The organism is Pseudomonas sp. MHK4 (assembly GCF_054600775.1).
Window position 1 is genome coordinate 1 of sequence record NZ_BAAIAK010000001.1, and the last position, 224,767, is coordinate 224,767.

Below are 224,767 nucleotides of genomic sequence, written 5' to 3' on the forward strand. Positions count from 1 at the left end.
AGCCCAGGTCACGCCACTGGACGATGGCGACAGCCGTTTTCGGATGGTGCTCAAGGCGCCCGATGGCATCGGCCTGACCTGGTACTTGCGCACCGAACTGGGGGCAGGGCCGATGGCGTTGCTCAAGCTGCGTGGTTTCAAGATGCCGACGCAGATCTTTCTCGGCAAGGACGAAAAAGCCATGCCCTATGCACTGAACGGAAGGTCTGAATGAGCCTGGACAGATTGATCGAACGTTGCCTGGGGGAGCGGGATGCCCTGGGTCTTGCCCGGGCGCAAGCAGGGCACTGGCAATCCTGGTTGCAGCCGATCAGCGCGGATGTGCCCGCAGGGAAAGACCCGGCGTGTGATGATGATTTCCAGCGCATGCGTGAGGAGGTCAACAAACTGTCCGGGGCCGATGTCGAACAGGTCATCCAGCTGGCGCAGACGCTGCTTGCCGGATCCTGCAAGGATCTGCGCGTGGTCACTTATTACATATGGGCACGCTTGCACCGGGATGGCGAAGCGGGCTTGGCCGACGGTCTGAACCTGCTGGCCGCCTTGCTCGAACGCTACGCGGTCCAGGTGCTGCCCGCGCGTCCCAACAGCCGCAAGATGGCACTGGAGTGGTTGGCGAGCAGCAAGGTGCTCGACACCCTGTCGCGGTACCCCGAAGTGGTGAAGAACGAGGCCGAGGGGACGGTGGCGGCGCTGGTCTGGCTGGAACAAACGCTGGCTGCCTGGCCCCTTGATCAGCGTCCGGCCCTCGGTGCGCTGTATGCCGCGTTGTCTGCGCGACTGGCGCAATCCGGTGGGGTCGACGCGCTGGTACCGCAGAACATCGCCCGCTTTGAGACGAACACCCGAACGGCCGCCCCCGATCCAACGGCCATCAAGTCCGGGCGTGACCTGCTGGACGGCGGCCGGGCACTCGCCGGCTATCTGCGCGAGCAGCCCCAGGGGTGGCTGGCGGCGCATCGCCTGATGAAAAGCCTGCGCTGGGACACCGTGCATCAAGCCCCGCTCCAGGACGCCAGCGGCAAGACTCGCCTGACACCACCCCGTGGCGAATACCGCGCGCAACTCAAGCGCCTGCATCTGCAGCAGAGCTCCAGTGAACTGTTGGATCTGGTGGAGCGGATCTACGCCGAGGGCGTGAACCATTTCTGGCTGGATTTGCAGTGGTACCTCTACCAGGCACTGAGCAAGCAGCCTGCGCCACAGGACAGCTGGGCCGACATTGCCAAGCGCGACCTGGGCATGTTCCTCGAGCGATTGCCGGGGCTGGAGGCACTGTGCTGGAACGACGGGTCGCCCTTGGCGGACGAGACCACCCGCGAGTGGATCAGCCAGCACGTCTGTGGCAATCGCCCGCAGCAATGGCTGCCGGCGCCGCCCGTTGCCGTGGCCGGCGCCGACCTCGAGATCTTGTCACTGGAAGGCGAAGCCCTGGCCCAGGCCGACAGCGACGGCGTCGAACACTCGCTGGCCTGGCTGGCCGCACGCCCGGGCATCCATACCGGTCGCCAGCGCTGGCTGTTGCGCCTGTTGATGGCACGGGTGGCCGAGCAATACGGCAAGAGCGAACTGGCCATCCACTTGCTCGGCGAACTGGATGCCAGCGGGCAACGGCATGGGCTGGACGAATGGGAATCGGAGCTGAGTTTCGAGGTCAAGGCGCGCCTGCTCAAGCTGATGCGCTTGAAGGCTCAACGCAATGATGCAGACAAACCCACCCTGAACCGGCGGATGGAGGCGTTGCTGGCAGCGCTGGTGGCTGTCGACCCGGTACGTGCCGCAGTGCTCTGTGGCTAAACCTCATTTATCAGGATTCTTTCTTTGAACAACGACAATCTGACATTGCGTTATTTCGACGCCGAGATGCGCTACCTGCGCGAGGCTGGCAAGGAGTTCGCCGAGGCCTTTCCGGACCGGGCGGCCCAGCTGAACCTGGACAAGACGGGCGCGCGCGATCCCTATGTGGAGCGCCTTTTTGAAGGTTTTGCCTTCCTGATGGGGCGGTTGCGGGAAAAGCTCGACGATGACCTGCCGGAGCTGACCGAAGGCCTGGTCAGCCTGCTCTGGCCACATTACCTGCGCACCATTCCCTCGCTCTCGATTGTCGAGCTGATGCCCGAGCTCGCACAGATGAAGCGCAGCGAGCGGATCGGCAGCGGCTTCGAGGTGCTGTCGCAACCCATCGGGCCGCTGCGTACCCGCTGTCGATACTCCACTACCCAGGACCTGACGTTACAGCCGCTGGCCCTGGACAGTGTGCAGTTGGCGCATGAACCGGACGGTCGTTCGTTGCTGCGACTGCGCTTTGCCTGCGGGGCGATGGCCGACTGCAGCGCAATCGACCTCAGCCGTCTGCCGTTGTACCTCAATGCCGATGCCGCGCTGGCCAGTGCGCTGCATCAGGCGCTGACCCTGAACACCCAGGCGTTGTATGTGCGTCTCGAGGGGCAGGGCGGGCGCCAGCGGCTGGAGGGTCGATTCGGGGCCAAGGGCTTTGCCGACGAGGATCGCCTGTGGCCCAAGGGTGACAGTGCCTTCAGCGGCTATCAGTTGCTGCTGGAGTATTTCACCTTTCGCGAGAAATTCATGTTCGTGACCCTCTGCGGGCTCGAGCAATTGAAGCTTGAGAAAGGGACGTCCTGGTTCGAACTCGAAGTGGTGCTGCGCGAGCCTTTACCCCAGGCGTTCACTCCAACCGCCGAGCACATTCGCCTGCATTGCGTGCCGGTGATTAACCTGTTCACGTTGGAGTCGGACCCCATGACCCTGGCGCCCTTGCAAACCGACTACCTGCTTCGCCCCATGCGTTTGCAGGACGGCCATACGGAGATTTATTCGGTGGATCGGGTCACCGGGTCGAAGAGCGCCGTGCGCCACGAATACGTGCCGTTCAGCAGCTTTCGTCACAAGGGCGGCATGTTGCGTGACGAAGCACCCGAGCGTTATTTCCATACGCGACTCAAGCGCGGCCCCAATGGCCTGCATGACACCTGGTTGATCCTGGGCGGCGAAGGTTTCGATCAGGATCGGCTCGACACCAGCGAAAGCCTGTCGTTGCGCCTGACCGGCACCCACGGCCAGCTGCCGCGCAAGGCCCTGCAAGGCACCTTGCTCGATACGCCGGTGCAACCCATCGAGGTCGACTTGCGAGTGCGTAACTTGTGTGCGCCGACCTTGCCGTGCTATCCGCCCAACCGCGACCGCTTCCACTGGCGGGTGCTGAGCCATCTGGGGTCGAACTTCCTGCCGATGCTCGACAACGCCGAAGTGCTGCGCGGCACGCTGGCGCTGTACGACTGGACGGGCAGTGAGCTGAACCGACGTCGCCTGGCTGCGATTGTCGAGGTTAGCCACCACCTGATTCAGCGCTTCGAAAAAGGCTTTCTGCTGCGCGGGGTGGATATCGAAGTCACCCTGGACGCCAACGGCTTTAGCGGTGAGGGCGACATCAGCCTGTTCGGCGAAATGCTCAATCGCTTCTTCGGCCTGTACGCCGACATCCATCTGTTCAACCAGCTCACGCTGATCCTTCAACCTTCCGGGAAGTGCCTTCAATGGAACGAGAACCACAGTCAGCGTATTCCCGGCTGAAAGCCAGCGGATTACTGGAGGCACTGCAGGGACAGGTGGCCGAGGCCCATCTGTATCGCTTCTGCCAGTTGCTCGAACAGGCGCTGCCCGATCACCCACCATTGGGCAGTACCACGTCGCCGGCGGATGACCCGGTACGCTTTCGGCCAGACCCCGGCATGGGTTTTCCTGCCGGTGAATTGAAGGCGATTGAAACCGACGATAAACACCCTGGGCGGCCGGCCACGGTGCGCACGCGCCTATTGGGTCTGTACGGCGTGGACTCGCCATTGCCCACGGCTTTTCTGGACGATATAGCCCAGCGGCGCGAGGGGCATGAGGCACTTGAAGCCTTCCTCGACATTTTCAACCACCGGATCTTTACCCAGTTCTACCGGATATGGCGCAAGTACTCCTATCCGGCCACCTTCGCAGCCGGGGGGAAGGATGCGACTTCGCAATGCCTGTTGGGATTGGTCGGCCTGGGCATTCCCGGAACGGCCAGGCAGATCGGAACGCCGATATCGCGCTTCCTCGCCTTGCTCAGCGTGATGCGCCTGCCGACCCGCAACGCCGAAGGCATCACTGCGCTGGTCAAGCTGCTGGCCCCCGAAACCCGAACGCAGTTAACTCCCCACTGGCCGCAGAAAGTGCTGTTGGCGCAACCGGCGAGCTTGTCTGCCAAACATCCGGTGCGACTGTCCCAAGGCACTCCCTTGGGCTGTGTCGGCTATGACGCAAACAGTCAGCTGCATCTGGCGCTGTTCACCGAAGACCGGGACGAGGCCCGAGGCTGGTTGCCCGGTGGCCAGTTGTACAACGATCTGCTGGTACTGCTGCGCGTTTACCTGGGCTGGCGGTGCACGGCAAAGCTGCAATTGTCGTTGCCCCTGCACAGCCTGCCACACCCGCTGTTGGGACACGCGCCAGTATTGCTGGGCATGACCGCGGTGCTCGGCCTGGGCAGTGCTGCCTGGCCTGCCTGTGAAAACTCCACCATCACGATCAATCTGGGCCGCTATCAAGGCCTGCAGGACAACCTCCGGGATAGGAAGAAACAGCATGTCGTGTACGGTTACTAAATCATTTGCAGTCGCCGCGTTCGGTGTATTGCTCGGCGGTTGCGGGGTGACCCAGAGCGTGACAGACGCAACGACCTCGACCACAGCGGCGATCTTCTACAAGCAGGTGAAAACCCTGCGCCTGGACCTCAGCGGGCGCGCGGCACTGAACACCGCCGGGATCGATATGAATGCGTTATCCGTGCCGACCCTGGTGCGGATTTATCAACTGCGTGACCGCAAGGCGCTGGATAGGGCGAACTACGACAGCTTGCTCAGCGAGGACGAGCACTTGCTCAGTGCCGACCTGCTGGACAAGCGAACCCTGGTGATCAAGCCCGACGAGGGCGCGCAACTGAACATCCCCCTGGACAAACAGGCACGCTACGTCGCCGTGGTTGCCTTGTTCCGCGAGTTTGATAGCCGGACCGATAGCTGGCGCCTGACCCTGGCCCGCGATGACCTCGACCCGGACCGGGTGCGGGTGATCTAACTGGGGGACAACCGCCTGACCCTGCGCCCACTGGTCAAGGAGTGACAGATGAGCGATCTCAATCCCTCGCTGTACGAGACACTCCTGCAGAACTTCGACGGCGAACTGGATCTGCATCAGGTCGCCGAAGAGGATCAGGGCACGCTCTCGGTGCTGGACAACCTGCACCGCATCCTCAACTGCCGGGCCGGTGCGCTCGACCATCTGCCCGATTATGGCCTGCCGGACATGGGCCAGATCCTTCAGGGCCTGCCCGGATCGGCGCATGGACTGATGAGTGCCATGGGCGACACCCTGGCCAAGTACGAGCCGCGCGTGGCCACGCTTGGCATCGAGCTGTTGCCCCAGACCCGACCGGGTCATCTGGAGTACAGCCTCGAGGTGCAACTCAAAGGGGGGCGGCGAGTGACCTTCGGCACCACAGTGACGCCAGGGGGCAATGTCCTGGTGCGTCACTTGAAGCGCCAGCACTACCTGTCGATGTCCGGGCTTTAACCAAAGGAATGCGCGATGACAGCGTTGTTTGAAATGCGAATCAGGCTCGGCGGCGATCCAGGTGCCTTCAGTGAGTTCAAGGCGCTGCGGGAAGAATTGGCCAGACTGAGTCATCCGGCCTGCCCGGATGTGGATTGGACCAAGGTGGAGCAACTGTGCCTGACGATGTTCCAGCGCAACGGGGCGGAGTTGCAAACGGCCGCGGCTTTCGCCCTGGCCCGTAGTTACCTCCACGACCTGGAGGGTATGGCCCAGGGGATCGCGCTGATCGAGGCGCTGGTCTGCGAATGGGCAACCCTGTGGCCCGCGATGGAGCCGGCGCGCCTGGATATCCTGGCCTGGCTGTTCGCGCGCCTGCAGCCCCTGTTGCGCAGCCTGGAACTGCAACACTGGAGCCTGCCTGCCGTTGCCCAATTGGGCGCTGGGCTGGAGCGCCTGCAAGCACGACTGGATCAAGAGGCGCAGCGCCCGCCGGGTTCATTGCAAGCCTTGCGTCAGCAAGTCGACAGCCTGCTGCAGCGATTGGCGCAGACCCACGCCCAGAGCCACGCCCAGAGCCACGCGCAAACCCACGGGTTGTTCGACGCGGTGGCGTTGTCGACGAGACTTCCACAACTGCCCCAGGTGATGCCGGTGGTCATCCTGCCGACACCGCCGATGCCTGTAGTGCTGGCGGGCGGCCAACCGAAAAAAATGCATCGCGTTGCCCCTTGGCTGTTCGCGGCCGCCGCGACGATCACCTTGGCTGCAGGTGTCGTTTGGACGGCCTGGCTGGCGAACGCCGACAAGGAGGGCGTGAATCGCCTCACCAGTGTCTTCCGAGCGTCACCCGTAGTGCCCGAGCCCGTGCGTCTGGACAGCCTGTCCCTGTTCGCGCCCGGCAGCGCCGAACTCAAACCCGGTTCGACCAAGGTCTTGATCAGCGCCCTGGTCGACATCAAGGCCCAACCTGACTGGTTGATCGTTATCGCCGGGCACAGCGATGCGAAGGGCAATGCCGAGCAAAATCTGCAGTTGTCCCACGCTCGCGCTTCAGCCGTGCGCAGCTGGATGCAGCGGATGGGGGATATCCCCGACAGTTGCTTTGCGGTGCAGGGTTTTGCCGACAGCCAGCCAGTCGCCAGTAACGACAGCGAGGATGGTCGCGCGGCCAACCGTCGTGTCGATATCCACCTCGTGCCTCAGGACGGAGCCTGCGGAAAACCGGGCGAGCAGGTGCCGTCATAGCCACCATTCATTTGCTCGATACTCATCATTAAGCAATGCAAGTTCTGTTTTTCCACCAAGGGAGGAAGATAGCGTGATACCGATCTCGCCATTGAAGGAATAAGCGCGATGAGAATCTCGACCCTGCTGGCTTTTGTCGCCCTGTTCAGCGGTGGCATCGCTGCCACCGCACCGGCCATTGCTGCCGATGCGTCCTGCCGTTTCCCGCCGATCGCCGACAGCGCCGCCCGTTTGCAGCACGCGCAAACAGTGGCGGTGCTCTACAGCGAAAATACCCTCAATACCCAGCAATACCTTGAGAGCTACCACGATGTGGCAGTGAAGGGGGCGCAGAATCCCGGGCTGGATTCGCGGATCAGCCAGGCGTTCGTCGACAGTTCCGATCCGCAGCGGGCGATCGGCTGGTTGCTGGCGTCGTTGCAGAAGGAGTTTGCTGCGGTGACGGTCTACGACAGCCTGGATGCGGCGCTGCAGGCGCATCCGGATGTGGTGGTGATGCTCGACACCTACAGTCGCCTGGTGTCGAAACGCAACAATCAGGTCGAAGCGCGGTTTGTAGCGAAATTCTACGATGCGAACCTGCAATACATCGGTCAGGCCGCAGGCTCACGTGCAGAGCAGATGCCCTCTGTGTGGGTGCATGGCAAGGCCGCGCCGCAAATCGCCGCGCAAATCAATCAGCAAACGGTGTTGCAGGTGAATGCGTTGAAACAATTCGATGCGTCGCTGAAGTCGCTGGTGACGGCCGACCATGTGGATCATGTCGCGAGCAACTGAACAGCTACCAGCCTTTGACGCCGCTCATATCGGGTAGCTTGTGGGCAATGCCCTTGTGGCAGTCGATGCAGGTTGCCTCGCCCTTGGCCAATGAGGTCGAATGCATGGCAGCCGCCCGTTTGCCCTGGCGGGTAAAGTCCATGAACTCGAAATTGTGGCAGTTACGGCATTCGCGCGAGTCGTTGGCCTTGAGCCTGGCCCATTCATGTTCCGCCAGTTCACGGCGCAGGGTGAGGAATTTGTCGCGGGTGTCGATGGTGCCGAACAGCTTGCCCCAGACTTCCTTCGATGCCTGCATCTTGCGTGCAATCTTGTGGGTCCATTCATGGGGCACGTGACAGTCCGGGCAGCTTGCGCGCACGCCCGAGCGGTTGGTGTAGTGGATGGTGTCCTGCAGTTCGACAAACACGTTGTCGCGCATCTCGTGGCAGGAAATGCAGAATTTCTCGGTGTTCGTCAGCTCCAGCGCCGTGTTGAAACCACCCCAGAAAATGATCCCGGCGATAAAACCTCCCAGCGTCAAAAAACCCAGGCTGAAATAAACGCTCGGCCGACAGAGGATGCCCCAATAGTCCTTAAGCAGGGCGAACAGTGCTTTCATGGCGCCTCCTCAAGGTTTCTGCGCGGCGTTGGCGTCGTCTTGCAGGATTTTGTCGATGGTCTCGAAGCTGTTGCCCACCAGCGGCAGCACATCTTTTTGCGGCACATGGCACTGGTTGCAGAAGTAACGACGCGGTGAGACAGCCGCCAGCGCCTGGCCGTCGCGGTCCATGTAGTGGGTGATGCTGATCATCGTCGCCTGGCTGCGTGCACTGTTGGCCCGGCTGTGGCAGGACAGGCACTTGTTGCCGTTCTTGTCGATCTGATAACCGCGAATACTGTGGGGGATGGTCGGTGGCTGGTCAGGGTAATTGCGTTCGCGCTTGAGGTCCTTGTTTTCATCGTCGGCCAGTGGCGGTGCAGGCGCATTTTGCGTCAGGGTGCCGCCGGGCCGGCGTCCGTCCGGGCCCGGCGCATCCAGTGGGTAGTCGACCTCGGCGGCGATCACCGCGCCCATCACGGCGAGCAGGAACAACGGCAGGATGCGAAAAGTCATGACGGTTCTCCTCAAGCCACGCTGATCAACTCGATGCGGATCGCGCATTTTTTGTAGTCGGTCTGCTTGGAGATCGGGTCGGTGGCATCGAGCGTGACCTTGTTGATCAGCTTGTTGGCATCGAAAAACGGCACGAACACCAGGCCGCGTGGCGGTTTGTTGCGCCCGCGGGTTTCGATGCGGGCACGGATTTCACCGCGGCGGCTGATCAGCTTCACTTCACTGCCGCGGCGTGCCTTCATGGCCTTGGCGTCCTCGGGGTGCATGTAGACCAGCGCGTCCGGCACGGCTTTGTACAGTTCATCGACCCGTTGGGTCATGGTGCCCGTGTGCCAATGTTCAAGGACCCGGCCGGTGCTCAGCCAGAACGGGTAGTCGGCATCCGGCGCTTCAGCCGGTGGCTCATAGGGCAGGGCGAAGATGATCGCCTTCTTGTCCGGGTAGCCGTAGAACTGCACTTCGCTGCCTGTTTCCACATAGGGGTCGAGCCCCTCGCGGTAACGCCAGCGGGTTTCCTTGCCGTCAACCACCGGCCAGCGCAGGCCGCGTTCGGTGTGGTAACGATCGAAGGCCGCCAGGTCGTGGCCATGGCCGCGACCAAACTGGGCGTACTCTTCGAAAAGACCCTTTTGCAGGTAGAAACCGAAGGCCTTGGCTTCATCGTTCTTGTAACCGGTCTCGATTTGCTCGATCGGAAACTCGTCGACCTGGCCATTTTTGAACAGCACCTCGAACAGGGTTTTGCCCTTGTACTGCGGTGCCTTGGCCAGCAACTCTGCGGGCCAGGTTTCATCGGTGGTGAAGCGCTTGGAAAACTCCACCAATTGCCAAAGATCGGACTTGGCGTCCCCCGGCGCGCTGACCAACTGATGCCAGAACTGCGTGCGGCGCTCGGCGTTGCCAAAGGCGCCTTCCTTTTCCACCCACATGGCGCTTGGCAGGATCAGGTCGGCGGCCTGGGCGGAAACGGTGGGGTAGACGTCCGAGACGATCACGAAGTTTTCCGGGTTGCGCCAGCCCGGCAAGACTTCCTGCATGATGTTAGGCCCGGCCTGCATGTTGTTGCTGGCCTGGGTCCAGTAGACGTTGAGTACGCCGTCCTTGAGCATGCGGCTTTGCTGGACCGCATGAAAGCCGACTTTCTCCTGGATGGTCCCAGCCGGTAGCTTCCAGATTTTTTCTGCAGTGGCGCGGTGTTTCGGGTTGGTCACCACCATGTCGGCGGGCAGGCGGTGGGAGAAAGTCCCGACTTCGCGCGCCGTACCACAGGCCGACGGTTGGCCGGTCAACGAGAAAGGGCTGTTTCCCGGTTCGCTGATTTTTCCCGTGAGTAAATGGATGTTGTAGATCAGGTTGTTGGCCCACACCCCACGGGTGTGCTGGTTGAAGCCCATGGTCCAGAACGATACGACCTTACACTTGGGATCTGCATAAAGCTCGGCCAGGGCCTTGATGCGTTCAGGCGCCACCCCGGTTTCCTTCGCGGTGCGTTCCAGGGTGTAGGGTTTCACGAACTCGGCGAACTGCTCGAAGGACATGTCCGTCCAGCTATTGGCCTTGTCGGCATTCTTCGCCTGTTTTTCCAGCGGATCATCCGCACGCAAGCCGTAGCCGATGTCGTCGGCGCCCTTGGCGAAGCGCGTGTGCTTGCTGATGAAATCCTGATTGACCGCGCCGCTTTCAATGATGTGGTTGGCGATGTAGTTGAGAATCAACAGGTCGGTTTGCGGCTTGAACACCATGGGGATGTCGGCCAGTTCGAAACTGCGGTGTTCGAAGGTCGACAACACCGCGACTTTCACGTGCGGATAGCTCAGGCGCCGGTCGGTGACCCGGCTCCACAGGATCGGATGCATCTCCGCCATGTTCGAGCCCCACAGCACAAAAGCGTCGGTGGCTTCGATGTCGTCGTAGCAGCCCATCGGCTCATCCATGCCAAAGGTACGCATGAATCCCATCACTGCCGAGGCCATGCAATGACGGGCATTGGGGTCGATGTTATTGCTGCGAAAGCCGGCCTTCATCAGCTTGTTGGCGGCATAACCTTCCCACACCGTCCATTGTCCCGAACCGAACATGCCGACCGATTCCGGGCCCTTGTTTTTCAGGGCCTGCTTGAATTTTTCCTCCATGATGTCGAAGGCCTTGTCCCAACTGATCGGCTGGAACTCGCCTTGCTTGTCGTACTTGCCGTTGGTCATGCGCAGCAGCGGTTGGGTCAGGCGATCCACGCCGTACATGATCTTCGACAGGAAATAGCCCTTCACGCAGTTCAATCCGCGATTGACCTCGGCCTTGACGTCGCCATGTGTGGCGACCACCCGGTTGTCCCGGGTCGCGACCATCACGCTGCAACCGGTGCCGCAGAAACGGCAGGGCGCCTTGTTCCAGTCCAGGGTAACCATGTCCGCTTCGGTCACCAGGTTGCTGGCAGTGGTGAAGATCGGCAGGCCGGCCGCGGAGGCTGCAATGGCGGCGGCCTGGGCCTTGACGAATGCTCGGCGCGACATGCTCATTGGCTGTCTCCCGCGGGATCGAGAATTTCGTGATAGATCAGCGCGGCGTTGAGTACGCCCGGCAAATTGTTGATTTGATCGATGCGTTGCAGGATCTGGTTTTCGTGTACGGCCTCGAGGACTACCACCAATTTGCCGGCGGCACTTTCCTGATGCAGCTCCACGCCGTCCAATAGGCGCAGGTTGGCTTTGACGGCATCGAACAGTTCGGGTCGGGCAAGGACCACAAGGCTGGCTATATGCAGGGGTTCGTCCATGGCGGGCTCCAACAGGCTCTAATGGAAGGCTTTTAGTTGGGTGGACCGGGAGGGCCGTAGAGCATCTGGAAAAACCAGATGATGAAACCGTAACCGCCGACGATGACGACTGAAAGTAATGGAAACAGGCAAACGACAAGAAACAGGAACAGCCGCATTTCCTTGCGACGTTGCGGTTTTTGCTCTTCGGTCAATGACATGGAGTGCTCTCCAGCCGAACTTGCATTCAGACTAGATCACTAAGTTTTGACGGGTTTAGTGGCTGCGGATTTTATCGACCGGCGGCGGGTTATGCGGATTGTCCTGATAGGAATAATTCTAACGCTGGGTGTCATTACAGCGTTGAGTTACAAAAGAGGCGGCCAGCTGATACGCGTTCTTGTTTGACAATTATTCCAGCCAATAAGCGAAGGATGAGCGGGCCTTCAGGTGTGCACCAACGCAATGGTGAACGAAACCACGATCATGCAGGCAAAGGCGAAATTGATATTCATGACGTTTGTTTCCGATACAGGGGTGATGGCGCTCATCTTGAACAGATCGGGCGCAAATAAAAAATTCGCCTTGGTGATTTGAAAGATCGAAAGAATTGATACTTGGCTGAGCGTCATGTGGCGACGGGCAATGTCGAGGATTACCGCAAGCTTGGAATCGAGGTAACGCAGGCAGATTCTTGAGCGTTATGTCTCACTGAAGAACAAACTGTAGGAGCGAGCAAGCTCGCTCCTACAGTGGATTGGGGTTGTTGCCTCAACCTCGCAGTTGCCTTAGCGCAGCCGCTCCAGCATCTGGTAGTACCACATGCCCGCCGCCAGCATCGGGTTGCCGAGCAGGTCGCCCATGGGCACGCGGATGTGCTGGCAGGCGGCGAAGGTGTCGAAGTGTTCAAGCTGGCCGGTGATCGCCCGGCCCATGATTTCGCCCATGATGTGGGTGGTGGCGATGCCGTGCCCGGAGTAGCCCTGGCAGTACCAGACGTTGTCCGAGAGTTTGCCCAGTTGCGGAATGCGGTTGATCACGATACCCATCGCGCAGCTCCACTGGTAGTCGATGGCCACCCCTTTGAGTGCCGGGAACGTCTGCTCGATGCACGGGCGCAGCTCGGCGGCGATGTCGCGCGAATCCTTGCCGCTGTAGTTGGCGCCGCCGCCGAACAACAGGCGGCCGTCGGCGGTCAGGCGGTAGTAGTCGAGGACGAAGCGGCAGTCGTAGACCGCGAGGTCTTCGCGGTTGATCTGCCTGGCCAGGTCCCCCAGCGGCGCGGTGGTGACGATGCCGCCCATGGCCGGGAAGATCTTGCCCTTGAGCTTGCCCGGATCAAGTTTGTGGTAGACGTCGCCGGCCAGCAGCACCTGGTTGGCGTCGATGCGGCCGTGGGCAGTGCGCACACCTGGCTTGTCGCCGTGAATGATCTCCAGCACTTCGCTGTTTTCGAAGATCAATGCGCCGAGGCTTTGCGCTGCGCGGGCTTCGCCGACGCACAGGTTGAGTGGGTGCAGGTGCATGTTGCGGGTGTTCTTGATCGCGCCGTGGTAGAGGTCGCTTTGCAGCAGGTCGCGCACCTGGCTGCGGTCGAGCAGGCTGACGTCATCGGCCATGCCACGGCGCAGCGCTTCTGCGTAGTCCTTGCGCAAACCGTCCATGTGGCCGGGCTTGTAGGCGGCGTGCAAGTGGCCGTGCTTGAGGTCGCAGGCGATGGCGTATTTCTCCACCCGTTGCTCGATGATCTGGTGCCCGCGCCAGCGCAGGTGCCAGATGAAGTCATCGACGTCTTCGCCGAGGGTGCGGCGCATCTGTTTGCGCATTGCTTCGTCGCCCGAGAGGCTGCCGGTGACCTGGCCGCCGTTGCGCCCGGTGGCGCCCCAGCCGATCTTGTGGCTTTCGACGATGGCGACCTTCAGGCCTTTTTCAGCCAGTTCGACCGCGGTGGCGACGCCGGTGAAACCGCCGCCGATGATGACGACGTCGACGCGGTGTTGGCCTTGCAGGGTTGGGTAGTCGGTGTCGTGGTTGAGGGTGGCGGTGTAGTAGGAGTTGCAGCGTGGTTGAGTCATGTCAGTGTCCAGGCAAATGGGGCGTGAACCTTGTAGGAGCAGGCTTGCCTGCGAAGAGGCCGTGTCAATAAACATTAATGTTGAATGACACACCGTCTTCGCGGGCAAGCCCGTTCCTACAAGGGAGGCGATTGAGCAGAAGGCTTACGCCTCAGTCAGATACCACCGCCAATCCTGCTCACCCACTTCGGCCATGAACTGCCGATACTCTGCACGCTTGACCGCCAGGTAAACCCCCAGGAATTCCTGGCCCAATGCATCCCGCGCCCACACCGAATTTTCCAGCGCCGTCAGTGACGTCAGCCAATCGGTGGGCAGTAATTGCGTGGCCTGCGCGTAGCCGTTGCCTTGCACCGGTTCACCCGGATCGAGGTTCTCGCTGATGCCGCGATGGATGCCGGCCAGGATCGCCGCTGCGGCCAGGTACGGGTTGGCGTCGGCGCCGCAGATGCGGTGTTCGATGTGCCGGCTGTTGGCCGGGCCACCGGGCACACGCAGGCTGACGGTGCGGTTGTCGACGCCCCAGGTCGGGGCCAGCGGCGCATAGCTGTTGGCCTGGAAACGCCGGTAGGAGTTGGCGTTGGGGCAGAACAGCAACAGCGAATCGAGCAGGCTGGCAAGCATGCCGCCGATGGCCGTGCGCAGCAGCGGGGTGCCGGCCGGGTCCTCGCAGGCGAACAGGTTGCGGCCTTCGGCGTCGGCGATGCTGACGTGCATGTGCATGCCGGTGCCTGCCAGATGATCGAAGGGCTTGGCCATGAATGTCGCCTGCATGCCGTGCTTGTGGGCCACGGCTTTCACCAGTCGTTTGTAACGCACGGCCTGATCCATCGCCTGCAAGGCATCGCCGTGTTCGAGGGTGATTTCCACTTGCCCCGGGGCGTATTCGGAAATTGCCGTGCGCGCCGGAATGCCATGGAGTTTGCACGCGGCATAGAGGTCGGCGAGGAACGGTTCGATCTGCTCCAGCTCGCGCAGGCCATAGACCTGGGTGTGTCGCGGTCGACCGCCATCGGCGTCCAGCGCCGGTTGCGGGCGACCGTTTTGGTCGCGCTTGGCGTCCAGCAGGTAGAACTCCAGCTCGCACGCCATCACCGGGTGATAACCCTCGGCTTGCAGACGCTCGATGACCTTGATCAGCAGATGACGCGGGTCAGCGATGCTCGCCGGCATGCCTTCTTGCGGATGCATGCTGACCTGCACCGCCGCCGTCGGAATCTGCCGCCACGGCAATCGCACCAGGCTGCCTTCGAGCGGATAGGCGCGGCAGTCGATATCGCCCACCTCCCAGACCAGCCCGGAGTTCTCGACGTCATCGCCCTGCAAGGTCAGGCCGAGAATGGTGCTGGGCAGCGGGCGACCGCTTTCATACACCGCCAACAGTTCCTCGCGGTGCAACAGCTTGCCGCGCGGCACGCCGTTGGCGTCGAGAATGAACAGCTCGATCATGTCGATATCGGGGTTGTTCGCCAGAAAATGTTGGGCGTCTTCAAGGGCTGCGAATTTCATTGTTGGTCACTCACGTGGGCGTCCCGCGGACGCACGGATTCAGGCCAGGGCGCGACGACGGATAGAGATCCGCCGCGGGCTGGCAGCTATAGCGAAAAGGAAGGGGGCTCGACGAATCGCGGACGCGATCAAGCGAGCAGGGTGCTATCCGGCGGGCGTGCGGAGTGACGCAGTTTGGAGCGGCGCAGGGCCATGGGCAGGTTGACGATGCGTTTCATGGGGCAGTGCCACCCACGACCGACGCGGAGGTGGTCAGGACCGAGACATCCAGCAAGTGGTGCTCTGAAGGTGAGTTGCTCATGACTCAGGTTTCCAGCAGGGGAAAAATCGTCGGTGGCGGGTAGCCGCGGTGACTGGATACTAGGGGTGAAAGTGAAAGCTGTAAACGTCTGTTTTCAGTCTCTCTCTCGCCACGCGCCGAGTTCAGTGCCTTGCAGGAAACAACTGCCGCGCTTGCGCGAAACACTTCTCGGCAATCGCCGAGCGCGGTTCGGTCTTGCGCATGACCAGGCCCAAGGGCGCGAGCACGCTGGCATCGGGCAAGTCGATGAACGACAGGTGTTCGATCGGCTCTTCCAGACCGCTATCGAGGGGCATGATCGCGCAGCAGAAACCTTCGTGGATCGCCTGGAGCAACTGGTAGGTGGAGTCGCTTTCCAGGATCGGTTGCGGGTCGAGCCCGCGGCTGCGCAAACTCAGGTCGATGGATTTGCGGTAATGCATGCCGTTGCTGAGCATGCCCAGTGGCAGCTCGGCGGCGTCTTCCCAGCTCATTTGCGTGCCGTCGAAATGGAAGTGACGCGTGTCGTACAGCAGGCCAACGCGGGTTTCGCCGATCTCGAAAAACTCGAAACAGTTCGGGTTGACGTGGTCGAGGTAACACACGCCCAGGTCGAGCTGGTTATTGCCCAGTCCCTCGATGATCTGGTCGGAACTGAGTGACGACAGGCTGAACTTGAGTTCGGGAAAGTTGCGTGAAAGACCCTGGATGTAGCTGACCGGGTTGAAACTGCTGAGCGGCACCAGGCCCAGGCGCAAGTTACCGACCAGTTGGCCGCGGCAGGCGGCAGCTTCGGCGAACAGGCCGTCGTGGGCGGCCAGCAGGGTCCGGGCCCATGCCAGTACCCGTTCACCGGGTTTTGTGTGTATGTCAGCTCAGTACAAAATCCACCGGCTCAAGCGCCGGCGGCAGCTGCGTCACACCCAGCGCCGCCAATACATCGCGCTCGATGTTGCGCACGATGGCGTCGGTGGGCAGGTCGTTTTCGTCGCGGCCGAAGGGGTCTTCCAGTTCGTCGGCAATCGCATCCAGGCCGAAGAAGGTGTAGCTGACGATCGCGGTGAAGATCGGTGTCAACCAGCCCAGGGGTTCGGCCATGGCGAACGGCAACAGGATGCAGAACAGGTAGATGGTGCGGTGCAGCAACAAAGTGTAGGGGAATGGCAGCGGGGTGTTCTTGATCCGCTCACAGACTGCCTGGGCGTGGGTCAGGCTGGTCAAATGGTTGGCCAGGAGCGTATAGCGCCAGTCGTTGATCACCCCGGATTCGTTGAGTGACGAGCACTGCTGAGCTACCTGCAGCAGAATCTGCCCGCTCACATCGGTCGTGTTGCCCTTGGGCATCGGTTGCAGCCAGTCGCCACTGGCGGCCAGTTCGTTTTCCCTGCGCAGTCGCGCGTTGAGCGCATGGGCGAAGCCACACAGGTTGCCGAGGATCGTGTGTCGCTCAGGCGCGTCCTTGATGATCTGGGTTTCACGGATCATCGAGCGGATGTCCACGATGATCTCGCCCCACGCCTTGCGCGCTTCATACCAGCGGTCATAGCACGCGTTGTTGCGAAAGCTCATGAAGATCGACAGCGACAGGCCCAGCAAGGTGAACGGCGTTGCGCTGACCTTGGAGAAGTAGGTCGGGTGCAGTGTTTCGATCAGCACGATGGCCGAGGCGAGCAGTGTCACTAACAGACTGCGCAGGGCAATGCGCTTGGCGATCGAGCCCTTGAGCGAGGTCAGCACGCCGATCAGGTTGGGTTTGGGTCTGACGATCATGGTCTTTCAGCCGCCCGTCATGTTCATGAAGCGAACGACCTGGACATCGTCGTTCACTTCGAAATTGTGCCGATAAGGCTTGAGTTTCATCGCCTCGATGATGGCTTTCTCCAGGCGCTCCGGCTGTCCGGGGTGGCTGCGCAATACGGCCTTGAGATCAACGGCATGTTCGTTGCCCAGGCACAGCAGCAGACGCCCCTCGACGGTCAGCCGTACCCGATTGCAAGTGCCGCAAAAATTGTGGCTGTGGGGCGAGATGAACCCCAGGCAAATCTGCGGCGCCTCGGCCAGGCGCCAGTAGCGCGACGGGCCCTGGGTCGACTCGGCGCAATCAATAAAAGTGTAGCGTTCGGCAATCCGCTCACGGACCTGTACGCTGGAATAAAACGCCTCGGCGCGGCTGTGTTCATGGATGGTGCCCAAGGGCATTTCTTCGATGAAGGAAATATCCAGGTTACGGTCGATGGCGAAGCTCACCAGATCGTTGATCTCATGATCGTTGCGGCCCTTCATCACCACGCAGTTGAGCTTGGTATTGCGAAATCCAGCCTTGCTGGCAGCATCGATGCCCTTGATCACCTGAGCCAGGTCGCCGGTGCGGGTCAGCTCGCGAAAGCGTTGCGGGTCCAGGCAATCGAGGCTGATATTGAGGCGCTTGACGCCGGCCTCGAACAAGGGATCGGCAAGCCTGGCCAGCTGCGAGCCATTGGTGGTCATGCACAGTTCGCGCAGGCCGGGCAGGGCGGCGATCTTTTCGCACAACTGGACCACGCCCGGGCGGATCAGCGGCTCGCCCCCGGTCAGGCGGATCTTGCGCGTGCCCAGTGCGACGAAGCTCTCAGCCACCTGATAGATTTCTTCCAGCGTCAGCACCCGTTGGCGCGGCAGGAACTGCATGTCCTCGGCCATGCAGTACACGCAACGGAAATCGCAGCGGTCAGTGACTGACATGCGCAGATAATCCACGCGCCGGGAGAACCCATCGATCAAGACTCGTTCCGACATGACATCCTCGCTTGGCGCCGCACGCACTAAATGAATTGTGGGAGCGAGCCTGCTCGCGATGGTCGTTAACGATGACGCGTGCTTACTGGCTGAACGCGGTGCTCTTGAGTCCATCGCGAGCAGGCTCGCTCCCACAAATTAAATGCAGGCTATGTGCAACTTGCGAGGGCGTCCAATCACTATTAATAACCGGTTGATCGATGGGCTCTATGATGAAATATCTTCCCTCTGAAAAGTTCGTTATAGCTAATTAAGTAGTTGAAAATAATAGTAAAAAAATCTTGATCGATATCTTCGATAATCTGCTCATTAATAGCGATTAGACAATATTTAACCCTCATTCCTAGGCTTTTCTCCGTCAAACGATCAATGGCCTGAATCAGGTCACGCAGAAGTACCATGTCTCAAGTCGACCGCTACAAACCCTACAAAGGTGCCGCCGCCGGTTGGGGCGCGCTGATCGCCGTTACCAAAACCTGGTTGGGCAGTGAAAACGCGCTGAAAAATATCCGTGCGATGCTCAAGACCAACCAGAATGGCGGGGTTGCTGGTCAAGACCGAAGGCATGCTGGAATCGCGCATGCGCCTGTTCACCCGACCCCTGGCCTTGCTGGCGCTGTTCGGGCTGCTCAAGACCCTGCGCCAACGCCACACCCACTGGCCGTTCGCGTTCACCCTGATGCTGGTGTTCCTTGGCTACATCGGCCTGGCCTTCAGCGTCTGGCCGAACATAGTGCCGCCCTCCATCAGCCTGTGGGCCGCGGCATCACCGGCGACCAGCCAGTTGTTCATCCTGATCGGGGCCTTGTTCATCCTGCCGATCATCCTGATGTACACGGTCTGGAGCTACTACGTGTTCCGCGGCAAAGTGAGGATTGGCGATGGTTACCATTGATAAGCATCAACCGGCACCTGCACGGTGGTACAAGCGTGTGGGGTGGCTGGTGATGATCTGGCTGGGCAGTGTGGTGGCGCTGGGTGTGGTGGCGGGGGTGTTGCGGAGTTTGATGCAGGCTGCGGGCCTGTAGGAGCGAGCTTGCTCGCGAAAAACCTCAGAGCACTGCGCGGTGACAGGCTGGCTCCCCGCGTCATCGTTGACCCCCACAGTAGATCGGACATGGCGGTGGGAGATGGGGCGATTCATTGCGCCCCAAACATCACCGTCCAGTAGATCCCTGCATCGCTCTTCGGATCAACCGCGTACGCCGCGCCCAAATCGCGGAACTGCGGGTTCATGAGGTTGGCGCAATGGCCGGGGCTGGTCAGCCAGCCGTCGACCACCTTGCGCACGCTGTCCTGCCCGGCGGCAATGTTTTCGCCGATCTGCTGGAAGTCGTAGCCCGCCAGTTCCGCACGGTCGCCTGGGGTGCGGCCGTCGCGGTCCTTGTGATCGAAGTAATTGTTGTTGGCCATGCTGCGCGACTGGGCTTCGGCGGCGCTCGCCAGGGTGGTGTTCCAGGTCAGCGGCGTGGTCGCGTTGAAGGACTGTGCGCCGCACTGGCGGGGTTGGCTGCGCGCGACGTTGAGTTCGGCCAGCAGTTTTTGCCCTTCGGCCTGCCAATCGCCCAGGCGTGCACTCAACAATGGACGGGCCAGGACGATGCGCCACTCGCGGTCCTGGTGGCTGACGCCGACGTCGACGAACTGCGGGTCGAGCACGATCTGGCAAAAACTCTCCTGGATCGCTTTCATGGCCGAAGGTGCATCCCGCGGCCCGTTCAGGCTGATCGCCTGCACGTTCTTCATCGGATAACCGGCCGTGGCCATGGCCTGCTGCAGGTTGCCGACGCTGGCGCCGGACAGCACCAGACGTGGGTCGGCCGACAGCGGCGGCAGTTCCGAGGACACCTGGCCGGCGCAACGCTGCAACTGGCCGCGGTAGACGTTGATCGATTCGATCAGTTGCGACTCTTCACCCGCCAGCGCGGTGGCGGCAAATAGGAGCCCCAGTGAAAACCCGGCAAGGCGCAGAGTGGATGATAGGAAATGCATGGAAATCCTCCTTGAGCTGACTGCGCCCATGATGCGCGAAGTGCCCCCCTTGAACGCAATGCCTTTTTCCAGGATGTCGCATCCTCTGTGCAATCATTTCAATACTACACTGAAGCGCAACTGCCCAAAGAGTAGTGCCCGACCATGCGCCATCACTGGATAGCCACCTGTTTCGCCCTGACCCTGCTCGCTGTTCCGGCATTCGCCAGCGACCAGCAGCAAAAACAGAAAGTCGCTGAAGACAAGGCCGTGGTGCTGGAGCACAAGGCCGCAGAAAACAGCAGCCCCGCGTCGGTCCCCAAGTCTCAAGCCATTACCCAGCCCGAAGTCCAGGCCGTCGACCCGGCGGGCAAAGCGCCGCTGGATGACGCCATCACCTGCCTCGCCCGTTCGATCTACTGGGAAGCCAAGGGCAAGAACGCGGCCGACATGGAAGCGGTGGCCAACGTGGTCATGAACCGCCTCGGCCACGAGGGTTTTCCCGATACCGTGTGCGGTGTGGTCAAGCAGGGCTCGGAGACCAAAAGCTGCCAGTTCTCCTGGTGGTGCGACGGCCGTTCCGACTCGGTACAGGAAGAAGTGCCTTACGCGATGGCCAAGGAAATCGCGCGCAAGGCCTTGAACAAGCAATTGCCGGACCGCACCAAGGGTGCGCTGTATTTCCATGACCGCACGGTGAAACCGGACTGGGCCAGGGAATACACCAATACGGCCAACATCGGCTTGTTCAAATTTTACAAACCCAAGGCCGGGGATGCGAAGTAGTCGCTCTTAGGCGGGAAAACCCCTGAAATTTATCCAGGCCACCGAAACTGCAATATTTCTGTTTTACAAGCTTCATGACGGAGCAACAGGCTAGACATGTCATGAGCGGAAACAGAACATGAAGCAGGCGTGGTTTATCAGCAGTCCCTCGGCACCCCTCGGCGCCTCCTCTTCGGTGAGCGCTTCGTGACGGTTCTCGTCACCGGCGCTGCCGGATTCATTGGCTTTCATTCGGCCAGGCGCTTGTGCCAGGACGGGCATGAAGTGGTCGGGATCGACAACCTCAACGACTACTACGATGTCGCGCTCAAGCAGGCGCGACTCCAGGAGCTGGAGTCTCTGCCGGGGTTTCGTTTCCTGAAAATGGACATCGTCGATAAACCGGCGTTGATGGATTTGTTCCACGAGCATCGGTTCAGCGAAGTGGTGCACCTGGCCGCGCAGGCCGGCGTGCGTAATTCGCTGGACCAGCCGGATGTCTATGGCCAATCGAACCTGGTGGGGTTCCTCAATGTGCTGGAAGCCTGTCGGCACCATCGCCCCGGGCACCTGATCTATGCGTCGAGCAGTTCGGTGTACGGCAACAATCGCGCAATGCCTTTTCGCGTCGAGGATGCCGTCGACCACCCGGTTTCGTTGTACGCGGCCACCAAGCGGGCCAATGAACTGCTGGCCCACAGTTACTGCCATCTGTACGGCCTCAAGGCCAGTGGCCTGCGCTTCTTTACCGTCTACGGACCCTGGGGCCGGCCCGACATGGCGCCCTTCAAATTCACCCAGGCGATCCTCTACGGCCTGCCCATCGACGTCTACAACCAGGGCGAGATGGCGCGCGACTTCACCTACATCGACGACATCGTCGAAAGCATCGCCCGCCTACGCACTCGGCCGCCGGGCGAGGGTATCAATCGACTGTTCAACATCGGTCGCGGCGAGCCCATGGCGCTGCTGGATTTTATCCAGTGCCTGGAATCGGCATTGGGCACCCAGGCGCGGCGCAACTTCATGCCGATGCAGGACGGCGATGTGGTCAAGACCTGGGCCGATGTTTCAGCCCTGCAAGCCTGGGTCGACTTTCGCCCGCGGGTGTCGGTTGAGACCGGAGTCGGGGCATTTGTGCAGTGGTATCGGCAGTTTTATCAGATTTGAATCGTTCGCCGCTGATAACGGTAAAACCAAAAGGGCGAGGGGACTCCATGAGCCAAGACATATTTGTATCAGTACTGATTCCGGCGAAGAACGAAGCGAACAATCTCAAGTTGCTACTTGAAGAGGTGCACGAGGCGCTGGCCAACGAAGTGTATGAAATCATCGTGGTCGACGATGGCAGTACCGACGCGACCTTGCACGAGTTGCGGCAGATCAGGAACAGCGGCCTGAGTGCCTTACGCATCCTGCATCACCAGCGCTCGCTGGGGCAAAGCACATCGCTCTACCACGCGGCGCGGGAAGCTCGCGGGCAATGGCTGGCGACCCTCGACGGCGACGGCCAGAACGATCCGGCGGACATCCCCGGCATGCTGGCGCTGGTGCGCAGTCAGCCAATCACACGGGGCAGGGGCGACGTGCAACTGGTGGCCGGTCACCGGGTCAACCGCCGCGATACCGCGAGCAAGCGCTGGGCCTCGCGTTTCGCCAACGGCCTGCGCCGTCGCTTGCTCAAGGATGCCACGCCGGACACAGGCTGTGGCTTGAAGCTGATCGAGCGCGCGGCGTTCTTGCGCCTGCCGTATTTCGATCACATGCATCGCTTTATCCCGGCGTTGATCCAGCGCCACAACGGCCGAACGATCAATTATCCGGTCAACCATCGCGCGCGCACGGCGGGGGTGTCCAAGTACGACAACCTCGACCGTGCCCTGGTGGGCATTCTCGACCTGATCGGCGTCTGGTGGCTGATCAAGCGCACGCGGCTGAATACCCACGCCCAGGAGCTCGAAGGATGATTGTGACTCGTGAAACCCTGTGGCTGGTGATCGGCTTTGCCGGCCAAATCGCCTTCACCGGCCGCTTTGTCTTGCAGTGGCTGTACAGCGAATACAAAAAACGCAGCGTGATTCCGGTGAGCTTCTGGTATTTGAGCATCGTCGGCAGCACCTTGCTGTTTGCCTACGCGATCTATCGCCAGGACCCGGTTTTTATCGTCGGCCAGGCCTTTGGCTCCATCGTCTATTTGCGCAATTTGCAATTGATTGCCAAAAGCAAAAGCCTGAAGGAATAACCGATGCGCAGATCGTTGTCGCCCAGGGTCGAATGCCTGGGCCTGATGCTGTTTGCCCTGCTGTTGATCGGCGCCGGTTTGGGCTTGCGCCAGGCGCAGAATGTCGACGAGGAACGCTTCCTCGGTGTGGCCCTGGAGATGCTGAAAAACGGTTCATGGTTGATACCGCACCGTGCCGGGGAGATCTACGGCGACAAGCCGCCGATCTTCATGTGGACGGTGGCGTTCTTCGTCTGGCTCACCGGCAAGCCCAACATCGCGTTGTATATTCCGGGATTGTTTTCTGCGGTGACGGTGACGGCGCTGGTCTACGACCTCGGGCGCCGGCTCTGGAACCAGCGCATTGGTCGCACGGCTGTGCTGTTGTACCTGGCGACCTACCAGACCTACAGCATCCTGCGCACCGGGCAGATCGACAGCTTTTTGATTCTGTTCACCACGCTGGGGATGTACGGCCTGGCGCGTCACCTGTTGCTCGGCCCCGCGTGGCGCTGGTTTTACGTGGGCTGCGCGGCCATGGGCATCGGTGTGATCACCAAGGGCGTGGGCTTTCTGCCGGCGCTGATGCTGATCCCTTATGCCTATGCGGTGCGCAAGGGCTGGCCGGGAGTGGTGGCGATGCCGGGCGAGACGCGAAAGTGGCTGCTCGGATTGCTGTTGATGCTGGCCGCGATTGCGATCTGGCTACTGCCATTGGCGGTGTCCATCGTGCTCGATGGCGCGGCTGACGAGGTGGCCTACGCGCGGGAAATCCTCCTGAGGCAGACCGCCGGACGCTACGCCAACGCATGGCATCACCGCGAACCGTTCTGGTACTTCTTCACCAACGTCATTGCGCAGTATTGGCTGCCGTTGGTGCTGGTCCTGCCATGGCTGGTGCCGGCCTGGCGTCGGCAACTGCAAAAACGCGACGGTCGAGTGCTGGTGCTGCTCGGTTGGGTGGTGCTGGTGGTGTTGTTTTTCAGTATCAGTGCCGGCAAACGCAAGTTGTATATCTACCCGGCGCTGCCGGGGCTGGTGCTGGTGGCGGCGCCGTTGATGCCCTGGTTGCTGCATCGCTGGTTCAGGCGGCGTCCGCGCTTTCGACGGCTATTTTCGGCGCTGGTCGCGACCTGGTTCGTACTGTGGTTCGCCCGAGGGATTATCGAACCGATCAAGGACGGCGCCAATCCGGATCAGGCGATCATGGCCCAGGCCGCGACCCTCAGCCACGGCGCGGATCTGGTATTGGTCAATTGGGAAGAGGGCCACTGGTTGTTCGCCCGCCAGCCGATCGTGCATTTCGGCATGGAACACTCCTCGGTCGAGTACGCCGCCCAGTGGCTGCGTGAACACCCGCAAGCCTACGCCCTGGTACCGGACGAAGTCTTGAAGCAGTGTTTCAACCCCGAGGCCGTTCGAGCGCTGGGTGAAAACAACCGAGCGCACTGGTCGATCGTCGGCGTTGCTGCCGATAACGGTCAATGCCACCCGGGGACGCCGTCTGAGGTCTATCGGTTCGACTGGACGCCGGTCGCAGCGAACTGAACACCGGACCTGTAGCAGCGAGGCATTCGCTCCATCCTGGTGCTTTTACCGGTTCCCAGGATGGAGCTCTCTCATCGCCCCGTCCTTTTCTAAATCAACGAGATACAGCTGTGATTATCCGCACGATCGAACGTGGCACGCACATTGCTCCACCCCTCAAGCACCTTTTCTGGTGCGACTGATCCGGGACGACCCGGAGGCCTCGCGGCTCTGCGATATCTGGACGACCAGGTGACATTTTGACTAATCATCAGGAGGTTACTTATGGCGCCCACGCCTCGAACTACCCCCCACTCAGCGTTCCGCAGCTTGCCTCTGGTAGACATTCATGGACTGTTTTCGGACTGTGCTGCCGATCGTATCGAAACCGCCGCTGTCCTGGGGCGAGCGGCCTCGCAAGCAGGCTTTCTGTATGTGACCGGGCACGGTGTCGACCCCCGGATCATCAACCGCCTCAAGCAACGGACGGTGGAGTATTTCGCCCAGCCGCTGGAACGGAAGATGACGGATTACATAGGGTTCTCGAGCAATCACAGCGGTTATGTACCGGAGGGCGAAGAGCAGTTCGTCGAGGGCAGCATTGATCACAAGGAGGCCTTTGATGTTGGCTTCGATTACCCGCTATCGCACGGGACGCGACCGATGCTGGGTGCCAATCGCTGGCCGGCGTTGCCGGGATTCAAGCAAGACATCAAGGCCTACTACGATGCCGTGTTCAGCCTCAACCTCACGCTTTTTCGAGGCTTCGCACTGGCACTGGGGCTTGCGGAAAACGCTTTCACTCAACGGGTCACCAGCCCGCCGAGTCAACTGCGGTTGATCCACTATCCGTTCTCGCCGGATGTGCCGGTGGATCGTCCCGGTATCGGTGCGCACACCGACTATGAGTGCTTCACCATTTTGCTCCCGACCGCGCCGGGACTCGAAGTGTTGAACGGGGCAGGGCAGTGGATCAATGTGCCGTTGGTGGATGGCGCGTTTGTCATCAACATTGGCGACATGATGGAGGTGCTGAGCAACGGCACCTACGTCGCCACGGCGCATCGGGTGCGCAAAGTCGCCGAGGAGCGTTACGCGTTCCCGATGTTTTGCGCCTGTGATTACGACACGGTCATCGAGCCCATCGCGCAACTGGTCGATCCGGCAACGCCGAGCCGCTACGGTCCGGTTGTGTGTGGCGAGCATCTGTACGCGCAAACCCTGCAAACCTTTCGCTACCTGAAGCAGCGCCTGGCCTGCGGTGAACTGAGCTTGCCTGAAGGGGCAAAGGGTTTGTCTTCATTCGGCCGTACCGCCCGCGCCATGGAGGCTTGATATGCACCTCAATGAACTTGTCACGCGTTACCCAAGGCAACCGACCCAAGGCGTTCCGGACTGGATGCTGGGTTTCTACAAGCGCCGGGCGATCAGCTTTGCCGATGGCCTGACCGATACGCAGACCCACGTGTGCTGGTTTCAAAGTCGCAACTTCACCATCGACTTGCGCTTGCCCCTGGAAGAGCACCAGGTGAACGCCAAACCGTTGCTGGCATACAGCGCTGAAGAATTGCAGCAACTGGCCAACTACGAAGGTTGGGAAGCCTTGTGCTCATGGGAAGGCGAGGTCCTCGGTTGGCACACCGACACGTCCTTGCAGTTGCACAATCGCTGGCCAGAACCGGGGCTGCTCAAGCGCATCGGCAACTGCATGATCGAGTTCGCGCCCAGCGGGGCCTATGTCGAAGACTGGCGTCTGCAAACGTCGGCGGCGGGCGCATTGATCGGTTTGCGGCTGCTGGAGGAAAAGGAGTTGGAGAGCGGCATCGTGCGTCATCGGGGTGGCGGTCTGATCGTCTGCGGTGAGCACGCGGCGCTGGTGCTGGGGCGTTCACATCCGATTCAAAGCAGTGTGCCCCTGCGTGAGTGGGTCGCCCAATACGCGCAGGACCCGCAACGGCTGCGACGTGCCTTCAACTTCGAAACCTCAGTGGCCCGGGGCTCGCTCGACGAGGGCTACAACGTGACGCTCTCGACCTGTGCCGCGCGCGTGGGGCAGCCGCTGATCGCACTGGACGGTTTCGAACCACAGGCTGACGGCGTTCATGTCATCCAGCGATTGCTGATCGATGGGCTGGCCTGCGAACGCCTGTTCATCATCGACACGCTGGAACCGCACGTCAGCTACGCACAATCCACCGGATTCACCCGCAGCGCCGCGTTATGGCATGAGCGTGAATCCCCGACATTGAGCCGCTATACCCAGCCGCTCGTTTGAATTGATCGCTGCGACTCATTCATAACCCGTGAGGTTTCCATGAAGGCATTCTCGTGCGTGTTTTACCGTTTTGCCGCCGTGTTGCTGGCGTGTTCCTGTCTCGCTTTCGGTGCTTGCGCCGCTGAGAAAAAGCAGGAGTTCAAGGTCGCCTGGTCGATCTATTCCGGCTGGATGCCGTGGGGTTACGCCAGCGAACACGGGATCATCGACAAGTGGGCAAGGAAGTACGGCATCAAGATCGAGCTGGTACAGCTCAATGACTACATCGAGTCGATCAACCAGTACGCCGCTGGCGAATTTGATGCCTGCGGCATGACCAACATGGATGCATTGACCATTCCAGGCGCCAACGGTGTGGACACCACGGGGCTGATCCTTGGGGATTACTCCAATGGCAACGACGCGATTGTCCTGAAAAATGGCAAGACCTTTGCCGACATCAAGGGCCAGCAGGTCAATCTGGTGGAGCTGTCGGTCTCCGATTACCTGATGTCCCGGGCCCTGGACATTCACGGTCTGAGCCAGCGCGATATCAAGATCATGAACACCTCCGATGCCGATGCGGTGGCCTCTTTCACCACGCCCGGTGTAACCGCGGCGGCACTGTGGAACCCGCAGTTGCGCATGGTGATGAAGCAATCGCCGACGGCGGTCGAGGTCTTCACGTCCAGGGAAATCCCTGGGGAGATCATCGACATGATGGCGGTCAACAGCGATACGCTGGCGGCCAACCCGCAGCTGGGCAAGGCGTTGGTGGGCGCGTGGTTCGAAACCCTGCAATTGATGTCCGGGGACAGCGCACAGGCCATCGCTGCACGCACGTCGATGGCCGAGCGTTCGGGCACCGATCTGAAGGGATACGAGGATCAACTGACCCAGACCATGCTGTTCTACACGCCCACCACGGCCTACGAATTCGCCAGTTCCGAGGCTATCCGCCACACCATGGACAAGGTCCGCACCTTTTCCTTCGCCAAGGGTTTGCTGGGTCAAGCGGCCACCAACGCTGACGCGGTGGGCATGCAGTTCGCCGACGGCTCGACCCTGGGCGACAAGAACAACATCAAGCTGCGCTTCGATACCCGGTTCGTGAACTTGGCGATGAACAACCAGCTCTGATCCAGCGTGGCCATGGGCGTGGGGTAGAGCGCCCATGCCATGCTGTTAAAACTTCGCGTAGTTCAACGCATCGACAATCGCCGAACCACCGATGCCGGTGAGCGACAGCAGCAATGCGCGGATCAGCGGATCTTCGGAATAGCGCGAGAACGACCCGGTATTGAGCGTCGACACCCGCTCGCGGATCATCTTGAACTTGCCGTAGCAGGGCGTGGCTTCGGGGGTTTCCAGCAGGTAGGCATCGAGTCGTTGCAAGGCCTGTGTGCGGGCCTTTTCCGCGGCGCGGCGCAGGGTCAGCGCGGAGGTGAGCAGCAACAGTGCCGTCAGCAGGTAGGAAATCATCAGCCCGGGCGGTGTGGGCCAGTTGTCGAACAGGCTGCTGCGCGAGGCCAGCAGGATCAACATGACCACGGTCGGTGCGTAGATCAGGCGATTGACCGCCGACGTGCGCCGGGCGATCAGTTGCAGATCGACCCATTCATCGATGCACGGGTGCTTGAGCATGCCGAAGATTTTCTTGTGCTGTGCCTGCAAACTTCCCGGCCAGATCGCGTGATGCTCACTGAGGTGACGGATGAAGCGCGTCAGCAGCAGATTGGCGTCCATGACCCAGAACACCAGCACCTGGAAGATCAGGGTGGGAATCAACCAGCTGAGCATCCAGCCCATGGACGATCCACGCACCGGCATGCCTTCCATGGGCCAGACGACAAACAACACACTGGTGACCACCACGTACAACCAGGTGGCGAGTATCGCCCGCAGCATGCGCGCGCCGAATGAACCGCAGATGCAATGCTCACCCCAGAAGCGCGCGATGGAGATCATCTTGCGCCCGTCGGTGCAATTGGCCTGGGCGGCTTCGCAGGACTTCGACCAGTCATCGCTGGCGCTCATCAACGGGAAGAAAATCAGCAGCAGCCAGTGGCCCAGTTCATTGCACCAGCGACGCAACGTCCAGCCCTTGCCGCGACGGATCAAGCGCAGGACCTGGCCCCACAAGGTCATCTGGTATTTGCGCATATGCAGCTGCAAATGGAAGGCGGTTTCGATTTCGGCCCGGTTGATGCGCAGCTTGCGCCAGCCCCAGGTCAACGCCGACAGCGAGATCAACACCGCCAGCAGGCGCAGCGCCACGGTGGGCCAGGCACTGATGCCTTCGAACAGGAACATCGGCTCACCCAGGCCGTTGTCGGTCAGGGTGCTGCGCATCTGGTACGCCAGCATCAGTGCGAGGATGAACATCACCAGCGGAACCACGATGTACCAGGTCCCGGTGTCGTAGGCGCCGGGGCTGACACTGGCCGTGGAGTCCTGGGCAAGCATGCGTTTCTTCGCCGAGCGCCGGGTCAGGTTCAAGGAAATGATGCCCAACAGGAGCAGGACGAAAGTGAACCAGAGGAACTCGGCGTGCCAGAACCGGGTGGCGATGAAAGCACACACCGCCGCGACCATGAACAGCGTGATCGGTACCCCGCGTACCCAGGCCAGTCGCGTGTCGTGCTCATCGTCCTGCGGGCCCTCGACCCGCCACCAGACGATGAACCCGGCGATGACCAGCAGGGTCAGCGTCAGCGGTCCGGCCCAATAAAACGATTGGGTTTGCTTGAACCGCTCGCGGATTGACCTGGAAGGTTCAGGGTAGGGCGGTGGCGACGGATCCTGGAGGCAACGCAAGGCCATGAGGTCGTGGGGGCGAATGCCGCGATCGGACTGCGATTGTGCCGGTGCCTCGCAATTGGCCGGGCGTGAGGCGCTCAGTCGGCTCGCCAGGGGAATGAAGCCGCTGATGCCGACCTCATAGATGCCCGGCGAGAGCAGCTCGGATTTTGAGTAGTCGAACTTGGCCCGCTTGGCGTCGAACGATTGTGGGGCCAGCGCGGCCAGGACCGAGACGAACACCGCACTTTGCAGGCTGTCGCGAAACGGCGGTACATCTTGCTGCAGGGCGCGGGTCAGCGTCAGGCCATAGGGCGCGGCCAGTATCAGATTGCGTGTGGTTTGTGCCTGACCGCGTTGCAGCATGCGCGCGTCAAGATCGGTGGAGAAGTACAGTTTATAGGGCATGCGGCTCTTGAGTGCCTGCAGCACCAACAGCTTGTCGTAGGCATCGACGCCGAGGATGCCGATGGCGCCGATCCCGCTTTCGCCATCGCGTCGATAGGCCGCGTCTTCGCGGGCGATGTGATCGGCCAGGCGGCGCAAATAGTCGAGCTGGGAGTTGCCGTCGGATTTCTCCAGTGGGCTGAGGTCAATGGCGGAGGCGCCGGCGGCGTTCTTGCCGGCATCGGCACTGGCGGTTTTATCGGTGCTGGCCGATTCCTCCGGCAGACGCCCGTCGAGACCGCGCAAGTAACTGAAGCGCAAAATCCACTGGTCGACCGCTTCACGCCGGTTTTTCTCGCCGTCTCCCAGATGGGCATCCTTGGCCACCTGTAACTTGAAGCTTTCGATCAGGGCGCGGCTGTAGAAGCTGTCCCACTCGGAAATCAGCGCAATGCGGTTGCCGTTGCGGCGCAGATTGCCGCTGCAGGGTGCACCGATCCGACTCAGTTTGCCTTCGCTGCAACGGACACCGGCGGCCGGGTCGACGCGACGCAACTTGAGCTCTTCGAGCATCAGTTGGGTCATGGTGCCGTCGTCGCTGACGGTGCGCAGCAGTTTCATTGGTTCGCGGTTGGCCAGTGGCGGCGAAAGCTTCTGGTAACCGCGGTCCAGCGTCTCGTTATCGGCGGTCGCCAGCGGCGAGTAGATTTCGATGTTCGGCGAGGCCTTGCCGATGTCCTGGTCCTGGAACATGTCGCGCAGCACGGTCGAGGTCGAGGGGCCGATGACCTTCAGCACGGTATTGGCTGGCGGTTCGGCGCAGGGGGCTGGCGTGCAGGCCTTGGCGACTTTTTGGTTGAGGCTGGCGCGTAGCGTTTCGAGCTGTTGCAGCGGAGTCGGGCCGAGCGCGTCCTGTTTCAGCCAGAACACGATCGTGCGGTCAGGCGGCGCTGCTTTGCCTTCAAGTGCCAGGGGTGGATCGAAGGGGTTGGACACGAAGACTTCGTAGGGGGCGTCGACGAAAGCGCCTTTCTGCGGCGCATCGAGCGACAGGTTGGCGGCCAGTTTCAGGCAGTGGATGTATTGCTCCTGATCCGGCACCCGATGGGAGTTCTTGAATCCGGCCAGCAAGGCATAACGAATGCGCCGACGCCGTTCGACTTCATCGGCGTAGGGACCGCCTTCGACCAGGGCGACCATGAGGTCGGGCGCCGATTGTTCTGCGCCCAGGGGAGAGAGGTCGGGGCTGCAGACGTTCTCGGCGTCGGGGTTCTTGCTGTCGGAAAGCTTCTTGCGATACCGCTCCACGGCATCGAAAGGGTCCTGCCACAGCCTGGCTTCGATGGGCAACTGCGCCTGGAACTGCGCTCCGATGGGGCGCGGTTCGAGGAACGGTTCGCGGGTGAGGGCGAACATCGATACCACCAGACTCAGGATGACCGCACTGCCTGGCAACCAGAAGGCCAGATTGATGCCCGAACCCTTGCTGTCCATGGCCTGTGCCTCGTGTTTGCGGCCAACTGCGTACTGTTATTTATAGACCCAATAAATGAAGGGGTATGGGCTGATTTGCGCGTGGTTCGATAAACGCTTGACCCACTGTAGGAGCGCGCTTGCTCCGGGCGGCGATCCGACGATGGTATTTCAGGCGCTGAGTGGCGTCGACTGTACCTTTTTCGCGAGCAAGCTCGCTCCTACAGGTCGGCAGCGTTTTAGAGATGAGTGCGGCGCCAGAAGCATCGGGCCAGCAAGGCATCGAGGCTGAACTTGCCGGGGCCGGACAGCAGCAGCGGCACCAGGGCGACGAGGTAGATCAGTGGTAGTTTGAAGTTGCCGAAACCCTTGTTGCTGATGGAGTAACCCTGGGCCAGTTCGCTCAAGGTCGACCAGTCGGCCGGCCAGTGCACCGCGGCGGTCGCGACGATGGTGACCACAATCAGGCTGATCGCCGAGAACCGTGTGGCCAGGCCCACCAGCAGGGCGAGGGCGCAGATCAGCTCCACCCACATCGACAGTTCCCAGTTCAGCGTGGCCGGCAGGTGGTTGAACGGAAACAGGAAGCGCTCCTGGATGTCGGCGAACCAGTTTTCGCCATTGAATTTCTCCAGGCCTGACTCGAAGAATTCCCAGGCGAGGAACACCCGCAGGGTCAGCGGCGCGATCCAGCTGCCGGCACGGTCAAGGTTGAGGTGCAGGCCTTTGACGGCCGATGAAATGGTGGCGCTCATGGTTGATCTCCTTCGAGGCAGGGAAGTCGGGCGGTGGGGGGCCCGTCGAGACGTATTTCATCAACCGGGTGTATCTGCGGTGTGTCGTTTGAGCGGGGAAATGAAGGCGTGCTGTGTCTGGGGCGGGGCTGTACACACTTTGATACTTTCTCGGCACAACACAGCCCCCCGTAGGAGCAAGCTCGCTCCCACAGGGGGCCAGTGCAGGTCCATTCATCGGGTGGGCATCAAATCAGGGCGCCAACTCCATAACCCGCCCGCGCAAATGCTCCAGTGTTTCGTCATCCAGCACCATGGTCAGCTCCAGGCCCTCCTTGGCCTGATACAGATTCATCGCATCCCGGGTCTGTTTGCCGACGATGCCGTCAATCGTGCCGGGGTGCCAGCCCAGGTACGTCAGGTAGGTTTGTGCGGTGCGAATCCTCAGGTCGGGCGTGCCGCCGTAGGAGAACTTCTGATACGCGGCACTGAGCCGCAAGTCGTAATTGTTGATGGCGTAGTTGGGGCCGTTGTAGCGACGGGCGAAATTCGCCCAGTCCTTGGCCCGCAGCGCTGCCACGCAACCCCCACCGATCAGCATGCCGACGGTGCACAGCAGCTGCTCGTTCTCGGACAGGACCATGCGCCTGACCATCGACTCGACGTCGGCAGAACCGGTGGAGGCGAAATTGAACCCCATGGTCTGGCCCAGCCCCCATGAAGTGCTCAGCAGCGCCGCATGGCGGTCCAGACAAATGGCCTGATTCAACCGGTCGTACTGGTGATCCCCCGACGCGCCATAGTTGCCGGGGCATTTACTGCTGATATCGGGGTGTTGCCCGTCAAACATCTGGTCGGTCAAGCGGCTGAAGACGTGACGCTCGAACAGGATTTTGGGGCGACGGTCGCAAAAGAATCCGTTGCCGGAGGTTTCTACGGCCAGGACAGCCCAGAGTTGTGCAGCGCTGACTTTGGCCAGGTCCAGGGCATTTTCCAGACCTTCGTCGTCAAGGGCTGCGCCATGGCTCCTGAATTCATCGCTCATGACGGCCTCCTTCGAAACAGCAAACGCGGGGGGTACCGTTTAAGCGTAGGTGCGCCGGGCCTGTGACAGCGGGGTTTGCGATCATCGGCACAGGGCGTGGCGGATGACGCTCAAAGACTTTTGCTATACATTTTCCGCCCGCCCATTGCATGGTGATACCGCTTCATGTCTCTTGCGCTCGAACGTCTAGTCGCTGGCACGCCAATCCCTTTCGCCGGTAATCGTGTCACTGTGGTCAGCCCCGAACTGGCGGCACGCTTTCAGCCCGGTGACCACCTGTTGGTGGAGCAGGTCAGCGGCGAGCTCTTGCTGATCCCGGTGGCTGACCAGCAAGCGGCAGCGGTGGCGATCGAACGTGCCGAAGCGGCGTTCAAGGCGCTGTCGACGGTGTCGGACCAGGCCATCAGTGCCTTCTTCGATCTGTTCGCCCAACGCCTGGAGACGCCTGAGTGCTGGGCCTTGATCGAGGCCGCGAACCTGGCCGACATCGAACGGGCCAAGGGCCGCGGCCGCTCGACCACGCGCCTGCTGGCCGATGAGCGCATGCGCCGCGACATGATCAAAGGCCTGCGCGCCTGGCGCGATGCGTCGGCCACTCGCGGCAAAGTCATCAGTTGCGTCGAGCACGACGGCTGGAAAGTCGAACAAGTGGTTTCGCCCCTGGGCATCGTCGCGTTCGTCTTCGAAGGCCGGCCGAACGTTTTCGCCGATGCCGCCGGGGTGTTGCGCACCGGTAACACCGCGGTGCTGCGCATTGGCAGCGATGCGTTGGGCACGGCCCAGGCCATCGTCACCCACGCACTGAACCCGGCGCTGAAGGACGCCGGGCTGCCGAACGGTGCGGTGTCGCTGGTGGACAGCGTCAATCACGCCGCCGGTTGGGCGATGTTCGCCGACCGCCGCCTGTCGCTGGCCGTGGCCCGTGGTTCGGGGCGCGCCGTCAGTCAACTGGGCAGCATCGCGCAACAGGCCGGCACCGCCGTCAGCCTGCACGGTACCGGTGGCGCCTGGTTGATCGCCGACACTGACGCCGATGCCACGCGCTTTGCCGCCGTGGTGCGCAACTCCCTTGACCGCAAGGTCTGCAACACCCTGAACGTGTGCCTGATCCATCGCGATCGCGCAGCAGAGCTGGTACCACTGTTTCTCGACGCGCTGCAACAGGCCGGCCAGGCACGTGGCCAAAGCTGCAAGCTGCACATCGTCGAAGGCAGCGAAGCGATCCTGCCGGCGGATTGGCGTACCGCCAGCGTCGAGGTCTACCGCGCCGAAGGCTATCGCACCGAAGCACTGGCCGAACCCTTGCCGGAAGATCAACTGGGTCGCGAATGGGAATGGGAAGAGACGCCGGAAGTCAGCCTGAAGATCGTCGACGACCTGGACAGCGCCATCGCCTTGTTCAACCGCTACAGCCCGCAATTCACCGTGTCGCTGCTCAGTGAAGATGCCGCGGCTCAGGAACGTTTCTACAACGCGGTCAACGCGCCCTTTGTCGGCAACGGGATCACCCGTTGGGTCGACGGCCAGTACGCACTCAACAAGCCGGAACTGGGATTGTCGAACTGGGAGAGCGGGCGCCTGTTTGCGCGTAGCGCGATTCTCTCGGGCGATGGCGTGTTTACCATTCGCAGTCGCATGACCCAGGTCGATCTCGGCGTTAAACGCTGAAAAACCCTGGCGACCGCTGCAATGGCGGTCGCCAGGATTTTGCTCACGCGGCATCAACCACCCTGGCATAGACCGCGCAGGTGTGTGGATGCTCGGCCAGCGACACGAACGTGCGGCTGCCGGCATCCAGCGCATCGATCGAGCCGGTCTCGATGTCGTACACCCAGCCATGCAGGTTCAACAGGCCTTTTTCCTGGGCCAGGCGCACGCTCGGATGAGTCTGGATGTTCGCCAGTTGCGCGATGACGTTCTCGCGCACCATCGAACTGACCTTGGCCGCCTCATCGGCGTGGGGCCGGGATTCGTTGATCACCTTGGCCGATTCGGCGTGTTGCAGCCAGCCGCTGACGGCGGGCAGGTGGTCCATGCAGGTGCACTTGGCAACCGCCGTCATCGCGCCGCAATCGGAATGGCCACAGATCACGATGTCGGTCACGCCGAGCACCGCGACCGCATATTCCACCGTGGCCGACACACCGCCGGGATGGGGGCTGTAGGAGGGCACGATGTTGCCGGCGTTACGGATGACGAACAGCTCGCCGGGCTCTTGCTGGGTCAGCAGTTCCGGCACCACGCGGCTGTCGGAACAGGTGATGAACAGGGTGCCCGGGTGTTGCGTGGTGGCCAGGTGTTTGAACAGGTCGGTACGTTGGGGAAAGACTTCCTTCTGGAACTTCAGAAAACCGTCGATGAGCGCTTGCATGCTTGAGTCCTCAGGGGTGAGCCGGGTTTGGCCCGCAGCAAAGCGCGGGCCGGTATCCATTTAGAACGGACGCAGGGGCAGGAACTTGCCGTCCAGGGTGATCACGGCGCGGGAGCCGCCTTCCGGGTCTTCGACTTTCTTCAAGTCGAGCTTGAAGTTGATCGCGCTGATGATGCCGTCGCCGAATTGTTCATGCACCAGCGCCTTCAACGTGGTGCCGTAGATCTGGATCATCTCGTAGAAGCGGTAGATGGTCGGGTCGGTCGGGACACCCGAGAGGCTGCCGCGCAGCGGAATGATCTGCAGGCGGGCGACGGCGTCGGCGTCCAGCTCAAGCTTCTCGCCAATAACCTTGGCGGCGCTTTCCGGCAGCGGGTGCTGGCCGAGCAGGGCAGCGGTGACGTAGGCCAGGCCAAGGCCGGTGCCGTCAGTCAGGTCTTGCCTGGACAGGTTCTTGCGCGCCTTGGCGTCGAGGATTTCGGTGGTCAGGGCCAGACTGGTGTCGTTGTAGGCGTGGGACTGTTGCATGGAGTTTCTCCTGTCGCAGTAGGATGTGCTTGGGTGTGCAGCCATCTTCTGTCGATCCATCCATAGCGTCCAAGACCGATATACAATGGAATGTATAAGCACTGCCTATAGATGGTGATCCCATGTTGTTGCGTCATCTGCGTTACTTGCTGGCCGTTGCCGACCACGGCGGCTTCACCCGCGCCGCGCAGGCGCTGCACGTGTCCCAGCCGACCCTGTCGCAACAGATCCGGCAACTGGAAGATACCCTCGGCGTCAGCCTGTTCGACCGCACTTCGCGCACGGTCAAGCCCACCGATGCGGGCGAGGCCTATATCGAATGCGCACGCCGGGTGCTGGTGGAGCTGGAGGCGGGCCAGCGTGCGCTGCATGACGTCAAGGACTTGTCCCGCGGCACCTTGCGCCTGGCCATGACACCCACCTTCATGGCGTATCTGGTAGGGCCGTTGGTACGCGACTACGTGGCGCGCTACCCGAATATTCATCTGCGGATTTTCGAGCTGTCGATGGCCGACATCGAGGCGGGGCTGGCGGATGATTCGCTGGATATCGCGATTGCGTTCGATCAGGTGAGAAATGTCGACATCGAATCGATCCCGGCGTTTACCGAAACCCTGGGACTGATGGTGGGCCGGGCTCACCCGCTGTATGAACGTCAGGCTGCGTTGAGCACTGAAGAAGTGGCGCAACTGGAGTTTGCGCTGTTGACCCCGGACTTCATTACTCGCTCCTGCATTGATGAATACTTCGCCACAGCGCAGATCACGCCTAAGGTGACCATTGAGGTCAACTCGGTCAACACCTTGCTGGAAGTCATTCAACACAGCGCCATGGCGACTATCCTCCCGGAACCCATTGCCACTGCGGAGCGTGCATTGCGCAGGATTGCATTGCTGGGCGAGGGGCCCAGGCGCGGGGCGGCGCTGCTTCGGCGCAAGAACAATTATCACAGTGCGGCAGCGTTGGCGTTTATGGACCTGGTGCTGGGTACCGATTTTTCCTGATCACCCCGAGACCCCCTGTAGGAGCGAGCTTGCTCGCGATGGACGTCCAGACAATGCGGGCATTCTGACAGCCCGCGTCATCGTTGACGTCCTTCGCGAGCAAGCTCGCTCCTACATGGGTTAGTTGGCGGACAGCAATACCGGGTAATAAAAAGGGCCTGCTCTTTTTGGGAGCAGGCCCTTTTTTGAATGAGTTAAATATTAGTTAGTAGAACCGATCAATCACCCGAACTTCGTTCTGGTTCTGCAGCGAGTCCCAGGCCTGTTTCAGCGTTTGCAGAACATTACCGATGAAATCCTTGTCGGCCGCGGCTTTCTTGCCGACATAGCCATGGCCGCGACGGTACATTTTCAGTCGGGCGAGCAGGTTCTCGTTGTTCTGGTCAAACTCCGCTTCATGGGCGTGTGGAGACAGGCAGTCGATTTGAACTTCGCCAGACTTGCTGATCCACAGAATATGGCTGTCGTGGCTGTCTTTTTGCGCAGCGAACATACGAGCCAGTTCTTCAATAGTTGGTTGATTGTTCAGATTCATCATAAAAACCCCTTGACCATTTGGTGATCTTTCAAAGTTGATTCGCTAATACAGGTAGCCCATCGGTTAGTTGATCCCTGGCACCGAAACCAGGACGTCAGCAGTCGTCCGTCGAAATCGACGGGTCCCGCGTCTGTTGCATGTAGTCGTGTTGAATAACTGCTACGCAATAGCGTCACAACGAAGAGAAGCGGCGATAACCTTTGGCCCCTGCCGACGTTTTCAGGGTCGGCTACAAGCTTCATGAGGATGGATCGCCAGCGCTTCTCGCCCTTGTACTGGACGTTCAGGCCAGGTCAGCTTCTTCAATCTGCCTTGTGGGCAGCGTGTATCCGGAAAAAACAGCTCGGCGGTCAGACGAGCTTGCTCAAGCGTGTTGCCAGTACTCCCGATCGGGGAGACGTCTGCATCATGCAAGGGCAAATCGAAGGCGTCAACGGTTTTGTAGTGAATATTTTTAGTCACTACATATTGTCCGACAAAGCTGATTTGGAATTAGAAAGGGAGGGGGGCTTGCCGGCGAACCTCGCGGCTTTACCCGATCTATTGTGGGAGCTGGCCTGCCGGCGATGGCGTCCTTGAGCCTTGTGTTGGACTTTCAAACGCCTTCGCCGGCAAGTCGGCTCCTACAGGGTTTACGGCGTTTCGAAACAATAAACGCTGCACGGCAACCCCTGGATCGACAGCTGATGCAGGCTGAACCGGTTTTGCGTGAGCTCGGGCATCACGGCAGCCCAGAACAACCGCGCCGGCTGGTTCGACTCGACATGGAAAATTTGCCATCGACCACGGAGCCGGTTCAACAGGGTGGACACGACAAATCTGGCGACACCCTGGCCACGAAAGCGCCGACTGACGAACAGGTAACCGATGTTGTGGCGGGCGTCGGGTACATGGACTTCATCATCCACGGTCACGAATCCGGCCAACTCCCCGTCGACCTTGATCAGAAAAGGCTGGGTCGCGGGTTTTCGCCAGTAGTCCGTGAGGGGCTGTAGACTGAAAAAACCAAGCTCACCCAAGGGCAGCGGCAACCACTCGCTGAAGTCGTAGGTGTAGAACTGCATCAGGTTTTCAATGGTCTGCAGTTCGTCCCGCCGGGCCGGGTGCAGTTCAATCGAGATCATCTGGAAGGTTCCCGCCGATTGCTGTGCAATACGCGTCATTATGGCCCACACCATCCAGCTTCTTTCGATCACCTTCAGACTTCGTTAAGAAACGCCTTCGATACTCCTCCCCAATAGATCCGGGGGAGGTATTTTCCAATGTCCGATTTCAACTGGAATGTTCAGTTGCCGCTGCGGTTTGGCCAGGCCGAAACGCCGCGGTTGCACCTCGCCAGGGCCTTGCCCGACGACCCGCAACGGGGCGCCTTCGAAGCCTTTATCCAGCAACGTTTCCGCAAGGCCCACGGTGCCGACATTCGCCATTTCATGCCGGAGCTGTTCGGCATGCTTGATGCCAACGATGCGCTCTGTGCAGTAGTGGGTGTGCGCCTGGCGAGCGCCGGCCCGCTGTTCCTGGAGTGTTACCTGGATGAAGCGATCGATCCGCTGATCAGCGCCACGGCAGACCAGGCCGTAGAGCGGTCGGCCATCGTCGAGGTGGGCAATCTGGCCGCCAGCGACACCGCAAACGCGCGCATGAGCATCATCGCGATGACCTACCTGCTGGCCATGGGAGGCCTGGAATGGGTGGCCTTTACCGGCAACCTGGGCTTGGTCAACAGCTTTCATCGCCTGGGATTGAAGCCCGTCTCGCTGTGCGCCGCCGACCCTGCGCGACTCGGCGAGGATCGTCACGCCTGGGGCAGTTACTACCAAAGCAAGCCCTGGGTTCACGTTGGCAACATCCGCGCAGGCTTCATTCACTTGCGCAATATCGGGTTGTTCAGCCGCCTGGGTTTGCCGACGTCCAGTGAGGCTTGCTGCCATGTCGCCTGAAATGGAACTGTTCAAACAGACCCTGCGCAACCATGCCGAAGGCAGGGCAAAAGCCACGGCGTTGTGGGGCGATCAGCTGAAACTGGACTACGCCACCCTGTATGCCGAAGTGATGGATCGCCAGCAGCGTCTGCGCGATGAGCAGATCGAGGTCGTGGCCCTGGCACTGGACAATGGCGTCGACGCGATGCTCTGGGATCTGGCCGCGCTGTTCGCCGGCCTGGCCTGTGTCGCCTTGCCGGGCTTTTTCAGCCAGACGCAACGCAGGCATTGCCTGGAGCAAAGCCGCGCCGCACGGGTCATCGCCGAGCCACACCTGGACGATGAACTGCAGGCGGCTGGATATCAAAAGGACGGCGAATTCTGGCGCAGGCGCTTCAGCGGCCCGAGCGTGATGCCTGAAAGTACGGCCAAGTTGACCTTCACCTCGGGCACCACCGGTACGCCCAAGGGTGTTTGCTTGAGCGCAGACAGCATCCTGCGAGTCAGCCGCGAGCTGGACCTGGCCAGCAAACCCAACCACCCACAACACCATCTGGCGCTGCTGCCGCTGGCCATCTTGCTGGAGAACATCGGTTGTTATGCCGCGTTGCATGCCGGCGCGACCTTGAGCCTGCCCAGTGCGAAAACCTTAGGGGTTGAAGGCGCCAGTGGGGTGAATGTGCCGCAACTGCTGGGGTGCCTGGCCAGCCGGGCGCCGCAGAGCCTGATTCTGGTGCCGCAGTTGCTGCTGATGCTGGTCAGCGCTGCCGAACAGAACGCCTTCGACCCACGGCACCTGCGTTTTGCCGCCGTGGGCGGTGCACGGGTCTGCGAGGACCTGCTGCGTCGTGCCCAACGTGCAGGTGTACCCGTTTACGAAGGTTATGGACTGTCGGAGTGTGCATCGGTGGTGTGCCTCAATCGGCCGCAAGCGCACCGTCCCGGCAGTGTGGGGCAGCCCTTGCCCCATGTGCACGTTCGCCTGGCGGACGACGGCGAAGTGCTGATCAGGGGTTCGACCTTGCTCGGTTATCTGGGCGAGGCGCCGCACACCGCGCCGTGGTGGCCCAGCGGCGATCTCGGCGAGTTCGACGCCGAGGGTTTTCTCTACCTCAAGGGCCGCAAGAAACATCAGTTCGTCACCAGTTTCGGGCGCAACGTCAATCCCGAGTGGGTGGAGGCCGAATTGACCCAGCGCGGGCTGATCGCCCAGGCCTTCGTGCATGGCGAGGCGATGCCGCACAACCATGCGCTGCTCTGGCCCCATCGCCCCGATTGCAGCGACGAACAACTGGCCATCGCCGTCGACCAGGCCAACCAGGCGTTGCCCGACTACGCCCGGGTCCATCACTGGACCCGGCTCGATCAACCCTTCACCGCCGCCAACGGTTTGCTCACTGCCAACGGCCGGCCCCGGCGGGACGCCATCGTCGAGCGCTACCGGGAGCAACTGAATGAATCCGCATTTACGGAGGAATCCGCGCCATGAGTTTTTTTGACCGGCTGCAAGAAGCCACGCACCCACAACGCACTGAGCTGTTCAACTTGCCGGTCATCCGGGATGCCCTGGAAGGCAACGTCAGCCTGGACAGCTACCAGGCCTTTCTTACGCAGGCCTATTACCACGTGCGCCATACCGTGCCCTTGATGATGGCCTGCGGTGCGCGCCTGCCGTCACGCCTGGAATGGCTGCGTGAGGCGGTGTGTGAGTACATCGAGGATGAATACGGCCACGAAAAGTGGGTGCTCGACGACATCGAAGCCTGCGGCGGTGACAAGAACGCAGTGCGCACCGGGCGTCCATCCTTGCCGATCGAATTGATGGTCAGCTTCCTCTACGACCTGATTGCCCGGGGCAACCCGGTGGGGCTGTTCGGCATGGTCAACGTGCTCGAAGGCACCAGCATCGCCCTGGCCACCCAGGCCGCCGACAGCATCCGCCAACGCCTGGACCTGCCGCAAAGCGCCTTCAGCTACTTGAGTTCCCACGGCTCACTGGATATCGAGCACATGCAGATCTACCGCCGACTGATGAACAGACTGGAAGATCCGGACGACCAGGCCGCGGTCATTCACGCCTCCACCGTGGTCTACCGGCTGTACACCGATATGTTCCGCGGCCTGCCGCATGACGGGGAGAGCCGGCATGCGCCTGTCTGAAGCCCGCGTGGTGTTGACCGGCGCCAGCGGCGGCATCGGCCTGGCCATCGCCACGGCCTTGTGCGCCAGTGGTGCCCGTGTACTGGCCGTGGCGCGCAATCGACAACCGCTGGCGGCGCTGCTCGAACTGTACCCGCGCAATCTGTGCTGGATCGGCGCTGACCTGACGCTGCTCTCCGAGCGCCGTGAAGTGTTGGCGGAAGCCGAAAGCATTGGCGGCATCAACCTGTTGATCAATGCCGCCGGGGTCAATCATTTCGCCATGCTCGAACAGCTGGACGACAGTGAGATCAACGCGATGCTGGCGGTGAACATCAGCGCGCCGATCTGCCTGACCAAACTGCTGCTGCCACTGCTCAAGCAGGCCGACAGCGCCATGGTGGTCAACGTCGGTTCGACCTACGGCTCCATTGGCTACCCCGGATACGCCAGCTACTGCGCGACCAAGTTCGCCCTGCGCGGATTCTCCGAAGCCTTGCGCCGGGAACTGGCGGACACCCGGGTCAGCGTGCTCTACGTCGCCCCCCGCGCCACCCGCACCAGCATGAACAGCCCGGCGGCCCAGGCGCTCAACGATGCGCTCAAGGCCAATGTCGACGACCCGCGCGCGGTGGCCGCCGCGGTGATCCACGCCATCGCCGGTGACCGTCGTGACCTGTACCTGGGCTGGCCGGAACGCTTTTTCGTGCGCCTCAACAGCCTGTTGCCGCACCTGGTGGACCGCGGCCTGCGCAAGCAATTGCCGCTGATCCGCCACCTGAGCCAGAAACCCGACAAGGAGCACCCCGAACCATGAAAACGATCATCGCCTGCCTGCTGTGCGGCGTCTTGAGCCAGGGTGCCTGGGCGCTGGATGCCGCCGACCAGCAACGCCTCAACGGGATCCAGCAAAGCTGGGCGCACATCCAGTACGAGTTGCCGGAGGACCAACGCACCGCGGCCTTCGAAAAACTCGCCGCGCAAGCCAAAAGCTTTACCCAGGAACGCCAGGCGGTCGCAGAGGCCTGGATCTGGTCCGGTATCGTCACCAGCAGTTGGGCCGGCGCCCAGGGCGGGCTCGGTGCGCTGAGCAAGGTCAAGGCGGCCAGGGCCGACCTGGAAAAAGCCCTGACCCTGGATCCCAAGGCCCTGCAAGGCTCTGCCTACACCAGCCTCGGCGCGCTGTACGACCGGGTGCCGGGGTGGCCCATCGGCTTTGGCGACTCGGACAAGGCCGAACAATTGCTCAAGGTCGCCTTGCAAATGAACCCCAACGGCATCGACAGCCTGTACTTTTGGGGGGATCACCTCTACCGTCAGAAGCGTTACGCCGAGGCCCGGGCAGCCCTGCAAAAAGCCTTGCTGGCCGCGCCCCGTCCCGGCCGCGAAAGCGCTGACGCCGGGCGACGCAAAGAGATTGAGGCGCTGTTGGTGGACGTGAACAAGAAACTTGGCTGACAGGAGTCCGTGTGCGCTTATTACTGATAGAGGATGACGTGGCACTCGGCGAGGGCATTCACCAGGCCCTCAGTCGTGAAGGCTACACCGTCGACTGGTTGCAGGACGGCAGCAGCGCCTTGCACTCGCTACTCAGTGAAATCTTTGACCTGGCGGTGCTCGACCTTGGCCTGCCACGCCTGGACGGCCTCCAGGTGCTCAGGCAGCTGCGTGACAGCGGCTCCAACCTGCCAGTGCTGATCCTGACCGCGCGCGATGCCACCGAAGACCGCATCGCCGGGCTGGATGCCGGCGCCGATGATTACCTGATCAAGCCGTTCGACCTGGCCGAGCTGAAAGCGCGCATACGGGCGCTGCTGCGGCGCAGCGCCGGTCGTGCACAGGCGTTGATCGAGCACGCCGGTATCAGCCTCAACCCCGGCACCCAGCAGGTCAGCTACAAGGGTGAGCCCGTCGCCCTGACACCCAAGGAATACCAGTTGCTCCATGAATTGCTGTCGCCACCCGGCCGGGTGATGACGCGCGATCATCTGATGCAGTTGCTCTACGGCTGGAACGAAGAGGCCGAAAGCAACACGCTGGAAGTGCACATCCATCACCTGCGCAAGAAGTTCTCCAGCAACCTGATCCGCACCATCCGTGGCATCGGCTACCTGGTGGAGGAGCGCCGATGACCTCGATCAGGCGTCGCACCCTGACCTTGATCATTGGCCTGATGCTCGCTGGCCTGACGGTGATCAGCGTGCTCAACCTGTACGACAGCAACCACGAAATTGCCGAAGTCTACGATGCCCAATTGGCCCAGAACGCGCGCCTTTTACAGGGCGTCATGCGCATGCCCATGGCCAGCCAGGAACATGCCGACCTGTACCGGGCCTTCAATCAGGCGCTGAGCGAGGCGGCGCCCAAGGTCGACGGGCATCCCTATGAATCGAAGATTGCCTTTCAGGTGTGGAACTTCAAGGGTGAGTTGCTGGTGCACACGGCGAGCTCACCGTCCTTCAGTGCGCCACCGGCGACCCCGGGCTTCAGCGATGTGGTCGACCTGAACAAGCGGCACTGGCGCGCCTTCGTGCTCGAAGACAAACAGAACAACCTGCGCATCTGGGTGGGCGAACGCGACGACGTTCGCGCGGACCTGGTGGACCGGATCGTGCGCCACACGTTGTGGCCCAATATCCTCGCCAGCCTGATGCTGGCCGCCATGATCTGGCTGGCCATTGGCTGGGGATTAAAACCCCTGGTCAATATGGCGGCGACACTGCGGGCCAGGCAGCCCGGCTCACTCGAGCCCTTGCAATTGACGCCGCTGCCCACCGAGCTTGAACCGATGCAGGCAGCCCTAAACCGCATGCTCGCGCAAATCCAGGAAGTCATGGGGCGCGAGCGGCGCTTCATCGCCGACGCCGCCCACGAAATGCGCACGCCCCTGGCAGTGCTGCGGGTGCATGCGCAAAACCTGATGGAAGCGGGCAGTGACGAGGAGCGCCGGGTATCCCTTGAACACCTGATTGCCGGCGTCGACCGGACCAGCCGACTGGTCAACCAGTTGCTGACGATGGCGCGCATCGAGCCTAAACCCGGCACGCAAGCACCTGCACCCATCGACCTGGCCGCCACGGTTCGCGACAGCCTGATCCAGTTGACTCCGTGGTTGTTGCGCAAGGACCTGGAGTTGGTGTTCGACGTCGGTGATGACATCGGCCTGGTGCGGGTCGACCCCGCCGCGATCGATATTGCCCTGAACAACCTGGTCACCAATGCGGCGAACTTCTCACCGCAGCACGGACTGATCAGGGTCACGCTGGCCGCCAGGGCACACGGCTTTGAACTGTGCGTCGAAGACGAGGGGCCGGGGATCAACGAGGACGATCGCGAGCGGCTGTTCGAGCGGTTCTACAGCCGCGGCAATGACCAGGGAGCAGGGTTGGGGCTGACCATCGTCCAGGCCATTGCCGCGCGCCTGGGTGGCCAGGTCAGGCTGGAGAATCGCAACCCCGCCGGGTTGCGCGCGACGCTGGAAATTGGCCGAGCCTGACCGGGCAATGCTTTTAGAGGGAGCGCTGGTTGACCCGGGCCATCAGCTGCTCGGCGCTCTCCTTGCGTTCAGAGTAGCGGTCCACCAGGAACGCCTGGCGGTCGCGCAGCAGCAGGGTGAATTTCACCAGTTCTTCCATCACGTCGACCACCCGGTCGTAGTACGGCGACGGCTGCATCCGACCCGCCTCATCGAATTCCATGTAGGCCTTGGGCACCGATGACTGATTGGGGATGGTGAACATGCGCATCCAACGCCCCAACACACGCAGCTGATTCACCACGTTGAACGACTGCGAGCCGCCACACACCTGCATCACCGCCAGCGTCTTGCCCTGGGTCGGGCGCACGGCGCCGAGCTCCAGGGGCACCCAGTCGATCTGCGCCTTGAACACGGCCGACATCGCGCCATGCCGTTCCGGCGAACACCAGACCTGGCCTTCGGACCACTGCATCAGTTCGCGCAGTTCCTGGACCTTGGGGTGGGCCACAGGCGCATCGTCAGGCAGCGGCAAACCGGACGGATTGAAGATGCGCGTCTCGGCGCCGAAGTGCTCCAGCAGGCGCGCGGCTTCTTCGACCAGCAGGCGGCTGAACGAGCGCTCGCGGGTCGAGCCGTACAGCAGCAGGATGCGCGGCTTGTGCGCACTGGGCTGGCTGGGCAGATGCGCGCCATCGAACAGGGTGAGATCAAGGTTGGGAAGAAGGTCTGACATGGGTACTCCTGCTCAGAGCGAGCCGATTCGATCCAGTTCGCGTTTCAGTTCATCGCGGCTGATAGTGTTGAAGGGCAGGGCGAGGAAGGCCTGGCAGCGTTTCTCGATACGCGCCAGGGTGGCGCGGAAGGCGGCGTCGACCGCCGCTTCATCACCCACGACGTCGGATGGATCTTCAAGGCCCCAATGGGCTTTCACGGCCGGGCCGAAGTACACCGGGCAGGATTCGCCCGCCGCCTTGTCGCACACGGTGATGACGATATCCGGCGGGTTGCCCTCGAAGGCGTCATTGCCCTTGCTGCTCAAGCCGTCGATGGCAATCCCGGCCTGTTGCAGGGTGACGAGACTGCGCGGCAGCACCTGGCCCTTGGGGAAACTTCCCGAGCTCACGGCTTCGAATCCGTCCGGCGCCAGGTGATTGAACAGGGCTTCGGACAGGATGCTGCGGCAGCTGTTGGCCGTGCACATGAACAGGACTCGCATGGATTTGCTCCTGCCGCTCACGGCGGCGTCAAAGACTCAGGCTCAGGCGTAGCGCCAGGGCCGACAGGGTGATCAACAGAACCGGAAGGGTCAGCACGATGCCGATCTTGAAGTAGTAGCCCCAGGTGATTCGCACGCCCTTGCGTTCAAGCACGTGCAGCCAGAGGAGTGTGGCGAGACTGCCGATGGGGGTGATCTTCGGGCCAAGGTCGCAGCCGATGATGTTGGCGTAGATCATCGCCTCGCGAACCACACCGTCCGCACCGCTGCCCTGGATCGACAACGCGCCGATCAGTACGCTGGGCATGTTGTTCATCACCGACGACAGCAGCGCGGACAGCAGGCCGGTGCCGAGGGCGGCGCCCCACAGGCCGTAGTCGGCCAGGCGGTCGAGCACCTGGGTGAGCGAATCGGTCAGCCCGGCGTTCTTCAGGCCATACACCACCAGGTACATGCCCAGCGAGAACACCACCACCTGCCAGGGTGCCTCGCGCAACACGCGCCGAGTGGAGATGCGGTGACCCTTGGCCGCCACCGCGAACAGAATCGCCGCGCAGGCCGCCGCGACCGCGCTGATGGGCACGCCCAGCGGCTCCAGGACAAACAGGCCGACCAGCAAGCCCAACAAGGTCCACCAGCCCACGATGAAGGTGGCGCGGTCGTGAATTGCCGTTTCCGGTGCCGGCAGTGCATCGACGGCATAACGCGGCGGCAAGTCCCGACGGAAGTACAGAAACAGCACCAGCAAGGTGGCAGCGACGCTGACCAGGTTCACCGGCACCATCACCGAAGCGTATTCGGCAAAGCCCAGCCCGAAGTAGTCGGCGGACACGATGTTCACCAGGTTGGACACCACCAGCGGCAGGCTGGCGGTGTCGGCGATGAACCCGGCAGCCATCACGAACGCCAGGGTCGCGGCGGGCGAGAAGCGCAGCGCCAGCAGCATCGACATGACGATGGGCGTGAGGATCAGCGCCGCGCCGTCATTGGCGAACAACGCCGAGACCGCCGCGCCCAGCAGCACGCAAAACGCGAACAGGCGGTAGCCGCTGCCCTGCGCCCAGCGCGCCACATGCAGGGCGGCCCATTTGAAGAAGCCGGCTTCATCGAGCAACAGGCTGATAATGATGATGGCGATAAAGGTGGCAGTCGCGTTCCAGACGATGGCCCACACCGTGGGAATGTCCTGCAGCGACACTGCACCCACCGCCAGCGCGATAATCGCACCGACCGCGGCGCTCCAGCCGACGCCGAGCCCCTTGGGTTGCCAGATGACCAGGACCAGGGTGAAGACAAAAACAGCAAAGGCGATCAGCATCGAAAGCTCACTCGATCAGGGATTCAGCAGCAGGCAGCATCGCGCACAGGGCGCCCGTCCATGTTCTGCAGGCGCGAAGCGTTGTTCTGCAGCCACTCGTCATTGCCCTGCAACGTCACCTGCAGCATTTCGTGCACCCAGGCAGGCAAGTCCGGATTGAGGCGGTAATACACCCACTGCCCCTGACGACGGTCCAGCAGCAAGCCGCTGCTGCGCAGTTGCGCCAGATGGCGGCTGATCTTCGGCTGGCTGTCGTCCAGCGCGCACATCAGCTCGCAGACACACAGTTCGCCCTGGTTGGCGATCAGCAAGGTGGCGCGGGCGCGGGTCTCGTCAGCCAGGCTTTTGAATACCTCGGGAGGCGTGAGCATTGGGTAGACCTATTACATTTGGATAATCGAATATACGGATATCCATATGTAATCTGCAAGCAATGAATCGAACCTTTGCTGCTGATCATTTGCCAAAAAGACAGGCCCTGGCATCAAAGGGCAGGGCACTATCGAGGACCCCCTATGCACAACTACACCGTGCAATACCTGTTCAACGGCGAGCCCCGCACCCACCTGTTCGAACTCGAACAACCTCGGTTGCCCACCCATGAGGCGGCGATGCACCTGTTGCAACTGCATTTTGGCGATGGCGAGAACAGTCTGATCATGCCCAATGCTGATGCGACGCCAGAGGAGGTGCTATGGCAGGCTGAACTGGTAGGGCTGACGCAGATCAGGGTGGCCGATCAACTCGACTGATGGAAGTTGCGGCGACCGGCAAGCCGTTTTGCCGTGCGGGTTTTAGTCAGTGCCGATCTTCACTTGCTCACTGATCAGTTGGGCGAGTATTCGCACCGGTTCGGTAAAGCTCTGTCGAGACCTGTGTACGAGCCCGATGTCACGGTGGAAGGTGTGCTGTCCAAGATCGAGCGCTCGTACACCGGCGGGCCACTCCTGATGGATGGCCGTCTGTGGCACTAACGCGACGCCCACACCATTTTCAACCAGCTTGACGATGGCCTCCAGTTCATCCAGTTCGCAAACCTCCCGCAAGGTGAAATGCATTTGCCGAAGGAAACGATCCACCTGCCTGCCGCCGAATGATGATCGGTCATAGCGAATGAAGGGTTGGTTGCAAAGCAGTTCCGACCAATCTTCTCCCGGCACATCGCGCGCAACGATCAGGCGGTAGGGCTCAAGCGCCAGGGTCGTCCAGCGCAGATCGCTTTGCAGCGAGAAGGGCGGGCGAATGATGGCCGCCATGTCGATTTCGCCGGCATCCACGAGGTTGACCAACTCCATCGACAGCCCCGGGATTACACGGGTGCGGCACTGCGGGCATTGTTGGTGAAACCGGGCTAAAGCGTCCGGTAGAAGGGATCGCTGCACGGAAGCGATGGCGCCGATGTTCACCAGCACGCTCGCAGGCAGCCCGACAGTAGTGGAACCCAGGTTGTCATAAAGGCGAAGCAGCTCCTGCGCTTGCAGGAGTATCTGGTGGCCCATCCTGTTGAGGTGGGCCGAGCGTCCCTTCCTGTCGAATATCTCGAAGCCGAGTTCTGCCTCCAGACGCTGGATCTGCGCGCTCACCGCCGCCTGGGTGAGGCCTATTTTGTTCCCGGCAGCAGCAAAGGTTCCTTCCCGTGCCACGGCGATGAGTGTCTTGAGTTCTTTGATCATTCACAAATATTAATTGTGTTTCTAAGAAAATTATATTGATTTTTTTACTGTTTCGACCGCCCTACGATGTGCCTGTCCCTTCAACCACAAAAAAACGTATTGGAGTTCTGATGAGCCTCTCGCCTTTTCACCTCGCAATCCCCGTTTACGACCTTGCCGGCGCGCGCACATTTTATGGCGAAGTGTTCGGCCTGGAAGAAGGCCGTTCCAGCCACCAGTGGGTCGACTTCAACTTTTATGGGCACCAACTGGTTATTCACGAACATCCGAAAACCGCTTCCCAGGAAAGCGTGCATAGCAACCCGGTCGATGGCCACGACGTACCTGTTCCGCACTTCGGCATCATCCTGGGCTGGGAAGAATGGGAGGCGCTGGCAGAGCGCTTGAAGTCTTTCGGCACCGAGTTTGTGATCGAACCCTACATCCGTTTCAAAGGCCAGGTCGGCGAGCAAGCCACCATGTTCCTGTTCGACCCCTGTGGTAATGCCCTTGAGTTCAAGGCGTTCAAGGATATGAGCCAGCTCTTCGCCAAATAAGAACCGTGTTGGCACAACAGTGTTGTGCCACTTGAACTCGAGTGAGCTGGATGCTCATGACTCTAGCAACTGCCCATCAACGCAGTCCTTTCATTCCAACAAGAAGGCTAGACATGAAACGTATTCCCCTGGTGTGGCAAATCATTGCCGGGCTGTTGCTTGGCGTGCTCGTCGGTTGGTATTTCAATACCCATCCGCAGTATCAATCCTGGATCAGCGCAGAGATCCTGAAACCCCTTGGCGACATCTTCATCAAAATGATGAAGATGGTGGTCGTGCCAATCGTGTTCTGTTGCATGATCCTGGGCATCGCCGGAGGCGGCGATAACAAGTCATTTGGTCGCATGGGCATGAAGTCGCTGGGATACTTCTTTGCGATCACTGGCCTGGCGATCGTGATGGGTCTGTGTTTCGCAAACATCTTCGAGCCGGGCACGGGTACCGATATTTCGGGCATTACCCATAGCGCTGCGTCCATCACCATGGAGCCTTCGAAGGGCGCTCTGGTGATAGTGCAGAACATCGTTCCTGACAATGTCCTTGTGGCGATGTCAGAAGCGAAGCTGCTGTCGGTGCTGTTCTTCGCCGTGTTGTTCGGCATGGCGCTGAACTCGCTGCCCAGAGAGAAGAGTGCACCCGTGGTCGCGGTCGTCCAGGGTATGTCCGATGCGATGTTCAGGGTTGTCTCAATCGTCATGGCCTACGCACCGATCGGTGTATTTGGCATGATCGGCGCTACCGTTGCGACCTTCGGCTTTGCCTCGCTATTGCCTTTGCTCAAGCTGATTGGTGTGGTTTACCTGGCATTGATTGTTTTTGCCTTGGTGGTACTCGGCGGTATTTGCTACTTGATCGGAGAGAACATCTTCAAGCTGATCAGGTACTTTCGAAATGAGCTGATTCTTGCCTTCTCCAGTGCCGCGTCGGCAGCGGTCATGCCGCAGTTGATGAGCAAGCTGCAGAGCTATGGCGTTCCACGGCGCATCGTCAGTTTTGTGGTGCCGGTGGGGTATGCGTTCAATCTCGATGGTGCGTCGATCTTTCTTGGCGTGGCGACGATTTTCGTAGCCCAACTCTATGGTATCGACCTGTCGCTTTCCCAGCAGATCCTGCTGGTGGTCACGATGGTACTGACCTCCAAAGGGGCCGCCGGGGTCCCTGGTTTTGCCATCATCATTCTGTCTGCGACATTGGCTTCTGCCGGTCTTCCATTGGAAGGGGTGGCCTTGATCGCGGGCATCTTCAGGATTATCGACAGCGGTACCACCACCTTGAACGTGTTGGGGAATGCCATCGCACCCTTGGTTATCGCCAAATGGGAGAGGGCGGCCCTTGATCCTTCACGAGTCAATTCGCCAGCGCGACCAGCATAGCGATCCCGCGAGCCTTTTTCGCCCACGCAGATGGAAACAACAACCATGAGCAATCCAACGTACGTCCAGGAATACAACGCGATCGTCGACGTGCTGAGTCAGTACAACGAAGGTGGCGCCAAGGCTGACAGCACCTTGATGAAACCCGCGTTCAACGAGCAGGCCACCCTGTTCGGGGTCGACGGCGACAAGCTCGTCGGCGGCGCGATCCAGAATCTGTACGACATCATCGACAACGCGTTCCGCCCATCGCCGGAAGCCAAGGCCGCGATCGTTCGCATCGACATCGTGGGCACTGCCGCCAGTGCCCGGGTCGATACCGACAACGTTTCAGGGTATCGCTTCACCGACTTCTTCAACCTGCTGAAGGTGGAAGGCAAGTGGACGATCGTCAGCAAGATCTACCACACTCACCCGAGCGCCTGATTCCTCGATCACCCCTGGCCAGGTGTGCTGCATCTCGTCGGGGGACGACTTTCCAGGAACGTTGGCGGTCAATGGTCTATGCAACTACTGCATTTTTATGGAATTACGTTATGCGCAATGAGTATTTTACGAGAGGCGGTCAGGGCCTCATCGTATAACGCTTGGGCATGCCCCTGGAGCCCTTGTCGGCTCGTCCCTACCAACGAATAGTACCGAGACCGCGCGCGCGGATCGACCTGAATTGCCTGAGAAGGCATCTGGAGACGAACGTGCGTTACCTGACGAAACTGGCGGCCGGGATGGCCGCTGCATTGCTGTGCCTTGCTGCGAACGCGCAAACGCTGGTGGTGGGAGACCAAAGCTACAATGCCCAGGCCGTGATGGAGGCGGCGGGGGTACTTGACGATCTGCCTTATACCCTTGAGTGGAAGCAATTCACTGCAGGATCGCCTGTCGCCGAGGCACTCAACGTCGGCAGTCTTGATATCGGCCTGCTCGGTGATGCGCCGGCGCTGTTCCTGGGCGCATTGGGCGCACCGATCAAGGTCATTGCAGTTGGCCGGCAAAGTCTTGGCGGTGTGGCCATTCTTGTAAGCAAGGATTCCTCGATCCACAGCCTTGAGGATCTGAAGGGCAAGCGCGCGGCCATCTGGAAAGGCTCCTGGAGTCAACAGCTGCTGCTGACCGCGCTGGACAAGGCCGGTGTGCCACGGGACTCGCTCGATTTGCGCTATCTCAGCGCGCTGGATGCTTCCCACGCGCTGGACGGTGGCTCGGTTGACGTCATCGCGACCTGGGAACCCTATGTCACGCAGCAGGAACGCCAGGGTGCGCGGATTCTGGCCACGGCTGATGGGTTGATCCCTGCCCAGAGCTTCATTGCCGCCAACGCCCATTCAGTCGACGCCAAGCGCGCGCCAATCAATGATTTCCTCCAGCGTCTGCGCAAAGCCCGTGAGTGGACTCTGCAAAATCCGGCCAATACCGACGCATATGCCGATGCCTGGGCCAAACGTACCCGGGCTGACGCTGAAATCGCGCGGGCCTGGTTTGCCCGAGCGCGGACGACCGTCGAGCCACTGAACCCTCAGGTACCCGTGGAGGCGCAGAAGACCGTGGACTTTTTCGCAAGCCTGGGTCTGGTCAAGTCCTACCCTGCAGCCAACCTGTTCGACGATTCATTCGCTGCCTCCTTGCAGCCAGCCTTGTCCAAATAAGGATATTTTTGACATGACCAAAAGACAGCTGAAACTGGGCGCCCTGACGATGGGTTGTGGTGGGCCAGGCCGCCACAACCTGTGGCTTGATCCTCAATTGCCAGTCGATGCCAGCGTCAATGTCGACTGGTACATCGATATTGCACGCCAGGCCGAGGCGGCACTGTTTGACTTGATGTTCATCGTCGACAGCCAGTTCATTACACCGGGGTCGCCATCCCACTACTTGAATCGTCTGGAGCCGCTGACACTGCTGTCAGCGATCGCCGTGAGCACTCGAAATATAGGCTTGGTCGGTACGCTGACGACTTCCTACAACTCGCCCTATAACGTAGCGCGACGCCTGGCATCCCTGGACCTGATCAGCAAAGGCCGTGCGGGCTGGAACGTCGTCACCAGCGGCGATGCCGGCACCGCTGGCAATTACAGTCGCGACGAACATTACGATTACGACACCCGCTACAGCCGGGCGGCCGAACACGTCCAGGTTGTCCAGGGCCTGTGGAACTCTTATGAGGAGGGTGCGTTCGTGCGCGACAGGGCGACGGGCCAGTTCCTCGACCCCGGCAAACTGCACAGTCTGAATCACCAGGGCGAACACTTCTCTGTGGTCGGGCCGCTGAACATCCAACGCTCACAGCAAGGCCAACCGGTGATCTTCCAGGCCGGCGATTCGCAACAGGGCCGGGATCTGGGCGCCGCTACGGCAGACGTGGTCTTCACCCATGCCGCCAGCATCGAGCAGGGCCAGGCTTTCTACCAGGATATCAAGGGCAGGGCGGTGCGACTTGGCCGCGATCCCGAGCAATTACTGGTGATGCCCGGTGCCGAAATCCATGTAGGTGACAACGACAAACATGCTCGTGAAATCGAGCAGCACTACCATCAGGCCGACCATAGCTTCGAGCTCGCGCTGAAGGAATTTGGTCGCAACTTCGGATGGCATGACTTCAGCCAGTACGATCTCGATGCGCCGTTCCCTCAAGAGAGCCTGGAGTCTGCACGCAGCAGTTTTTTCACCGCGGCCAAACGTATTGCCGATCAGGCACGTGAGAAAGGCTTCACGCTGCGCCAGGCCGTCGAGTTCGGTCGACAGCTGCGTCCGGGGGCCTTCGTCGGCTCGGCTGACACGGTTGCGCAGAAGATGGCTGACTGGTTCGAGGCCCGCGCGGTGGATGGTTTCAACATCTACATCGGGCACCCTGAGCAGTTCAACCGCTTTACCAACGAGGTGATTGCGCAGCTGCAAGAGCGCGGTGTTTATCGCAGGGCGTATGAAGGTACGACCTTGCGTGAGAACCTGGGTCTGGAGATTCCTCGATTCGGGCGCAAGAGGTAGTTGCCCGAAGTGCCTGGGCAACAAGATGATGCTGGCGAGCAAAGGATTGCTCGCTGGTTGGCTTTCGCGTTGCTCTGAAACCGGTTTCATTTTTTCTCGGTGGTCGATATATTCCCCGCTTTTTCCCAGCGGGTGCATCCAAAGCCAACAAGATTGGTGCGCCGCCCCAACCGAATTGTTGATGAGGATTTGCCATGTCTGAGCTTGATCAAGACAACCCGCGCCGGGACTTTCTGCGCAAGACGCTAACCCTGATTCCTGTGGTGACGGTGGCAAGTACCGGTTTCGGAATGAACGCACTGGCGGCCACTGATAGTGCCCCGACCGCAAAAACACCGAATGCACCACCCGCGAGCGATTACCAGCCCAGCTTTTTCACAAGGGAAGAGTGGGCTTTCGTCCAGGCGGTGGTAGCACGCCTTATTCCTGCCGATGACCTTGGCCCCGGTGCACTCGAGGCGGGAGCGGCCGAATTTATCGATCGGCAGATGAACACGCCCTACGCCACAGGTGCGCTCTGGTACATGCAGGGCCCGTTTGTGACTGATGCGCCCGCTGAACTGGGTTATCAACTGCAATTGACGCCGCAGCAACTCTACCGTCTGGGCATTGCGGCAACGGACGCGTGGTGCAAAACCACTTACGGCAAAGTTTTTGCTGCGCAAGACAGCGCTACCCGAGACTTGATTCTCCACAAATTGGAGTCCGGTGAGGTGGTTTTCGCCGATTTTCCGGTGAAAGCATTCTTCAGCCTGTTGGTGCAGAACACCCGGGAAGGATTCTTCTGCGACCCCATTCATGGCGGTAACAAAGGAATGGTCGGCTGGACCCAGATTGGTTTCCCTGGTGCTCGCGCCGATTTCATGGATTGGGTCGAGCGCAATGAGCCGTACCCCTTCCCGGCAGTGTCCATTCGTGGCGAGAGGGCTTGAAGATGGCGACGGTATTGAAAAAGGTTGATGCGGTCATCGTCGGTTTCGGCTGGACCGGGGCCATCATGGCCAAGGAGCTGACCGAGGCGGGACTGCAGGTGGTGGCATTGGAGCGCGGCCCCATGCAGGACACCTATCCGGATGGAAACTATCCGCAAGTGATCGATGAGCTGACCTACAGCGTGCGCAAGAAGCTGTTCCAGGACATCTCCAAGGAAACGGTCACCATCCGTCATAGCGTCAACGATGTAGCGCTGCCCAATCGGCAGCTTGGCGCGTTCCTGCCAGGTAAAGGCGTCGGTGGTGCGGGCCTGCATTGGTCGGGCGTGCATTTTCGCGTCGACCCCATCGAGTTGAGGATGCGCAGTCACTACGAGGAGCGCTACGGCAAGAATTTCATTCCCAAGGACATGACCATCCAGGACTTTGGCGTCAGCTACGAAGAACTGGAGCCGTACTTCGATTTCGCCGAAAAGGTCTTCGGCACATCGGGCCAGGCCTGGACCGTGAAAGGCCAGTTGGTGGGTGCAGGAAAGGGCGGTAATCCCTACGCGCCAGATCGTTCCAGTGATTTCCCCTTGGCGTCGCAGAAGAACACCTACTCGGCGCAGCTGTTCCAGAAGGCCGCACTCAGTGTCGGCTATAAACCCTACAACCTGCCTTCTGCCAACACGTCGGGGCCCTACACCAATCCCTATGGCGCGCAGATGGGGCCTTGTAATTTCTGCGGCTTCTGCAGCGGTTACGTGTGCTACATGTACTCCAAGGCCTCTCCCAACGTAAATATCCTGCCAGCGCTGCGCCAGGTGCCGAACTTTGAGTTGCGCACCAACGCCCATGTGCTGCGCGTCAATCTCGATAGCAGCAAGCGCAAGGCCACTGGCGTCTCCTACATCGATGCGCAAGGGCGAGAGGTGGAGCAACCGGCGGACCTGGTGATCCTGGGGGCTTTTCAGTTCAACAATGTGCGCCTGATGCTGTTATCCGGCATTGGCAAACCCTATGACCCGAAGACCGGGGAAGGGGTGGTGGGCAAGAACTTTGCCTATCAGAACATGGCCACCATCAAGGCCTTCTTCGACAAGGATACCCACACCAACAACTTTATCGGTGCGGGAGGCAACGGCGTTGCGGTGGATGACTTCAACGCCGACAACTTCGATCACGGCCCCCACGGTTTTGTCGGCGGATCGCCGATGTGGGTCAACCAGGCGGGGAGTCGGCCCATCGCAGGGACATCGAACCCGCCAGGCACGCCGGCCTGGGGCAGCAGCTGGAAGAAGGCGACCGCCGATTACTACACCCATCAGGTATCGATGGACGCGCATGGCGCGCATCAATCCTATCGCGGCAATTACCTTGACCTGGATCCGGTTTACCGCGATGCCTATGGGCTTCCACTCTTGCGCATGACGTTCGACTGGCAGGAAAACGATATCAAGATGAACCGTTTCATGGTCGAAAAAATGAGCAAGATCGCCCAGGCCATGAACCCTAAGACCATTGCCTTGCTCGGCAAGAAAGTCGGTGATCATTTCAATACGGCGTCCTATCAGACGACGCACCTCAACGGCGGCGCAATCATGGGGACCGACCCCAAGACCAGTGCCATCAACCGTTATCTGCAGTGCTGGGACGTGCACAACGTGTTCGTCCCTGGCGCTTCAGCCTTTCCCCAAGGCCTGGGTTACAACCCCACGGGTCTGGTCGCCGCCCTGACGTACTGGTCGGCACGGGCGATTCGCGAACAGTACTTGAAAAACCCCGGCCCGCTGGTCCAGGCATAAGGAGCGACACGTGATGAAAAAAGTATTTGTCGCGGCGTTGATGCTCTGCGCGAACCTCCCGGCATGGGCTGCAGAGTCCACCGATGCCCAAATCAAACAGGGAGAATACCTGGCGCGTGCCGGTGACTGCGTTGCCTGTCATACCGCCAAGGGTGGCAAACCCTTCGCCGGCGGGCTTGGCATGGAGACGCCGATCGGCACGGTGTACTCGACCAACATCACCCCTGATGCCAGTGGCATTGGCGGCTACAGCTTTGATGACTTCGACAAGGCTGTGCGCCATGGGATCGGCAAGAGCGGCAGCAGCTTGTATCCCGCCATGCCATTTCCTTCCTACGCACGTGTCAGCCCGGCCGACATGCAAGCGCTCTACGCGTACTTCATGAAGGGCGTGGAGCCTGTTGAACAGCCAAACAAGGAGACCGATATTCCATGGCCCCTGAGCATGCGTTGGCCACTGTCGATCTGGCGGGAACTGTTCGCCCCAAAAGTCGAAACCCATCAGGAACCAGTGGGTGCAGATCCAGTGGTCAGTCGTGGCGCTTATCTCGTCGAAGGCCTGGGCCATTGCGGTGCCTGCCATACACCGCGTGCAATCACGATGCAGGAAAAGGCCCTGAGTGCCAGTGAGAGCCCGCTATTTTTGTCCGGCAGCGCTCCTCTGGAAGGCTGGATCGCCAAGAATCTTCGTGGTGATCACAAGGATGGACTGGGGAGCTGGAGCGAAGATGATCTGGTGCAATTTCTCCGGACCGGCCGTAGCGACAGAGGTGCTGTCTTCGGTGGTATGAGTGATGTGGTCGAGCACAGCATGCAATACATGACGGAGGCTGATTTGCGGGCCATTTCCCGTTATCTGAAAAGCCTGCCGCCCAACGATCCAGACGACAAGCCCCATCAATATGACCAACAGGTGGCGGATGCTCTATGGCGAGGAGACGACAGCAAACCCGGCGCTTCGGTGTACATAGACAATTGTGCGGCCTGTCATAGAACCGATGGTCACGGTTACGCTCGTGTGTTTCCTGCGTTGGCCGGCAACCCGGTGCTGCAGACTGAGGACGCTACCTCTCTGATCAACATTGTGCTGAAGGGCGGGACATTACCAGCCACTCATGCTGCACCCTCAACCTTCACCATGCCGGATTTTGCGTGGCGATTATCAGACGAGCAAATTGCGGCGGTGGTGACTTTCATCAGGACGAGCTGGGGTAACCAGGGTGCGGCGGTAACGGCGAGCGATGTGAAGCGTCTGCGGGTTGACGGTTCGAAACAGACCACTGGAAATGACTTGGGGTTGTCGAGTAGCAAGTAAGGCACGTCTTGGTTTGAGTACGAAGGGCCCCGAGCGGGGCAATGCTGTTCACTCAATCATGGGTTGTTAAAAACTGGATTGGGGGGATATCCATTGCTGCGGTAACGGCCACTTATGGTTTCGCCCTTACGGCGAGTCCCTTTTTCAAACGCCAAAAAGGAACCAAAAGGCTCTTGCCCCACCACTCGGTGCCGAGCCCTAGCGAGGCACCGAACGTCAGGGGCAAGAGCCCTTGGTTACTTGGGGCTTTTCCAAGTGACTCGCTGTAAGAGCGAAACCATAGGTGGCCGTTACCGCAGGAATGGATATACACCTAATTCAAATATCCACCTGGAGCCCTCCAACCTAAAGTGAACAGCATTACCCGAGAGGGGCCCTTTTTGTTGGGCATCTGAATTTTACGTCCCCGCGTGCGCCTGTATATCGACCCACACCGCGCCACCCGGATACTGATAACGCTCCAGTGTCTCAGCGCTCATTTCAATGCTGTACCCCGGCCGCTGCGGCGGCATGTAGCGGCCGCGGCGAATCACCACCGGGTCGAGGAAGTGTTCGTGCAGGTGGTCGACGTACTCCAGGACCCGGTTGTCCAGCGAAGCCGAGACGGCGATGTAGTCGAACAACGCGATGTTCTGCACGTACTCGCACAAACCGACACCGCCGCCATGGGGGCAGACCGGGATGTCGAATTTGGCCGCCATCAGCAACACGATCAACACCTCATTGAGCCCACCCAGGCGGGCCGCGTCGAGCTGGCAGAAGTCCAGTGCGCCGGCCTGGAACATCTGCTTGAACATCACCCGGTTGTGGCAGTGCTCACCGGTGGCCACGCCGATCGGTGCGATGCGCTGGCGGATGCTGGCATGGCCGAGGATGTCGTCGGGGCTGGTCGGCTCTTCGATCCACAAAGGATCGAATGCCGCCAGGCGGCGCATGTTGGCGACGGACTCGTCGACGCCCCAGACCTGGTTGGCGTCCATCATCAGGCTGCGTTCCCAGCCGATTTCTTCACGCAGGATGGTGGCGCGGCGGATGTCGTCCTCCAGGTTGGCGCCGATTTTCTGCTTGATGTGGGTCCAGCCATCCTCGACCGCCGCGCGCGCCAGTTGGCGCATTTTTTCTTCGCTGTAGCCCAGCCAGCCCGGCGCGGTGGTGTAGCCGGGGTAGCCTTCACCGAGCATTTGCGCCTCGCGTCGGGCTTTGCCCGGCACCTGGCGGCGCAGCAGGGCGATGGCTTCTTCGGGGGTGAGCACGTCGGTGACGTAGCTGAAATCCAGGCAGCGCACCAATTGTTCCGGGGTCATGTCAGCCAGCAACTTCCAGACGGGTTTGCCGTCGCGTCTGGCCCACAGGTCCCAGATCGCGTTGACGATGGCCGCAGTGGCCAGGTGGATCACGCCTTTTTCCGGGCCCAGCCAGCGCAGCTGGCTGTCGCCCACGGTGAAGTTGTGCCAGAAGGCGCCCATGTCGGCGACGATTTCTTCAAGGGTCAGGCCCACCACCAGCGGCGCCAGGGATTGCACGGCCGCGACACAGATTTCGTTGCCACGGCCGATGGTGAAGGTCAGGCCGTGGCCTTCCAGGCGGCCAGGGGCGTCGGTGTGCAGCACGACATAGGCGGCGGAATAGTCCGGCGCGCTGTTCATCGCGTCGGAGCCGTCCAGGGACAGGGAAGTGGGGAAACGGATGTCGCGCACGCTCAGGTGTGTGATTCGAATGCTCATGGCGGATTCTTGTTCTGGGTGACCATAGGGAGGCTCGACTGTAGATCGCTACGTGATACAGGCATAATCGCAATTTCCTAAGTATCGATATCGGATTTGATATGTCTGTCGAGCCAGAAATCACGGCGCCCGAATTGCGCAATTTCGCCGCCCTGAAGATTTCCAGCCGGCAGATCACCTTGCTCAATGCCCTGGGCGAGTTCGGCAACCTGCGCCGGGCGGCCACGGCGATGCACACCTCGCAACCGGCCGCCAGCCTGCTGCTGCAGCAACTGGAGGAGCGACTGGGCGTGCGCCTGTTCGATCGATTGCCGCGCGGCATGCAGCCGACCCTGTATGGCGAGGTGATGATCCGCTACGCCCAGGGCGCGCTGCATGAGTTCGAACATGCCCAGGAGCAGATCGCCGAACTGGCGCGCGGGGCCACGGGGCTGGTGCGGGTCGGCAGTGTGATGGGGCCGGTGCCGACGCTGCTGACCAAGGCGGTGCTGGCGTACAAGCGCGATCACCCCAAAGTGCGGATCTGCATTGAGGTCGGCACCAGCGATACCTTATTGCCGGCCTTGCTGCGCGGCGATTTCGATGTGGTGTTGGGGCGAGTGCCGGATCAGAGCGACAGCCAGGGCCTGGACATCGAACTGTTCGACAGTGGCGAGCAAATGCGCGTGGTGGCCCGTGCCGGCCACCCCCTGGCGGGTGCTGCGCCCTTGCAGTTGGCCGACCTGATCACCCAGACCTGGATCCTGCACCCCATGGGCAGCCCCATGCGCCGCCGGGTGGAAAGTGCCCTGCAGGCGGGCGGCATGGTGCAGGCGCTGGATATCGTGGAAACCGCCTCGATTCTGGCCACCACGGCGATGCTCGAAGCGTCGGACATGATCGCGGTGGTGCCCAGCGACGTGGCCGAGCATTACGCGCGCTACGGCATGGTCTCTGTCCTGGCGGTGGAACTGCCGATCTCCATGGTCAATATTGGCCTGCTGACTTTGGGGTCCCGTCCCAAATCGGTGGCGCTCACGACACTGCTCGACTATTTCAGGGCGCATTAGGGCGTAGTGATAACGTTTGGTTATCAGTTGATCGGATCATCTCATTGGGAATCCAGGGGCTGGATCCTTACAGTTGGCGCAGATTCACCCTCCACAGAAGGGGTGACGCCATAACAAGAAGTCGGCCGCTATACCCTGAGAGGTCCCATGCAACTGATAGCCAGTACACGGACCGGCGACCCTGCCGTGATTCGCCTCAACCCCTTGGACAACGTAGTGATCGCCCGGCAGGTACTGCCTGAAGGCCTGAGCCTGGAAGCCGAAGGCGTCACCGTGCGCCAGTCGATTCCCTCTGGCCATAAAGTCGCCACCCAGCGCGTGGAGCAGGGCCAGCCCCTGCGTCGCTACGGGCAGATCATCGGGTTTGCGTCTCAGGCCATCGAGGCTGGCGACCACGTGCACGTGCACAACGTGGAGATGGGCGACTTTGCCCGGGACTATGCCTTCGGCGTCGATGCCCACGCAACGCCAGCCACCGAAGCGGTGTTCCAGGGCATCGTGCGGGCCGATGGCCGTGTGGCGACGCGCAACTATGTCGGCATCCTCACTTCGGTCAATTGTTCGGCGACCGTGGCCCGGGCCGTGGCCGATTACTTTCGCCGGGACATCCACCCCGAAGCACTGGCCGGTTTCCCCAACATCGACGGCGTCGTGGCGCTGACCCACGGCGCCGGTTGTGCAGTAGACCCCAGCGGCGAAGCCCTGGGACTGTTGCGCCGCACGCTCGGTGGCTACGCCGTTCACCCCAACTTTGCCGCAGTGCTGATCATCGGCCTGGGCTGTGAAACCAACCAGATCGAGAGCCTGCTGCAGACTCAGGGTCTCGCGGCCAGTGACCAGTTGCGCGCCTTCACCATCCAGGGCATAGGCGGCACCTCGAAAACCATCGCCAGTGGCATCGAGCAGGTCAAGGCCTTGCTGACCAAGGCCAACCAGGTGCAACGCGAACCGGTCAGCGCGCGCCACCTGATCGTCGGCCTGCAGTGCGGTGGCTCGGATGGTTACTCGGGCATCACGGCCAACCCGGCGTTGGGCAATGCCGTCGATCGCCTGGTGGCGGCCGGTGGCACTGCGATCCTGTCCGAGACCCCGGAGATCTACGGTGCCGAGCATTTGCTGACGCGCCGCGCCGTGAGCCGTGAAGTGGGGGAAAAACTCATCGCGCGCATCCACTGGTGGGAAGACTACTGCCGGCGCATGAACGCCGAACTGAACAACAATCCTTCGGCCGGCAACAAGGCCGGGGGCCTGACCACCATCCTCGAGAAATCCCTGGGCGCGGTGGCCAAGGCCGGCTCCAGCAACCTGGTGGATGTCTACCAGTATGCCGAAGCGGTCCGCGCCAAGGGCCTGGTGTTCATGGACACCCCGGGCTACGACCCGGTCTCGGCCACCGGGCAGGTCGCCGGCGGCGCCAACCTGATCGCCTTCACCACCGGCCGTGGCTCGGCCTACGGCTGCGCGCCAGCGCCTTCGATCAAGCTGGCGACCAACAACCGGGTGTTCGAGCACCAGGAAGAAGACATGGATGTGAACTGCGGCGGCATCGCCGACGGTTCCACCAGCATTGAAGAACGCGGCGCCTACATCTTCGCGCAGATGCTGCGAATCGCTTCCGGCGAACGCAGCAAGAGCGAACAACACGGTTATGGGCAGAACGAATTCGTGCCCTGGCAGATCGGCGCCGTGACCTGACTGACAGCCCCGCAACTTTCACAAGGCGAACACCATGCAATTTTCCGGATACAACTTCATTGCCGGCCAGCGCAGTGCCCTGGGCGACACCCTGGTCTACAGCCTCGACGCCCACACCGGCGAGCGCCTGCCAGGCGCTTTCCATCAGGCCACCCTGGCGGAAGTCGATGCCGCGGTGGCGGCGGCGAGCGCGGCGTTTGCGACCTTTCGCACCCTGTCGGCGGCTCGTCGCGCCGAATTCCTTGAGGCCATCGCCTTTGAGCTCGACGCCCTGGGTGAGGATTTCATCGCCTTGACCTGTCAGGAGACGGCGCTGCCGAGCGCTCGTATCCAGGGTGAGCGCGGGCGTACCAGTGGCCAGATGCGCCTGTTTGCCCAGGTGCTGCGCCGCGGTGACTTTTACGGAGCGCGCATCGACCAGGCGCTACCGGCACGCACCCCAATGCCACGCCCGGACCTGCGTCAGTACCGCATTGGCGTCGGCCCGGTGGCGGTGTTCGGTGCCAGTAACTTCCCCCTGGCGTTCTCCACGGCCGGTGGCGATACCGCCGCCGCCCTGGCCGCCGGTTGCCCGGTGGTGTTCAAGGCCCATAGCGGGCACATGGCGACCGCCGAGCGGGTGGCCGAGGCGCTGATTCGGGCGGCCGAGCGCACGGGCATGCCGGCTGGCGTGTTCAACATGATCTTTGGTGCCGGCGTCGGCGAGGCGTTGGTCAAGCACCCCGGCATTCAGGCGGTGGGCTTTACCGGCTCGCTCAAGGGCGGCCGTGCCCTGTGCGACATGGCGGCCGCCAGGCCGCAACCGATCCCGGTGTTCGCCGAGATGTCGAGCATCAATCCGGTGCTTGTCCTGCCCCAGGCCTTGGCCCACCGCAGCGCGGCAATGGCCCGGGAGCTGACCGCCTCGGTGGTGCAGGGCTGTGGCCAGTTCTGCACCAACCCCGGGCTGGTGCTGGGTATTCGCTCGCCGGCGTTCAGCGCCTTCATCGAACAACTGTCCGGGCACATGGGCGAACAGGCGCCGCAGACCATGCTCAATCCTGGCACCCTGAACAGTTACGGCAAAGGCTTGCAGGCGTTGCAGGCGCATTCGGGCATCAAGCATTTGAGCGGCCTGGCGCAAGCGGGCAACCAGGCGCAGCCACAACTGTTCGAGGCCGATATCAGCCTGCTGCTGGAACAGGACGAATTGCTCCAGGAAGAGGTGTTCGGCCCTTGCACGGTGGTGGTCCAGGCCGCGGACAAGGCTGAGTTGTTGCGCGCCGTCGGTGCCTTGCGCGGCCAGCTCACGGCCACGCTGCTAGCCGAGAACGAAGACCTGGATGCCTATGGTGAACTGTTCGGCGCGCTGGAAGTGAAGGTCGGCCGGGTGTTGCTCAACGGTTACCCGACCGGCGTCGAGGTGTGCGATGCGATGGTCCACGGCGGGCCTTACCCGGCCACGTCCGATGCCCGTGGCACCTCGGTCGGCACCCTGGCGATCGATCGATTCCTGCGCCCGGTGTGCTACCAGAACGTGCCCGACGCGTTGCTGCCCGATGCCTTGAAGAATGCCAACCCGTTGGGTCTGCAACGGCTGGTCGATGGCAAGCCCACCACCGCGGCGCTCAATTGATCAGGGAACAGCATCTATGACTGAAGCCAAACGCTACGCCGCGCCAACGCTGACCGCGTTTGTCGAGCAACTGTTTGAAAAAGCCGGGGCCGATGCCGAGGTCGCCCAGGTGGTGACGCGGGTGCTGCTCGAAGGCGAACTGCTGGGCCATCGCACCCACGGCCTCAACCTGGTCAGCCGCTATATCGGCGGCATGCTCAGCGGCCAGGTCAAGGCCAGGGCCGAGAACCTCGAACAGGTGTCCGACAGCGGTATTTCCAGCCTGTTCGATGGCCACTACGTACTCGGTCCTTATTGTGTCAGCCGTGCCCTGGACAGCGCGGCCAAGGGCGCCACAGCGCAGGGCATCGGTATCGCCGTGGTGCGCCGTGCCGCGCACATCGGTTGCCTGGCCGCTTACTTGAAACCCTTCACCGACCGTGGCCTTATCGCCATGGTCTACTCCTCGGACCCGTCCGTCGGGGTGGTGTGCGCCCATGGCGGCATCGACCCGATCTACACCCCGAACCCGATCGCCGCCGGCATCCCGACCCGGGGCGCACCGATCCTGCTGGATGTCAGCATGTCCACCGTGACCCTGGCCCTGGTCGGTCAATGCCGCGACGCCGGCAGCAACCTGCCGCACCCGGTGCTGATGAGCAACGCGGGCCAGGTGAGCGACGCGCCGGGTGATTTTTTCAGCACCCCGCCGGGCAGCATCCTGCCCTTGGGCGGCCAGGCCTTCGGGCACAAGGGCTTTGCCCTGGCGATCCTGGTCGAGGCCCTGACCTCGGGCCTGGCCGGTCACGGGCGCAAGGACAGTCCGGAGCAGTGGGGCGCCTCGGCCACGACGGTGGTGATCGATCCGCGCTTCTTCGGTGGGCTGGAGGCCTTCACCGACGAAACCTCGTTCCTGAGCAAGTTGATCCTGGGCAGTCGTGCGGTCGATCCCGAGCACCCGGTGCGCCTGCCGGGCCAGGCGGGCCTGAAACTGCGCGAGCAGGCCTTGGACGAAGGCCTGAGCTTGTCGCACAAAGTGGTCGACGACCTCAACCAGATGGCCGCGCAGTTGCAACTGCCAGCCCTTACCTGATCCCTTGTAGGAGCGAGCTTGCTCGCGAAGATCGTTAACGATGACGCGTGCTTTCTGAATAAACGCGTCGTGCTCAAGTTTTTCGCGAGCAAGCTCGCTCCTACAAAAAAAGACAACAAGAGTGCATCACCGGTGGATGGATCGCCCCGGCATTGCAACCGCTGCAATAACAATAATAAAGGCCATCAGATGAACCCACTGAAGAAGTATCAAAGCATCACCGTTGTCTTCCTGCTCTTGATCGGCATGGTCAACTACCTGGACCGTAGTGCGCTGTCGATCGCCAACACCTCGATCCAGAAGGACATGATGATCAGCCCCTCGCAAATGGGCATCCTGTTGTCGGCCTTCTCCATCGCCTACGCGTTTGCGCAGTTGCCGATGGGCCTGATCATCGACCGGCTGGGCAGCAAGATCGCCCTGGGCGCCTCGCTACTGGCGTGGTCGGTGGCGCAGTCGACCTTCGGCATGGTCAACAGCTTTGCCGGCTTCATGGGCCTGCGCGTGTTGCTGGGGATTGGCGAGGCACCGATGTTCCCTTCGGCGGCCAAGGCCCTGTCCGAATGGTTCGATGCCAATGAGCGCGGGACCCCGACCGGGATCGTCTGGTCGTCGACCTGCCTCGGGCCATGCCTGGCACCGCCGTTGCTGACGCTGTTCATGGTCAACTTCGGCTGGCGCGGCATGTTCATCATCACCGGTGCGATCGGTATCGTCCTGGCGTTGTGCTGGTTGACCTTCTACAAGAGCAAGGCGCAGTACCTGGCCGAGCTGGCGGCTGAAGGCAAGCCGCTGCCCTGCGAGAAACAGCCGCGTGTGCAGGCCGCCGAGGCGCAGGCGCCGAAGGTGTCCTACTTCGCCGGCTGGCTCGACCTGTTCAAGCACCGCAGCACCTGGGGCGCAGTCCTGGGCTTCATGGGCGTGATCTACATGCTGTGGCTGCACCTGACCTGGCTGCCCGGCTACTTCGAGCGCGAGCATGGCATGAACCTGTACAAGACCGCGTGGCTGGTGTCGCTGGCCTATGGTTTTGGCGCGGTCGGCACCATCGTTGCCGGGCGCTTCTGCGACATGCTGGTGCGCCGTGGCATGAGCATCCTGGCCAGCCGCAAGTTCGGTGTGATCACCGGCCTGGTGCTCGCCGCGCTGTTCACCTTGCCGCTGTCGTTTGTCAGCGGCCTGACCGGTTGCATCATCCTGCTGTGCCTGGCGCTGTTCAGCATCAACATGGCCAGCGCCACCGCCTGGATGATCGTCAACACCATCGTCGACAGCCGCCGTGTAGCCTCGTTCGGTTCGATCCAGAACTTCGGCGGCTACATCGCAGGTTCCGTCGCGCCAATCGTTACCGGCTTCAGCATCCAGTACTCGGGGTCGTTCAACACGGCGTTCATGATCAGCGCGGTGGTGGCGCTGTGCTCGGCCCTGGCGTACTTCCTGCTGCTCAACGCACCGATTGGCAGTGCAGAGCCAGTTGCGGAGCACATGGCAGCGGTGACTGAATAAGAGGGGGCAGGGGCACGGGCGATGAAGCCATCATCGCCCGGGTCATCCACCACTGACTTTCCAGTGTTTGACGTCATCGGCGAACATCATTTGCTTCATCTCATGGGCAATGCCGTAGGCCAGGGATTCGTGCGCGGCGATGACTTTTTCTTCCGCTGAAAGGCAATGGAAAATATCGAGCTTGGTCTCGGCGTCAGCGGTTTCGAGGGTGAAGATCTGCACGTAGCGGGCGAGGTCGTTGTCCAGGCTCGACAGGTATTCACGCAGGCGCTGGTGGTCGACCGATTTTTGGCTGAAGTACCAGTTCATCGGGTGAATCAGGAAGCGTGAATGGGGCGAGGTGATACGCCGGCCGGCGGCCAGGAACATGATGATGCCCATGGATTCGATGTTGCCCGCGTTGATTGCGCAGAGCGGTACCGGCAGTGATTTCAGGAAGGTGTAGAGGGTGAAGCCGAAATTGGTGCTACCCCCGCTCGTGGACAGGTTCAGGAGCAGCGAGGTGGCGCCCTGGTCGATGGCTTCGAGGCAACAGTCGCGGAAGCGCTCGGTGGTGCCCTGGTCGATCTGGCAGTGAAAATGCACGATGTGTTCAGTCATCGATTGACCACCTGGTTGTGAGGCGTGGAGGACACATCAAGTCTAGTAAAAATCGAGTGATTGATCTGGAAACCTTCTTGGAAGCCCACTCCATCAGGCTCCCGCCGTCCATCGTTTGTGCCCGTTTTTTATGGAACCAAACGCCCGGATCCACTCGTCGCAAGCACTGTAATTGCTTTCAAACTTTCTGTTTTACCCGTCCTCCGACGTATACGAGCCCACGCTCGTACCAACGATGCAGAGGTGAATAGAAATGGCCAATACAGGAAATAAAAATCCCGGCAATCTTTCCACTGATCGGGACAAGGCGGCTGATGCCGGCAAAAAAGGCGGTCAGGCTTCCGGCGGACAAGCATCGCGTGACAGCGATCGTATGGCTGGAGGCGGGCAGGGAACCAACCGCGGAGGCGAATGGGCCGACGACAAGGAAAACATGAACAAACCAGGCCAAAAAGGTGGCCAGGCTTCAGGTGGACAACAGTCCAACAAGGCTGATCAATCATCCACCGGCGGACAAGGCAGCGGACGCGGCAGCAATACTGCAGATGACCAGGACAAGTCCACTGGAATGGGACGCAAGGACGATGACATGAGTGGAGGCGGGGGACGCAAGTCCTGATACCGTCTGACCATCAAGCCCCGAGTCCTCGGGGCTTGATTCGTTATGCTAGCCAAACCACCCGCTGAGCAACCCCGCGCCCAATGCGACCAACGCCGTATTCAGACACACCAGCCCGAAGCCGAACCGTACCAGTTCGCCTTCTTCCCGGGCCTCGGTTTTTGCCAGCCCCAGAATCAGCATCACGATCGACAGCGAACCCAGCGCCGCATGCCCGGCCGCGCTGTTCTGCACCGCTGCCAGCAACAGGCGCGAATACTCGGGCAGCATCGCGATGGCCGGCATGAAGATCGCGTTGCCGCCGACATTCGACCCGGTCATGTAGCCCGACAGCGCGCCCAGCATGGCCACCAGCGACGTCGCAGCAGTGGGCGACAGGCCCGCCAGCAGTTGCATCAGCCCCGCCAGGAAGCCGGCCTTCACCATCATCTGCGACATCGCGAGAAAGAAGAAGATGGTCAACAATGGCCGCTTAACGCGTGCAGCGAGCGCAGCAGGCAGCCCGGTCTGGCGTTGTGCATTGCGTGTATGAAACGCCAGCCCGATCAGCACCAGCATCAATGCCACACCTGGTGAGGCGAGGGGTTTCCAGGAGACCTGGCTGCCCTGGACGATCCAGCTGTCCTGCCAGGCGGTGATGCTCCAGAGCAGTTTCAAGCCGACGATGTAGACAATCAGCAACAGGTACGGCCAGGCCTGGCGTGGCCAGCGCACCGGACCGCGCTCGCTGTCGCCGCGACGCAGGCGCCACAGCCCGCCAGCGAGTACCGCAGCGGAAGTCACCAGGCCCGCGGCAACACCGGCCACCTCCGGCCCCCACCAGCGGCTGGCACTGTAAAGCACCGCCACGAATAGCAGCCAGAAAATACCAAGCGATCGCCATGCCCGCTGTTCGCGAACCCCTGCCAGGTACAGCGCCAGCGCGCTGAGGCCAAAGAAAACCGGAGCACTGGTCAGGGAAGAGGTCGCAGCCAGCGCGGTCGCGTCCAGATGAGCCAGGGAAGCGCCAATGACCGAGGCCAGCCCCAGCGTTCCCCACGGCATGATCGCCATGCCGGTCAGCGCTATTCGCAGCGCGACCCGGCGTTCGAAAAGGCTGAGCAGCAAGGGCACCGTGGCTATCAATGACACGCCAAACCCGGTCATCGCTTCCAGCAACGGCGCCAGCCCGAGCACGATGAACACGACCTGATCGCCGCGCCCCAGGCCCAGCGAGCGCACCCATTGGCTCAGCGCCAGGTTGACCCCCAGGCGCTCGATGAAAATCACGAAGGCCAGCCCCGGCACGATCACGAACGCGGTGCTTGCAAACAGCACGGCGGTATCTTGAGCGGCGGCCAGCAGGCTGTCCGGGCGCCACGCATCGACAGCACCGGCCAGCCAGAGCACCACGACCAGCAGGGTGCCGGCCATCGCGGCGTGAACGGGCGGCCGCCGCAGCACCACGAGCATGGCCGTCACCAACAGCACAGGGGAAAGATGAAACAGAGCGAGCATGCCAAACGTTCCTTGTGTGAGTCCGCAACCAGGCTGCCCATGCAGACTGCCAGCAAGATAATATTTCTCGCTGCTAGATAAAGGGGCGCTGTTTTCTGCTAGTTTTCGAGAAAATTTCTCGCAGGCTCACCATGGCAAAACTCGACGTTGCATCTGAATCACTGGACAAATTCGACCGTGCCATCCTCGACCTGGTCCAGCGCGACAACACCACACCGCTGCGCGTGATGGCCGAGCAGGTCAATCTCTCCACGGCCGCTGTTCAGCGCCGCATCAAGCGGATGGAGGAGAGGGGCGTGATCACGGGCAACGTTGCCATCGTCGACCCCACGGCGGTAGGACGGCCGATCACCATCATCGTGGAAGTAATGACCGAGCGCACCAGCATCGAGGCGCTGGAGGCGATGAAGGCGCACTTCGCCGTGCCCGAAGTCCAGCAGTGCTACTACGTCACCGGCGAAGTGGATTTCGTCCTGGTGCTGACCGTCGCCAGCATGCAGGAATACCAGGCCCTGGCGCGGCGATTGTTTGCCGAAAATCCCAACGTGACCTGGTTCAAGACCATCGTGGCGCTGGATCGGGTGAAGGTCGGGATGGAAGTACCGAGTGTGCCTGGGTAACCCTCGGCGTTATGTTATCTGCACAATGACCGGACCTTCCGTTACGATCGGCGGCTGCGCGTGGATATCCGATGCATTTTTCTGGACCCACTCCCGTGCCACTTTCAAGCTCGCGTCGCTGCCGGCCTTGTCCGTGCAAACAGTCACCGCCGTACCACCATCACCGGTATTGAGCAGCGTGTAGCTGACCAGGCCAGGCACTGTCCGCAGGGCGGCTTCGACGTCGGTCCTGCGCTCTTCCAATCGCTCGAAAAGCTGCTTTGCTCCAGCACCCAGGTAGGTTCTTATAACCGCATACATGGTGGTCTCCTTTGGGAGCTCTGTCTTGATGCCTATGAAGATCCGCTGATGGCCGCTCTCACCCAGGTTTCAATTCACCTCGGTTCATTAAGCTTAGCCACAGGCCGGCGACAAGAGAAATGCAACGACCACCGGGCGCTTTTAGCCGATTGCGGTCAATCGATCCGAGGCGATGAGCTGGCTTGCGTATACCAGTGAACTCTGGAGGCGACATAAACGTGTTTTTGCTCCTGAGGCGTGAAGGGGGTGTCGAGTGTGCCCAGTGCTATCGAAACCCAATCGGAAAATTCACCTTGAGAACGTGACCAGAACAAAGTCGAACCACACTGCGCGCAGAACGTCCCTGTCGCTGGAAAAGACGCCAGCTTAGCCACCTTGATCTGATCAACAAAGCGCTCTTGCAGCCATTCGACAAAAGCTTGCACCTGCGGCGCCAACCGCCCCAACGGTACTAGCGTTGGTTGCGATAGCGTTCGGTCAAGGATTGCACGAGGGTGACGTAGGTTTGCGTCTCGGCGTAGGGCGGCACCCCGTTGTACTCGTCCACGGACGCTTCGCCGGCGTTGTAACCTGCCAACGCCAGCACCTGGTTGCCGTTGAAGCGCTTGAGCAGCCAGGCCAGGTAGCGCACGCCGCCACGAATGTTCTGTCGTGCGTCGAACGGATTGTCCACGGCGAAGCGCTCGGCGGTGGCGGGCATCAACTGCATCAGCCCCTGGGCGCCGGCTTCGGAAATGGCATTGGGGCGAAACGCCGATTCGGCATGTATCACTGCGCGGACCAGCGCCCGGTCGACACCATACTGACCCGAAGCGGCTTCGATCTCCCGTTGATAGGAATGGGTGTCCAGGCGCAGTGAGGCGACCTTGAAATCCTTCGGCGCCATGCACAGATAGCAGCCCTTGATGTAATAGAGCTCAAGGACATCGACCCGTGCGGCGATCCCGACAGGGCGCCGGCTCACATACTGACGAACACCCTTGTGGATGAAGGTGAACACCCGAATCCGCACCGCGCCTGAGTCGTCGTCCTGCACAAGACGTGGCAGGGCCATTGCCTTGGTGCCGACACTGGCGCCCACCGTACCATCGAGGCGAGTGCAGCGGGCGCTGGCGATCGCCTGGCTGGTGTAGCTGATGGCGCCGTCCCTGGCTTGGCATTTGAACATGGCGCTGGCGTGCAGAGGCACGACCAGCAAGGCCAACTCGATGCAGCCAAGAAGGCTCTTGCGAGCCCATTGCCATGCTCTGGAACTCATCACATCGCTCCGCGCCGCAGGCGCCGATCAGACCTGGAGCGCCTGGCCCGGGCGCTGCCTTTGGAGGGCCTGTTCTGGGTGACCCGCCTGTTGTTCTGTTAGTTATACCCCCTGCAACCGGCCTTGGAACTTGCGTTGACGTACGGGCAGGCGCACGGAGCTCGGGCTATGAGCGGACCGCAGGATTCGGGTGCTGAGCAACCAACCCTGAATGCGTTGCTAAAAAAGCAAAAGTCATTTGCGATTCGAGTGGATTGTTGCAGCAGCATTGCGAAGTTAGCATCGATCCATCGCTGCAACTCATCAGACTTTTGGCGTGAGCTCAAGACAGTCAGCATTGTCTGCCTGTCACTCAGCTGATCGTCCTCTCACTCGATCAACTATGGAAACTCCAATGTCGAAACTCTTCGAAGCAGTGCGCTTGGGCGACACCACGCTCAAAAATCGTATCGTCATGGCACCTTTGACCCGCTCTCGGGCGCCCAATGATGCCGCCGATGAGCGAGTGGCGTTGTACTACGCACAGCGCGCCACCGCAGGCTTGATCGTCAGCGAGGGCACGCCGATATCCCGTGAAGGCCAAGGCTACCTCTTCAATCCCGGCATCTACACCCCCGAGCAAATCGCTGGATGGCGCCTCACCACCGACTCGGTGCATGCCGTGGGTGGCAAGATGTTTGCGCAAATCTGGCACGTGGGTCGTGTTTCGCATCCGTCGATCCAGGAGGGCGGGAAACTGCCGGTGAGCGCCACGTCCAAGCAAGCGGTGGGCGCGACAGCGTTCGGCTACGACGCTGACGGCAAGCCGGCGTTGGTAGCGCCACCGGCGCCGCGCCAGCTGACAACGGCCGAGGTGTCGCGGATTGTCGGCGAGTTCGCCCAGGCGGCGGACAATGCGATCGCGGCAGGTTTTGATGGCGTGGAAATTCATGGTGCCAATGGCTATCTGTTCGAGCAGTTCATGAATCCGCTGGTCAATGATCGAACCGATCAGTACTCGGCTGATCAGTTGGAAAATCGTCTGCGCTTCACCCTGGAAGTCATCGACGCCGTGGTAGCGCGGATCGGCGCTGGCCGCGTGGGCATCCGCATTTCGCCCTATGGTCAACTGTTCGATATGCCGTTGTATGAGCAGATCGATGAAACCTATACCGCACTTGCTACAGAGATTGGCGCTCGGCAATTGGCCTATGTTCATGTCATGGACCAGTCCGGATTCCCTGCCCCGGGTACCGAAGGTGGCGGTGGCGGCCCGAAAGCGACCTTTATCAATTTGCTGTCGACCATCAAATCAAAATTGCCCGAGACTGCGCTCATTCTGGCGGGCGGCATGTCGCGCCAACGCGCGCAAGACCTCATCAATGACGGCATCATCGACCTTGCCGCATTTGGCACGGCTTACATCAGCAACCCTGATCTGGTGGCGCGCCTGCAGAACAACTGGCCTCTGACCGAAGCCAAGCGCGAAACCTTCTACGGCGGCGGGGCCGAAGGTTATGTCGACTACGCGCCCCATCGAGGGTAAGCAGTCGCGACTTTCCTGAAGTGTTGGCAGCCGTCACCGGTATCCGGTGCGGCTGCTTTTTCATGCCTGATGCAAATAGACGCGAGAGGACAATCGGCAGCCGTTCTGTTTTAGTACATTTTCACTGCGCCTTCTGCTGGAGACTTCCCCTATGCACCTCAAAGCGCACCGATACTTTGCCATGGTCGCCGTGACCGGCAGCTTCTCGGCGACGGCTCGACATTTTCGCGTCCCTGCGTCCTCCGTTTCACGCTTCATCGCGGCGCTGGAGCGGGAAGTGGGCCAGCAGCTGCTGTATCGCAATACCCGCGCAGTCAAGCTGACGGATGCGGGCGAGCGTTATTACGCGCAGATCCGCGAAGTGCTGGAGTTGCTCGATGCCGCCGATGAGGAAGTCACCGGCAAGGGTGGCGACATTCGTGGCCTGGTGCGGATCAACGCGCCGGTGGCGTTCGGCAGCCTGCATATCGTGAAACTGTTGAATGGCCTGTATGACAAGTATCCGCAATTGACCGTTGAACTGACGGTCACCGATGCCTTTATCGACCCGGTTCAGGAGGGCGCCGACCTCATATTCCGGGTGGGGCACCTGGAAGATTCCGGATTGATTGGCCGCAAGATCTGTGACCAGCAATACATTCTATGTGCTAGCGCAGAGTACCTGGCGAAGCACGGCAAACCCGCTTCGCCAGAGGATCTGCAGAACCATGCGTGCCTGGTCTACAAGGGAACCGGCGGGGCGCAGCGCTGGTATTTTCGAAAGCCCGCCAGCGCCGAGGTGAAAATCATCGAGGTGCATGGCCCGCTCAGGAGCAACAATGGGCAGGTACTGGTAGAAGCGACACTCGCGGGGCGGGGGATTGTGTTTTTTCCGTCCTGGCTCTTCAGTCCAGAAAGTTTCATGAACAAGCAGCTCATTGAGCTGTTGCCCGAATGGGAGGGGTCGGTCGAACAGACGCCAAGCCAGATCCATTTGATTTCCCCCGAGAACCGCCTGCGCTCCCAGAAGGTTCGCGTGGTATGGGACTACTTCATCAGTGCGATTGGCGAGCCGCCCTATTGGGATGATTTCAGTGGCTCGAGCCAGTCAGGATAAAGCTGCAAAAAACGCTCTTGCAGCCATTCAACAAAAGCCTGCACTTGCGCAGCCAGGTGCGTGCGGCTCGGATACAGCACCGACACCGGGCGAGGGGTTGGCCGATAGGGCCTTAGAATTTCTACCAGAGCGCCGCTGTCCAGATACTCGGCCACGGTGATGCCCGGCGCCTGGATTATTCCGAAACCCGACACGCCGCACTGAACGTAAGCATTCGACTCGGTGACCGTGATGCCGGCGTTACTCACAAACGCTCGATCCTGTCCTTTGACCGAGAAGTGCCAAGGCAATGTCCTGTTGCTCTGACCGGACAGGAAGTTGACGCCTCGATGGGATGCCAGGTCGTCGAGTGTCCCGGGTTCGCCGTGCTCGTGCAGATACTCGGGCGCTGCGCACGTCACCATGGTGGCCAGCGCGATGGGGCGGGCGATCAATGTCGAGTCCGGTAAATCGCCTATACGCAACGCACAGTCGATGCCTTCACCGATCAGGTCAACGGCTCGGTCGGTCACGCCCAAGACCATGTTGATGCCGGGGAAGGTGCCAGTGAATTGTTTCAGGGTCTTGATGAATTCCAGTTGCGCGAAAGCGGTGGGGATATCGACGCGCAGTCGGCCCGAGAGCGTTGCTCCGGTACGGTCGAACATCGAGGTCGCGGCAGAAATATCCGCGAGAATTTCCTGCACTCGTTCATAGAACCGTTCCCCCTCGGCGGTGAGTGCCACCTTTCTCGTGGTGCGTTGGAACAGGCGCACGCCCAATGACGTCTCCAGCTCCTGGATGTAGCGGGTGACCTGAGGTCGCCCGATGTCCAGTGACTCGGCGGCTTTAGTGAAGCTGCCGAGTTCAGCAAGCCTGGCGAACAGGCGCATTGATTGCAGCAGTTCCATGATGTCGTACCTGGCCCAGTAAAATTGTTGCCTGAGAATAGAACAATCATGTCCGTTTTTGAGTATTTATTGCGCGCCCCCAACAGCGAAAGATCTGTCCAGGCGAACCCGTTGCGGTTTGCAGCCATTGACTCGTTTTGGAGATTCGCAATGAAAGCTTGGTTATTGAATGATTTTGGCCTCGACAATCTGCAACTGGGAGAGACAGCGACCCCGCAACCCAAGGCCGGTGAGTTGCTCGTTAAGGTCGGCGCTGTCTCGCTCAACTTTCGCGACAAGGCAATCGTCGACGGCATCTATGAGCCGCATAAAGTGCCCAAACCCCTGATCCCGGTGAGCGATGCAGCCGGCACAGTGGTCGCGGTCGGTGACGGCGTCACGCGCTTCAAAGTCGGTGATCGGGTCAACTCGCATCTGTACTCCCGTTGGCTGGATGGCGAGCCAGGGCCGAGTGAACCGGATTACTGTTTCGGTTCACCGTTGCCTGGCGGTCTGGCTGAATACATGATCATCCACCAAGACAGTGCCGTGGCTGCGCCAGGCAACATGAGCGACGAAGAGGCGGCAACACTGCCGATTGCCGCGCTCACGGCGTGGTATTCGCTGGTGGACTTTGGACACATCCAGCCGGGTCAAACCGTATTGGTCCAAGGGACTGGCGGGGTGTCCATATTTGCCGTGCAGATCGCCACTGCGCTGGGCGCGAGGGTGATCGCAACGTCGAGTAGCGAGCAGAATCTGCAAGCAGTGAAGGGGCTGGGAGCCGTGGCGGGGATCAACTACAGGACTACGCCGGACTGGGCCGACGAAGTCTTGAAACTGACCGAAGGCAAGGGCGTGGATCTGCTGCTCGATGTGGCCGGCGGCAACGGCATCAATCAATCGGTCGCAGCGACCAAGGCGTCCGGGCGTATTGCGCAAATCGGCTTTTTGACCGGGCAGACCGTTGAACTCAACCTGATGCCACTCATTTTCCGCCAGACGACCATTCGCGGTATTGCCGTGGCGCCGCGCTCATCGTTCGACCGGATGAATGCGTTCCTCAACGACCACAAGATCCGTCCCGTGATCGATCAGGTGTATCCGTTCGAGCAAGCACGAGAAGCCTACGAGCATCTTGCGAAAGGAGCATTTGGCAAGGTTGTCATTAAAATCGCCTGAAGCCGTTAAGGCGCCAACCGCCCCCGCGTTATCGTTGACGTCCATCGCGAGCAGGCTCGCTCCTACAAGGACCCATTGCTTTCAGGAGGGGGGAGCTACTTTTTCAACAGAATCGAGCCATTGCTGCCGGTGACCATTGGATAAATTCGAATAGATAACTCTATTGCACTTACCCAGAAATGATATGAGCGTTTCCACCCTCATATCACCGAGTTGCATTTATGGTTACCGCTTCTGCAGGTCTCCAGGCTTCCACTCCTTGTCGAAGAAAGCCTTGGTCGGGCCGTACAGGCGCAGGATCACGAAGAAGCCTTTGCCTGGCAGGGTGCGAATCCAATTCTTGCCATCGCCCGGTGCCTGCGGCCCGAAGTGCACGTCAATCGAACCGTCGGCATTCACCAGGGGTTTGTCCATGGCGTTCAACGACGGGAATGGCTGGCCGTTGTCCACGCCAGACGCCGTGATCGAGTCATACACCGTCACCGACCAGAACAGCGCCGCCGGGATGCCTTTGGGCAGGTTCAACGTGTAGGCGTTGCTGCCCGAGAGGAACTCGCCCTTGGCGTCGACGAAGGTGGCCGGGTACTTGGGGCCTTTGTCCGGGCCGGGCAGGCCGACGTCGCCACACCACTGGCATCCTTCGATCTGGCCTTCGGAGCAGATCGGGCGCTGGAAGAAGTCGTCGAGAATGCCCTGCATGCCCGGCGGGACTTCAATCACCATCGGGCCGTCCTGCTTCAGGTCCAGATAGCCCATGGCATAGATCACGTCGGAGTTCGGCGTGGTCACCGTGCCGCCTCATGGACGCTACGGGCGATTTTTCGGAACGAGGTGTTTGGACAGCAGCGCTCTTTTATCGAGCATTTAGAGCAGTCTGCTTGCCGGGATCGAAAGATGATGGTGTCGGCTTTCGTGATATGTGAGCGCTGGTTCTTGAAGGCCCGCCACTCGCTACGCAAGGCGTGCCCCGTGGGGCAACGATATTCATGCACTTCTTCATTCCATTGAAAATCACTACGTCGCCGACTGGCGTCCGCCTTGATGATGCTGGCGTCCACAGCAAAACCTTCGCCCTTGACCAGACCTGCGTCCATGCAGCGATGATCTTCAATGTTGAATGAGTAAAACAGTCTCTCTTGCCCACTCGACAACTGTCCCATCATGCTGCGAATCTCCCCGCTGGCCGATGAACAAAACACGTCCCCGGCTCTGGTTTCGCTGATGAGCCTACCTTCAGGCTGCCACGCTGAGAGTCCAGGGCCGTAATACAGCCAACAGAACAACACACGATGACCACAACACAGATTCCCGGCGCGCCGAAAATCAGAAAGCCCAAGAATAGTGGTTACGCAGCCATTTTCGTTTAATATTTTCTGAGTGTTCGGCGCGTATTTTAAGAAAATCTTGGCTCGGTTAAAAAAATCTAGCCAACGACAGGGGAAAAAATGGGAAATCTAGTGGGTTACGCCCATTTGATCAATGCGATGGGGCTGAAGGCTATCGGGGTAAAGACGCCCGCACTCGTTCAACCCGTCACCCGCATTGAGCGGATCAACGGCGCGCTTGCAGTGCCGCAAGCGGTTGCACCGGAGGCTGGGGATTTTCTCGCGCACATCATCTTTGCGCTCAAGCATGAGGGCGTCAATCTCTCTATTTTGGCGCAGGCTCTGCCTCGCATTGAAGGTCACCTCCTTGTCGAGGCCATAACCCAATCTCCCAGCAGTGGCTATCTGCGCAAAGTCTGCTTCCTCTGGGAAGTCTACTCCGGCGCTTTACTGGACTACACGGACAAGCCTCGGGGCCCCGGCGTCCTCCTTTTTGATCCAGAGCGGTACATCACTGGCCCATCGGTGCGAAACAACCGCTGGCGCGTGGACTTCAATGGGCTGGGGACACTCCAATATTGCGCGACGGTAGAGCGCACGCCTGAGGTCCAAGCCCTGCTTGAATACGACATTCTAGGGCGTTCGAAAGAGTTCATTGCTTCCTTGCCTAAGGAAATGATGGATCGTGCCATCGACTGGGCGTACCTGAGCGAGACAGATTCCTCATTTGCGATTGAAAAGGAAGCACCAAGCCAGCAGAAGTCAGAGCGTTTCGTTCAGTTGCTGCGCCAGGCACATGACCGCCAGCCGCTTACCGAAGACTACTTGGTCTCTCTACAAAACAATGCAATTTCCCAACCGCTTGAATGGGCGGTGGCCTTCCGGCATGAACAAAACCACCTGACCAACTCCTTCCGAGGAGCGGCAGGGGTCACCTATATCCCCCCACCTCCAGACCTTTGCCGGGATCTGATGTTCGAACTCATGGCCTTCGCAAACCGTGCACCGTTGGAGCTTGACCCGCTGGTGGCCGCCGGCATTGCCTCATTCGGGTTCGTGTTCTTGCATCCCTTCATGGATGGGAATGGCCGACTGTCGCGCTTCTTGATACACCAGGCATTGTGCTGCAGCGGTGCGCTGGAGAACGGTTTGTTACTCCCTGTCTCCGTTGCCATGAAGCGAGAGGAGCAACGCTACCTTGAAGCTCTGCAGAGCTTCTCGAAACCTGCCCGGCAATTCTGGGACGTTCGTTGGATCGATGCCGACAACATGTCGCTTAACTTCACCGGCGACCCAAGCCTCTATCGCTACTGGGATGCGACTGAATGTGTGGCCTTCACGCTGGAAATGGCCAAGCGGGCATTGGAAATTGAACTGAGGGAAGAAACCGAGTATCTGCAACGATACGACACGTTGCTCAAGGTGGTTAATGACAACTTCGACGTGCGCGGCAGCCTCTTGAGCAAGCTGATAATGCAGTGCTTAGACCAGAATGGGGTCGTATCAAAGGGCCGGCGGAAGCAATACAACGGGTATATCCAAGAGGAGGTTTTCGACTTCCTGGAAGGTCACGCCCAGGCCCTTCTGGCAGAAGCCTACGCAGAGCCCGACGACTAATAGTCTAGCGACCGGGGCGGTTGAATGACCGGTGGCAGATCCCTTGGGTGAAGCCATGGCCATCTCAGTCCCGCCATCTCCACTAGCTATTAGGCGGCCCAACCTTTCAAGCTCCTCACCTTTGAAAAGGCCCAAAGCGTGCGGTCGTTCACCCACGTGGCCATCACTGCAATACCTCAAGTCTGTGCGACAGACTCCATTTATTCCCGACAGACTTTATTTCATAGCTCAAGCAGGCCAGGCAGGAGATCTACTTTTTCAACAGAATCGGCCGGTTGCTGACGGATCGGCGTGCCAAACGTCCCCCCGATTTTCCAAGGTTTAACCTTGTGCGGGAATTGCATGCCTTCTGACCACGAACCTGCAGGAGCGAGCTTGCTCGCGAAGAACGACCAGGCACCGCGATTATCCAGACAGCCCGCGTTATCGTTGACGTCCATCGCGAGCAAGCTTGCTCCTACAAGGACCCTGCGCGAACAGGCTCATGATGGCCGTTTGCTGCCTGTCGAAGATGCTGTGAAGATGATGCGCTGCGGACGTCGGCCAGGCCTCCGCCGATTACTGCATGTCACCAAGGGCGGTAATCACCCGGTTGTGGCTTATCGGTGTTGAAAAAAGTAGGAGCAGAAAATTTTCGATAGAGGAGGGTGACCGCCCACAACATCAATGCATTTCTGCTCCTACGAAGCTTGTAAAACGAGAGTCAGGCTTGATGATGGACAATCAGCGCGGCCGATAACCCCCCCTGTAACGGGTAGGGGCAGGCACGCATCAGGTTCGAGGTGGAGAGTCGGGCGTACACTTTTCGAAGAATGCCGCAACCTGGATGTTTCCAGCCGCTACGATGCCATCATCGTCGCCCGCAAGCGTGGGTGAGCCCACCCCATGCGGGTGGGTCGATGACGGGTGGCCATGGCTTAACCTGCAAGCCTGATTCGAGGCCTCGTGCGCGGTGCGCGGGGCGGTCAGGAGCAAGGGGTTGAGCGTCGTGAGTCGTACCATTTCCACTCTGGCAGGAGCCCGTCGCAAATTGGACGGCGGCGTTCTGTTCGGACATACACCGCGGCAGAAATGGTCCCAATGGATGGCGCCGGACCTGGACAACCGGGTCGACATTGCGTCCCGTGCATTGCTGGTGCAGCAGGATGGAAAAAACATCCTCGTGCTGGCCGGCGCCGATGCGTTGCTGGCGCCGATACCGCGTGCCTGCCGCTGCCAGCCGTTCGTTTCAGGGTTGCTCGAAAGCCTGGCGCAGCATGGCTTGGGCGAAGACGATATCGATGCGGTGGTGTTGACCCATCTTCATGCAGCGCTGTCCGAGGAACTGCTTGAACGGGTCAGGGAAGGGGAGATGCCACGGCTGCTGTTTCGCAAAGCGCATTACCTGGTTGGCGAACGCCACTGGGTGCGAGCACGCCACCCCCATCCACGGGATCGGGAGCTGTTCATCTCGCCGCTCTTGCATCGCCTGGAAAACAGCGGGCGCCTGATCCTGATCGATGGACATAGCTGCGACCGCCTCGGTAACGGCTGGCATTTTCATTTCAGCGACGGCTATACACCGGGGCAACTGTTGCCGGAAATCCTGCTGCCCGGCGGGCCTGTGGTGTTTGTTGGCGACCTGATCCCGGGAACGCACTGGCTGAGCCTGAACGTCAACAGCGCCTATGATCGCAATCCCGAATGCGTGGCCGGGGACAAGGAGCGCCTGCTCGATCATCTGGTGGCGATGCGCGGGCGCTTGTTCTTTTCCGTGGACCCGGACGTCGCCATGGTCAAAGTCATGCGTGACCGGCAATCACGCTATGTTCCCTTTGATCCACACACTTCGCTCAATCGCTTCGACAACTGAGCTTTTGGCTGCCGATCGCCTTGCTCCTTGGAACGGAGGGTTTACTGGGTAGGCGGCACCGGCGAACGTGAAGTCAGGAAAGTCAGCAAGGCGGCGAGTATCAGGAGCGCGGCGCTGGCGATAAATGTGCTCTGGTAACCGAGAGCGTCAAACAGTACGCCGCCGACGGTGGAGCCCACTGCGATGGCCAATTGAACAATCGCCACCATCAGGCCGCCGCCTGCCTCGGCGTGATCGGGCAAGGCGCGCGCAATCCAACTCCACCAGCCCACTGGCGCTGCCGTCGCAATAAAGCCCCAGAGTCCGAGCAATACCGCTACAGCCATAACCCAGGTGCCAGCAGGAATCAGCGCTAGCGCAATAACCGCCATCAGCAGCGAGATGGTACTCAAGGTGCCGTAGAGGCTGCGCTTGAGGACTACACCGATCAGCGTTGTGCCGCAAAAGCCTGCGACGCCTATCACCAATAGCAGCAAAGAAAGCACCGGTACGTCGACCTGGGTGACCGTTTCCAGAAACGGGCGCAGGTAGGTGAACAGCGCAAATTGGCCCATGAAAAACAAGCCAGCGGCGGCCATGCCTAGCGCCACCGTGCGACTTTTCAGCAGTTTGAAAACATTGCCAGCACCCGGCGAACGCTTCTGCGTTGCCATGCTCGGTAAGCTTATCCACTGCCAAACCAGCGCAATCAACGCCACCGGAACCAGGCACAGGAACGCACCACGCCAACCCACAACTGAGCCCAGATAACTGCCCAGTGGTGCTGCCACCACCGTCGCCAGGGCGTTGCCGCTATTGAACACGGCCAGCGCCCTGGGCACCTGTGCAGCCGGTACCAGGCGCATCGCAGTGGCTGCCGACATCGACCAGAATCCGCCAATCACTACGCCGATCAGGGCTCGCCCAGCCATGTAGATCAGGTAGTTGGGGGCAAGTGCCACAACGGTGCCCGATACGGCCATCAAACCGGTCAGGGCCAGCAGCAGGGTCTTTCTGTCCAGGGTGCCGGCGATCCAGCTGATCGACAGGCTGGCCAACACTGCAAACGCGCCAGATATGGCAAGGCCCTGGCCCGCCAGGCCTTGGCTGACCTGCAGGTCGTTTGCCAAGGGTGTCAGCAGGCTGACTGGCATGAACTCCGAGGCGATCAGCGCGAATACGCATAGCGTCATTGCATAAACACCTCCCCAATGACCGGTGCGCGTACCTGTCTCGCTCAAGGCGGTGGCGTGCAGATGAACGTCAGCGGTCATTTCAGGTGTTCCTTGAAGAACCGGGTCGTTAGCAACCCGAGCATTACGAGAAGTCTTTTCATGGGCGTCCTTTTTCAGGGAAAGCTAAAGGCGACGCAGGCAGTTAGCGCGAGGCTCGCCCCTCTTCATGGCGAGAGGCTGGGATGCGGGGTAGTGTTACGCAATAACGAGATTTTGATTAGCTAATGAATGCTTAATGCGGCTATAACCGTGTCTAATCAATCAATCGAGCGTGCCCGCCATGGCCAAACCCAATTTCAATGATCTGCTGGCTTTCGTGACCGTGGCGCGAGTGGGCAGCTTTACCCGCGCGGCGGTCCAGCTTGGGGTGACGCAATCGGCAGTGAGTCAGGTAGTTTCCGCCCTGGAAGCTCGTTTGAAAATTCGCTTGCTGACCCGCACCACGCGCAGCGTATCGCTGACGGCGGCGGGCGAACGATTGCTGGAAGCGGTGGGCCGTCGCTTCGATGAAATCGAGGCCGAAGTGCAAGCGTTGACCGAGCTGCGCGATAAACCGGCAGGGACGGTACGCATTACCTGCGGCGACAATGTCATCAAGACAACGCTGCTGCCCAAGTTGACGCCGCTGCTGCAGATGTACCCGGATATCAAGCTGGAATTCGATATCAACTATGGCTTTCGCGATATCGTCGCCGACCGCTTCGATGCCGGCGTGCGCTTCAGCGACACGGTGGCCCAGGACATGATCGCCGTGCCCATTGGCCCGCCTGTACGAATGGCCGTAGTGGCTGCGCCAGGCTACTTCGCGAAAAACCCCGCCCCCGAACACCCTCGCGATCTAGCAGCACACCGCTGTATCGATATCCGTTTTCCCACCTATGACGGCGTGGACGCATGGGAATTCGAACGTCTGGGCAAGAAGGTCAAAGTCCGTGTAGACGGCCAGCTGGTATTCAACTCCACGACCCATATCGCCGATGCTGCGGTGGGTGGGCTGGGCATCGCTTATTTGCCCGAGGACGAGTTCGCCCCAGAACTCGCCGACGGGCGGCTTGTCAGGGTGCTGGAGGATTGGTGTGAACCCTTCGGCGGCTTTCATCTGTATTACCCCAGCCGCCGACAACCGTCCCAGGCGTTTTCGCTGGTAGTCGATGCGTTGCGGGTTGATCGTTTGCCGCCGACCTCGACACCCGAACGCACTGCCTCTAAAAGTTGATCTTGAAGCCCAGCATCGCGTCATACCCGTGGCTATCCCCGTCGAACCCCTGGCGATAACCCGCCGAAGCGGTAATCGTGGTGCGTCGGTTGGCCTGGTAATCCACCCCCAGATTCACCTCACCCCAGGTGCCCTGAATGTCGGCTTCGAACGGGACGTAACCCGACTCAGAGGAAAACTCGGTCTTCGGTTGCCCCTTGAACTCATGCCAGACACTGGGGCGAACCCACGCGTTGGTGCGCCGTTCGCTCTTGTCGACGCCCTCGGTGTCCCAGTCTTTGGCGATGCGCACACCGAGCCGTCCGATCAGTGAGTCCACATCCTTGAAACGAATATTGGCCCCGGCGTCGTCGCTGCTGTCCAGATCGACGTAGCTGTAGATGGCCTGCAACTGCGGTTCGACGTACCAGTCCTTGTCGAACTCGTAGGGGTAGCCGTTTTCCAGCGAGGCGGTGTAGCCCCAACCGCGGGTTTTCAATTTGGCCAGGTCATTGGGCTTGGCCTCGATGTCGAAGCGGTTGACCTGCAGCACACCGTCCAGATACCAGCCGGACGGACCGAAGTGCGTCCAGTACGCGCCCACGCCGTAAGCGCGCAGGGTGTCTTCACCGGCGGGACGGCGGGTGTAGTGGCTGACGCCTGCGTCGATGGTGCCAGCCGACAGCGACACACCGGCCTGTTCATGACTGCCATCGGTCCTGACTTTGCGGAAGAGGTCGGTGCCGACCTGAAAGGCGGTCAGGTCGTAGTTGTATTCGGGCGTGTTGCCCAAGGCGTTCTTGCGATCGCCGTCCTGTTTGCCACTGCGATAGATGACCCTTCCCCAGCCCATGGACGGGGCCAAAGTGGACTCATCTTCCTTGGGCAATGGATCGCCGGCATTGAGACGCTCTTCGCCGACCCGCTCGTGCAAGGTATCGACCATCGTCCTGCCGTACACCAGCGCCAGCGCCGGAACCGCGCCGTACAGCGAAACCTCCGGACGAAAATTCGGGACGTGATCGGGAACTGGATCGGGATCAGGCGTTGGATCAGGATCCGGCGTCGGATCGGGGTTCGGGTCTGGAGGAACAGGGGGAGCAGGGGGGGCAGGAGGCGTGGGCGCATCCGAACGCAGGAACCAGGTGTCCCTGGCGCTGCCATCCTCGGCACCCTGTTGCAGGCGATATTCATACGGTCCCGCGACGGCCCTGCTGGCCAGGCGAAACGCGTTGGGGTCACTTGCCCCATCGGTTTTGTTGAGCAACTCGACGACAGCGATGCCATTGCCCTGGGTCAACTCGCCCAGTCCGCCGACATTACTCACGGCCACCCGGGTGGCACCGCCGCTACCGGTGCTGGTCGAGTCCACCACCAGCATGTCGGAACGACTGTTGGTGCCGCCTGCGTTCAAGGTGGTGTTGAGCAGCAGTCTGCCGCCATTGGACACGAACGTCCCGCCGCCATCGGTACCGGCGGTGGTCGCGCCGCTGATCAGCAGCACATTGCCCACGGTGTTGGTGCCGGCGGCCAGATCGAGGGTGCCGCTGTGGGTGAAGCTGTTCACGCCGAGCAATTGGCCCTGCACCGCGCCACCGGGCGTCGGTGTGTTAGCCGCCTGGCCCAAGGGCAGATAGGCACCGCTGGCATTGAAATTGACGATGCCTGTAGCGGGTTGCGCTGCCAGGCGAATGACGCCGCTGTTGTCGATACTGTTGTTGCCCGCCGAACCCAGGTTGCTGGACGAAACGCCCCAGGTATCACGCGTGCCGCTGCCGGTGCTGTCGGCGAAATTGCGCAAGTTCCAGGTGCCGCTGTTGGTCACGGAACTGGCGGCACTGACGGCATTGACCGAGCCGGTCATCTGCCCGGTGTTGGTGAGTGTGAAATTCGTTCCGGGCGTGGTTGCATCGGCACGTACCGCTGAATCGCTGAGCGCACCGATCACGCCCGTGTTGATCAATGTCTGGGTGGCACCGCCCAAGGTGACGCCGTTGCTGTCTGCCCAACCACCTGCAAGGGTCGCGCTGTTGCTGACGCTGACCGCTGCGCCCTCGGTCAACGCATCAATCGCCGACGACCCCGTGCCCTTTGTGGTTATCGCCCCGGTGTTGCTGACCGAAAGCGTGGCCGCGCCGGAGGCTTGAGCGAGGATGCCCTGGCTATTGCTGGCACCCAGCGTCTGAATCGGCCCGGTGTTGACGACGGTCTGCTGGCCACTGACGGACAAGGTGCGGATGCCACGCTGCTGATCGCCGCGAGCGATCAGTTGACCACTGTTACTCACATTCAGGGTGCCCACGCCGCTACCCGAGTTGAACGCGTTGCCCGCCAGAATCGCCGCGCCCTGGCCATTGACGTCAATCAGCGGCCCGGTGAACGTGACACTCGTATTTGCGCCCAGGGTCAGGGCCTGTATGCCAAAGGAGCCAATGCCACTGCCGTCGCCCGACCCGGCATCGGAGTGCGTAATGATCGTGCCGCCGGCGTTGACGTCCACGGTGCCTGTCGGTGATTGGGTCGACGCATAAATCCCGTTGGCGTTGCTGTTGATCGTTTCGATACGGTTGCCGGAGTAGTTGACCCGGACATTGCCGCCCGTCGAGTCGACCCGGATGCCACCCGCGCCAAAGCCGCTGGCGAAGATGTTGCCGGAGTAATCGATAAGGACATTGTTGTTCTCGGAGCTGACGATGATGCCGTAGGCGCGCGTGGTGTTCAGCCCGCCGAGCACGGTGAGATTGCCACTGCCGGTGATGGTCGCGTCACCGGTACCACGCTTGATGATGTAGATCGCGCGCGAGCCGGCTGGATTGGCCGCGTCGCCGACATTGATAGCGGCGTTGTTTTCAATGCTGATCGAACCGGTGGCACCGACGTTATCGTTGGCATAGATACCGTGTCCACCGCCGCCGGTGGTGGTGATCGCGCCGTTATTGACGATGTCGATACTGCCAACGGTGGAAAACGAACGAATGCCGAAACCATTGAGGCCATTGGCGCTGAGTGTCCCGCTGTTGCTCAACCGGGTATTGCCGGCGCCGCCTTCAGTGAAGAGGCCGAAGGCGTTCATGCCGATGGCCTGGACAGTCGCCGCGTTCACCAGGGTGGTGTTGCCATTGATCGCGCGGGTGTGGACACCGGCGTGGTTGCCGACGCCAGCGGTAGGCAAGGTATCGTCGGTAATGGGATCGCCGGCGGACAGCGCATCGTCGTTGTTGACCAGGATACTGACCTCGGCGCCGACGTTGACATTGGTGTCACCGCTGCCGGTGGCCTTGGTCCAGATGCCGTTGCCGCCGAGCAGTGTTATCTGACCACTGCTATCGTGGGTAACGATGATCCCGCCGCCGCCACTGCCATTCACATCGATCCCGTCATGTTCGTTGCCAACGACGGTGTTGAGGATGTTCAGCGTTGTGCCTGAACTCACCGAGAACGTCGACAGCCCGTTGCCGGCATTGGTGATCGCCAGTGCGTCCAGCCCGCTGCCACCGACGTTGACGGTATTGGTGCCGCCGTTGACCGTCAGGGCCGCGTTGCCGCTACTGCCGATCACATTGGAAAACACGGCATTGGCGGCCGTAGGTGGCGTGCTATTGATCGTGGTACCGCTGAGCGTGATCGTTGAATCGGCGTTGTTGCCACGGCTGAGTATTGAAGAGCCGGCTGTAGTGGTGATGGTCGTCCCCGGTTGCGTGCTGATCGACGCATCGACACCCGCCGCGGGTGTGCAGGTCTGTGAAACGTTGTACGCCCCGGCAGCCAGCGGTCCACAGGCTGCCTGGGCATCTGCCAGGTAAATGATATTGGCGATGGCAACCAGCAAGGCGTTGCGAAGAAAGTGGGGGCAGAACTCAGGGTCGCAGCCGCCGCGGGCAATGTGCATTAAACCTCCTTGTTACCGCACTTGAATCTCGATTGGTGTACTCATCACGGTACGTCCAGAGCTGCGTGATCACGGGATAAACCATAGTCGACATTTCGAGGGTTAGGGGAATACGGCGGCAGGTAGGGGGATCGCCCTGGTCAATTGGGCATCAGGCATTTGCATTGATTCATTGGCCCATAGCTTCGACGGTACGTCAGCTATTGGCCTTTTCTGCCTCGGGCGCACGCAAGGCCTTGCTGTAATAGCCGGACTGGTCGAAACAGCAAACCTGCTTCTTGCCGGATGCGAGCATATCGCAGGCATCATCGATTCGTTTTGCGCGCGTCTTGAGTTGCTTGGCTGAAGTGATCCAGTGTATCCAGTCCAGTCGTGCGATGGTCGTCGTATTCTTCCAGACTTCACGTGCCTTCGGTGTGGCTGCCAGGGCTTCCTGAAAATCTGCCGGAATCTCAGGCTCGGGTTCCTTCTTCACAGGGATGAGCTCCAGTGTAACGACATCCCCAACGGCCGCGCCTGCGGCTTCGAGTAACTCGCTACTGACCTGCAGCCAATGGCTCAGCTGACCATCCGGCTCAAGGGTTGCCTGGAAAGGGTGCCCGTTTATTGTGCCTTCGACTGTCGTCCTTCCTCGCCTCGGAAGCTGTTCACTCACCTCTTTTGGCAGTACTACGAACGCCCACGACGTGTCATCACCAGGCTTTGCCGGACGAAGCAGCTTGGCTTCGAATCGGGATTTCACTTCGATGGTGGTCATTGCAACGCCTCCAACTAACATGCCTGACTGATATCTGGCCGCATCACCGCAGGTTTTGAACGCGACAGTGACGTCTTATAACGTTCCTTGTCGTCCTGCAAGCCCTTGTCTAGCCTGTGCAGCCCTTTATCACGAGTGGTTTAATGGCCAATTGCCCTGGCGCTCCAGTCTTTGGGAGCAATTGCATATCGATCACCGTTGCCTACGCTTATCGAATTGTCGATTACAGGTGATGAGCAATGGATTTGAAAGAGCGATGGAGTAACACCTTTTCTGTATTGGTTGCTTTGTTGTGCCTCGTGCCCTTGGCCCAGGCTGAAGATTCGGCAGAATTGGCCAAAAAGGCCCTCAATCCGGTGGCAGCCATGTACAGCCTGCCGGTGCAGTACAACTGGGATCAGAAAATGGGGCCGACCGGTGAAGGCATGCATAGCGTGACCAATATCCAGCCGGTGCTGCCATTTACCCTCAACGATGACTGGAACCTGATTTCACGCACCATCCTGCCGGTCATCGATCAACACGGTCTGGCGCCCAATGGTGCGGCGGACAAGTCCGGGGTCGGCGATATCACCCAGAGTTTTTTCTTTTCGCCGAAACAGCCCACGGACAGTGGCTGGATACTCGGCGCGGGCCCGGCAATATTGATTCCCACCGGCAGTGATGAATTGCTCGGCAGCGAGCAGTGGGGGATCGGTCCGACCGCCGTTGCGCTGCAACAGGCCAATGGCTGGACCCACGGGATACTCGCCAACCATATCTGGGGGCTGGACGGCAGCCCGCCGGACGACAAGGACAAGGTCAACCAGACCTTCCTGCAACCCTTTCTTTCCTACACCACCAGCACCCTCACCACGTACGGGGTGAATACCGAGTCCACCTACAACTGGCAGTCACGCGAATGGTCAGTGCCGGTCAACCTGACGGTCACACAACTGTTGAAAATCGGTGGGCAGCCATTGACGGTGCAAGCCGGGCCACGGTACTGGCTCGATAGTCCGGATGATGATCCCCAAGGCTGGGGATTCCGGGCAGCCGTTACTTTTTTGTTTCCACGTTGAGAACGATGCGAAGACAACGGTTGAATGTCGGACCCGAATCGGGCCGACCTTGTGCTATTGGCCGCAAGCAATCGTCAGGCGTCTGATCGCTATCGAAAGCAACACGGCCGCAAGAAGCTAGGGCGTAAAGCCCTAGCAGATCGCAGATGTCACTTTTTCTTTTTCGCCGGCTTTTCTGCCTTGTCTGATTTCTTGGCCTTATCTGGCTTGCTATCAGCTTTTTTTGCAGATTTCTTTGGTTCGGCATCTTTTTTCTTGTCCTTCTTATCGGAGGATTTCGAAAGAGCTGAAGCCGCAGCTGATTTTTTTGCCGGGGATGCCTTTTTGTCTTTCAATCCCTTGCTGGCGTTCGAAGCGTCACCTTTGCCTTTCTTCTCGTCTTTAGCCACGTTGACCACCTCTCGGAGTATGCCGGTATTGGCACATTGCCTGTGCGAATATCCACAAGCTGATCATTAGGCGAGCCCGTCCGACAGCGGTTCAAATTCTTTTGATGGGCTGTAAGAAAAGGAGGCCAGTAAAAGGGACGGAAAAGGGGACAGATTCATTTAGCCGGAAGAAATCCATCCCCTTTTTCCTTCAGTCGACCATCACCTCGTCCAGTGCCTGCTCGAGGGTGCGGACCGTGCGCTCGATATTGTGCAGCTTTTCGAGTCCGAACAGACCGATGCGGAAAGTCTGGAAGTCGGCCGGCTCGTCGCATTGCAACGGCACGCCGGCGGCGATCTGCAGGCCGTGCTCGACAAATTTCTTGCCGCTCTTGATGTCGGCATCATCGGTGTAGCTCACCACTACGCCAGGGGCCTGGAAGCCGGCGGCGGCCACGCTTTTGAAGCCTTTACCGGTCAACATGGCGCGCACCCGATCGCCCAGGGCCTGCTGTTCGTCGCGGACCTTGTCGAACCCGTAGGCTTGCGTCTCTTTCATCACTTCGTTGAATCGCGCGAGGGCATCGCTGGGCATGGTCGCATGGTAGGCATGCCCGCCCTGTTCGTAGGCCTGCATGATCTGCAGCCACTTTTTCAGGTCGCAGGCGAAGCTGCTGCTTTGCGTCTGCTCGATGCGTGCGAGGGCCAGGGAACTGAACATCACCAGGGCGCAGCAAGGGGAGGCGCTCCAGCCTTTCTGCGGTGCGCTGATCAGCAGGTCGACGGCGCATTTGTGCATGTCCACCCAAAGCGTGCCTGAGGCGATGCAGTCCAGCACGAACAGGCCACCCACCGCGTGCACGGCGTCGCCGACGGCCCGCAGGTACTCGTCGGGCAGGAGAATGCCTGATGAGGTTTCAACGTGGGGGGCGAAGACAATCTGCGGCCTCGAAGCCTCAATGGCTGCCAGCACTTCGTCCAGGGGCGGTGGGGCATAGGCAGCCTGGCGACCCGTGTCGACCCGTCGGGCCTTGAGCACCGTGGTGGCCGCCGGGATATTGCCCATCTCAAGGATCTGGCTCCAGCGATAACTGAACCAGCCGTTGCGTATCACCAGGCATTGCTGGTCGGTGGCAAACTGTCGCGCCACCGCTTCCATGCCGAATGTGCCGCTGCCCGGGACCACCGCCACAGCCTGGGCGTTGTAGACCTGTCTAAGGGTTTTGGAGATGTTCTTCATCACGCCTTGAAACGACTGCGACATGTGGTTGAGCGAGCGGTCGGTGTAGACCACCGAGTACTCGACCAGCCCCTCGGGATCGATACTGGGATATAGCTTTGACATGGGTGACTCCTTCGGCAGAGATGTCAGTGGTATCGACCCTGCCCTAAGCCTTGGCAAATGACAAGATTGCTCGGGATTGAATTGCGACTTCTGTCGGGTGGCTGGCATCAGCCAATAAGGATCGTGCCGATCGCAATCACCGCGCACGCCAGTATCTTTCGCACAGTCAGTGTCTCGCCCAGGAAAAAATAGCCGATCAATGCCGCGAACAACACGCTGGTTTCGCGCAATGCCGATACCGCTCCCATGGGCGCGGCGGACATGGCGTAGATGACGATGCCATAAGCCAGCAGAGAAACCAGACCGCCGATGAAGGCGGTCGTGAACCCGGGTCGCAAGGTAAACAGGCTCTTCGTGCCGCGCACGCCGACATACACCAATGGCATCAAGACGCCCCACAAGGCGCACATCCATACCGTGTAGGCCATCGGCGCGCCGGACAGGCGCACGCCAATGCCATCCGTCACGCTGTAAGCCGCAATGAAACAACCGGTTCCCAGGGCGTAAGGCAGACTGGGAACCGCCAGCTTGCGCCCTCTGAAGGCCAGCGAGATGATGCCGCCTGACACCAGCAAAATGCCGGACATCGCGACTGGCCCGACCGTTTCCCCGGCAAAAACCGAAGCGGCGAGGGTAATCAGGATAGGCGAGGAACCCCGCGAGATAGGGTAGGTTTGCCCAAGGTCTCCGACCTTGTAGCTGCGCACCAGGAACAAGTTGTAGCCAACGTGCAGGACCGCTGAAAGCACTGCGTAGAACCAGCTGGCCTTGGCCGGAGCCTCCAGGAACAGGGCTATTGCGACGCTGGCGATGGCGACCGCCACGCACATGATCGTCATCGACCAAAGTCTGTCGGCGCCACCGCGCAACGCGGCATTCCAGCTGGCATGCAAGAGCGCTGCGAAAAGTATGAGCAAGATGATGTGATAGGGCATGCGCCATCCTGAGCAAATGCGTACGTTGATTAAAGACCACACGGACAAAAAACGAACTCGGCGGACGCATCACGCGCCGATTTTCCTCCGAGCGCAATCTGTCATATTCGGTATTACTTCATTGCAGATAGTAGCCAGCCCATCGCTTGATCAATGAGGCTGTATTGTGTTTCCACGTCTTCTGTGTTCGCTGTCCGTTTTGACTCTGTCCATCGCCACTGCCCAAGCTGGCGAGACTAACGTTCTCGAGACTCCCCACCTGCGCAGCATTGATAACTTGCGTGATCTCGCGGGGACGACCACCGCCTATTCCACGGCCCATGACGGCACGATGCGTAGCGGCGTGTTCTATCGTTCCAACGCGCTGACCCCGTCTGCCACGGATCTGGCCACACTGAATTCCTTGGGTATCAAGGCCGTCTACGACCTGCGCACACCCAGTGAGATTGCCGCTACACCCGACACGATGCTCACCGGGGCGACCTACGAAAACATCGACATCATCGGCAGCACCACGTCCGGTTCGAACATCACCACGGTCTCGTTCAACAGTGCAGCCGATGCCATCGCAATGATGGAGCAGACCAACCGGGCGTTTGTCAGTGACGCAGGGATGCGCAGCCAATTGACCCAACTGTTCAATGAACTGGCCAGTGTCGACGGTGCTGCGTTGTTCCATTGCACCGCCGGCAAGGACCGAACCGGTTGGACCGCCGCCGTGTTGCTGAGCATTGCCGGGGTCGACAGTGCCACCATCATGAGTAATTACCTGGCCACCAACGACTACACCGCCGCGCGCACGAAGGCGACGCTGGCGGCAATGCCGGCGAGTATGGCAGCGGTCTATGCACCTTTGCTCGGTGTCGAGGCAAGCTATCTCCAAGCCGGCCTGGATCAGGTCACCGCGCAATATGGCAGCATGGACAATTACCTCAAGCAAGGTTTGGGACTGTCGCAGGAGACGATCTATGTGCTGCGCGGCAAGATGGTCTACTTCAACAGTCTGCCCGGCCAGGCGGGCCTGCTCGGCAACGCCGCCGCCGGCGCGCAGCTTTTGCAACAGCTGCAGGGCAGCAGCCTTTCGGGCGCTTACAGCGACTACAACGACTATCTGCAGTCGGCCATCGATGCGGGCGACCTGGCGGGCGTCCAGTCCACGGTCGGCGGTCAGGTGCATGCCGACGCGGCGAGTTACCTGCTGCGCCAGGGCGCGATGATCGACCAGGCTGCTGCGCCGTTTGCCAGTGGCACGGATCTCAAGGTCGGCCAGTACCGTTTGTGGTCCACCGCTTTGGCGGGCTACCTGGGCACCGACGGTTCGTCCCAGTCCTTGAGCAGCAACGAGCACAGCCAAGGCATGATGGTCGGCCTGACCCAGCGCTTCTCCGAACAACTCAGCGCCCATGCCGGCGTCGGGTACAGCAAGGGCAACGTCGGCGGCGCGGGTGGCGAGGCGGATACCGACTTCACCTTTTTCAGCATGGGCGCACGCTTCGCGCCGGACGGTCTGGAACGCGGGCTGTTTGTCGACGCCGACGCCAGCGCCGGCTACATCGACTACGACAGCAAGCGCGACCTCGGCGGCGGCCTCGGCACCGCCAAGGGCGAAAGCCATGGCAATCTCACCGGCGCAACCCTGGCACTGGGCTACCGTTTACCGGTCAGCGGCGTGACGCTCGAACCGAGCCTGGGCGTGCGCGTCAGCCATCTGAACTTGTCGGGCTTTCAGGAGAAAGGCAGTGAGCTGGCCCTCGACGTCGACAGCATTCACGACACTCGCCGCAGTGCCGTGGCCAACCTCAACGCTGCATTCGCCCCGATCGGCATGGGCGCCTGGCAACTGGTACCGGGTGTGCAGGTGGGTTATGAGCATGTGCTCGGCGATCATCAGATCGACAGCGAAGGGCACCTGCTGGGCCTGGATATCGAACAGCGCGCCGCCTTCGATAACCGCGACCAGTTCACCACTGGCGTCAACCTCATGGCCAATCTCGGCGCACTGAGCCTGGGTGCCGAAGTGGGTGCGAGCGGAGGCGGGGACAGCCACGGCTACAGCGGCGGGCTCAAGGCCAGTTATCTGTTCTAAGGAAATACCTGGGGTTCGGGCCGCCAGCATTTGGCGGCCGGTGCCTCAGTGCCCGGCTCGCGTGCGCCGTCCTGATTTCAGGTCCGCGGGGCTGATGCCATAGGCGCTGTGGAAATACTGGCAGAACCTGCCGACATTGCTGAAGCCCAGTCGCAACGCCACTTCAGTCACGGAAGGCGAATCGCGTTGGCCGAGCGCCTCAAAGGCGCGCTGCAGTCGCACCTGCCGCTGGTACGCCACAATCGAGCTCCCGACGAATCGCCGGAAACCTTCCTGCAGTGCTCGCTGGCTGACATGGGTCAATCGGGCCAGATCCGTTCCGCTGAGCAGATGCTCGGGGTGCGCCTGAATGTGCTCAATCGCCAGCTTCACATGCCGTGGCGCGATCAACGGAGCAGGCTGCCTTAGGGCTTGGGTGAAATTATGCGGCCAGGATTCCAGCACCGCATCCAACAGCATCTCTCGCAGCCGCGATGGCATCAGTGTTGCGTTGTTGATCAACGCATCGAACTCGGCTCCCGTGGCCAGGTCAATCAATGCCTTGATGCCCTGGAAAATCGAAACCTTCAAATCAACCACAGGCTCGAATACCAACCTTTGAACAATTGGCTTTCCCAACAGCGTCGACAGTCGTTCAGTGAGCAAGGCACGCCTTATCGACATCCCGTGCTGCGCATGATTGTCGATAAAGCGCATCGAACGAATGTGCGCCTTGTCGATTGCCAGCCCGACCTGTAGATCACCTACCGACTCGCAGAGGTGATTGAAGATGATTTTGCCGGCGGTAGGAATGACGAAGGTGATTTCGTCCTGGGGATCGGGAAAGACCACCGAGAAGTCGCCACGGTAATGCATGCGGCGAAAACTGACACCCTCGTGCCGGCCGTAGACGCCGCCGATGATGATGTTAGAGGGCAAGGGCGGGGTGTCGGAATAGCGATTGCCGAACATTTTCGCGAACAGCGCGCCGAAGTCATCGCTGCGCATGTCGTTGGACCGGAGGATGATTCGCTGGCGGGACGGAGTTGAGGACACCTTGGCTGGCACCTTGTGAGGCTATATGTCGGGGGTGAAGTGCGGGGAAGCAGGGAGGTTAGCGTGCAGGAATGACAGATTTGTGACGATCCGGTATTCAGGTCTCAACAGGAGCGAGACTGGTAGAGAACGGCAATTCGCTGCCGATGAGATGCGAGACGGACAAACCCCGGCATGCCGTCTCTGCCGCTTACGTCCTGGCAGTCGTGATCTGTGTCCGGCCGAGCTGGTCACGCAGCCATGTGCCCGCTTTTCCCGAGCGCAAGAGTGACGACCATACCAAGTCGACACCCACGGTCCAGTCCGTAAATGGATAAGCATCCAGTTCCAGCTCAACCAGCTGCCCATCGGGACTAAGGTCTTGCATCAGTTGCCTGGGTACCGTGGCCCAACCCATTCCTTCGCGCAGCATGTTCATTAGAGTGAGATAGCTTTCGACACGCCAATGGTTGGGTGAGTTGAGGTATTCGCTGGTGGGCAGCCTGTCCTGAAAAGGCAGGTAGACCAATTGCCGGAAGTTGCTCAGCTGGTTGAAGCTGACAGGGTGCATCCGGGTCAACGGGTGATCCCGGCACACGACGTTGCTGAATGTGATGCTGCCGAGCCGTTTGAACTGCACGTTCTTTGGGTAATGCGAGCGAGTACACATTACGCCCAACAGCACTTTTTTCTCCTCGATCATGCCAAGCGCATCCTGCCTGGATGGATGCAGCACGGTCAGGTCGACATGGGTGAAGTGGTTGGAAAAATCCTCCATCACGAGTGCGAGTGCCTGATAGGGGATGGCATCGTCGATGCTGATCACCAATTCGGTTTCCAGCTCTTCGGCCAAGCTACTTGCGCGATTCTCCATGTTGAAACACTGACCAAGAATGGCCTCGGCGTCGCGCAATAGCGCACGACCCTCCGTCGTCAACTGGGGATAGCGGTGGCTACGGTCGAACAGCGTGACGCCCAAGTCGATCTCAAGGTTTGCAACGGAAATGCTCACGGCTGACTGTGATTTGCCCAGTTTGCGTGCCGCGGCCGAGAAAGAGCGCTCACTGGCGACTGCAGAAAATGCGGCCAGTTGCTCCAGGGACAACCTCATAGATGCACCATTAAAAAAATCAATAGGTCCCATTTTTACAACGGGAGCGGTGGGGCGCATTTTTGCCTTGCCCTACCAGGCGACCACAACAATAACCTATCCCATCACTGCCTCGACAATAACAACCAGGAGAGGACAATGACCAATGCCGTGCACCCTGTAGATCAGCGGCTACCGCTGGCTCAAACCGTGATACTTGGCTTTCAGCATGTGCTGGTGATGTATTCGGCATGCATCATCGTGCCGCTGATTCTCGGCGCCGCACTGCAACTCCCCAAAGACCAGTTGACCCTTATCATCAACGCAGACTTGTTTGCCGCGGGCCTGGCAACACTCGTGCAATGCGCTGGAAACAAATTTTTCGGCATTCAGTTGCCGATCATGATGGGCGTGACCTTCGCATCGGTAACCCCGATGATCGCCATTGCCCTGAACCCGTCCCTGGGGCTGCCAGGTGTCTATGGTGCGATCATCGCGTCCGGTCTCTTCGGCATTCTCTTCGCCCCTGTCATGGGCCGACTGCTGCGTTTTTTTCCGCCCGTGGTGACTGGCACCGTCCTGTTGGTTATCGGTATCAGCCTGATGCGTGTCGGGATCGACTGGTCAGCCGGGGGGCATCCGGTACTTGTCGATGGCAGCCCCAATCCGGATTACGGCAATCGGACTTACCTGGCCATTTCTCTTTTGCAGTTGATCCTGATCCTGGGTATCAACCGCTTCGCAAAAGGATTCATTGCCAATATCGCGGTGCTCCTGGGCGTATTGGTCGGTTTTTTCATTGCGTTCTTTCGCGGCGATATCGTGCTTGACGGCATCTATCAAACGCCATGGTTCTCGACGATTTCCCCCTTTGCGTTTGGCGTGCCGAAATTCGATATCGTCGCAGTCATTTCGATGTGCCTGGTCATGCTGGTAACCATGGTCGAGTCGACGGGAATGTTTCTTGCGCTGGGGAAGATGGTCGACCGCCCGACCACTCGCCAAAGGTTAGTGCGAGGCCTTCGTTCGGATGGCCTGGGTGCCATTCTCGGCGGGATATTCAACGCGTTCCCCTATACCTCTTTCTCGCAAAACATTGGCCTGGTGACCATGACCGGGGTCAAGAGCCGCTATGTGTGTATAGCCGGCGCGCTGATTCTGATCGGGCTGGGACTGTTTCCCAAGCTGGCCTACATCGTCGCCTCCACACCTCAATACGTGCTCGGTGCCGCAGGCATGGTCATGTTCGGCATGGTCACGCTGATGGGGGTGCGCATTCTTTCCACCGTCGACTTTGAACGGTCGCGCTACAACCTTCTGGTCGTGGCCACGAGTGTGGGCATAGGCATGATCCCGATGGTCTCGCCTCACTACTTCCAGCATTTGCCCGGCTGGAGCCGGGTGTTTACCGAAAGCGGGATCATCCTGAGCGTTTGCAGCGCATTGATCCTCAACCTTCTGTTCAACGGGCTTGGCAAAGCCGACGACGCCGAAGCAGCAGCGGCGCACACCGCCGCCCTCAGCGATAGCTGAGCCACACACAACTAAAATAAACAGCACAAAGGTTAAGTACGATGACCAGTGAACTCATCAGGGCCGACCTCGTCCTCACCATGGACGCCCACAACACCGTGATCGAAGATGGCGCCGTTTTGGTCAAGGACGGCCTGATCGCCGATGTCGGTCCTGCGCAAGATCTGCTCGCACGCCACCCCTTGGCCCCGGTACGCCGCCTGACCGATCGTCTGTTGATGCCAGGGCTGGTCAATACCCATTGCCATTCCGGCATGCTGCGAGGCACAGCCGAGGGCCTCCCGGTGTGGGATTGGTTGCAGCAGTACATCGATCCCATGCACCGGGTGCTGCTGCCCAGTGAGGCCCGTTTGTCCTCCATGCTTTGCTACAGCGAAGCATTGCTGTCCGGCACCACCACGGTGGTCGATATGTGGCGTTACATGCACGGCAGTGCAGAAGCAGCCAATGAATTGGGCATTCGCGCGGTGTTGGTGCCCTATGTGGCCGAGCACCCCGACCATGATTACTTCGAGACGCTCGACGGCAACGAAGCCTTGATCGAACGTTGGCACGGCGGGGCGAATGGCCGCATCAATGTGTGGGTAGGCCTGGAGCATATGTTCTACGCCGTTCCCCAGGCATGGAAGCGCATCGCAGATATCTGCAAGGCCACCCAAGTGGGTTTCCACACCCACAGTAACGAAAGCCGCTTCGACGTGGAAGAAACCATCCGGCGCCACGGAATGCGCCCCGTACAGGCTCTGGAAAAGTTCGGCCTGCTAGATGCCAGCAAGGTCCTGCTTGCACATTGTGTCTGGGTCGACGACCAGGAGATCGCGCTGATGGCGCAGCGCAATATCGGTGTGGCGCACAATCCCGTCAGCAACATGAAACTGGCATCCGGTGCCGCGCCGATTGAAAAGCTGTTGGCTGCAGGCGTTGCGGTTGGCCTGGGCACCGATGGCGAAAAAGAGAACAACAACCTGGACATGTTCGAGGAGATGAAAGTCTCCTCGCTGCTGGCCAAATTCGCCAGCCTCAATGCCGCTGCACTGGATGCATGGTCGGTATGCCGCATGGCCACGATCGACGGTGCACGCGCCTTGGGCATGGACAAGCAGATCGGCTCGCTGGAAGTCGGTAAAGCCGCCGACATCATCGCTGTACGCGTCGACACGCCGAGGATGACGCCGCTGATCACTCGCGGCCCGCTGGCCAACCTCCACCACAACCTGGTGCACGCCGTACAAGGTGGTGACGTGGACATGACAATGGTCGGCGGTCGCGTGTTGGTCGAAAACGGGCAACTCAGAAGCGCTGACCTGGACGTGCTGATCACTGAAGTCAATGAAACCGTCCCTGACCTGTTTGCCCGTCGAAAAACCTGGCTGGACCGGGCCGGGGTCTCCATCAACGAGCTTGACCGCGTTTGATCTCGAGGAGACCTTCATGCAAAACACCCGATATGACAGCTCCCCCAGGCAGGGGGTTATCCAATACGTGCTCAACGGTGAAGTGCAATCGCTTGAGCATGTCGACACCACCCGCAGCCTGCTCAATCACCTGCGCGAAGATCGTTGCCTCACCGGCACCAAGGAAGGTTGTGCCGAGGGAGACTGCGGCGCCTGCACGGTCGTAGTCGGCGAATTGCTGGACGGAGAACTGCGGATGCACACGGTAAACGCATGCATCCAGTTCATGCCGTCGCTGGACGGCAAGGCAGTGTTTACCGTTGAGCACCTGCGCCAGCAAGCAGGGACACTACACCCGGTGCAGCAAGCGCTGGTCGATTGCCATGGATCGCAGTGCGGCTTTTGCACGCCTGGGTTCGTCATGTCCCTGTGGAGTCTCTACCTCGAACATGAGCAATGTGAAGTACGTGCGGGGCGAGAGGAAATACGTTCCGCGTTGACCGGGAACCTGTGCCGTTGCACCGGTTACCGACCGATCCTGGATGCAGGTGAACAAATGTTCGAGCTGGCGCCCGTAAGGTTCGAACGCGGGGCCTTGCAAGTGAAGCTGGAGGCGCTGAAACGCAACGAAATGCTCGTGTACGAACATGAGGGTCGACGCTTTTTCGCTCCGCGCGATTTGCAGGAACTGGTCTGGCTGCGTGCCAACTACCCCGGCGCGCTCCTGTTGGCGGGGTGTACCGATATTGGCTTGTGGACGACCAAGCAGTTTCGCGATATCGGCGACATCATTTTCATCGGCACGGTGCCGCAGCTTAAGCGAATCGAGCACGACCAGGAATTTTTACGCGTTGGTTGCGGTGTCTCTCTGACTGACAGTTTCGCCGCTATCGTTGCGCTCTATCCGCAACTCAAGGAGCTTTGGGAACGCTTCGCCTCCAAGCCTATCCGCAACGCTGGCACCTTGGGTGGCAACGTCGCCAATGGTTCGCCTATCGGCGATTCGATGCCGGCGCTGGTTGCGTTGGGAGCCAGGGTGGTTATGCATGGCCCTGGCGGAAGCCGCACGCTTGCACTCGAGGATTTGTACACCGGCTACATGCGCAAAGACATGCACGCCGACGAACTTGTTGAAGCACTCCTGATTCCGCTGCCCGAAGCGGGCTGGCAGATGCGTACCTACAAATTGTCCAAGCGTTTTGACTCGGACATCTCGGCTGTCTGTGCGGCATTTTCCATTCGCCTCGACGCCGGGCGTGTCGTTGATTGCCGTGTGGCATACGGTGGTATGGCAGCAACGGTCAAAAGAGCCAGCCATTGCGAGAGACAGCTGGTCGGCAAATCCTGGACCGACGATACGCTGGAACAAGCCCAGGCCGCGCTTGACGAGGATTACCAGCCGCTCTCTGACATGCGTGCCAGCGCACACTACAGGCAGCAGTGCGCGAAAAACCTGCTCTATCGATTTTACCTTGAAACGCGCCTGCATCAGCCATTGCCCAATGAACGTATCCGGGTCCTTGATGTGGCCCAGGAGCAACCATGAACAAGCCTGTCAGCCTGGCCAACGAACCATCGAGACAAGGCGCCGCCGGGCGCGCCTTCACCCATGAGTCAGCTCATCTGCATGTCAGTGGCGAAGCGACTTACATCGATGACATCCCCGAACTGCAGGGCACGCTTTACGCGGCACTGGGCTTGAGCCAACAGGCCCACGCGCGAATCCTGTCGATGGACTTGAGTGATGTGCTTGCAGCGCCGGGTGTCGTCGCAGTCCTGACCGCAGCGGATATACCGGGAGCCAACGACTGCGGCCCCATCGTCCACGACGATCCGATATTGGCCGAGGGTGTGGTGCAGTACATCGGCCAGCCGATCTTTACCGTCATCGCCGATACCTATCACGCCGCACGCCGTGCGGCGAGGCTGGGCAAGATAGAGTACGAGGCGTTGCCCGCCATACTCACCCCTGAACAAGCCAAGCAACAGGGAGCCTTCCTGTTCCCGCCGCTGCACCTGCGTCGCGGCGAAGCCGAGCAAGCGATAGGAGGGGCAGGGCATAGACTCAAAGGCAAATTTTCCATCGGCGGGCAAGAGCAGTTTTACCTTGAAGGGCAAATATCCTATGCGATGCCCAAAGAAGACAACGGGATGCATGTGCTGTGCTCCACTCAGCACCCGACAGAGATGCAAAACCTGATTTCCCACTGCCTGAATCTGCCAAACCACCAGGTTAAAGTGGAGATTCGTCGCATGGGCGGGGCATTCGGCGGCAAGGAGTCGCAATCCGGTCTTTTTGCCTGCGTGGCAGCCTTGGCCGCCGCTCGGCTGAAGCGCCCGGTCAAGGTACGCCTGGACCGTGACGACGACATGTTGATCACCGGCAAGCGTCACTGTTTCAACTACGACTACGAGGCAGGTTTCGAGCCCGACGGCTTGATTCGAGGCGTGACCGTAGAGATGTGCTCGCGGGGAGGTTTTTCGACTGACTTGTCCGGGCCGGTGGCGACTCGCGCCTTGTGCCACTTCGACAATGCCTACTTCCTCAGTGACGTGGACATTCGATCCATGGCAGGCAAGACCAATACCCAGTCCAATACGGCCTTTCGCGGGTTTGGCGGTCCGCAGGGTGCGATCGCCATCGAGTACATCATCGATGACATCGCTCGCGAACTGGGTCTGGACCCGCTGGACGTTCGCAAGCGTAACTTCTATGGCAAGCTCGAGCGCAACGTTACCCCCTACGGCATGACGGTGGAAGACAACGTCATCCACGAGTTGGTGGCTGAGCTGGAGCAGACAAGCGACTACCGGACTCGACGCCAGGCTGTCCTGGCCTTCAATCAAGACAATGAAGTGATCAAGAAAGGCCTTGCACTGACGCCGCTCAAATTCGGCATCTCTTTCAACGTCGTCCACTTCAATCAGGCCGGGGCCCTGGTTCACATCTACACGGACGGTTCGGTGCTTGTGAACCATGGCGGTACGGAGATGGGGCAGGGCCTCAATACCAAGATCGCCCAGATAGTCGCCAATGAGCTGGGTATCGATCTGAGTTGGGTGCGCTCCACCGCAACGGACACCAGCAAGGTACCCAACACCTCAGCCACTGCCGCCTCAAGCGGGACTGACCTGAATGGCAAGGCCGCCCAGGATGCGGCGCGCCAAATCAAAGTCCGCTTGTCACGGATGTTGGTGGATCGATACGGCGGCACGCTCGATGACGTGGGCTATGCCAACAATCAGGCGAGCTTGCATGAGCATCGGCTCAGTTGGCCTGACCTGGTGAGGACGGCGTATGAGAGTCGCGTGCAGCTCTGGTCCGATGGTTTCTACGCCACCCCTAAATTGAACTGGGACCGAGAGACACTGAAAGGCAGACCGTTTTTCTACTTCAGCTATGGCGCTGCCGTATCCGAGGTTCAGATCGACTGCCTGACCGGTGAGTGGAAGTTATTGCGCGTGGACTTGCTGCATGACGCGGGCAAATCCATCAATCCGGCGCTCGATATAGGCCAGGTGGAAGGTGCCTTCATCCAGGCCATGGGCTGGCTCACGATGGAGGAACTGTGGTGGAACAAAGCCGGAAAACTGATGACCCACGCGCCTTCGACCTACAAGATCCCGGCGGTCAATGATTGCCCTGATGACTTTCGCGTCAAACTGTTCGACAACCGCAATGCCGAGGACACCATCTTCCGTTCGAAGGCGGTAGGCGAGCCGCCCATGTTACTGGCTTTCTCGGTGTTCTTTGCGCTTCGCGACGCGATTGCCAGCGTGGCGCAGTACAAATTGAACCCGCCATTGAACGGCCCTGCGACCAGCGAGCGAATCCTGCAGGCGATCACCGCCATTCGAGGCACAGAGCGCTGCAGCCAAGACACGCCTGCCCACTGACGAAAAATGATCGGACCAAGCGCACGTGCCTGTTTTGCGCAGCCTTGGCATCCCACCATTTTGCTTCTGATCCCAAATGCCCAAGGACTTTCAATGACTGACTTGACCAACACGACCCCACCCGGCATTTCTGCCCTTGACGTGGAACTGTTGCGCGAAACCATCCAGCTCTCTTCAGCGGCGAAAGAGCGTGGCCGCCACCCGTTTGCCGCTTTAGTGGCGGACCAAAACGGCAAGTTGATATCGCAGGCTGGCAACAATTCCATGCCTCCCGAAGGCGATCCCACTCAACATGCCGAATTGGCCGCCGCCGCCAAAGCTGCCAGGTTGCTCAGCCCGGAGGCCTTGGCCAAATGCACCCTGTACACCAGTGCCGAGCCGTGCTGTATGTGCGCCGGGGCGATTTACTGGACCGGCATCGGCCGGGTGGTCTATGCGCTATCCGAGCATGTACTGCTGAGCTTGACCGGCGACCACCCAGAAAACCCGACGTTCTCGCTACCGTGCCGTGAAGTGTTCTCCCGTGGGCAACGACAGATCCTGGTGTACGGGCCGATGTTGGAAACCGAAGCGGCCAAGGCTCACGTTGGTTTCTGGAAGTGAACGGCGGCGTTTCTGGTCGAGGTCATGCAGCGATTGCGTCAAGGAGAACTGGGTCGCAGCCTCTGGTCGACGCCTCGTTCCAGTATTGATCAACCGCCTGGTCTTCAAATCCGCCCAGAAGCTCAACGGCCTGCTCATACTGGGACCGCGTGGGCTTCAGGCTCGGGTGTGTCCGGTTCTCTGCAGTGGGTCGAACGGCTGAGCCAGCGGCATCCCGATCGACCTCGCTCCAGCCCTCGCGCAGGATGTGCAAGGCTTGCTCGTAGGCTTCACGCCGTTGCTGGAAGGCGCCGGGGTCCTCATCCGGACGCCTGACCTTGAGCAGGCTGAGCGCGCGCTCAGATCATGGCGAGCCTGGCGAATCAGGCGCTCGTCCTGGCTTGCCAGCGCTTGTTGAAACAGGTTGGCCCAATGGTCGATCTGCTCACGAAGCTCGCCCAGGCTTTCTTGATACAAACGCTCCAGGCGGGCCATCAGCACCGTGTTGATCTGCTGTTCGCGGGGATGCACCTTGAGCTCGGCCAGCGCTTGCAGACGCTCGGCAATTTCTTCACTGCAGAGACAGGTCGTAGTTACCGTGCGATCACTTTTTCCAATGAAGGTTCAATGCTCGCACGTTCGGGCCCTGTAGGAGCGAGCCTGCTCGCGAAGAACGTCCAGGCAACGCGTTCATCCAGGCAGCCCGCGTTATCGTTTACGTCCATCGCGCGAGCAGGCTCATGATGGGTGCCGATGACTTGGCTGGTTATCGTTCGAATCGTTTCAGTGCCTGCTCCAGCCCGTCGCGACATTCAGCGACCATGCGTGTCACCAGTTCGGTACAGGTCGGGATATCGTCGACCAAGCCGATGACCTGACTGGCACAGACAAGACCGGCCGTGATGTCACCCGACTCCAGGCCTGCAAGGCCGCGCTCGCCCGACAACAGGTGTTTCAAGTCGTCATAGGTCGCGCCACCCGGGCGCTGTTCAAGGGCGACAATTTCTTGCGAGACGTTATTGGTAAAGAACCGCGCAGTTCGCTTGAGGGTTCTCTTGATCAAGGTGGTATCGCGCTCCGTCGCTGCCAGCAAGGCCGCCTTGATATCGTCGTGGATGGCGGATTCCTTGGTCAGCATGAAGCGCGTTCCCATGTTCACACCGTCGGCCCCCAAGGCCAGCGCGGCGGCCATGCCGCGGCCGTTGGCGATACCACCGGAGGCGATAAAGGGAATCTTCAGGACCTTGCCCAACGCAGGGATCATGATCAGGGCAGGTACATCGTCCTCACCGCAATGCCCACCGGCTTCGAAACCGTCAATCGAAATGACATCCGCACCGTAACGTTGCGCCGACAGGGCATGGCGTACCGACGTGCACTTGTGAATGACCTTGATTCCGTGCGCCTTCAACCTGGCGATAACAGGCTGGGGATTGTTGCCGGCCGTTTCGACAATACGCACGTCGCCCTGGATGATGGCGTCGATCCAGCCGTCATAGTTCACGTCATTGGCGGTCAGTGACAACGTGAGGTTCACGCCGAAAGGTTTGCAGGTCAGTTCACGGGTGCGCTCGATTTCACGGCGCAAGTCGTCCGCTGTGGGCTGTGTGCGCGCCGTCACCATCCCCAGGGCACCGGCGTTCGATACGGCGGCGGCCAGTTGTGCGCGTCCGACCCACTGCATGCCGCCTTCAACGATCGGATACTGGATGTCCAGCAATTCGGTAATACGGGTTTTCATGATGGTCATTCTTCTCAGAGGGGCATGACGACAGGCAGCTATTGGCGCCCTGGGAAAACAGGATCACGCTTTTCGAAGAACGCGTTCACGCCTTCCTCAAGTGTCGGCAAGTCGAAGAGCTGCTGCTGGCGAACTGTCTCGTATTCCAGTTGCGCTCGCAGATCATTGCGGCTGGCCGCATCGACGAGCTGGCGCGCTTCGATGATGCCGTGAGCCGGCAAGCGAGCCAGCTGCTGTGCCATCTCCATGGCAGTCGCCTGCAGTGCTTCGTCATCGACGCACCCGTGGATCAATCCCCATCGCTCGGCTTTCTCCGCCGACAGGCGCTCGCCGGTCAGGCTCAACGCCAGGGTACGGGCGGGGCCCAATCGACGCTGAAGGAACCAGGAAGCACCGGCATCAGGCACCAGCCCCAGCTTCTTGATGAACGGCAGGTAGAAATAGGCCGAACGCGCTGCCAGGACCATGTCTGCCGCCAGTGCCAGTCCGACCCCACCCCCTGCGGCCCCTCCGTTCAAGGCAATGACCACCGGCACGGGCAGCTCATGAAGCTCGGCGATCATGGGGTTGACGGCGTTGCGCATGGTCTTTGCGGCGCGCGTGCCTCGCGATTCATCGCCCGCATTGAAAGCTCCGCCCGCCAGATCAGCACCGCTGCTGAAGAGTTTGCCATTGGCCGTCAGCAGCAAGGCGCGTACTGAACGGTCATTGCGCACCTTGGCGAGCGCGTCGCGGACCTCACCGATCATGCTGGCGTTGAGCGGGTTGAGCCGATCCGGTTGATTCAGGGTAATGAGTGCGACGCAACCTTGCCGGGCTTGGATGATTGTCTGATAGCTCATGCGGGTGTGCTCATTCGCTGGAGTGAATTGGCCATGGCCTGGCGACTCGTTACCTGTGCCGGTATGGAGCCCAAGCTTTTCGCAACACTAAGTGGAATGAACGGGTTGAAGGACCTACCCGGATCAGGGGGGAGGGCAGCGTCAGTGGAAGTTTTCAATGCCCGTGCGTTGAAAAAAAGTAGGAACAGAACATTTGATGGAGGAGGGTGACCACCCAAAACATCAATCATCAGCTTCATCCAGGAAAGTGGAGGCGAGTGCTGATCGTCAGGCGTTTGAAACACGCCTTTGTGCTTTCGAAGGGATTGGCCCCAAGACCGTGGAGATATTTATGCGGGAGGCGGGTAAGGTGATTTTTTGAAGCTGGCAGTCGCTGTGAAAAACCACAGCACCAAGGCACTGGCACTGATCAAGGCGCCCAGCAGGCTGACCGCCATCCATCCCCATAGCGCGTAAACCTGGGTAGCAGCGGCGGCTCCCAGTGCGCTGCCGACCGAGTAGAAGCACATGTAGGCACCGACCATGCGACTCTGGGCGTCGGGTCGTGCGGCGAAGATGATGCTCTGGTTGGTGACGTGTACAGCCTGCACCGCGAAGTCGAGCAGGACGACGCCGCAGGCCAGCGCAATCAGGGACGTCTCGGCAAACATGATGGGCAACCAGGACAGTATCAGGAGCCCCAGCGCAATGCCGGTCACGCGTTGTCCCAGCCCTTGGTCGGCCCAGCGACCGGCTCTTCTGGCAGCCATGGCACCGGCGACGCCGGCCAGGCCGAACAGGCCGATGGCCGTGTGGGAAAGCGACAGTGGCGGGGCGCTCAACGGCAGGACCATGGCTGTCCACAGCACGGAAAAATCCGCGAAGATCAGCAGCGCCAGCAGACCCCTGGCGCGCAACGTGGGTTCGCTGACGAACAGCTTGAACAGCGAACCGATGAGCGCGAAGTAGGTGTCTTGATGTTTTGGCGAGGGGGTAACAGGCACCACTTTCCACAGCACCGCCGCGAGGGTCAGCATCAGCCCTGAAGACACCAGGTAAACGGCGCGCCAGCCCGCGAAGTCGGCGATCACTCCAGAGGTAAACCGCGCCAGCAGAATGCCCAGGACAATGCCACTGGTAACTGTCCCCACCGCTTGCCCGCGTTGCGAGGGCGTTGCCAGCACGGCGGCGTAGGCCACCAGCACCTGAACGACCACTGCCAGCAAGCCCATCACGATCATGGCAGCCAACAGGGCCAGCCATTGCTGTGCCGTACCGACCGCCGCCAGCGCGACCGCAGACAGCAGCACTTGCATCAGCATCAACCGCTTGCGGTTGACCAGGTCCCCCAGCGGGACGATGAACAGCAACCCCAGCGCGTAGCCAACCTGAGTCGCAGTCACTACGACCCCGATCATTGATGAAGCCACACCCAGGCTCCGGGCCATGGAATCGAGTAACGGTTGGGCGAAGTAAACGTTGGCGACGGCCAGGGCGCAGGTGATGGAAAACAGCAGCGTGAGCGACGGCGACAGTCCTGGAGACCGGTCGATCCTGGCCAGGCATTGGGTGGCTGAATCAGTATTTGCTGTCATGCGTGGCTCCGCGGGGGTAAGCTGGTTGCAATTAAAAACCGGATTCAATTGTTGCCGTATCAGGTTTCATATTGCAACCACATTTCGCAAGGTCAAGCAAATGCTCGAAGACGCCTCACCACCAGGCAACGAATGCCCGGTAGCCAGAACACTGGAAGCCATTGGCGATCGCTGGTCCCTCATGATCATCCGCGACGCTTTTGACGACATTCGCCGGTTCAGCGAATTTCAAAAGAGCCTGGGTGTGGCGAAAAATATTCTGGCATCGCGACTGAAGACGCTGGTTGAGGTCGGGATCTTCGACATTCGACCGGCGTCAGATGGCAGCGCCTACAAGGAGTACGTGCTGACGGAAAAAGGGCGGGAGATCTTTCCTGTGGTGGTCAGCATGCGCCAGTGGGGCGAACGTTTCCTGTTCCAGCCCCAGGAGGCTCGCTCCGTGCTGTTGGACAACGCGTCCGGCCAGCCGTTGATGCCGATTGAGGTTCGCTCATCAAGCGGGCAGAAGCTGGGACCTGCTGATTGCCACAGGGTGAGACTTCTTGACGGCGAACCGTGAATCAACGACATACCGGCACGTTTGGCGTTCGCCGATTAATTTTTACGCTTTTTTTACGGTAGGCAGTTTTGTCCGCGACGATACTGGCGGCGATTTTTGAACCGTCCATGCATCTGCATTTTTAATGACGCCGGCAATGTATTGCCCAAGGATGACGTGAACTTCCTCCCCCGCCATCCGAGAGACGCGGCCCTTGAGTAAAACAGTCACCCTCGCGCACACAGATTCCCCATCCCGAACCTCAGGGTCGGGCTTGCTCGTCGCCGCTGTCGGGGTGGTATACGGGGACATCGGCACCAGCCCCCTCTACACGCTCAAAGAAGTCTTTTCCGGCCACTACGGCGTCCAGGTCAATCACGACGGAGTGCTGGGCATTTTGTCGTTGATCTTCTGGTCGCTGATCTGGGTGGTCTCGATCAAATACGTGTTGTTCATCCTGCGTGCCAACAATCAGGGCGAAGGCGGCATCATGGCGTTGACCGCGCTGGCCCGCCGCGCGGCAGCACCTTATCCGCACATGAGCAAGGTGCTGGTGCTGCTCGGCCTGTTTGGGGCGGCACTCTTTTATGGGGACAGCATGATTACCCCGGCCATTTCGGTACTCTCTGCGGTTGAAGGACTGCAGCTGGCGTTTGACGGCATCGAGCACTGGGTCGTGCCCTTGTCAGTGATCGTGCTGGTGGCGCTGTTCTTGATACAAAAGCATGGCACGGCCCGAATCGGCATCCTGTTTGGACCGGTCATGGTGCTGTGGTTCGTGGTGTTGGGCGCGCTTGGCGTGTTTGGGATTTTGCAGCGCCCGCAAGTGTTGCAGGCGCTCAACCCTGCCTGGGCCGTGCAGTTCTTCGTGGTTCATCCGGGCATCGGTGTCGCGATTCTTGGTGCTGTCGTGTTGGCATTGACCGGTGCTGAAGCACTGTACGCCGACATGGGCCACTTTGGCCGCAAACCGATTTCCCGTGCGTGGTTCATGCTCGTGCTGCCCGGTCTGGTACTCAATTACTTTGGACAGGGCGCCCTGATCCTGGGTAACCCGGAGGCGGTGCGCAACCCGTTCTATTTGCTGGCGCCGGATTGGGCACTGCTGCCAATGGTCGCGCTCTCCACGCTGGCCACCATCATCGCGTCTCAAGCAGTGATTTCCGGTGCGTTCTCCCTGACTCGCCAGGCCATACAATTGGGTTATATCCCGCGCATGTTCATCCAGCACACCTCCAGCCAGGAGCAGGGGCAGATCTACATCGGCACGGTCAACTGGGCATTGATGGTCGGTGTGGTTCTGCTGGTCATCGGCTTCGAGTCGTCCAGTGCGTTGGCCGCCGCCTACGGCGTCGCGGTGACGGGGACCATGCTGATCACGACGATCTTGTCCTCGGCGGTGGTCCTGCTCCTTTGGAAAACGCCGCGCTGGTTGGCCATTCCAATGTTGCTGGGGTTTCTGCTGGTCGACAGCCTGTACTTCGCGGCCAATGCGCCGAAGATCTTCCAGGGCGGCGCGTTCCCGGTGATTGCCGGCATTGCCTTGTTCATTTTGATGACGACCTGGAAGCGCGGCCGGAAGATTATTGTCGAGCGGCTGGATGAAACCGCACTGCCGCTACCACTGTTCATCGACAGCATCCGTGCGCAGCCTCCCCATCGCGTGCAAGGCACGGCGGTGTTCCTGACGGCCAGGGCCGATGCTGTTCCGCATGCACTGCTGCACAACCTGCTGCATAACCAGGTGTTGCATGAGCAAGTGGTATTGCTCACCGTAGTGTCTGAAGACAGCCCTCGCGTTAGTGCGCAGCAGCGGTTCGAGGTTGAAGCCTATGGTGAAGGCTTCTTCCGGGTCAGCCTGCACTTTGGTTTTATCGAGGAGCCTGATGTCCCCTTGGCGTTGAGTATGTGCCACTTGACCGAGCTGGATTTCAGCCCGATGCGCACGACCTATTTCCTCAGCCGGGAAACAGTGATCCCGACCAATCGCATCGGTATGGCCCGTTGGCGTGAAAGCCTGTTCGCGTTTTTGCTCAAGAACGCCAACAGCAATCTGAAGTACTTCAAGTTGCCGTTGAACCGGGTGATCGAGCTGGGCACACAGGTTGAGATGTAATGATCCCAAGCGTTCAATGCGGTCCCGTCATGCTGGATGAGCCCCGGGTCAGATGCTTGAGCGCAACGACCATCAGCCCCCCGGAAACCAGCATTCCCGTGAGAAAAAGCGGATAGGCCACCCACCAGGGGATGGCGGACGTCATCATGCTGAACTCGGACATGCCGCCAATGCTGGCGATCAGGTTGAGCGGCAGGAAAACCACGTTGATCAACGTCAGTTTGCGCAGCAGGTTGTTCATGGTGTTGTTCATCAAGTTGCCGCGTGCATCGATCAGGCCGGCAAACACCCTGGAGTAGATCTCCGCCTGTTTGTTGCACTGGATGTTCTCGATGAGCAGATCGTCGATCAGCGCGATCGCCTCGGCGCTGAAGTGCTCTTTTTCCGCATGGTTGGAGCAGGTCAGCAGCCACCAGCTGGACCTGGCTCACACGCTGAAGGCCGGCGGCCAGGCCCTGGTGTTGATCAGCAGCTACCGCCTGACGCGCTCCAGGGCCCCGCACTGGGTCATCGTCACTGACTACGATGAAGACTTCGTCTACCTGCATGACCCGGACATCGATCGCAGTCAGCACCGTCAGGCACTCGACTGCCAGCATCTTCCCGTCAGCCACAAGGCGTTCGACAAGATGTGCGCTTTCGGCGGCAACAAGCTGCGCGCCTCAGTGACGCTTTATGCACGCGAGGAAGCGCAAACCCGGCACCCATCGCAAGATGGCTAAACCAGCTGACGGATCCCCAGGGACAAAATCAACCCACCGCACAGTCGATCGATGGCTTTTTTCCTCCCTCGATACGCGCCAGCAATCCTGGGTTGCGAAAGGGCGATTGCGACCATGCCATACCAGGCCATCGACACCACCACGACAACCGCCAGCATCGACGCAAAGGTGCCTGGCGAGACGTGGGTGGGGGCGGCGGCTGAAAAAACCGCGGCATAAAAGGCCATGGACTTGGGGTTGCCAATGTTGGTCACCACCCCCTGGATAAAGGACTGCCTGCAACTACCGGCGATGGCATCCTCTGGCCGGCCGGGTGCATGCTTCCCCGCGTTGATCAGCAGACGCAATCCGAACCACATCAGGTAGGCGGCCCCCAGGACTTTCACCACAAGCGCAGCCCAGGGCAGCGCAGCAAAGACGATGCCGAGACCTGCGATGGCACAGGTGGACCAGAACAGGTTGACCAGAACGATACCCGCCACCAGGGCCAGGGCTTGCGACCGTGTAGCCGCCACCGCCTTATGGACCACGGCGACGAAATTGGGCCCGGGGATAACGACACCGGCCAGGTAGACCAGAAAAACCGTCAAAACGGCAGAGCTATCGATCATGTGCTTCCTCGCGGGTGACTGTCATGCAGAGGTGATAGGGCCAGGCAATGTTGCCATTATCGTCCAGGCTGCCATTGCGGGTATCTGGGCAGATCTTCCCCAGCCAGCCACGCCACATCCTGCTCCGTCCAGATGTGGTACTCGGGCCTGGCGCCAGGCTCCTCGTCCAGGGTGGCCACGCGCACGATCATCGCGGCTGAACCGCTACGCTCAGCGGCAAGGTGCGATCCGCAGTGGCAACAGAAATGTCGCAGCTTCCCGGGCGATGACTCGAAAGCCCGCAACGCGTCCAGGCCTTGAGTCCATCGAAAATGCTCTCTCAACACGCCAGCCGTGGAGACATAAGCCGCGGCATGGGTCTTGCGGCAGGTACTGCAATGACAATGGCTGATAGGCATATCGATACTGTCGATCTCATAACCCACAGCCCCACAAGCGCAGCTTCCTTTCATTTCAATCCTCCTGTTTTGTCACCGTGCGCAGATCAGGGTCAGCCTGGTTTGTGCAGTTTGCTACGCAGCAAGTTCGACGTAGCTCGACTCGCCACCTTATCGATGAATCATCCCTGCTTGGTTGAAAAAATTGCCGGCATCTGCAGGTGCTTGTAAATGGCCAGGAACCGCAAGCCGAAGGTGAAGGTCAAGGCAATCCAGCCGGCGACCCAGATGGTCGGGAAAACGTCTCGCAACAGGACGTAGAGGGTGCAGCCCAACAGAATGGGCGTGGCGTAAATCTCCCGCGACATCAGCAGTGAAACCCGTCCAGCCAGGACATCCCGGACGATACCGCCGCCGATGCTGGTCAGCACGCCCATCATCACGGCCAGGGGGGCAGCAAGCTGCAAGGCCATGACTTTCTCGGTGGCCGACAAACCGAACAGCGCAGCCGCCAGACCGTCGAGATAAAGCAGGATGCGGTAACGTCGTTGCAGTCGTTGCGTGCAAAAAAACGCCAACAGCGCAGCGAACAGGGCAACCCAGATGTAATTGAAGTCGGCGATCCAGAAGATCGGCAGATCCAGCAGCAGATCCCTTATCGTGCCGCCCCCAATGGCGGTGATGATGCCGAGTACGATGGCACCAAACAAATCCACGTCGGCTTTCTTGATCGCCAACACGCCGGTGATGGAAAACACGGCAATGCCTAACATTTGCTGGAAATAAGACATTTTTTATTCCTTATTCACGTTCCCTGCATCAGCTTCGTTCGAGCAGCCTCCTGAGTGTAAATCAGTGCGAGAGCGGATCTGCGATTGTCACAACGATAACCGACCTTTTCACAACCTGCCTGTCAGAGGGTATTCGACAGCCAGGCGTATCTGGTCCGTGTCCAGTTCTGCCTGGGCGGTATTGCCCCGATGCACGTTGTGTCGCAGCGACAAGGTGGTGCCTTTCGCCGCGCCACCTTGCACCACATAGCGCATCTCCAGGTCACGTTCCCAATGTTTGCCGCCTTGGCCATAACCCAGCCAGGCGTAGCCGCCCTGCGGGTCGACGTGGCTGCCATCGATCTGGCTGCCACGGACATAGGCGGCGCCCATGGACAGGCCCGGCAATCCCCAAGGGGTGATGTCCAGATCGTAGCGAGCCTGCCAGGATTGTTCATGGGGGGCGTTGAAGTCCGACAGCTGCACGGCGTTGCTGATGAAAATCGCGCCACGGGTGACGTAATCAAACGGCGTGTTTCCATCCACTTTCTGATAACCGAGGCTGAAGCCGTGGGGGCCCTGGGTGTAAGTGGACATCAGGCTCCAGGTGGTATTGTCGATCCTGCCGGATAACGACTTGCCCTTATCAAGGGTGCGGTACAGGTTCAGGTTGAGTGCCAACGAGCGCTTTTCACCCAGCGTCTGGAGGAAGGTGCTGCCCAGATAGTGCTGGTTCCAGGTGTCCTCGTAGCGCGATGAATAGAGGCTCAGGTTCAGGTTCTTCGCCGGTGTGAAGACCATGCCCGCGAGATCGAAGGTTTTGCCTTTCACGGCGTTGGAGTAGTTGACCACCAGGCCCTGGTCATGACTGCTGGCATTTCGATCGGTGCTGTCGGTGAAGTGTCCCGCTACCAGCTTCAGTGCCGCGAACTCGTTGCTGGAGAGGAACAGGCCGGTGGCGGTTTCCGGCAGCAGGCGGCTATCGGAGGAACTGAACACGGGCGTTTTCACGCGCTGCTCGCCATAGCTCAGCACTGTCGATGACAGGCGCAGTTTGAGCGCGGCACCGCCGCGGCTGAACTCGTCCTTGGGATGCCCCTGGTTGTCGAGCCCAAGCAATCGCGCTTTCCCGGCGCGGCCGCCGCCGCTGTCGAGTTGTGTGCCGAGATAGGCATGGGTATCCACTCCCACCCCGATCAGGCCCTGGGTGAAGCCTGATTGCAGCGTCCCCATCAGCCCGTAGGCCCATTCTTCAGCGTAGCCATTTCGCTCGTCACGCGGCTTGTAGGCATTGCGCGCAGCGCTGTTGCGAGCGCCATGACGGTACTCGCGATGGTCGTAGACCGTGCGGTTGAGCAGGCTCCAGGCGCTGTCCTGGACAAAGCCATTGGATTGCGATTGAGCCGAATCAGCCAGGGTGAACGGACTGGCCAAGGCGAGGAGAAAGGCGGATCGGGGAGGCATTTTCTGGGAGTCCACAAACGAATCAGGATGAACGCAAACGCAGGATCTGCGCGCCGTCAAAGGGGTCGATGAGGTAGTGCGCATGGACGCCGAAGGTGTCCAGCAGGCGCTTGGGAGTCAGCACCTCAAGCGGTTTGCCGAGGGCCACCAGGCGGCCCTTTTCCAGCACGGCCAAACGATCGCAGGTGAGCGCCTGATTGAGGTCGTGCAGTGCAATCACGCTGGTCACCGGCAATGCGTGAACCACCTGCAGGATCGCCAGTTGGTGCTGGATATCCAGGTGATTGGTCGGCTCGTCCAGCAACAGGATGCTCGGGCGCTGGGCCAGGGCGCGAGCGATATGCACGCGCTGACGCTCGCCGCCGGAGAGGCTGCGCCAGGTGCGCTTGCGCAGATGAGTCGCATCCACGTCGCGCAAGGCTTGATGGACGATGCCATCGTCCGCCGCCGACCACGGGCTCAGGGCCGACAGCCACGGCGTTCGGCCCAGGGCGACGGCATCGAACACACTGATCGCATCCAGGGTGTCGGCTTGCTGCTCAACCACCGCCAGGGTTTGCGCGATGGTTCGCCGTGACAGTGACTTGAGGCAGTGACCGTTGAGATGGATGGCTCCCCGACTGGGGCTGCGCACGCCGGCCAGCAGTTTGAGCAGCGTGGACTTTCCCGAACCGTTGGGTCCCACAAGGCCCAGGGTCTCGCCAGCATGAATGTCGAGGTGAATGTCGTGCAGCAACTCGGCATCGCGGATCGAGAATCCGAGACCGGAACAACTCAGCACGGGGTCGTGGAGAACAGGCGCAGGCGCATTCATCGGGCGTTCCTGCGAGCGACCAGGATTAGCGCGAACACCGGCGCGCCGACCAACGCAGTGATCACTCCCACCGGAATCACCTGGCCCTTGATCAGCGTGCGCGAGAGCACATCGGCGGCAATCAGGAACACCGCGCCACCCAGCGCGCTGGCCGGCAGCAGGCGCGTATGCCGAGTGCCCAGCAACAGCCTGGCGGCATGGGGGATGACCAGGCCAACGAAACCGATGGAGCCGACGATCGACACCATGACCGCCGTGACCAGGGCGGCACAACCGATCAACAGAAATTGCACGGGACGTACCGCGATGCCAAGTGAGGCCGCGGAGTCCGCGCCAAAGGTGAAGGCATCCAGCGCACGCCGGTGCCACAGGCAAACCACGAGACCCGCGAGGGCAACCGGTACCGCCAGCCACACCGATGGCCAGCGCACGCCACTGAGATTGCCCAGCAACCAGAACATGATGCCGCGAGCCTGCTCCGAACTGGCCGACTTGGTGATCAGAAACGCCGTCAGCGCATTGAACAGTTGCGACCCGGCAATCCCCGCCAGGATGATCTGCGAGGTACTGCCAGGCGAACCGCTGGCACGGCCGAGCAACACAACGACGGCGAAGGCAGTAACGGCCCCGGCAAACGCCCCGGCCGACATCGAAATCGCGCCGGCACCAAAGCCGAGCAACGCCACCAGCACCGCGCCCGTCGAGGCCCCTGCGGAAATGCCCAGCAGGTAGGGATCGGCCAACGGGTTGCGCAACAGCGATTGCAGGATCACCCCGCAGGTCGCCAGTCCCGCGCCACACGCCGCCGCCACCAGCGCGCGGGTCAGGCGGTAGTTCCAGACGATGCCCTGGTCGATGGGATCGAGGGCGTAGCCTGCCGACCACAGTTTGTTGGCCAGCACCTGGAACACCACCGCCGGTTCAATGTGCGTTTCACCGATGGCCACACCGGCGATCACGGCCAGAAGCAATATCACCAGTGCGAGCAGTGTGCGAATCAGCGTCCTGGTCATTGCGGCAGGTCGTAGCCGTGGAGGGCGGTGGCCAGCGCTTCGAGACCATCGAACGTTCTCAGGCTGGCCTGCATGGCCATGGCGTCGAGGATGATGATGCGGTTGTTCTTCACCGCGTCCATGTTGCGGGTCACGGGGTCGCTGTGCAGGAATTGCAGTTTCTTTTGATAGTCGTCAGCGGGGAAGCGCCGGCGATCCATACGCGCGATCACCAGGAAAGTCGGGTTGGCCTTGGCGATGGTTTCCCAGCCGACGGTTGGCCACTCTTCGTCGGACTGCACCACGTTGCGCACGCCCAGGGTGTTGAGCATGAAGTCGGGAATGCCCTTGTGCCCGGCGACATAGGGGTCGATGTCCAGGCTGGCACTGGAAAACCAGACCAGCGCGCTGGTGTGCTTCAGGTCTTTGCCTTGCACCAGGGCCATGGACTTGGCCAGGCTGGCCTGCAGCTGCGCGTTCAGCTGTTGGGCACGCGCCTGGACATCGAAGATCTCGCCCAGCTGGGTGACGCTTTTGTAAATGCTTTCAATCCGAAACGGCTGCAGACGGGTGCCGTCGGCGCCGACCAGGTTGTCCTTGGACTCGCAGTCCGAGGGCATCAGATAGGAGGGAATCTGCAGTTCATGAAACTGTTCGCGGGTACCGACGGCGCCTTGCGGACCGACCATCCACTCAAGCTCGACAGCGACCAGCTCCGGACGCTTGCCGATCACCGACTCGAAACTCGGCTCGTTGTCGGCCAGGCGCTCGATCCTGTCGTTCTGCGGCTTGTACTGAGCGAGCACATCGTTGAACCACAGTGAAGTGCCGACCAGCTTGTCACCCAGACCCAGGGCAAAAAGCATTTCCGTGCCGGCCTGGCCGATGGTCACCGCCCGTGCCGGGGCGTGGGCGAACGTCAGCGTGCTGCCGCAGTTCTCGACCGTCAGCGGGTAATGGGTCGGTGCGGCGCAGGCGACGGACGTAAGGCCCAGGCCAGTGACGAGGGCGACAAAGCGGGGCAGCAGCATGATGCAATCTCCATTTGAACCGTCTACGGCGCAAGGGTCTGGAAACACATCATCGAGCGCTGCCGAAAGGGCAGTGCAGTGCCCGTCACCTGGGTGACGCGCGCACAAGGATGTCCTCCCCGGACACCCCGCCGGTTAGTGATTGTTGCTTGGCCGGCAGGTCTCCTGACTGGTGCGTCATCGCCTGCTCCAGCCTTCCCGGGATTCGATCCCAGTGGCAGTTCAGGAGCAGGCTCAGCACCTACAGTTGCGGGGGCAGTTCCGTTTGATGCGTTGGCAGCATCACGGATTCCCTATTAATCCCATGTGGAAACCGGCGGCGGCATGGTAGTCGATCATGCCGCCTGAGGCGAACCCAACTCCTGATCAGAAGTATTTGAGCCAGCCGATATCACGCCGACGCGCCTTCAATGCAGCGAACCAGCGCACCGGCAGATACAGCGCCGCAGCCAGCAGCACGGCGGTCAGCCACACGGCCCAGATGCCGTCGAACCCGAAGTAATCGCCCTGGTTCAGACCCAACAACGCCACGCTGATCAGGTACAGCCCTTTCAGCACATAAAGATGGAGCAGGTAGAAGAACATCGGAGCCGCGCCAAAGACCGCCAGGGTGCTGATCCACTTCTGTTGCCGGGCCCGCTCGAAGCCCAGCAACAGCAAGAGCCCCATTCCCAGCGTCAGCCCCAGGAACAGCAGGGAAGGCGGGTATTTGGTGATGTTGAAGAAACTCATGAGGGTGAGCGTGGGGCTGGCATGGACCTGCCAATGTGCCTCGCCATAACCGTTGACCAGGCGCAGGACGACGAAACCGAGCAAGGCGCCGACCCCGGCCAGCAACAGATAACGCTGGCGCAAGGTGGCCGAGGCTGGGCGGGCGAACCAGGGGCCGATGCAGTAACCCAGGGCGATGACGCCGATCCACGGCAGCACCGGGTAGGAACTGCGCAGGCGCAGGCTGTCCGAGAATTCGATCCAGCCGCGATCATGCAGAATGGCCCAGGGCAGGTGCAGCGCCGAACCGACCGGGAAGTGCAGGGGGTCGAGCAGGTTGTGCCCGGCAACGATCACCAGGCCCAGGGCACAGAGGACGGGGCGAGGCAGCCAGGCCAGTGCCGCGAGGGCCATCATGCTGATGCCGATCGCCCAGATCACCTGCAGGTAAATCACGGTGGGCGGGAACTGGAAGGTCCAGGCGAAATTCACCAGGGTGAACTCCAGCACCACCAGGAACAGGCCACGCTTGAACAGGAACGTCGACACCGCGTGGGCGCCCTGGTGCTTTTCACCGTACAGAAACGCTGACAGACCCGTGAGCAGAACGAACACCGGCGCGCACAAGTGGGCGAGCGTGCGGCTGAAAAACAACGTGGGTTCCGTGCTGTCGATGAGCATCGGGTCGGAGACCTGGCGGTGCAGGAAGAACGTCTCGCGCACGTGATCCAGCAGCATGAAGATGATCACCAATCCCCGGAGGGCATCGATGGACATCAGGCGTTGGCTAACGTTGGTGATGGGTGGGTTTTGAACAAGGCTTGTCATTGAAGGTCGCAGGCAGGAAGTATTGATATAACATAACATTTAATTCGAGCAAAAAAAAGCACGACACCACCGCCAGTCCGGTGAGGCATCCTGCTGGATCTTCTCCGAATTGCCCGCCGGGTTGGTGGCGTAGGTGCAGATCGAGTCCTGCCAGTTGACCCCGCCGCCAATGGTCAGCTTGTTGAAAGCACCTGGCAGACGGTAGGTGGTGAAGGTGCGCAGCAAGTGGTCGGGTACAGCGTATGTACGAGTGGGTGTCTTCAGTGACGCCGCTGCGTTCGCCCGTCGCAGTCTCCGTGATTGCGATAGGAGCCAAGGTGACAGGGCTTCCCGTCTCTGCGCGAGGATCGATAGGGCAAGCAGGGGAGGATGGAGGCTTGAGGTTGAGCGACCCGCAAGGCCGCTCAATTCAGGAGGGGTTAAAAAAGAATAAAAGCCGACGCCGTTGTTTGATTCAAGTCCATGTTACCGACCTGCAGTACTTCATATTCAGCACGGACTCCGATGTTGCGAAATACATCAACTTCAACACCGGCACCGTAGGTCAGGTCCACTCCCCTATCGTCATCGGCGGCATTGCCGTCAGCATCCCATGCATGGGCACCGACAATGCCGAATACTCGAACCCGATCTCCCAACGGAAAGCCGAGATGGGCACTGGCCTGGACAGACTTGCCGTCGAAATCCAGATGCTTGTCTTCGAACTGGCCGAGATCGACGAAGGCGCCTTCGAAGGCCAGATAGCCGTTGAGTCGATAGCCTGCAAACACCTTGTAACTGGTGTCTTCATCGTTCAAATGGACTTTGTCGGTTTCAATACTGCTGACACCGGCACCAAGATATAAACCTTTATCATCAGCGAGCGCCTGAAAAGACAACAACGAAAGCAGTGAAACGAAGCCAAGGTTTCGAAATAGCATGTGAGGCAGGGTCCTTCTACAGTTGTCGATGGGTGTTGACTGAAAATTTGATTGATCGTGAAGACTGATTGAAGTCATTGATTGATATTTCTCAGTCACCGCAAAGTGTTAATAGGTGTTAACCAGCCAGGCCAGGGCGACGCCCGATAAATAGGCGGCCAGGCAAAAGATGACTTTCTGTTTGAGTGGTAGCGAATTCAATCGATAGCGCATGCTTATCCCCTTGGGTAGATGCAAGCATGCTGACCATTCAGGCGGTTGGATGAAAATTAATGATTGTTATTTTGCGATTGCTGCCAGTGTTGCGGAGTTGCGCCTGGCGGTTTCCGAAGGTGTTTCTCCATAAGCATCCTGATACGCCTTGGAAAACCGACCCAGATGATGAAAATTCCAATACATGGCGGTTTCGGTAACCGTTGGCCAGGTGTTGGCGATCAAGTCCCGGCGGACACGGGCGAGTCTCAGCTTTTTAATGTAAGCGATTGGCGAAATCCCGAATGTTTCGACGAAACCATGGTGCAGGCTGCGAGTGGTCGTTTGCAGGTGCTTGACCAGCGCCTTCATGTTGAGCGACTTTTTTGTATTTTCATGAATGTATTGCATGGCTTCTAATGCGATCTTTCTTCTTCGCGGGGGAGTCGTCGCGGATCGGCCAACAGGTATCAGGGCCCGCAGCAGAGAAATCAGCAAGGCACTTTCAGCTGCTGAAATCTCAGCGCAGCTGAGCGGTTGCAAATGAGGCGGGTGGGCGTCAATGGAGTAGGCGTTGATCGCCTCAATGGCAGATTGCACCAACTTGAAATGTGCAACCTGGAAGCGCTGCGCCTTTCGATCCCGCAGCATATCGACGCAGGAATGATTTCCAAGGCAATGTACGTAATGTTCCAGAGTCGTGGTCAGGGTGAATAGCGTTTCATTCGGCTCGCAGGTGTAGTGCATGGGCTCGCCGCTATACATCACGATGATTTCGTTAGGCCACAAATGATGATTATTGACCGTGGGTCGACCCACCGAAGCCTGTGAAATGGCCAAGGTTACAAAGCCCCGGGGGACAGAACCCATCAGGGTGACGGTTGAATCAAACTCCAGTCGACTGCATTCAAGCCTGGTGCCCTCAAAGAGCTTATGCTGCCTGATATGTGCTTCGTGCTCCAAGGGAGCGAGGCTCAGTTGCCAACGGCCAACTGTTCTATCGGGTTTGTCCGCAGCGGTGGACGTTACATGAAAGACTTCATCAGGGATCATGATGCTCATGGAATGGAACGCTCTTCAGCTAAAGGGACAGTGCCAGGATTTTTCTCGGGCATCGACAGCGCCGCAGTAAAGACGTACGCGTCGCTCTCGGATACTTCCACCAGGCCTTGCAGTTTTTCGGGTGCCAGTTTCGAACCGAAGATGGCGGTTTTTTGGCTCGCCGGGCTGATGGCTGCCGCATCAAAAGCAAAAAAATCCTCAGCACGATAGGCTGTGACAATCCTGTAATCGGACTTTTCATCGTTCAGCTTGTTCTTGTTGCTTTCAATGCGCGTCAGGTCGGCGCCATAGAGTTCCTTGTCATCAGCCAGGGCCTTGAGAGACAGCAATACACCAAAGGATACGGTAGCGAGGTTTTTTAGCAGCATTGACGTGCATTCCTTGTTGATGATGTTAGGCAGTGCCTGCGGATAGTCCTGCTCCCACGATGCTGGTTGAAGTCAAAAACTCATATTTTGCTTAAACTGGAGTCAGCGACAGGTCGTGACTCTGATTGTTGATTTTGTGGCGGGGCAGGCAAGTCGCTACCAAAAGCATCTTCATTATCATCATGGGCTTCCTTTTCAGAATAGATTTTCAAGTGCTTGAGCTTGATTGTTTCGTTTGGGCTCAATTCCAATTCGTAGAGTTCGATTTGCGTACGGCCGATCGAATACTCATTGTGCGCTGCTGAAGGAAACGATATTGCAGCCAGCGCTAGAATTGCCAGGATCCTGGTTATCATTGATTTGACGGCTCGGGGGAAATGTTCAACTGGCGTGTGGAGTCGGCATTTGCGCTGATGTCAGCAGGAACGACTCCCAGCGCTACAAAGGCGGGATGTTGCGGGGGGAGGGGGTTTGATTCAAATTAGTAATTATTATTTTTGTTCTGATTTGATGGCTTGCAGATGGCTCAGTGATTCATGCAGCGCAAGCGGCCAATGTCATGCACATAAAAACACACGGCGTTCTTATCGGCGGTAGGGAGCAACTCGTAGTTGAGGACAGCGCCTTCCTGCAGGACGAATTGACGCCTGAAAAACAGATCAGGCGTCTTTTCAATGGCGAATAATTCGTTATCCTGGCTAAGTTTGACGTTGCTGATCTTTATTTGCACATGATGTTTGCTTTCCCGGACAATCTGCGCCGAGATGGTCGCATTACGAATCTTGCCGTTCAGGCTTTCAATAGTGGTCTGTGTCAATCGGCCATGGCCGATGGTCAAATACTCTTCAGTATTGAGTTGATTGGAGTCCTCCAACCATTGTCGGGTCATGGTTTGATAACTGATATTTTCCATGTAATAAGATGGCGAATAGGTCAAGGAAAAGACACAGGTGGCGTTAATGATTGCGAGGACTATCCAGTGAACAGTTGAAGCGGTCATTGACTTCATAGGGTGGCTTCCAAACATTGCCGGATCATCGGGGCAAGGTCTTTTTGCTCGCTATTCAATTGCAGGTTTGCAGTGCTTAGATCCGGACGAACGCACGAAACAGAGTAATTTGATTTAAACAGGTTCAACCACACCTCGCCTTTCAAATTTGCCGCAAGCTGTTCTACCTGGGTCGCCGAAAGATCCCTCAGCGATTGAGCCTCGGCGACGCTCTGGGCAACGGCATGGATGACCAGTTCGTTGTGTTTCACGCTCAAGACTTCAACTCTCGTTGAGTCGAAGCCAGAGTGGAAACCTGTGTAGGCGCATACCGCCAAGGTCAGGACATAGCCTATTAACTGGGCTTTTGTCAGGAAAGTAGATTTCCTGGTCTTTTGCGCAGGCACCGGTAGATCATCATTGCCGTAGGGCGCTGGCTCTTCAATCGCAGGCACAGGCGCAACGTCTTGCGAAGGCGTCGGGAGACTTGTGGGGACATCGACTACATAGAGACGGTTGAAGCAATAGCCTCTTCGCGGAACCGTCATCAGGATCTCGTGATCACGACTGTCGTTGAGAATGTTTCTAAGAGAGAAAACCGCCTGGTTCAAACTGCCAGAGGCGACGACTCGGTCATTCCAGGTGTAGTCGATGATCTCCTCACGACTTTTGGTCTGGCCGGGTTCCATGAGCAGCAGCTCCAATAGACGCGATTCTGCTCTGCCTATCGTAGTGCTTTGTACTTCTCCATGGGGTGTGGTGAGGGTAAGCAAGGCGGTGTCTGGATCGAAAAGGGCCATGGCACCATTTTTCAATGTGAAGGCGTAGCGCATGGGAGTCCTCCGTTCAGGTGGTTCTGGCTGAGTATAGAGACGGTTTGAGAGGCCGATTTGACGCTGTACATTCTTGTCGAAGGGAACGGCTATGAGCGGGGCCGGTGATGATGCGCGGATCGAGTGACCGGCGCTATCCGAAAACTGCAAGGTGGGCGAGCCTTACTTCGCCCTTTGCGATCCAAAGATCGGACATTCCTGATGGCAGGTTTTTTTTGCCTGTTTCTATACTGGCCACCCACATTCAAAGGTTTAAGCGCTACCGCCATAAAAACAACAAAGCTGTAAGCAAACTCCGGATAAGCTGCGGAACTCTGGCTTGTTCGGGTTTTAAGTATCTGCATTTTGCATAGTTGAATAATAAGAGCGGCGTTCAAACCGGTTCACACGGCTTGGCGCTACAACATCTTCTATAGCTATTAATCAGAGCCTGACAAATGAACTTCTATGACATCATCGGTTATGACCGTGACGGAACTGTTCGTGAACTTGATACAGCGCTAAACAAGGGGACTCTCACCACCAGGGATGTGACGTTTTCAGCACTGGGTTTTAATGCTCCCGGCTGGATTGCCGCCTCTTCGATGTCGATTCTTTACTCGATATCGGGCCACCATGCGCCGCTGGCCATATTGATTGCGTACTTCTTTCCCATGCTGGTCATGGCGTTCTGCATGATCTCCCTCACTCGCCAGGCCCCCTCGGCAGGCGGCGTCTTTACCTTCACCTCGCGTTTCCTGCATACCAGCGTCGGGACCATTCTCGGCTGGGCGTACTCGGTGGCCTGCACGGCAGTGATGGCCATGTGTGCAATTATCGGCACTGAATATATCCAGGCGCTGTTCCCGTCCCTGGCGGGTGCGCTCAATGCCAAGTTGATTGGTACGGGCATGGTCCTGGTCTTCCTGGCCATCTCCTGCAAGGGCGTCAATGCCACCGCGAAAATCGCCAGCATCTTTCTGATTTTCGAGATCAGTGTCGTTGCCGGGCTCGGGTTGATGGGCATCATCGACCCTCAGGTGCCGGACCTGTCGGTGCTGTCCATGTACACGCCAGAAGGGCCGGGCAGTTGGTCAGCCATCGGGCCAGGAGTGCTGTTCGGCGTATGGATGCTCGCCAACTTCGATTCGGCGATCAACTACATCGAGGAGTCGCGGATTCCGGTTCGAACCGTGCAGCGCTCCATGTTGCTGGTTTTGACTTCCGCCTTTGTCATCTACACCCTCGCGGCCATCGGCTGGCAGTATGCCGTGCCCGTGGAGACACTGGCGGCCATCATCGAGGATGGCAACGGTGGGCCAATCGCCGCGGTGGCGAACGTCTACCTGCCGCCGGCCATGGCCTGGATTGCACTGTTCGTTGTGATCACTTCGGCTTGTGCCGGTATGCAGATCTCGTCGAGTGCGGCGGCGCGCACGCTCTATCGCATGAGTGAAGAAGGGCATTTGCCGTTGGCGCTCAGTGCCGTCAACAAGACCAAGTCGCCCTGGCTCGCCAGTGTGCTTGTCGCGGCCGTCGCCATTGCACTGCTGTGGTGGAAACCGCTGGACAAGATCGTCTGGTACTACGACGTGGTGACCATCACGCTGGTGATGTCCTACATGGCTGCTATTGCTGCCTTCATTGTCATGACCTTCCGACGCCAGCGTTTCGCCATTGCTCTGGTCCTGTCGATTCCCGCCACCCTGGCCATTCTCGTCCTGGGATACATCGGTTACACCGCCGGCGCCAATCCGGTCTCGCCAGAGGATCAATACACGGCCTGGTACCTGGGTGCGCTGACGATTCTGTCTGGCGCGTTGATTCTGGTCTGGCAATCGCGTGTCTCCAGGAAACCAGTACTTTCCAAGGCTCAACAGTCCTGATTTTTTAAAAAACATCGGAGAACTTATGAAACGTGTTGTCGTTATCACGGGCGCAGCAAGGGGCATAGGGCTGGCCATCGCCAGGCGTTTTGCGGCGAGTGGCGATCACTTGGTCCTCAATTACTTCGACACCAAGGATCAACTGGACGAAGTCATCCGCCTCGCCGAAGCCAACGGTGGCGACGGGTTCACCGTCCAGGCGGATATCAGTCATCCCGAATCCGCTGCCGGGATCATCCGCGAGGCAGAGAGTCGTTACGGGCGGGTGGATGTCCTGATCAACAATGCCGGCAGACTGGTTTCGGCGACGGTCGAGCAAACGACCTGGGCGCAGTGGGAGCAGATGATCAGCACCAACCTCGGCGGCACCTGGGCCTGCATGCAGGCCGTGTTGCCGGGCATGCTGGCACGCGGTCAGGGACGGATCATCAACATCAGCTCGGAGCTGGGGCTGATTGGCTTCCCGACCTACGCCGCATATTGCGCCTCCAAGGGCGGGGTGATCGCGCTGACCAAGGCGGTCGCCAAGGAAGTGGCCCCCAAAGGTGTACTGGTCAATTCGGTCGCGCCGGGGCCGATTGAAACCGACATGCTGATCAACGACACCATCGAATTCAACGATGAGACCCGCGCGAGCCTGCCATTGAGGCGCTTCGGCAAGCCGGATGAAATCGCCGCCATGGTCCACGCCCTGGCCGGGCCTGCGGGCGATTACATGGTGGGACAGATCATCAGCCCCAATGGCGGCGCTGCGATCTAGTTGGCTGTCTTTTAACTTCGCCGCTAATAACAAGAAGGAAACAACATGAGCGCTGTAATGATTACCGGTGGTTTGGGCTATGTGGGCAGATACCTGACCAAGAAGCTCAGCGAGCAAGGCGTCAAGGTGGTGAGTTACAACCGTGACTACTCCGAAGCCAGGTCTGAATTCATGACCCCTGTGCAGGGGGAGCTATTCGACATACCGAGGATTGTCAGGACCCTCCAGGAACATGGCGTTGATCGTGTCATTCATACGGCGGCCATGTCCCATCCCGACTTGTCCATCGACCTGCCCATCACGACAGTGACGGCGAACATCGATGGCACCATTCATTTGCTTGAAGCCATGCGCCTGGCGGGCATCAAGAAGTTGGTCAACTTTTCTTCGGAAACGGTCTATGGCCATTTCGAGGGAGAGATCAATGAGCAGACACCGACTTACCCAACCACACCCTACGGCGTGACCAAGATTGCCACCGAGCACTTTGGCCGGGTCTACAACGATCTCTACGGTATGGAAGTGATTTCCCTGCGAATCGCCGAAGTCTATGGCCCTGAAAACAAGATGCCGCAAGTGCTCAGGGACATTCTTAAAACCGTCCACCGTGGTCAAACCTTTACCTTGGCTTCAGGCGGCGATCATCGGTTTCACTACATCCATGTGGAAGACGTTGTGCGCGCGGTACTGATGGCGGCTGAAACCCGGGACCTCAAGGGCGGTGTGTTCAACATTGCCGGTGATCGCTCCTGGACGCTGCATCAAGCCGTGGAAATCATCCGCAAGATCATTCCCCAAGCGCGTATCGAAGTGGGCGACGGTTATTGGCATCTCGATCGCCATGGTGAATGGGACCTGAGTGCCGCCGAGCGGGAGCTGGGCTATCGCGCCCAATGGTCGCTGGAAAAAGGGCTCACCCATTATTCCAACTGGTTGATCGATCACGAGTATTGATCGAGCGCTGGGTCGCTGTTGTTGGTGATTCGATAACGTTCAATACCCATGGGTGATTAAGCATGATTGAAAATCCGATTGTCTGGCCAAACGGTGCACGCTGCGCCGTGGCCTTTACCTTTGATATGGATGCGGACAGCATTCTGCATGTGGCCCACCCCAAGGATTCCGCGACACGGGTTGCCAGTATCTCGATGCTGCACTATGGCCCCAAAGTGGCAATTCCAAGAATCCTGGAAACCTACCGCCGCTTTGAGATCAAACAGACGTTTTTCATTCCGGCCTGGTGCATCGAGCAATACCCCGAGGCCATCGAGGCGATCGTCGAAGGTGGGCACGAAATTGCCCACCACGGCTATATCCATGAACATCCCAACGAGCTGAGCCGGGAAGAGGAAGCGTACTGGCTCGATCGCGGTTGCGACACCATCAAGCGCTTCACCGGCCAGGCACCCAGGGGCTGGCGGGCGCCGCTCTACAATATGTCAGAGCACTCGGCTGACCTGTTGATCGAGCGTGGCTTCAGTTATGACGCCTCCTTGATGGGCGATGATGTGCCCTATCTGTTGCGCACGGGAGCAGGGAACCTGGTGGAGCTGCCATCGAGCTGGGCGCTGGATGACTGGCCCCAGTACATGCACAGCATCGACCTGGATTTCCAGATGCCGATCCAGTCGCCGCAACGCGCCGTCGAGGTGTTCAAGGCCGAGTTCGATGCCGCCTGGGAGTATGGCGCGCTCTTCGTACCCGTCTGGCATCCGTTCCTTTCCGGTCGTCTGTCACGCTGGCATGAAGTGTCGAAGCTGATCGAATACATGATGGAAAAGGGTGATGTGTGGTTTGCCCGGATGGACGAGATCGCCGCGCATGTCCAGCGCAGTGTCGCCACGGGTGCTTATGCACCGCGGATTGACAGGCTGCCTTATTATCAGGGGCTGGTTAAGGCGCATAGGTAATCGAGCCTGCTCGGCGCCTTTGGACACTCTGTTCATGGTCAAGCTTTCAGCAGGTGTCTTCGCTGAAAAGCTTGGCCGTGTCAAAGTCTTCGCCGGATCGCAGAAGACGGCGTACCAGTCGACCAATCTCTCGCGGCTATACCCGGTCCACTGTGGGAGCTGGCTGGCCAGCGATGACGGCCTGACAGCCGACTCATTTCTCGCGGCCATACCCGGTCAACTGTGGGAGCCGGCCTGCCGGCGATGGCGGCCTCACAACCGCCAGTACGCTGTCCTGAGCAACCTGGCGTCCGTGCGTGGAGGTGGCCGCCAGATGCTCGAGGCGCGCCAGGTGTCAGCAACCCTGAGGAGTTTCGCCCCGCGCCAATCGCGCATTGATATCCTCGATAACCCCTGGCAACTCAACGATGGTGTCGATCAGGTAGTGGGGGCGCGAACCTTCGAACAGCTTGATGATGCGCGCCCGCTCTTCGGCCAGCTTTTCGACGGGCAGGGCCTGGTACTGATCGTAGGTCAGGCCCAGGGCGTTGCCGGAACAGGTCAGCGCAACCGTCCACATCCCTGCGCTGCGGCCTTCAAGAATGCCGGGCCAGGTGTCGTCGACTTTCACGCAGGCGGCGACGTCGCTGATGCCCAGGGCAATCACGTTGGCCAGGGCCTGGGCCGGGTGAGGGCGGCCATTGGGCACCTCGTCGGTGGCCACCACGTGATCGGCGACGTAGCCGTTGCGGCGCGCCAGCTCGACGACTTTTTCCATGACCACGGCGGGATAACCGGAGCACGAGCCGATTTTCAGGCCCTTGTCGCGCAGGGCCTCGATAGCGTCCAGTGCGCCGGGAATCAGCGCCGAATGCAGCGCGATCTTTTCGATTTGCAGGGGCATGAAACGTTCGTAGAGGGCGGTGACGTCGTCATCGGTCGGCAGCCGATCGAACACGGCACGATAGCGCTCGGCGATCTGCGGTTGATTGCACAGGGTGCGGATATGATCCCACTTGCCCATGCCCATCGGGCCCCGGGCTTCTTCCAGGGAAACGGCAACGCCGAACTCGGCGAACGCCTCGACGAAAATCTGCGTTGGCGCGAAAGATCCGAAATCGACGACGGTGCCTGCCCAGTCCAGGACCACGGCTTGCAGCTTTGCAGGTAGTTGGTAATGCATGGTGAATCTCCACTTTTGTAGTTATGGGGTGGCCGTCCCTCTCGTCAACGAGAAGTAAGGCCTTGGATGGTTGGAACCGGTTGTGCGATCAGGTGGCCGGCGTTGGGCTTGAGTCGAACAACTCGGCGATCATCGGGCGGTTCCTGCGAATACCGAGGCAGCACAGGTGGTAGTCGATGGAAAACGGATGGTTGACGAAGGTGATCGGCTTGGTGCCGGGCGTTTCGGCGTACTCGACGGCAGAGACGAAACCAATGCCGATGCCCTTGGCGATGGCATGGACGATGGCTTCACGACTGTTCAACTGCATGACGCAGTCCAGGCTGACGCCCAGTTGCTTGCAGCGTTCCTCCACCAGCTGCCGGGTGCGTGAGCTTTTTTCGCGCATGACCCATTTCTCTTCGCTGATCTGCTCGACATGCACCTCTTCTTGCCGGGCCCAGGGATGGTCCTCCCTGACGATGGCAATAATCGGATAGCGTCGGTACAGCTGCGTATCGAAGCGCTGGTCGAACTCGGATAGCGCCAGGATCGCCACGTCGATGTCGAAGTTGAACAGGCGATCCAGGGTTTCCCGTTCCGGGGAGAACGAGGTTTCCAGTTCAATGTCGGGATGACGCTGCATCAGTTCGTACGTCAGGTTCATGGCGATGGGCGGCGAGACCGCCCCCAAGCGCAACATGCCGGTTTTGCGTTGCTTGAAACTCTGCAGCAGTTGCACGGCTTCATCCTCTTGGCCGAATAGCCCCTGGGTGATCGCGTAGAGCTTGTGTCCGGCGGAACTCATCTCGATATAGCGCCCACGACGATGGAACAGTTCCACGGAAAACTTTTTCTCCAGCGCGTTGACCTGCTCACTGACGGTCGGCTGGCCGACGCTCAGGTACTCGGCGGCGAGGGTGAAACTGCCGGTCTTGGCCACCGCGTGAAAGGACCTTAGCCATTTATGGTACTGGTACATGAAAGATCCTGTGCCTGAGCTGCTTTTGATACATCGGCCTGCCGGACAATCAACGCCTGATGAACAACGCGACAACTGCACTGCACAAGCAGGCTGTGGTGACCACGATGAAGATCAAGGACGTGTTGCCGGTACTGTCGAGCATACTGCCGATCAGCGGTTCCGCCAGGCCCGCGAACAGATAGGACGAGAAGTTCATCACACCGGTGGCCGTTCCCGCCCGTTTTGCGCCAACCAGGTCCGGGCACAGCGCCCAGAAGCTCGAGGCAGGTCCGTAGACGAAGAAACCGCACAGGAACAACGCCACCAGGCCGGTCGCACTGTGGGGCGCCAGTGTCCACATCCACAGGCTGGTGGCGGCACCGAGGAACATGTAGAGCATGATCGCCAGGTAGCGTTTGGAGCCAAACAGCTTGTCCGAGATCCAGCCGTTGCTCAGGGCACCGATGGCCATGCCGACCGGCAGGGCAACGGTGATCCATTTCGGATCGATCAGGCTGTCGCCGCTTTTCCAGTCGGCACCCAGGAAATGCACCGGCACCCAGACGATCAAGCCATAGCGGGCAGCGTTCTGGAAACCGAGGGACACGGCGGCAATGATCAGGCGAAAGTTCTTCAGCACGGCTTTGTAGCGTTGCGCGGAGGTTTCGACTTCGCCGTGGGCCACTTCATGGGCTTTGTCATCGGCGTTGGCCACGCCGGTGTCGGCCAGCGGTTCGAATCCCATGTCCTGAGGCCGTTCACGCGCCACCAGGTAGAAGATGATGCCGCCCGCCAGCATCAGCAGCACGGGCAAACGGAAGATCCAGCGCCATTCCAGGTGCATCACTTGCAGCACGACGATCGAGGTCACGTAGGACAGGATCGAGGCGCAACCGGCGGCGAACACATAGAAGCCATAGACCTTGCCGCGCTCACCGGCACTCCACCAGTTGGAGATCAGCCGGCTGCCCGGTGCCCAACCCAATGCCTGGAAGTAACCGTTGATGCCCCAGGGCAGGATCAGCGCGGCAAAGCTGCCGGCGAAGCTGGTCACCCAGTTGGCGCCACAGGACAGCACGGCCCCCAGGGTCATGATGCGCCGCCCGCCAAACTTGTCGGCGAGGTTGCCGTTGATGGCCTGGCCGATGGCATAGGCCCAGAGCATCGCGGCCGATGCCCAGCCCAGGTGTTCCTTGGTGAAACCGAACTCGGCCTGAATGCCCGGAATGGCAAACCCGAAGGTTTGCCGACCGGTATAGAAGAACAGGTAACAGAACATCGCCGCCAGCAGCATTCGCCATTGGGCGACTCGGAATGAGGCGGTGTGGACGGCCAGGGCAGGCATGGTTTGGGCACGATTCATGATCTTTTCCCTATTATTGTTCGGTCCCCTGGACTTGCGTCGCAAGGGTGCACCCTTTTTGAGTGCAGCAGGAAATCGTCGCGGCTCGTCATGCCGCTGACAGTGCATGGTTGAACAGGCGTTTCTAGGCGGCGCGTGAGCCGATGAAGTTCTTGCCCCGCGCGCCCTGCATGGCGAAATCAATCATTTCCCGGGCTTGCGTCGGCGTGACGCCGTAGTCGGCGAACTCGGTTTTTACGTCGAGGCTGTGCAGGAACTCCCGTAGCCGGGACTGGGCTTTGTCCAGGTCGTTGCCAAAAATCCGTTGCAGCGTGCGGTCGCGTGCCTCGTCATGACCCCAGGCGAGCCCCAGCACCAGCGGCAGGGTGAAGGAGCAGGCGATGCCGTGGGGCAGGCCGTAGCGCAGGGTCATTTCGTAGGAAATGGAATGGGCCAGCGCGGTCTTGGTGTTGGAGAACGCCAGCCCGGCCTTGAGCGCGGCCAAGGCCATGCGTGAACGCAACTCCTGGTTGGCCAGGTCATGGCGCAGCAAGGGCAGGCACTCGAGGATGTCGGCGATGGCGGAAATCGCCAGGGTGTCGGAAACAGGATTGGCATTGATGTTCCACACCGATTCCAGGGCATGGGACAGGGCATCCAGGCCCGTGGAAACGGTGACGCCAGCCGGCACGGTCAACATCAGTTGCGGATCGATGATCGCCACTTTTGGCCAGGTGCATTCCAGGTGCAGGGAGTATTTCTTGTGGCTGGCCGAGTCCCAGATCGTCGCCCAAGGGGTGACTTCGCTGCCGGTGCCCGCCGTGGTCGGTGCCGCAATCAACACTTTGCTGCGCGCCGGCACGAAGGTCTTGCCGGTTGCGAGCAACGCGAGCAGTTCATCGAAACGACCCGATTGCGTGCCCACGATCAACGCCTTGGCGGTATCGATGGCGCTGCCGCCGCCCACGGCGATGACCGCGTGGCATTCGCCAGCCTCTTGCCAGAAACGCTCATAGGTATCGCGAAGTTGCGCCACGTCCGGGTTGGGCTGGACATCCTCGATCACGTAGACCAGACGCTCGCCCAACAGCTCCTGGATGCGATCGACCAGGCCCAGCCCACGGGCTTCGGGAAAGGTGACAAGGGCCACTGTCTGGTGTTCGGTGATGGCGGCAAGCGCTTGCAGGCTGCCCCAGCCGAAACGGGTATCAACGGGATTGTGGAATCGGGCTGTCATGGCGGGTCCTTGGTTTTTGTTGTTGGAAGTGGCCCCATGCTCGCGGTGCAGCCACCACAGCACAAATCGATAATTCGTGGCTTTGAATCGGCTGGACCGATAACGCACGCTTGTGGATCAGGCGAGACGATTGAGCGCGATATCGATGATGTCGAAGTTACGCAGGCGAGCAGGGTGATCCATGCCGAGCAACTTGCGGTTGAAGAGGCGCGGCACTTTCTGCTCGGACACGCCGCCGTGGGAGCGTAGGGGCACCGTCAATCCGGACAGGTCGTGTTTGTCGGCCGCCGTTCCAAGCACCGTCAACCGTTCTGCGAGTACCACGAGATTGCCAATCCGGTCTTCCGGCAGTTCGAAGCGCTGGCTGGCCTGGGTACGGGTCAAGACCGCTTCGACACCCTCGATGTCGGCGAGATAGTCCATGACATCGCGCTGCAGGATGGCATCGGGCAAATTCCGCCGCTTCACGCATTACGCATCTTTGAGGTGGCCGCCCGGGCAGGCCGTAACAGGCGCGGTACATCTGGCGTTGATCCAGTTTCGCGTGCAGCCGCCAGCCCAGACCTCGGCGGTTTTTTAATTCGCCAAGTCTTTTTCAAGGTGATCGAGCAGCGACGCCAGCTTCAGCTCGGCATCGGCCAGCGCCTGTTCTGACGCGACTTGCCAGTAGGGGGCGATTTCAAGCAAATCCACTTCACGCTCGGCCCGCAGGCACCACTGATGATGATCGTGCCATGAGCCGAGCGATGCCTGTACCGACTTCAGTTGTGCCCTGGATTTTGCCTTGAGCGGTGACAATGTTGGAAAAGCATCTGAGAGGTATCTTGCGTTTTTCACAATGATGCGCAGTTCGTGCCGGTCAAAATGCTTGTCCTGAAGCCCGGTGATCAGCTGATTGATTCTTTTCCTCAGGGCTTTGCGGATCTGTCTTTTGATATCTGCCAGCTCGCTGGCTCTCTCGGCTGTCCGGAACGACTCCGGCCAACGATCCAGTTCGGCAAACAGTTTATCGAGCAAGGGGCTACCGGCGATCTTGCGATTTTGTTCCGCAAGGGATGCGGTTCTACTCATCGCCTGGAGCGGATAGCCCATTTTCTGCAGTTCACCAATGATGACCTGCAGATCTCTCGTGGGGGTAGTCGCTCTGCCGACGTCAGCTGCGGCCTGATTCAACGCGACTACCTCAGGCAAGTTGCGCAGCGGACGCAAAAGGCTGCGAATTTTGCGAACCGCTATCCTCATGTCATGCAAAGCCTCACCATCACTGTTGGCTTGCAACCGGGCGCGCGAGTGATAAAGGGAGACTTCCAGGGCGATGATCTGTGCCACGAAATCGTCGACAAATGACATCATCGTCCTCATTCATGAGTGGGTCACGACAGCGTAGCAGAGCGTTGTCAGTTGTACGGTCACGTCCTGCGAGGACCAAGTGGCAGCCTTGCCTGATGGAAGAACCACCGCATGGACCCGGCTGCCACTCGCCCGACGATTCACTGACTGCCGGTCTTAACGTTTGATCAGCGAAATCTTCGTCCCTTCGATGCTGATCCCGGCCATCAAACCTTGCTGGCTGAAGATGAACGCGTAGGCGTCGTCTTTCAGCGTCGAGCTGGACAGGTTCTTGGAAAGCCCTTCATCCACCACGACCACCGTTGGCCCTACACCGATTTCCCAACCCTTGGTTTCAGTGATGTATTTCAGCGCCTTGTCGGTCATCAGGAAAACCACATAGCCGTAGGACTGGGCGCCGGCCTGCAAGCCCCAGGATCCGCCGACGGAGTTGTAGTAATCCACTGCCTTGTTGCCTTTCATCAAGACGCCTTCGCCGTAGCTGCCGCCGAACACCAGGCCCGCCTTGATGATTTTCGGGAAGACCAATATGGCCTTGGCTTGTTTCCCGATGGTTTCGGCAGCAGGATTGGTCTTGTATAGCGTTTGCAGCGCTTGCTTGGAGTCGGTGTTGAGATCCTCGGCGGTGGCGGCGCCTGCCGTGTTCAGGAAACTGGCCGAGGCCAATGCGGCAACCGCGAGCAAGGCCGAAAGGTACAACCGTATTGATTGAGTCATTTGCGTACTCCGATAAGGGAGCATTGGATGGCAGTAGCAGTCAGCGCCTGCTTCCGGCAGGAACCGAAATCACTGAACGTTATCCGGCGCACCCTGGAATGTGAGGAATTCAAGCGTCGCGGCTGAGTAAAGCAGGTGATCAGTTGCGATGCCATCACTTGTTGTGACCGCTGAGTGATGGCAGCGTTCAGCGTTGCCGTTCGTGCTGTCTGTTTTCAGCGGGTGCGCGAGGTGCCGGTTCATTGCGATCGGGCACCTGCGAAACGAGCGTCAGCCTTTGATGAAGGACAACAGATCCTTGTTGATCACGTCGGCATGGGTGGTGCACATGCCATGGGGAAGGCCGGGGTAGGATTTCAGTGTGCCCTGCTTGAGCAGCTTGATTGCCAGGTGGGCCGAATCGGCGATCGGCACAATCTGGTCGTCTTCGCCGTGCAGCACCAGGGTTGGCACGTCGATGGCCTTCAAGTCATCGGTAAAGTCGGTTTCCGAGAAGGCTTGAATGCAGTCGTATTGCGCCTTGGCCCCACCGTTCATGCCCTGGCGCCACCAGTTGTCGATGATCGCTTCGGAGACTTTCGCGCCCGGGCGATTGAAGCCATAGAAGGGACCGCTCGGAAAATCACGATAGAACCCTGCGCGATTGTCGGCCAGGGCCTTGCGCAGGCCATCGAAGACTTCCATGGGCAGGCCGCCCGGATTTTTCGCGGTGCGCAGCATGATCGGCGGCACGGCACCAATCAGCACCGCCTTGGCAACGCGACCGCGGCCATGACGCGCCACATAGCGTGCCACCTCACCACCCCCGGTGGAGTGACCGATATGCACGGCGTTCCTGATGTCGAGATGCGCCATCAGCTGCGCAACGTCGGCGGCATAGGTATCCATCTCGTTGCCCACGGCGGTCTGCGACGAACGACCATGGCCACGGCGATCGTGGGCAATGACGCGAAAGCCCTGGCCTGAGAAAAACAGCATCTGTGCATCCCAGTCGTCACTGGACAGGGGCCAGCCATGGTGGAACACCAGCGGTTGTCCGGTGCCCCAATCCTTGTAGAAAATCTGCGTGCCGTCCTTGACGGTGAGCATCCCCGAGCCGCTGGCATGGCCGTTGCTCTTGCTGCCCGCCGGCATGGCAGCCGGGGTCGATTGTGCCGCCAGCGCAGGTAACGCCACCGCCAGGGCGGCGGCCATGGCCCCGGTTGTCATCAATCCTCTGCGGGTGGTTCCGCTTGTCTCATCAGTCATGATCGACACCTCATGTGTGTTTTAAAGGTAGCGCCCGCGGGGCCCTGGACAGGCCATCCGGCGACGCCTTGGCAGATGAGAATTTATGGGCAAACCAAGGCACTGGACACTGGACATGGGTGTGTGGGATTAACGCTTTGGTATGGGCAACCCCCCTGTAGGAGCGAGCTTGCTCGCGAAAAACCAGAGAACGCCACGGAGCGTCAGGTCTCCCGCGTCATCGTTAGCGTCCATCGTCGGAACGCCGCCCGGAGCAAGCTCGCTTCTACAAGGGAGATGCAATGGCTGAACGCAGCGACAGAACGGCGTGATCGGTAGTGACTCAACATCGCAGGGATCACGCATCGGGTGAAGATCAACCTATACGAACACTCAAGACGTCGACCTGCCGTGCCTCCCGGAAACCTGCTCGGCTTTACGCTTGCGTTCCAATTTACCGGGCGGGATGTGGACCTGTACCCGAGGCTTCCCGGAAAGCGTGGGCCTATCCGAAACGAATGCGTTCGGGTCCATATGGAAGCGCTTGGCCAGGGCCAAAGCCATTCTAGGGCTGATCGCCCTATCGCCGTTGAGAACCTTGGACACCACGAATTTGTCGCCAATTTCGGGCAGATCAGAACCCGTTAGTTTTAGTGTCTCCATCAAGTCCTTGATCAATTGCACCGGTGTGTTGGTGGCCTTGATCGCAGCGCTAAACGCTTTGAGCTGTTCGCTTTTCTGTTCGTAAGCCAGAATCGCGTCTTCAAGCTCGATAAGGATCTGCTCCTCATACTTGTTGAGGTCATGTCCGTCGGTCAGTTCATCAAGCAGCACAGTGGCGCGAGCGTAATCCTCTGGCCCCTTGATGCCGTTCACGAATTGACCGCGCAGCTGCTCCAGAAGCATTTGAAGATTTTCGAGCAAGGCGCGCACGCTTTGCGAATTCTCAAGAACAGTGGTCATGGTTTTGTTCCTCTTTTGTTACTGGCGTACCACGCGCTAGCGGTGTCGTAGTCAGCATGGGTGTAGATATGCTTTACGTAGAGCTTTTGCCGCTGGTAGTTGACGCCTGCTATCAGCCTGAGATTGTTCCCGCCAATATCAATCGCTATCCACCCCTCGGCAGCGCGGTGCTTGAACAGGTCGATGTTCTGCCCAAAAATACCCTGCAAATCGTTGTAACTCTGGGGTGCCGCTGCTGACAGCAGTCTGAGACAGCGCTCCAACCCGCTGCGATCGTTGGGGTATCGATCGGCAGCCTCCTCAAACTTCTGTTTGATCAATACGTCCATGGGCATTCCTAACCATTAGGGTCAATCATACGCCAGTTGTCTTTTTTGACAACTTCTGCCCGTCAATCCCACAGTGGATCTTTGAGCGGCACTGCGAGCCGGGCCAACTGTCAGCACGTTAGCGAAAAAAAATACCCCTCAGAGAGGGGTATTTGTGTGGTTACAATTTACTGAGGTCCCAAGGCGGGACGCCTGGTGGATCAAAGCTTCGGCAACTGCCCGATGCGGCCCATCATCTCGGTCACGATCTGCAGGTCGAGCAGGAACTGCTCGGTGGTCTTGAACTCGTTGTCGTTGTGACCGGTGTACTTCACATCCGGCATGGCCAGGCCGAACTGCACGCCGTTGGGCAGTTCATGCACCGAGGTGGCACCGGCGGAGGTGCCGAACTTGTGCTCCATGCCGAGGTTTTCGCTGGCCACGGCGAGCAGGGCCTTGACCCATTCACCCTCGGGGTTGCGGTACATCGGTTCGGCGATCGAGTAGTCGAAGGCCGGGGCGATCTTGCTTTTCTTGCTCCAGGCATCCAGCGTGGTGGAGATTTGCGCCTTGAGCGTTTCCGGCGACTTGCCCTTCGGCACGCGCAGGTTGACCGCCAGCTTGAAGGCTTTTTCATCCATCCCGACATAGGTCAGGGACGTGGTCAGCGGGCCCATGAACTCGTCGGAGAAACCCACCCCCAATTTGCCACCCAGGTAGTCCAGCCCCCAGTTGTCGGCGGCGTAGCGGGCAGCGTCGGTGATGTGGTTGTGCTTGAGCGCGACCTTGCCGTCCAGGCCGTTGATGAAGTCCAGCATCCTGGCCACCGGGTTGACGCCGGACTCAGGCTCGGAGGAGTGCGCGGACACACCGGTGACGGTCAGCTTGACGTCCTTGCCGTCAACCTTGGCGGTGATCCCGAAGTTGCCACCATTGCGCTTGGCATACTCGGTGCCGGCCTTTTGCAGGCTGGCGGCCAGCTCCGCAGGTTTGTCTGTCACCAGGGTGGCGACCGAGGTCGACGGAATCTGGTTGGTGGCCAGGCCGCCGGTCATCGAGATGATTTCGGCGCCCTTGCCCTGACCCTGGCGCTTGGCGAAGCTGGCCATGACGGTGCCGTAGCCTTTCTCGGCGATCACCACCGGGTAGCCGCCGTCCAGCGCCAGGTTGTAGTTGGGCGTCGGGTTGCGTTCGAAATAATAGGGGATGGCGTCGCCCGTAGTTTCCTCGGTGGTGTCCACCAGCAGCTTGAAGTTCCTGGCCAGCGGCAGCTTTTCTTCCTTGATGACCTTCATGGCGTAGAGCGCGACCACGATGCCATTCTTGTCATCCTCGGTGCCCCGGCCATACATGCGGTCGCCGACCAGGGTGACCTTGAACGGATCGAGCCGGGTGCCATCCTGTAGCACCCAGTTCTCTGGCGTCACCGGCACTACGTCGGCATGGGCGTGAATGCCCACGACCTCATCGCCAGCACCTTCCAGGGAGATTTCATAGACGCGGTTGTCGATGTTGCGAAAGCTCAGGTTGAACGCCTGGGCCAGGCTCTTGATCTTCTCGGCGATCTTGATGAACTCGGGATTGTCGTGCTGGGCTACGCCGTCCACGCGCACGGTGGGGATGGCCACCAGTTCCCGCAGGGTTTCGGTGGCCGCGCTGCCGTACTTGATCCGGGTATAGAGGCCGAGCAGGCGATGGATTTCGTTTTGCTGTTCAGGCGTCAGCGTCTTGTTGTCCTGGAAGGCACTGATGGCCGGGCCGAGGTCGGAGGTGTTGGAGACGTCGCTCTTGGCCAGGCTGGCCAGGAACTGCCGGAAATCGGTGACCGAGGCATCACTGAACGTCTTGAGGATGATGGCGCTCTGTTGCGGGGTGATGTTGGCGTGTGCCGCGGTGGTGAACGACGACAGGCTGGCGAGCATCAGGGTGGCCGCGGCCAGGTGCTTGAGTGAAAAGTCCATTGCTGGAGGCATTCCTTTGCAGGTGGGTTGTAGGAAGCTTCTGATCGTTTAGTCAGAAAGATCTGCAAACTTACACCGCGAAGGTGGGATGGGGCAGCCCCTGAAGTGGGATCTGTCGCACAGAAATGCAAAAGCGGCGCAGAAACGAAAAAGATGTTTAAGGGTTGGGTTGGTGGTGATGGCGATGAGGTTCGTCAGGCGACATTTGTGTTGAATGTTCGTCCGTCATCGCCAGCAAGCCGGCTCCTACACAGGGGCTTTTGTTGTGCGTTTGGGCGCCGGTTTACGCTTGGCCGGCTTGCGCTTGTTTTTCCACGGCGTTGCTCCGCGCCCGGCCGGGCTGGCAGGGCCACTGATGGTCAGGCTCAGGCCGGCGCAGCGGCTGACTTGCTTGCTCATCCAGGCGGCCTGTTTGGTGACGAACTCGTCCAGGCTCATTTCGCCGCTCTGGACCATGTCGAGGGCCTGCTCCCAGATGGCCGTGGTGCCGGGGTCGGCAATGGCGCGCGGGACCGCATCGATCAGGCTGAAAGCGGCCGGGGTCGCCGCCAGCGCCTTGCCGTTCTTGATCAGGTAACCACGGTCGAGCAGGCCCTGGATGATCGAGGCGCGGGTCGCTTCGGTGCCGATACCGGTGGTGTCCTTGAGCTTTTGCTTGAGCAAGGGATCTTCCACCAGTTTGGCGACGTTCTTCATGGCCTTGATCAGGTCGCCCTCGGTGAACGGCTTGGGCGGTTGCGTCCAGAGGTCCTTGAGTAGCACGTCGGCCACCGCGCAATCGAGCCCTTCGCGCAAGCTGGGCAGGGTTTGCGGGGCGGGTGCCTCGCGGCCCTTGGCTGGTGCGAGGGCTTCGGGCAGGGCGCGTTTCCAGCCCGGCTCGACGATTTGCTTGCCCACGGCACGCAAGGCCTCGCCGGCGCAATCGAAGTCGGCCTGGGTCCGGTCGAACTCGTGATTGGGCAGGAACTGAGCCAGGTAACGGGCGCGGATCAAGGTGTAGACCGCCCGTTGCTTGCCCACCAGGCGATCGAGGTTTTTCGCCGCGGCGGTGGGGATGATGCCGTGGTGCGCGCTGACCTTGGCATCGTTCCAGGCCCGTGAACGACGCTGGGGTTGCAGGTAGTCGTGCAAGGCGTTCAGTGCCGGATCGGCCTGGCGCAGCGCCGCCAGGATGGCCGGTGCTTCACTGTGCTGGCTGAGGGGCAGATAGCCGCAGTCGCTGCGCGGGTAGGTGATGACCTTGTGGGTTTCGTAGAGCGCCTGGGCGATGTCGAGGGTTTCCTGGGCACCGAGCCCGAGCTTTTTCGAGCAGACTTCCTGCAAGGTGCCGAGGTCGAAGGGCAGCGGCGCCACTTCGCGCATCCGCTCCGTACGCAGCTTGATGACCCTGGCGCTTGCGGCGGTGCGCATGGCCGCGGCTGCGCGTTGGGCCAGTGCCTGGTTCAGGCAGCGGTCCTGGTCGTCGCAGACTTCGGACGCGGCCCGCCATTGGGCGGTGAAGGTGCTGCCGTCGTGCAGCAACTGTACCTCGACAGCCCAGTAGGGCACGGGCACGAAGTCGGCAATGCTGCGGTCGCGATCCACCACCAGGCGCAGGGTAGGCGTCTGCACCCGTCCGACCGGCAATACGCCCTGATAACCGGATTGGCGCCCCAGCAAGGTGAACAGCCGGCTCATGTTCATGCCGATCAGCCAGTCGGCCCGGGAGCGCCCCAGCGCCGAATGGTAGAGGCTGAAGGTCTGCGCCCCGGGCCGGAGTGCGGCGAGGGCCTTGCGGATCGAGGCATCGTCCAGGGCCGATAGCCACAGCCGCTGGATCGGTCCGCGATAGCGGCAATGTTCCACCAGTTCCCGGGCGATCATTTCGCCCTCGCGGTCGGCGTCCGTGGCAATCACCAACTCGGACGCTTCGCCAAGCAGGCGCTTGACCGCCTTGTACTGGCTGGCGGTGCGCGGCTTGACGGTCATTTTCCATTTGTCGGGAATGATCGGCAGGTCCGCCAGTACCCAGCGCTTGTAGCGCGCGTCATAGGCATCCGGGGGCGCGGTTTCCAGCAGGTGGCCGATGCACCAGGTCACCGTGACGTCCGTTCCCAGCCAGCAGCCGTCACCGCGCCGCCGCGCGCCGAGCACGGCCGCAATATCTTTGGCCTGGGAAGGTTTTTCACAGAGGTACAGCCGCATAACCACCATCATCGATCAGTGTCCGGGAGGAGCACAGGATGGAGGGAGTCGGGCGCGAGAGCAATCATTATCTGTATGGATGTACAGCAAAAGCGTTGCGGATGGTTGCCCAATCGGACGAATCCGTTCGGCTGCGCAGCCGTCGCAGGCCGGCTACTTGGGTTATACCTGATAAAACGAGATTTTCCGGGGCACAGGCCCTACAGGTCCATCACCGTGAGAGGTGCGCATTCCATGAAAAGCTCCGGTCCCAGCCCTGTCATCACCATCGCCGAGCAGCCCGGCTGCCTGTTGGTGAAGTTTCACGGCTTTCAGGTGGCAGCGTCCGCTCGTGCGCTGGTGCTGCTGGAAGCCAATTACCCACCGGTGTACTACGTGCCGCGCGAGGATATCGACGAAAAGTATTACGCCCGTACCGACCACACCAGCTATTGCCCGTACAAGGGCGATGCCAGTTATTTCAGTCTGCAGGTGCCGGGACATGAAGGCGCCAATGCGGTCTGGAGCTATGAAAATCCCAAGGTGTCTGTGAGGCAGATCCAGGAATATGTGGCGTTCTATCCGGATCAGGTGACGTTTGAGTTGATTGATATTGATGAGTGAGTTGGCGGGCAAGCCGCAGAAGGCGGTCTTGAACCTTTTGCTGGTCTTTCGGGCCCCATCGCTGGCAAGCCAGCTCCTACAGTGGGATCGGGTGTAGCCGTGGGAGATGGTGCGGGTATAAGGCCGCCTTCGCCGGCAGTGGGTTCCTGCCGGCGAAGGGACATCGGGTTTACATCAGTTTTTATCCAGGTCGACGTTACGCGTCTCACGCAGGCACAGCAGCCCCACCACCAGGCTCACCCCGGTGATCAACACCGGGTACCACAGCCCGTAGAAGATGTCGCCGGTATAGACCACCAGGGCAAATGACACCGTCGGCAGGAACCCGCCGAACCAGCCGTTGCCGATGTGGTAGGGCAGGGACATCGAGGTGTAGCGGATGCGGGTCGGGAACAGTTCGACCATCAGCGCTGCCAGCGGGCCGTAGCACATGGCGGAGATGATGATCAGCGCGACGATCAGCGCCACGATCATCGGCTTGTTGATCTGCTGCATGTCGGCCTGTTGCGGATAACCCGCCAGGGTCACCGCGCCGCGCAGGGCTGATTCGTCGAAACCGTCGATCTTCACGTCACCGACGCTGACCTGCACGCCACTGCCGGCCGGGGCCGCTGCGCTCTGGTACGGCAGGCCCTGCTTGACCAGGAAGGTCTTGACCTTGTCGCAGGGGCTGTCGAATTTCGCCTTGCCCACCGGGTCGAACTGGAAGGTGCAGGTGGCCGGGTCCGCCAGCACGGTGATTGGCGCCTGGCGGCTGGCCTGGTCGATGGCCGGGTTGGCGTAGTGGGCCAGGGTCTTGAAGATCGGGAAGTACAACGCCGTGGCGAGCAGCAGGCCGAGCATCAGCACCGGTTTGCGTCCGACCTTGTCCGACAGCCAGCCGAAGAAGATGAAGAAGGGTGCGCCGATGGTCACGCTGACGATCAGCAGGCCGTTGGCCACGGCGGGGTCCATTTTCAGGAACTGGGTGAGGAAAAACAGCACATAGAACTGTGCCGCGTAGAAGGTTACCGCTTGCCCGGCGTTGATGCTGAACAGGGCGATCAGGACCACCTTGAGGTTTTCCCACTTGCCGAACGAATCACGGATTGGCGACTTGCAGAGTTTGCCTTCCTCTTTCATTTTCACAAACGCAGGCGACTCGTGCAGGCTCAGGCGAATCCAGGTCGAGATGCCCAGCAGGATGATCGAGAACAGGAACGGAATGCGCCAGCCCCAGACTTCGAATTGATCGCCGGTAAAGTACCGGCAACCGAGCACCACCAGCAGCGACAGCAACAGGCCAAGGGTGGCGGTGGACTGGATCCAGCTGGTGTGGAAACCGCGCTTGCCGATCGGCGCGTGCTCGGCCACGTAGGTCGCGGCGCCGCCGTACTCCCCACCCAGTGCCAGGCCCTGGAGCATGCGCAGCACCACGAGGATGATCGGCGCGGCGATGCCGATGCTCGCGTAAGTGGGCAGCAAGCCGACGCAGAAGGTGGCGAGGCCCATGAGCACGATGGTGGCGAGGAAGGTGTACTTGCGCCCGATCATGTCCCCCAGACGGCCGAACACCAGGGCGCCGAACGGCCTGACGATGAAGCCGGCGGCAAACGCCATCAAGGCGAAGATGAACGCCGTGGTGTCGTTGACCCCGGCGAAGAACTGCTTGCTGATCACCGCCGCGAGGGCGCCGTAAAGGAAGAAGTCATACCACTCGAAGACCGTCCCGAGTGACGAGGCGAAGATGACTTTCTGGGTTTCCTGGCTGGTGCCTGCGCTGCGCACGGCTTCCAGGGGTTGAACGTGTTCTGACATATCGGTATCCCTCACAGTGATTGTTTTTGTTGTTCCACTGTCGGCGCCTGCCTTGTGGGCGGGTGCCGCGTTTATCCATAAATCGGGTGTACTCGTTACCTGTAGGAGCGAGCTTGCTCGCGAAGGGCCTGAGAGCGCCGCGTGGTGTCAGGTTTGCAGCGTTATCGTTGACGACCATCGCGAGCAAGCTAGCTCCTGCAGTGTGTCCGTGCAGCGTTCACTGATGTGTGACCAGTTCCTTTGGCAGGGTGATGTTCCTTGTGTCGGGGTTGAGGATCAGTTGCGCGGCCTTCTCCGCGATCATCAGCGTAGGCGAACAGGTGTTGCCCGAGGTGATGCGCGGCATGATCGAGGCGTCGGCAATGCGCAGGCCGGGGATGCCGTGCACGCGCAGTTGGGCATCGACCACCGCGTCCGCGTCGTTGCCCATCCGGCAGGTGCCGACGGGATGGAAGATGGTGGTGCCGATCCGCGCGGCGGCTTCATGCAGTTGTTCTTCGCTTTGCAGGCTGTCGCCGGGCAGATACTCGACCGGCTTGAACGCCTTCAGGGCCGGCGCGGCAACGATGCGCCGGGTCAGGCGAATGGCGTCGGCGGCGACGCGCAAGTCCTCGGGATGGCTAAGATAGTTGGGCTGGATCAGGGGGGCCTGCTGCGGGTCTGCGGACTGGATGTCCACCCGGCCCCGGCTTTGCGGGCGCAGGTCGCAGACCGACGCGGTAAACGCCGGGAAGGCGTGCAGCGGTTCACCGAAACGCTCCAGCGACAGCGGTTGCACGTGGTACTCCAGATTCGCCGAAGTCTGCTCCGGACCCGAGCGGGCGAAGGCCCCCAGTTGACTCGGTGCCATGGACAACGGGCCGCTGCGGTCATACAGGTAGCGCAGGCCCATGCCCATCTTGCCCCACAGGCTGCTGGCGATCTGGTTCAGGGTGCGGGCGTTTTCCAGCTTGTAGATCAGGCGCAGTTGCAGGTGATCCTGCAGGTTGCCGCCGACGCCTGGCAGTTCATGCGCCACGCCGATGCCCAGGCGCTGCAGCAGCGGGTGCGGGCCGATGCCGGAACGTTGCAGGATGCTCGGTGAGCCGACTGCACCCGCGCACAGGATGATTTCCTTGCGCGCCTTGAAGGTTTTCGCCTGACCCTGCCAACGGGCGCTGACCGCCGAGGCGCGAGCATTTTCCAGCAGCACGCGGTCGACTTCGACCCCGGTCAGCACCGTCAGGTTGCGGCGCTGGCGGATCGGCTTGAGGAACGCCTTGGCCGCATTCCAGCGGATGCCCGCCTTCTGGTTGACCTGGAAGTAGCCACAGCCTTCGTTGTCGCCCTGGTTGAAGTCGTCGATGCGGGCAATCCCGCTCTGCTCGGCGGCGCTCTGGAAGGCATCGAGAATCGGCCAGGACAGGCGCTGGCGTTCCACCCGCCAGTCGCCGCTGGCGCCGTGGAATGCCGATTCGCCGGCAAAATGGTTTTCGCTCTTCTTGAACAACGGCAGCACGTCTTGCCAGCGCCAGCCGGGGTTGCCCTCGGCCGCCCAGCCATCGTAGTCGCCGGCCTGGCCGCGCATGTAGATCATGCCGTTGATCGATGAGCAGCCGCCCAGGACCTTGCCGCGCGGATAACTCAGGGTGCGGCCCTGCAGGCCGGGTTGCGCCTCGGTCTTGAAGCACCAGTCGGTGCGTGGGTTGCCGATGCAGAACAGGTAACCCACCGGGATGTGGATCCACGCGTAGTTGTCGCGACCGCCGGCTTCGAGCAGCAGCACGCGGTGCTGCGGGTTGGCCGACAGTCGATTGGCGAGCAGGCAGCCGGCCGGACCGGCCCCGACCACGATGTAGTCGTATTCATCAAGGGAAGCTTGCATCCCTGACCTCGCTTGTTGTTCTTGTTGGGATCCATCCTAGTTGTTAGCTTTCGTTTAAAGAATGTTAGTTTTTACCCAGCTGCTGTGCGTTTTTAAACAACGCTGACCAAAGGATGGACGATGTTCGACTGGAATGACCTGCGTTTCTTTCTAGAGCTCCAACGTAGCGGGCGTTTGCTCACCGCCGCGCGCCGCTTGAACACCACCCATGCCACCGTGGCGCGGCACATCGAGGCCATTGAAAAGAGCCTGGGCACGGCACTGTTCGTGCAGCATGCCCAGGGTTACGAGCTGACTCCGGCTGGCGAAGCCTTGCTCAAGCATGCCGAGGCGATGGAGAACGTCGCGTTGTTGGCGCAAGAGGAAATCACCCAGTCCACGGCGCCGCTGGGCAAGATCCGCGTGGGGGTGACGGAAGGGCTGGGCATCATGTTCCTCGCCAGCCGCATGAACGGCCTGTTCGAGCGTTACCCGGGGCTGGAAGTGGAGCTGGTGGCGGTGCCGCGTTTTGTCAGCATCCTCAACCGCGAGGCGGAAATCAGCATCCACCTCGAGCGCCCGGCCGCGGACATGCTGGTCACACGCAAACTGGCCGACTATCGCCTGGCGCTCTACGCCAGCCAGGACTACCTCGACCGTTCGCCGCCGCTGCGCAACCGCGAAGACCTGGGGCGGCATGCCTGGATCGGCTACGTCGACGACTTGCTGTTCAGCCAGGAACTGATGTTCCTCAACAGCTTCTGCCGCAACCCGCAGGTGGTGTTCCACAGCACCAGCGTCATCGCCCAGCAACAGGCCGCGCGCGCAGGCCTGGGCATCGCCGTGCTGCCGTGCTACATGGCCAGCGCCGACCCCGAGCTGGTGCCGTTGTTTCCCCAGGAGAGCATCCTGCGCAGCTACTGGATCAGCACCCGCCGTGAGCTGCACAAGTCGGTGCGGCTGCGGGTGATGTGGGATTATGTGGTTGAGTTGTGTGAGCGCGAGCAGGAGTTGTTGCTTGGGCCCAATCATCTTCCCGGCGGGTGAAGATCCTGTGGGAGCGAGCCTGACAGACAACCCCTCTCTCGCGGCCACACCCGATCCACTGTAGGAGCGAGCTTGCTCGCGATGGTGGTCAACGATGACGCGGGGAGCCTTACACCCCGCAGCGCTCTCAGGTTTTTCGCGAGCAAGCTCGCTCCTACAATGGATCGGGTGTGGCCGCGAGGGAGGGGGGCGTTCGAAAGACCAACGCAATGTTCAGTAGCGCATCTCAGGCGAGGATTTCGAAGGCGGTGCTGGCCAGCCGCTCCCCGTTCACCAGCACATGCACCGCGTGCTTGCCCGCGTAGTGCCGGCGGGTGGTGAGTGCCTTGATGTGTTGGCCACGGGCGATGGCGTGTGTGGCGTTGCCCGGCAACGTCAGGGCCTTGAGCTTGAAAACCTTGGCCGAGGTGCTGCCGTTGGCCTTGACGTAATCGATGGCGTAATCGATCACCAGGCGCTGGCTGTTGTGCACCGTGGATTTGACCGCAAAGGACAGGGTGATTTTTTCTCCGAGGCCGATCACCGGCGGATTGACCTGCACGTCGATGATCTGCACTTCAGGCTTGCCGCCTGCGCCAATGATCGCCAGCGCGCGCGGGTTGCCCTGTTTGATCAGGCTGCGCAGGGCATGCCTGGCGATCCACGCGGTGTGCGGGTTGTCCAGCGACCAGCCCTCGATCAGGTCCAGCACCCACTCCGGGTGGTCCTTGGTGATGTCATTGAGGTGGTTGGCCACGGACTTGCGTACATAAAGGCTGGGGTCGGCCTTGAGGTTGTCGAGGATCCCGGCGGCCAGGCGCGGGTCGGCCTGGATCTGTTCAAGGCGAAACGACCACGGCAGGCGCGGTCGACAACCTTCGCTGGCGAGGCGCCGGACGTGCTCGTTGGCGTCCAGCGACCAGTCATGCATCAGCTGCAGCGAGCGCTGCAGATCGCCGCGCAGGAAATGGCGGATGGCGAATTCCGAGGAGCCGAACGCGGTGAAGTACTTGAGCGCGGCCATCGACAGTTCGAACCGGTCCGCGCCATAGGTCGCCACATACTGCGGCAGGCACATGCTGACAAAGCCGCTGTTGAGGCGCGGGGCGAGGGCGCGCAAGAGCTCCAGCGACGTTTCATAATCCGCTGGCAATACCGCGTGCAGGCATTCGCTGACCCGGGCCATGCGCTGCATCACCGACAACTGGGCCAGTCCGTCGTTGGCCAGTTTCAGGAATCCTTTCGCATCGAAGCCGGGATACACCGCCGTCATCTCGGCGGCGATGTGCCTCAGGCGTTCGGCGTTGAAGATTTCCTTGAGCGCAGGGGAGGAGGTATCGCCAGCCATGGTGTGATCCGTGTGATTGTGGATTGCTGTAGGAGCCTCGCTTGCCGGCGAAGAGGCCGGCAAACTCACCTCAACCGTTCTTCGCCTGCTCTTCCAACTGGTCCGACTCAAACAAGCGTGCCAGTTCCGCCCGCGCTTCCTGCGCCGTCTGCTTGACCTTCACTGCGTCGTCGTAGATCGCATGCTGGGCTTCGAGCACCTGTTCGTCGTGATGCTTGAATCGCTTGATCCGCGCATCGGCCTGTTCGTGGGTCAGTCCCAGGCCGATCAGGGTCTGGCGGCTCATTTCCAGGCTGGAGTAGAAGGTTTCGCGCACCGCGTGGGCGCCCAGGTCCACCAGTCGGTGCACGTGCTGGCGATTGCGCGCGCGGGCGATGATCTTGATGTGCGGATAGAGCTTGTGCACCAGTTCGGCCGTCTTGATGTTGGTGTCCGGGTCGTCGGTGGCAATGATGAAGAATTCGGCGTCTCCAACCTTGGCCGCGCTGAGGATTTCCGGACGCATCGGGTCGCCGTAGTACACCGGCACGCCGCCGAAGCTGCGGGACAGTTCGATGGTTTCCACCGAAGTGTCGAGGGCCACGAACTTGATGTTCTGGGCCCGCAGGATACGCGCGACGATCTGCCCCATACGGCCCATGCCGGCGATCACCACACGGGGTTCATCGGCATCGATTTCGCGAAATTGCTCCGGCACCACCACCGGTTGCACCTTCGGGCTGGCCAGGCGCGCGCACAGCAGCAGCAACAGCGGCGTCATCGCCATCGACAGGGTGATCGCCAGCACCAGCAAGTCGTAAAGGCGCGGATCGAACAAGCCATGGTCACGGCCGATCTTGAACACCACAAAGGCGAACTCGCCACCGGCGGCCAGCACAATGCCCAGGCGAATGGCGCTGATCTTGTTCAAACCGCCGGCCACCTTGCCTACGATGAACAGCAATGGCAGCTTGACGGCGATCAGCAGCAGGGTCAGCCCCAGCACCACGATGGGCTCACTCAGCAGCAGGCTGAGGTTGGCGCCCATGCCGACACTCATGAAAAACAGCCCCAGCAGCAAGCCCTTGAAGGGTTCGATCTGCGCTTCCAGTTCGTGGCGATACTCGGAGTCCGCCAGCAACAGGCCGGCAAGGAAGGCACCGAGGGCCATGGAAATACCTGCCAGGTCCATCAGCCAGGCGGTGCCCATCACCACCAGCAGCGCGGTCGCGGTGGACACTTCCGGCAAGCCGCTCTTGGCCACCACGCGAAACACCGGGCGCAGCAGGTAGCGCCCGCCGACCACGACGATGGCGATGCTGATCAATACGCGCAGGCCCTGGTTCACATCGTCGGCCGCGCTGACGTTTTCAGCGCTGCCCGCCAGCAGTGGCACCATGGCAATCAGCGGAATCGCGGCGATGTCCTGGAACAGCAGGATCGCGAACGCCAGGCGCCCGTGGGGGCTGGTCAGTTCCTTGCGTTCGGCCAGGCTTTGCAGGCCGAACGCGGTGGACGACAGGGCCAGCCCCAGGCCCAGCACGATCGAAGTGTTCACCGGTTGCCCAAACACATACAGTGCCAGCGCGCCCAGCAGCGCCCCGGTCAGCAGCACTTGTGCCAGGCCGACGCCGAACACCGCCTTGCGCATCACCCATAACCGGCGTGGCGACAATTCAAGACCGATGATGAACAGCAGCAACACCACACCGAGCTCCGAGATGTGCGCGACGCTCTCCGGATTGCCGATCAGGCCCAGCCCCGAGGGGCCGATGATCACCCCGGCAAACAGATAACCCAGCACCGCGCCCAGTTGCAGGCGCTTGGCCAGGGGAACGGTGAGCACGGCCGCGAGCAGAAATACGACTGCGGCTTGTAACAGACTGCCTTCATGGGGCATGAGCAAAACTCCATCAACTCGGTACGGCGGGTCGACAAGGATAAAGGCTGGTCTTGGGTCACGCTATCGCGAGAGAGAGGTTTTGCGCGGGCAAGGCCGCGCCGCTAGAGCAATTCGCCCTTGTCCCAGAGCCGCACCAGTTCACCGGGGGCCTGGTCTTCCGGCACCTTCAACACCATCTGGTCGTCCTGCTCGCCTTCGCGGTAGCGCAGTTCGATCTGGTAAAAACGCTGGTCGCCCCCGCCTGCGACCGGGCTGGTCAGCGGCAGGCAACCTTCCAGCAGCACGCAGATGCGCGAGCGTTGCTCGATATTGCATTGCGCGAACTCGATCTCCCGCGGCCGGGTGGTGGCCTGGATCGCGGCAAAGCCGCCTTGGCGGGAGAGGCGCAGTACTGCGCGGTCGTCCAGTGTCGGCAGGGTTTTCATGGTTCCTCCTGTGTCGAATCGACACCCACTTGCGACCAGCCGTGCTGCACCGCCAGGGCTTCCCTGGCCGTGAAGCGCCGCCGCGCATGCTCCACGGTCAGTCGGGCAAAGGCACTGAACGACGTCTCGCGGCTCAAGCGCCGGTCGCACAGCGCGTCGTACCAGATGAGCCCGGCCTTTTCCCAGGCAAATCCGCCCAGGCCCTTGGCTGCCAGGTAAAACGCCCGGTTGGGAATGCCCGAATTGATGTGCACGCCGCCATTGTCCTCCTGGGTGATGACGAATTTGCGCATGTGATCCGGTTGCGGGTCCCTGCCCAGCAGGGGGTCGTCGTAGGCCGTGCCCGGGTGGGCCATCGAGCGCAGACCGATGCCCTTGATGCGCGGCGTCAGCAAATCCGCGCCGATCAGCCAGTCCGCCTGCTCGACGGTGTGCTCCAGCAGGTACTGCTTGGTCAGGACGCCAAACACGTCCGACAACGATTCATTCAACGCCCCGGACTGGTCGGCATACACCAGGCCCGCTTCGCTCTCGACCACGCCGTGGGTCAGTTCGTGGGCGACCACGTCGAGGGAGCGGGTGAAACGCTCGAAAATTTCGCCATCGCCGTCACCAAAAACCATCTGCGAGCCATTCCAGAAGGCGTTTTCGTAGTCCTGGCCATAATGCACGCTGCCGATCAGGGCGAAACCTTTGTTGTCAATGGAGTCGCGGCCCAGCACCTTCCAGAAGAAATCGTAGCTGGCTCCCAGCGCATCATAGGCTTCATCGACCGCCGGATCGCCGCTCGGTGCCTGCCCTTCAAGGCGTACCGGCATGCCGGGCAAGAGCATTTTGCCCTGGGCATCATGCACGCTGCGTTGCGCCTGGCCCGGTTTGCCAGGGGGTGGCAGGATCGCGGCGGCAGCAGGGTGCACCGGTGGGCCAGGCGGGTGCCACAAGGTGCGCACATGGGCCAGCGTGCTCATTGCGCTGGAACGCTGGCGTTCGGAACCGTGCGCGACGATGCGATGCAGAATGTACGGCGGAATGAAACTGCGCAGGTCGTTCATCAGAGCATCCTTTCTGAGCGCGAAGTCGATACTTATTCTGAGCGGAACAGGCTCTTGCGGTTCCGTCAGTTGCCATCGGCGGCGGATTCTGCGAAAACCTGCGTCCGCGCCCGCAAGTCCAGGGCACTGTAGATGAGTTAAGAACATGAACGACGAACTGCAAATCATTGATCTTGTGCCAGGTGACGGCAAGGCTGCCGTCAAAGGCGCGCTGATCACCACCCAATACCGTGGCTGGCTGGAAGACGGTAGCGAATTCGACTCTTCCTACAGTCGAGGCAAGCCGTTCCAATGCGTGATCGGCACCGGGCGGGTAATCAAAGGGTGGGACCAGGGCCTGATGGGCATGCGGGTCGGTGGCAAGCGCAAACTGCTGGTGCCGGCGCACCTGGCCTACGGCGAGCGCACGATGGGCAAGATCACGCCGAATTCGAACCTGATATTCGAGATCGAGTTGCTGCAAGTGCTGACGCGGGATGATTGATGCGGGCGAAGCGGTCGCTGGGTTTTGTGGTGATTGTGCGGGCGCTTTCGCTGGCAAGCCAGCTCCTACAGTTTGACCTGACGCCAGACGCAAAAAAGCCCCCCATCAGTTACCCGATGGGAGGCTTTTGTGCGTCTGGCGTCAGGTCAAACCTTGACGATCCAGCCTGCTGGCGCTTCGACGTCGCCGGTTTGCACGCCGGTCAGCTCTTTGTAGAGCTTCTGGGTGATCGGTCCGACTTCGGTTTCGCTGTGGAACACGTGCAGGTGGTCGTTGTAGCTGATGCCACCGATCGGGGTGATCACGGCAGCCGTACCGCAAGCGCCGGCTTCCTTGAAGTCCGACAGCTTGTCGATGAACACATCACCTTCAATCACTTCCAGGCCCAGGCGCGACTTGGCCAGCTCGATCAGCGACAGGCGGGTGATGCCCGGCAGCACCGACGGCGAGTTCGGCGTCACGAACTTGTTGTCGTGGGTGATCCCGAAGAAGTTGGCCGAACCGACTTCCTCGATCTTGGTGTGGGTCATCGGATCCAGGTAGATGGCGTCGGCAAAGTGGGCTTGCTTGGCCTTGGAACCCGGCATCAGGCTGGCGGCGTAGTTGCCGCCGACCTTGGCTGCGCCGGTGCCTTGCGGGGCCGCGCGGTCGTAGCTGGAGATCAGGAAGTTGTGCGGGGTGAGGCCGCCCTTGAAGTAAGCGCCGACCGGGATGCAGAAGATCGAGAAGATGAACTCGGGGGCGGTACGCACGCCGATGTTGTCACCCACGCCGATCACGAACGGACGCAGGTACAGCGCGCCGCCGGTGCCGTAAGGCGGGATGAAACGCTCGTTGGCGCGGACCACTTCCTTGCACGCTTCGATGAACTGTTCGGTGGACACTTGTGGCATCAGCAGGCGCGCGCAGCTGCGCTGCATGCGTGCGGCATTCTGGTCCGGGCGGAACAGGTTGATCGAACCGTCCTTGCAACGATAGGCCTTCAGGCCTTCGAAGCATTGCTGGCCATAGTGAAGGGCCGTGGAGCCTTCGCTGATGTGCAGCACATTGTCAGAGGTTAAGGTGCCTTCATTCCACTCGCCATCGCGAAAGTGCGACAGATAGCGCTTGTCGGTCTTGATGTAGTCAAAACCCAGCTTGTCCCAATTGATGCTTTCGTTACCCATGACACCCTCTATCACTTAACAACCGCCGAAACGGTTCAATGTTTCTGACGTTTTCTGGATGGGGACAACAATACTTCATTCCGGGCCGATTTCGCAGCCCGGATTACATTCCTTGTAGGAGCTGGCTTGCCAGCGATCGATGCGACTCGGTGTGCCAGGTCCACCGCCTTCGCCGGCAAGCCGGCTCCTACAGGTTCGGTGTACGCTTTGAATCACAGGTGCAACGCATGCCCCAAGGCACGCAACGCTGCTTCCTGCACCGCCTCGCCCAAGGTCGGATGCGCATGAATGGTGCCGCCGATGTCTTCCAGTCGCGCGCCCATTTCCAGGCTTTGGGCGAACGCCGTGGACAATTCGCAGACGCCGACCCCTACCGCCTGCCAGCCAACGATCACATGATTATCCCGACGAGCGACCACGCGCACGAAGCCGCTCTTGGACTCCAGCGTCATCGCCCGGCCATTGGCGGCGAACGGGAAGCTCGAGACGATGCAGTCCAGGCCAGCGGCCTTGGCGTCGTCCGGGGTCTGGCCGACCACCACCAGTTCCGGATCGGTGAAGCACACGGCGGCGATGGCGGTGGGGTTGAATTCGCGACTCTTGCCACTGATCAGCTCGGCCACCATTTCGCCCTGGGCCATGGCCCGGTGGGCGAGCATCGGTTCGCCACTGAGGTCGCCGATGGCATACACGTTGCGCATGCTGGTCTGGCAGCGGTTGTCGATCTTGATCGATGCGCCGTTCATCTGCAGGTTCAGCGCTTCGAGGTTCCAGCCCTGGGTATTGGGTTTGCGACCGACGGCCACCAGGACCTGGTCGGTTTCCAAGTTCAGGGTGTCGCCACTCGGGTCGAGTACCTGTAGCGTATTGGCTTGTGAATCAAAGCCTTGCACGCTGTGCTTCAAGTAAAGCTTCACGCCAAGTTTTTTCAGTTCGTCGTGCACCGGCTGGGTCAGTTCGGCGTCGTAGGCCGGCAGGATGCGCTCCTGGGCTTCTACCACGCTGACGTCGGCACCGAGCTTGCGATAGGCAATCCCCAGCTCCAGGCCGATGTAGCCGCCACCCACCACGACCAGGCGTTTGGGCACGGACGTCGGCGCCAGGGCTTCGGTGGAGGAGATGATCGGCCCGCCGATCGGCAGCATCGGCAGGTTCACGCTTTTCGACCCGGTGGCGAGCACCAGGTGCTCGCACTGAATGCGCGTGTCGCCGACGTCGACGGTTTTGCCATCGATGACCTTGGCCCAGCCTTGAATCACCTGGACCTTGTTCTTTTTCAGCAGGGCCGCGACACCGGTGGTCAGTCGATCGACGATGCCGTCCTTCCACTCGACGCTATTGGTGATGTCGAGGGTCGGCGCCGAAACGCTGATGCCCAGGGCCGAATGCTGGTTGTGCTGTTGCGTCTGGTGGAACTGTTCAGCAACGTGAATCAACGCCTTGGACGGAATGCAGCCGATGTTCAGGCAGGTGCCGCCCAGGGATTGGCCTTCCACCAGGATGGTCGGGATGCCCAACTGGCCGGCACGGATCGCCGTCACATAACCGCCGGGGCCGCCGCCGATGATCAGCAGTGTGGTGTTCAAAGTCTGCATTACTTACTCCACAAACAGGGTGGCGGGTTGTTCGAGCAGGCCACGGACGGCCTGGATGAATTGCGCCGCGTCCATGCCGTCGACCACGCGGTGATCGAAGGAGCTGGAGAGGTTCATCATCTTGCGGATCACGATCTGGCCTTTGATCACCATCGGCCGTTCGACGATCTTGTTCACGCCGACAATCGCCACTTCCGGCAGGTTCAGCACCGGGGTGCTGACGATGCCGCCCAACGCGCCGAGGCTGGTCAGGGTGATGGACGAGCCGGACAGTTCGTCGCGGCTGGCCTTGCCGTTACGGGCGGCCGTGGCCAGGCGGGAGATTTCCTGGGCGTTGTCCCACAGGCTGCGGGCTTCGGCGTGACGCACCACCGGCACCATCAAGCCGATATCGGCCTGGGTGGCGATGCCGACATGCACCGCGCCGAGGCGGGTGATGACCTGGGCTTCGTCGTCGTAGCGGGCGTTGATCTGCGGGAAATCACGCAGGGCGACGACCAGGGCGCGGACCAGGAACGGCAACAAGGTCAGCTTGCCGCGGGTGGCGCCGTGTTTTTCGTTGAGGTGCGCGCGCAGTTCTTCCACGGCAGTGACGTCGATTTCCTCGACGTAACTGAAGTGCGCGGCACGCTGGGTGGCGTCCTGCATGCGCTGGGCGATCTTGCGGCGCATGCCGATCACCGGAATCTGTTCTTCGTCATTGCGCTGGGTGTAAGCGCTGCCGACGGTCGACGCGTTCGACTGACCCTGGGCCAGATAGACGTCGAGGTCTTCGTGCAGCACCCGACCGGCAGGGCCAGTGCCACGGACCAGACGCAACTGGATACCGAGGTCCAGCGCGTGCTTGCGCACAGCCGGGGAGGCCAGCGGACGCTCATCGGCTTCGCGGGCGACCATCGGGCCCTGGCAGACGGCAGCTTTCGGCGCTGGAGCAGCGACCGGTTTGCTCGGCACGGCCGCTTCGATTTTCGGCGCCGCAACCGCTGCTTCCTTGACAGCGGCCGCAGGCTGGGCGGACTCTTTTACGTTGCCCGCGCCTTCGACTTCAATGCTGATCAGCACACTGCCGACCGCCATGACTTCGCCCGGTTGCCCGCCGAGGGCGATGACCTTGCCATGCACCGGCGACGGAATATCCACCATTGCTTTATCGGTCATGACATCGGCCAATACCTGATCTTCGACGACCATGTCGCCGACCTTGACATGCCAAACCGACAATTCAACTTCTGCAATGCCTTCGCCAATGTCCGGCATTTTAATGACGTGCGTGCCCATTCAGACCTCCATGACCCGTTTCAAAGCCGCGCCCACACGGGACGGACCAGGGAAATACGCCCACTCTTGCGCGTGCGGGTAGGGGGTGTCCCAGCCGGTGACGCGTTCGATTGGCGCTTCCAGGTGGTGGAAGCAGTGTTCCTGCACCAGCGACACCAGTTCGGCGCCGAAACCGCAGGTGCGGGTGGCTTCGTGAACCACGACGCAGCGGCCGGTCTTCTTCACCGACTTGACGATGGTCTCCAGGTCCAGGGGCCACAGGCTGCGCAGGTCGATCACCTCGGCGTCGATGCCGGTTTCTTCAGCGGCGACTTGCGAGACGTACACGGTGGTGCCGTAGGTCAGGATGGTCACGTCCTTGCCCGGACGGGTGATGGCGGCTACATCCAGCGGCACGGTGTAGTAGCCGTCGGGCACTTGCGCGGCCGGGTGTTTCGACCACGGGGTCACCGGGCGATCGTGGTGACCGTCGAACGGGCCGTTGTACAGGCGCTTGGGCTCGAGGAAGATCACCGGGTCATCGTTTTCGATGGAGGCGATCAGCAGGCCCTTGGCGTCGTAGGGGTTGGACGGCATGACGGTGCGCAGGCCGCAGACCTGGGTGAACATCGCCTCGATGCTCTGGCTGTGGGTCTGGCCACCGTAGATGCCACCGCCGCACGGCATGCGCAGGGTCATCGGCGCGGTGAATTCGCCGGCCGAGCGATAACGCAGGCGCGCGGCTTCGGAAATGATCTGGTCGGACGCCGGGTACACATAGTCGGCGAACTGGATCTCGGCCACCGGACGCAGGCCGTAGGCGCCCATGCCCACGGCCACGCCGACGATGCCGCTTTCGGAGATCGGCGCGTCGAACACCCGGGAGGTGCCGTATTTGGTCTGCAGGCCTTCGGTGCAGCGGAACACACCGCCGAAATAGCCCACGTCCTGGCCGAAGACCACGACGTTGTCGTCACGTTCAAGCATCACATCCATGGCCGAGCGCAGGGCCTGGATCATGGTCATGGTGGTTGTGGTCATGGCGGTTTCCAGCTCGATAGTGTTGTTGTGATCGTTCATGTCAGATCCCCAACTCCTGACGCTGGCGCTTCAAGTGCTCCGGCATCTCTTTATAGACGTCCTCGAACATGGTCGCGGCGCTTGGAATCTGGCCACCAGCGAGGGTGCCGAATTTTTCGGCTTCTTTCTGAGCGGCGATCACTTCGGCTTCCAGTTCCGCGCTGACGGCGGCGTGTTCCTCTTCGGACCACTGGCCGACCTTGATCAGGTGCTGCTTGAGGCGCGCGATCGGGTCGCCCAACGGGAAGTGGCTCCAGTCGTCGGCAGGACGGTACTTCGATGGATCGTCCGAGGTGGAGTGCGGGCCGGCGCGGTAGGTGACCCACTCGATCATGGTCGGGCCGAGGTTGCGGCGTGCGCGTTCGGCGGCCCAGGCGGAAGCGGCATAGACCGCGTAGAAATCGTTGCCGTCAACCCGCAGGGAGGCGATGCCGCAACCAACGCCACGACCGGCAAAGGTAGTGGCTTCACCACCGGCGATGGCCTGGAAGGTGGAGATCGCCCACTGGTTGTTGACCACGTTGAGGATCACCGGTGCGCGATACACGTGGGCGAAGGTCAGGGCGGTGTGGAAGTCCGACTCGGCGGTGGCGCCGTCGCCGATCCAGGCCGAGGCGATCTTGGTGTCGCCCTTGATTGCCGAGGCCATGCCCCAGCCTACAGCCTGGACGAACTGGGTGGCGAGGTTGCCGGAAATGGTAAAGAAACCGGCCTCTTTCACCGAGTACATGATTGGCAACTGACGGCCTTTGAGCGGATCGCGCTCGTTGGACAGCAGTTGGCAGATCAGGTCCACCAAAGGCACCTCACGGGCCATGAGGATGCTTTGCTGGCGGTAGGTCGGGAAGCACATGTCGTCGATGTTCAGGGCCAGGGCCTGGGCGCTACCGATGGCTTCTTCGCCAAGGCTCTGCATGTAGAACGACATTTTTTTCTGACGCTGGGCGACCACCATGCGGTTGTCGTAGATCCGCGTCTTGAGCATGGCGCGCATGCCCTTGCGCAGGATCTCCACCGGCACGCCTTCGGCCCACGGCCCCAGGGCATTGCCCTGGTCGTCGAGCACGCGAATCAGGCCACGGGCCAGGTCGGCCGTGTCAGCCGGTTCAACGTCAACGGGGGGTTTGCGCACCGTGCCGGCGTCGGTCAGGTGCAGGTAGGAGAAGTCGGTTTTACAGCCGGGACGGCCCGAGGGTTCCGGGACGTGCAGGCGCAGCGGTTCGTACGCTTGGGTCATGGCTTCTACGCTCGATCTTGTGAATTTCTTGTAGTGAGCTGACAGATTTCGTGTCGTGGAAGAAATCTTGTCCTACAACAATCATAGGCCCGGCCAAGAAGAATATTTCTCTCTGTTTCATTGCGCTCAAGATCATTTGCAGATAAAAAATCTGCATAAACATAAAAAACAGGTGTTTTTGTCTCATGCGCAAACTGGACCGTACCGATATCGGCATTCTCAACAGCCTTCAGGAGAACGCCCGCATCACCAACGCCGACCTGGCACGCTCGGTCAACCTCTCGCCGACGCCGTGTTTCAACCGGGTCAAGGCGATGGAGGAACTGGGGCTGATACGTGATCAGGTGACCTTGCTGGACGCCGATTTGCTCGGTCTGCACGTCAATGTGTTCATCCACGTCAGCCTGGAGAAACAGGTGGAGGAGGCGTTGCAGCATTTCGAGGAGGCCATTTCCGATCGGCCTGAGGTGATGGAGTGCTACCTGATGGCTGGCGATCCGGACTATCTGATCCGGGTTCTGGTACCGACCATTCAGTCGCTGGAGCGCTTCATGATGGATTTTCTGACCAAGGTGCCGGGGGTGGCGAACATCCGGTCGAGCTTTGCACTCAAGCAGGTGCGGTACAAGACGGCGCTGCCGTTGCCGGCCAATGGCTTGACCTTGAATAATTGAAGAACCTGTAGGAGCTGGCTTGCCAGCGAAGGGGCCCGAAAGACCAGCGCAATATTCAAGGACGCCTTCGCCGGCAAGCCGGCTCCTACAGGTCAGAATTTATTCAGGGGAATCTTCAGGTAAGTCACGCCATTGTCCTCCGCCGGCGGCAAGTTCCCCGCCCGCACATTGACCTGGATCGCCGGCAGCAGCAGCGTCGGCATGCCCAACCCGGCATCGCGGCGGGTGCGCATGTCGACGAAGGCTGCTTCGTCGATGCCGTCGCGCACGTGGATGTTGCTTTTGCGTTGCTCGCCGACGGTGGTCATGCAGTGCGGTTCGCGGCCCTCGGGCGGGTAATCGTGGCAGACGTAGAGGCGCACGCTGGCGGGGAAGGCCAGCAGCTTGTGGATCGAGGCGAACATCTGATGGGCGTCGCCACCGGGAAAGTCGCAGCGGGCGGTGCCGACGTCCGGCATGAACAGGGTATCGCCGACCAGGATCATGTCGCTGCCGATCAGGTAAGCCATGTCCGCCGGGGTATGGCCAGGCACATGCAGGGCGGTTGCCTTGAGGTTGCCGATGCGGAATGACTCATCCGCGGCGAACAGGTGGTCGAACTGTGAACCGTCGATGGAAAATTGCGGCTCAAGGTTGAACAGGGCCTTGAACACGCCCTGCACCTTGCAGATCGACTGGCCGATGGCGATCTTGCCGCCCAGTTCCTGCCGCAGGTAGGGCGCGGCGGACAGGTGATCGGCGTGGGCGTGGGTTTCCAGCAGCCATTGCACCTGCAGGCGGTGCTCGCGCACGAAAGCGATGATGCGATCGGCCTGTTGGGTGCCGGTGCGTCCGGCAGCCGGGGTGTAGTCGAGCACCGGGTCGACGATCGCGCACTGCCCACCGTCACTTTCGTAGACCACGTAGCTATAGGTGGACGAGGCATCGTCGAAAAAGGCTTCAATCAGGGCAGGCATGTGGGTTGTTTCTTCAAGGGTAAGTCATGAGGGTAGTTTCATTTTCCCTGCGCTGACCAGCCCTGCGACAATTCTGCTAACGAAAAATCCGGGCGGACTCTATCCTGTCACTCAATCGATACCGGGCGTTCCCGGCCTTTGTCATGGATTACGAGCGTTATATGTTGCTGGCGAGTTTTTTTGGTGTGGTCATGGGGTTGGTGCTCGGGTTGACCGGGGCCGGGGGTGGCATTCTTGCGGTGCCGGCGCTGGTGTTGGGGCTGGGCTGGAGCATGACCGCGGCGGCGCCCGTCGCCCTGTTCGCGGTGGGCAGCGCGGCGGCGGTCGGTGCCATCGATGGCTTGCGTCATGGCCTGGTGCGCTATCGCGCGGCGCTGTTGATTGCCCTGCTGGGGGCGATCTTTTCCCCGTTGGGCATCTACTTCGCCCATCAGTTGCCGGAAAAAGTCCTGATGATTCTGTTCAGCCTTTTGATGGTGATGGTGGCTGCGCGAATGTTGCGGCGCGAACGCAAGGATGAGGGGCCGAGCGACCACGGCCACGCCAACTGGGGCCAGAAAAACTGCATGCTCGACCAGCAGACCGGGCGCTTCTCCTGGACCGCCAAATGCACCGCGACCCTCGCGGCCCTGGGTGCGGTGACCGGTGTGGTCTCGGGTTTGCTGGGCGTGGGCGGCGGCTTTCTGATCGTGCCGGCGTTCAAGCAGCTGACCGACGTGCAGATGCGCGGCATCATCGCCACGTCACTGATGGTCATCAGCCTGATCTCGGCCATCGGCGTGATCGGCGCATTGCACGCCGGGGTGCGCATCGATGGGCTGGGCGTGGCCTTCATCGTCGCCAGCATCGTCGGCATGATCGTCGGCCGCAAGCTTTGCGCGCGGGTGCCGGCGCGGGCGTTGCAGGTTGGGTTTGCGAGTATCTGCCTGGTGGTTTCAGCCTACATGCTGTTCCGGGCGGGCCTCTGAAATATTGTAGGAGCCGGCTTGCCGGCGAAGGCGCACTTCAGGACGCCTTCGCCGGCAAGCCGGGCTCCTACAAGGGGCGGTACTGCAGTGAGAAGGCCAGTTCAGTGGATTGCCCCTGTTCCAGCAAACGCAACCCTGGCCGACCGGGCAAGTGATGCGCGTTGACCGGGTGGCTGACCGGTTCGATGCAGAAAAACGCCAGCCCTGGCGGGCAATAAAGCAGATAGTAATCGCTGCCACTGGCCTGGCATTCCAGTTCGTAACCGAGGTCGGGTTGCTGGATCAGGCAGCGGCCGTCCCAGTTGCAGAAACCGTTGTCGACCAGTGTCCGGGGCAGTGCCCCGGGCTGCTGGAAATCCCATTCGGCAGGTAATGCACTCAGTTGCGTCGGCAGTTTTTTCTCATCGCACAACCATACTTTTCCGGCCGTGGCCTGCAACCGCGTGGAGGCATCGCGCGGTAGGTACGGGTGCAGCCCCAGGCCATGCCAGGCGGCGTGTTCAGCCAGGTGGGTGACGCTCAATTCGATGCTCAGCTTGCCTTCGCTCAGATGGAATCGTTGACGGGCGCAATAGGCAAAGGGTTGGCTGCTATCGAGTTGCAGCACCACTTCGTCAGCGGTTGTGGAAATCACCTGCCAGCGTTGCTGCCAGGCGCTGCCGTGAATCGGCAACGGATCGGGGCTGTTGGGCGCCAGCGCCAGCCAGCCATCTGGGCAATCGAAGCCGCCGTCGGCAATGCGGTTGGACCATGGGATCAAAGGGAAGCAGCCAAGTTTGCCGGGAAGACCGGTGTTCAAGGCCTGCTCATCGGCGTGCCGCAACAAGGGCTGGCCGGTGCTGCGCACGACCCAGTTGACGATGCTGCCACCAAGTTCGGGGGCGAGGGTGAGGCGGGTGAATGCGTCTTCGAGTTCGAGCAGTGTGGGTTTCATGTTCACCAGCAATGTCAAGAATTGCACGGAATGCCTTTTTGTAGGAGCCGGCTTGCTGGCGATGGCGTACTCACGGACGCCATCGCCGGCAAGCCGGCTCCTACAGTAAAAGCGTTACAACACCAGGTGCGGCAACCACAACGACAGCGCAGGAATATAGGTCACGGCCATCAGCACCAGAAACAGCACGCCGTAGAACGGCAGCAGGGCCTTGACGGTTGATTCGATGCTGACCTTGCCCACCGCGGACCCGACGAACAGTACCGCACCCACCGGTGGCGTGATCAAGCCGATCCCCAGGTTCACCAGCATGATCATGCCGAACTGCACCGGGTCCACGCCAATGCCGAGAATCACCGGCATCAGGATCGGCGTGAGGATCAGGATCAGCGGTGCCATGTCCATCACGGTGCCGAGCAACAGCAGCATGACGTTGATGCACATCAGGATCACGTAGCGATTGTCCGACAGGGTCAGGAACATCGTGGTGATTTTCGCCGGGATCTGCATCAGGGTCATGATGTAGCCGAAGCTGGCGGCGAAGCCGATCAGGATCATCACGATCGAGATCGTGCGCACCGTGCGGTGCATCAGTTTCGGCAGCTCGCTCCATTTGTAGTCGCGGTAGATGAACATGGTCACGAAGAACGACCAGAGCACGGCGATCGCCGCCGATTCGGTCGCGGTGAAGATCCCGCTCAGGATCCCGCCGAGGATAATGACCATCGCCATCAGCCCCCAAAGCGCTTCGCCGCAGATCTTCAGCGCTTCGCGCATCGGAATGACTTCACCCTTGGGGTAGTCGCGCTTCTTGGCGAAGATCAGGCACAGCACCATCAGGCACGCGCTCATCAACAGGCCCGGTACCACGCCGGCCATGAACAGCGAGGCAATCGACACCGTACCGCCAGCGGCCAGGGAGTAGAGCACCGAGTTGTGGCTCGGCGGGGTCAGCAGGGCTTGCACCGAACCGCTGACGGTCACGGCGGTGGCGAACTCACGGGGATAACCACGGCGTTCCATTTCCGGGATCAGTACCGAACCGACCGAGGCGGTGTCGGCCACCGAAGAGCCGGAGATCGCGCCAAAGAAGGTCGACGCCATGATGTTGACCAGCGACAAGCCACCGCGCACGAACCCGACCAGCACCCCGGCAAACGCCACCAGGCGCCGGGACATCCCGCCCTCGGCCATGATCGCGCCGGCCAGCACGAAGAACGGAATCGCCAGCAGGGAAAACTTGTTCACGCCACCGGCGACCTGGATCATCAGCGCCTGGAACGGAATGTCGATCCAGAACGCGCCAATCAGCGCCGAGAGCCCGAGTGCGTAGGCGACCGGCATGCCGATCAGAATCAACGCGATAAAACTGCCCAGCAGAATAAAAGCGTCCATTCAGGCAGCCCCTTCGTTTTCTTCAACGTGGTCGAAACGCACGACGCGGCGGTTGCTCTGGTCACCGAGCAAGAGTTTTTCCAGGACGAAGATCAGCGTCAGCAGCCCGCCAATCGGAATCGGCATGTAGGTAATGCCCACGCGCAGGGTCGGCAGGGCGCTCATGAACTGGTTCCAGGTCGACAGGCATAGCTTGGTGCCCCAGATCGCCATGAACAGGCTGATGGTTGCCATCAGCAATTGAGAAAACACGCTCATGGCCTGGCGCAGTTGTGGCGACATGCGGTCGGTGAGCATCGCCACCGCCATGTGCGAAGCGGAACGATAACTGGCGGCGGCGCCGATGAAGGTGAAGACCATCATCAGCAGGATTGCCGTGGGCTCGGGCCAGCTGGAGCCGGTGCCGAGCACATAACGGGCGAACACGCCCCAGGGAATGATCAGGGCTATGGCCAGCACGGAAAGCCCCGCGACCCAGATGCAGGTCATGTAGAGCTTGTCATTGAAACGCAGCAGTAGATTCTTCATCGGGTTCCACCGTAACCGGGCGCGCACTGACCTGCTCCCAGGTCAATGCGCGCCAGGCCTTTCTTGAATGCAGGGAGGGTTACTGGACGGCTTCGATGCGCTTGATCAGGTCGGCGTAGGGCGCGCCGTATTTCTCGCGGATCGAGGCGGTCGCCTCATAGAAAGGTTTCTTGTCGACGGTGATGAACTCGACGCCGGCGGCCTTGAGTTTTTCTTCGCTGCTGGCCGACTTGGCATCCCACAAGGTGCGCTCCTGGGCCTGCGCAGCCCTGGCGGTCTTTTTCACCAGGACCTGCTGCTCGGGGGTCAGTTTGTTCCAGGTGATCTTCGACATCACGATCGGCTCGGGCAGGATCAGGTGGCCGGTCAGGCTGTAGAACTTGGCGTTCTGGTAGTGATTGTGTTCGAGCAGGGTCGGCGGGTTGTTCTCCGCGCCGTCGATCACGCCGGTCTGCAGGGCGCTGAAGATTTCGCCGGTGTCCATGGCGATGCCGTTGCCGCCCATGGCGTTGATGGTTTCGATGAACATCGGGTTGCCTTGCACGCGGATTTTCATGCCCTTGAGGTCTTCCAGGCTGCGCACCGGTTTCTTGGTGTAGATGTTGCGCGTGCCGCCATCCATCCAGGCCAGGGCCACCAGGTTGAATTCGGAGTTGGTGATCTTGTCGAGGATCTCGTCGCCGACTTCGCCATCGATGACCTTGCGCATGTGCGCCTGGTCACGGAATACGAACGGCATGTTGAACACGTTCACGTCCGGCACCACGGGTCCAACGATGCCGAGGCTGACCCGGGCCATCTGGATGGCGCCGACCTGGGCCTGTTCGACCACTTCCTTTTCCGAGCCGAGCACACCGCCGGCGAACATCTTGAAGGTCAGCTTGCCGTCGCTGTCGGCCACCAGGGTCTTGCCCAGCTGTTCTTCGGCGACCACGGTCGGGTAACCCGCCGGGTGGATGTCGGCAAATTTGATTTCCAGCGCGTGGGCGGCGCTGCTGAGGGAGAAGGCCAGGGGGAGTGCTGCGGCGAGCAAGGTGCGTTTGAAGTCCATTGGGGGTGTCTCCAGTCTTGTTGTTGTTTTTATGCAAGGCACAGCGGTGTAGCGCCAACAGTTGCGTTATTGCTTGAAGTGCGGCTCCGGCAGACCCTTGACGCCGGGATCGAGGGCGAACACGCCACCGGCCAGGGACTGTTCGTCCTGGTCGTCTCCCGGGCGAATCGAGGTCACGAACAAGGTGTCCAGGCGACTGCCACCGAAGGCGCACATGCTCGGTTTTTTTACCGGTACGGTCAGGGAACGGTCCAGTCGACCGTCGGGGGTGAAGCGGTGAATCAGCCCGGCATCGTTGCCGCAGATCCAGTAGCAACCCTCGGCATCGATCGCCGCGCCATCAGGGCGACCGGCGTGCTGGTTCATGTCGACGAACAGGCGCTGATTGGACGGGGTGCCGCTGTCGATGTCGTAGTCGAAGGCCCAGACCTGCTGCACCAACGGGTGAGAGTCGGAAAGGTACATGGTTCGGCCATCCGGGCTGAAGGCCAGGCCGTTGGGCACGATCAGGCTGTTCATTTGCGCCGGCAGCGGCCCTTGCTGCCCGGCGTCGTAGCGATAGAGCGTGCCCACGGCGGCATTGGCGCCCATGTCCAGGACCATGCTGCCGGCCCAGAAGCGGCCCTGGCGATCACAGCGACCGTCGTTGAGGCGCATGTCCGGGCGGGCGTGATCGACGTGGGCGAGAGGTTCGCTGTCGAGGTTGCCGTCAGCATGCGCGTGCAGATGAAAGAACCCGCTCTCCATGCCGGCGACCCAGCCACCGTCGGGATGACGGGCGATGCAGGCGAGCATCTGCGGGGCTTTCCAGGCGTGCACATGCCCGCTTTGCGCGCTCCAGCGTTGCAATCCGCCGGCGGGAATATCGACCCAGTACAGGGCGTTTTCCTCAGGCACCCAGACCGGGCTTTCACCCACCGTGTTGCGCGCATCGACAATCAGTTCGGCTTTCATGGCAACTCATTCCCTTGGTTGTGAGTGGTGGGGATCAGGACGCTCAGTCGCCGAACGGGCCGGCCGCGCAAAAGGCACCGCCCTGGTAGATCCGCGCCGGGTCATCAGCGGCCGGCAACGGCTGGGCTTCGACTTTTTCGCGGAACACTTCGGAGTTGTCATGGGGCACGTAACCCAGCGCACTGGCGTGATGGTTGTTCCACCAAACATCCTTGTTGTCGGACACGCCATAGACAACGGTGTGGCCGACGTTCGGGGTGTAGAGCGCACGTTCGAGCAATTGGGTGAGGTCGCCGAAGCTCAGCCAGGTGCTCATCATCCGGCGGTTTTGCGGCTCGGGGAATGAAGAGCCGATGCGCACGCTGACGGTCTCGATGCCGTAGCGATCGAAGTAGAAGGTGGCCATGTCTTCGCCGTAGGACTTGGACAAACCGTAGTAGCTGTCGGGGCGGCGAGGGGAGTGGGCGTCGATGACTTCATCCTGCTTGTAGAAGCCGATCACGTGGTTGGAACTGGCGAAGATCACGCGCTTGACGCCATGGCGGCGCGCCGCTTCGTAGATGTGGAACACGCCGCAGATGTTGGCGCCGAGGATCTCTTCGAACGAGCGCTCCACCGACACGCCGCCAAAATGCACGATCGCGTCCACGCCTTCGACCAGTTGATCCACGGCGTGCTTGTCAGCGAGGTCGCAGGGTACGACTTCCTCGCGATCATCGATGGCGGGGGCGATGTCGGCGATGTCCGACAGGCGAATGACATTGGCGTACGGGCGCAGGTTCTCGCGCAGGACTTTGCCCAGGCCACCGGCGGCACCGGTCAGCAGCAGGCGATTGAAGGGGGTGCGGGCGGTTGCAGTGGTCGGCATGGGAATCCCTGGACAAGCAGTTGTTGTTATTGATTCGTTGTAGGTTGTCGTACGACTTTGCTGAAGTATCGTTAGGATTTCCGGTTTTTGTCAACGCGACATTGGTGGAATTTGACGGAGGGTTGTCGCGATCAATTCTCCGAGAAAATCTCGATCCCTGTGATTGATCCCTGATGGCACTCGGACCTGTAGGAGCTGGCTTGCCAGCGAAGGCGTCCGCGAGATCGCCTTCGCCGGCAAGCCGGCTCCTACAGGAACGAGGTCGATCTTCGGGAATTACAACAACGAAATCGGATAGCTGATGAAAATCCGGTTTTCATCAAATTCGTTGGTGCTGAAGTCCTTGCGGATGCTCGCGTTGCGCCATTTGACGTTGAGGTTTTTCAGCGCGCCGCTCTGCACCGTGTAGGCCAGTTCCGATTCACGGCCCCATTCCTTGCCGTCGGTGATGGTGCCGGTGTGCACGTTATCGCCGCTGATGTAGCGGTTCATCAGGGTCAGGCCGGGAATGCCGAGGGCGACGAAGTTGTAGTCGTGACGCACCTGCCAGGACTTCTCCCTGGCGTTGTCGTAGCTGGAGTTGTAGCTGTCGTTGGCCAGGGTCCCGCCACTGGTGCCGTTGACCCGCATCCACACGTCATCGCCGCTGAGTTTTTGCAGGCCCACGTAGAAGGTGTTGCCGCCGTACTTGGCCGAGAGCAGGGCAAACGCGGTCTTGTTGTCGAGGTCGCCGGCCAGGGCGCTGCCGTCTTCCTTGCCGATGAAGTAGCCGAGGTTGGCGCCCAGGGTCCAGTCGCCGATGGGCTGGCTGTGGCTGAGGTTGAAATACTGCTGCTGATAGATATCGCTGAGTTCGGCATACCAGACGCCGACCTGGGTGCGTTTTTCATTGAAGGCGTATTCGCCGCCGCCGAAGTTGAAACGGTCCGAGGCAAAGGCCGCCGATTTACCGTTCATGAACATGTCTTCCATGCTCGCATCGTTGCGCGGGCTGTTCTGGCGGAACTGCCCACCGTAGAGCGTCAGGCCGCTGATCTCGGTGGAGGTCACCTGGCCGCCGCGAAAAGTTTGCGGCAGCGAGCGACCGTCGTCGGAACGCAGGATCGGCAGCACCGGCATCCATTCGCCGACCTTCAGTTCGGTTTTCGAGATCTTGCCTTTGAGCGCCACACCCAGACGCCCGAAGTTGTCGGCCGGACGGCCGTCCCCGTGGATCGGCAGCAACTGCGTACCCCCGGTTCCTTTGCCGCCGTCGAGCTTCTGCGAGTACAGGCCCAGCACATCTACACCAAAGCCGACCGGGCCCTGGGTGTAACCGGACTTGGCATCGAGGATGAAGTTCTGTGTCCACTCTTCAGCCTTGCCCTGGGGGTAGGCCGGGTTGGTATAGTTGCGATTGAAGTAGGCGTTGCGCAGGTTCAGCGTGGCTTTGGCGTCGTCGGTGAAGCCTTCGGCCTGAGTGGTGATGGGCAGGGTGAGGGCCAGGCTGCTGCAACCGATCAGGCTCAGTGTCTGCAAACGGGTAAAGGACGGGCGTGGGGTACGGGCGGACGAATCGCGGACGAGCTTGCTCACTGTGACGCTCCCTTGCTGCTTTTTGTTTTTATGTTTGTCATACGTCGTCGTACAACATTGCGCAGATATTTGCGGGATTTTCAGGGGTTGTCAATCGGAAGTTATACGACGACTTGAGGGAATTAAATATTTGTGGGAGCCAGCCTGCTGGCGATTGCGGTCTCTCATTAAACATTGATGCAGGCTGACACTCCGCCATCGCCAGCAGGCTGGCTCCCACAGGGGATAGGGTTTGTCAGCCGCAAATCATCGGCGCCAGTGTGCCCAGCAAAGAGACGGCAGCCACCGCGCCAACCCCCAGCAACCACTCCAGCAGCACGCTGATGCGCAACGTCGGCAGGCGTTGCTCGCATTCGTTGATCCGTAGCCGATTGAACAACGCCAACCCCAGCATGGCGCAGACCAGTGACACCTTGATCAACAGAATCAAGGCAAAACCCGACAGCAAGGGCGTGGGCCAGAACGCGCCGGTGAGCACCCGCACGTTGATCAATCCGCTGATCAGCAAACCGGCCACCAAGGCATAGCCGACGCCGCTGAAGCGCTGCAACAGCGCTTTGATGCAATGCCCTTCAGGCTGGCGCAGGATCATCACCAACAACATCAAGCCACCGAGCCAGGCGCCGACGCTCGCCAGGTGCACCAGTTGATTGAGCATCAGCAACCGGCCTGCCAGGCCATCTAACATGGCACCGTGGCCGACCGGGGCCAGGGTCGCCAGCAGCAGGCCGCTCAGGGGCAGCTGGCAGGGGAGACTGGAGCGCCATGGCGTCAACAGCAGAATCATCAGCAAACTGTTGAGCAGCAGGTGCCAGCCCCAGACTTCACCGAAAAAAGTACGGTCAAGCACCCGCAGCAGTATCGAAGGTTCGAACGCCGCCGCCCAGGCGCCCGCCATGTTCGCGCTGACCAGCAGTAACCAGCCAATGCCGCTGGCCAACGCCACGGCCGCCAGCCACTGACTGACGCGTAACAGGGGCTGATCCAGCGTTGTGAGGCGCCCCAACAGCAACGGCCGGAATACCCACGCCCCGAACAACATCAGCACCGCGCAAAAATGCACGAAGCGGCACAGCACCATCGCGTCCGCCATGTATTACTGGCCCACCTTGAACGCGTAGGCGCCTTCGCTTTTGTGGGTATCGACCGACACCACATGCCATTCGACTTTGTAGTCACCCGCGGTGAAGGGAACTGCGGGTGTGACAATCAGGGTCTTTTTATCAGGACCCTGGGTGACCAGGCTTTTTACCAGGATCTCATCACCGTCGCGGGTGACCGTGACTTTGCAGAAATCCGCCTCGACGCCTTCGGAAAACACCAGGCTCAGTTCCGCGGGAGGCTTCACGGTGCTGTCGGCGGCAGGTGCCTGGCTTTGCAGATGGGCGTGAGCCCAGACGGATGAGGCGCACAAGAGCGCGCCGAGCAGGGCGGCGGTGGTCAGGGTGTTCTTCAAGCGCATGTCGAGTCCCTCGGCGGCAGGTTGCATTTGGCGGTCAGTCTAGCTGCACAAGGCCGGTTGTACGAAGTTCGCCAGTCCCCTGTCGCCGCGCCGTAGAGCGGTGCTAGTCTTGTTTAATGTTGTTGTCAGGGAGCCCTCATGGGCAATCACAAGATCGAGATCCGTCGCAGTAACGTCGAGAAAATTCTGCTGGGGGCCGAGAAGGTCTTCGCCGAAAAAGGCTTTGGCAGCACCGCCATGGCCGACATCGCCGCCGAAGTGCAACTGCCGCGCTCCAACCTGCATTACTACTTCAGCACCAAGACCGAACTGTACAGCGCTGTGCTGTTCGACCTGCTGGAAGTGTGGAAGCAGGACGCGTTGTGCTTCGAGATGTTCGACGACCCCCGCGTGGTGCTCAGCAGCTACATCCGCGCCAAGATGAACCACTCGCGCAGCCGGCCCTACGGCTCGAAAGTCTGGGCCAACGAAATCATCCACGGCGCGCCGACCCTCGGCGAGAAGCTCGACGCGAGCCTGTACGACTGGGCCAAGATGAAGGAAGCGAAGATTCGCCAGTGGGTCGACGACGGGCGCATTCTGCCGGTGGAGCCTTCAAGCCTGCTGTACATGATCTGGGCCTCGACCCAGCACTACGCCGACTTCGATCATCAGGTGAATATTCTCAACGATCATCAGCCGCTGTCGGACATGCAGTTCGAGCGGGCGGTGCAGACGGTGACGAGTGTGATTTTGCGGGGGATAGGGTTGGAGCCATAAGCTTTGCGGTGAAGCTTATGGCCTCATCGCGAGCAGGCTCGCTCCCACAGTTTGAAATGCATTCCAATGTGGGAGCGAGCCTGCTCGCGATGGCGTCGTCTCAGGCGCTGAGAACTTCAAGGACTGACGTGATAGGGATTTCTCGGATCATGATTCCAGTCCAGGAACGGCTTGCCGGTGTCCACCGCCACCATCTCGATGCAATCCTCGACCGGGCAGGTGATCTGGCACAGGTTGCAGCCCACGCACTCCTCATCGATCACTTCGTAGCGGTGGGTACCATCGGCCTGTTTCAGGCTGGCCACCGCCTGGTGCGAGGTGTCCTCACACGCGATATGGCAGCGCCCACAACCAATGCACGCGTCCTGGTCGATCTTCGCGATCACCTGGTAGTTGATGTCCAGGTACTTCCAGTCGGTGGTATTGCCCACCGCGCGCCCGGAAAACTCGGCGATGCTGGCGTAGCCCTGACTGTCCATCCAGCGTGACAGGCCGTCCTTCATCTCCTCGACAATCCGGAAGCCATGCAGCATCGCCGCCGTGCAGACCTGCACCGAACCGCTGCCCAGGGCCATGAATTCGGCGGCATCGCGCCAGTTGCCGATGCCGCCAATGCCGCTGATCGGCAGGCCACGGGTCTGCGGGTCACGGGCGATTTCGGCGACCATGTTCAAGGCGATCGGCTTGACCGCCGAACCGCAATAGCCGCCATGGGTGCTCTGGCTGCCGACAATAGGATTGGCGACCATGCGCTCCAGGTTGACGCTGGTGATGGAGTTGATCGTATTGATCAACGACACCGCATCCGCGCCGCCCCGATGTGCCGCGCGGGCCGCCACGCGGATGTCGGTGATGTTCGGCGTCAGCTTGACGATCACCGGCAGCGAGCAATAGGTCTTGCACCAGCGGGTGACCTGCTCGACATATTCCGGCACCTGGCCGACCGCCGCGCCCATGCCGCGCTCGGGCATGCCGTGGGGGCAACCGAAGTTGAGCTCGATACCGTCGGCACCGGTGGCCTCCACCAGCGGCAGGATGTGTTTCCAGGACTCTTCGACGCAGGGCACCATCAGCGACACGATCAGCGCGCGGTCCGGCCAGTCCTTCTTGACCTGGGTGATTTCCCGCAGGTTGATCTCCAGCGAGCGATCGGTGATCAATTCGATGTTGTTGAAACCGAGGACCTCCCGGTTGGCCCCGAAGTGCGCGGAGTAACGCGACGACACGTTGACCGCCGCCGGGTCTTCACCCAGGGTTTTCCAGACCACGCCGCCCCAGCCGGCCTCGAAGGCGCGGACCACGTTGTAGGCTTTGTCGGTCGGCGGCGCGGAGGCCAGCCAGAACGGGTTGGGGGACTTGATGCCGGCGAAGACAATCGACAGATCGGCCATTTATGCAGCCTCCACGTTGAGCATCAGTTGCGCGTTGATCGCCTCGGCGGCGCGTTTGCCGTGCTGCACCGCCTGTACGGTGAGATCCTGGTCGAGGCTGGTGCAGTCGCCGCCGGCATACACGCCGGGGATGCTGGTGCGCAGTTGTTCGTCCACCTCTATGCGATCGCCCAGACGCTTGAGCTCTCGGGCCAGCGGATCGGCGAGGGCGCTGGAATCGAAGCCTTGGCCGATGGCTTTGAAGATTGCATCAGCGGCCAGTTCAAAGGACTCGCCGGTGGTTTGCAGGCGACCTTCAACCAGATGGGTGCGAGCGAAGCGCATGCCGCGCACGTTGCCCAGGTCGTCGAGCAGAACTTCCTCGGGCTGTGCCCAGGTCAAGAGGCGCACTTGATTGGCTTTGGCGATGTCTTGTTCGTGATGGGTAGCCCCCATGTCTTCCACGCCACGGCGGTACACGAGGTTGACGTCGTGTGCCCCAAGACGCGCCATCTGCACCGCCATGTCGATGGCGGTGTTGCCGGCACCGAGTACGATGCAGTGGTCGGCCAGGGGTAACTGGCTCAGGTCATCGGCCTGGCGCAGTTCGCGGATGTAGTCGGTGGCCGCCACCAGGCCGGGTGCGTCCTCATGCAGTAGACCCAGTTGTTTGCTGGCCGCCAGGCCAATGCCGAGGAACACGGCGTCGAATTGTTGATGCAGGTCGCTGAGGCTCAGGTTGTCCCCGAGTTTGTAGCCATGGCGGATTTCGATCCCGCCGATTTCCAGGAGAAAATCGAGCTCTTTCTGTGCGTAATCGTCCACCAGTTTGTATTTGGCGATCCCGTATTCATTCAGGCCGCCGGCCTTTTCCCGGGCCTCGAAAATCACCACGTCATGGCCGTGCATCGCGCTGCGATGGGCGCAGGACAACCCGGCGGGGCCGGCACCGACTACGGCAATGCGCTTGCCGGTGGCGGCACTGCGGGCGAACGGGTGCTCGCTGAAGTGCGCGTTGTCCACGGCGTAACGTTGCAGCAGGCCGATCAGCACCGGCGCGCATTCATGGGCGTTGTTGCGCACACAGGCTTGCTGGCAAAGAATCTCGGTCGGGCAGACCCGGGCGCAACTGCCACCGAGGATGTTGGCCGAGAGGATTTTCTGCGCCGCACCCTGCACGTTGTCCTGGTGAATGTTGCGGATGAACGAGGGAATATCGATTTCGCTCGGGCAGGCGTTCACGCAGGGCGCGTCGTAGCAATACAGGCAACGCGAGGCTTCCAGGTGGGCCTGGCGGTCGTTGAGTGGCGGCGCCAGGTCGGTGAAGTGGCCGGCGAGGGCGGCCGCGTTCTCATGGGGATGCGGGAGGTGGCTCAGGGTCTTGATCACGGTATTGGCCTCACGGTAATTGAGGTGCTGCCTCTATCGGGCATTGTTTCTGTGTAGCCTGGACCGGCCTCTTCGCTGGCAAGCCAGCTCCTACAGGGGAATGCATTTCAAACTGTAGGAGCTGGCTTGTCGGGTCGCCGCATCGCAGCGAAAGGCCGCAGGCCGCTATCAGCGTTTCACAGCAACCGGCTGATTCAACTCAGCCCGCTTGCTCAGCAAATCGAACACCGCCGGATACGCCGGCCGTTCGATATACCGCCCGGCACCGCGCTCGGCGCGCAAATCGCCATCGGCCCAGACCACGCGACCCTGGCTGATGGTGTGGCTCGGCACTCCGCGCACGGTCTTGCCTTCGAAAATATTGAAGTCGACCTGCTGGTGATGGGTCTTGGCGGAAATCGTCCGCGAACCTTGCGGGTCCCACAGCACCAGGTCGGCATCGGAGCCGACGCGGATCGCGCCTTTGCGCGGATAGAGGTTGAAGATCTTCGCGGTGTTGGTGGAGGTCAGCGCGACGAATTGCTGCATCGAAAAACGCCCGGTGTTCACGCCCTCATCCCACAACACGGCCATGCGGTCTTCGATGCCGGCGGTGCCGTTGGGGATCTTGCTGAAGTCGTCCTTGCCAGCGGCTTTCTGTTCGGCGCAGAAGCAGCAGTGATCGGTGGCGGTGGTGTGCAGGTTACCCGCCTGCAAACCATGCCAGAGGGCCTCTTGATGACCGCGTGGACGGAACGGTGGACTCATCACGTAACCGGCGGCGGTTTGCCAGTCCGGGTGCTGGTAGACGCTGTCGTCCAGCAGCAGGTGGCCGGCCAGCACTTCGCCGTAGACCGGTTGGCCCTTGGCGCGGGCGTAGGTGATTTCGTCGAGGGCTTCCTTGGTCGAGACGTGGACCAGGTACAACGGTGTGCCAAGGGTTTCGGCGATGCGGATGGCGCGGCTCGCCGCTTCGCCTTCCACCTGGGAAGGACGCGACAGCGGATGCGCTTCCGGCCCGGTCATGCCCTGGGCCATGAGCTTGCGTTGCAGGTGATATACCAGCTCACCGTTTTCCGCATGCACGGTCGGCACCGCGCCCAGTTCCAGGCAGCGCTCGAAACTCGCCACCAGGGTGTCGTCGGCCGCCATGATCGCGTTCTTGTAGGCCATGAAATGCTTGAAGCTGTTGACCCCGTGATGAATCACCAGCTCCTCCATTTCTTCTCGAACCTGTTCGCTCCACCAGGTGATGGCGACGTGGAAGCCGTAATCGGACGCCGACTTCTCGGCCCAGCCGCGCCACTGATGGAAGGCTTCCATCAACGACTGCTGCGGATTGGGAATCACGAAATCGATGATCGAGGTGGTGCCACCGGCAAGACCCGCCGCCGTGCCACTGAAAAAGTCTTCGCTGGCCACGGTGCCCATGAAGGGCAGTTGCATGTGCGTGTGCGGGTCGATGCCGCCGGGCATCAGGTACTGGCCGCTGCCGTCGAGTATCTCGGCACCTGCGGGAACGTCGAGGTCTTCGCCGATGGCCTTGATCACGCCGTCTGCGCAATACACATCGGCGCGATAACTTTCATCATGGGTAATAACGGTAGCGCCACGGATCAACAGAGACATTCCGAGTTCCTCGCAGGCAATGACCGGCTGATGCCGGTTCTAGATGTTTTATAGACGCAAACGTCAATTGGATTAATCCTGTCAACGCTGTCAGGAATAAAAGCTAGTCTGAGTTATGGGATTGAGCAAGAATATTTTTTATAAGCTTATTCATTATTTAACTTATTGATATATAACGAGTAAATACTTAAATCCGCAAAATGGTGCAGCCTCTCACCATTTTGACGCACTTGACAGGATCCAAATATGGTCAAGATTTCTTATGTGAAATCAGCCGTTTGAGGATGGGCTATGGTTGATGCGCGACTTTGAAAAAAAGAGCGGTGCACCAGATTGAGTCCTGACTGTTCGGACAACTTGCCTGGTATTCGGCCTGAGTGGCAGGACAAGTAACCGAGGTGCCCAGATAAAACTGATAAACATCAGTGAGTTGCAAAGTGTTTATGGAACTGCCCGATGCGCAAGCGGGGCACCCGGCACGTTTATTGATGCCGCCAGCCCTCGATGAGCAAAAAATAACTCAAAGAACAGTGGAGCGGCCATGCAACAGATCAGATCGCAAGTGACCGAGCGCGACGGCTTGTTCGAGCTCGAAGCCGGCAGCGATGTCCTCGACAGTCCCCGTTACAACCACGACATTGCACCGACCAAGGTGCGCGAACGCACCTGGAACAAATGGCACATCACGGCGTTATGGGTCGGCATGGCGATTTGCGTGCCGACCTATACCCTGGGCGGGGTGCTGACGGCGTATTTCGGCTTGAGCGTCGGTGAAGCGCTGCTGGCGATCCTGTTTGCCAACATCATTGTATTGATCCCGCTGACGCTCAATGCCTTTCCCGGCACCAAGTACGGCATCCCTTTTCCGGTGTTGTTGCGCTCGTCCTTCGGCATCTTCGGTTCCAACATCCCGTGCCTGATCCGCGCCCTGGTGGCCTGTGGCTGGTTCGGTATCCAGACCATGTTCGGCGGCCTGGCGATCCACCTGTTCCTGGGCTCGGTGTTCGAGGGCTGGAAATCCCTGGGCGGCACCGGCGAGGTCATCGGCTTCATGGTGTTCTGGGCGCTGAACCTGTGGGTGGTGATTCGCGGCGCCGAGTCGATCAAATGGCTGGAAACCCTCTCGGCACCGCTGTTGGTGCTGGTGGGAGTAGGGTTGCTGGTGTGGGCCATGCCCAACGTGTCGATGACCGAGTTGCTGGCAATACCGCCCAAGCGGCCCGAAGGCGCGGGCGTGGCCAGCTACTTCGCCGCCGGGCTCACCGCGATGGTCGGGTTCTGGGCCACGCTGTCGCTGAACATCCCCGACTTCAGCCGCTACGCGAAAAGCCAGAAAGACCAGATTGTCGGGCAGATCATCGGCCTGCCCCTGACCATGTTCCTGTTTGCCTCCCTGGGTGTGGTGATGACCGCCGCCTCGGTGAAGCTGGTGGGCGTGACGGTGTCCGACCCGGTGACCCTGATCGGCCATATCCAGAGCCCGGTCTGGGTAGCGCTGGCCATGGCGCTGATCATCATCGCCACGCTGTCGACCAACACCGCGGCCAACATCGTATCCCCCACCAACGACTTCCAGAACATCGCCCCCAAGGCGATCAACCGGACCAAGGCGGTGATGCTCACGGGGTTTGTGGGGTTGGGATTGATGGCCCATGAACTGCTGAAGAAGCTCGGCCTGATCGTATCCGATGTCAGCCTGGAAACGGTCTATTCCAACTGGTTGCTCGGCTATTCCAGCCTGCTGGGGCCGATTGCCGGGATCATGGTGGTGGACTATTTCCTGATCAAGAAACAGCAGCTGGATCTGGCCGGGCTTTACCGCGATGACGTGTACCCGGCGTGGAACTGGAACGGTTTTCTCGCGTTTGGTGTGCCGGTGGTGTTGACGTTGCTGTCCCTGGGCAGCGACGTGTTCAGCTGGTTCTACAGCTATGGCTGGTTCACCGGCTCGGCCCTTGGCGGGTTGATTTATTACGGGCTGTGCGCGATGCGGCCTAGTCCATCTGTTGTGAAATCTGCGGTGTAAGGGATGGCCTCATCGCTGGCAAGCCAGCTCCTACCGGTGACCGCGATCCCTTGTAGGAGCTGGCTTGCCAGCGAAGACGGCCTCAAACACACCACAGAACTGCCTTAAGAAAAACTCATAAGAACAGCCTGAGGAGATCCCCATGAACGCGGCCGTAGACGTTCTGCAATCCACCCATCAGCACATCAACCGCGACCGTCTGTGGCAGTCGCTCATGGAACTGGCCAGGCTCGGCGCCACGGTCAAGGGCGGTGTGTGTCGCCTGGCCCTGACCGACCTCGATCGCCAGGCCCGGGACATCTTCGTAGCCTGGTGTGAAGCGGCTGGCTGCACCGTCAGCATCGACGCCGTCGGCAATATTTTCGCCCGCCGTCCCGGACGCAATCCGGACCTGCCACCGGTGATGACCGGCAGCCACATCGACACCCAGCCCACCGGCGGCAAGTTCGATGGCTGCTTTGGCGTGCTGGCCGGCGTCGAAGTGATGCGCACCCTCAATGACCTGGGCATCGAGACCGAAGCGCCGTTGGAAGTGGTGGTGTGGACCAACGAAGAGGGCTCGCGTTTTGCCCCGTGCATGATGGGTTCCGGGGTGTTCGCGGAAAAATTCACCCTGGAAGAAACCCTGGCCAAGGTCGACGCCGAGGGCGTGACGGTGGGCGAAGCGCTCAACGCCATTGGCTACGCGGGCACCCGCAAAGTCAGTGGCCACGCCGTGGGGGCCTACTTCGAAGCGCACATCGAGCAAGGGCCCATCCTTGAAGACGAACGCAAAACCATCGGCGTCGTGATGGGCGCCCTCGGACAGAAATGGTTCGACCTGAAACTGCGCGGCGTCGAAGCCCACGCCGGCCCGACGCCGATGCACCTGCGCAAGGACGCCTTGGTCGGCGCCGCGGTGATCGTCGGCGCCGTCAACCGCGCTGCCCTTGGTCATCAGCCCCACGCCTGCGGCACCGTCGGTTGCCTGCAAGCCTATCCCGGCTCGCGCAACGTCATTCCCGGCGAAGTGCGCATGACCCTGGACTTTCGCCACCTGGAACCGGCGCGCCTGGACTCGATGATCGCCCAAGTGCGCGAAGTCATCGCAACCACCTGCGAAGAACATGGCCTGACCTACGAACTGACCCCCACCGCCGACTTCCCGCCGCTGTATTTCGACAAGGGCTGCGTTGAGGCGGTACGCGGGGCGGCACAAGGGCTGGGCCTGTCGCACATGGACATCGTCAGCGGCGCAGGGCACGACGCGATCTTCCTGGCCGAGCTGGGACCGGCCGGGATGATCTTCGTGCCGTGCGAAGGCGGCATCAGCCACAACGAAATCGAGAACGCCAACCCGGACGACCTGGCGGCCGGGTGCGCGGTGTTGCTGCGGGCGATGCTGGCGGCGTCGGCGGCGGTGGCCAAAGGGGTGGTGGCTGCTTGAAACACGAAAGATCGCAGCCTGCGGCAGCGGGTACAGGCTGCGATTTCCTGGCCTTCAAACGGTTGCCGAATGCTCAAGCTTTTCACTGACCACAAGATCCACCTGATGAATCGGTTTGCTCCGATGCCTGAGCATTCCGCCCTGGCGCTGATTCATCACCGCCGTCATTTCGGCGAGGATCGCCAGCGCCACGCTCTGCGGGGCATCGCCGCCCAGGTCGAGGCCCATCGGGTAGTGCAGCGCCGAGGCGCCCGGGCCGATCTCGGCCAGCAGGCGCTCGGTGCGCTCCCTGGGGCCGAGTTGGCCGAGGTAGGCGGGCGAGGCTTGCAGCGCCAACCCAAGCCAATGGCGGTCCTGGCGGTAGCTGTGGGTCATCACCGCGACCGCGGCACCGTCGATCAGCGGGCACAGGTCGAACGGGTTGTCGAGGCTGGCGAAGACCACGGCGTCGGCTTGCGGGAAACGTTCGGCGCGGGCGAAGTGGCTGCGGCTGTCAACGACAGTGACGTGCCAGTCCAGCAGTTTGGCCATCCGCACCAGCGGCTGGGCGTCGTGGCCGGCGCCGAAAATCAGCAGGCGCGGCGGCGGGGCGAGGTATTCGATGAACACTTCGACCTCACCACGGGCGTCGGTATAGAGGCGTTTCGAGGACTTTTTCTGCGCCAGTGCCTTGTGCAGGTCATGGCGAATCGCATCGGTCAGGTGCGGGCTGCGCAGGCTTGCCTCGGTGTCGGACAGCAAGCGCTCGCCGACCCGTACACCGGCATTGCGCGAGGTGCCGATCACCGTGGCCATGGCGGCCGGTTGTTGACGGTCGCGTACCCGGCGCAGCAGTTCGATGGCCGGTGCAGGGGATTTTGCGCGCAGGCGTTCGAGCAAAACGAACACCGTGCCGTTGCAACCCAGGCCAAAGGTCAGGGCGTTTTGCTCATCGTCTTCGTCCTCGGTGGCGCCGGTGCTGTAGCGGCGCACCAGGGGTTCGCCGGAATCGGTCAGCCACCAGGCTTTTTTCGCCAGGTCCTGTTCCAGGCAACCGCCGCTGACGGTACCCACGGTGCGGCCGTGCAAGGGGATGAGCATGCGCGCACCGGGACGGCGGTAGGCCGAGCCTTCGACCTTGACCAGGGTGGCGAGGATGGTTTCTTCGCCGGCTTGGGCGGCGGTGTCGATGGCTTGCAAGAGTTCGTTGAGGCCGGACATGGCATCGCTCCCGAGAATGGTGGAGATCCCTTGTAGGAGCTGGCTTGCCAGCGAAGACTGCAGATCAGGCAACATTTGTGTTAACTGACACACCGCTTCGCTGGCAAGCCAGCTCCTACACAGGGGATTGGTGTTGGCAGTGGGTCAGTCGTCCACCTTCATCAATTGCCGCACCCCATCCCACGCCTCGGCCCGCATCCGCTGCACATCCAGCCCCGGGATCACGCCGTCATCGACCACCACCCGGCCGCCGACCAGGCTGTACTTCACTGCAATCGGCTCTCCGGCCACCACCGGCGCCACGGCGATGTCGTGGAAACCGAAAAAGCGCGGATGGTCGAGACCGTAGATCACCAGGTCCGCCGCCTGGCCGATTTCCAGGGTGCCCACCGCCCCCAACCCCAGCACCTGCGCACCGCCGGCCGTGCCCCAGTGGATGACATCTTCGGCGGTGGTCGCCGATGCGCCTTGCTCGGCCCGGTGAATCAGCCACGCGGTGTTCGCTTCGCCGACCATGCTCCCGGACTCGTTGGAGGCCACGCCATCCACGCCAAGGGAAATCGGCACCCCGGCCTCGAACATCTGCGGCACTGGCGCCACGCCGCTGCCCAGGCGCGCATTGCTCACCGGGCAGTGGGAAATGCCGGTGCCGGTTTGCGCGAGCATGCGGATTTCACCGGGTTGCAGGTGCACCGCGTGGGCAAACCACACGTCCGGTCCGAGCCATTCGTGTTCGGCGACGAATTCCACCGGCAGGCAGTTGTACTTCTCGCGGCAGAAGTTGACGTAGTTCTGCGTCTCCGACAGGTGCGTGTGCAGGCGCAAGCCGAGGCCGCGGGCGGTGTGGGCCAGTTCGCGCAGCAGCGTCGGCGGCAGGGAAAAAGTCGGCGTGGTCGGCGCGACCACCACCCGGCGCAGGGCGTCCGGGGTGTCCTGGTGATAGCGGGATTTCAGCCGTTCGATGTCGCCGACCATCTGCTCGAGGGTTTCCGGTTGCAGCGCGGTTTTCGAGAACCCCGGGTGGGCACTGGCCGACTCCAGCGCGCCACCCCGGCACAGGACAAAACGCAGGCCGAATTCTTCGGCCATGTCGAACAGCAGGTCACCGGTCTCGGTGGTGCCGTTGGCATGGTAGAGGTAATGGTGATCGGCGCAGGTGGTCACGCCCGACAGCAGCAATTCGACCATGCCCAGTTGTGCGGCGATTCGCGCCAGTTGCGGGGTGAAACGGTTGAGGCGCGGGTAGGGCACGCTGGCCAGCCAGCCTTGCAGGTCCTGGTTCAAGCCTTCGGGTACGGCCTTGAGCAGGTTCTGGAACAGGTGATGGTGGGTGTTGATCCAGCCCGGATACACCACCGCGTGGCGCGCATCGATCACCCGCTCGCCGGGTTGCGCTTCAAGGCCTGCGGCCATCTCGGCGATGCGCCCGTTGACGATGCGGATGTCCACGGCGCCAGCCCGGGACCGCGGGCCGCGCATGCCGGTCATCACCGCCACCGGGTTCTTGATCAGGATGTTTTGCAGTTGAGTCATGGTCGGCTCCAGTCAGAGGCTGTGAGTGGCGGATTTGCTGGCGGCGGCGTCAGGCACGCGGACACCGTTGAGCGTGGCGTTGAGCAACACCGAGACCAGGCAGGCGATCACCACGCTGCTGTGCAGGAATGGCTGCGACCACTCGGGCAATTGCTTGAACAGGGCCGGCGCCAGCACCGGCACCAGGGCGGCGGCGAGGGTGAAGCCGACGATCAGCACGTTGTAGCGATTGCGCTCGTAGTCGACCTTGGCCAGGGTCTGGATCCCTGCCGCGGCGACCACGCCGAACATGGCGATGCCGGCACCGCCCAGGGCGGCGGTCGGCATCGAGGCGATGATCGCGCCGGCCTTGGGCACCAGCGCCACCGAGCACATCAGCAGGCCGCTGACCGCAACTACCCAGCGGCTGCGCACGCCGGTGAGGATCACCAGCCCGACGTTCTCCATGAAGGCAATGAACGGAAACGCGGCGAACATGCCGGCGATGGTGCTCGCCAGGCCATTGGCCCGCAGGCCGTTGATCACCTGTTTGTCTTCCACCGGTTTGTCGACGATGTCGCCGATGGCCACGAACAGCCCCATGGACTCGACCATCTGCACGATCATCACCACCACCATGGTGGCGATGGGGATCAGGCTGAAGGTCGGCAGGCCGAAGTAGAACGGGTAGGGCACGGTGAGCCACGGCGACTCCTGCACACTGTGAAAATTGCCCATGCCCAGACCGTAAGCCAGCGCCGCGCCCACCAGCATGCCCACCAGCACCGCCATGTTGCGCAACATCGGGCTGCCGTAGCGGTTGACCAGCAGGATACTCAGCAACACCACGGCGGCGACGGCCAGGTACGCCGGCGCGCCGAAATCACTGGCATGGCGCCCGCCGCCGACCCACTCATAGGCGATCGGAAACAGCTGCAAGCCGATCACGGTGACGATGCAACCGGTGACCACCGGCGGGAAAAACCGGCGTAATCGACCCACGAATGGCGCCATCAACATCGTGAAAATACCGGCGCCGATCACGGCCCCGCAGACGCCGGCGAAACCGACTTCAGGATTGGTGCCGATGGCGATCACCGGCCCCACGCTGCTGAACGCCACACCCTGGAGGATCGGCAGGCGCACACCGAACTTCCAGAAACCGACGGTTTGCAGCAGGGTGGCTATACCTGAGCAGAACAACGTGGTGCTGATCAGCACCACCGTGTCGGCCTGGGACATCTTCAGGGCACTGGCGACAATCAACGGCACGGCGATGGCGCCGATGTACGAGACGGCCATGTGCTGCAGGCCGAGGGTGAGCATTTGCCGCACCGGCAAAATCCGGTCGACGGGATGGAGGGTGGATGTTGCGGGGGTATTGGCTGACGACATGGGGAATCACCTCTTGCTGTTGTTATTTGGTACAGAGGGGTATTCGTTCTGATGCCCTTTCAGGAGCTGGCTTGCCAGCGAAGGCGGTCTTTCAGTCGACAAAGATGGTGTCTGAGAGTCCGCTTTCGCTGGCAAGCCAGCTCCTACAGGTTTTCGGTGTCCTGAAAAATGGGCATCAGTCATTCATGTGCCCGGAACCGCCATCCACCGGCTCCGATGCCTGTATTCAGCCTGCCAGGCAGGCGGCGAAGCCCTGGTTCAGGGCCGCACGGTCCAGGTCGCGGCCGATGAACACGATCTTGCTCGAGCGCGGTTCTGTGCCCCATGAAGTGGAGGCGCGGAACTCGACGAGGCTGTGCACTCCCTGCAGCACGTAGCGCTGGTCCTGATCGGCCACCGCCAGCACACCCTTCATGCGGTACAGGTTATCGGCCTGTTCGCTGCGCAGCTTGGTGATCCAGCGATGGAAGTCGCCCAGGTTCACTGCGCCGTCCACGGTGATGCCGACCGAGGTCACGCTCGGGTCGTGCTCATGATCGGGTTCGTCATGGGCGTGATCATGTTCTTCGGCGTGGTGATCGTGCTCGGCACCGATCTCCATGAGTTTTTGCGTGGACTCGAAGGCGCCGATACCGAGGATTTTCGACAGGTCAACTTCGGCATAGCTGGAGGTGACCAGGTCCGCCGTGGCATTGAGCCCGCGGATTTTCTCGCTCAGGGCCGCCACTTCGGCACCACTGACCAGGTCGACCTTGTTGATGACGATGCGGTCGGCGCAGACGATCTGGTCCACCGCCTGATTGTCCACGCCATCGAGTTGCAGGTCTTCCAGGTGCTGGGCGATGTGTTTGGCGTCGACCATGGTGACGATGGCGTCCAGTTCCACTTCATCGGCAATCGGGTCGTTGATGAAGAAGCTCTGGGCCACCGGGTAAGGGTCGGCCAGGCCACTGGTCTCGATCAGGATGTGATCGAGCCGCACCGGCCGCGCCACCAGCTCGCGAACGATGCGCACCAGGTCTTCGCGAACCTCGGCGGTGCAGCACACGCAGCCGTTGACCATCTCGTAGATTTCCTCGGTTTCCGAGCTGAGCACCAGGTCGCCGTCGATGCCGACTTCGCCGAATTCGTTCTCGATCACGGCGATCTTGCGCCCGTGGTTTTCCTTGAGGATGTAGTTGAGCAGGGTGGTTTTGCCGGCGCCGAGGAAGCCGGTGAGGATGGTCACCGGGATTTTCGTGTTGGGGGTTGGGGCGTTGAATGGAGTGTTCATGTAGAGCTCCTTACCTGTGTTTTGCCGAAATGCGATCAACTGTGGGAGCCAGCAGGCTGGCTCCCACAGGGGATTTGTGTGATTGAGGTTTCTCGCCAGCGCGTTGCGGTGCCGGCGTCGAGGCCGAACAGGTCGAGCACGCGGCCGAGGCTGTGGTCGACCATTTGCGCCAGGTCTTGCGGGCGGGCGTAGAAGGCCGGCACGGGCGGGGCGATGATGCCGCCCATCTCGGTGACCGCCGTCATGTTGCGCAGGTGGGCAAGGGTCAGCGGGGTTTCCCGGGCCATCAGCACCAGGGTGCGACGCTCCTTGAGGGTGACGTCGGCGGCGCGCCCGATCAGGCCCGATGAGGTGCCGGTGGCGATCTCCGCCAGGGTGCGCATGGAGCAGGGCGCGACCACCATGCCCAGGCAGCGGAACGAACCGCTGGCGATCCCGGCGGCCACGTCGTCGGCGCGGTGGTAATGGCTGGCCAGCGCGGTGACGTCGGCCAGCTTGTAGTCCGTTTCATGGGCCATGGTCAGCAGCGCGGCGCGGCTGATGACCAGGTGGCTTTCGATGTCGAGTTCGGCGAGCAATTGCAGCAGGCGCACGCCGTAGATGAACCCGGAGGCACCGCTGATGCCGACCACCATGCGCTGGCGAGTCATGACTGAAGGCTCTTGAGCAGCTCACCGGCGCGTTCGACCACGTCCTGGTCGAGTTGCGCCTTGATCCCGTCGAATCCCGAACCGCGCGTGGCATCCAGGCCCATGCGCGAGGTGGTGCCGTTGACGGACGATGACGGGTCCAGCGGGCTGCCGGGCAAGCCATCGATGACGAAGATGTCCTGGTGCGGCTGGAAGTGCGTGGCCAGCGCCCACAGCACCTGGCTGTCGTCGCTGATATCGATGTCGCTGTCCACCGCAATCACGGTTTTCAGGTACGGGTCCCAGCCGAGCAGGGCGAGCATGATCTGCCGCGCTTCGCCGTCGCGGCTCTGGTCCAGGGCGACGTAGCAATGAAAGTGAGTGCCGGAATTGGGATAGTGCACGGCGGTGACGGCGGGGAAACGCGCCTTGAGTTTCTCGCTCATCTCCGCTTCCCGGGGCAGCCGCGCCAGGGTCAGGTGTTCGGCGTAGCGCCCGCCCACCACGTCCACCAGCCAGGCGTCCTTGCGCCGCATCAGGGTGTCGACCCGCAGCACGTTGTTGGTCGAGCGGTCCGAGGAATAACCGCTGAATTCACCGAACGGGCCTTCTTCGGCGTAGGCCGTCGGGTCAATCGCACCTTCGAGCACAAACTCGGCGAAGGCCGGCACGCCGATACCATAGCGGGGCGTCTTGACCAGTTGCAGCGGCTCGCCAAACAGGCCGCCGGCCACCGCGCGTTCATCACTGCCGAACGGCAGGCGCGCCGCCGCCGCGAGCATGAACAGCGGATGCGCGCCGACCACCATGGCCACCCGCAACTCCCCACCGCGTTCGCGGGCGGTTTGCAGCATGCGCCACAGGTGACCGCGCGAGTGCAGGCTGGTGGCGAGGGTCTGCCGGGCGTGACGCATCGAGCGGTGGTAGCTCATGTTGGCGATGCCGGTGACCGGGTCTTGCGCAATGATGATCGCGTTGGTGATGTAGGGGCCGCGGTCACTGGCGAAATGCGTGAGCATCGGCAGCATTGCCAGGTCCACGGCTTCGCCTTCGAAGATTTCATCCAGCACCGGGCCGGTTTCGACATAGCACGGGGCGATGGGATGGTTGGCGCGCTGTTGGAACGTCTCGTGCAATTGCGCCGGGGCGACGCCGAAGATTCGGGCGATGCGGGTGCGGGAGGCGAACAGGTTGGTGACCACCGGCGCGCCGCAGTTGCCGACTTTTTCGCAGATCAGCAGCGGGTCGCGACCCTGGCTGGCGAGGGCATCGACCAGGGCGGTGACGTCCTGGTCGGCGCTGAGGGATTGCTGGACGCTGAGCACATCGTCCGGGTATTGCCGGCGATAGGCGGCGAGAAATTCGTGAAAGTCCTGGGTATCGCCGAGCGTGGAGAGGGTCATGGTTTCACCTCGTGAAAAACGATGCGGTTTTTTGTAGGAGCCGGCTTGCCGGCGAAGGCGTCCGTAAAAGCCGCACACGACTCACGGGCCTCTTCGCTGGCAAGCCAGCTCCTACAAGGTTGGCGCTAGAGGTAGGTCGTGGTCAGGCGAATGTCCGCCTCGGCCAGGTCCCTGGGTGGCGGCGTCGGTTCGATGCCGCACAACCGGGCGATGTTGTTGCCCAGGTAGTCCTCAAGGTGATCCTCGTCGATGCCCAGGCCCTGCGGTGCCGGCGAACACAGCACCTCCAGCTCGCGCAGCCACATGCCCGGTTCGTTGGGCGGCGAGTCGGTGCCGAACACGATCTTGTTGCGCGGCAGGTCCTTGGCGAACTCGACGATCCGCGACTGGAAGCACCAGCCGGATTCGCAGTACACGTTCGGCGTGTCCATGGCCATCCAGAACGCCTCGAACGAGTAGTTGCCGCCGGTCTGGATGCCGAAGTGACCGATGATGAAATTGACCATCGGGAATTCGCGGATGATCGGGTAGAACATGGTCGGGATGGTGTACGGGCCGTCGCCGGTGTGGATCAGCACCACGATGTTGTACTTGGCGCAGACCTTCATCGCCGGCCGCAGCCAGTCCAGCGCCCGGTCCGGGCGATAACCGTGCATGTTGGCGTGCAGCTTGAGCATCTTGAAGCCGTATTCCTTGATGTGGAATTCCAGCTCCGCCGCACCGTTTTCCGGTCCCCAGCGCGGGTTGAAGTTGAAGTTCCCGATGAAGCGGTCCGGGTACTTCACGCACAGTTCGGCGACATAGGACATGTAGTCGCGTACGCCTTCACGGCCACGGCGGTTGCCGTCGCGGTAGCCGGTGTTGCCGGGTGGCGGCTGGATGAAGCCCATGTCGATGCGGCGTGGCTTGCCGTTGATCATGTACGGGCCGTCCATCAGCTTGAGCATGCGCTCGCCGGTGAAGGGTTCGCCGGTGTGGCGCCAGGCCTCGTCGACCAGGTTGGTGGGGTGCAGATGGGTGTCGATGATCATCGGTTCAGCTCCTGGCCAGTTGAGTGGTGACGGGACGCTTGAGTTGCGCCTCTGCTTCGCAAACGGAACGCGGCGGCGGGGTTGGCTCAAGGCCGATCATCCGCGCAGTGTTGTTGCCCAGGTATTCCTCGAGGGTGTCTTCGTCCAGGTTCAGGCCTTGGGGCGGTTCGTGGCACAGCACTTCCAGCAGGCGCAGCCACATACCCGGTTCGTTCGGCGGGGTGTCGGTGCCGAAGAGGATCTTGTGGGTCGGCAGCACCTTGGCGAACTCGACGATCCGCGATTGCAGGCACCAGCCGGATTCGCAGTAGACGTTGGGCAGCTCCATCGCCCATTGCATCGGCTCGAACACGTAGACGCCGCCGGTCTGCACACCAAAGTGGGCCATGATGAAATCGACGTTGGGGAATTCCTTGATCATCGGCACCCATTCCGACGGGATGCTGTAGGGCCCGTCGCCGGTGTGCAGCTTGACCGGGATGCCCAGCTCGGCGCATTTCTCGAAGGCCGGGCGCACCCAGTCCAGGGCGCGGTCGGGACGGTAGGCGTGCATGTTGGCCTGCATCTGCACCATCTTGAAACCGTGTTCCTTGACGTAGCGCTCGATCGCCTCGACGCCGTTTTCCACGCCACAGCGCGGGTTGTAGACGAAGCAACCGATGAAGCGGTCCGGGTAGGTCTGGACCATTTTCAGGGTGTAGGCCATGTAGGCGTCGATGGACTCACGACCGCTAAGATCGCCGTCGGTCCAGGTGTAGATGGTGTTGCCCTGGGGTGGCTGGATGAAGGCTTTGTCGATGCGGCGAGGTTTGCCGTTGACCATGTACGGGCCATCCATCATCTGCAGCAGACGCTCGCCGGTGAACGGGTCACCGTCATGCCTCCAGGCGAGGTCCACCAGATCCGTGGGATAGCAACTGATATCGATGATCATTGAAGTCGATCTCCTGATAGCGGGAAGGGAACCTTGCGGTTCACAAGCAGCCACGTCCGGGCAATCGGCCATTTCTATGCGTGAAGACTCACGCATTCCCTCGCCTGGTCGCATCCGGCTCGGGACGCTGGCTGCTTGGGAAGGAGTATTGGAAGGGGGGGTGGGGTTCGTACAATATTAATTGGGCGGGGGTTTGATATGCGTTCGATATGGTTTTGTGTTGGCTGGGCGGGCCTCATCGCTGGCAAGCCAGCGCCTACAAGTGATCGCGATCCCCTGTAGGAGCTGGCTTGCCAGCGAAGGCGTCAGGATTGTGTACGCAGAGCCAACTGCTTGATCGCCTCAACCACCGGCGCCACCCGCTCACCGTGCCCCGGCGGCCACACTGCATACAGGTTGTAATGCGCCGCAATCCGCGCCTCGTTCAACACCACCAACCGCCCGCTGCGCAACGTGTCGGCGGCCAGCAAACCGCGCACCAGTCCGGCACCGACACCCGCTTCGGCCGCGGCAATCAGGTTGGCCGCATTGTCGAACACCACCCGGGCCGAAGGCTCGACAGCCGGCAAACCCGCCGCGTCCAGCCACGCAATCCACGACCGTCGCGTATAACCCAACAGCGGCAATTCAAGGATCTGCTGCGCACTCAGCGGCAGCTCCAGACCGTGACGCTCCAGCAGCGCCGGCGCAGCCACCGCCATCACCCGATCCCCGCAGATCTGCGTCATCTCGCAGTCTTCCCAATCGCCATAACCATAGCGCAGGGCCAGGTCCACGCGTTCGAACGCACTGCGGTCCGAGCGCGGCATCGACAGCAGCACCACCTCATGCTCAGGCAACAAATCCAGCAATTGCGGCAGGCGCGGGTTGAGCCAGCTCTGGGCCAGTTCACTGTCGACGTCCAGGGTCAGGCGCTGCGCCACGCTGCGGTTTTTCACCGAGGACAGCGCCCGGTCGATCTGCGCCAGGCCGTCGGACAGCACGCTGGCGAACAGTTGCCCGGCGTCGGTCAGGTTGCTGCCACCGCCTTCGCGAACGAACAGCGGCTGGCCGATGAACTCTTCCAGCGCGCGGATCTGCTGGCTGATGGCGCTGTGGGTGAGGTCGAGTTTGCGCGCGGCACTGGAGAAACTGCCGCTGCGGGCCGCCTGGAGGAAAGCGCTCATGGACTGCACCGACGGGTATCGCTTGTACATGCTGTTAGTCCTACTTACACAGGATGGCAGAAATCGTCGCTGGCCCGATTTTCCCAAGGCTACCAATAATCGAGCACCAGGCCTGCACAAAGACGGGCCGCTCTCTTGGAGCCTGACAATGATCGAATTCACGGTAAACGGCGAACGACGCGAGCTGGTAGAGGCTTCACCCTCCATGCCCTTGTTATGGGTGTTGCGTGATCACTTGAAACTCACCGGCACCAAGTTCGGTTGCGGCATGGGCCTGTGCGGCGCCTGCACGGTACACCTGGACGGTGTCGCGGTGCGCTCCTGCCAGTTGCCGGTGGCCGCCGTGGCGGGGCACAGCATCACCACCATCGAAGGCTTGTCGCCCACCGCAGAGCATCCGCTGCAACTGGCCTGGGTTGCCGAAGATGTGCCGCAATGCGGCTACTGTCAATCCGGGCAGATCATGTCCGCGGCCGCGTTGCTCAACACCGGTGCGGCGGTGACTGACGATTCGATCCGCAATGCCATGTCCGGCAACCTGTGCCGCTGCGGAACCTACGGGCGGATCAACAAGGCGATCAAGCGCGCGGCCATCGCGTCGAAGGAGGCGTGATGACGATGTCCCAGGTGGATCTCTCGCGGCGTGTGTTTCTCAAGCAGACCGCGACCGTTGCGTCCGGCCTCGCCATTGCGTTTTACCTGCCTTCGAGCATGGCTGCGACGGCCCCAGCAGCCCCGGCGCCAGCCGGCGAATTCGAACCCAACGCCTGGGTGCGCATCCTGCCCGACGGCACGGTAAAACTGGTGGTGCACAAGCACGATTCCGGCACCGGAACGCACACGGCATTAGCCGCCTGCGTGGGCGAGGAGCTGGACGTCAACCCGATGACCGTGCAGGTGATCTCGCCCGAGGATCCGTTTTTCGACACCTACATTCACCCGATCTGGAAGGTCTTTTCCACGGGCGGCAGCACCAGCGTGTCGCTGGAGTACGACCGTCTGCGCATGGCCGGCGCGACGGCGCGTTCGTTGTTGATCACAGCGGCTGCCAGTCAGTGGAAGGTCAGCCCCGACAGTTGCAGCACCGAAGAAGGCCGCGTCGTTCATGCGGCGAGCAAACGCAGCCTCGGCTACGGCGAACTGGTGGGCGTTGCCGCGCACCTGCCGGCACCGGACAAGGTCACACTCAAGGACCCGGCGCAGTTCAAGTACATCGGCAAGCTGCGGCACAAACGTGATGCCCAGGCCAAGGTTTGCGGGCGCTTCGAGTACAGCATCGACGTGGTGTTGCCGGGCATGCTGGTGGCGGTGATTCAACGGGCGCCCGTGGTGGGGGCGAACGTGGTAACGGTGGACAGCGCGGCAGCGCTGCAAGTACCGGGCGTGCGCAAGGTGCTCGTGGTGCCGGGCCGTCCCGATGTGCTCGGCGGCAACGTCGCGGGCGTCGCGGTACTGGCGGACAATTACTGGGCCGCGCACCAGGGCCGCGAATTGCTCAAGGTGCAGTGGAGCGACTCGCCGCTCGCCGGTTTCGACAGCGATGAACTGGCCAGGGCCCAGGCAGCAGCATTGACGGACAAGGGCGCGCAACGGGTGTCCGCCATGGCCGCGGGAGATGTGAACGGCCAATGGCCGAACGCCGCGAAGCTGCTCGAAGCCGATTACCGCATGCCGTACAAAGCGCAGAATCCGCTGGAGCCAATCTGCATCACCGCCCAGGTCAAGGACAGCGCCATCACTTATTGGGGCGGGGTGCAGGTGCCGTCGTCAGCCCTGGAAGCGGCGCAAACCGTGTGCAAGATCGCCAAGGACAAGGTCACCATCAACGAACGGGTGTCCGGCGGCAGTTTCGGCGCACGGGAGGCCAAATACTGGTTGTTCGAAGTGGCATACCTGGCGCAGCAGACCAGGGTGCCGGTAAAACTGATGAACAGCCGTGAAGACGAAATGCGCGCGCTGTTCATGCACCCGGCCACGCTGCACCGGGCCAAGGGTGCGCTGGACGCCCAGGGCCGCTTGACCGCGTTGCAGCTCGAGGCGGTCTCGCCCGCCTCACCGGAACAGTGGGAACCGGGGTATTTCGAGCGTCCGGACAAGATGGACTACAGCACCACGGAAGCCATCACCGCCTGGGATTTTGCCTATCGCCCGGCCAACCTCGACCTGGCCTGGGTCAGGCACGAGAGCCAGGTGCCCAGCGGCTGGTATCGCTCGGTGAGCTTCATCCCCAACGTGTTCGCCGTGGAAAGCTTCATGGATGAACTGGCCCATGGCGCCGGGCAGGACCCCTTGGCCTTCCGCCTGGCCAACATGCAGGACCGGCCGCGGCATGTCGCCGTGTTGAAAAGCGCCGCCGAGCGTGCCGGTTGGGGCCAGCCGCTGCCCGATGGCACGGCACTGGGGATCGCCACCAACCAGGGTTACACCAGCTTCATCGCCATCGTGGCGCGCGTGTCGAAACAGGACGGCGTGATCAAGGTCGACAAGCTCACCTGCGTGGTCGATTGCGGCCTGGCGGTGTCGCCCGGCGGCGTCGAAGAACAGATCTACGGCGGCCTGATGTGGGGCCTTGGCCATGCCCTGTTCGATCGACTGGACATAAAACAGGGCAGGGTGGTGCAGAGCAACTTCCATGATTACCGGGTGACGCGCATGTCGGACATGCCGCAGGTGGACATCCTGCTGGTCGAGGGTGATCCGGCCAAGCCCGGCGGCGTAGGCGAACTGGGCAGCCCGTCGGTGTCCCCGGCCATTGCCAATGCCTTGTTCAGCCTGACCGGGGTGCGGCAGCGCTCGACTCCCCTGGACCTGGGATAAGCGGCATGGACTTGCGATTGCTGCGTTATTTCATGGCGCTGGCCGAAGAGCTGCATTTCGGCCGCGCCGCCACCCGCTTGCACATTTGCCAGCCGCCGCTGAGCCAGCAGATTCGGTTGCTGGAAGAGGAACTGGGCACGCCGCTGTTCGAGCGCAGCCATCACCGGGTCGAGCTGACCGCCGCCGGGCAGATGCTCAAGGAGCAGGCGCCGCTGGTGTTCGAGCAGCTCAACCGTGCCCTCGACCTGACGCGCCAGACCGGCCGTGGTCAGTTGGGCGAGTTGGAAATCGGCATGATCAGTTCGGTGATGGTGGGGGTGCTGCCACGGGCCCTGCACCTGTTTCGCGAACGCTATCCGCAGGTGAACTGGCGCTTGCATGAAATGACCCCCGCCGCACAGGTCAAGGCGCTGAAGGAAAAGCGCATCGACGCCTGTGTGTTCCGGGTCGGCTATGACGACCCGCAGCTGCGCAATGAGCTGCTGATCCACGAGCCGATCCGGGTGGTCATGCCAGTCGACCACCCCTTGGCCCGACGCGACAGCCTGGCTCCGGCGGACCTTGCCCAGGAGCCGTTCGTGGCGCTGGAACTGAAGCAGTCGCGGTTTGCCGACTTTCTTTACCAGTGCTGCATCCAGGCCGGGTTCACGCCGCAGATCCGCCAACAGGTGATCGAAGTGCAAACCTTGCTCAGCCTGGTCCGTGCCGGTTTTGGCGTGGCACTGCTTCCGGCATCCATCGAGCAGTTGGCACCGGCCGGGCTGGTGTTCCGGCGCCTGACCCCGGCGTTACCGGAGGTGCCGTTGTACGCCACCTACCGTGCGGACGATGATTCGCCGGTGCTCAAGCTGTTTCTCGACACCCTGCGTGAACTGGTCCTCCAAGACCACGACTAAGTAGGCTGCACGATCACCAGCGCCTGTGGTCGTAATCTTCACAGAGGCACTACACGTGGAGATGCAATGAGCCAGGACGTCCTGACCCGGGAAACCAACCGCCGCCAGTTGCAGCAGATCATCGCCGGTCTGTCCGACGGGGTGATTCTGCTCGACCCCGACCAGAGCATTCTCTGGGCCAACGATGCGGCGCTGGCCATGCACGGTGTCGCGCAGGTCAGCGAACTCGGCAACAATGCCAAGGCGTACGCCAAGCGCTTTGCCTTGCGTTATCGCAACCATCACCCGGTGCCGGCAGACAGCTACCCGATCAACCGGGTGGCGCGGGGCGAGACGTTCAGCGATGTACTGGTGGAAGTGACGTCGATTGCAGACGAAGAGCGCACCTGGGTCCATAGCGTGCGCAGCATGGTGTTGGCCGACAGCCAGGATGAGCCGGAGTCGCTGGTGCTGATCATGGATGATGTCAGCGAGTGGGCCAGCGCCGAGCAACGCTTCGAAAAAACCTTCGCCGCCAACCCGGCACCGGCGGTGATCTGCCGCCTCAGTGATCTGCGCTACATCAAGGTCAACCCCGGTTTTCTCGAAATGACCGGTTACTCCCGAGACCAGGTGATCGGCACTTCGACCTATGAGCTGGACGTGCTGGAGCAGGCCGAAAACAAGGAGCAAGCCAAGCAGTGCCTGCGAGAAGGCGCAACCATCACGCAGATGCAGGCCGAGTTGCGCTTGCCCGACGGTGGCAGCAAGCAAGTGATAGTGGCTGGCCAACCGCTGGAGCTCAATGACGAGGCCTGCATGCTGTTTTCCTTTGTCGACATGGAGCCCCGGCACAAGGCCGAGGTTGCCCTGCGCCAGAGTGAGGAACGTTTTGCCAAGGCGTTTCGCCTCAGTCCGGTACCGATTCTGGTGTGCGGCGCCAGTGATCAGGTGGTGATGGACGTGAATGAGGCGTTCCTCGATACGCTCGGCTACGCCAACGAAGAAGTGCTCGGCAAAACCATCGTCGAGATCGACTTCTTCCATGACAAGGGCGCGCGGACACGGCTCTTTACCGCCCTGGAGAAATCCGCAAGCCTGGACCGCGTTGACGTACGCGTGCGCAGGAAAGACAACGAACTAATCGATTGCGTCGTCTGCGCCGATACCGTGAGCATCCAGGACAGCCCTTGTTACCTGCTGGTGTTGATGGATATCACCGAGCGCAAACGCACGGAGCTTGAATTGCTGTCGGCCATTGAAGAGGTGATGAAGGACGCCTCGTGGTTCAGCCGTACGCTGATCGAAAAACTCGCCAACGTGAAGCACGTCAAATCGCCGCAGCTGCCCAGCGTGTCCTTTACCGACCTGACGGCCAGGGAGCGCGATGTGCTGGAATTGATCTGTGAAGGCTTGGCGGACAAGGAGATCGCCGCGCGCCTGAAGCTGGCGCCCAATACCGTGCGCAACCACGTTGCGACGGTGTATTCCAAGCTTGATGTGCACAGTCGCAGCGAGGCGATTGTCTGGGCGCGCGAGCGTGGGTTGTTTTCCAGTGCATGGAGCCCGAAGGGCCAGCGCTAAGGTGCAAATGCACTAGTTGCCGCGGTGCAAATTCACGTTCTGGCAGGCAGGTGGCAAGCCTTAGGCTAAGAGCGGGCGAATGACAGCTTCGGAGCATTCGTCTGCCTTGAACCGCTAAAGGAACAGCCATGCTTATTACCCGTACCATTGATTGCCGCACCGGACTCTCGCAATGATCCAGGTGTCCCAGTTGCGCACGCAAATCGAGCGGACCTTTTCGCCCCTGGCCTGTGAGTGCAATGTCACCGGCGATCATTCGTTGACCATCAAGCTTTACCACCCGGTGTCCGGACAAGTCGACCTGGTGGTCAGCGGCTTGAACGTGGCCAGGCTGCAGTCCCCCGAGTCGGTAGCCGCGCTCCTCGAGGAACTGCGCTACGAGCTGCAATGCAACAGCCTGCAACGCCCGGACCCGGTAGTGTAGGAATTGTCAGGTTTGCCATGCCTGGACGACTGAATACGCGATAAGAAAGTACAAAAGTGATATTTCTGCGACCATCCGTGAACTTTACGGCGGTGTTCTGTTGTCACAGAAATGTGTACATCCTTTATCGCGGGTCAACCTATGAAAAGTCTTGGGAAACGCGTTTTTGCACCATTGTCGCTCTGTGCAATCATTCTCGGCGGCTGTGCCAGTCCGCCACCGCCACCTCCTGCCGCGCCACCGCCACCGCCTGAACGCACATGCCAGACCATGGATAAAACCGATGTCATGGGTGATGTGAGGGCCGAAGGCGAGGTGACTCGGGTCACGACCACGACCCGTTGCGTCACCCAGTAACCCCTGGCGCCGAACCCCCTGTAGGAGCGAGCTTGCTCGCGATGGACGCAAGAGCGCCGCTGGTTGTCAGACAGCCCGCGTTATCGTTGACGTTCTTCGCGAGCAAGCTCGCTCCTACAGTCAGTTGCAGTGGCAGATCAGGTCAGGACAGGAAACCACCATCCACGTTCAGCGAAACGCCGGTGGTGTAGCTCGATGCGTCGCTCGCCAGGTACAGCACCGCACCGGCCATCTCGCTCGGATCGGCCACGCGCTTGAGCGGGATCTGCTGCAGCGCGGTGTTGAGGATCGCCTCGTTCTTCACCAGCGCCGACGCGAACTTGGTGTCGGTCAACCCCGGCAGCAAGGCGTTGCAGCGGATGCCGAACTGCGCGCATTCCTTGGCGAAGACCTTGGTCATGTTGATTACCGCCGCCTTGGTCACCGAGTAGATGCCCTGGAACACGCCCGGCGAAACACCGTTGATCGAGGCCACGTTGATGATGCTGCCGCCGCCGTTTTCGCGCATCAGCTTGCCGGCTTCCACCGACATGAAGAAATAGCCGCGGATATTGACGTCGACGGTTTTCTGGAAGGCGCTGAGGTCGGTGTCCAGCACGTTGCAGAACTGCGGGTTGGTCGCGGCGTTGTTGACCAGGATGTCCAGGCGCCCGAACTGTTCCTTGATGCCGGCGAAGACCTGGCTGATCTGCTCCATTTCACCGATGTGGCAGGCGATGGCCGTGGCCTTGCCGCCGGCTTTGATGATCGCGTCGGCGACGTGCTGGCAGCCATCGAGCTTGCGGCTCGAGACGATCACGTGGGCGCCTTGCTGGGCCAGCAGTTTGGCGATGGCTTCACCGATGCCGCGGCTGGCGCCGGAGACGAAAGCGATCTTGCCGTCGAGGTCGAACAACTGAGTCTTGGACATGGGTTTTCCTTGTTATGGAGCCGAAGTCGCTGTTCGTAGGAGCCCGGCTTGCCGGCGAAGGCGTACTTGAGGCCGCCTTCGCCGGCAAGCCGGGCGCTCCTACAGGAGGGTTCGTGTTGTATCAGAGGCTGGATTTGTGGATGACCTGCAAGCTCATCTGCTCCAGCAGTTTGTTCATGTGAATGAACTGCGCGAAGCGCTTGTCCTGGGTCTGGCCATGGTAGAAGCGGTAGTAGATCTGCTGCACGATGCCGGCCAGGCGGAACAGGCCGTAGGTGTAGTAGAAGTCGAAATTGTCGATCTCGATGCCTGAACGCTCGGCGTAGTAATCGACGAATTCACGGCGGGTCAGCATGCCCGGTGCGTGGCTGGGTTGACGGCGCATCAGCTGTACCGGCGCCGGGTCATTGGCTTCGATCCAGTAGGCGAGGGTGTTGCCCAGGTCCATCAGCGGGTCGCCCAGGGTGGTCAGCTCCCAGTCGAGTACGCCGATGATCTGCATTGGGTTGTCCGGGTCGAGGATGACGTTGTCGAAGCGGTAGTCGTTGTGCACGATGCTGGAGGTCGGGTGATCGGCCGGCATCTTGGCGTTGAGCCAGGATTTCACTGCTTCCCAGTGTGGCGCGTCGGGGGTCAGGGCTTTCTCGTAGCGCTCGCTCCAGCCTTTGATCTGCCGTGCCACGTAACCTTGCGGCTTGCCCAGGTCGCCCAGGCCATAGGCGTTGTAGTCGACCCGGTGCAGTTCGACGAACTTGTCGATGAAGCTCTTGCACAGGGCTTGGGTTTTCGCCGAGTCCAGCCCCAGTTCCGGCGGCAGTTCCGAGCGCAGGATGATGCCGTTGACCCGTTCCATCACATAGAACTCGGCGCCGATCACCGATTCGTCGGTGCAGTGCACGTAGGCCTTCGGGCAATACGCAAAGCCGTCGCGCAACTGATTGAGGATGCGGAATTCGCGGCCCATGTCATGGGCGGACTTGGCCTTGTGACCGAAGGGCGGGCGACGCAGGACGAATTCCTGTCCAGGGTATTCGAGCAAGTAGGTGAGGTTCGACGCACCGCCCGGGAACTGGCTGATCCGTGGCAGGCCACTCAAGCCCGGAATGTGGGCCTTGAGGTATGGATCGATCAGGCTGGCATCGAGCTCTTCGCCGGTGCGGGTGCGGGTGGATTGGTCAGTAAGCGCCATGCTTATCCCTTCTGCTTATTCTGGTGGCCTGAAACTATTGGCTAATCTAATGCGCGCACCCGGCACCCACAACCTTCCATGGCCCTTATAGGTGAGCGTGTTGCCGGGCAATCATTGCTTTTGATACATCTGTTTGAATTATCTGGCTAGACGGCCTGGGTGACGCCCTTCGGCAGCTCGATGGGGGTCAGCACAGGCTGGCCGGAAAAAAACGCCACGAGGTTGCGGCCCACCAGTTCCACGGTGCCTTGGGTGGCCTCGGGGGACAGCCCGGCCACGTGCGGGCTGAGAATGACGTTCGCCAGGGCCTTGAAGGCGTCCGGCACCTTGGGCTCGGCATCGAAGACATCCAGTGCGGCACCGGCAATCCGCCGTTGTTCGAGCGCACTGATCAGGTCGGCGGTGACCACCACGCTGGCCCGGGCGATGTTGACGAAAAAGCCGTTGGGCCCCAGGGCCTCGAGCACCTGTTTGTTGATCAGGTGCTTGGTGCCCAGGCCGCCCGGGGTGGCGACGATCAGGAAGTCCGAGGCCCGGGCCAGTTCGGTGGGCGTCGAGCAGAACTTGTAGGGCACATCGCTGCGGTGTTGGCGGTTGTGGTAGCTGACGCTCATGTCGAAGCCCGCACCGGCCCGTTTGGCGATGGCCATGCCGACTGCGCCGAGGCCGAGAATGCCCAGGCGCTTGCCGGCCAGGGACGGGCGCATGATTTTCGGCCATTCACCCCGGCGTACGGCGGCATCGCAACGGGGGACGTCGCGCACCAGCGACAGCAGCAACGCCATGGCATGGTCCGCCACCGACGAGGCGTTGACCCCGGCGCCATTGGTGACGGTGATGCCGCGGTCGGCGGCGGCTTGCAGGTCGACCTGTTCGAAACCAGCGCCAATCACGCAGATGATCTTGAGGTTGGGCAGGGCGGCGATTTCATCGCCGTACAGGCCCAGCGGGCCACGGGTCAGGACCGCATCGATCTGGCCGCTGTGCCGGCTGATGGCCTCGGCGCGCTCGGCGGGCGTGGGCGCCAGGATCAGGTGAAAGCCCTGGTGTTCGAGAATGGGCAGGTAATCATTGATGGTTTCAACCAGTACCAGAACGGTTGCAGGCATGCTTGGCTCCTGTGGGCAGCGGAACGTCGGGCTCGAAAGTCGGTTGAGAGTGCTGGCTGCGGGGCAGAATGGCAACAGCCATGCTCCTGAGTGTAGGAGCTGGCGCAGCCTGCGATCTTATTTGATCACACCGAATTTTCAGGCCAGGGAAGGGGGTTCTGTCAGGAAGGTCTGCGCCGCCGCGAGGATTTCCTCCGACAGCGGGTCGCCCCGGGTGGCACGCGCCAGTGTCAGCGCGCCGACCATCAGCGAATATTGCACCAGTGCCTGCTGACGATTCTCCGCGGCATCATCCGAGTCCATCAGTTTGCCGAAGGCCTCGAGCAGCCGGTTCAGGCCGGCCATGAACGGCTCGCGCAAGCCGCTGTCGGCGGACTCGTGGCACATGTCGCCGGCAAAGGCAACCACCGGACAGCTTTCACCGGGATTGTCGCGGCTGTAGACCGACAGGTAAGGCTCGATCAGCGCTCGCCGCGCCGCCGCTTTGTCATCGCCCGGGGTAACACGCTCGCGCCATTTCGCCCCCACCTCTTTGAACGCCCGCTCGCTGGCCTCCCTGGCCAGCGCTTCCTTGGATTCGAAATGGCCATAAAAACCGCCATGGGTCAGGCCCGCCGCGGCCATGACGTCGACGACGCTGATCCCGTGCAGGCCGCGTTCGCGAAACAGCCGGGTGGCCGCCTCGACGATGATTTCGCGGTTGAGGTCGGCTTGTTTGCGGGAAACGCGGGGCATGGGCGGCTCACAGGTCTATGGGTTGGCTGTCAGAGGGCGTACTGGGCGATGCCATTGCCGAACGACCAGTTCTCTTTCTTCACTTCCACCAGATTAATGAAAACATCTTCCAGGCGCACGGCCAGTTGCGTGTTGAGGTTTTCGACGATGGTTTTATACAGCAGCTTTTTCTGCTCCAGGGTCCGACCTTCGCTCAGGGTGATCTGGATGACCACCAGGCCATCGCTGCGCTGGATGCCCAGGTATTGGGGATCGAAGATGAAATGCGTCTCGTCGTGTTCGGCGAGGATCTGGAAGTTATCGTTTTCCGGCACGCCAATGGCGCTGCGCAGGGCGGCGTAGATCTGTTGGCCGATACGTTTGGCGAAGGTGGGGTCCTGCTGTTTCTTGAGGTCGACGCGAACCAGTGGCATGGGATGACTCCGGAAGGTGGACAGGTTCATTTAAAATACATGATGGCCGACCTGTAGGAGCGAGCTTGCTCGCGAAAAAATCGAGGGCGCCGCGGAAAATCAGGTTTTACGCGTCATCGTTGACGACCATCGCGAGCAAGCTCGCTCCTACCTGGTACCACCGTTCCTCACCTAAGTCTTTGCTTCTGTTCACTTATCCTCCAGAATCGCGCCCCTGTTTCGGCCAGGGCGCTGCCTGTCGGGTATTCCGACGCGTTCTGGCCGGGTGGCAAGTGACCGGAATGTGGAGATCCCACCGGATGAATGATCAGGCCAATAGCGTTAACGAACGCTTTGTAGCAGCGACACCCGCAACTCTTTCGAGCTGGAATCGCCAGGACACCACCTGGATGCTGGGCCTGTTTGGCACGGCGATTGGTGCGGGCACCCTGTTTTTACCGATCAATGCGGGCCTGGGCGGCTTCTGGCCGCTGCTGGTGCTGGCGCTGCTGGCGTTCCCGATGACGTTCTACGCACACCGCGGCCTGACCCGCTTTGTGTTGTCCGGTCGCGAAGGCGCCGATATCACTGAAGTGGTGGAAGAGCATTTCGGCATCAAGGCCGGTGCGTTGATCACCTTGCTGTACTTCTTCGCCATTTTCCCCATCCTGCTGATCTACAGCGTGGCCCTGACCAACACCGTGGGAAGCTTCCTCGAGCACCAGCTGCACATCATGCCGCCACCGCGGGCGGTCCTCTCGTTCGTGCTGATCCTCGGCCTGCTGGCCGTGGTGCGCTGCGGCGAGCAGGTGATCGTCAAGGCCATGAGCCTGATGGTCTACCCGTTCATCGTCGCGCTGTTGTTCCTGGCGGTGTTCCTGATTCCGCACTGGAATGGCGGCATTTTGAGCACGGCCAGCACGCTGCCTGAACCGTCGGCATTGCTGCACACCCTGTGGCTGGCGATTCCGGTGATGGTGTTCTCGTTCAACCATTCGCCGATCATCTCGGCATTCGCTGTGGACCAGAAGCGCCGTTACGGCGAGCACGCCGAGGAGCGCAGCTCGCAGATCCTGTCCCGGGCCCATGCCTTGATGGTGGTGATGGTGCTGTTCTTCGTGTTCAGCTGCGTGCTGACCCTGTCGCCGGCGCAACTGGCCGAGGCGAAAGCGCAGAATCTGTCGATCCTGTCGTACCTGGCCAACCACTTCAGCAACCCGACCATCGCCTTCGCGGCGCCGTTGATTGCCTTCGTGGCCATTTCCAAGTCGTTCCTGGGGCACTACATCGGCGCCAGCGAGGGTCTCAAGGGGCTGATCGTCAAGAGCGGCAAGCGACCGGCGGCCAAGACCCTCGACCGTATCGTTGCAGCGTTCATGCTGGTGGTGTGCTGGATCGTCGCCACGCTGAACCCGAGCATCCTCGGCATGATCGAAACCCTGGGTGGCCCGGTGATCGCGGCGATCCTGTTCCTGATGCCGATGTATGCCGTGCGCAAGGTGCCGGCGATGGCGCGTTATCGCGGCCAGGCATCCAACGTCTTCGTGACGGCGGTGGGTCTGGTGGCGATTTCGGCGTTGATCTACTCGCTGACCGCGTAATGTAAAGATCTATTGATTTTCAGCTACAGTGGCCGCTGCGTGTAATGCGCAGCGGTTTTTTTTCGCCTGGAGACACTGGATTGTCGAGCGTCCCCCACGCAAACCCCACCGAACAACCCAACCGCTGGCAGGACCTGCTGGCCGGGATGTCGATAGCCGGCCTGTTGTTGCCGCAAGCTGTCGCTTATTCAAGCATCGCCGCCCTGGCGCCTCAGGCCGGGGTGATCGCCTTGTTCGCCGGATTGCTGTGCTACGGCCTGTTCGGCACCATTCGCGCCTGGCCGGGGGCGTGGCGGCGCTGGTGGTGCTGCTTATCGTCTTGACGGTGTTGCCCTATATCGCCCTGGCCCCGGAGCCGATTCTCGCCGCCATCGTTATCCATGCCCTGGCGCGCGGTTTGAGCCTGCAGCCGCTGGGTCGCTGTTTCATCTGGCGGCGGGACCGCCTGCTGGTGATATGCGCGGTGGGGGCCGTGCTGCTGGGCGTGCTGGACGGCTTGCTGGTCGCCGTGGCGATCAGTGTGTTGCTGATGCTCAAGCAAAAGTCGGCCGCGGATATCCAGGTACTCGGGCGGATCGATGGCGGTCACGATTTTGTCGATCTCAAGCGCCATCCAGCCGCGAAAGCCGAAGCGGGCGTGCTGATTGTGCGTCCGAGCGAGGCGTTATTCTTTGCTAACGTCGAACGGATGCTCGGTGCCGCCTTGCACTTGATCCGGCATTGGCAAGTGCCTGTGCATACCGTGATCCTCCGTCTGGAGGAGTCACCTGACCTGGATGGCACCCGCATCGAGGCGATGCAGGCGTTTTTCGTGCGGGTGCACAAGGAAGGCAAGCGGCTGATTCTGGCGCGCCTGAAGGACAGTGCGCAGACAGCTTTGGCGCTGTTGCCGGAGGTTGAGGCCAATGGGGTGATGCTGAGCGGGTTGAGTGTGGATGGCGCGGTGCAGCAGGCCTTCAAACCGTACGCATAACCTGTGGGAGCGAGGGTGTTGAGGCAGAAACCATAAAAAAACGCCGCTCATCTCACGATGGGCGGCGTTTTTCATTGCGTTGCAGCGTTAGGCTTGAACGACCGGGATGTTGGCGTTCGCAGCAGCTTCACGGAACTCGGCAATCTGGTCGAAGGACAGGTAGCGGTAGACATCGGCCGCCATGCTGTCGATCTTGCCAGCGTATTCCATGTATTCCTCGACGGTCGGCAGGCGACCCAGGATGGAAGCCACGGACGCCAGCTCGGCCGAAGCCAGGTAGACGTTCGCGCCGTCACCCAGACGGTTCGGGAAGTTACGGGTCGAAGTCGACACCACAGTCGAGTTCGGCTCTACACGTGCCTGGTTACCCATGCACAGCGAGCAGCCCGGCATTTCCATGCGCGCGCCAGCCTTGCCGTAGATACCGTAGTAGCCTTCTTCGGTCAGCTGGTGAGCGTCCATCTTGGTCGGCGGCGACAGCCACAGACGGGTTGGCAACTGACCCTTGACCTGTTCCAGCAACTTGCCGGCAGCGCGGAAGTGGCCGATGTTGGTCATGCACGAACCGATGAACACTTCGTCGATCTTCTCGCCAGCAACGCTGGAGAGCAGGCGAGCGTCGTCCGGGTCGTTTGGAGCGCAGAGTACAGGCTCCTTGATGTCGGCCAGGTCGATCTCGATGATTTCGGCGTACTCGGCGTCCTTGTCCGCTTCCATCAGCTCTGGGTTGGCCAGCCAGGCTTCCATCGCCTGGGCACGACGCTCCAGGGTACGGGCATCGCCGTAGCCTTCGCCGATCATCCAGCGCAGCAGGGTGATGTTCGATTGCAGGTATTCAGCGATCGACTCTTTCGACAGCTGGATGGTGCAACCGGCAGCCGAACGTTCGGCCGAGGCGTCGGACAGTTCGAACGCTTGCTCGACGGTCAGCTTAGGCAGGCCTTCGATCTCCAGGATGCGACCGGAGAAGGCGTTTTTCTTGCCTTTCTTCTCTACGGTCAGCAGGCCAGCCTGGATCGCGTAGTAAGGAATGGCGTGAACCAGGTCACGCAGGGTGACGCCTGGCTGCAGTTCGCCCTTGAAGCGAACCAGTACCGACTCAGGCATGTCCAGCGGCATGACGCCAGTGGCTGCGGCGAACGCCACCAGGCCGGAACCGGCCGGGAACGAGATGCCGATCGGGAAACGGGTGTGGGAGTCACCACCGGTACCGACGGTGTCTGGCAGCAGCATGCGGTTCAGCCACGAGTGGATAATGCCGTCGCCCGGACGCAGGGAAACGCCGCCGCGGGTCATGATGAAGTCAGGCAGGGTGTGGTGGGTGGTCACGTCGATCGGCTTTGGATAAGCCGCGGTGTGGCAGAAGGACTGCATCACCAGGTCGGTCGAGAAGCCCAGGCACGCCAGGTCTTTCAGTTCGTCACGGGTCATGGGACCTGTGGTGTCCTGGGAACCCACGGTGGTCATCTTCGGTTCGCAGTAGGTGCCCGGACGAACGCCGGTCACGCCGCAAGCCTTGCCGACCATTTTCTGCGCCAGGGTGAAACCCTTGGTGCTTTCAGCCGGAGCTTCTGGCTTCTTGAACAGGGTCGAAGGTGGCAGGCCCAGCTCGGTACGAGCCTTCTCGGTCAGGCCACGGCCGATGATCAGCGGGATACGGCCGCCAGCACGAACTTCGTCCAACAGCACCGGGGTCTTCATTTCGAAGGTGGTCAGGACTTCGTCGGTGCCGTGCTTGCAGACTTTGCCAGCATGAGGGTACAGGTCGATCACGTCGCCCATGTTCATGTTGGACACGTCGAATTCGATTGGCAGTGCGCCGGCATCTTCCATGGTGTTGTAGAAGATCGGAGCGATCTTGTTGCCGAAGCAGAAACCGCCGGCACGCTTGTTCGGCACGTAGGGAACGTCGTCGCCGAAGAACCACAGCACCGAGTTGGTCGCCGATTTACGCGAGGAACCTGTACCGACCACGTCGCCGACGTAGGCGATCGGGAAGCCGGCGTTTCGCATTTCTTCGATCTGTTTCATCGGACCGGTGACGCCTTGTGCGTCCGGCACGATGCCGTCGCGAGCCATTTTCAGCATGGCCAGGGCGTGCAACGGGATGTCTGGACGGGACCAGGCATCCGGAGCAGGGGACAGGTCGTCGGTGTTGGTTTCACCGGAGACCTTGAACACGCGCAGGCTGATCTTGTCGGCCAGCACCGGGCGCTTCACGAACCACTCGCCGTCAGCCCAGGATTGCAGCACGCCTTTGGCGTGTACATTGCCGTTCTTGGCTTTTTCAGCGACGTCGTGGAAGGCATCGAACATCAGCAGGGTGTGCTTGAGTTCTGCGGCGGCTACTGGCGCCAGTTCGGCGTCGTCCAGCAGGTTCACCAGGGTCACGATGTTGTAGCCGCCCTGCATGGTGCCGAGCAGTTCAACAGCGCGCTTCTTGTCGATCAGGGGGGAGGTGGCTTCGCCCTTGGCGATGGCGGACAGGAAGCCGGCCTTGACATAGGCTGCTTCGTCCACTCCAGGCGGAACGCGATTGGTGATCAGGTCAACGAGGAATGCTTCTTCGCCAGCCGGGGGATTCTTCAGCAGCTCGACCAGGCCTGCAGTTTGTTCGGCGTTAAGCGGCTGGGGAACGATACCCAGTGCTGCGCGCTCTTCGATATGTTTGCGGTAGGCTTCAAGCACAGTTATTACCCTCATCAGTGGTCCCAAATGGGTGTCCGGGACGCTCATCCCGAAATTGCCGTACTCATGCGCTGCATGGCGTTGTGGGCCACTTAGCCAGAATTACCGACAATTCCTTACAGAAGCTGCTTTCAAAGTTTTACGCCTGCAGAACGGGAGCTGATGAGGGTTGGCGTTGGGCTTTTCCCCGCTGGAAAAACCCTACGCCAACACCGCTCTGAAGGAACGACTGTGCTCGTGACGCTTTGAAAACAGCTTCTAACGGACATTGGCGCCTAAAAAGGCAGGCTGATTCTACGGCAAAAAAAAATTAAAGGTAAGTTGGCTCTTGAAACTTTGAGGGGTGATCAATGTTAGACAAAGGGCTAACATGCCGTCCTGTTTTGCTTTTCGCGTCCTGCCTACCTATGCCCAATCAGACCATCAAGACCCCCTGCGTCGGCCTTTGCTCCACTGTTTACGGTGATCTGGTGTGCCGTGGCTGCAAGCGTTTTCACCACGAAGTGATCCGCTGGAACGGCTACAACGAGGAAGAAAAACGCGCGGTATGGCTGCGTCTTGAGCTGTTGTTGTCCCAGGTGATGGCCGCCAAGGTGGAAATTTTCGACCCGGCACTGCTCAGGACCCAGCTGGAACAACGCAAGATCCGCTTCGTGCCGCATCAGTCCGAATATTGCTGGGCCTACCAGTTGATCGCCCGGGGCGCCCGGGTGATCAACAATCTGGAAGCCTACGGGATGGTGCTGTTGCCGGAATTTCGCGACTGGAACCTGCCGGAACTGCGTGATGCCATTGATCGGGAATTCTTTTTGCTGTCTGAGGCGCATTATCAGCGCTATATCGCGCCCGGGTTCCTCAAAGACGCCTTCGGCGCCTGAAAGCATCGGGGGGCTTGCCCGCGATGGCAATTTTCCAGGCACAACAGGTCTTAATGCTTGACCGCCAATTCCTCCAGGTGATCCTCAACCTCCTGTGGCTTGAGCACCAGCACATCGCTCTCCACCGCATCGAGCACCACTTCGGCGGTATTGCCGATCAAGGTCCCTGACAACCCGCTGCGCGCCACCGTGCCGATCACCGTCACGGCCGCCTGCAGTTTGTGCACCATGAACGGAATCAACACATCCGCCGGGCCTTCGGCGATGTGCAGGTGTTCGTCGTCGATGTCGAATTCCGCCTGGAACGCCTTGCACTGTTCACGATAACGCGCCTCGATGGTTTCGCTGAGCTGCAGCGTCGGGTCGGCCGCCGACAGCATGGGCGATGGGTGGGCACTGATCACATGCAGGTGCGCCTTGGCCAGGCTGGCGATGTCATAGCCGTAATCGATGATGGTGTCGTGCAAATGGCGGTGTTCACTTTCCATATTGCCCACGTCGACGGCGGCCAGGATTACCTTGTCTTTCCAGGAGCCGGCAGTTTTCACCAGCAGCACCGGGGTAGGACAGAGTCGCAGCAGTTTCCAGTCTACCGGCGTCAGCAGGGCCTTTTTCAGCGAGCTGTCGGGGAAATGCTGTTTGATCACCAGCCCGCAGCCTTCCGCCTGCTGCACATCGACGATGGTTTCGTGCAGGCTCTGGTTCCAGGCCTGCTCGGTGGTGACGCTGTAACCGTCTTCCAGCAACGCCGCCTTGAGCACGCTGAGCATGGCGCTGTGATCATGCTTGGGATCACAGACCAGCAGGTGCAGGTGCGCCTGGGTCACGCCGGCGATCAGTTTGGCTCGCTTGAGCGCCAGGCTTTCCGAATGCTCGGGGTCGATGACCACCAGAATGCTGCGAATGGCTTGCATGATCGGGATCTCCTGAAAATGAAAAAGCATGGCGTTGCACAACTATAGTTGCTGCGCGGCAGTCGGCGACTTGATGCATATCAACGGTAGTGGCTGGTGGTCTTCGGGCAGGCCGGTATAATCGGCGCCCTTCGATTTACACCTATTTATCCGTGAGCCCCATGATCCTTCCCGAAATTCACGAGTTCCTTGGCTGCCGCACCCCCGACGGCTGGGTTCAAGCCGCGCTGGCCGATCAGGAAACGCTGCTGATCGACCACAAGAACTGCGAATTCAAGGCTGCCAGCACAGCGCTTAGCCTGATTGCCAAGTATCACTCCCACGTCGACCTGATCAACATGATGTCGCGCCTGGCCCGGGAAGAGCTGGTGCACCACGAGCAGGTCATGCGCCTGATGAAAAAACGCAAGGTCGGGTTGCGTCAGCTGTCCGCCGGGCGTTACGCCTCGGGGCTGCGCAAGGTGGTACGCAGTCACGAGCCGGTGAAACTGGTGGATACCCTGGTGGTCGGCGCGTTCATCGAGGCCCGCAGTTGTGAGCGTTTCGAGGCTCTGGTGCCGCATCTGGACGAAGAACTGGGCAAGTTCTACTTCGGCCTGCTCAAAAGCGAGGCCCGGCATTTCCAGGGGTACCTGAAGCTGGCGTACCAGTACGGGGACGCCAAGGACATCGCCCAGGTGATCGACAAGGTCCGCGCGGCCGAGCAGGAGCTGATCGAGTCGCCGGACGTGGAGTTTCGTTTCCACAGCGGTGTGCCCGTAGCATCAGCGGCTTAAACCCAGACGTTCATGCCATTGCGCAATGGACTCCTCGGGATAAACATCAAACCGTTTATCCCCCGGTTGCACCTCGGCTTCCACCCAAGGGGCCTTGGAACCGAGCATCAAGTGCGTATGCTCCGGCGGCACCGGCAGCGGTGTATCGATGGCGGATGCGAACGGATGGATCAACTCTGGCCACTCCGGGCTGAACAACCATAACCCCGAGCCGCACAGCGAACAGAAATGCCGCTCGGCGCTGCTGCGATGGGCGCGTTTCTCGCCTTCGCCCTTGAGCAGGGCATGGTAGATGGCGATGTTTTTTCGACCGCGTACTTTGAGGCTGTTGGCATCGCCGGCAATGTTGATCGCGTAACCACCACCGCCCTGGGTCTTGCGGCAAATCGAGCAGTAGCAGCGCTGATAAGGGTAGGGGTGGGCGCTGGTGAGGCTGAACGACACCGCGCCGCAATGGCAGGAACCTTCGAGTTGCATGGGAATCTCCGCTGAAGTGAAGGTGTGCGTTCAGCCTAGAAGATGTGTGTTTATAGTGCTGCCGCCTTCGCTGGCAAGCCAGCTCCTACAGGGATCTTGGGCAAACATGATATTTATGTGCGCGCGATAACTGTAGGAGCCGGCTTGCTGGCGATGAACGATAACGCGGTCCCACTGGACGCCCACGATCCACCGGGTCAGCATGAGCGCCTCGAACCCCGGACCCGACCCGATGCGACGACTACCTTCCCTGGCAGCCCTGCGAACCTTCGAATGCGCCGCCCGCCACGCTCATTTCGGCCGGGCAGCCGCAGAGCTGTGCGTCACCGACAGCGCCGTCAGCCACCAGATCCGCCAGTTGGAAGAACAGCTTGGGGTATCGCTGTTCGTGCGCGAAGGCCGGCAGATTCGCCCGACCATGGCCGCTGGACGGCTGATGCAAAGTTTGCAGCAGGCCTTCGAATTGATCGGTGATGCCTGTGATGAGCTACGCGATCCATCGTCGCTGGCGGTGTTGCGCCTGGCAGTCACCGCCGAACTCGCGCAGAAGTGGTTGATGAGTCGTCTCACGGATTTTTACGCGCGTTATCCGCACATCACCTTGCACCTCTACGAGCAACCGATCGACGCCACGGCGCCGGGCGAGGACATCGACCTGGCGATCACCTATGGCACCGGTCCCGTGGACAGCAGTGCCTATTTCGTCCGGCCTCTGCCGGCGTTGCAGTTTTTTCCGGTGTGCAGCCCCGGGCTGTTCAACCAGGGCACGCTGAAAAACCCCAGGGACCTGGTGCGTCACTGCCTGCTGCACGACGATCAGGACGGCAAGACCTGGACCGCGTGGCTCACCAGCCATGCCGGCGACCAACGGCCGGAACGACAGCTGTATTTTGCCCATGCGGGGCTGGCGCTGGAGGCGGCGGCGCAAGGGCAGGGCGTGGCCATGGGCGATAACCTGACGGCCCAGGAGGATCTGCTCAGCGGTCGCCTGGTCCGGCCGTTCACCTCAAGCATGACCGCTCTGGGCCAATACGCGCTGGTGTGCGAGCGCGTGCGCCTGGAGCGGCCAGCGGTGACGCAGATGCTGGATTGGTTCAACGATCAATTGGTCGATTGATGAGTTCAATTCAAGTATTCCGAAATAATCATCGTTGGCGAGCAGAGGGCCGGCAACCTTAGCCTGTGGTCATTCCAATGCCCACTGATGAGGTTTGCCCATGGCCCGTTTGCTCGATTCCACGCCTAAATCCGACGGCTTCCGTTTGCCCGGAGAATTCGAAGCCAAGTCCGGCTGCTGGCTCGGCTGGCCGGAGCGTACCGACGTCTGGCGCAATGGCGCCAAGCCTGCGCAGAAAGTCTGGGTGCAGATCGTCAGCGCCATCGCCCAGAGCGAACCGGTCACCGTCTGCGCTTCGGCTGCGCAATTCGCCACCGCGCGCCGGCAGTTGCCGCCACAGGTGCGAGTGGTGGAAATGACCTGCAACGACACCTGGTTCCGCGACAGCGGGCCGTGCTTCGTGGTCAATGACCAGAGCGGTGAAGTGCGCGGCGTCGACTTCGAGTTCAATGCCTACGGCGGCCTCGACGGCGGCTTGTACTACCCCTGGGACAAGGACGACCAGATCGCCAGCAAAATCCTCGAAATCGAGCGCTTCGATCGCTATCGCGTGCCGTTGATTGCCGAACTCGGCGGCATCCAGAGCGACGGCCAGGGCAGCATCCTCACCACCGAGCAATGCCTGCTCAACCGTAACCGCAACCAGCACCTGGGCAAGGACGAGGTCACTCGCCGCTTGACCGACTACCTCGGCGCCGAGCAAGTCATCTGGCTGCCGCGTGGGTGCAAGTTCGACGAAACCGACGGCCACGTCGACGATCTGGCGTGCTTCGTGCGCCCCGGTGAAGTGGTGCTGCAATGGACCGACAATCGCGACGACCCGCAGTGGGAAATCTACCAGGAGGCCTACGACATCCTGCGCAGCACCCGCGACAGCAGGGGGCGCGAGTTGATCGTGCACAAGCTGCCGCAACCGGATGTGCTGGAATGGACCTTGGAGGAGGCCGAAGGCCTGGATCAGCAAGACAGCACCCATACCCGTCAGGCGGGTACGAAAATCTGCGCGTCCTATATCAACTACTACGCCGGCAATACCTCGATCGTGGTGCCGCTGTTTGGCGATCGCAATGATCAGGTCGCGTTGGCGACCCTGGCCGAACTGTTCCCGCAGCACAAGGTCGTCGGCATCGAAAACTCCCGGGAAATTCTCCTTGGCGGCGGCAACGTCGCCTGCATCACCATGCCGCAGTACGCAGGCACTGACTGCAACAAAAAGGGAGCATAAAAATGCGCCTGCACAAGCTGACTCAAGCGTTAATGCTGGTGCTTGCACCCCTGTGTGTGCAGGCCGCCGACACCGCCAAACCTGTGGTAAATCTGTACATCTGGGGCGAGTACCTGGCCCCGGACACGCTGACCAACTTCGAGAAAAAAACCGGTATCCATGTCGTCGTCGATCACTTCGACTCCCTGGAAACCGTCGAGACCAAACTGCTCACCGGTCGCAGCGGTTATGACCTGGTGCTGACGGCGGGGCAGCATCTGTCCCGGGCGATCCAGAGCGGCGCGATCCAGGCCGTGGACAAGCAGCAGATACCGCACTTTGCCGGTGTCGGCGAAGAGTTCCGCCAGCACATGGCAGTGTTCGATCCGGGCAACCGTTATGCCGGGATCTACGCCTGGGGCACCACTGGCGTGGGTTATCAGGAAGAGGCGGTGAAGCAGCGCCTGGCCAATGCGCCAACGGACAGCTGGGCCATGCTATTCGATCCTGCGGTTGTATCGAAATTCGCCGATTGCGGGGTCAGCCTGCTCAACGACCCCAACGAAGTGTTCGCCGCGGTCATGAAGTACATGGGCCTGGACATCAACCGCCAGAGCCTCGATGACCTGAAACTGGCCGAGCAGCAACTGGCGAAGATTCGCCCGTACATTCGCTACTTCGACAACGACCTGAACATCAGCGACCTGGCCAACGGCAATTCCTGCGTGGCGATGTCGTGGAACGGCAACGTGGCCATTGCGGCGGGGCAGGCACAAGCGGCGAACAAGCCGTTTTCGTTGCAGTACCGGATACCGAAGGAGGGCACGCTGATCTGGTTCGATGCGATGGTGATCCCCAAGGACGCCCCGCACCCCGAGGCGGGACTGGCCTTGATGGATTACCTGATGACCCCGGAAGTGATCGCGCCGATCACCGATACCATTCACTACGCCAATGCGATCACGACGGCGGACACTTTGATCGACCCGGCGATTCGCAATGATCCTGGGACCTATCCGGCGCAGGCGGTGCGGGCTTCGTTGTACAGCAAGAATGACAATGGCAAGGTGTTCAACCGCGCGTTGATTCGGGCGTTTACACGATTGAAATCCGGGCTGTGATTGGCGTTGGGTGATGTGTCGCCTGGAATGCCGTCATCGCCAGCAGGCTAGCTCCCACAGGTTAGGCGGTACACTGTGGGAGCTAGCCTGCTGGCGATGAACGATAACGCGGTCTATTTGCCGGGCACCCGCCACAAGTACCAGGCAGCCACGGTTCGATACGGACTCCACGCCAGCCCGATCTCGATCATCTGCTTGCGCGTCGGCTGCACTTCAAGCCCCTTGAGCCGTCGATAGCCCTCGCGCACGCCAAAGTCATCGGCTGGCAAAATATCCGGCCGTTCCAGGCTGTAGATCAGCAGCATTTCCACGGTCCAGCGGCCCACGCCGCGCAGGGTGACCAGGCGCTCGATCAGCGCTTCATCGTCCATGGCCAGCGCCTTGGCGTAATCCGGTACCACGCCATCGAGCGTCGCTTGGGCGATGCCCTGGATGGTCGCAATCTTGCTGGCGGAAAAGCCGCAACTGCGCAGTCGATCGAAATCCGTCACCACAATCTGCTCAGGCCTCGGAAACGACTCCGAGGGGTACAGCGCCAGCAACCGGCCGACAATCGCATCCCCGGCCCTGGCGTGCAGTTGCTGATAGGCAATCGCGCGGACCAGCGACTCATAGGGATCGCGGGCGGTGTGGGGTTGATGCAGGCACGGGCCGACGGCGTCGATGTGGCGACGCCAGTCGTCATCCAGATCTGCCAGCCATTGGCTGGCCAGGCGGTAGGGGTCAGGCATTAAGCATCCTTGGAGGGGCTGACGAATGCGGCCTCGTGATCAAAAGGCCAGTTGCTCGGTGATCTGCACCGCCGCCTTTTCCAGCCTGAGCAGGAATGCCTTGCGCGGTTGGCCTCCCGCGTAGCCGGTCAGCGAGCCATCGGCGCCGATCACCCGATGGCAGGGCACGATAATCGAGAGGCGGTTGTGCCCGTTGGCCAGGCCGACGGCGCGGCTGGCGCCGGGTTTGCCCAGGGTGGCTGCAATCGCGCCGTAGGTGGTGGTCCGGCCGTAGGGGATGTGCGCCAGCTCGGCCCATACCTGGCGGGAGAACTCGCTGCCGGGCATGTGCAGGGGGACGCTGAATTCAGTGCGCTCGCCGGCGAAATACTCGGTCAGTTGGGCTTCGACTTGCTGTAAATGCGCGTTATGCCCCGGTGCCACGGCATAGCCATGGCGGTTTTGCAGGGTTTGCACTTCGCGGGTCAGCGAAGGCTGGTCGAGAAATTCCAGGAGCACCAGCCCACGACGCTCAGCCATGGCGATCATTGGCCCCAATGGCGTGGTCAACCGCGTGAACAGCAGCGGCTCACTGTTGGCGACGCGTCCCGGGGTGATGTGGAAGGACTTTTGAAACGCATCGCGAAAGCCGCTCAGGGATTCGTAGCCTGAATCGAACGCCGCGCTGTCGATCGAATCGCCCTGCTTGATGCCGCCCAATGCCATGCCCAGGCGTCGGGTGCGCAGCCAGGCATGGAACGTCATGCCCAAATGCTGTTTGAACCAGCGCCGCAGTTTCAGTGGCTCGATGCCTTCAGCCTGCAATTGGGCGTCGGTCCAGCGCTTCTCCGGATCGGCGTCCACTGATGTGAGCAACTGCTGCACCCATTGCGGCGCAATCGCGGCGGCGTCCATGGGTTTGCATCGCAGGCAAGCTCGATACCCGGCCGCCAGGCACTCGTCGGCGTGGGCGAAGAACTCGACATTTTCAGGCTTGGGGCTGCGTGCAGTGCAACCGGGGCGGCAGAAGATGCCGGTGGTCTTGACCGCAGTAAAGAACACCCCCTCGTAGGTGGTGTCTCGTTCGAGCATGGCGCGGACCATCTCGGCGTGGGGCGGAAGCAGCGAGTGTGGTAGGTTCATGGGCGTAGCATAGAACGGGGCAGGGACAGTCTCCACCGGAAAATCGACAGGGAATTGCCCTCGCGCCGTCAGGTTTCGCGAGGGTCGCGATCCGCCAGTTCTTCCAGCAGATCCGCTGAGGGCGTGAAAAACAAACCGCCGGTGACGGCCGTGCTGAAATCCAAAAGGCGGTCGTAATTGCCCACGGGCTTGCCGACAAACATGTTCTCGAGCATCTGCTCCAGAGGATCGGGCGAGCGTGCATAGCCGATGAAATACGTGCCAAATTCTCCAGCGCCGGGCCGGCCGAACGGCATGTTGTCGCGCAGGATCTTCACTTCTTCGCCGTCTTTGGTAATGGTCGTCAGGGCACTGTGGGAATTGTCCGGTTTGACCGAGTCGTCGAGTTCGATGTCGGCCAGTTTGGTGCGCCCGATAATCCGCTCCTGCGCCTCGACGGACAGCGCGTTCCAGGCATTCATCTTGTGCAGGTACTTCTGCACCAGTACATAGCTGCCGCCGCTGAATGATGGGTCTTCATCGCCGACGATCGTGAAGCCGACAGCCTTGCGCCCGACGGGGGTTTCGGTGCCATCGACAAAACCGATGATGCTGCGCATGTCGAAATAGCGGAAACCCTGGACTTCGTCGACGACCGCGACCGCACCCTCAAGCGCCGAGAGCAGTTGCGTCGCCAGTTCGAAACACAGGTCCATATGCTCAGCGCGGATGTGCAGCAAGAGGTCGCCCGGGGTGGAAATGGCGCGGCGTTCCTCGGGTCCGAATTCGCGAAAACCGTGCAGCGCGGCGGGACGAGGGTGGCCAAACAAGGTGTCCCACGCCGCGGAGCCAAAGCCACAGATGCACGAGAGGTGACCGGCGGGTACGCGTTTGCCAACCGAGCGCGTGAGGGCTGCGACGTCTGCGCACCAGCCCCGTACTTTGCTGGCGGCTTCACTGCCGGGCACCAGGGTGGCGACGATAAAGATCGCGCTGCGGGTAATGGGGCTGCAGATGGCCTGAGCGTCCGGCGTTGATTGATCCATTGGCATGCGCCCCATGAGCGGTAGTGAATTCAGGCCCGACGGGCCATCAGCAACACTGAAGCCGCCGCCGACAACAAACCCGCGCAGCAGCGATTGAATATTCGCTTGCCCGCAGGCTTGGCGAACCAGCGGCGCATGTGCAGGCCCATGTAAGCGTAGGCGCCGATGGCGATCCATTCCAGAACCAGGAACAACGCGCCCAACACGGCGAATTGCGGCGAGATGGCGCGGGTTGGATCGACAAATTGCGGCAGGAACGCGGTGAAGATCAGGATCGCTTTCGGGTTGCCGGCCGCCACCAGAAACTCCTGCCGAGCCAACGCCAGCATGCCCGCTGGCGGTGTGGTCAGCGCGGTTTGCGCGCCGGGGTTGGCACGCCACAGTTGCCAGGCGAGATAGAACAGGTACGCCGCACCGAGAATCTTGATCCCGTAGAACAACAATTCCGAGGTTTGCAACACCACCGCCAGACCGGCCGAGGCGAGGGCGATCATCCCGGCGAACGCCAGCAAGCGACCGACGCCGGCCAGGCACGCGGTGCGGTAGCCATAGCGGGTCGAGTTGCTGACCGACAGCAGGTTGTTCGGGCCCGGCGCCATGTTCAGAGCGAAGCAGGCCGGAAGGAAGAGGGTGAGGGTGGTGAGGTCCATGATCGGCTCCAGCAGCAGGAGCCGTATTTCTATCACAGCTACCGGGGGGCTTGACCCATACAGTCATGGACGCAGGCGGCAGAGCAGTAGCTAGCGCGCGAACTTTTTCGCCCCGGCCACACACAGGATCACCGCCACGGTGACGCCGAGCATGCCCAGGCTGACGTGTTCGTGCAGCAGGGTAGCGGCCAGTGCCAGGCCAAAAAACGGCTGGAGCAGTTGCAACTGCCCGACTGCGGCGATCCCGCCCTGAGCCAGCCCGCGATACCAGAACACGAAACCGATCAGCATGCTGAACAGCGACACATAAGCCAGGCTCAACCAGGCCGGTGTGCTGATGTTGGCGAAGGTCGCGGGCAGCCGCCACCAGGTCAACGCCGCCATGACCGGCAGTGCCAGCACCAATGCCCAGGAAATCACCTGCCAGCCGCCCAGTGTGCGGGACAACTTCGCGCCCTCGGCATAACCGAGCCCGCAGGCCAGGATCGCCAGCAACATCAGGATGTCGCCCTGGGGTGAAGCCGACAGGCCCTGGGCGACGGCGAACCCGACCACCAGCAGACTGCCCAGTACCGAGAAGCACCAGAACACCGGCCGTGGCCGTTCACCACCGCGCAGGACGCCGAACACCGCGGTCGCCAGGGGCAGCAGGCCGACGAAGACGATGGAATGCGCGGACGTGACGTATTGCAGCGCCAGCGCGGTCAGCAGCGGAAACCCCACCACCACGCCCAGTGCCACGATCAACAAGGGCACCAGTTGATAACGCGCGGGGCGTTTTTCCTTGAACAGCAACAGCAGGCACAGGGCCAGGATGGCTGCAAGGGTGGCGCGGGCCACCGTCAGGAACACCGGGTCGAATTCAAGCACCGCCACCCGTGTCGCCGGCAACGAGCCACTGAAAATCACCACGCCGATCAGGCCATTGATCCAGCCGCTGGCGCTGCTTTCCAGCGCCGGGTTTTGCACGTTTGAAGTCCGTTCCATTTGGCTCACGCTCATTGTCGGGTTGCACGAAGGCCATCCTATGATTGACTATCGGTACAATCAAAAAATTGTCATGGATACACCTCGACATGCCTCGCTCCCGCTACAAATCCCTGGTGGATGCGTTTGCCGCCGATATCCGCGCCGGACGCTTGTCGCCCGGTACGCGCTTGCCGACTCACCGCCAGCTGGCCACTGAGAACGGCTTGGCCTTGGTCACGGCCAGCCGGGTGTATGCCGAGCTCGAGAGCATGGGCCTGGTCAGCGGCGAAACCGGGCGTGGGACCTTTGTCCGGGAAATGTCATTGCCGCCGGGCCAGGGCATTTCCCAGTCGGTGGTGGCGGCGGGGATGATCGACCTCAACTTCAACTACCCGTCATTGCCCGGTCAGGCTGACCTGTTGCGCAACGCCCTGCGCCAACTGGCGCTGTCGGGTGACCTGGAGGCCCTCCTGCGTTATCAGCCCCACGCCGGGCGCCTGCATGAGCGGGCGGCGTTCGCGCGTCATCTGCTCGATCGCGGCCTAAACGTGCCAGCCGAACAGGTACTGATCGTCAGTGGCGCCCAGCATGGCCTGGCGGTGGTGATGATGACCTTGCTCAAGCCCGGCGATGTGATTGCCGCGGACGCCTTGACCTATCCGGGCTTCAAGACACTGGCCGAAACCCTGCATCTTGAAGTCCTGCCCATTCCCGTCACGGACACGGGGCCCGATTTGCCTGCCTTGGACAAGCTGTGCCGGCTTCGCTCGGTGCGGGCGGTCTACTCGATGCCGACCTTGCACAATCCGTTGGGCTGGGTGCTGGACGCCGATCAGCGCGAGCATCTCGTCGCGATTGCACGCCGGCATGACCTGACGATCATCGAAGACGCGGCCTACGCATTCCTGGCCGAAGACGTGCCGCCACCCCTGGCCGCAATGGCGCCGGAAAGAACGGTGTACGTCAGCGGTTTATCGAAGAATGTCGCCACCGGGTTGCGCGTCGGTTTTGTCGCCGCGCCGGCGCCATGGATTGCCGGCTTTGAACGCACCATCATGGCAACCACCTGGAACACCCCAGGGGTGATGACGGCCATTGCCACGGCCTGGCTCGACGACGGCACCGTCAGCCAGCTCGAGGCGCAAAAACGTGCGGACGCCCAGGCTCGACAAGCCTTGGCCCGCGAGGTGCTGGCGGGGCTCAGGACCATCAGCCATCCGTCTTCGTATTTCATCTGGCTGCCCTTGGCCGAAGATGCCCGGGCCGACCAGATCGCCATGGCGTTGATGCGCGAGCAGGTGTCGGTGTCGCCCGCCGAGCCCTTTGCGATTACCCCGCATGTCCCCCACGCGATACGCCTGGCGCTGGGTTCGGTGGACATGGTCGCGCTGCGCCAGGCGTTGGTGAAGGTGAAGAAGGTGGTCGAGTATTACTCATAGCCCAGGGTAGTTTTCTTCAATACGCGCAGCCCAGGGCTCCCTACATTGACGCCTCGTTCAATTGACTGAGCAGGTGTGCAAATGAGTTTGATCATGTCCATGGCGGCGTTTGCGTTGGCCGCTTCCATCACGCCGGGGCCGGTGAATATCGTGGCCCTGGGTTCGGGAGCGCGCTTCGGTTTTCGCGCCAGTCAGCGGCACGTGGCCGGAGCGACGCTGGGGTTTGTGTTGCTGCTGGTGCTGATGGGATTGGGGTTGCATGAGCTGTTGCAGCTGTGGCCGGCGATGACCCAAGTGGTGCAGTGGGCCGGGGTGGCCTTCCTGTTGTACATGGCGTTAAAACTGGCCGCCGACGACGGGCAGCTGCAGGCAAAGGACTCGGGGCGCGCGCCGTCGATGCTCTACGGCGCGGTGATGCAATGGCTCAACCCGAAAGCCTGGCTGGCCTGCGTGGCCGGCATGGGCGCGTTCGTCGCCGATGGCGAGGCCCGCCTGGTGTGGCAGTTCGCGGCGGTGTACCTGGTGATTTGCTACCTGTCGGTGGGTTGCTGGGCCTACGCCGGCACGTTCTTGCGCGGCTACCTGCACAACCCGGCAGGCATGCGCTTGTTCAATCGGGGCATGGCGTTGTTATTGGCGGTGAGTGCGGTGTATTTGTTGGTGCCGTAGTCAACCACGATATTGCCCAGGCGTTGCCGCCAGATGCTGTTTGAACGCCCGTTGAAAATGCGCCTGATCGGCAAACCCTGCCTCCAGCGCCACGTCGGCGATCAGCTTGCCATTGCGCAATTGATCCTGGGCGAACTGGATGCGCCGATTGACCAGGAAGGCGTGGGGCGTCATGCCGAAGTGCTGCTTGAAGGCGCGGATCAGGTAGGACGGCGACAATTGCGCCGCCTGGCAGATGTCTTCGAGCTTGAGCATCTGCGTGCAGTGCTCGCGAATGAAGTCGGCGGCGCGCTCGAGCTTGAAGTTGGGTTCGCGCAGCGGTTGTTCGGCCGGGTTGAGGCGTAGCTGCACCTCGGTGAAAAATTCCACCGCTGCGCTGTGTTTTTGCAACACATCTTGCTGCTGATCGACTAGTACCTGATACAAGGCCTTCAAGCCATCGAACAGATGACAGTCCGCGGTATGGGTGACCGCGAACTGGCGAAACGCCAGGTCGTTGCTGAAGCCCAGCTGATGCTGCAAGTCGGTGAGCCAGGGGGTGTCGACATACAGCATCAGGTACGACCAGGGCTGATCGTCGATCGGATTGCAGGCATGCACATCACCGGGGTTCATCAGCACCACGGTGCCGGCATTGACCTCGAACTGCGATTGCTCATGGACATAGGTACTGCGCCCGGCGGTGATCGCGCCGATGGAAAAGTGCTCGTGGGCATGCCGGGTGTAGCAGACCTCACGCCCGTCGGCGATCGAGCGGGCTTCGATGAAGGGCAGGGCGTCATCGCGCCAGAAGCGCGGGGCCTTGTCGATGTCCTTGATTGTTGCGGGCTTCATGGTCAATCCTTGGCTGGTCAACCACAGTGTATTAGCTCTCGCCGTTGAAGGCTCGTTGCAGCTCGGCGATGTCGAGTTTTTTCATGTGCATCATTGCCAGCATGGCGCGCTGGGATTTTACCGCGTCAGGGTCCTTGATCATTTCCATCATCGCCACAGGGACGATCTGCCAGGACACGCCGAATTTGTCCTTGAGCCAGCCACATTGCTGTGCCTCGACAGGCCCGCCGGCGGACAGGCGTCCCCAGAAGTGGTCGACTTCTTCCTGGGTCTGGCAGTTGACCTGGAACGAGATCGCTTCGTTGAAGGTGAAGTTCGGGCCACCGTTAAGTCCCGTGAACGTCTGCCCGTCGAGTTCGAAGCTGACCGTCATCACCGAACCGACTTCCCGGCCGTGGAACTCTTTTCCGGCCTCGCCGTAGTGAGTGATGGCGGTGATTTTCGCATGGTCGAAGATCGCACAGTAGAACTTCGCGGCTTCTTCGGCCTGACCATCGAACCACAGGCAGGGTGTGAGTTTTTGCACGTGTAGCATGGCGGGTCTCCTTGGCAGGTTTTTGCATGCTGGACTATCAGCGTAGCTAGCCTGCGGCGGTATGGCCGTGCCGTAGATCGCCGAGTGTGTAAGGATTTTCTACATAATGTTGTCGAATTGACTTCGCAGAGGGTCATATCGACTCGATGTGGTTCGAGTCGTTATGACACGTTTATGCTCAGATACCTGATTTGTAAGGGCTAAATATCTGGCACGACACTTGATACATCCAACGTACAACTGAACTGCTTCGGGAGTACGGAAAATGTTCCATTTCTTCAGCAATCCTCAGAACGTCCTGCGCCTTTCCAGCCGTGTACTCGGCGTCGGCCTGGCGATGTTGCTCGCAGGCATCTACGGCGCTTACCTGTATGCCGGTCACTTGTCGATCGTGGCGCTGGTGGCGTTGCACGCCATGACCATTGTCGGACCAACCCTGCTGAAAATCGGCTACGTCATGCGCCTGCTGGCCCAGCACCGGTTGAGCAAACCACAGCCCATGGCGCTGGCCTGATGCGCAAACTGGCCGCCGCTCCCGTCTTCAGTCTCGGATTTCGCCCGTTCTTTCTGGTAGGTGCCGCATTTGCCGCACTGGCAGTGGCGATCTGGGCCCTGTGGTTGTACGGCCGATTGCCCGGCGCACAACCGCTGGGCGGCATGCTCGCCTGGCACCGGCACGAAATGCCCTTCGGGTTCGCCGTGGCCATCATCGCCGGGTTCCTGCTCACGGCGGTGCCGAACTGGACCGGTCGCCCCGGGCTCAAGGGTTGGCCGTTGATTGGACTGGTGCTGGTCTGGCTGGTCGCACGAATGGCCTGGTTGCTGCCGATTGCTCCCGAATGGTTGTTGCTTGTGCAGCTGGCTTTTTTGCCGTTGCTGGCCTGGGTGCTGGGGCGCGACCTGGTGGCCGCTGGCAAGCGCGACAACTATTCGATCCTGCTGATGATCACCTTGCTGGCCGGCTGCCAGGTCATGACCTTGTGGGGACTTTGGGTCGATGACGCGGGTGTGCAGCGCCGCGGTGTACTGGCGGCCTTGTGGCTGGTCGGCGCGCTGGTGAGCGTGATTGGCGGGCGTGTGATCCCGTTTTTCATTCAGCGCGGCTTGAATCGTGCCGCATCGCCCGCGGCCAGTCCATTACCCACCCGGATGCTGCTGGTGAGCGGTTTGCTGGCCGCGGCGACGTTTGCCGCCGGCTTGAATGACCTGCCCAGACTCTGGCTGGCGGCGTTGTTTGTATTGATCGGCAGTCTGCATCTGCTGCGCCTGTGGCGCTGGTATGACCGCGGTATCTGGAGCGTACCGCTGCTGTGGTCGCTGTATCTGTCGTATGCCTGGCTGGTGGTGGCGGTATTTGCCATGGGGCTGTGGCACGCCGGCCTGATGCTGCAACAGAGCCTGGCCACCCATTCGCTGGCGGTGGGCGGTATTGGCGGGTTGATTCTGGCAATGGTCGCCCGGGTCAGCCTGGGGCACACTGGCCGGGCGCTGCAGCCGTCGAAGGCCATCGTTGCGGGGTTTGCCCTGCTGTTGCTCGCAGGGTTGGTGCGGGTGTTGCTGGTGCCGTTTTCCGGGCTGGGGTTGGGGGTGTCGGCGTTGTTTTGGTGTGTTGCGTTTGGGTTGTTTCTGGTCGGTTACACGTCAATTTTGCTCAGGGCCAGGGTGTAGGAGCAGCGGGTCGACGTTCGATTGCTCGCGAAAAACCTGAGAACACCGCGGGGTGTCAGGCTCCCCGCGTCATCGTTGACCTCCATCGCGAGCAAGCTTGCTCCTACAGTAGATCGGGTCTGGCCGTGATAGATGTGGCGGCTGTCGGGACGCCTTTATTGGCAAAGCGGGCGGGTTTTGTGACCGGTGGTCGATACACCCCGGCTTGCCCGGCAATTTGCGCTTAGCTGTAGGGATAACCCCAAAGGCGCGCGTAGGTTCTTGATCGCCACAGCGGCGCCACCTTCAGAACACCGTGAGTCTGAGGACCTTCGCAATGCTGACCCTGAATATCAATGGCAAGGACCAGGAACTGGATGTCCCCGCGGACATGCCGTTGCTCTGGGTCTTGCGCGATGTCGCGCACCTGACCGGCACCAAGTTCGGCTGCGGCATGGCCCAGTGCGGCGCCTGCACCGTGCACATCGACGGCACGCCTTTGCGCTCTTGCATCACACCCGCCACGGCCGTGGCCCATGGGCAGAAGATCCTCACCATCGAAGGCCTGTCCACCGACGGTTCGCACCCGGTGCAACGAGCCTGGGCCGAACTCGATGTGGTGCAGTGCGGCTACTGCCAGTCCGGGCAGATTATGTCGGCGGCGGCCTTGTTGGCCAAAATCCCGCAACCGACCGACAGCGATATCGACCAGGCGCTGTCGGGCAATATCTGTCGTTGCGGCACCTATCCAAGAATCCGCGCCGCGGTCAAGCGCGCCGCGCAACTGGCTTGATGGCCATGAACAGCATCGATCCGCTGTCGCGTCGGGGCTTTCTCAAGGGCAGTGCCATGCTGGGTGGCGGGCTGGTAGTGGCGTTTGTCATCCCCGGCGCCCATCGTTTTGCCCTGGGCGCGGAAAACCAGGGCAATGTGTTCGCCCCCAATGCCTTCCTGCGCATCGGCAATGACAACAGCGTCACCGTGTTGCTCGGCCATTCGGAAATGGGCCAGGGCATCTGGACCGGGTTGACCATGCTGGTTGCCGAAGAACTGGACGCCGACTGGTCGAAAATTCGCGTCGAACATTCACCGGCTTCGGCCGCCGATTATGGCCTGGCCGGGTTCGGTGGCATGCAGATCACGGGCGGCTCGACCTCGACCTGGATGGAGTTCGACCGTTATCGCCAGGCCGGTGCGGCGGCGCGGATGCTGCTGGTCGAAGCCGCCGCCAAGCGCTTCAACGTCGCGCCCTCGGCGATTCGCACCGAGTCGGGCGTGGTGATTGTCGGCGACCAGCAGGCCACCTACGGCGAACTGGCCGATGACGCCGGCAAGCTACCGGTGCCGGACCCGGCGTCGATCAAGCTCAAGGAGGCCAAGGACTGGAAGATCATCGGCAAACCCACCAGGCGCCTGGATACACCGGAGAAAATTACCGGTCGCGCCAAATTCGGCATGGACGTGCAGTTTGACGGCCTGATGACCGCGATGGTCGCTCGTTCGCCGGTGTTCGGTGGCAGCGTCAAATCCTTTGAAGGCGCCGAGGCGCTGGCGATTCCCGGGGTGCACAAAGTAGTGCAGGTGCCGACCGGCGTGGCGGTGATAGCCGATCACTATTGGGCGGCGAAACTGGGGCGCGATGCGCTGCACGTCGAGTGGGAACCGGGGCCGAACAGTGGGCTCGACAGCGAGCAATTGCTCGAGGAATTTCGCAAGCTCGCCGCCACGCCCGGGCTGCCCGCCAGCCAGGCCGGCGATACTCAGGCCGCGCTGGCCAAAGCGACCAAGACAATCGACGTCGAGTACAGCGTGCCCTACCTGGCCCACGCGCCGATGGAGCCGCTCAACTGCACCGTGAGCATCACCCAGGATAAATGCGAGATCTGGACCGGTACGCAGTTCCAGACCCTGGACCAGATGATCGCCGGCAAGATCACCGGGCTCAAACCCGAGCAGGTGCAGATCCACACCGAGTTCCTCGGCGGCGGTTTCGGCCGGCGAGCCAACCCGACTTCGGACTTCGTCGCTGAAGCGGTGCAGGTCGCCAAGGCCGCGGGCGGGCCGGTGAAAACCGTGTGGGCGCGGGAGGACGACATCCGTGGCGGCTATTACCGCTCGGCGTTCCTGCACCAGGCACGAGTCGGCCTGGGCCCCGATGGCCTGCCGGTGGCGTGGAAGCATGTGCTGGTCGGGCAATCGATCATGGCCGGCACCTCGCTGGAAGCTGCCATGGTCAAGAACGGCATCGACAAGACGTCCGTGGAGGGCGTGGCGGACAGTCCCTATCTGCAGGGGCTGGCCAATCATCAGGTGGGCTTGCATTCGCCCAAGACCGGCATCAGCGTGCTGTGGCTGCGCTCGGTGGGGCATAGCCACACCGCCTTCGTCATGGAATCGCTGATCGACGAGCTGGCCGCCGCGGCAGGCAAGGACCCGGTGGAATACCGACGGACCTTGCTCAAGGCGCATCCGCGGCATCTTGGCGTATTGAACCTGGCGGTGGAGAAGGCCAATTGGAAAGCGCCGCTGGCGGACGGCCATGCCCTGGGCGTAGCGGTGCATGAATCATTTGGCAGCTACGTGGCACAGGTCGCCGAAGTGTCCCAGGACAACCTGGCGATCCGTGTGCATAGGGTGGTGTGTGCGGTGGACTGCGGGATTGCGGTCAATCCGCAGAGCATCGCCGCGCAAATGGAGTCGTGCATCGCCTTCGGCCTGGGCTTTACCTTGCACAGCAAACTGACGATCAAGGACGGCAGGGTGGTGCAGTCCAACTACCACGATTACCAGGTGCTGCGGCTCAACGAGATGCCGGTGGTCGAAGTGCATATCCTGGCCAGCAGCGAGAAACCCGGTGGCATCGGCGAGGCGGGTGTGCCGCCCACGGCGCCGGCAGTGGCCAACGCGGTGTACGCCCTGACCGGGCAACGCCTGCGTGAGCTGCCGCTGCAGCTGTCGGGGGTGTGAGGTGAAAAGTGAGATGAAACGACATCACTGGTTGCTCGGTTTGGTCCTGCTGATCTGCCTGTTTATCTATGCCACAGAGCTGTTCGCCGAAGATCGGGAAGCCTTGAAGGCCTTTGATACCGTACGGCAAGTATTCCAGAGCCCGCGTTGCCAGAATTGCCACATTCCCGGCGATTCGCCGTTGCAGTTCGATGCCGGCCTGCCCCATGCGATGAACGTCGTACGCGGTATGGACGGCAAGGGTGCGGCGGGTTTGCCTTGCGCCAGTTGCCACGCCGAGGCCAATCCACCGGCCAGCTACGGCGCCAATGCACCGCCAGGCGCCCCGCATTGGAGCCTGCCACCGGCGGCGCACAAAATGGCCTGGATCGGCCTGCCACCGGACCTGTTGTGCAGCATGATCAAGGACCGTGCGGGCAATGGCGACCGCGATTTTGCCGCGCTGATCAAGCATGTCAGCGAGGACAAACTGGTGCTGTGGGGCTGGAATCCAGGTGGTGATCGCGCACCGGTGCCGATCCCCCACGAGATTTTTGTCACCCAATTCAAACTCTGGGCGCATGCCGGTGGGCCGTGCCCGGTGACGGGGAGCTGACCAACGGCCCGGAAACAGGGAGTCAAACCCGGTATCAAGGACTCTAAACAACATACCCACCCATGGAGTATGTGATGCTGATCTCAGGCAAACCGCACAAACCAGGTGTACGTGCAGGGACGCCACAACAGGAGCGTGAACTGCTACGCGATCTGGCCCGTAAAGCCGAGCAGGCGTTGATCGGGGTGCAGATGGCGAGCATGGATGAGCTGACGCTGCTGCCCAATCGGCACGGTTTCATTGCCCTGGCGCAATTGGGCCTGGAGGCCTGCCAGCAACTGGGTAGGCCAGCGACGCTGCTGTTCTTCAACCTTGATGAGTTCAAACGCATCAACTACCTGTTCGGCCGCACCGAGGGCGACAACGCGCTGAAAACCTTTGCCGATGTGCTGCGCATCGGCTTTCGCGAAAGCGATGTGGTCGGGCGGCTGGAGGGGGCTACCTTCGTGGCCTTGCTCCTGGGCTCCGCTTCGGTGGACATCAGCGCAATCAGGGCGCGGCTGGAAGAAATGCTCGATGAGCGCAATGCCATGGCGCATCGCGGGTATGACATAGGCTTCAGTATCGGGCAGATCGAGTTTGACCCGGTTATTCATGGTTCTGTCGAAGAGCTGTTGGTCGAGGCTGAAAAGGCGCTGGGTCGCTAGTTCGCGAGCAGGCTCGCTCCCATAGTGTCGCAGGTGGACACAGATCCATTGTAGGAGCTGCCGAAGGCTGCGATCTTTTGATCTTGATGCCCATAAAAAACCCGCCAAAAAAGGCGGGTTTTTTAATGGCTAACCGAAGATCACTCTTCGAGGTTGCCCATGGCCGTGGTGTTGAAGCCACCGTCCACGTACATGATTTCGCCGCTGATACCGGACGCCAGGTCCGAGCACAGGAAGGCGCCGGCGTTGCCGACTTCTTCGATGGTGACGTTGCGACGCAGCGGGGTTTGCGCTTCGTTGGCGGCCAGCATCT

The 224,767-nt window shown here is 60.9% G+C and carries 204 protein-coding genes, 13 pseudogenes and 1 riboswitch (1 of these 218 cut by a window edge); of the genes and pseudogenes, 94 read left to right on the top strand and 123 right to left on the bottom strand.

Translation table 11 applies throughout. The features are described 5' to 3' along the window. From ACYP2Q_RS00005 to ACYP2Q_RS00040, 8 genes and pseudogenes are all read left to right on the top strand, one after another. A pseudogene (locus ACYP2Q_RS00005) lies at positions 1 to 214 on the top strand (hypothetical protein); the annotation flags it as partial. Beyond that, positions 211 to 1,797, top strand: coding sequence for a type VI secretion system protein TssA (gene tssA / locus ACYP2Q_RS00010; RefSeq protein WP_459728501.1), 1,587 nt, complete (start codon positions 211 to 213; stop codon positions 1,795 to 1,797). The pseudogene ACYP2Q_RS00005 and the gene tssA, both read left to right, overlap by 4 nt. A gap of 24 nt (positions 1,798 to 1,821) precedes the next feature. Next, complete coding sequence (gene tssF / locus ACYP2Q_RS00015) at positions 1,822 to 3,591, top strand: type VI secretion system baseplate subunit TssF (protein WP_459728502.1); 1,770 nt, start codon at positions 1,822 to 1,824, stop codon at positions 3,589 to 3,591. Beyond that, the gene (tssG, locus tag ACYP2Q_RS00020; protein WP_459728504.1) at positions 3,555 to 4,652 is read left to right on the top strand and encodes a type VI secretion system baseplate subunit TssG; all 1,098 of its coding nucleotides are present in this window, start codon (positions 3,555 to 3,557) and stop codon (positions 4,650 to 4,652) included. The genes tssF and tssG overlap by 37 nt, the downstream gene beginning before the upstream one ends. Beyond that, on the top strand, positions 4,633 to 5,124 hold the full coding sequence (gene tssJ, locus ACYP2Q_RS00025; RefSeq protein WP_459728505.1) for a type VI secretion system lipoprotein TssJ: 492 nt from the start codon (positions 4,633 to 4,635) through the stop codon (positions 5,122 to 5,124). Before tssG ends, tssJ begins: the two co-directional genes overlap by 20 nt. A 48-nt stretch (positions 5,125 to 5,172) precedes the next feature. Continuing rightward, positions 5,173 to 5,619: a type VI secretion system baseplate subunit TssE gene (gene tssE / locus ACYP2Q_RS00030; protein WP_459728506.1), complete on the top strand. Its 447-nt coding sequence runs from the start codon at positions 5,173 to 5,175 to the stop codon at positions 5,617 to 5,619. A 15-nt stretch (positions 5,620 to 5,634) separates the two neighbouring features. Beyond that, positions 5,635 to 6,846: an OmpA family protein gene (locus ACYP2Q_RS00035; protein WP_459728507.1), complete on the top strand. Its 1,212-nt coding sequence runs from the start codon at positions 5,635 to 5,637 to the stop codon at positions 6,844 to 6,846. 108 nt (positions 6,847 to 6,954) lie between these two features. Beyond that, complete coding sequence (locus ACYP2Q_RS00040; protein ID WP_459728508.1) at positions 6,955 to 7,623, top strand: ATPase; 669 nt, start codon at positions 6,955 to 6,957, stop codon at positions 7,621 to 7,623. A 4-nt stretch (positions 7,624 to 7,627) separates the two neighbouring features. On the opposite strand, the gene ACYP2Q_RS00045 is transcribed toward ACYP2Q_RS00040, so the two are convergent. The 11 genes and pseudogenes from ACYP2Q_RS00045 to moaA form a co-directional block, all read right to left on the bottom strand. Continuing rightward, positions 7,628 to 8,224 (bottom strand): cytochrome c3 family protein, encoded by a 597-nt coding sequence (locus ACYP2Q_RS00045; RefSeq protein ID WP_046817264.1) that lies wholly within the window; start codon positions 8,222 to 8,224, stop codon positions 7,628 to 7,630. 9 nt (positions 8,225 to 8,233) lie between these two features. Beyond that, positions 8,234 to 8,719 carry a nitrate reductase cytochrome c-type subunit gene (locus ACYP2Q_RS00050; protein ID WP_459728509.1) on the bottom strand — a complete coding sequence of 162 codons (486 nt, stop codon included), beginning with the start codon at positions 8,717 to 8,719 and terminating at the stop codon, positions 8,234 to 8,236. Between the two features lie 11 nt (positions 8,720 to 8,730). After that, entirely contained in the window at positions 8,731 to 11,235 is a 2,505-nt protein-coding gene (gene napA / locus ACYP2Q_RS00055; RefSeq protein WP_459728510.1) for a nitrate reductase catalytic subunit NapA, read from the bottom strand. Continuing rightward, positions 11,232 to 11,492, bottom strand: coding sequence for a chaperone NapD (locus tag ACYP2Q_RS00060; protein WP_459728511.1), 261 nt, complete (start codon positions 11,490 to 11,492; stop codon positions 11,232 to 11,234). The genes napA and ACYP2Q_RS00060 overlap by 4 nt, the downstream gene beginning before the upstream one ends. Positions 11,493 to 11,524: 32 nt before the next feature. After that, positions 11,525 to 11,692 carry a periplasmic nitrate reductase, NapE protein gene (napE, locus tag ACYP2Q_RS00065; RefSeq protein ID WP_459728512.1) on the bottom strand — a complete coding sequence of 56 codons (168 nt, stop codon included), beginning with the start codon at positions 11,690 to 11,692 and terminating at the stop codon, positions 11,525 to 11,527. Between the two features lie 225 nt (positions 11,693 to 11,917). After that, positions 11,918 to 12,103 (bottom strand): hypothetical protein, encoded by a 186-nt coding sequence (locus ACYP2Q_RS00070; RefSeq protein ID WP_459728513.1) that lies wholly within the window; start codon positions 12,101 to 12,103, stop codon positions 11,918 to 11,920. Between the two features lie 156 nt (positions 12,104 to 12,259). After that, on the bottom strand, positions 12,260 to 13,546 hold the full coding sequence (locus tag ACYP2Q_RS00075) for an NAD(P)/FAD-dependent oxidoreductase (protein WP_459728514.1): 1,287 nt from the start codon (positions 13,544 to 13,546) through the stop codon (positions 12,260 to 12,262). A gap of 144 nt (positions 13,547 to 13,690) precedes the next feature. Continuing rightward, positions 13,691 to 15,055 (bottom strand): glutamine synthetase family protein, encoded by a 1,365-nt coding sequence (locus ACYP2Q_RS00080; RefSeq protein WP_459728515.1) that lies wholly within the window; start codon positions 15,053 to 15,055, stop codon positions 13,691 to 13,693. Between the two features lie 423 nt (positions 15,056 to 15,478). Continuing rightward, a pseudogene (locus ACYP2Q_RS00085) lies at positions 15,479 to 16,198 on the bottom strand (substrate-binding domain-containing protein); the annotation flags it as partial. A gap of 7 nt (positions 16,199 to 16,205) precedes the next feature. Continuing rightward, complete coding sequence (locus ACYP2Q_RS00090; protein ID WP_459728516.1) at positions 16,206 to 17,105, bottom strand: bestrophin family protein; 900 nt, start codon at positions 17,103 to 17,105, stop codon at positions 16,206 to 16,208. 6 nt (positions 17,106 to 17,111) lie between these two features. Then, positions 17,112 to 18,110 (bottom strand): GTP 3',8-cyclase MoaA, encoded by a 999-nt coding sequence (gene moaA / locus ACYP2Q_RS00095; RefSeq protein ID WP_459728517.1) that lies wholly within the window; start codon positions 18,108 to 18,110, stop codon positions 17,112 to 17,114. A gap of 399 nt (positions 18,111 to 18,509) precedes the next feature. On the opposite strand from moaA, the pseudogene ACYP2Q_RS00100 reads away from it, so the two are divergent. The 3 genes and pseudogenes from ACYP2Q_RS00100 to ACYP2Q_RS00110 form a co-directional block, all read left to right on the top strand. After that, positions 18,510 to 18,653, top strand: a pseudogene (locus tag ACYP2Q_RS00100) (hypothetical protein); the annotation flags it as partial. A 1-nt stretch (position 18,654) separates the two neighbouring features. Continuing rightward, positions 18,655 to 19,005: pseudogene (locus ACYP2Q_RS00105) on the top strand (cytochrome d ubiquinol oxidase subunit II); the annotation flags it as partial. Further along, positions 18,992 to 19,138, top strand: coding sequence for a DUF2474 family protein (locus ACYP2Q_RS00110; protein ID WP_459728518.1), 147 nt, complete (start codon positions 18,992 to 18,994; stop codon positions 19,136 to 19,138). The pseudogene ACYP2Q_RS00105 and the gene ACYP2Q_RS00110, both read left to right, overlap by 14 nt. A 112-nt stretch (positions 19,139 to 19,250) precedes the next feature. On the opposite strand, the gene ACYP2Q_RS00115 is transcribed toward ACYP2Q_RS00110, so the two are convergent. Further along, positions 19,251 to 20,102 carry a CAP domain-containing protein gene (locus tag ACYP2Q_RS00115; RefSeq protein ID WP_459728519.1) on the bottom strand — a complete coding sequence of 284 codons (852 nt, stop codon included), beginning with the start codon at positions 20,100 to 20,102 and terminating at the stop codon, positions 19,251 to 19,253. A 144-nt stretch (positions 20,103 to 20,246) separates the two neighbouring features. On the opposite strand from ACYP2Q_RS00115, the gene ACYP2Q_RS00120 reads away from it, so the two are divergent. From ACYP2Q_RS00120 to ACYP2Q_RS00155, 8 genes are all read left to right on the top strand, one after another. Then, positions 20,247 to 20,867: a cell wall hydrolase gene (locus tag ACYP2Q_RS00120; protein WP_459728520.1), complete on the top strand. Its 621-nt coding sequence runs from the start codon at positions 20,247 to 20,249 to the stop codon at positions 20,865 to 20,867. Positions 20,868 to 21,053: 186 nt separating this feature from the next. Then, positions 21,054 to 22,016, top strand: a complete 963-nt coding sequence (locus ACYP2Q_RS00125; RefSeq protein WP_459728521.1) for an SDR family NAD(P)-dependent oxidoreductase — start codon at positions 21,054 to 21,056, stop codon at positions 22,014 to 22,016. A gap of 47 nt (positions 22,017 to 22,063) precedes the next feature. Then, positions 22,064 to 22,813 carry a glycosyltransferase family 2 protein gene (locus tag ACYP2Q_RS00130; RefSeq protein ID WP_459728522.1) on the top strand — a complete coding sequence of 250 codons (750 nt, stop codon included), beginning with the start codon at positions 22,064 to 22,066 and terminating at the stop codon, positions 22,811 to 22,813. Continuing rightward, positions 22,810 to 23,088, top strand: a complete 279-nt coding sequence (locus tag ACYP2Q_RS00135; protein WP_459728523.1) for a lipid-A-disaccharide synthase N-terminal domain-containing protein — start codon at positions 22,810 to 22,812, stop codon at positions 23,086 to 23,088. The genes ACYP2Q_RS00130 and ACYP2Q_RS00135 overlap by 4 nt, the downstream gene beginning before the upstream one ends. Positions 23,089 to 23,091: 3 nt before the next feature. Next, the gene (locus ACYP2Q_RS00140) at positions 23,092 to 24,615 is read left to right on the top strand and encodes an ArnT family glycosyltransferase (protein WP_459728524.1); all 1,524 of its coding nucleotides are present in this window, start codon (positions 23,092 to 23,094) and stop codon (positions 24,613 to 24,615) included. A gap of 264 nt (positions 24,616 to 24,879) precedes the next feature. Then, positions 24,880 to 25,929: an isopenicillin N synthase family dioxygenase gene (locus tag ACYP2Q_RS00145; protein ID WP_459728525.1), complete on the top strand. Its 1,050-nt coding sequence runs from the start codon at positions 24,880 to 24,882 to the stop codon at positions 25,927 to 25,929. Between the two features lies 1 nt (position 25,930). After that, positions 25,931 to 26,869: a hypothetical protein gene (locus ACYP2Q_RS00150; RefSeq protein WP_459728526.1), complete on the top strand. Its 939-nt coding sequence runs from the start codon at positions 25,931 to 25,933 to the stop codon at positions 26,867 to 26,869. Positions 26,870 to 26,908: 39 nt separating this feature from the next. Next, complete coding sequence (locus ACYP2Q_RS00155) at positions 26,909 to 27,988, top strand: putative urea ABC transporter substrate-binding protein (RefSeq protein ID WP_459728527.1); 1,080 nt, start codon at positions 26,909 to 26,911, stop codon at positions 27,986 to 27,988. Positions 27,989 to 28,033: 45 nt separating this feature from the next. Here ACYP2Q_RS00155 and ACYP2Q_RS00160 read toward each other — a convergent pair whose 3' ends face one another. The 3 genes from ACYP2Q_RS00160 to ACYP2Q_RS00170 all read right to left on the bottom strand — a co-directional run bounded on the left by ACYP2Q_RS00160 (position 28,034) and on the right by ACYP2Q_RS00170 (position 33,286). After that, the gene (locus ACYP2Q_RS00160; protein WP_459728528.1) at positions 28,034 to 31,528 is read right to left on the bottom strand and encodes a hypothetical protein; all 3,495 of its coding nucleotides are present in this window, start codon (positions 31,526 to 31,528) and stop codon (positions 28,034 to 28,036) included. Between the two features lie 218 nt (positions 31,529 to 31,746). Then, positions 31,747 to 32,262 (bottom strand): HvfX family Cu-binding RiPP maturation protein, encoded by a 516-nt coding sequence (locus tag ACYP2Q_RS00165; protein WP_459728529.1) that lies wholly within the window; start codon positions 32,260 to 32,262, stop codon positions 31,747 to 31,749. 232 nt (positions 32,263 to 32,494) lie between these two features. Continuing rightward, a complete protein-coding gene (locus ACYP2Q_RS00170; RefSeq protein ID WP_459728530.1) occupies positions 32,495 to 33,286 on the bottom strand; it encodes an N-acetylmuramidase domain-containing protein in 792 nt (263 codons plus the stop codon). Between the two features lie 165 nt (positions 33,287 to 33,451). On the opposite strand from ACYP2Q_RS00170, the gene ACYP2Q_RS00175 reads away from it, so the two are divergent. Continuing rightward, positions 33,452 to 34,954 carry an aldehyde dehydrogenase family protein gene (locus ACYP2Q_RS00175; protein WP_459728531.1) on the top strand — a complete coding sequence of 501 codons (1,503 nt, stop codon included), beginning with the start codon at positions 33,452 to 33,454 and terminating at the stop codon, positions 34,952 to 34,954. A 43-nt stretch (positions 34,955 to 34,997) separates the two neighbouring features. Here the strand turns inward: ACYP2Q_RS00175 and ACYP2Q_RS00180 are convergent, their stop codons facing one another. Both ACYP2Q_RS00180 and cynS read right to left on the bottom strand, forming a co-directional pair. After that, the gene (locus ACYP2Q_RS00180; protein ID WP_459728532.1) at positions 34,998 to 35,657 is read right to left on the bottom strand and encodes a carbonic anhydrase; all 660 of its coding nucleotides are present in this window, start codon (positions 35,655 to 35,657) and stop codon (positions 34,998 to 35,000) included. 60 nt (positions 35,658 to 35,717) lie between these two features. Further along, positions 35,718 to 36,185: a cyanase gene (gene cynS, locus ACYP2Q_RS00185; RefSeq protein WP_459728533.1), complete on the bottom strand. Its 468-nt coding sequence runs from the start codon at positions 36,183 to 36,185 to the stop codon at positions 35,718 to 35,720. Between the two features lie 122 nt (positions 36,186 to 36,307). On the opposite strand from cynS, the gene cynR reads away from it, so the two are divergent. Continuing rightward, entirely contained in the window at positions 36,308 to 37,189 is an 882-nt protein-coding gene (cynR, locus tag ACYP2Q_RS00190; protein WP_459728534.1) for a transcriptional regulator CynR, read from the top strand. Positions 37,190 to 37,394: 205 nt separating this feature from the next. Here the strand turns inward: cynR and ACYP2Q_RS00195 are convergent, their stop codons facing one another. Then, positions 37,395 to 37,724 (bottom strand): hypothetical protein, encoded by a 330-nt coding sequence (locus ACYP2Q_RS00195; RefSeq protein ID WP_459728535.1) that lies wholly within the window; start codon positions 37,722 to 37,724, stop codon positions 37,395 to 37,397. A 635-nt stretch (positions 37,725 to 38,359) separates the two neighbouring features. Further along, positions 38,360 to 38,851: a GNAT family N-acetyltransferase gene (locus ACYP2Q_RS00200; protein ID WP_459729451.1), complete on the bottom strand. Its 492-nt coding sequence runs from the start codon at positions 38,849 to 38,851 to the stop codon at positions 38,360 to 38,362. Between the two features lie 138 nt (positions 38,852 to 38,989). Here ACYP2Q_RS00200 and ACYP2Q_RS00205 point away from each other — a divergent pair, with 138 nt between their 5' ends. Genes ACYP2Q_RS00205 through ACYP2Q_RS00235 form a run of 7 tightly spaced genes read left to right on the top strand, consistent with a single transcriptional unit; the run spans position 38,990 to position 45,284 of the window. After that, complete coding sequence (locus ACYP2Q_RS00205; RefSeq protein WP_459728536.1) at positions 38,990 to 39,667, top strand: thermostable hemolysin; 678 nt, start codon at positions 38,990 to 38,992, stop codon at positions 39,665 to 39,667. Continuing rightward, positions 39,657 to 41,138, top strand: a complete 1,482-nt coding sequence (locus ACYP2Q_RS00210) for an AMP-binding protein (RefSeq protein WP_459728537.1) — start codon at positions 39,657 to 39,659, stop codon at positions 41,136 to 41,138. Before ACYP2Q_RS00205 ends, ACYP2Q_RS00210 begins: the two co-directional genes overlap by 11 nt. Further along, positions 41,135 to 41,809: a TenA family transcriptional regulator gene (locus ACYP2Q_RS00215; RefSeq protein WP_459728538.1), complete on the top strand. Its 675-nt coding sequence runs from the start codon at positions 41,135 to 41,137 to the stop codon at positions 41,807 to 41,809. The genes ACYP2Q_RS00210 and ACYP2Q_RS00215 overlap by 4 nt, the downstream gene beginning before the upstream one ends. Continuing rightward, a complete protein-coding gene (locus ACYP2Q_RS00220) occupies positions 41,796 to 42,605 on the top strand; it encodes an SDR family oxidoreductase (RefSeq protein ID WP_459728539.1) in 810 nt (269 codons plus the stop codon). The genes ACYP2Q_RS00215 and ACYP2Q_RS00220 overlap by 14 nt, the downstream gene beginning before the upstream one ends. Continuing rightward, on the top strand, positions 42,602 to 43,246 hold the full coding sequence (locus ACYP2Q_RS00225) for a tetratricopeptide repeat protein (protein WP_459728540.1): 645 nt from the start codon (positions 42,602 to 42,604) through the stop codon (positions 43,244 to 43,246). The genes ACYP2Q_RS00220 and ACYP2Q_RS00225 overlap by 4 nt, the downstream gene beginning before the upstream one ends. Positions 43,247 to 43,257: 11 nt before the next feature. Then, positions 43,258 to 43,920: a response regulator gene (locus ACYP2Q_RS00230; RefSeq protein WP_459728542.1), complete on the top strand. Its 663-nt coding sequence runs from the start codon at positions 43,258 to 43,260 to the stop codon at positions 43,918 to 43,920. Beyond that, positions 43,917 to 45,284 (top strand): ATP-binding protein, encoded by a 1,368-nt coding sequence (locus tag ACYP2Q_RS00235; RefSeq protein WP_459728543.1) that lies wholly within the window; start codon positions 43,917 to 43,919, stop codon positions 45,282 to 45,284. The genes ACYP2Q_RS00230 and ACYP2Q_RS00235 overlap by 4 nt, the downstream gene beginning before the upstream one ends. 13 nt (positions 45,285 to 45,297) lie before the next feature. Here ACYP2Q_RS00235 and arsH read toward each other — a convergent pair whose 3' ends face one another. Genes arsH through ACYP2Q_RS00255 form a run of 4 tightly spaced genes read right to left on the bottom strand, consistent with a single transcriptional unit; the run spans position 45,298 to position 48,171 of the window. Next, positions 45,298 to 45,999: an arsenical resistance protein ArsH gene (gene arsH, locus ACYP2Q_RS00240; protein ID WP_459728544.1), complete on the bottom strand. Its 702-nt coding sequence runs from the start codon at positions 45,997 to 45,999 to the stop codon at positions 45,298 to 45,300. 12 nt (positions 46,000 to 46,011) lie between these two features. Then, positions 46,012 to 46,482 (bottom strand): arsenate reductase ArsC, encoded by a 471-nt coding sequence (locus ACYP2Q_RS00245; protein ID WP_459728545.1) that lies wholly within the window; start codon positions 46,480 to 46,482, stop codon positions 46,012 to 46,014. A 28-nt stretch (positions 46,483 to 46,510) separates the two neighbouring features. Continuing rightward, positions 46,511 to 47,800: an arsenic transporter gene (locus ACYP2Q_RS00250; RefSeq protein WP_459728546.1), complete on the bottom strand. Its 1,290-nt coding sequence runs from the start codon at positions 47,798 to 47,800 to the stop codon at positions 46,511 to 46,513. Positions 47,801 to 47,823: 23 nt separating this feature from the next. Further along, positions 47,824 to 48,171: a metalloregulator ArsR/SmtB family transcription factor gene (locus ACYP2Q_RS00255; RefSeq protein WP_459728547.1), complete on the bottom strand. Its 348-nt coding sequence runs from the start codon at positions 48,169 to 48,171 to the stop codon at positions 47,824 to 47,826. Positions 48,172 to 48,315: 144 nt separating this feature from the next. Here ACYP2Q_RS00255 and ACYP2Q_RS00260 point away from each other — a divergent pair, with 144 nt between their 5' ends. Beyond that, positions 48,316 to 48,552 (top strand): hypothetical protein, encoded by a 237-nt coding sequence (locus ACYP2Q_RS00260; RefSeq protein ID WP_459728548.1) that lies wholly within the window; start codon positions 48,316 to 48,318, stop codon positions 48,550 to 48,552. Positions 48,553 to 48,594: 42 nt separating this feature from the next. On the opposite strand, the gene ACYP2Q_RS00265 is transcribed toward ACYP2Q_RS00260, so the two are convergent. Beyond that, a complete protein-coding gene (locus tag ACYP2Q_RS00265; RefSeq protein WP_459728549.1) occupies positions 48,595 to 49,473 on the bottom strand; it encodes a LysR family transcriptional regulator in 879 nt (292 codons plus the stop codon). A 110-nt stretch (positions 49,474 to 49,583) separates the two neighbouring features. Here ACYP2Q_RS00265 and ACYP2Q_RS00270 point away from each other — a divergent pair, with 110 nt between their 5' ends. The 8 genes from ACYP2Q_RS00270 (at position 49,584) to ACYP2Q_RS00305 (ending at position 58,398) form a co-directional block, all read left to right on the top strand. Further along, the gene (locus ACYP2Q_RS00270; protein WP_459728550.1) at positions 49,584 to 50,009 is read left to right on the top strand and encodes a VOC family protein; all 426 of its coding nucleotides are present in this window, start codon (positions 49,584 to 49,586) and stop codon (positions 50,007 to 50,009) included. 113 nt (positions 50,010 to 50,122) lie between these two features. Further along, positions 50,123 to 51,382, top strand: coding sequence for a cation:dicarboxylate symporter family transporter (locus ACYP2Q_RS00275; RefSeq protein ID WP_459728551.1), 1,260 nt, complete (start codon positions 50,123 to 50,125; stop codon positions 51,380 to 51,382). A 45-nt stretch (positions 51,383 to 51,427) separates the two neighbouring features. Beyond that, positions 51,428 to 51,808 carry a nuclear transport factor 2 family protein gene (locus ACYP2Q_RS00280; RefSeq protein ID WP_459728552.1) on the top strand — a complete coding sequence of 127 codons (381 nt, stop codon included), beginning with the start codon at positions 51,428 to 51,430 and terminating at the stop codon, positions 51,806 to 51,808. A 269-nt stretch (positions 51,809 to 52,077) separates the two neighbouring features. Continuing rightward, positions 52,078 to 53,025: an ABC transporter substrate-binding protein gene (locus tag ACYP2Q_RS00285; protein ID WP_459728553.1), complete on the top strand. Its 948-nt coding sequence runs from the start codon at positions 52,078 to 52,080 to the stop codon at positions 53,023 to 53,025. Positions 53,026 to 53,038: 13 nt separating this feature from the next. Then, a complete protein-coding gene (locus ACYP2Q_RS00290) occupies positions 53,039 to 54,364 on the top strand; it encodes an LLM class flavin-dependent oxidoreductase (RefSeq protein WP_459728554.1) in 1,326 nt (441 codons plus the stop codon). Positions 54,365 to 54,558: 194 nt separating this feature from the next. Further along, positions 54,559 to 55,296: a gluconate 2-dehydrogenase subunit 3 family protein gene (locus ACYP2Q_RS00295; RefSeq protein WP_459728555.1), complete on the top strand. Its 738-nt coding sequence runs from the start codon at positions 54,559 to 54,561 to the stop codon at positions 55,294 to 55,296. 2 nt (positions 55,297 to 55,298) lie between these two features. Continuing rightward, positions 55,299 to 57,083, top strand: a complete 1,785-nt coding sequence (locus ACYP2Q_RS00300; protein WP_459728556.1) for a GMC family oxidoreductase — start codon at positions 55,299 to 55,301, stop codon at positions 57,081 to 57,083. A gap of 13 nt (positions 57,084 to 57,096) precedes the next feature. Continuing rightward, a complete protein-coding gene (locus ACYP2Q_RS00305) occupies positions 57,097 to 58,398 on the top strand; it encodes a c-type cytochrome (protein ID WP_459728557.1) in 1,302 nt (433 codons plus the stop codon). Between the two features lie 398 nt (positions 58,399 to 58,796). Here the strand turns inward: ACYP2Q_RS00305 and ACYP2Q_RS00310 are convergent, their stop codons facing one another. Continuing rightward, on the bottom strand, positions 58,797 to 60,122 hold the full coding sequence (locus ACYP2Q_RS00310) for an L-fuconate dehydratase (protein ID WP_459728558.1): 1,326 nt from the start codon (positions 60,120 to 60,122) through the stop codon (positions 58,797 to 58,799). A 101-nt stretch (positions 60,123 to 60,223) separates the two neighbouring features. On the opposite strand from ACYP2Q_RS00310, the gene ACYP2Q_RS00315 reads away from it, so the two are divergent. The 5 genes from ACYP2Q_RS00315 to ACYP2Q_RS00335 all read left to right on the top strand — a co-directional run bounded on the left by ACYP2Q_RS00315 (position 60,224) and on the right by ACYP2Q_RS00335 (position 67,059). Next, entirely contained in the window at positions 60,224 to 61,171 is a 948-nt protein-coding gene (locus ACYP2Q_RS00315) for a LysR family transcriptional regulator (RefSeq protein ID WP_459728559.1), read from the top strand. 147 nt (positions 61,172 to 61,318) lie between these two features. After that, positions 61,319 to 62,866 (top strand): UxaA family hydrolase, encoded by a 1,548-nt coding sequence (locus ACYP2Q_RS00320; RefSeq protein WP_459728560.1) that lies wholly within the window; start codon positions 61,319 to 61,321, stop codon positions 62,864 to 62,866. A 34-nt stretch (positions 62,867 to 62,900) separates the two neighbouring features. Further along, a complete protein-coding gene (locus ACYP2Q_RS00325) occupies positions 62,901 to 64,481 on the top strand; it encodes an aldehyde dehydrogenase (NADP(+)) (protein ID WP_459728561.1) in 1,581 nt (526 codons plus the stop codon). A 16-nt stretch (positions 64,482 to 64,497) separates the two neighbouring features. Continuing rightward, positions 64,498 to 65,553, top strand: a complete 1,056-nt coding sequence (locus ACYP2Q_RS00330; RefSeq protein ID WP_459728562.1) for an Ldh family oxidoreductase — start codon at positions 64,498 to 64,500, stop codon at positions 65,551 to 65,553. 189 nt (positions 65,554 to 65,742) lie between these two features. Further along, complete coding sequence (locus ACYP2Q_RS00335; protein WP_459728563.1) at positions 65,743 to 67,059, top strand: MFS transporter; 1,317 nt, start codon at positions 65,743 to 65,745, stop codon at positions 67,057 to 67,059. 42 nt (positions 67,060 to 67,101) lie between these two features. On the opposite strand, the gene ACYP2Q_RS00340 is transcribed toward ACYP2Q_RS00335, so the two are convergent. Further along, the gene (locus ACYP2Q_RS00340; RefSeq protein WP_046817303.1) at positions 67,102 to 67,659 is read right to left on the bottom strand and encodes an ATP-dependent Clp protease proteolytic subunit; all 558 of its coding nucleotides are present in this window, start codon (positions 67,657 to 67,659) and stop codon (positions 67,102 to 67,104) included. A 253-nt stretch (positions 67,660 to 67,912) separates the two neighbouring features. Between ACYP2Q_RS00340 and ACYP2Q_RS00345 the strand changes: the two genes are divergently transcribed. After that, on the top strand, positions 67,913 to 68,278 hold the full coding sequence (locus tag ACYP2Q_RS00345) for a KGG domain-containing protein (protein WP_459728564.1): 366 nt from the start codon (positions 67,913 to 67,915) through the stop codon (positions 68,276 to 68,278). A gap of 48 nt (positions 68,279 to 68,326) precedes the next feature. On the opposite strand, the gene ACYP2Q_RS00350 is transcribed toward ACYP2Q_RS00345, so the two are convergent. Then, positions 68,327 to 69,775: an L-lactate permease gene (locus ACYP2Q_RS00350; protein WP_459728565.1), complete on the bottom strand. Its 1,449-nt coding sequence runs from the start codon at positions 69,773 to 69,775 to the stop codon at positions 68,327 to 68,329. A 131-nt stretch (positions 69,776 to 69,906) separates the two neighbouring features. On the opposite strand from ACYP2Q_RS00350, the gene ACYP2Q_RS00355 reads away from it, so the two are divergent. Then, the gene (locus ACYP2Q_RS00355) at positions 69,907 to 70,395 is read left to right on the top strand and encodes an Lrp/AsnC family transcriptional regulator (protein ID WP_459728566.1); all 489 of its coding nucleotides are present in this window, start codon (positions 69,907 to 69,909) and stop codon (positions 70,393 to 70,395) included. A gap of 9 nt (positions 70,396 to 70,404) precedes the next feature. Here ACYP2Q_RS00355 and ACYP2Q_RS00360 read toward each other — a convergent pair whose 3' ends face one another. The 3 genes and pseudogenes from ACYP2Q_RS00360 to ACYP2Q_RS00370 form a co-directional block, all read right to left on the bottom strand. Further along, complete coding sequence (locus ACYP2Q_RS00360; protein ID WP_459728567.1) at positions 70,405 to 70,695, bottom strand: hypothetical protein; 291 nt, start codon at positions 70,693 to 70,695, stop codon at positions 70,405 to 70,407. Between the two features lie 155 nt (positions 70,696 to 70,850). Then, a pseudogene (locus tag ACYP2Q_RS00365) lies at positions 70,851 to 71,033 on the bottom strand (GFA family protein); the annotation flags it as partial. 113 nt (positions 71,034 to 71,146) lie between these two features. Beyond that, positions 71,147 to 71,953, bottom strand: coding sequence for a lytic transglycosylase domain-containing protein (locus ACYP2Q_RS00370; RefSeq protein WP_459728568.1), 807 nt, complete (start codon positions 71,951 to 71,953; stop codon positions 71,147 to 71,149). 394 nt (positions 71,954 to 72,347) lie between these two features. Between ACYP2Q_RS00370 and ACYP2Q_RS00375 the strand changes: the two genes are divergently transcribed. Beyond that, positions 72,348 to 73,478: an alkene reductase gene (locus tag ACYP2Q_RS00375; RefSeq protein WP_459728569.1), complete on the top strand. Its 1,131-nt coding sequence runs from the start codon at positions 72,348 to 72,350 to the stop codon at positions 73,476 to 73,478. A gap of 151 nt (positions 73,479 to 73,629) precedes the next feature. Beyond that, the gene (locus ACYP2Q_RS00380) at positions 73,630 to 74,574 is read left to right on the top strand and encodes a LysR family transcriptional regulator (protein WP_459728570.1); all 945 of its coding nucleotides are present in this window, start codon (positions 73,630 to 73,632) and stop codon (positions 74,572 to 74,574) included. Here the strand turns inward: ACYP2Q_RS00380 and ACYP2Q_RS00385 are convergent. Next, on the bottom strand, positions 74,535 to 75,464 hold the full coding sequence (locus ACYP2Q_RS00385; protein WP_459728571.1) for a LysR family transcriptional regulator: 930 nt from the start codon (positions 75,462 to 75,464) through the stop codon (positions 74,535 to 74,537). The genes ACYP2Q_RS00380 and ACYP2Q_RS00385 overlap by 40 nt on opposite strands. 150 nt (positions 75,465 to 75,614) lie before the next feature. Here ACYP2Q_RS00385 and ACYP2Q_RS00390 point away from each other — a divergent pair, with 150 nt between their 5' ends. Continuing rightward, positions 75,615 to 76,625: a zinc-dependent alcohol dehydrogenase family protein gene (locus ACYP2Q_RS00390; RefSeq protein ID WP_459729452.1), complete on the top strand. Its 1,011-nt coding sequence runs from the start codon at positions 75,615 to 75,617 to the stop codon at positions 76,623 to 76,625. Positions 76,626 to 76,850: 225 nt separating this feature from the next. On the opposite strand, the pseudogene ACYP2Q_RS00395 reads toward ACYP2Q_RS00390, so the two are convergent. Together ACYP2Q_RS00395 and ACYP2Q_RS00400 are read right to left on the bottom strand one after the other, a co-directional pair. Beyond that, positions 76,851 to 77,414 (bottom strand): annotated as a pseudogene (locus ACYP2Q_RS00395) (DUF1214 domain-containing protein); the annotation flags it as partial. Next, positions 77,414 to 77,638: pseudogene (locus ACYP2Q_RS00400) on the bottom strand (IS5/IS1182 family transposase); the annotation flags it as partial. The pseudogenes ACYP2Q_RS00395 and ACYP2Q_RS00400, both read right to left, overlap by 1 nt. A gap of 432 nt (positions 77,639 to 78,070) precedes the next feature. Between ACYP2Q_RS00400 and ACYP2Q_RS00405 the strand changes: the two are divergent. Continuing rightward, positions 78,071 to 79,567 carry a Fic family protein gene (locus ACYP2Q_RS00405; protein WP_459728572.1) on the top strand — a complete coding sequence of 499 codons (1,497 nt, stop codon included), beginning with the start codon at positions 78,071 to 78,073 and terminating at the stop codon, positions 79,565 to 79,567. A 221-nt stretch (positions 79,568 to 79,788) separates the two neighbouring features. On the opposite strand, the gene ACYP2Q_RS00410 is transcribed toward ACYP2Q_RS00405, so the two are convergent. Further along, positions 79,789 to 80,016 carry a hypothetical protein gene (locus tag ACYP2Q_RS00410; protein ID WP_459728573.1) on the bottom strand — a complete coding sequence of 76 codons (228 nt, stop codon included), beginning with the start codon at positions 80,014 to 80,016 and terminating at the stop codon, positions 79,789 to 79,791. A gap of 539 nt (positions 80,017 to 80,555) precedes the next feature. Between ACYP2Q_RS00410 and ACYP2Q_RS00415 the strand changes: the two genes are divergently transcribed. After that, the gene (locus tag ACYP2Q_RS00415) at positions 80,556 to 81,419 is read left to right on the top strand and encodes an MBL fold metallo-hydrolase (protein WP_459728574.1); all 864 of its coding nucleotides are present in this window, start codon (positions 80,556 to 80,558) and stop codon (positions 81,417 to 81,419) included. 41 nt (positions 81,420 to 81,460) lie between these two features. Here ACYP2Q_RS00415 and ACYP2Q_RS00420 read toward each other — a convergent pair whose 3' ends face one another. After that, positions 81,461 to 82,672 (bottom strand): MFS transporter, encoded by a 1,212-nt coding sequence (locus ACYP2Q_RS00420; RefSeq protein WP_459728575.1) that lies wholly within the window; start codon positions 82,670 to 82,672, stop codon positions 81,461 to 81,463. 241 nt (positions 82,673 to 82,913) lie between these two features. Here ACYP2Q_RS00420 and ACYP2Q_RS00425 point away from each other — a divergent pair, with 241 nt between their 5' ends. Then, complete coding sequence (locus tag ACYP2Q_RS00425) at positions 82,914 to 83,849, top strand: LysR family transcriptional regulator (RefSeq protein WP_459728576.1); 936 nt, start codon at positions 82,914 to 82,916, stop codon at positions 83,847 to 83,849. On the opposite strand, the gene ACYP2Q_RS00430 is transcribed toward ACYP2Q_RS00425, so the two are convergent. Both ACYP2Q_RS00430 and ACYP2Q_RS00435 read right to left on the bottom strand, forming a co-directional pair. After that, positions 83,839 to 87,717 (bottom strand): autotransporter outer membrane beta-barrel domain-containing protein, encoded by a 3,879-nt coding sequence (locus ACYP2Q_RS00430; RefSeq protein ID WP_459728578.1) that lies wholly within the window; start codon positions 87,715 to 87,717, stop codon positions 83,839 to 83,841. The two genes, ACYP2Q_RS00425 and ACYP2Q_RS00430, sit on opposite strands and share 11 nt — an antisense overlap. 196 nt (positions 87,718 to 87,913) lie before the next feature. Continuing rightward, positions 87,914 to 88,474 carry a YdeI/OmpD-associated family protein gene (locus tag ACYP2Q_RS00435; RefSeq protein ID WP_459728579.1) on the bottom strand — a complete coding sequence of 187 codons (561 nt, stop codon included), beginning with the start codon at positions 88,472 to 88,474 and terminating at the stop codon, positions 87,914 to 87,916. A 239-nt stretch (positions 88,475 to 88,713) separates the two neighbouring features. On the opposite strand from ACYP2Q_RS00435, the gene ACYP2Q_RS00440 reads away from it, so the two are divergent. Continuing rightward, positions 88,714 to 89,535 carry a transporter gene (locus tag ACYP2Q_RS00440; protein ID WP_459728580.1) on the top strand — a complete coding sequence of 274 codons (822 nt, stop codon included), beginning with the start codon at positions 88,714 to 88,716 and terminating at the stop codon, positions 89,533 to 89,535. A 149-nt stretch (positions 89,536 to 89,684) separates the two neighbouring features. Here the strand turns inward: ACYP2Q_RS00440 and ACYP2Q_RS00445 are convergent, their stop codons facing one another. The 3 genes from ACYP2Q_RS00445 to ACYP2Q_RS00455 form a co-directional block, all read right to left on the bottom strand. Beyond that, positions 89,685 to 89,924, bottom strand: a complete 240-nt coding sequence (locus ACYP2Q_RS00445; protein ID WP_459728581.1) for a hypothetical protein — start codon at positions 89,922 to 89,924, stop codon at positions 89,685 to 89,687. Positions 89,925 to 90,114: 190 nt separating this feature from the next. Next, positions 90,115 to 91,248: an aminotransferase class V-fold PLP-dependent enzyme gene (locus ACYP2Q_RS00450; protein ID WP_459728582.1), complete on the bottom strand. Its 1,134-nt coding sequence runs from the start codon at positions 91,246 to 91,248 to the stop codon at positions 90,115 to 90,117. A gap of 107 nt (positions 91,249 to 91,355) precedes the next feature. Next, positions 91,356 to 92,183: an EamA family transporter gene (locus tag ACYP2Q_RS00455; protein WP_459728583.1), complete on the bottom strand. Its 828-nt coding sequence runs from the start codon at positions 92,181 to 92,183 to the stop codon at positions 91,356 to 91,358. A gap of 166 nt (positions 92,184 to 92,349) precedes the next feature. Between ACYP2Q_RS00455 and ACYP2Q_RS00460 the strand changes: the two genes are divergently transcribed. Further along, positions 92,350 to 94,269, top strand: a complete 1,920-nt coding sequence (locus ACYP2Q_RS00460) for a tyrosine-protein phosphatase (protein ID WP_459728584.1) — start codon at positions 92,350 to 92,352, stop codon at positions 94,267 to 94,269. A 45-nt stretch (positions 94,270 to 94,314) separates the two neighbouring features. Here ACYP2Q_RS00460 and ACYP2Q_RS00465 read toward each other — a convergent pair whose 3' ends face one another. Together ACYP2Q_RS00465 and ACYP2Q_RS00470 are read right to left on the bottom strand one after the other, a co-directional pair. Beyond that, positions 94,315 to 95,256: an AraC family transcriptional regulator gene (locus ACYP2Q_RS00465; RefSeq protein WP_459728585.1), complete on the bottom strand. Its 942-nt coding sequence runs from the start codon at positions 95,254 to 95,256 to the stop codon at positions 94,315 to 94,317. Between the two features lie 238 nt (positions 95,257 to 95,494). Beyond that, the gene (locus tag ACYP2Q_RS00470) at positions 95,495 to 96,394 is read right to left on the bottom strand and encodes a LysR family transcriptional regulator (protein ID WP_459728586.1); all 900 of its coding nucleotides are present in this window, start codon (positions 96,392 to 96,394) and stop codon (positions 95,495 to 95,497) included. A gap of 138 nt (positions 96,395 to 96,532) precedes the next feature. On the opposite strand from ACYP2Q_RS00470, the gene ACYP2Q_RS00475 reads away from it, so the two are divergent. The 5 genes from ACYP2Q_RS00475 (at position 96,533) to ACYP2Q_RS00495 (ending at position 103,800) form a co-directional block, all read left to right on the top strand. Next, a complete protein-coding gene (locus ACYP2Q_RS00475; protein ID WP_459728587.1) occupies positions 96,533 to 97,906 on the top strand; it encodes a nucleobase:cation symporter-2 family protein in 1,374 nt (457 codons plus the stop codon). Between the two features lie 41 nt (positions 97,907 to 97,947). Then, complete coding sequence (locus ACYP2Q_RS00480; RefSeq protein ID WP_459728588.1) at positions 97,948 to 99,321, top strand: amidohydrolase family protein; 1,374 nt, start codon at positions 97,948 to 97,950, stop codon at positions 99,319 to 99,321. Further along, positions 99,308 to 100,846 carry a xanthine dehydrogenase small subunit gene (gene xdhA, locus ACYP2Q_RS00485; RefSeq protein WP_459728589.1) on the top strand — a complete coding sequence of 513 codons (1,539 nt, stop codon included), beginning with the start codon at positions 99,308 to 99,310 and terminating at the stop codon, positions 100,844 to 100,846. Before ACYP2Q_RS00480 ends, xdhA begins: the two co-directional genes overlap by 14 nt. Continuing rightward, positions 100,843 to 103,197, top strand: coding sequence for a xanthine dehydrogenase molybdopterin binding subunit (gene xdhB, locus ACYP2Q_RS00490; RefSeq protein WP_459728590.1), 2,355 nt, complete (start codon positions 100,843 to 100,845; stop codon positions 103,195 to 103,197). The genes xdhA and xdhB overlap by 4 nt, the downstream gene beginning before the upstream one ends. Positions 103,198 to 103,290: 93 nt before the next feature. Then, entirely contained in the window at positions 103,291 to 103,800 is a 510-nt protein-coding gene (locus ACYP2Q_RS00495; protein WP_459728591.1) for a nucleoside deaminase, read from the top strand. A 336-nt stretch (positions 103,801 to 104,136) separates the two neighbouring features. Here ACYP2Q_RS00495 and ACYP2Q_RS00500 read toward each other — a convergent pair. From ACYP2Q_RS00500 to ACYP2Q_RS00510, 3 genes and pseudogenes are all read right to left on the bottom strand, one after another. Beyond that, a pseudogene (locus ACYP2Q_RS00500) lies at positions 104,137 to 104,361 on the bottom strand (molecular chaperone HscC); the annotation flags it as partial. Positions 104,362 to 104,545: 184 nt separating this feature from the next. Continuing rightward, positions 104,546 to 105,529 (bottom strand): NAD(P)H-dependent flavin oxidoreductase, encoded by a 984-nt coding sequence (locus ACYP2Q_RS00505; protein ID WP_459728592.1) that lies wholly within the window; start codon positions 105,527 to 105,529, stop codon positions 104,546 to 104,548. 29 nt (positions 105,530 to 105,558) lie between these two features. Further along, the gene (locus ACYP2Q_RS00510; RefSeq protein ID WP_459728593.1) at positions 105,559 to 106,362 is read right to left on the bottom strand and encodes an enoyl-CoA hydratase-related protein; all 804 of its coding nucleotides are present in this window, start codon (positions 106,360 to 106,362) and stop codon (positions 105,559 to 105,561) included. Positions 106,363 to 106,612: 250 nt separating this feature from the next. Between ACYP2Q_RS00510 and ACYP2Q_RS00515 the strand changes: the two are divergent. After that, a pseudogene (locus tag ACYP2Q_RS00515) lies at positions 106,613 to 106,723 on the top strand (DNA methylase); the annotation flags it as partial. On the opposite strand, the gene ACYP2Q_RS00520 reads toward ACYP2Q_RS00515, so the two are convergent. Then, positions 106,692 to 107,936, bottom strand: coding sequence for an MFS transporter (locus ACYP2Q_RS00520; RefSeq protein WP_459728594.1), 1,245 nt, complete (start codon positions 107,934 to 107,936; stop codon positions 106,692 to 106,694). The pseudogene ACYP2Q_RS00515 and the gene ACYP2Q_RS00520 sit on opposite strands and share 32 nt — an antisense overlap. Before the next feature lie 100 nt (positions 107,937 to 108,036). Here ACYP2Q_RS00520 and ACYP2Q_RS00525 point away from each other — a divergent pair, with 100 nt between their 5' ends. Together ACYP2Q_RS00525 and ACYP2Q_RS00530 are read left to right on the top strand one after the other, a co-directional pair. Beyond that, a complete protein-coding gene (locus tag ACYP2Q_RS00525; RefSeq protein WP_459728595.1) occupies positions 108,037 to 108,495 on the top strand; it encodes a winged helix-turn-helix transcriptional regulator in 459 nt (152 codons plus the stop codon). A 193-nt stretch (positions 108,496 to 108,688) separates the two neighbouring features. Continuing rightward, positions 108,689 to 110,590 (top strand): potassium transporter Kup, encoded by a 1,902-nt coding sequence (locus tag ACYP2Q_RS00530; protein WP_459728596.1) that lies wholly within the window; start codon positions 108,689 to 108,691, stop codon positions 110,588 to 110,590. 13 nt (positions 110,591 to 110,603) lie between these two features. Here the strand turns inward: ACYP2Q_RS00530 and ACYP2Q_RS00535 are convergent. Beyond that, a pseudogene (locus tag ACYP2Q_RS00535) lies at positions 110,604 to 110,984 on the bottom strand (CorA family divalent cation transporter); the annotation flags it as partial. Here ACYP2Q_RS00535 and ACYP2Q_RS00540 point away from each other — a divergent pair. Next, positions 110,983 to 111,312: pseudogene (locus tag ACYP2Q_RS00540) on the top strand (peptidase C39 family protein); the annotation flags it as partial. The pseudogenes ACYP2Q_RS00535 and ACYP2Q_RS00540 sit on opposite strands and share 2 nt — an antisense overlap. Here the strand turns inward: ACYP2Q_RS00540 and ACYP2Q_RS00545 are convergent. The 14 genes from ACYP2Q_RS00545 to ACYP2Q_RS00610 form a co-directional block, all read right to left on the bottom strand. Further along, complete coding sequence (locus ACYP2Q_RS00545) at positions 111,309 to 111,923, bottom strand: LysE family translocator (protein ID WP_459728597.1); 615 nt, start codon at positions 111,921 to 111,923, stop codon at positions 111,309 to 111,311. The pseudogene ACYP2Q_RS00540 and the gene ACYP2Q_RS00545 sit on opposite strands and share 4 nt — an antisense overlap. 56 nt (positions 111,924 to 111,979) lie before the next feature. Next, on the bottom strand, positions 111,980 to 112,375 hold the full coding sequence (locus ACYP2Q_RS00550) for a GFA family protein (RefSeq protein ID WP_459728598.1): 396 nt from the start codon (positions 112,373 to 112,375) through the stop codon (positions 111,980 to 111,982). 107 nt (positions 112,376 to 112,482) lie between these two features. Continuing rightward, positions 112,483 to 113,091, bottom strand: a complete 609-nt coding sequence (locus ACYP2Q_RS00555; RefSeq protein ID WP_459728599.1) for a trimeric intracellular cation channel family protein — start codon at positions 113,089 to 113,091, stop codon at positions 112,483 to 112,485. 108 nt (positions 113,092 to 113,199) lie between these two features. After that, positions 113,200 to 114,534, bottom strand: coding sequence for an OprD family porin (locus ACYP2Q_RS00560; RefSeq protein WP_459728600.1), 1,335 nt, complete (start codon positions 114,532 to 114,534; stop codon positions 113,200 to 113,202). A 22-nt stretch (positions 114,535 to 114,556) separates the two neighbouring features. Beyond that, entirely contained in the window at positions 114,557 to 115,348 is a 792-nt protein-coding gene (locus ACYP2Q_RS00565) for an ABC transporter ATP-binding protein (RefSeq protein WP_459728601.1), read from the bottom strand. Next, positions 115,345 to 116,361 (bottom strand): FecCD family ABC transporter permease, encoded by a 1,017-nt coding sequence (locus ACYP2Q_RS00570; RefSeq protein ID WP_459728603.1) that lies wholly within the window; start codon positions 116,359 to 116,361, stop codon positions 115,345 to 115,347. The genes ACYP2Q_RS00565 and ACYP2Q_RS00570 overlap by 4 nt, the downstream gene beginning before the upstream one ends. After that, positions 116,358 to 117,371: an ABC transporter substrate-binding protein gene (locus ACYP2Q_RS00575; protein WP_459728604.1), complete on the bottom strand. Its 1,014-nt coding sequence runs from the start codon at positions 117,369 to 117,371 to the stop codon at positions 116,358 to 116,360. Before ACYP2Q_RS00575 ends, ACYP2Q_RS00570 begins: the two co-directional genes overlap by 4 nt. A gap of 138 nt (positions 117,372 to 117,509) precedes the next feature. Continuing rightward, positions 117,510 to 117,704: riboswitch (cobalamin riboswitch) on the bottom strand. Positions 117,705 to 117,737: 33 nt separating this feature from the next. Then, entirely contained in the window at positions 117,738 to 118,910 is a 1,173-nt protein-coding gene (locus ACYP2Q_RS00580) for a DUF1624 domain-containing protein (protein ID WP_459728605.1), read from the bottom strand. 39 nt (positions 118,911 to 118,949) lie between these two features. Next, the gene (locus ACYP2Q_RS00585) at positions 118,950 to 119,135 is read right to left on the bottom strand and encodes a hypothetical protein (RefSeq protein WP_459728606.1); all 186 of its coding nucleotides are present in this window, start codon (positions 119,133 to 119,135) and stop codon (positions 118,950 to 118,952) included. Between the two features lie 194 nt (positions 119,136 to 119,329). Continuing rightward, a complete protein-coding gene (locus tag ACYP2Q_RS00590; protein WP_459728607.1) occupies positions 119,330 to 119,830 on the bottom strand; it encodes an outer membrane beta-barrel protein in 501 nt (166 codons plus the stop codon). A 279-nt stretch (positions 119,831 to 120,109) separates the two neighbouring features. Beyond that, positions 120,110 to 121,084 carry an AraC family transcriptional regulator gene (locus ACYP2Q_RS00595; RefSeq protein ID WP_459728608.1) on the bottom strand — a complete coding sequence of 325 codons (975 nt, stop codon included), beginning with the start codon at positions 121,082 to 121,084 and terminating at the stop codon, positions 120,110 to 120,112. Beyond that, positions 121,081 to 121,452 carry a hypothetical protein gene (locus tag ACYP2Q_RS00600; protein ID WP_459728610.1) on the bottom strand — a complete coding sequence of 124 codons (372 nt, stop codon included), beginning with the start codon at positions 121,450 to 121,452 and terminating at the stop codon, positions 121,081 to 121,083. The genes ACYP2Q_RS00595 and ACYP2Q_RS00600 overlap by 4 nt, the downstream gene beginning before the upstream one ends. 526 nt (positions 121,453 to 121,978) lie before the next feature. Continuing rightward, positions 121,979 to 122,461 (bottom strand): hypothetical protein, encoded by a 483-nt coding sequence (locus ACYP2Q_RS00605; protein ID WP_459728612.1) that lies wholly within the window; start codon positions 122,459 to 122,461, stop codon positions 121,979 to 121,981. Then, positions 122,458 to 123,273, bottom strand: coding sequence for a winged helix-turn-helix domain-containing protein (locus ACYP2Q_RS00610; RefSeq protein WP_459728614.1), 816 nt, complete (start codon positions 123,271 to 123,273; stop codon positions 122,458 to 122,460). Before ACYP2Q_RS00610 ends, ACYP2Q_RS00605 begins: the two co-directional genes overlap by 4 nt. Positions 123,274 to 123,710: 437 nt before the next feature. Between ACYP2Q_RS00610 and ACYP2Q_RS00615 the strand changes: the two genes are divergently transcribed. The 4 genes from ACYP2Q_RS00615 to ACYP2Q_RS00630 all read left to right on the top strand — a co-directional run bounded on the left by ACYP2Q_RS00615 (position 123,711) and on the right by ACYP2Q_RS00630 (position 127,808). Next, positions 123,711 to 125,138 (top strand): APC family permease, encoded by a 1,428-nt coding sequence (locus ACYP2Q_RS00615; protein WP_459728616.1) that lies wholly within the window; start codon positions 123,711 to 123,713, stop codon positions 125,136 to 125,138. A gap of 25 nt (positions 125,139 to 125,163) precedes the next feature. After that, positions 125,164 to 125,898 (top strand): SDR family NAD(P)-dependent oxidoreductase, encoded by a 735-nt coding sequence (locus ACYP2Q_RS00620; RefSeq protein ID WP_459728617.1) that lies wholly within the window; start codon positions 125,164 to 125,166, stop codon positions 125,896 to 125,898. 45 nt (positions 125,899 to 125,943) lie between these two features. Beyond that, positions 125,944 to 126,852 carry an NAD-dependent epimerase/dehydratase family protein gene (locus ACYP2Q_RS00625; RefSeq protein WP_459728619.1) on the top strand — a complete coding sequence of 303 codons (909 nt, stop codon included), beginning with the start codon at positions 125,944 to 125,946 and terminating at the stop codon, positions 126,850 to 126,852. Between the two features lie 62 nt (positions 126,853 to 126,914). Next, positions 126,915 to 127,808, top strand: a complete 894-nt coding sequence (locus ACYP2Q_RS00630; protein ID WP_459728621.1) for a polysaccharide deacetylase family protein — start codon at positions 126,915 to 126,917, stop codon at positions 127,806 to 127,808. 334 nt (positions 127,809 to 128,142) lie between these two features. On the opposite strand, the gene phnX is transcribed toward ACYP2Q_RS00630, so the two are convergent. The 12 genes from phnX to ACYP2Q_RS00690 form a co-directional block, all read right to left on the bottom strand. Beyond that, entirely contained in the window at positions 128,143 to 128,970 is an 828-nt protein-coding gene (gene phnX / locus ACYP2Q_RS00635) for a phosphonoacetaldehyde hydrolase (RefSeq protein WP_459728623.1), read from the bottom strand. An 88-nt stretch (positions 128,971 to 129,058) separates the two neighbouring features. Next, the gene (locus ACYP2Q_RS00640) at positions 129,059 to 129,931 is read right to left on the bottom strand and encodes a LysR substrate-binding domain-containing protein (protein WP_459728624.1); all 873 of its coding nucleotides are present in this window, start codon (positions 129,929 to 129,931) and stop codon (positions 129,059 to 129,061) included. Positions 129,932 to 129,980: 49 nt separating this feature from the next. Beyond that, a complete protein-coding gene (locus ACYP2Q_RS00645) occupies positions 129,981 to 131,276 on the bottom strand; it encodes an MFS transporter (RefSeq protein WP_459728626.1) in 1,296 nt (431 codons plus the stop codon). 124 nt (positions 131,277 to 131,400) lie between these two features. Then, a complete protein-coding gene (gene psrA / locus ACYP2Q_RS00650; RefSeq protein ID WP_459728627.1) occupies positions 131,401 to 132,492 on the bottom strand; it encodes an iron-containing alcohol dehydrogenase PsrA in 1,092 nt (363 codons plus the stop codon). A gap of 117 nt (positions 132,493 to 132,609) precedes the next feature. Beyond that, complete coding sequence (locus ACYP2Q_RS00655) at positions 132,610 to 132,960, bottom strand: hypothetical protein (RefSeq protein WP_459728628.1); 351 nt, start codon at positions 132,958 to 132,960, stop codon at positions 132,610 to 132,612. Positions 132,961 to 133,068: 108 nt separating this feature from the next. Then, positions 133,069 to 133,842, bottom strand: a complete 774-nt coding sequence (locus ACYP2Q_RS00660) for a CHAD domain-containing protein (RefSeq protein WP_459728629.1) — start codon at positions 133,840 to 133,842, stop codon at positions 133,069 to 133,071. A gap of 156 nt (positions 133,843 to 133,998) precedes the next feature. Then, positions 133,999 to 134,559, bottom strand: coding sequence for a lipid-binding SYLF domain-containing protein (locus tag ACYP2Q_RS00665; protein ID WP_459728630.1), 561 nt, complete (start codon positions 134,557 to 134,559; stop codon positions 133,999 to 134,001). 270 nt (positions 134,560 to 134,829) lie between these two features. Beyond that, positions 134,830 to 135,693 carry an alpha/beta fold hydrolase gene (locus ACYP2Q_RS00670; protein ID WP_459729453.1) on the bottom strand — a complete coding sequence of 288 codons (864 nt, stop codon included), beginning with the start codon at positions 135,691 to 135,693 and terminating at the stop codon, positions 134,830 to 134,832. Between the two features lie 486 nt (positions 135,694 to 136,179). Next, the gene (locus tag ACYP2Q_RS00675; protein ID WP_459728632.1) at positions 136,180 to 136,749 is read right to left on the bottom strand and encodes a helix-turn-helix domain-containing protein; all 570 of its coding nucleotides are present in this window, start codon (positions 136,747 to 136,749) and stop codon (positions 136,180 to 136,182) included. After that, complete coding sequence (locus tag ACYP2Q_RS00680) at positions 136,746 to 137,078, bottom strand: type II toxin-antitoxin system HigB family toxin (protein ID WP_459728633.1); 333 nt, start codon at positions 137,076 to 137,078, stop codon at positions 136,746 to 136,748. Before ACYP2Q_RS00680 ends, ACYP2Q_RS00675 begins: the two co-directional genes overlap by 4 nt. 200 nt (positions 137,079 to 137,278) lie before the next feature. Continuing rightward, a complete protein-coding gene (locus ACYP2Q_RS00685; RefSeq protein ID WP_459728634.1) occupies positions 137,279 to 139,018 on the bottom strand; it encodes a dipeptidase in 1,740 nt (579 codons plus the stop codon). 246 nt (positions 139,019 to 139,264) lie between these two features. After that, complete coding sequence (locus ACYP2Q_RS00690) at positions 139,265 to 141,202, bottom strand: DNA topoisomerase III (protein WP_459729454.1); 1,938 nt, start codon at positions 141,200 to 141,202, stop codon at positions 139,265 to 139,267. Between the two features lie 234 nt (positions 141,203 to 141,436). On the opposite strand from ACYP2Q_RS00690, the gene ACYP2Q_RS00695 reads away from it, so the two are divergent. Next, positions 141,437 to 141,805, top strand: coding sequence for a DUF427 domain-containing protein (locus ACYP2Q_RS00695; RefSeq protein ID WP_272606185.1), 369 nt, complete (start codon positions 141,437 to 141,439; stop codon positions 141,803 to 141,805). A gap of 174 nt (positions 141,806 to 141,979) precedes the next feature. Here the strand turns inward: ACYP2Q_RS00695 and ACYP2Q_RS00700 are convergent, their stop codons facing one another. From ACYP2Q_RS00700 to ACYP2Q_RS00710, 3 genes and pseudogenes are all read right to left on the bottom strand, one after another. After that, positions 141,980 to 143,602: an MFS transporter gene (locus ACYP2Q_RS00700; RefSeq protein ID WP_459728636.1), complete on the bottom strand. Its 1,623-nt coding sequence runs from the start codon at positions 143,600 to 143,602 to the stop codon at positions 141,980 to 141,982. 100 nt (positions 143,603 to 143,702) lie between these two features. After that, positions 143,703 to 143,780, bottom strand: a pseudogene (locus tag ACYP2Q_RS00705) (outer membrane lipoprotein carrier protein LolA); the annotation flags it as partial. Between the two features lie 39 nt (positions 143,781 to 143,819). Further along, complete coding sequence (locus tag ACYP2Q_RS00710) at positions 143,820 to 145,466, bottom strand: GMC family oxidoreductase (RefSeq protein WP_459728638.1); 1,647 nt, start codon at positions 145,464 to 145,466, stop codon at positions 143,820 to 143,822. A gap of 120 nt (positions 145,467 to 145,586) precedes the next feature. Here ACYP2Q_RS00710 and ACYP2Q_RS00715 point away from each other — a divergent pair, with 120 nt between their 5' ends. After that, positions 145,587 to 146,492 (top strand): LysR family transcriptional regulator, encoded by a 906-nt coding sequence (locus ACYP2Q_RS00715; protein ID WP_459728639.1) that lies wholly within the window; start codon positions 145,587 to 145,589, stop codon positions 146,490 to 146,492. Positions 146,493 to 146,718: 226 nt separating this feature from the next. On the opposite strand, the gene ACYP2Q_RS00720 is transcribed toward ACYP2Q_RS00715, so the two are convergent. The 4 genes from ACYP2Q_RS00720 to ACYP2Q_RS00735 all read right to left on the bottom strand — a co-directional run bounded on the left by ACYP2Q_RS00720 (position 146,719) and on the right by ACYP2Q_RS00735 (position 151,178). Continuing rightward, complete coding sequence (locus tag ACYP2Q_RS00720; protein WP_459728641.1) at positions 146,719 to 147,819, bottom strand: DNA alkylation repair protein; 1,101 nt, start codon at positions 147,817 to 147,819, stop codon at positions 146,719 to 146,721. Between the two features lie 70 nt (positions 147,820 to 147,889). Continuing rightward, entirely contained in the window at positions 147,890 to 149,698 is a 1,809-nt protein-coding gene (locus ACYP2Q_RS00725) for a monovalent cation:proton antiporter-2 (CPA2) family protein (protein WP_459728642.1), read from the bottom strand. Positions 149,699 to 149,802: 104 nt separating this feature from the next. After that, entirely contained in the window at positions 149,803 to 150,126 is a 324-nt protein-coding gene (locus tag ACYP2Q_RS00730; RefSeq protein ID WP_459728643.1) for a protealysin inhibitor emfourin, read from the bottom strand. Further along, positions 150,123 to 151,178 carry a M4 family metallopeptidase gene (locus tag ACYP2Q_RS00735; RefSeq protein WP_459728644.1) on the bottom strand — a complete coding sequence of 352 codons (1,056 nt, stop codon included), beginning with the start codon at positions 151,176 to 151,178 and terminating at the stop codon, positions 150,123 to 150,125. Before ACYP2Q_RS00735 ends, ACYP2Q_RS00730 begins: the two co-directional genes overlap by 4 nt. Before the next feature lie 145 nt (positions 151,179 to 151,323). Between ACYP2Q_RS00735 and ACYP2Q_RS00740 the strand changes: the two genes are divergently transcribed. Beyond that, on the top strand, positions 151,324 to 151,662 hold the full coding sequence (locus ACYP2Q_RS00740) for an FKBP-type peptidyl-prolyl cis-trans isomerase (RefSeq protein WP_459728645.1): 339 nt from the start codon (positions 151,324 to 151,326) through the stop codon (positions 151,660 to 151,662). Positions 151,663 to 151,808: 146 nt separating this feature from the next. Here the strand turns inward: ACYP2Q_RS00740 and ACYP2Q_RS00745 are convergent, their stop codons facing one another. From ACYP2Q_RS00745 to ACYP2Q_RS00765, 5 genes are all read right to left on the bottom strand, one after another. Next, the gene (locus tag ACYP2Q_RS00745; RefSeq protein ID WP_459728647.1) at positions 151,809 to 152,828 is read right to left on the bottom strand and encodes a branched-chain amino acid aminotransferase; all 1,020 of its coding nucleotides are present in this window, start codon (positions 152,826 to 152,828) and stop codon (positions 151,809 to 151,811) included. A 212-nt stretch (positions 152,829 to 153,040) separates the two neighbouring features. Next, complete coding sequence (gene lpdA, locus ACYP2Q_RS00750) at positions 153,041 to 154,423, bottom strand: dihydrolipoyl dehydrogenase (RefSeq protein ID WP_459728648.1); 1,383 nt, start codon at positions 154,421 to 154,423, stop codon at positions 153,041 to 153,043. 3 nt (positions 154,424 to 154,426) lie between these two features. Continuing rightward, the gene (locus tag ACYP2Q_RS00755; protein WP_459728649.1) at positions 154,427 to 155,701 is read right to left on the bottom strand and encodes a dihydrolipoamide acetyltransferase family protein; all 1,275 of its coding nucleotides are present in this window, start codon (positions 155,699 to 155,701) and stop codon (positions 154,427 to 154,429) included. Beyond that, on the bottom strand, positions 155,702 to 156,760 hold the full coding sequence (locus ACYP2Q_RS00760) for an alpha-ketoacid dehydrogenase subunit beta (RefSeq protein WP_459728650.1): 1,059 nt from the start codon (positions 156,758 to 156,760) through the stop codon (positions 155,702 to 155,704). Position 156,761: 1 nt separating this feature from the next. Next, positions 156,762 to 157,997: a thiamine pyrophosphate-dependent enzyme gene (locus tag ACYP2Q_RS00765; RefSeq protein WP_459728651.1), complete on the bottom strand. Its 1,236-nt coding sequence runs from the start codon at positions 157,995 to 157,997 to the stop codon at positions 156,762 to 156,764. A 185-nt stretch (positions 157,998 to 158,182) separates the two neighbouring features. Here ACYP2Q_RS00765 and bkdR point away from each other — a divergent pair, with 185 nt between their 5' ends. Continuing rightward, a complete protein-coding gene (gene bkdR / locus ACYP2Q_RS00770; protein WP_459728652.1) occupies positions 158,183 to 158,671 on the top strand; it encodes a Bkd operon transcriptional regulator BkdR in 489 nt (162 codons plus the stop codon). A 92-nt stretch (positions 158,672 to 158,763) separates the two neighbouring features. Here bkdR and ACYP2Q_RS00775 read toward each other — a convergent pair whose 3' ends face one another. Further along, positions 158,764 to 159,627 (bottom strand): MBL fold metallo-hydrolase, encoded by an 864-nt coding sequence (locus tag ACYP2Q_RS00775; protein ID WP_459728653.1) that lies wholly within the window; start codon positions 159,625 to 159,627, stop codon positions 158,764 to 158,766. Positions 159,628 to 159,788: 161 nt separating this feature from the next. Between ACYP2Q_RS00775 and ACYP2Q_RS00780 the strand changes: the two genes are divergently transcribed. Next, positions 159,789 to 160,595: a sulfite exporter TauE/SafE family protein gene (locus tag ACYP2Q_RS00780; protein WP_459729455.1), complete on the top strand. Its 807-nt coding sequence runs from the start codon at positions 159,789 to 159,791 to the stop codon at positions 160,593 to 160,595. A 67-nt stretch (positions 160,596 to 160,662) separates the two neighbouring features. On the opposite strand, the gene ACYP2Q_RS00785 is transcribed toward ACYP2Q_RS00780, so the two are convergent. The 9 genes from ACYP2Q_RS00785 to copC form a co-directional block, all read right to left on the bottom strand. Next, on the bottom strand, positions 160,663 to 161,529 hold the full coding sequence (locus ACYP2Q_RS00785) for an aldose 1-epimerase (protein WP_459729456.1): 867 nt from the start codon (positions 161,527 to 161,529) through the stop codon (positions 160,663 to 160,665). Positions 161,530 to 161,643: 114 nt separating this feature from the next. Beyond that, positions 161,644 to 162,924: a TRAP transporter large permease gene (locus ACYP2Q_RS00790; RefSeq protein WP_056852883.1), complete on the bottom strand. Its 1,281-nt coding sequence runs from the start codon at positions 162,922 to 162,924 to the stop codon at positions 161,644 to 161,646. Further along, entirely contained in the window at positions 162,925 to 163,452 is a 528-nt protein-coding gene (locus ACYP2Q_RS00795; RefSeq protein WP_459728654.1) for a TRAP transporter small permease, read from the bottom strand. 79 nt (positions 163,453 to 163,531) lie between these two features. Then, the gene (locus ACYP2Q_RS00800) at positions 163,532 to 164,503 is read right to left on the bottom strand and encodes a TRAP transporter substrate-binding protein (protein WP_459728655.1); all 972 of its coding nucleotides are present in this window, start codon (positions 164,501 to 164,503) and stop codon (positions 163,532 to 163,534) included. A 66-nt stretch (positions 164,504 to 164,569) separates the two neighbouring features. Beyond that, positions 164,570 to 165,457 carry an SMP-30/gluconolactonase/LRE family protein gene (locus tag ACYP2Q_RS00805; protein ID WP_459728656.1) on the bottom strand — a complete coding sequence of 296 codons (888 nt, stop codon included), beginning with the start codon at positions 165,455 to 165,457 and terminating at the stop codon, positions 164,570 to 164,572. Positions 165,458 to 165,500: 43 nt separating this feature from the next. Further along, a complete protein-coding gene (locus ACYP2Q_RS00810; RefSeq protein ID WP_459728657.1) occupies positions 165,501 to 166,325 on the bottom strand; it encodes an NAD-dependent epimerase/dehydratase family protein in 825 nt (274 codons plus the stop codon). Between the two features lie 276 nt (positions 166,326 to 166,601). After that, a complete protein-coding gene (locus ACYP2Q_RS00815) occupies positions 166,602 to 167,900 on the bottom strand; it encodes an OprD family porin (RefSeq protein WP_459728659.1) in 1,299 nt (432 codons plus the stop codon). Positions 167,901 to 168,135: 235 nt separating this feature from the next. Beyond that, a complete protein-coding gene (gene copD / locus ACYP2Q_RS00820; RefSeq protein ID WP_459728660.1) occupies positions 168,136 to 168,993 on the bottom strand; it encodes a copper homeostasis membrane protein CopD in 858 nt (285 codons plus the stop codon). Positions 168,994 to 168,996: 3 nt separating this feature from the next. Then, positions 168,997 to 169,362 (bottom strand): copper homeostasis periplasmic binding protein CopC, encoded by a 366-nt coding sequence (copC, locus tag ACYP2Q_RS00825; RefSeq protein WP_459729457.1) that lies wholly within the window; start codon positions 169,360 to 169,362, stop codon positions 168,997 to 168,999. Between the two features lie 138 nt (positions 169,363 to 169,500). On the opposite strand from copC, the gene ACYP2Q_RS00830 reads away from it, so the two are divergent. Then, a complete protein-coding gene (locus ACYP2Q_RS00830; protein WP_046817413.1) occupies positions 169,501 to 170,121 on the top strand; it encodes a TetR/AcrR family transcriptional regulator in 621 nt (206 codons plus the stop codon). 116 nt (positions 170,122 to 170,237) lie between these two features. Here the strand turns inward: ACYP2Q_RS00830 and preA are convergent, their stop codons facing one another. The 3 genes from preA to hydA form a co-directional block, all read right to left on the bottom strand. Then, positions 170,238 to 171,512, bottom strand: coding sequence for an NAD-dependent dihydropyrimidine dehydrogenase subunit PreA (preA, locus tag ACYP2Q_RS00835; RefSeq protein ID WP_459728661.1), 1,275 nt, complete (start codon positions 171,510 to 171,512; stop codon positions 170,238 to 170,240). Then, complete coding sequence (locus ACYP2Q_RS00840) at positions 171,513 to 172,880, bottom strand: NAD(P)-dependent oxidoreductase (protein WP_459728662.1); 1,368 nt, start codon at positions 172,878 to 172,880, stop codon at positions 171,513 to 171,515. A gap of 168 nt (positions 172,881 to 173,048) precedes the next feature. Further along, positions 173,049 to 174,488 (bottom strand): dihydropyrimidinase, encoded by a 1,440-nt coding sequence (gene hydA, locus ACYP2Q_RS00845; RefSeq protein ID WP_459728663.1) that lies wholly within the window; start codon positions 174,486 to 174,488, stop codon positions 173,049 to 173,051. A 541-nt stretch (positions 174,489 to 175,029) separates the two neighbouring features. On the opposite strand from hydA, the gene ACYP2Q_RS00850 reads away from it, so the two are divergent. Both ACYP2Q_RS00850 and ACYP2Q_RS00855 read left to right on the top strand, forming a co-directional pair. Next, entirely contained in the window at positions 175,030 to 176,514 is a 1,485-nt protein-coding gene (locus ACYP2Q_RS00850; RefSeq protein ID WP_459728664.1) for an NCS1 family nucleobase:cation symporter-1, read from the top strand. Positions 176,515 to 176,656: 142 nt separating this feature from the next. Continuing rightward, entirely contained in the window at positions 176,657 to 177,940 is a 1,284-nt protein-coding gene (locus ACYP2Q_RS00855; RefSeq protein WP_459728665.1) for a Zn-dependent hydrolase, read from the top strand. Between the two features lie 54 nt (positions 177,941 to 177,994). Here ACYP2Q_RS00855 and ACYP2Q_RS00860 read toward each other — a convergent pair whose 3' ends face one another. The 9 genes from ACYP2Q_RS00860 to ACYP2Q_RS00900 form a co-directional block, all read right to left on the bottom strand. Beyond that, positions 177,995 to 179,140, bottom strand: a complete 1,146-nt coding sequence (locus tag ACYP2Q_RS00860) for an XdhC family protein (RefSeq protein WP_459728666.1) — start codon at positions 179,138 to 179,140, stop codon at positions 177,995 to 177,997. Positions 179,141 to 179,284: 144 nt separating this feature from the next. After that, positions 179,285 to 180,673, bottom strand: a complete 1,389-nt coding sequence (locus tag ACYP2Q_RS00865) for an amidohydrolase family protein (protein WP_459728667.1) — start codon at positions 180,671 to 180,673, stop codon at positions 179,285 to 179,287. A 12-nt stretch (positions 180,674 to 180,685) separates the two neighbouring features. Continuing rightward, positions 180,686 to 182,047, bottom strand: coding sequence for a nucleobase:cation symporter-2 family protein (locus ACYP2Q_RS00870; protein WP_459728668.1), 1,362 nt, complete (start codon positions 182,045 to 182,047; stop codon positions 180,686 to 180,688). Between the two features lie 226 nt (positions 182,048 to 182,273). Then, the gene (locus ACYP2Q_RS00875) at positions 182,274 to 183,320 is read right to left on the bottom strand and encodes a CobW family GTP-binding protein (RefSeq protein WP_459728669.1); all 1,047 of its coding nucleotides are present in this window, start codon (positions 183,318 to 183,320) and stop codon (positions 182,274 to 182,276) included. Positions 183,321 to 183,355: 35 nt separating this feature from the next. After that, entirely contained in the window at positions 183,356 to 183,970 is a 615-nt protein-coding gene (locus ACYP2Q_RS00880; RefSeq protein ID WP_459728670.1) for a UbiX family flavin prenyltransferase, read from the bottom strand. Beyond that, positions 183,967 to 185,352, bottom strand: a complete 1,386-nt coding sequence (locus ACYP2Q_RS00885; RefSeq protein ID WP_459728671.1) for a UbiD family decarboxylase — start codon at positions 185,350 to 185,352, stop codon at positions 183,967 to 183,969. The genes ACYP2Q_RS00880 and ACYP2Q_RS00885 overlap by 4 nt, the downstream gene beginning before the upstream one ends. 125 nt (positions 185,353 to 185,477) lie before the next feature. Then, positions 185,478 to 186,383, bottom strand: coding sequence for an amidohydrolase family protein (locus ACYP2Q_RS00890; RefSeq protein WP_272606214.1), 906 nt, complete (start codon positions 186,381 to 186,383; stop codon positions 185,478 to 185,480). A gap of 4 nt (positions 186,384 to 186,387) precedes the next feature. Next, the gene (locus ACYP2Q_RS00895) at positions 186,388 to 187,317 is read right to left on the bottom strand and encodes an amidohydrolase family protein (protein WP_459728672.1); all 930 of its coding nucleotides are present in this window, start codon (positions 187,315 to 187,317) and stop codon (positions 186,388 to 186,390) included. A 305-nt stretch (positions 187,318 to 187,622) separates the two neighbouring features. Then, positions 187,623 to 188,513, bottom strand: a complete 891-nt coding sequence (locus ACYP2Q_RS00900; RefSeq protein ID WP_459728673.1) for a LysR substrate-binding domain-containing protein — start codon at positions 188,511 to 188,513, stop codon at positions 187,623 to 187,625. A gap of 118 nt (positions 188,514 to 188,631) precedes the next feature. Between ACYP2Q_RS00900 and ACYP2Q_RS00905 the strand changes: the two genes are divergently transcribed. The 5 genes from ACYP2Q_RS00905 (at position 188,632) to ACYP2Q_RS00925 (ending at position 194,183) form a co-directional block, all read left to right on the top strand. After that, positions 188,632 to 189,096 carry a (2Fe-2S)-binding protein gene (locus ACYP2Q_RS00905; RefSeq protein WP_459728674.1) on the top strand — a complete coding sequence of 155 codons (465 nt, stop codon included), beginning with the start codon at positions 188,632 to 188,634 and terminating at the stop codon, positions 189,094 to 189,096. Beyond that, positions 189,096 to 191,300, top strand: coding sequence for a xanthine dehydrogenase family protein molybdopterin-binding subunit (locus tag ACYP2Q_RS00910; RefSeq protein WP_459728675.1), 2,205 nt, complete (start codon positions 189,096 to 189,098; stop codon positions 191,298 to 191,300). The genes ACYP2Q_RS00905 and ACYP2Q_RS00910 overlap by 1 nt, the downstream gene beginning before the upstream one ends. A 5-nt stretch (positions 191,301 to 191,305) precedes the next feature. Continuing rightward, positions 191,306 to 192,196 (top strand): LysR family transcriptional regulator, encoded by an 891-nt coding sequence (locus ACYP2Q_RS00915; RefSeq protein ID WP_459728676.1) that lies wholly within the window; start codon positions 191,306 to 191,308, stop codon positions 192,194 to 192,196. 66 nt (positions 192,197 to 192,262) lie between these two features. Continuing rightward, positions 192,263 to 193,759: a helix-turn-helix transcriptional regulator gene (locus tag ACYP2Q_RS00920; RefSeq protein WP_459728677.1), complete on the top strand. Its 1,497-nt coding sequence runs from the start codon at positions 192,263 to 192,265 to the stop codon at positions 193,757 to 193,759. A 172-nt stretch (positions 193,760 to 193,931) separates the two neighbouring features. Then, entirely contained in the window at positions 193,932 to 194,183 is a 252-nt protein-coding gene (locus ACYP2Q_RS00925; protein ID WP_459728678.1) for a DUF1652 domain-containing protein, read from the top strand. Positions 194,184 to 194,682: 499 nt separating this feature from the next. On the opposite strand, the gene ACYP2Q_RS00930 is transcribed toward ACYP2Q_RS00925, so the two are convergent. From ACYP2Q_RS00930 to ACYP2Q_RS00950, 5 genes are all read right to left on the bottom strand, one after another. Continuing rightward, positions 194,683 to 195,450 carry an SDR family oxidoreductase gene (locus ACYP2Q_RS00930; RefSeq protein ID WP_459728679.1) on the bottom strand — a complete coding sequence of 256 codons (768 nt, stop codon included), beginning with the start codon at positions 195,448 to 195,450 and terminating at the stop codon, positions 194,683 to 194,685. A 121-nt stretch (positions 195,451 to 195,571) separates the two neighbouring features. Beyond that, positions 195,572 to 196,639, bottom strand: coding sequence for a phosphotransferase family protein (locus ACYP2Q_RS00935; protein ID WP_459728680.1), 1,068 nt, complete (start codon positions 196,637 to 196,639; stop codon positions 195,572 to 195,574). Between the two features lie 146 nt (positions 196,640 to 196,785). Further along, positions 196,786 to 197,748, bottom strand: coding sequence for a 2-hydroxyacid dehydrogenase (locus ACYP2Q_RS00940; RefSeq protein WP_459728681.1), 963 nt, complete (start codon positions 197,746 to 197,748; stop codon positions 196,786 to 196,788). 138 nt (positions 197,749 to 197,886) lie between these two features. After that, positions 197,887 to 198,483, bottom strand: coding sequence for a TetR/AcrR family transcriptional regulator (locus tag ACYP2Q_RS00945; protein ID WP_459728682.1), 597 nt, complete (start codon positions 198,481 to 198,483; stop codon positions 197,887 to 197,889). A gap of 29 nt (positions 198,484 to 198,512) precedes the next feature. Next, positions 198,513 to 198,896 carry a tautomerase family protein gene (locus tag ACYP2Q_RS00950; RefSeq protein WP_459728683.1) on the bottom strand — a complete coding sequence of 128 codons (384 nt, stop codon included), beginning with the start codon at positions 198,894 to 198,896 and terminating at the stop codon, positions 198,513 to 198,515. Between the two features lie 299 nt (positions 198,897 to 199,195). Between ACYP2Q_RS00950 and ACYP2Q_RS00955 the strand changes: the two genes are divergently transcribed. The 3 genes and pseudogenes from ACYP2Q_RS00955 to ACYP2Q_RS00965 all read left to right on the top strand — a co-directional run. After that, positions 199,196 to 200,476, top strand: a complete 1,281-nt coding sequence (locus ACYP2Q_RS00955) for a serine/threonine transporter (protein ID WP_459728684.1) — start codon at positions 199,196 to 199,198, stop codon at positions 200,474 to 200,476. A 146-nt stretch (positions 200,477 to 200,622) separates the two neighbouring features. Continuing rightward, positions 200,623 to 200,799, top strand: coding sequence for a SulP family inorganic anion transporter (locus tag ACYP2Q_RS00960; RefSeq protein WP_459729458.1), 177 nt, complete (start codon positions 200,623 to 200,625; stop codon positions 200,797 to 200,799). Then, positions 200,748 to 201,449: pseudogene (locus ACYP2Q_RS00965) on the top strand (STAS domain-containing protein); the annotation flags it as partial. The gene ACYP2Q_RS00960 and the pseudogene ACYP2Q_RS00965, both read left to right, overlap by 52 nt. An 87-nt stretch (positions 201,450 to 201,536) precedes the next feature. On the opposite strand, the gene acnB reads toward ACYP2Q_RS00965, so the two are convergent. Further along, positions 201,537 to 204,137 (bottom strand): bifunctional aconitate hydratase 2/2-methylisocitrate dehydratase, encoded by a 2,601-nt coding sequence (acnB, locus tag ACYP2Q_RS00970; protein WP_459729459.1) that lies wholly within the window; start codon positions 204,135 to 204,137, stop codon positions 201,537 to 201,539. Between the two features lie 407 nt (positions 204,138 to 204,544). On the opposite strand from acnB, the gene ACYP2Q_RS00975 reads away from it, so the two are divergent. Beyond that, on the top strand, positions 204,545 to 205,015 hold the full coding sequence (locus ACYP2Q_RS00975; RefSeq protein WP_459728685.1) for a DUF1289 domain-containing protein: 471 nt from the start codon (positions 204,545 to 204,547) through the stop codon (positions 205,013 to 205,015). A 50-nt stretch (positions 205,016 to 205,065) separates the two neighbouring features. Here ACYP2Q_RS00975 and ACYP2Q_RS00980 read toward each other — a convergent pair whose 3' ends face one another. After that, positions 205,066 to 205,929 (bottom strand): universal stress protein, encoded by an 864-nt coding sequence (locus ACYP2Q_RS00980; protein ID WP_459728686.1) that lies wholly within the window; start codon positions 205,927 to 205,929, stop codon positions 205,066 to 205,068. A gap of 161 nt (positions 205,930 to 206,090) precedes the next feature. Here ACYP2Q_RS00980 and ACYP2Q_RS00985 point away from each other — a divergent pair, with 161 nt between their 5' ends. Continuing rightward, on the top strand, positions 206,091 to 206,705 hold the full coding sequence (locus ACYP2Q_RS00985; RefSeq protein WP_459728687.1) for a MiaE family protein: 615 nt from the start codon (positions 206,091 to 206,093) through the stop codon (positions 206,703 to 206,705). On the opposite strand, the gene ACYP2Q_RS00990 is transcribed toward ACYP2Q_RS00985, so the two are convergent. Beyond that, positions 206,694 to 207,182 carry a GFA family protein gene (locus tag ACYP2Q_RS00990; RefSeq protein ID WP_459728688.1) on the bottom strand — a complete coding sequence of 163 codons (489 nt, stop codon included), beginning with the start codon at positions 207,180 to 207,182 and terminating at the stop codon, positions 206,694 to 206,696. The two genes, ACYP2Q_RS00985 and ACYP2Q_RS00990, sit on opposite strands and share 12 nt — an antisense overlap. A gap of 232 nt (positions 207,183 to 207,414) precedes the next feature. On the opposite strand from ACYP2Q_RS00990, the gene ACYP2Q_RS00995 reads away from it, so the two are divergent. From ACYP2Q_RS00995 to ACYP2Q_RS01005, 3 genes are all read left to right on the top strand, one after another. Further along, positions 207,415 to 208,299: a LysR substrate-binding domain-containing protein gene (locus ACYP2Q_RS00995; protein ID WP_459728689.1), complete on the top strand. Its 885-nt coding sequence runs from the start codon at positions 207,415 to 207,417 to the stop codon at positions 208,297 to 208,299. Positions 208,300 to 208,399: 100 nt separating this feature from the next. Then, positions 208,400 to 209,524 (top strand): agmatine deiminase, encoded by a 1,125-nt coding sequence (gene aguA, locus ACYP2Q_RS01000; protein WP_459728690.1) that lies wholly within the window; start codon positions 208,400 to 208,402, stop codon positions 209,522 to 209,524. Between the two features lie 2 nt (positions 209,525 to 209,526). Then, positions 209,527 to 210,624 carry an extracellular solute-binding protein gene (locus tag ACYP2Q_RS01005; RefSeq protein ID WP_459728691.1) on the top strand — a complete coding sequence of 366 codons (1,098 nt, stop codon included), beginning with the start codon at positions 209,527 to 209,529 and terminating at the stop codon, positions 210,622 to 210,624. A 113-nt stretch (positions 210,625 to 210,737) separates the two neighbouring features. Here the strand turns inward: ACYP2Q_RS01005 and ACYP2Q_RS01010 are convergent, their stop codons facing one another. From ACYP2Q_RS01010 to ACYP2Q_RS01030, 5 genes are all read right to left on the bottom strand, one after another. Next, entirely contained in the window at positions 210,738 to 211,355 is a 618-nt protein-coding gene (locus ACYP2Q_RS01010) for a DNA-3-methyladenine glycosylase family protein (RefSeq protein WP_459728692.1), read from the bottom strand. A gap of 39 nt (positions 211,356 to 211,394) precedes the next feature. Continuing rightward, a complete protein-coding gene (locus ACYP2Q_RS01015) occupies positions 211,395 to 212,477 on the bottom strand; it encodes a bifunctional transcriptional activator/DNA repair enzyme AdaA (protein ID WP_459728693.1) in 1,083 nt (360 codons plus the stop codon). 68 nt (positions 212,478 to 212,545) lie between these two features. Next, on the bottom strand, positions 212,546 to 213,502 hold the full coding sequence (locus ACYP2Q_RS01020) for a Dyp-type peroxidase (protein WP_459728694.1): 957 nt from the start codon (positions 213,500 to 213,502) through the stop codon (positions 212,546 to 212,548). Between the two features lie 29 nt (positions 213,503 to 213,531). Continuing rightward, complete coding sequence (locus ACYP2Q_RS01025) at positions 213,532 to 214,152, bottom strand: LysE family translocator (RefSeq protein ID WP_459728695.1); 621 nt, start codon at positions 214,150 to 214,152, stop codon at positions 213,532 to 213,534. Positions 214,153 to 214,242: 90 nt separating this feature from the next. Then, positions 214,243 to 215,139 carry a DMT family transporter gene (locus ACYP2Q_RS01030; protein ID WP_459728696.1) on the bottom strand — a complete coding sequence of 299 codons (897 nt, stop codon included), beginning with the start codon at positions 215,137 to 215,139 and terminating at the stop codon, positions 214,243 to 214,245. Positions 215,140 to 215,228: 89 nt separating this feature from the next. Between ACYP2Q_RS01030 and ACYP2Q_RS01035 the strand changes: the two genes are divergently transcribed. Beyond that, positions 215,229 to 216,560, top strand: coding sequence for an aminotransferase-like domain-containing protein (locus ACYP2Q_RS01035; RefSeq protein ID WP_459728697.1), 1,332 nt, complete (start codon positions 215,229 to 215,231; stop codon positions 216,558 to 216,560). Positions 216,561 to 216,641: 81 nt separating this feature from the next. Further along, complete coding sequence (locus ACYP2Q_RS01040; RefSeq protein ID WP_459728698.1) at positions 216,642 to 217,229, top strand: LysE family translocator; 588 nt, start codon at positions 216,642 to 216,644, stop codon at positions 217,227 to 217,229. On the opposite strand, the gene ACYP2Q_RS01045 is transcribed toward ACYP2Q_RS01040, so the two are convergent. Continuing rightward, positions 217,230 to 218,063 (bottom strand): AraC family transcriptional regulator, encoded by an 834-nt coding sequence (locus tag ACYP2Q_RS01045; RefSeq protein WP_459728699.1) that lies wholly within the window; start codon positions 218,061 to 218,063, stop codon positions 217,230 to 217,232. Between the two features lie 31 nt (positions 218,064 to 218,094). Beyond that, complete coding sequence (locus ACYP2Q_RS01050) at positions 218,095 to 218,598, bottom strand: VOC family protein (RefSeq protein WP_459728700.1); 504 nt, start codon at positions 218,596 to 218,598, stop codon at positions 218,095 to 218,097. A 265-nt stretch (positions 218,599 to 218,863) separates the two neighbouring features. Between ACYP2Q_RS01050 and ACYP2Q_RS01055 the strand changes: the two genes are divergently transcribed. The 6 genes from ACYP2Q_RS01055 to ACYP2Q_RS01080 all read left to right on the top strand — a co-directional run bounded on the left by ACYP2Q_RS01055 (position 218,864) and on the right by ACYP2Q_RS01080 (position 224,454). Beyond that, positions 218,864 to 219,112 (top strand): transmembrane sensor/regulator PpyR, encoded by a 249-nt coding sequence (locus ACYP2Q_RS01055; RefSeq protein ID WP_459728701.1) that lies wholly within the window; start codon positions 218,864 to 218,866, stop codon positions 219,110 to 219,112. Continuing rightward, the gene (locus tag ACYP2Q_RS01060) at positions 219,112 to 220,266 is read left to right on the top strand and encodes an NnrS family protein (protein WP_459728702.1); all 1,155 of its coding nucleotides are present in this window, start codon (positions 219,112 to 219,114) and stop codon (positions 220,264 to 220,266) included. Before ACYP2Q_RS01055 ends, ACYP2Q_RS01060 begins: the two co-directional genes overlap by 1 nt. Positions 220,267 to 220,582: 316 nt before the next feature. Beyond that, positions 220,583 to 221,038 (top strand): (2Fe-2S)-binding protein, encoded by a 456-nt coding sequence (locus ACYP2Q_RS01065; RefSeq protein ID WP_459728704.1) that lies wholly within the window; start codon positions 220,583 to 220,585, stop codon positions 221,036 to 221,038. A gap of 5 nt (positions 221,039 to 221,043) precedes the next feature. Continuing rightward, positions 221,044 to 223,212: a xanthine dehydrogenase family protein molybdopterin-binding subunit gene (locus tag ACYP2Q_RS01070; RefSeq protein WP_459728705.1), complete on the top strand. Its 2,169-nt coding sequence runs from the start codon at positions 221,044 to 221,046 to the stop codon at positions 223,210 to 223,212. Between the two features lie 13 nt (positions 223,213 to 223,225). Beyond that, a complete protein-coding gene (locus ACYP2Q_RS01075; protein ID WP_459728706.1) occupies positions 223,226 to 223,807 on the top strand; it encodes a hypothetical protein in 582 nt (193 codons plus the stop codon). Between the two features lie 74 nt (positions 223,808 to 223,881). Then, positions 223,882 to 224,454 carry a GGDEF domain-containing protein gene (locus ACYP2Q_RS01080; RefSeq protein ID WP_459728707.1) on the top strand — a complete coding sequence of 191 codons (573 nt, stop codon included), beginning with the start codon at positions 223,882 to 223,884 and terminating at the stop codon, positions 224,452 to 224,454. A gap of 140 nt (positions 224,455 to 224,594) precedes the next feature. On the opposite strand, the gene fabI is transcribed toward ACYP2Q_RS01080, so the two are convergent. Further along, positions 224,595 to 224,767, bottom strand: partial view of an enoyl-ACP reductase FabI gene (gene fabI / locus ACYP2Q_RS01085; protein WP_207283146.1) — the end only. It continues 622 nt past the right edge of the window; only the last 173 of its 795 coding nucleotides appear in the window; the start codon falls outside the window, past its right edge; the stop codon is at positions 224,595 to 224,597.

Excerpts from the sequence above, each read along its gene's own strand:
- tssA (WP_459728501.1), top strand. The coding sequence starts at position 211 with ATGAGCCTGGACAGATTGATCGAACGTTGCCTGGGGGAGCGGGATGCC.
- tssG (WP_459728504.1), top strand. The coding sequence starts at position 3,555 with ATGGAACGAGAACCACAGTCAGCGTATTCCCGGCTGAAAGCCAGCGGA.
- tssJ (WP_459728505.1), top strand. The coding sequence starts at position 4,633 with ATGTCGTGTACGGTTACTAAATCATTTGCAGTCGCCGCGTTCGGTGTA.
- tssE (WP_459728506.1), top strand. The coding sequence starts at position 5,173 with ATGAGCGATCTCAATCCCTCGCTGTACGAGACACTCCTGCAGAACTTC.
- ACYP2Q_RS00035 (WP_459728507.1), top strand. The coding sequence starts at position 5,635 with ATGACAGCGTTGTTTGAAATGCGAATCAGGCTCGGCGGCGATCCAGGT.
- ACYP2Q_RS00040 (WP_459728508.1), top strand. The coding sequence starts at position 6,955 with ATGAGAATCTCGACCCTGCTGGCTTTTGTCGCCCTGTTCAGCGGTGGC.
- ACYP2Q_RS00045 (WP_046817264.1), bottom strand. The coding sequence starts at position 8,224 with ATGAAAGCACTGTTCGCCCTGCTTAAGGACTATTGGGGCATCCTCTGT.
- ACYP2Q_RS00050 (WP_459728509.1), bottom strand. The coding sequence starts at position 8,719 with ATGACTTTTCGCATCCTGCCGTTGTTCCTGCTCGCCGTGATGGGCGCG.
- napA (WP_459728510.1), bottom strand. The coding sequence starts at position 11,235 with ATGAGCATGTCGCGCCGAGCATTCGTCAAGGCCCAGGCCGCCGCCATT.
- ACYP2Q_RS00060 (WP_459728511.1), bottom strand. The coding sequence starts at position 11,492 with ATGGACGAACCCCTGCATATAGCCAGCCTTGTGGTCCTTGCCCGACCC.
- napE (WP_459728512.1), bottom strand. The coding sequence starts at position 11,692 with ATGTCATTGACCGAAGAGCAAAAACCGCAACGTCGCAAGGAAATGCGG.
- ACYP2Q_RS00070 (WP_459728513.1), bottom strand. The coding sequence starts at position 12,103 with ATGACGCTCAGCCAAGTATCAATTCTTTCGATCTTTCAAATCACCAAG.
- ACYP2Q_RS00075 (WP_459728514.1), bottom strand. The coding sequence starts at position 13,546 with ATGACTCAACCACGCTGCAACTCCTACTACACCGCCACCCTCAACCAC.
- ACYP2Q_RS00080 (WP_459728515.1), bottom strand. The coding sequence starts at position 15,055 with ATGAAATTCGCAGCCCTTGAAGACGCCCAACATTTTCTGGCGAACAAC.
- ACYP2Q_RS00090 (WP_459728516.1), bottom strand. The coding sequence starts at position 17,105 with ATGATCGTCAGACCCAAACCCAACCTGATCGGCGTGCTGACCTCGCTC.
- moaA (WP_459728517.1), bottom strand. The coding sequence starts at position 18,110 with ATGTCGGAACGAGTCTTGATCGATGGGTTCTCCCGGCGCGTGGATTAT.
- ACYP2Q_RS00110 (WP_459728518.1), top strand. The coding sequence starts at position 18,992 with ATGGTTACCATTGATAAGCATCAACCGGCACCTGCACGGTGGTACAAG.
- ACYP2Q_RS00115 (WP_459728519.1), bottom strand. The coding sequence starts at position 20,102 with ATGCATTTCCTATCATCCACTCTGCGCCTTGCCGGGTTTTCACTGGGG.
- ACYP2Q_RS00120 (WP_459728520.1), top strand. The coding sequence starts at position 20,247 with ATGCGCCATCACTGGATAGCCACCTGTTTCGCCCTGACCCTGCTCGCT.
- ACYP2Q_RS00130 (WP_459728522.1), top strand. The coding sequence starts at position 22,064 with ATGAGCCAAGACATATTTGTATCAGTACTGATTCCGGCGAAGAACGAA.
- ACYP2Q_RS00135 (WP_459728523.1), top strand. The coding sequence starts at position 22,810 with ATGATTGTGACTCGTGAAACCCTGTGGCTGGTGATCGGCTTTGCCGGC.
- ACYP2Q_RS00140 (WP_459728524.1), top strand. The coding sequence starts at position 23,092 with ATGCGCAGATCGTTGTCGCCCAGGGTCGAATGCCTGGGCCTGATGCTG.
- ACYP2Q_RS00145 (WP_459728525.1), top strand. The coding sequence starts at position 24,880 with ATGGCGCCCACGCCTCGAACTACCCCCCACTCAGCGTTCCGCAGCTTG.
- ACYP2Q_RS00150 (WP_459728526.1), top strand. The coding sequence starts at position 25,931 with ATGCACCTCAATGAACTTGTCACGCGTTACCCAAGGCAACCGACCCAA.
- ACYP2Q_RS00155 (WP_459728527.1), top strand. The coding sequence starts at position 26,909 with ATGAAGGCATTCTCGTGCGTGTTTTACCGTTTTGCCGCCGTGTTGCTG.
- ACYP2Q_RS00160 (WP_459728528.1), bottom strand. The coding sequence starts at position 31,528 with ATGGACAGCAAGGGTTCGGGCATCAATCTGGCCTTCTGGTTGCCAGGC.
- ACYP2Q_RS00165 (WP_459728529.1), bottom strand. The coding sequence starts at position 32,262 with ATGAGCGCCACCATTTCATCGGCCGTCAAAGGCCTGCACCTCAACCTT.
- ACYP2Q_RS00170 (WP_459728530.1), bottom strand. The coding sequence starts at position 33,286 with ATGAGCGATGAATTCAGGAGCCATGGCGCAGCCCTTGACGACGAAGGT.
- ACYP2Q_RS00175 (WP_459728531.1), top strand. The coding sequence starts at position 33,452 with ATGTCTCTTGCGCTCGAACGTCTAGTCGCTGGCACGCCAATCCCTTTC.
- ACYP2Q_RS00180 (WP_459728532.1), bottom strand. The coding sequence starts at position 35,657 with ATGCAAGCGCTCATCGACGGTTTTCTGAAGTTCCAGAAGGAAGTCTTT.
- cynS (WP_459728533.1), bottom strand. The coding sequence starts at position 36,185 with ATGCAACAGTCCCACGCCTACAACGACACCAGTCTGGCCCTGACCACC.
- cynR (WP_459728534.1), top strand. The coding sequence starts at position 36,308 with ATGTTGTTGCGTCATCTGCGTTACTTGCTGGCCGTTGCCGACCACGGC.
- ACYP2Q_RS00195 (WP_459728535.1), bottom strand. The coding sequence starts at position 37,724 with ATGAATCTGAACAATCAACCAACTATTGAAGAACTGGCTCGTATGTTC.
- ACYP2Q_RS00200 (WP_459729451.1), bottom strand. The coding sequence starts at position 38,851 with ATGATCTCGATTGAACTGCACCCGGCCCGGCGGGACGAACTGCAGACC.
- ACYP2Q_RS00205 (WP_459728536.1), top strand. The coding sequence starts at position 38,990 with ATGTCCGATTTCAACTGGAATGTTCAGTTGCCGCTGCGGTTTGGCCAG.
- ACYP2Q_RS00210 (WP_459728537.1), top strand. The coding sequence starts at position 39,657 with ATGTCGCCTGAAATGGAACTGTTCAAACAGACCCTGCGCAACCATGCC.
- ACYP2Q_RS00215 (WP_459728538.1), top strand. The coding sequence starts at position 41,135 with ATGAGTTTTTTTGACCGGCTGCAAGAAGCCACGCACCCACAACGCACT.
- ACYP2Q_RS00220 (WP_459728539.1), top strand. The coding sequence starts at position 41,796 with ATGCGCCTGTCTGAAGCCCGCGTGGTGTTGACCGGCGCCAGCGGCGGC.
- ACYP2Q_RS00225 (WP_459728540.1), top strand. The coding sequence starts at position 42,602 with ATGAAAACGATCATCGCCTGCCTGCTGTGCGGCGTCTTGAGCCAGGGT.
- ACYP2Q_RS00235 (WP_459728543.1), top strand. The coding sequence starts at position 43,917 with ATGACCTCGATCAGGCGTCGCACCCTGACCTTGATCATTGGCCTGATG.
- arsH (WP_459728544.1), bottom strand. The coding sequence starts at position 45,999 with ATGTCAGACCTTCTTCCCAACCTTGATCTCACCCTGTTCGATGGCGCG.
- ACYP2Q_RS00245 (WP_459728545.1), bottom strand. The coding sequence starts at position 46,482 with ATGCGAGTCCTGTTCATGTGCACGGCCAACAGCTGCCGCAGCATCCTG.
- ACYP2Q_RS00250 (WP_459728546.1), bottom strand. The coding sequence starts at position 47,800 with ATGCTGATCGCCTTTGCTGTTTTTGTCTTCACCCTGGTCCTGGTCATC.
- ACYP2Q_RS00255 (WP_459728547.1), bottom strand. The coding sequence starts at position 48,171 with ATGCTCACGCCTCCCGAGGTATTCAAAAGCCTGGCTGACGAGACCCGC.
- ACYP2Q_RS00260 (WP_459728548.1), top strand. The coding sequence starts at position 48,316 with ATGCACAACTACACCGTGCAATACCTGTTCAACGGCGAGCCCCGCACC.
- ACYP2Q_RS00265 (WP_459728549.1), bottom strand. The coding sequence starts at position 49,473 with ATGATCAAAGAACTCAAGACACTCATCGCCGTGGCACGGGAAGGAACC.
- ACYP2Q_RS00270 (WP_459728550.1), top strand. The coding sequence starts at position 49,584 with ATGAGCCTCTCGCCTTTTCACCTCGCAATCCCCGTTTACGACCTTGCC.
- ACYP2Q_RS00275 (WP_459728551.1), top strand. The coding sequence starts at position 50,123 with ATGAAACGTATTCCCCTGGTGTGGCAAATCATTGCCGGGCTGTTGCTT.
- ACYP2Q_RS00280 (WP_459728552.1), top strand. The coding sequence starts at position 51,428 with ATGAGCAATCCAACGTACGTCCAGGAATACAACGCGATCGTCGACGTG.
- ACYP2Q_RS00290 (WP_459728554.1), top strand. The coding sequence starts at position 53,039 with ATGACCAAAAGACAGCTGAAACTGGGCGCCCTGACGATGGGTTGTGGT.
- ACYP2Q_RS00295 (WP_459728555.1), top strand. The coding sequence starts at position 54,559 with ATGTCTGAGCTTGATCAAGACAACCCGCGCCGGGACTTTCTGCGCAAG.
- ACYP2Q_RS00300 (WP_459728556.1), top strand. The coding sequence starts at position 55,299 with ATGGCGACGGTATTGAAAAAGGTTGATGCGGTCATCGTCGGTTTCGGC.
- ACYP2Q_RS00305 (WP_459728557.1), top strand. The coding sequence starts at position 57,097 with ATGAAAAAAGTATTTGTCGCGGCGTTGATGCTCTGCGCGAACCTCCCG.
- ACYP2Q_RS00310 (WP_459728558.1), bottom strand. The coding sequence starts at position 60,122 with ATGAGCATTCGAATCACACACCTGAGCGTGCGCGACATCCGTTTCCCC.
- ACYP2Q_RS00315 (WP_459728559.1), top strand. The coding sequence starts at position 60,224 with ATGTCTGTCGAGCCAGAAATCACGGCGCCCGAATTGCGCAATTTCGCC.
- ACYP2Q_RS00320 (WP_459728560.1), top strand. The coding sequence starts at position 61,319 with ATGCAACTGATAGCCAGTACACGGACCGGCGACCCTGCCGTGATTCGC.
- ACYP2Q_RS00325 (WP_459728561.1), top strand. The coding sequence starts at position 62,901 with ATGCAATTTTCCGGATACAACTTCATTGCCGGCCAGCGCAGTGCCCTG.
- ACYP2Q_RS00330 (WP_459728562.1), top strand. The coding sequence starts at position 64,498 with ATGACTGAAGCCAAACGCTACGCCGCGCCAACGCTGACCGCGTTTGTC.
- ACYP2Q_RS00335 (WP_459728563.1), top strand. The coding sequence starts at position 65,743 with ATGAACCCACTGAAGAAGTATCAAAGCATCACCGTTGTCTTCCTGCTC.
- ACYP2Q_RS00340 (WP_046817303.1), bottom strand. The coding sequence starts at position 67,659 with ATGACTGAACACATCGTGCATTTTCACTGCCAGATCGACCAGGGCACC.
- ACYP2Q_RS00345 (WP_459728564.1), top strand. The coding sequence starts at position 67,913 with ATGGCCAATACAGGAAATAAAAATCCCGGCAATCTTTCCACTGATCGG.
- ACYP2Q_RS00350 (WP_459728565.1), bottom strand. The coding sequence starts at position 69,775 with ATGCTCGCTCTGTTTCATCTTTCCCCTGTGCTGTTGGTGACGGCCATG.
- ACYP2Q_RS00355 (WP_459728566.1), top strand. The coding sequence starts at position 69,907 with ATGGCAAAACTCGACGTTGCATCTGAATCACTGGACAAATTCGACCGT.
- ACYP2Q_RS00360 (WP_459728567.1), bottom strand. The coding sequence starts at position 70,695 with ATGTATGCGGTTATAAGAACCTACCTGGGTGCTGGAGCAAAGCAGCTT.
- ACYP2Q_RS00370 (WP_459728568.1), bottom strand. The coding sequence starts at position 71,953 with ATGAGTTCCAGAGCATGGCAATGGGCTCGCAAGAGCCTTCTTGGCTGC.
- ACYP2Q_RS00375 (WP_459728569.1), top strand. The coding sequence starts at position 72,348 with ATGTCGAAACTCTTCGAAGCAGTGCGCTTGGGCGACACCACGCTCAAA.
- ACYP2Q_RS00380 (WP_459728570.1), top strand. The coding sequence starts at position 73,630 with ATGCACCTCAAAGCGCACCGATACTTTGCCATGGTCGCCGTGACCGGC.
- ACYP2Q_RS00385 (WP_459728571.1), bottom strand. The coding sequence starts at position 75,464 with ATGGAACTGCTGCAATCAATGCGCCTGTTCGCCAGGCTTGCTGAACTC.
- ACYP2Q_RS00390 (WP_459729452.1), top strand. The coding sequence starts at position 75,615 with ATGAAAGCTTGGTTATTGAATGATTTTGGCCTCGACAATCTGCAACTG.
- ACYP2Q_RS00405 (WP_459728572.1), top strand. The coding sequence starts at position 78,071 with ATGGGAAATCTAGTGGGTTACGCCCATTTGATCAATGCGATGGGGCTG.
- ACYP2Q_RS00420 (WP_459728575.1), bottom strand. The coding sequence starts at position 82,672 with ATGACCGCTGACGTTCATCTGCACGCCACCGCCTTGAGCGAGACAGGT.
- ACYP2Q_RS00425 (WP_459728576.1), top strand. The coding sequence starts at position 82,914 with ATGGCCAAACCCAATTTCAATGATCTGCTGGCTTTCGTGACCGTGGCG.
- ACYP2Q_RS00430 (WP_459728578.1), bottom strand. The coding sequence starts at position 87,717 with ATGCACATTGCCCGCGGCGGCTGCGACCCTGAGTTCTGCCCCCACTTT.
- ACYP2Q_RS00435 (WP_459728579.1), bottom strand. The coding sequence starts at position 88,474 with ATGACCACCATCGAAGTGAAATCCCGATTCGAAGCCAAGCTGCTTCGT.
- ACYP2Q_RS00440 (WP_459728580.1), top strand. The coding sequence starts at position 88,714 with ATGGATTTGAAAGAGCGATGGAGTAACACCTTTTCTGTATTGGTTGCT.
- ACYP2Q_RS00450 (WP_459728582.1), bottom strand. The coding sequence starts at position 91,248 with ATGTCAAAGCTATATCCCAGTATCGATCCCGAGGGGCTGGTCGAGTAC.
- ACYP2Q_RS00455 (WP_459728583.1), bottom strand. The coding sequence starts at position 92,183 with ATGCCCTATCACATCATCTTGCTCATACTTTTCGCAGCGCTCTTGCAT.
- ACYP2Q_RS00465 (WP_459728585.1), bottom strand. The coding sequence starts at position 95,256 with ATGCGCAGCGATGACTTCGGCGCGCTGTTCGCGAAAATGTTCGGCAAT.
- ACYP2Q_RS00470 (WP_459728586.1), bottom strand. The coding sequence starts at position 96,394 with ATGAGGTTGTCCCTGGAGCAACTGGCCGCATTTTCTGCAGTCGCCAGT.
- ACYP2Q_RS00475 (WP_459728587.1), top strand. The coding sequence starts at position 96,533 with ATGACCAATGCCGTGCACCCTGTAGATCAGCGGCTACCGCTGGCTCAA.
- ACYP2Q_RS00480 (WP_459728588.1), top strand. The coding sequence starts at position 97,948 with ATGACCAGTGAACTCATCAGGGCCGACCTCGTCCTCACCATGGACGCC.
- xdhB (WP_459728590.1), top strand. The coding sequence starts at position 100,843 with ATGAACAAGCCTGTCAGCCTGGCCAACGAACCATCGAGACAAGGCGCC.
- ACYP2Q_RS00495 (WP_459728591.1), top strand. The coding sequence starts at position 103,291 with ATGACTGACTTGACCAACACGACCCCACCCGGCATTTCTGCCCTTGAC.
- ACYP2Q_RS00505 (WP_459728592.1), bottom strand. The coding sequence starts at position 105,529 with ATGACCATCATGAAAACCCGTATTACCGAATTGCTGGACATCCAGTAT.
- ACYP2Q_RS00510 (WP_459728593.1), bottom strand. The coding sequence starts at position 106,362 with ATGAGCTATCAGACAATCATCCAAGCCCGGCAAGGTTGCGTCGCACTC.
- ACYP2Q_RS00520 (WP_459728594.1), bottom strand. The coding sequence starts at position 107,936 with ATGACAGCAAATACTGATTCAGCCACCCAATGCCTGGCCAGGATCGAC.
- ACYP2Q_RS00525 (WP_459728595.1), top strand. The coding sequence starts at position 108,037 with ATGCTCGAAGACGCCTCACCACCAGGCAACGAATGCCCGGTAGCCAGA.
- ACYP2Q_RS00545 (WP_459728597.1), bottom strand. The coding sequence starts at position 111,923 with ATGATCGATAGCTCTGCCGTTTTGACGGTTTTTCTGGTCTACCTGGCC.
- ACYP2Q_RS00550 (WP_459728598.1), bottom strand. The coding sequence starts at position 112,375 with ATGAAAGGAAGCTGCGCTTGTGGGGCTGTGGGTTATGAGATCGACAGT.
- ACYP2Q_RS00555 (WP_459728599.1), bottom strand. The coding sequence starts at position 113,091 with ATGTCTTATTTCCAGCAAATGTTAGGCATTGCCGTGTTTTCCATCACC.
- ACYP2Q_RS00560 (WP_459728600.1), bottom strand. The coding sequence starts at position 114,534 with ATGCCTCCCCGATCCGCCTTTCTCCTCGCCTTGGCCAGTCCGTTCACC.
- ACYP2Q_RS00565 (WP_459728601.1), bottom strand. The coding sequence starts at position 115,348 with ATGAATGCGCCTGCGCCTGTTCTCCACGACCCCGTGCTGAGTTGTTCC.
- ACYP2Q_RS00570 (WP_459728603.1), bottom strand. The coding sequence starts at position 116,361 with ATGACCAGGACGCTGATTCGCACACTGCTCGCACTGGTGATATTGCTT.
- ACYP2Q_RS00575 (WP_459728604.1), bottom strand. The coding sequence starts at position 117,371 with ATGCTGCTGCCCCGCTTTGTCGCCCTCGTCACTGGCCTGGGCCTTACG.
- ACYP2Q_RS00580 (WP_459728605.1), bottom strand. The coding sequence starts at position 118,910 with ATGACAAGCCTTGTTCAAAACCCACCCATCACCAACGTTAGCCAACGC.
- ACYP2Q_RS00590 (WP_459728607.1), bottom strand. The coding sequence starts at position 119,830 with ATGCTATTTCGAAACCTTGGCTTCGTTTCACTGCTTTCGTTGTTGTCT.
- ACYP2Q_RS00595 (WP_459728608.1), bottom strand. The coding sequence starts at position 121,084 with ATGAGCATCATGATCCCTGATGAAGTCTTTCATGTAACGTCCACCGCT.
- ACYP2Q_RS00600 (WP_459728610.1), bottom strand. The coding sequence starts at position 121,452 with ATGCTGCTAAAAAACCTCGCTACCGTATCCTTTGGTGTATTGCTGTCT.
- ACYP2Q_RS00605 (WP_459728612.1), bottom strand. The coding sequence starts at position 122,461 with ATGAAGTCAATGACCGCTTCAACTGTTCACTGGATAGTCCTCGCAATC.
- ACYP2Q_RS00610 (WP_459728614.1), bottom strand. The coding sequence starts at position 123,273 with ATGCGCTACGCCTTCACATTGAAAAATGGTGCCATGGCCCTTTTCGAT.
- ACYP2Q_RS00615 (WP_459728616.1), top strand. The coding sequence starts at position 123,711 with ATGAACTTCTATGACATCATCGGTTATGACCGTGACGGAACTGTTCGT.
- ACYP2Q_RS00620 (WP_459728617.1), top strand. The coding sequence starts at position 125,164 with ATGAAACGTGTTGTCGTTATCACGGGCGCAGCAAGGGGCATAGGGCTG.
- ACYP2Q_RS00625 (WP_459728619.1), top strand. The coding sequence starts at position 125,944 with ATGAGCGCTGTAATGATTACCGGTGGTTTGGGCTATGTGGGCAGATAC.
- ACYP2Q_RS00630 (WP_459728621.1), top strand. The coding sequence starts at position 126,915 with ATGATTGAAAATCCGATTGTCTGGCCAAACGGTGCACGCTGCGCCGTG.
- phnX (WP_459728623.1), bottom strand. The coding sequence starts at position 128,970 with ATGCATTACCAACTACCTGCAAAGCTGCAAGCCGTGGTCCTGGACTGG.
- ACYP2Q_RS00640 (WP_459728624.1), bottom strand. The coding sequence starts at position 129,931 with ATGTACCAGTACCATAAATGGCTAAGGTCCTTTCACGCGGTGGCCAAG.
- ACYP2Q_RS00645 (WP_459728626.1), bottom strand. The coding sequence starts at position 131,276 with ATGAATCGTGCCCAAACCATGCCTGCCCTGGCCGTCCACACCGCCTCA.
- psrA (WP_459728627.1), bottom strand. The coding sequence starts at position 132,492 with ATGACAGCCCGATTCCACAATCCCGTTGATACCCGTTTCGGCTGGGGC.
- ACYP2Q_RS00660 (WP_459728629.1), bottom strand. The coding sequence starts at position 133,842 with ATGTCATTTGTCGACGATTTCGTGGCACAGATCATCGCCCTGGAAGTC.
- ACYP2Q_RS00665 (WP_459728630.1), bottom strand. The coding sequence starts at position 134,559 with ATGACTCAATCAATACGGTTGTACCTTTCGGCCTTGCTCGCGGTTGCC.
- ACYP2Q_RS00670 (WP_459729453.1), bottom strand. The coding sequence starts at position 135,693 with ATGCCGGCGGGCAGCAAGAGCAACGGCCATGCCAGCGGCTCGGGGATG.
- ACYP2Q_RS00675 (WP_459728632.1), bottom strand. The coding sequence starts at position 136,749 with ATGACCACTGTTCTTGAGAATTCGCAAAGCGTGCGCGCCTTGCTCGAA.
- ACYP2Q_RS00680 (WP_459728633.1), bottom strand. The coding sequence starts at position 137,078 with ATGGACGTATTGATCAAACAGAAGTTTGAGGAGGCTGCCGATCGATAC.
- ACYP2Q_RS00685 (WP_459728634.1), bottom strand. The coding sequence starts at position 139,018 with ATGGACTTTTCACTCAAGCACCTGGCCGCGGCCACCCTGATGCTCGCC.
- ACYP2Q_RS00690 (WP_459729454.1), bottom strand. The coding sequence starts at position 141,202 with ATGCGGCTGTACCTCTGTGAAAAACCTTCCCAGGCCAAAGATATTGCG.
- ACYP2Q_RS00695 (WP_272606185.1), top strand. The coding sequence starts at position 141,437 with ATGAAAAGCTCCGGTCCCAGCCCTGTCATCACCATCGCCGAGCAGCCC.
- ACYP2Q_RS00700 (WP_459728636.1), bottom strand. The coding sequence starts at position 143,602 with ATGTCAGAACACGTTCAACCCCTGGAAGCCGTGCGCAGCGCAGGCACC.
- ACYP2Q_RS00710 (WP_459728638.1), bottom strand. The coding sequence starts at position 145,466 with ATGCAAGCTTCCCTTGATGAATACGACTACATCGTGGTCGGGGCCGGT.
- ACYP2Q_RS00715 (WP_459728639.1), top strand. The coding sequence starts at position 145,587 with ATGTTCGACTGGAATGACCTGCGTTTCTTTCTAGAGCTCCAACGTAGC.
- ACYP2Q_RS00720 (WP_459728641.1), bottom strand. The coding sequence starts at position 147,819 with ATGGCTGGCGATACCTCCTCCCCTGCGCTCAAGGAAATCTTCAACGCC.
- ACYP2Q_RS00725 (WP_459728642.1), bottom strand. The coding sequence starts at position 149,698 with ATGCCCCATGAAGGCAGTCTGTTACAAGCCGCAGTCGTATTTCTGCTC.
- ACYP2Q_RS00730 (WP_459728643.1), bottom strand. The coding sequence starts at position 150,126 with ATGAAAACCCTGCCGACACTGGACGACCGCGCAGTACTGCGCCTCTCC.
- ACYP2Q_RS00735 (WP_459728644.1), bottom strand. The coding sequence starts at position 151,178 with ATGAACGACCTGCGCAGTTTCATTCCGCCGTACATTCTGCATCGCATC.
- ACYP2Q_RS00740 (WP_459728645.1), top strand. The coding sequence starts at position 151,324 with ATGAACGACGAACTGCAAATCATTGATCTTGTGCCAGGTGACGGCAAG.
- ACYP2Q_RS00745 (WP_459728647.1), bottom strand. The coding sequence starts at position 152,828 with ATGGGTAACGAAAGCATCAATTGGGACAAGCTGGGTTTTGACTACATC.
- lpdA (WP_459728648.1), bottom strand. The coding sequence starts at position 154,423 with ATGCAGACTTTGAACACCACACTGCTGATCATCGGCGGCGGCCCCGGC.
- ACYP2Q_RS00755 (WP_459728649.1), bottom strand. The coding sequence starts at position 155,701 with ATGGGCACGCACGTCATTAAAATGCCGGACATTGGCGAAGGCATTGCA.
- ACYP2Q_RS00760 (WP_459728650.1), bottom strand. The coding sequence starts at position 156,760 with ATGAACGATCACAACAACACTATCGAGCTGGAAACCGCCATGACCACA.
- ACYP2Q_RS00765 (WP_459728651.1), bottom strand. The coding sequence starts at position 157,997 with ATGACCCAAGCGTACGAACCGCTGCGCCTGCACGTCCCGGAACCCTCG.
- bkdR (WP_459728652.1), top strand. The coding sequence starts at position 158,183 with ATGCGCAAACTGGACCGTACCGATATCGGCATTCTCAACAGCCTTCAG.
- ACYP2Q_RS00775 (WP_459728653.1), bottom strand. The coding sequence starts at position 159,627 with ATGCCTGCCCTGATTGAAGCCTTTTTCGACGATGCCTCGTCCACCTAT.
- ACYP2Q_RS00780 (WP_459729455.1), top strand. The coding sequence starts at position 159,789 with ATGTTGCTGGCGAGTTTTTTTGGTGTGGTCATGGGGTTGGTGCTCGGG.
- ACYP2Q_RS00785 (WP_459729456.1), bottom strand. The coding sequence starts at position 161,529 with ATGAAACCCACACTGCTCGAACTCGAAGACGCATTCACCCGCCTCACC.
- ACYP2Q_RS00790 (WP_056852883.1), bottom strand. The coding sequence starts at position 162,924 with ATGGACGCTTTTATTCTGCTGGGCAGTTTTATCGCGTTGATTCTGATC.
- ACYP2Q_RS00795 (WP_459728654.1), bottom strand. The coding sequence starts at position 163,452 with ATGAAGAATCTACTGCTGCGTTTCAATGACAAGCTCTACATGACCTGC.
- ACYP2Q_RS00800 (WP_459728655.1), bottom strand. The coding sequence starts at position 164,503 with ATGGACTTCAAACGCACCTTGCTCGCCGCAGCACTCCCCCTGGCCTTC.
- ACYP2Q_RS00805 (WP_459728656.1), bottom strand. The coding sequence starts at position 165,457 with ATGAAAGCCGAACTGATTGTCGATGCGCGCAACACGGTGGGTGAAAGC.
- ACYP2Q_RS00810 (WP_459728657.1), bottom strand. The coding sequence starts at position 166,325 with ATGCCGACCACTGCAACCGCCCGCACCCCCTTCAATCGCCTGCTGCTG.
- copD (WP_459728660.1), bottom strand. The coding sequence starts at position 168,993 with ATGGCGGACGCGATGGTGCTGTGCCGCTTCGTGCATTTTTGCGCGGTG.
- copC (WP_459729457.1), bottom strand. The coding sequence starts at position 169,362 with ATGCGCTTGAAGAACACCCTGACCACCGCCGCCCTGCTCGGCGCGCTC.
- ACYP2Q_RS00830 (WP_046817413.1), top strand. The coding sequence starts at position 169,501 with ATGGGCAATCACAAGATCGAGATCCGTCGCAGTAACGTCGAGAAAATT.
- preA (WP_459728661.1), bottom strand. The coding sequence starts at position 171,512 with ATGGCCGATCTGTCGATTGTCTTCGCCGGCATCAAGTCCCCCAACCCG.
- hydA (WP_459728663.1), bottom strand. The coding sequence starts at position 174,488 with ATGTCTCTGTTGATCCGTGGCGCTACCGTTATTACCCATGATGAAAGT.
- ACYP2Q_RS00850 (WP_459728664.1), top strand. The coding sequence starts at position 175,030 with ATGCAACAGATCAGATCGCAAGTGACCGAGCGCGACGGCTTGTTCGAG.
- ACYP2Q_RS00855 (WP_459728665.1), top strand. The coding sequence starts at position 176,657 with ATGAACGCGGCCGTAGACGTTCTGCAATCCACCCATCAGCACATCAAC.
- ACYP2Q_RS00860 (WP_459728666.1), bottom strand. The coding sequence starts at position 179,140 with ATGTCCGGCCTCAACGAACTCTTGCAAGCCATCGACACCGCCGCCCAA.
- ACYP2Q_RS00865 (WP_459728667.1), bottom strand. The coding sequence starts at position 180,673 with ATGACTCAACTGCAAAACATCCTGATCAAGAACCCGGTGGCGGTGATG.
- ACYP2Q_RS00870 (WP_459728668.1), bottom strand. The coding sequence starts at position 182,047 with ATGTCGTCAGCCAATACCCCCGCAACATCCACCCTCCATCCCGTCGAC.
- ACYP2Q_RS00875 (WP_459728669.1), bottom strand. The coding sequence starts at position 183,320 with ATGAACACTCCATTCAACGCCCCAACCCCCAACACGAAAATCCCGGTG.
- ACYP2Q_RS00880 (WP_459728670.1), bottom strand. The coding sequence starts at position 183,970 with ATGACTCGCCAGCGCATGGTGGTCGGCATCAGCGGTGCCTCCGGGTTC.
- ACYP2Q_RS00885 (WP_459728671.1), bottom strand. The coding sequence starts at position 185,352 with ATGACCCTCTCCACGCTCGGCGATACCCAGGACTTTCACGAATTTCTC.
- ACYP2Q_RS00890 (WP_272606214.1), bottom strand. The coding sequence starts at position 186,383 with ATGATCATCGACACCCATCTGCACCCCACCAACCTGGTCGACGAGGCC.
- ACYP2Q_RS00895 (WP_459728672.1), bottom strand. The coding sequence starts at position 187,317 with ATGATCATCGATATCAGTTGCTATCCCACGGATCTGGTGGACCTCGCC.
- ACYP2Q_RS00900 (WP_459728673.1), bottom strand. The coding sequence starts at position 188,513 with ATGTACAAGCGATACCCGTCGGTGCAGTCCATGAGCGCTTTCCTCCAG.
- ACYP2Q_RS00905 (WP_459728674.1), top strand. The coding sequence starts at position 188,632 with ATGATCGAATTCACGGTAAACGGCGAACGACGCGAGCTGGTAGAGGCT.
- ACYP2Q_RS00910 (WP_459728675.1), top strand. The coding sequence starts at position 189,096 with ATGACGATGTCCCAGGTGGATCTCTCGCGGCGTGTGTTTCTCAAGCAG.
- ACYP2Q_RS00915 (WP_459728676.1), top strand. The coding sequence starts at position 191,306 with ATGGACTTGCGATTGCTGCGTTATTTCATGGCGCTGGCCGAAGAGCTG.
- ACYP2Q_RS00920 (WP_459728677.1), top strand. The coding sequence starts at position 192,263 with ATGAGCCAGGACGTCCTGACCCGGGAAACCAACCGCCGCCAGTTGCAG.
- ACYP2Q_RS00925 (WP_459728678.1), top strand. The coding sequence starts at position 193,932 with ATGATCCAGGTGTCCCAGTTGCGCACGCAAATCGAGCGGACCTTTTCG.
- ACYP2Q_RS00930 (WP_459728679.1), bottom strand. The coding sequence starts at position 195,450 with ATGTCCAAGACTCAGTTGTTCGACCTCGACGGCAAGATCGCTTTCGTC.
- ACYP2Q_RS00935 (WP_459728680.1), bottom strand. The coding sequence starts at position 196,639 with ATGGCGCTTACTGACCAATCCACCCGCACCCGCACCGGCGAAGAGCTC.
- ACYP2Q_RS00940 (WP_459728681.1), bottom strand. The coding sequence starts at position 197,748 with ATGCCTGCAACCGTTCTGGTACTGGTTGAAACCATCAATGATTACCTG.
- ACYP2Q_RS00945 (WP_459728682.1), bottom strand. The coding sequence starts at position 198,483 with ATGCCCCGCGTTTCCCGCAAACAAGCCGACCTCAACCGCGAAATCATC.
- ACYP2Q_RS00950 (WP_459728683.1), bottom strand. The coding sequence starts at position 198,896 with ATGCCACTGGTTCGCGTCGACCTCAAGAAACAGCAGGACCCCACCTTC.
- ACYP2Q_RS00955 (WP_459728684.1), top strand. The coding sequence starts at position 199,196 with ATGAATGATCAGGCCAATAGCGTTAACGAACGCTTTGTAGCAGCGACA.
- ACYP2Q_RS00960 (WP_459729458.1), top strand. The coding sequence starts at position 200,623 with ATGTCGATAGCCGGCCTGTTGTTGCCGCAAGCTGTCGCTTATTCAAGC.
- ACYP2Q_RS00975 (WP_459728685.1), top strand. The coding sequence starts at position 204,545 with ATGCCCAATCAGACCATCAAGACCCCCTGCGTCGGCCTTTGCTCCACT.
- ACYP2Q_RS00980 (WP_459728686.1), bottom strand. The coding sequence starts at position 205,929 with ATGCAAGCCATTCGCAGCATTCTGGTGGTCATCGACCCCGAGCATTCG.
- ACYP2Q_RS00985 (WP_459728687.1), top strand. The coding sequence starts at position 206,091 with ATGATCCTTCCCGAAATTCACGAGTTCCTTGGCTGCCGCACCCCCGAC.
- ACYP2Q_RS00990 (WP_459728688.1), bottom strand. The coding sequence starts at position 207,182 with ATGCAACTCGAAGGTTCCTGCCATTGCGGCGCGGTGTCGTTCAGCCTC.
- ACYP2Q_RS00995 (WP_459728689.1), top strand. The coding sequence starts at position 207,415 with ATGCGACGACTACCTTCCCTGGCAGCCCTGCGAACCTTCGAATGCGCC.
- aguA (WP_459728690.1), top strand. The coding sequence starts at position 208,400 with ATGGCCCGTTTGCTCGATTCCACGCCTAAATCCGACGGCTTCCGTTTG.
- ACYP2Q_RS01005 (WP_459728691.1), top strand. The coding sequence starts at position 209,527 with ATGCGCCTGCACAAGCTGACTCAAGCGTTAATGCTGGTGCTTGCACCC.
- ACYP2Q_RS01010 (WP_459728692.1), bottom strand. The coding sequence starts at position 211,355 with ATGCCTGACCCCTACCGCCTGGCCAGCCAATGGCTGGCAGATCTGGAT.
- ACYP2Q_RS01015 (WP_459728693.1), bottom strand. The coding sequence starts at position 212,477 with ATGAACCTACCACACTCGCTGCTTCCGCCCCACGCCGAGATGGTCCGC.
- ACYP2Q_RS01020 (WP_459728694.1), bottom strand. The coding sequence starts at position 213,502 with ATGGATCAATCAACGCCGGACGCTCAGGCCATCTGCAGCCCCATTACC.
- ACYP2Q_RS01025 (WP_459728695.1), bottom strand. The coding sequence starts at position 214,152 with ATGGACCTCACCACCCTCACCCTCTTCCTTCCGGCCTGCTTCGCTCTG.
- ACYP2Q_RS01030 (WP_459728696.1), bottom strand. The coding sequence starts at position 215,139 with ATGGAACGGACTTCAAACGTGCAAAACCCGGCGCTGGAAAGCAGCGCC.
- ACYP2Q_RS01035 (WP_459728697.1), top strand. The coding sequence starts at position 215,229 with ATGCCTCGCTCCCGCTACAAATCCCTGGTGGATGCGTTTGCCGCCGAT.
- ACYP2Q_RS01040 (WP_459728698.1), top strand. The coding sequence starts at position 216,642 with ATGAGTTTGATCATGTCCATGGCGGCGTTTGCGTTGGCCGCTTCCATC.
- ACYP2Q_RS01045 (WP_459728699.1), bottom strand. The coding sequence starts at position 218,063 with ATGAAGCCCGCAACAATCAAGGACATCGACAAGGCCCCGCGCTTCTGG.
- ACYP2Q_RS01050 (WP_459728700.1), bottom strand. The coding sequence starts at position 218,598 with ATGCTACACGTGCAAAAACTCACACCCTGCCTGTGGTTCGATGGTCAG.
- ACYP2Q_RS01055 (WP_459728701.1), top strand. The coding sequence starts at position 218,864 with ATGTTCCATTTCTTCAGCAATCCTCAGAACGTCCTGCGCCTTTCCAGC.
- ACYP2Q_RS01060 (WP_459728702.1), top strand. The coding sequence starts at position 219,112 with ATGCGCAAACTGGCCGCCGCTCCCGTCTTCAGTCTCGGATTTCGCCCG.
- ACYP2Q_RS01065 (WP_459728704.1), top strand. The coding sequence starts at position 220,583 with ATGCTGACCCTGAATATCAATGGCAAGGACCAGGAACTGGATGTCCCC.
- ACYP2Q_RS01070 (WP_459728705.1), top strand. The coding sequence starts at position 221,044 with ATGAACAGCATCGATCCGCTGTCGCGTCGGGGCTTTCTCAAGGGCAGT.
- ACYP2Q_RS01075 (WP_459728706.1), top strand. The coding sequence starts at position 223,226 with ATGAAACGACATCACTGGTTGCTCGGTTTGGTCCTGCTGATCTGCCTG.
- ACYP2Q_RS01080 (WP_459728707.1), top strand. The coding sequence starts at position 223,882 with ATGCTGATCTCAGGCAAACCGCACAAACCAGGTGTACGTGCAGGGACG.